Source organism: Fusibacter sp. 3D3 (genome assembly GCF_001748365.1).
Taxonomy (GTDB): domain Bacteria; phylum Bacillota; class Clostridia; order Peptostreptococcales; family Acidaminobacteraceae; genus Fusibacter_A.
This window is the reverse complement of sequence record NZ_BDHH01000003.1, coordinates 230,686-401,654: the sequence shown is the minus strand read 5'-3', so window position 1 is coordinate 401,654 and position 170,969 is coordinate 230,686. Positions and strand designations below refer to the sequence as shown.

Sequence of the window (170,969 nt, the reverse complement as noted above, 5' to 3'; positions counted from 1 at the left end):
GGCTTTGACCATCTGATGCCAAGAGATATCTCGCTAAAGATATGATCTTCTGCGCAGTTCCGATGTCAGTGTTTGCATATAGGGTAGCATCTATTCCTGAAGCCTTGCCTATATGGTCTATAATATTCATCATGCCAACTCGCTTACGTGAGGCAATGATTTGATTCGTCTGAAAAGTAGTTTTTTTCAGAGTTTCATTTGATACATTTTCATGTTCATTTGACTTTATTGTTCGCTTTGGTCTTGTTGGTACTGAAATTTCTGTTCCTTTTGGAATTTTGGATACCAACTTAGTGGAAAGAACTTTATTATATTTTTTCACTGGATCATAAACGGTTTTTCGCTCAAGAACGTAGATATCTCCATTCTTCTGAGGACTATGAATGATGCGAGTTTTGACCTCGCCGGATGCTTTTGCTGGCATTTGGGGCACCTCCTAATTGAGTATATATAAATTATAACATATACTCAATTTAAAAATCAATAGGAAATGCAGTAAAATCAATAGTTTAAGCGCTGTTCAGTCAAAAAAATATGTACTTATTTGGATTTGAGTACATTAAATCAAACTTTTAGGTTCCAAGATAAATCTCCTGGATTTAAAGTGTAACCATCAAGCACAACTATTTTCATCTCTATTTCCCCTTATTTTTTATTCGGACCTTTTACTAAAATTATACCTATGATTCGTGTGTCCCAAGTTCCCTTTGCTTTAAATGAATCAAAGGCTAAATTTATTTGCACGCTCATTTAACTGACTTGCAATTTGATAAAGTGCCTTTGCCGATGATGCAGATGCATTCATGGCATCAATGATCCCAGTTACAATTGAGGTCACTTGCTCTGAACTTGAGGCATTTTCTTCTATCAATTGTCCCAGTTTAATGACATCCCCTGTCCCGGATTCTGTATTCTCTGCCTGTTCCGATGCGCCTTTGGCAATTTCTATTACATTTCTGGAAACATTTTCACCTGCAGTCACCGTATCGGATGAAATACCTTCTAACTCATGAGATGAACTTAAAACTTCTTTGGATACCTTTTGAATATCATCCACGAGACTTTGTAGATTCAATCGCATATGCTCAAACCCACTTGCCAATTTACCAATTTCAGTTCTATTTTGGATTAAGTTGGCATCTATTTGAATACTTAAATTACCCTCTTTTAATGCACTTGAGAATTCGGTCAATCTCACCAGAGGTTTTGAAATTTTTGTGCCCATAAATAGGGTCACGATAATGCTAAAGATCAGTGCAAGCATTAGAAACCCTAAAAAAACCCACATAAAGGAATACAGCGTTTTATTAATCGTCTCTTCCACAACTTGAGTACTAACACCAATAAAAATAATCCCTATCGTTTTACCCTCAGATATAATGGGCTCATATGCCCCTCCTAGTCTGCCACTTGATGCATTAGTTGTACAAAGTATTTACATTTTGATCTATTATACCTCAATTTACAATTTAAAATAACATTATGTATATAAAATAAGACAAAAGTATCATTTTGTAAGCGGCAAAGATCGATTTCAATCCAAAAAAAAAGAAACCGCTACTATTTTCATAAGCACGATCTCTTTTTATATTTAATTTAACCTGCACAATTGCGCATTAAAAGATTGTATAGATTTGAAATAATAAAGCTCTATTCTAATCCATTTTCCTAGAACATAGTTCTGACCAAGCTGGGAAAAACCCTGCATTGATGGCTGTATTCCTCGAGATAAGATGCGACATTTGGGTTCCGTAGAAGGGCACTATATCACGGCTTAATAACGCTTGTTTAATAATAGCAACTAAATTGGTCCCAATCCCTCTACCCTCATATTCTGGCAAAACATTGATCCCAATTTGATAGAGCCCTTCACAGTCTCGACTAGCACCCGCCATGCCCATGATGTGCTCACCATCCAAAGCGGCAACACCTATGACATCTGGTGAATCGGCTTCAAAGAGAAAGGCTTCATCGAAGCGTTCATCTCCCTCAAACTGTAAAATACCTTCTTGATCAAACCATTTTATTTCAGTTAATGGCTTGACTTCATTGCACTCTGGATTGGGAAGATAAAAATTTTGTGTCCGATCAATTTCATGACCGAACTCACCCAATTTTTGATCGATCGCCCTGAGCACAAAGAAGTCAAAAAGCCAGCTTGCATCCCTGCCCACCAGTTTTTCCTCAAGCCAAGGCTTGAGTTTTTCATCTGCACTTATGATCGCACGCCCACCGATACAGACGATTTTCAAAAAACAACCATCACTTTCATAGATGCGCCTGCCTTCTAATAATCTATTTTCAGCAATCGTATTGCCTTCTTTTTCAAAATCGGATATTTGACAGTTATAATCAAGAGCCAATTGTGCTTTTGCCTTTTCTATAATTTCTTTTTTAGTATACATATTTACAACATCCTTTCAGTATCTACTTTCTGTATAACGTCCTTTATTCTGCCGTTTGGACTCATATAGAGCCTCATCCGCATAATGTAAAAGCTCATCATAACCGAGTTCTGGACAGTCCATCCACATGATACCCGCTGAAATAGCGACGGTTTTCCGCATGCCATCGGGGAACTCAATAAATTGTTGCTCAATTTTTTCATAAAACGCAGTGACGCACCTTCGAATCGCATCTTTACTTTCAAAATCATAAAGCAGCATGACAAATTCGTCTCCGGATCTTCTGCCCAGCAACTTATGATCGTCATCTGTGATGGCTTGTAACCTTTCAACGGCATGGATAATATATTGATCCCCCCACTTATGCCCATAAGAATCATTGATCATCTTCAAATTGTCCAAATCAAACATCAATAAGGCTGCTTCCCCAGAATGATCTGTTTGCACCCAAATTTCAAATTGCCATTGAAATCCCTTTCGATTGAGCAGTTTCGTCAACGGGTCCATATCACGATCAAGCTTAATCAAATTTTTCTCACGAATTTCATCAGTAACATCCATGACAACGCCATACATCAATTCTGCATCCTCAATCATCTTAATCTTCACCCAGCGTACAGGCTCTAGCATCAACCGATAGACATCGTTTTCATCTGGTTCTGGATGCTCCAGTATTGCATTAATCAATTTAATAAAGCTTTCTTTTGTCTCTAATCTTTCGGTCTCATGTGCTTCGAATTTTAAAATTGAATAGAAATAATCCGTCACAAAAACACGTCCTGTATTTAAATTGATTTCAAAAGCACCTATCGGCACATCGAACATCTCACTGATCCTAGAGAGCCTTGAAGCAGATGCCAACATCAATTTGTTGGTAAACTCCATCGTACTGGATAGCTCATCCAGTTCTAAAAGCCCTGTCGGTTCAAGATACATTATTTTGCTCTTATCGCTTTCTCTCACTTGCTTTGCAAGATTAATAATCGGCCTCGATACTTGATAACTGATCAATATCCCGCCGAAAATCCCCACGATGATCGAAGTCCAAAGTGACATCCAAAGAATTTGCTTGATTCGATTCACATAATTTAAAAGATAGTCTTCTCTCATTAATCCAATGAGGTACCATTGTTCATCCTCAAAAGGCGTATTGAACTGATAGAGCCCTATCTTTTCAACACTTGCGTATATGTTTTCAGAGCCTTTATGCGTCTTTAATTTGAATATATTTCTATCTTGATCCACTATACTCAAATCCAAAGGTTCCAAGCCCGAAATCAACCGTTTTTGTAGAGCGCCTTCCATGAAAACCGGTCTTAACAAACCGTCTGGACTGTCTCTATATGCGATCATGTAACCCAGTGAATCACGTGGTTGCAACTCCGACGCAGGAAAAAACTGAGTTAAGTAATTCAAAGTTATTTCCACACCAATTACCCCTTTAAGCGCTCCATTTACATCAAATAAGGGCATCGAATACGTTAGAACGGTTAGATCATCCTCTGACAGTTTAAAAGGCTTACTCCAATAACCTAAATAACTGGCTTTCGTCGTCAGCGGTGCATTTAAATACGGTTTAAAGTAAAAATCCCCATTGCCTTCTGTTAATTTTAAATTATATTGCCAAGTTTGATCAAGTGGAATTTTCAAACGCTTTGCAAGATCTGACGGTCCACAAATCATATAGAGATCATCATCACTTTGCAAGTTTGTAATGGGATCATAATCCCTTAAATACAGCGAAGGGTATTTATCCAATGCTCTATCTGCTGGTTCAAGAATCATATAAACGCCGGACACTTGAGTTGTTCTAAGCATCGCGATCAGCTCATCAACCACCTCATCAAAAATAACATCTGTCGATATACCTTCCTTAGAAAGTATTTTTGATATCGGGGATAAATAAGGTTCTAAATTAGTCCAACGATTTTTCATTTCACGCTGTACAAAGTCTTTTCTATTATTGACCTTCTCGTAAAAAGCTTGATAGGCATTATGCTCGGCTTGGTTTAAAACGCCTCCTACAATTAAACTGCCCACCAATAGAACCGTTTGGATCACAATAATGAGGACTACAAAAAATGTAAGTCTCGAAACAATGGACTTTTTATGCCATCTTATCTTTGTCATACCAACAGCCTTTCTACTTCTTCATTATCAGATCAGCTTCATGCAACATTTGCTCGTACCATTTTTCAAATTCTGCCTTTGATATCAAGGTCTCAATGACACTGTCTCGATCTTCGCCACCCGCTACGCGATTTTCAATCTGTTCCAAATCTCTAGCGGTTTTCTCATACAAATTTGTTTCAAGTAAAACTCTAATTTCATAGCTCCCGAGGAAAGGCTTGTTATTATAAAACGCATAATCCTTTAGCATTTTAGTCGTTGTGATGATTGAGGCCTTTATGGCAGGATTAGTCTGCTTTGTATGCTCTAGAGCTCCAAGCAATTTTGACTCATTTAAAGCTTCATTTTTAACAGGAAGATACCCTGTGGACACTGCGAATTTAAGATTTTGATCCGCTTCTGTAAACCATTTCAGAAAAAGCGAAGACGCATATTCATGTGCCTCGTCACTTTGTGAAATACACATACCAGCACCTTGTTGGATGGCGTAAGGTTCGCCTTCTTTAAAGTAGGGATATGGTAAAACTAATGGTTCAATTTTATAAACTTCTTGTTGACTAAAAGTTACCTCTGTTGGAAAGTATGCCGCCCCTGCAGTTGACCCAATATAAGCGAGCACCGTCCCCGTTTTAGCATCATCAGAACTAAATCGACCTGTTTTTGTAAAGTATCCTTTCACATAAGGCTTATAGTAATACTGCCATATATATTCGGCAATTTCAGGTGTTAGATTAAAAGTGGCATCACCACTCGAATAATCAAACATTTCCGATCCCATCTGCACGGCCACTTGAAGCATAAAATTGGCACTTGCATCAATTCCAAAAAAGCCTTTCCCAGTAGTTTCATAATAGGTCTTCGAGACATCATAAAGCCCTTCCCATGTGCTTAAATCCGCATTTGTAAAACCATTTTCAGAGGCAAATTTTTCCCAATAGTTCTTATTGACGAATAAATTTTCAGTCGACTTTGCAATTGGCACGATAAAAAATTGATTATTCGGTGAAAAACGACCTTCTTCTAAAAATTCTTGTCGATAGGCCTCTATTTCTTCTTTTGAAAAATACGTTTCTAAATGAACCAAGTTCGTAATCTGATTAACTCTGTAGGCGTTGTCAGGATAAGCTGCAAATATATCGGGCATAGGCGAGGACCCAATGGATTGATTTGCCGCATCGAATACAGCCGTTGCCAGCTGATTGACATCCCCTTGGCTCTTGGCCTCAACGACGATTCCCTGTTCCATACCCACAGTTTCATTAAATTCAGATACCAAATCATCGAAAGCTTCCTTAATATTACCATTGTAATAATGCCAAACGATTACAGTGATCGGCTTATTTGGATCTAATAAATTATTTTTCTCCAAGCGATTACTACACCCTGAAAAAATGGCTACCCCTAACATAAAAATAATGATCGTTCCATACCTAAATATTTTATTCATAGTGCCCCCTTTTAAAACCCCATTAAATTAACCCCTATCTGTTTTTATACCCCAATTTTAGTCGTATGAACATATATTAAAGTGTCAAAAGTCAAAAATTGAGTGCCCCTCTACCCTATGATGCGCTTACGAAAATCACACCACACAGCATATGGTAGAGCGTTCGTGGGAAACGGACTTTTGATACTCTAACCAACATCATCTCTTATCATAAATTTCTCAGACCTTTTTTTTATTTCTTTAACACTTTTTTAATTCTTTTTTGTTATTATAACTTAAAGAGACAAAAAATTGTGAAAAAACGGATACATTATAATTTATTTTATGAGGAGGAACAGCCATGATTATTACAACGACAAATCAAATCGAAGGCAGAGAAGTACTTGAATACAAAGGAATCGTGTTCGGCGAAGTCATAAATGGCGTGGATTTTGTGAAAGATTTTGCAGCAGGGCTCACCAATTTTTTTGGCGGACGCTCTAATTCATATGAGGGTGAACTTGTGGATGCAAGATCTGCTGCACTTAAAGAAATGGAAAGTCGTGCTCAAAAGTTAGGCGCAAATGCAATCATTGGTGTGGATATCGATTATGAAGTTTTAGGCACATCCAATAACATGCTTATGGTTACAGCGGCTGGAACTGCTGTGGTTATAAAATAGCCTACCTTATTTATTCGCAAAAAAGATGCCACCATAAAATCGTATTCATTGAAACGATTTTATGGTGGCATCTCTTATTTAGAGCTTATCTAAAGCCATTTTAAACTATGTGAATGGTCAGCCTTTTCTCCACGGATGGCTTGTCTAACTTAAAAACAACTTTAAAATTGCCGTGGCTAAAATCAGCATAAACGCACCACCAATTCTCGATGAAATTTGTGCAAAAGGCATGAGTTCCATTCTGTTACATGATGAGAGTACTGCAACATCTCCTGTTCCGCCCATGTTTGCCATACATAAGCCCCCTGTTATAGCGGCCTCTATTGGATAAAAACCCGTCATTTTACCCACAAAACCAGCACCAATAACCGATCCAAGCACTGTGAAAAACACAAGTACAACATAAGTGACCGATAAAGCACTTATAACAGCATTAAGATCGGTATAGGCTACCCCTATCCCTACTAAAAGTGCAGGTGTAAAGTTTGCCATTACAAATTTAAACCATTGCGCTGCACAATCTTCATACTGCTTGGGTATAACCCCTAAAGATTTTGCCACAGCCACAGCTATGATCATCAATGCATAGGAATGAATTGGAATAAACTTCTCTAAAATGATGCCTAGGATAAAAAACGTCGACGCAATCAACAAACCTATGCCCATTGATTTAAGATTGAGTTCACTACTTGCTTCATCCTCTTTAACATCGTTTTGATTGATCATCAACTTGCCATTGCCACTTAAATGCGTCATTTTCTTACCTATTCTATTGAGCAATCCTGCGATTACAATCGCCATAGCATTGCCAAGCGCAAGTGCCGGCACCATTTTAGAAAGAATCTCTCCAGGGTCTACAGCCAGTGCATCTCCAAAGATTTGAGATAGAGGCACTGCGCCAGCGCCCATGCCACCACCCATAATTGGCAATGCCACATAAAGTGCTGCTTCTTTGGCACCATAACCCATAAGGCCACCCACTAATGCTGCCAGTCCAAGGGCCGCAACAACACCGCCTAGGATGACAGGGAAGTATCTCAATGCCGCTTTGAGCAAGAGTTTCTTATCCATGCCTAAAATACTACCTGTTATAAGTGCCGCAATATAAAAACTCAAAAAACCCTCACCTTTAATAAAGTTCACCATAATATCTTTGGATGCCTCTGGAACGATTCCATAAGTGACTAGCGCTGCAGAACCAAAAATCACAACGATAGGACCTCCACCTAAATAATCCTTAACGATTGGCATTCTATTGCCGATTTCATTTAAAATCGCACCCATAATCATCATGATTGGAAATGCACCAATCATCCCCTGCGGGAGTACATCCATAAAAGATGCGCCTAATACAACCGCGGAAATCACTGTAAAAAGCACCACAGGAATCCCCATAATTTTATAACCTTGTCTCTCAACCAATTGTCCTGATAATGTAGCCTCACTTATACTCATCATAATCCCCCTTAACTCATATTCGTTTATATTCTGGCAACCCCTGTATCACGAGCTGCTTTAGCCACCGCACTTGCAACCCCTTTTGCAACTCTTGGGTCGAGTGGATTTGGAATTACATATTCACTTGAAAGTTCTTCAGGTGTTACAATGGATGCAATCGCCTTTGCAGCCGCAATTTTCATCTCTTCATTGATATCACTTGCTCTGACATCTAAAGCCCCTCTAAAAATGCCTGGAAATGCGAGCACATTGTTCACTTGGTTTGCAAAATCAGAACGACCTGATCCTACAACAGTTGCACCGCCTGCTTTGGCAACATCAGGCATAATTTCTGGAATTGGATTTGCCATAGCAAACACAATTGAACCCGAATTCATTTCAGAAATCATTTCTTTGGTCACTATATTCGGTGCAGATACGCCAATGAATATATCAGCACCTTTAAGTGCCTCTGTTAAATCGCCTTTTTGGTTTTGTTTATTGGTCATTTGTGCAAGGCTCTCCTTCAAATCATCGTTTTCAGGATTATCTCTGTATAGAATGCCCTCTAAACCGCAAACTAAAATATCGCCAGCACCCATATTGATGATCATCTTCGTAATTGCTGATCCAGCTGCCCCAGGACCGTTGACCACCACCTTAACCTCTTCCCATTGCTTTCCAACGACTTTGAGCGCATTGATAAGTCCTGCAACGACAACAATCGCCGTCCCGTGTTGGTCATCATGAAAAACCGGAATATCGAGTTCTGCCTTCAGTCTTTTTTCAATTTCAATGCACCTTGGCGCTGAAATATCTTCGAGATTAATGCCCCCAAAAGTAGGTGCAATTTGCTTTACCAAAGTCACAATTTCATCTACCTCTTTTGTATCAATGCACACTGGAAAAGCATCTACATCTGCAAAATTCTTAAAAAGCACCGCCTTGCCTTCCATAACAGGGAGTGCCGCTTCAGGCCCAATGTCTCCAAGACCTAAAACCGCCGTACCATCTGAAACAATTGCTACGAGATTGCCTTTAGAAGTATATTTATAAACATCTTCTTTATGCGCTGCAATTTTTCTGCAAGGTTCTGCAACGCCCGGCGTATACGCAATACTTAAATCGTGTTTGTCTTCGAGCTTGACCTTTGATACCACTGATATTTTGCCTTTTTTTGCCTCATGTAATTCAAGTGCCAATTTAGAATAATCCATTTACTACCCCTCAAATTTTTGACTTATTTCTGTTATTTAAGTGTACAGAATAATAAAGGAGCCGTCTGTTTATGTAAATATATCAACCGTTTTTTAAATAAAAAAAACTCTGATATATTATTATCAAAGTTTTTTACCTTGTCTTTATGATACGCTCTAGGTTAAGCCATCAGTGTGCTTCGTGAATTTTGGGCCTATTGGATTCTCATTCTATACTTAAAAGAAGGTCTACCTCTTGTCCCATAATGCATTTGTATCTCCATTTCTTCAAGCTGCGCCAAATACTCAAGATAGCGCCTAATCGTGACTTTAGAGACATCCAATCCTTCAGCAATGACCTCAATATCCACAAACTCATGCGCACAAACTTGAGCCGCTCTTCGAACGCGTTCTAAGGTCTTCGTGTGTAACCCCTTTGGCAATTCAATCAAGGGGATATCACGCTCTCGCATGAGCATTCGATCAATTTGACATTGCTCTACAACAGAACTTGAATCCAGCATCTCAACCCTGTTTTTATAATGTATCAAAGCTTTTTTGAGGCGTTCAAATTCAAAGGGCTTGACGAGATAATCGAACACGCCGTATTTAAGTGCCCTCTCCACTTGTTCAACATCCTTGGATGCTGTGACTAAGATCAAATCCGATGAAATGGAGGCATGCCGCATCTCTTCGATCAAGGTAAGACCATCCATTTTAGGCATATAAATGTCTAAAATCAAAAGATCTACGGTATTCTCTTTTAAAAATTCAAGCGCAGTAACACCATCACCAGCTATACCGATCACATCAAACCCCTCCGTATGATCAATAAATTTTCTGTGAATCTCAGCCAACATGGGATCATCTTCAACAACAAGCACCCTAATCATCTATATTGCCTCCTTTGGAATTATCACAGTGAAGGTACTACCCGCTCCAAGAGTGGAGTCCACTTCAATTTTACCACCCAGTCTTTTAATCGTTGCACTCACAATATCCAGTCCGATCCCGTTGCTCCCTGGTTTCGTTGTAACCCCTCGATTAAATATTTCAGATAGTCGTGCGGGTTCAATCCCCACGCCATTATCTGTGATCTGAATGGTAACCTCTGAACCAATATCATTGAGATAAACTTCTATACTGCCCTTCCCAAAATTCTTTTGTTTAATCGCCTCAATCGCATTTTCGATTAAGTTGCCCAAAATAATGATGAATGCTTGGTAGTTGAGTCCGTAGTCTAAAGCTTTTAAAGTGCTATCTTCCGACAGATGCAAATCAATATGTTCTTCTTTTGCCCTGTTCAGCTTACCGAGAAGCAATGCCCCTATCATTGGATTATCAATTTTTTCAAAGACCATTTCTTTTATGTTTTCTTGAGAATGTTTGAGCTCTAAAATATAATCCCTTGTAAGAGCATCATCACCGATCTCAATCAAGCCGATGATCACATGTAGTTTATTCATGAACTCATGCGTGTTTGCCCTTAAGGCTTCAACAATTTGCTTGACACCTGTAATTTCCTCTGCCATGGCAACCACTTCTGTATGATCTCTAAAAGTTGCAAGTGCCCCCACTATTTTTTCACCATCAAGAATAGGCACTCGATTCGTCATGATATTGGCCCCATTAATTTCCTGTCCCTTGTCATATTCTGCAATTCCCGTTTCGAGAACACGGGAGAGCTTAGTCGTTGGAAACAAAGTCATGACGTCTTTTCCAATCACATCATCATCTGAAAGTCTTAATATTTTTATAGCAGAATCGTTGATCATGGTGATCTTTTGATTTTCATCAATGGCAAGAATGCCTTCATGTAGAGATTTAATCATGGCATCCTTTTCATGGTACAGATGGACGATTTCATAAGGTTCAAGACCTAGTAAACTCTTTTTTATCACAATTGCCGTTCCAACGGCACCAAAGGTCCCCACGATGATGCCGATAAAAGTATAAATGAGAATGCTCTTCTCAATACTTTTACGCGCCACCACCACGTCATCAAACAAGTGCGCCGCCATGACAAATCCCACTTGTTTTGCCTCATAATAGACAGGTGCAAATACCCTCACAGATCGCCCCAAAGTCCCTGTCGCGATTGAAGCATACATTGCACCCTCTTCGATGACTCTCTGCTCATCACCACCTACGAAGGTTTCCCCTAATCGCGCCGCGTTGGGATGCCCATACCGAATACCGTCCATATCGGCTATGGTGATGATCTCAACATCTGTTAAACTTGCCAATTGCTTTTCAACATACGCTTGAATCGCTTTAGAAGATTTATGGTATAACCCTTCGCTTATAATAGAAGAATCCGCTAAAATACTTGCCACATTAAAAAGATTATTTTCTGTGATTTTTTCCATGCGCTTGAGCTCAAAACGACTCACAAAATAGCTGCTAATCCCTGTGGAAAAAACGATTAAGAAAATGATCACAATGGTTAACTTTTGTTGAAGCTTCATGTTTTTCAAACTCAAGTGCCCCCTAGGTCTGGATTTTTACTATGTGTTTATTTCTGGTCTATAGGATCGCATAAAGTTTTGATTTTAAATTTCGATTATATCTGTTTGTTAACTATTATATAACAAATTATGATGGTTATATAGATTTTACAGGGAGGTATTATTTTCAGCAGTATTCTGGGTGTCCGTTTTCTATCTGAATCCATGGACAATTCAAAAGTAAGTGGCATCCTTTTAACCTTTATAGGCGTGGTGGCGATGTGCGTGGTCTGCCTCTAGGGGGGGTTCTTTAGGAAACAGGGGTGAAATGTTGATTTTCAGCCCCGTTTTAAATACAAAGTTGATGGTGCGGGGTAATGGGTTTCCTGCATCGTCTGTCTCACCGATATAAGCTTCTTTAATCAGGGTTCTAAAGATTTCACCATCGAAGCTTTCCATGGTTTTCTTCTTTTCGAAGATCCGTTTGAAGCTAAGAAGCCTACTTCTGAAGTCCTCACCAAACTCGTTATTTTCATTATACGCCTGTAGTTCACCTTCTGCAATTTCAATCTTTTCAGAGACTTTAGCATACTTTTGGTCGTAAATGTCTTTGTTGATTTTTTGTTCTAACAGCAAGTCTACCAGTTGGTTTCGTTGATTGTGAAGCTTGTTTGTTTTGTCATTTAGCTTTTTTATTTCCTTTTCGTGCTCACGGTATTCAAGGCTTTTGGAAAGGTTCTCGATGAATTCGTCTGTAATTTTTTCATTATCTTTGCATAAGGCGTTAAAGGCTCTGACGAAAGATTGCTCCATGACTTCCTCCGGTATGGCTTTGGAATGTGGACAGACCTTCTTGCCTTTTTTTGCTGCATGGTGGCAGTACCAAACGAACTTTGGGTTCTTACCCGAAGTTTATTTTCTTCGGATGATGGTGCCACCACAGTATTTGCACTTCATGATATTGCTGAACGGGTAGTCCATACTGTGGCGATTGATCTTGCCATCGTTGGTGCGTCTGCTCCTTTTTTCTCTGATTTCTTGAGCCTTATTGAAAAGTTCTCTGGAGATAATGGGTTCGTGATGGTCTTTAATATAGTACCTGTCTTGCTCCCCAAAGTTGACAATTCGTTTTTTACTGATGGGGTCAACGGTATAGGTTTTACCCATGACCACATCTCCCACATATTTTTCATTTCTGATAATGCCAGCGATGGCACTGTCGTGCCAGTTGTCCATGCCCTTCTTGGTTTTGATACCCTTAGCTTCTAAATTTCTTGCTATGGTATGAGCACCAGCTCCTTCCACATATCTTTTGAATATGAATTTTACTATTTCGGCCTCTTCTTCATTGAGAATGAGCTTGCCGGTTTCAGTATTATAAAAATAACCCATACAAGAATTAAATCCGATCAACTCCCCTTGCTTGGCCTTCATTTTTAGTCCCATTTTAGTGTTTTGGGATATGGATTGCTTTCCCCTTGGGCGAGAGAAGACAATATAGTCAAGAGCAGTTCTCCGTTGAATGTTAGGGTATTAATGTTTTCCTTTTCAAAGCTAACGGCTACGCCAAGTTCTTTTAGCTCCCTCACGTGTTCCAAGGTGTCGATGGTATTTCGAGCGAATCTAGAGATACTTTTAGTGGTGGAATATCAGCCCTTTCAACAGTCGTCACTCCTAAAGTTTTCTTTTCTGCTGTTTTGTGGCTCACACATGCCCCAAATTTCGATTATAATCGGCATCAGGCATTGTGATGCCAATGGCTCTAGAAATTGCCACACAAGGGCAAGTAATCGCCTGTTTGATTTTTTCTCTGAATTTGATTAACCACGGCTCACTTCCACAGGGTCGAAAGGGTCATTATCTAGAGCACATGGAGAAGTCCTCTGATTATCGACACTATCGTCCCTCATGACAGAAAGAGAAATAATGCGTTTGCCATTACTCTTTTTGAAATCCGCATGGATAAAGCGTTTGCGAAGTTCATCAAGGTTCAGTCTGATGTATTTTGATGAAATTCTTGATGAAATTTGATCCCCACTTTGAACAGATAGCAGGGTCGATAATTCTGTTGGCGATCCAGTGTAACTATTTTTATCTTTCATAAAATCTGAAATGAGAAGCACAATGTCATGGAGCAATACATCTTTATTTTGAAAACTGTCCGATACCACTTCCCAGATGTTTTCTTCATTGTGTTTCAAAGAAATTTCACGGTACTCAATATCTCTGCCGACACAATAGAGCTTCGCTTGACCACTGCCACGAACATCTTCAGAAAGAATAAAGTTAGAATCAGCTGCACCTTGAATACCTGTTGTACCAGATATTCTGTTGAAGGGATCATTGTCATTTTCTTTTCTCAGATGATGAATGAGGAGAATGGCAATTCCAAGTTCATCTGCAATGTTTTTTAGAACAGATAAGTCACTATAGTCACTGGCATAGCTGTTGTCTGTAGACGAACCACAAATCATTTGCAGGGTGTCGATGATGATTAGAACACTTGCTGGATGCTCTTCTACAAAAGTTCTAATTCGCTCTTCTAGCTCACCGCCCAATGTTGCTTGTTCAGTGCAGAAATTAACGCCTGCAGATGCTTCGTCTGTAATTTCAAACAGTCTGTTTTGAATTCTGATTTGACTGTCTTCAAAACAGAGATATAAGGTATCACCTTGTTTCACTTTGTTGCCCCATATTGCTTCACCTTTTGAAACGGTAACGGCAAGCCATAAAGCAAGCCAGCTCTTCCCCACCTTTGGTGAACCGGCGAGAACATGAAGTCCATTGGATAACAGATTTTCAATGACAAATTCTAATGGTTGCAGTGGCATGGTCATTAATGTTTGACCATCGATGGTGTTGAATCGTTTTTTCATTTTGGTAACGCCTCCTTTAATTTTTAAGTTATTTTTTCTGAAGTTGAGAGAAACCCTTACTTTATAGGCATTGGTAACAACCTTTCGACAACCATTTGGAAAAAAGCGCCTCTACTTATTTCAACGATGAAACGCATAGTTGGACGAAAAATAATTTTGCCCCTTACTATTAAGGTGATTTTTAGGCACCCCTACAAAATTTTTCTTCTCATATACTTCAACGACGAGAAGTACAGTTGAGCGGAAAAATTTGCAACAAAAAAGATGCCCTCATAAACTTCCACGTTTAAAAGGGCATCTGCACACCTTGAAATACCATTATTATTTATACTAATCAGATTTGAGTTCACAAAAATCTAATATCTAAAATTCTGCTCTCATCTTATAATTTTTTACGTAATATTCTACAACATTACAAAAAGATGAATATTTTCCATCTGAATTTTTAGTGTTTAATTGTTGTAGTTCACTCTCCCATTCCTCTGAAGTTAGTTCCAGGCAATTGTACGCATCAATAGCAGCTTTTCTTAGACTTCTCAAAACAGGATTATCTAACCCCAATGTGTCGATAATCTCTTTTACTCCTAAGTTTTTACCTGGGAAAGCATCAATACTTCCATCTTCACTATAGATAAAACAATTGTCGCAGCAACTATTAGTAGGTGAAAAGGCTAAAATATTCTCTTTCTTTTTACTATCACAGTGTACAGGAAATTGTCTATTACCCCCTTCACGAGCTTTCTCGCCACCATCACAGGATAATAACATATTACTATATAATAACTGAGCATAATCAAATTTTCCTTGAGGTAATATATGCTCAATTTTCAAATGGTCGGTTATTTCTATCCTTTTTCCACAATAACAACACAAATAACCCTGTTCTTCAATCAATGCAATTTTCACAGCATCTTTGACTTCTTTATGCATATTACCAAAACAAACACCTGGGGTCTTCTTATATTCAATTAACTCCACAGGTTCAGTATTTTTCATGATATACTTCATTTCATTTTCAACCTCGCTAATAAGTGTTCCGCCGTTATAAAAAATGGATCATCTTTGGATAAGATTGATTTAAGAATATCATATCCGTGTATAGCATCCTCATACTTTCCATGAACAGCAGTATTTCTAAACTCTTTAATAGCTTTTTCAACTTCACTAGGTCTCTTACCCACTTCCATTATTTCTTCAAGAACTTCAGATACATCTCGATTAAATGTATCCACAGCAGGATTATAAGCATTTCCATCTTTAAGAATGATAATATTTTCTTTACTCATTTTTCCAAGCGTCAAAGGCGAATGTGTCGTAAACAGAACTTGACCTCTAATATCAATTTCACTAAGAATATCAACAAATTGTCTTTGCCAGTTCGGATGCAAATACGAATCGAATTCATCTAAAAGGAATAAGGCTTTGTAATCTTTAGTAATTTCAAGTACAGATAATAACTGAGCTAACTGTTTTTCACCCTCACTCAAACTTTTATAGCTGAACTTATCATTTCCTTTAATTACATCAAACTCAATATTATCAATAACGTCCGCCTGATCTAACACCTTAAATATTGTAAACAAGCCTATTGCACCAATAGTTTCATCTTTTAAGGCTTCAATATCCTCGATTATTATTTTTGATTTGTTATTATCGATTATTGAATATATGCCCTTTTGTGCCAAACTATTTAATTCTTTACCAACAGTACCTATCGCCCCCCAGAAATCATTAGACTTACCAGTCTTACTCCATTTGGGTTTTTTCAAATTAATCATTATCGGAGTACAGATTTCTTTTATATCAACAATATCGCATATTTTCTTGAAAATTTCAGTGTTATAAATGTAACTAGTCAGAAGGCTTGCACCAAAATCATCAACAGTCAAATAAGTCATGTACTTTAAGGCAATTTCTTCATCTTTTTTTAGTATCTTGTCAAATCTTTTATCAATACTCTCATCTGAGAATTGTTTTAAACGTTTAGTCTCTCCTGAGTAATATAAAAAAATCATTTTTGGTAATGCAAATACCACATCTTTTTTAGAAACTTTTTCCCCATTTTTAGAGACTAGTATTTGATCATCAGCATTGTTTATTTTAAATTTATTATCATCAATTACATACTTTATACAAAACCTAAAATCAATTGATGTACCATCATTCAATGCAGTTGAAAATATGACACTTAATGCTTCAAGAATATTGGATTTACCACTTCCATTGTTCCCAATAATCGAATTGACGGTTGAGCCTTCTTCAAAATAGATCTCAAGTTCATTTAAGTTTTTGTATCCGTTCAAATAAACATACTCCAATTTCATATAAGCTCACCTCCGTCCTCATCAAACATTTTTTTAAGTAACCGTTTAGCGCTCTCTTCATAAGGATCATTTGTACCAAGTTCACCACGGAAAGCAAGGGCTAGAATTGATTTTCTCATAAGGTCAATATTGTTAGCACTTTCTAACAATTCTCTAGACTGAATTTCTTTTTCCAAAACAATATCAAGAATTTTAACAATCTCATTTTGTTCTAAAATCGAAGGTAGAGGTAATAATATTGATTTAAGTTTATTAGCATTCACACCTGGTTGAGCAATACCTGAGCTTAATTCGGTTATCTGATTCCAATATAACTGTGATTGGAGAAATTTATACAAGAACTCTGATGAAATTAAATCCATTCGTTTGATATTAATTCTAATAAGATATGAAGCAAAAACTGCATCAACATCGTCGATTATCATATAACTCTTTCCTGTGGTTGCACCAGTTCGTGCTACTACAATATCTCCAATATTCAATTTGTATTTCAAATAATCGTCATCACTTATTGGACAGTACGGAACAGTTTCCCACATTACTATTCCATCTTGAATATCAGTAATTCTAAGAAATTTAGGGCCGACATTTTCATTTTGTGCGCTTTCAGTATACCCATATTTTGTGTTTGCATATTCACCCAACACCACTTCTTCCCAACTCTCCATCCCACCCCCATTCTCTTCACGCCATTTCTTAGTAAGTTCCCCACTAAAAGCCTTATGAAGAATGGCAGCCTTTCTATTTTCAAAGGAATCAAGGGCATCCTGAATAAGCACTTTTGCCTGATCCAACTTTTCAAAAAGACTTTCGATTCGGTCTACGATGCGTTGTTGTTCAGCGAGAGGAGGGAGGGGCGTTGGAAATGACAATAATTCACCCTCTGACACTCTAGGTAGATTTATCCCCTTAGAATTATTTACGGCATATTCGATCAATTCGTTTGTATCTAACAAATAATTTGCAAATTTTTCGATTGTTGTTTCTTTTGTGTCCAAAACTAGAATATCAGTTGAACATACACCGTTAAATGATACAATATCATGTTTGTTTAAGTATGGCCTCAATTTACCATATAGTATCTGCCCTTTATTAAAAACATTTTTAAGACTTTTTAAATGTGTAGCAGAGTCAAAACCTATAATACCCGCTCCACTTCCAATATGCTCTAATCCAATATATTTTAACTCGTCGTCATCAAACTCATCCAATTTTTCTTTACAGACATCTATACAACTAGACAAACGAGTCCAAACCCAATTCTCCGGCACCTTATAAGGCCTTTCACTCTCAGGTACCAAAGCCTGCTCCAACAACTCATCTGGAGTCAAATTCTGTTTTTTCTTAGTCATACCTACTTGCCCTCCAATGAACGGAGTTCTTTCACCACGCTTTGAATCAAATCTACTGCTTCTTCAAGCTTGGCAATAATCTCTTCACCGCTTTCAATTGGGTCTTGAAGATCTTCATAATCTAAAATACTGTCATCACGAATAAGTCCTAAGTCAAGGCTGTTGTTTTTCTCTGCAATTTGTTCTCTGGTAAAGCATTTGAATCGCTCATCCTCCACTTTAGTTCGGTCTTCAGCAGTATATGCTTTTATGAAATCCTCAAAATGTTCTTCTTTCAGCGCATTGGTTTTACCAAAGTTCTGCATATTGGTTCTCAGGTCATAGAACCATACATTTTTAGTATTGTTCTTTTCCTTTTTGCCTCTTGTAAAGAACAGCACGTTGGTTTTTACGCCTTGTGCATAGAAAATACCTGTAGGTAGTCTGAGAATGGTGTGTAAATTACACTTGTCCATTAAGTCTGCACGAATAGATGCACCATCACCATCTGCAAAGAGAACATTATCTGGTAGAATGACCGCCGCTCTTGCCTTACCATCAGCTTTTAAACTTCTATAAATATGTTGCAGGAAATTCAGCTGTTTGTTGGATGTCGGATAGGTCAGGTCGTCTCGTGTCACACGTTCACCACCCTTTTTCGTTCCAAACGGTGGATTAGTGAGTACCACATCAAAGTCCTTCATGACCTTACCTTGATTGGTTAAAGTATCTGCAAATAGAATTTTGCTGTCAACATCATGAAGCATGGCGTTCATTAATGCCAGTCTATGGGTTTCGTGAACAAGCTCACAACCTGTAAAGGCTTCTTTCTTCTGAAACTCTTGTTCTTCTATAGAGATGTCAAACAAGTCATCGGTTTGACTTTTTACATGCATATCGGCAGCAATCATAAAACCAAAGGTTCCACAGGCTGGGTCATTACACTTCTCACCTGCTTTTGGATCAATGAGTTTTGTCATAATGTTAATGAGTACGCGTGGTGTAAAGTATTGGCCAGCACCTGATTTTTTCTCATTGGCATTTTTTTCAAGAAGGCCTTCATAAAGATTTCCAAGGCCTTCTTCCTTTGCAGAATACCAATCTAGTGCATCAATAGAGGTGATGATTTTCTCAAGGTTTTTAGGCTCTTCAATATTAGATCTTGCGCCTGAATAGATTTCTCTGATTCTACCCGTGCATTCATCGCCTAAGTGGGTTAATAGCACATTATAGAATTTTTTTAGTTCTACCCCTTGTTTTTTAACAAGCTGTTCCCAACGGTACTGTTCTGGTATAGAACCTTCTGTACCTGTTTCTTTTGCCATTTTTAAAAATAAAATATAGGTTAACTCCGTGACATATTGATGATAAGTGATCCCATCGTCTCTAAGGACATTACACAGGTTCCATAGTTTAGCTACTATTTCTTGATTATTCATTATGCTACATTGCCTCCATCGTCATATAGATAGTCATTGAGTTCACCAATGATGTCTTCCAGTTGATTTTTAAAGATTTTGTTAATTTTGTCAAAGCCACCTGCTGTCTTGAAAGAACCTGCATTGAAAGTGTTTTTATCCAGTACAGTTTCCAGTAATAAGTTCTTTTCAATGCGGTCAATCCAACCTATTTCCATTTTGCTAAAGCTGTGGTTTTTCTTAAGCCTTTCCACTGCTTTTTTTATACGTTCTTCATGGCTTAAGAGTGAAGATCCAAGGGCTTGCTGACGAATTAGGCTAATGATGTCCGCAGCGATGTCTTCGTTTTTGAGTTCTTTCATAGCGGTGTTCAGCTGCTGCTCTGTGAATTTATGTCTATCCAGTTCCAATCTCAAACTTTTCAGACTCTCTCTAGTGAGTTCTTTTGGTCTGGTGCAGACAATATTAAGTGCAGCGATTTTATTCATATTCTCAGATATGAAAGTTTTGAATTCTTCCAAATAGTCTTCTGGTTTCTTGCCTTCTCCATAGCCTCTTTCATGACTGAGTAACCGATCTTCTTTATCTGAAATAACAATGGGTCTTCTGCCATTGTTTGTTCCTTCGTTTAAAATTTCAAACAGTCTTTGGTGTTTAAGAATATGATTTTTCGCCAGTTCTGTTGGCATTTCTTTGATCTGGTCTACAAACTGGGTTGGGCTTAATCCGCCTGACAAATCTACAAAATGCGCCATGGCCTTTTCATTTAAGTTTCGCTTCTTTCTTTGAAGCTTTGCCATAATCATGTCAATTTGATTATCAATCTGCTTTTCAGTGGGTAGTTCTTTAAGGCCATTAATCAAGTCTTCAAAACTGGTGCTTGGATTAGCGACTACCGGCTTCATGGTGTTCACTGGCTCTAAAGACTCATAAACACCAATAGGATCATAAATTTCAAAATGAGACTTGCCGATTGTTGGACAAAGTCTTGTGGCACGACCAATCATCTGTTCAAATAGAATTCTGGATTTTACCCTTCTTAAGAAAACAAGTGTGGTAATTTCCGGCACATCTATCCCTGTTGTAAGCAAATCCACAGTGACAACTATGTTAGGATACTTTTCATTTTTAAACTTCTTAATGGCTTCAAGTACCTTTTTCTTATTGCCACCACCTACGCTGCCAGTGATTTTCATAATGGCTTCGTTGTCCACGCCTTGAGGCTCATAGATTTCTTTCAGGATTTTAACAACCATGTCCGCATGACTATCATCAACAGCGTATATCAGCGTTTTTCCATCGCCTTCAGGGTCTAACTCATTGGCAATTTCCTCAAGAACCGTTTTGTTAAATGACTCGGTAATGACCTGACGATTGAATTTTTCTACATCAAATTTCAGTTCATCTTCTAGTTCATCACTATTGATAATTTCTCCGGTGACTGGGTCATAAATGGCTACTGTATCACCTTTTTCATAAGTGATGCCATTTTTGCTGAGTTCCGTCGTAATCGTGTGAGGTGCGTCGTGATCTACCAAATACCCTTCTATAACAGCTTCACGGTACGTGTAGTTAAATACAGGCTTCCCGAATATTTCGCTGGTATGTAGGGCAGGCGTGGCCGTTAAAGCAATTTTGACGGCCTCAAAATAATCTATAACTGAGCGATATTTACTGATGTAATCGTCCTGATTGCGATAAAGGATTTCATCGTCTGCCATTTCCTTATCAAGAATATAACCCCTGTGGGCTTCATCCACCACAATGAGGTCGTAATCAGACACCGCTGGCATGATGGTTTCTTCGTTATATAAAATCCTTTTAACCAAACTTTGTACCGTGGCTACTTGAATTTTAGTTTCTTTTTCAATATCCTTATCTTCAAGGTTCTTGATGTTATAAATCTCATCAAGGGTCATTAAGTCTTCAATCTTAACTTCCTTGAATACATCCTGAGCTTGTTCACCCAGTGCAGAGCGATCTACTAAAAACAGAATACGCTTAAAGCGATCTGTTTTTAAGAATCTATAAATCATACCGAGTACGGTTCTAGTCTTCCCTGTTCCTGTTGCCATAGAAAGTAAAATGGTGCTTCGACCTGCTATCACAGCTTTTTCTGCTGCTTCTATGGCACTGATTTGATAATCTCTTAAGTTGAGTCCATCTGGGTCACTTAAAAGGTCATAAGTCATGGTTTTCAAAGTAGAATTGGCTGCTTCAATATCTTTTTCTAGAAGCTCCATAATACCGTCTGGACTCATCCAACCTTGCTGTGCTTTTGGAATATTAGACGTTTGCCGCACATCAAGAAACCAGATGCCAGATTTAGTCTCCAGTTGTTTTAAATACTTTCGTCCATTGGTTGCGAATAGTAGTGGTACTTTATAATCGTTCCACTGATTCACAAGATATTCAGCATGTTCTTCTTTGATGGTCATGGAGTAGTCTTTGCATTGATAATCAAGGACAGAAGGAATATCCACCACCATGCGTTTGGCTTCAATGATGCCAACAAGTTTAAGTCCAATAAATAAAGCATAGTCTGCGTAGCCATGATCACCCACTTTTGAATTGGTTGGCCATTCGGAAATTGCAATATTTTTGCCCTTTTCTGGTCTTGTCCCTTTTGAGTATCTTAGATGGTTTGTGTCTGCTTCCCAACCCACTTTTCTAAGTTGATCGTCAATCAAATAGCGGGTTTCTTTCTCAGATAGTTTCATCATTTCAGCTGCTGTTGACGCACGTTTAGCCCTCTCCGACTTTGTAATAGTCATAGAAGGCTGCTGATTTTTCATTTGCTCTGAGAGCTTTTGAATGAGTGCTTCTTTTTCTTTCAGTAAGTTTTCATAATCATTATCTTTGCTTTGATCTTCTGGTAAAACAAATGCTTCTGGTTGGTACTGCCAATCACCATAGGTTTGCATAAACCAGATTGCGAGGCTATATGCCATTTCCATGAGCGTTACACAATCATCAAAGGAATCATAATTATTATGTACAGCTTTATTTCTTGTGGTTCTTAATGAATACAAAATATCATCTATGTTCTGTGAAATCAGCCCTTCTCTTTTGAGAAGTTTGATTCGATTGGCATGGGTATTTTCAAATTCAGGCGGTTCAATGCCATCTAACTGAAGCATTAAATTCACAATGATTTCACCAAATAGCCCAAGCTTGATTAAGCATGAGTTAGTATCTGAATATAGATAGTTTTCTGCTGTCCCCCCTAAGCCTGATAACACAGGGAAGGATTTGTTGAGGAATTCAAAGTTTGACTTCATTTCATCCGCTCCTTGGTTTACGAGTTTTGCTCGTTATTCTTCATCAGAATTATTCGGTAATTTACCAGATTGAGAAGCAATTTTCTTCTCTTGAGTTTTTACTCTTCTCTCCAGCTTTTTTATATCTTCCGATGCCGGAAGTTCCTCCGGTTTTATGCCTCGTTGCCCAAGCATCTCTCGAACAGTTCTGTTGTTTTGAACATGTTCATCTGTAATTGGAACCTCACCCTGTAAATCTTTTTCTTCAACATTATAATTTGTCATCTCAGTGGCTAGATTTTTTGCTGCAATAGTTAAAGTTGGAAGGAAGTCAGCCAAAGGGCGATTTTCTTTAATATTTAATTTATTTTTCATTTCTTGAGTGTTGTTTCCTCCAAATAATGCACTATCTCCTTTAGCACGAATACGCCCAAATCCCGAATCATCTACACCTCTTTCATAGATGTTTTGAGACAACCTTTTTTCTGATTCTTTCAGTCTGCCTCTTGCTTCCATTCGCTCAATGTAGGTGATTCTTTCTTCAATTACCTCTTGTTTCCTAGTCTGCACTGCAAAATAACTCTGCGCAAAAGCAATCTCTTCTTTTCTAGGATCGCCATTCATCGCAATCAAGTAACAAGAGTATCTCGTCAACATATAATCCTTTATACTTCTAGTTGATCCACTGCCTATCTGAACCATTTTCGTGACCTCACGAAAATGGTCTGTTGCTTCAATGCCAGATGTTGCACATGAATCTATTGAGCGAGAGATCGCTTTTTCAAAATTTTCCCATCTCTCATAACCCAAAAGAGGCATCAGATCTCTTGCAAACCAAAATTCAACATCCGAATATTCTTCTCTTTGAACAATTATGTCAAACTCTCTTTTGATTATACCAACTCTTTTTTTGTCCATTCTGTAACCTCCAAATTTATATGACTTGCTCCAATAATCAAATTAATTATTTATTAAAGAAGCACTTCCAAATAAGATTGAAGCTTTGCTTCTACCTTTAACATCTTGCCATATTCACAGAGCAAAGCAATATTCTTATCCTTTCTTCTGACATACTTTTTAAAAGCGTCGGTTATGATTTGAATATCTGTCTTGTTGTGCTTTCTCAAAATATCGCATAAGGTTCTTTCCATGTTATAACCCCTTACCACATTCCCAGCAGGGGTTTTTACCTCGACTACGCCAAGGTCATACAATTCCACAATGACACGGTTACACTTCACATTTTCGCCCTTCACAGTTGATATGTTGTAATTATGTGGAAAGGTCATTTGGAACTTAGCAGGCGTCCTGTCGGTTAAATCAAATAAATAAAGTGCAGTTGCTCCAGAATAAATACCTCGCTTATAGCGAGCTTGAAGATTATACATTTCGTCTTCCCATGATCCTGCCAGCTGATAAACGCCTCGTCCTGTCCGTTCTAGCAAGCCTGTATCCACCATATATTTGAGATTTCCACGCGAAATTCCTGATTTTGTTACTTCGGCAGCCGTTATGACACCATTATTCTTTTTAATCATTTCCATAATCAGCTCAGTACTGGCCATAACACACCTTCTCTCAAAAATAAAAAAGACCCTACGCATATAATTATGACCCTCTTATGCGTAAAAGTCAAAATGTTTTTACTGAAATTTCCTGTTCAAAACTTTCTGAGCAAAACTATGTTTTGAACTTTTTCTTTTGAAAATGTCAAATAATGATTTTTAAATTTAAATTTTTCTTATGCTCTAAAAAACATTTTAACAACCTTTGTTGCAACCTTAGGTACTTGCTTTAGCGCACCTTTCTTAATTGCTGCTCCACCACCGAGAATACCAATTCCTGTTAAGCAGGCTAAAATCTTTTCTTTTTTTTCTTTTCTTTTTTGATTGCATAGTAAGCAATATTTATTATGAAGCGCTAGGCCATTACAGCTCCTCTTTTTACACTTTTTATGTTCTTTATTACTCATAAGTATTTTCCTCCAGATATACAGACTTATCTTCGTTTATATTCTGAATAAAATCAGCACAATTATTGACTAATTTTAGAGGCATGGAATAGAACTCTTGCGGTACTGATTCACAATTCCCAGAGGAGTAAATCAAATCCCAAGCTAAATATTTGATTTTTTTATACTCAATTTCTTTTAGCAAAACTTGCTTAATAAAAGTTTCATGTTCTTTGACAATTGCGAGTTGCGCTTTTGGTTCTCCTAATGCTTGAAATGAATATAGCGATAATTGAACTGCATTATTCATTGCAATAACTGCCTTATTTATATCACAAACCATTTTTTCCATATCTTTTGCCTTGGGTGATTTTTCTCCACCAAGTGCAATAATGTCGGATTTTATTTGAAAAGCGAGTTCAGCTCGAGCTGCATTTGCGTCAAGAATTGCTTGCATAAGCATTTGGCGTCGTAAATTTCCATCAGATATTGCTAAAGCCTGTATATAACAACTTCTACTACTTAATAACTTTGCATGACGGTCATCCCGTTGCCCCTGAATCAGTCTACCAAAGTTATACTCACATGCTTCCGATATTTCTTTAAGCCCATTCGCAATTTGGTTTAATTGATTTTGCATAGATAGACACTGCATTGCTCCTGTAACATCCGTTGGAACTTGCTTAGTACCTAGTGGAATATCTTTTATTTTCTTGTGTATTCCATATTTTTTCCCATTTAGAACTGCGTCTTTAACAGTAGTCCTAATTTGCAAAAAAAACATATCTGAAGCATCTTTGCATGGAATCATTTCAGCAGTACCATTTTGAAGTGCTTGTTTAATTTCATCCGAGAGCAAATCAAGTCTTGGTATATATTCAGTTTTTGATTTCAAATCTTCAGCTACATTTTGTAATGCAGTAACCGAATCAATGAATTGTTCGATTTTGCTTAGCAAGTTTTCTGATGTTTCTCTTATCGCAAGAAATTGTAAATCATCCATTGTGTACCTCCCATGAATCATAAAAGCAATATCTTCTCAGTTAAAGTCGTTACATATATTGTAAGCATTCTATCTCAATAAGTCAAAATTATGTTTGTAACCAATTTAATTTCTGAAAAATTTCATTCTGTCTATCAATAAAAAGAGACTTTAATGCCCAAATCTCAAAAAATCTGAGCACAAAAGTCAAATCATTTTCACTAAATCCACACATTCACCGTCGTATGCCCACCATTACATTTCACCTTATTCCCTGCTGTCCCAATGCCATAAGCACTCTGTTTATTCCTCTTCTTAAAACTAAATAGCAGTTGCTTTCTATAAAAGTCCCCTCTCGGACTCCCGTCAGACATTACCTGATTTTCCGCAGTCCCACTACGCACTCTATGTGTATGGTGCCCCGCTAGGGGTGATTCTTCTACAACCTCTTCTCCATATGAATGGTCTTAGAAGCGTCATCATCTTCCTTCGTGATCTCAAACCCCATCTTTAACCAAAAATCAAACCCACCTGGAAGCGTTCGGTGTGTATGCAAATAGATCTGCTCATACGCACTCGCCTTGCAAAAGTAAACCATCTTATGAAAAAGTTCTGACCCAACGCCTTTTCTGCGCCACTTTGAGTCCAAGTAGCATCTGCCAATTTCTGCTGTTTTGCTTTCATTATAAAGGCCTTTGATGGACTCAAATCGATCCACAAAACGTTTCACTGCAATCGTGCCGATCAAATCATGATTTGTATTAAAGGCGCCCAAAATAAGATGATCGTCATCTTCAATATAAACCGATTCGAGGGCCATTATATCATGATGAAACACGGGATGCCTGTCCATATCAAAGAGTTGCTTTGCCATGCCAAATAAAAACGTCTGTGCTTTTTCCACATCTTCTTTGATTAAGGGTCTAATATAAAACGCTGCGCTCATACTGCCTCCAAAACTTCCTTAATTTTTTTCATGTTAAATACAGACTCTAAAAGCTTTCTTGTATAGGGGTTTACAGCACTTTCCACAATGTCATTTCCCTTTAAAACTTCCACAATCTCGCCTTGATACATCACATAAGTTCTGTCGCAAAGACGCTCCGCAAGCGCGAGATCATGTGTGATGAACAGTGTAGAAAATTGATTGTTTTTTTTAAAATTCATTAAGAGTTCAATGATCTGTTTTTGAAGCGATACATCAAGTGCCGATGTGGCTTCATCGCATATGATTAAATCTGGATTAATACCGATTGACCTTGCGATAACCACCCTTTGCAGTTCACCACCACTGAGTTCATGAGGATATTTGTTGATATATGTTTCGCATAATCCCACCATTTTAAGCAATTCAAGTGCGCGTTTATGCGCTTCGCTTTTCTTCATATTCTCATAGTGTATAAAGGACTCCGACAGATATGTGCCGATTTTCATCTTAGGGCTAAAGGTGCTCAATGGCTCTTGAAACACCATCTGGACTTTTCGGTAGTAAGCTTTAAGTTCTTTTTTGGATAAGCAAGTGATGTCTTTGCCCTTAAAAAAGATTTGCCCTTTTGTAGCTGGAATTAAGTGTACAATCAATTTTGCGAGAGTGCTTTTCCCAGAACCACTCTCGCCGACAATCCCCACACACTCCCCCGCTTTCACTTCGATATTAACCGCTTTCAGCACTTGTCTATTTTCGCCTGTATTGCCTTTGAACGTTTTATGGATTTCTTTCATTTCAAGGATCAAATTTGCATTCATATGCCATGTCCTTTCAAAACAGGTATTGCATCAAGCAACACTCTTGTATAGGCCTTTTGCGGCGCTAAAATAATCTTTGATTTGGTATCGAATTCGATGACTTTACCCGCTCTCATAACCATAATGCGATCTGATAGGGTTGCCGCATAACCGAGATTATGGGTTACAATGATAAAACTCGTTTCAAAATCATCTCGATAGGCCATGATCTCACTTGCAATTTGGTTCTGTGTCATGGCATCCAGCGCACTGGTTGGCTCATCGGCTATAATCAGCTTAGGTTCCATTACAAGCGCCATCGCAATTGCCACTCGCTGCTTCATGCCACCGCTGAGCTGATACGGATAAGCGTTCATAATTTGATCTATATCCTTAAAGTGCATCTTCTTGAGAACGCTTTTGACCTTCTGAATAGCTTCTGCTTTACTGATATTGCGATGACTTCTGATGCTCTCCAAAAACTGCTTGCCGATTCTAATAATGGGATTGAGATACGAACTTGGATTTTGAAAAATATAAGCGATTTCACTACCTCTCATATTGCGCCATTCTTCTTTGCTCAGTTTATTTAAGTCTCGATGATCAAAAAAACAGGTCTGCGAAGTGGCGCGAGCACCATCAGGAAGCAAATTGATGATACTTCTTGCAAGTGTCGTCTTGCCACTGCCACTCTCACCCACAATACTGACGATTTCTTTGTAGTCAATATTGAAATCGATTCCCTCTAAAACTGTTTTAAGACCATATGAAACTTTAATCTCTTTAATTTCAAGTAATTTTTCCATACGTTTATAACCATCCTATTCGCATCCCTATCTGAGTTTAACACCACTATTTCACTGTTATACGGTCATCGATATAGTAGATTTCCGAAATAAATCTGTAGACGCCGCCCACATTTTTGCGCGTAACCACATTGCCTTCTTGATAGTATAAAAAAAGCGATGCCACATCTTCGATTAACATTTCTGAACCTTTGATGCCAAGGCTTTCTCGTTCGCTTCGGGCATCTGTTTTTTCAAGCGTATCACAAAGGGTATCAAAAGCATCACTTGTATACTTCCCATAGTTGCCTGCACTGCCTGACTTGTAACTCGCCGTTAAAAAGTACTCTGGATCTGCCGACGGTGCTGATGTCCATCTTTCCCACAACATATCAAAATCCCCTGACTTGGCCATATCAGCGTAGTTTTCCACTTGAATAACTTCAAGTCCAAGCCCTATAGCCTTGTACTGCGATTGCATTGCGATACCGATGTTGTTTGCATCGATGCCGTGATTGGTCCTCGATACATATTTGAGAACGATGTTCTTGCCCTCAGATTCTCTAATGCCATCTCCATCTGTGTCTAAAAAGCCTTCGGCATCTAGCAATGCCATCGCTTGTTCTGGATTATAGGTGTAATAGTCATCCCCCTCATATCCAAAGGGTAAGCTGTCATTAAAGGGCCCCTTTGCTGGAATGCCACTTACAATTTGCGTTGCATAAGTTGCCTTGTCCATCCCATAACTCAACGCTTGTCTAAAAGCTTTATTGCGCATATAGGGTTTGTCCATGTTCAATCTCAAAATGAAAACTCTCAAGTTAGGCCCTTTGTAAACCACATAGTTTTCGTCGTTTTCAAAAATGCCTAAATCTTTGGATTGGATTTGCGTTGCAAGGTCAATTTCTCCAGATTGAAGTGCCATGGTTCTAATCGTCCCATCTTGGATATACTTTACATTGACCACATCCACAGCGATATCACCGCTCCAGTGATTCGCATTTTTTTCAAGTGTCATGCCAAGTGCTGGATCAAAATTCACGACTTTAAAAGCCCCTGTACAAATGGGTGCATATTTAAAGTTTTCGTCTTTAGCCGCTTCTGTGTCCACGATGATAAAAACAGGATCCGTCAGCTTGTTGATGAGTGAGGTCTCTGGGGCTAAAGTCTTAATCGTCAAAGTTTGACCTTCTGCTTCTATAACGTCCACACCAAACTTCACATCATCTCGATCTGATATTTCAAGCGCTCTCTCGATAGAAGCCTTACATGCTGCGGCATCCACAGGCTTTCCATTTTGAAACTTAGCATCCTCTCGAATACGAAACACCGTTGTCTTTTCATCAATTTGCTCATATGACGCTGCTAAGACCGATTTAAACTTTAAGTTTTCATCTATCTGAACCAAGTTTTCACCAATGCCACAGCGTGTTAATGCCCAGCCATTCCAACCTTCAGTCGGTTCTAGATTTGGATCTAGCCAAAAGATAGCCATGTTGAGTGTCTTAAGACCACTTTCAGCCTCGCTTGAAGACGATGTCGTTAAATCTGCTGATTCTACTGATTCTGCTGCTTTTCCCGATTCATTGACGTCTTGAGGCGCTGACCCGCAGGCTACAAAAATAAAACTCATTGTTAAAATTAATAAACTGATCATCCACTTTTTCATAAATTTCTCCTTAGTTTGATTGCATATTTTTAGGATCTAATAAATCTCTCATCCTGTCGCCCAAAATGTTAAATACACCTACCACTATGAAAATTGCAAGCCCTGGATAGAGCAAGAGCCAAGGGGCAGTCTGAATATATGCCTTGCCTTCACTGAGCATACTGCCCCATTCGGGTGTAGGCGGTTGTACCCCTAATCCCAAAAAAGAAAGACCCGCCAGTGCAAGCATCATCCCCCCGATATCCATTGCCAATTGAACGATCAATGGGGATATGATGTTGGGCAAAATATACCTGAAAATAAGATCAAGCCCCCACACGCCTGCCATCTTAGCCGATTGTATATACTCAGTATTTTTCACTGACATTACCAGCATTCTCGTAAGTCTTGCATATTTCGTCCACCAAATCACCGCTAGTGCCAAAATCGTATTGACAATACCAGGACCCAGTATGCCCACAACGGCTATTGCAAATACAATATCTGGAAAAGCTAAAACGGTATCCACTAATCGCATTAAGAGCATATCCATAAAGCCACCCGAAAGTGCAGCTATGAGGCCAATCGTCACACCCAATACAAATACTAAACTCAAAAGAAAAAAGGTCATGCCAAGGGACACTTTTGCCCCATGTAGAATACGTGAAAGGATACATCGCCCCACCTGATCCGTCCCGAATAAGTATGTACTGCTGGGTTTTTCTAAAATGTGCATGAAATTGGGCTCTAATGGATCATGTGGTGCAAATATAGGGGCTATCATTGCCAATAAAACGATGAGCAACGCTACAAAAATCACTATTTTCTGATGTCTTGTTTCGCATCCTGAACTTAACATCCTCACACCCCCGCTTCTTCTTTGAGCATGGGATAAAGCATTTGAGATACAATATCCACCATGTAATTGACCCCTACATATATAAAAGCCATAAACAGAACATAGGCCTGAAGAATTGGATAATCTCTATTCGTTATGGCATTCAGTGCCATGGTGCCAAGACCAGGCCATGAAAATATATTTTCTACAATCGCCGTACCCCCAATTAAAAAAGCAACCGATAATCCCAAAAGCGTCAATATACTCAGCATGGCATTGGGCAACACATGTCCCCAGATGATGCGATGCTCTCTAATCCCTCTTGCACGTGCACCGATCACATAATCCTTGGTATACTCGTCTAAAACTGCTGCACGTATCTGCCTAATGTATTTTCCTGTAAGTGGGATCGCAAGGGTAAGTGAAGGTAAAAATATGCTTGCAAATGCATATTGATCTGCGATCTTAAACCAATGCAGTTTAACAGCGAAACAATATATGAGTATGAGGCCTAGCCAAAAGGACGGCATCGAAATTGCTCCAAAAGACAATCCTCTAATCAAGTAATCTGCTATTTTATTTTGCTTAATCGCAGATAATATGCCCAAACTTAAAGATGTCGTCACAAGAATCAACAGTGCTCCAAATGCCAATCTAAACGTCATCCCAATGCGATGTGCAATGATCGTGATTACAGGTTTTTTAAATGCATACGACTCGCCTAAATCCCCTCTCAAAACATTTCTAAGCCACTTAAAATACTGAACTAAAAAGGTCTCATTTAGCCCCATCTCTGCTCTTGTCCTTTCAAGCAATTCTTCCGTGGGCATCGTATCATGGGACAAGAGCATAATCTCAGCTGGATCACTTGGACTTAAATGGGATAAACCGAACGTAAAAAACGAAACGGTCAACATAACCATCAACATTTGTAGGCTTCTGCTTATAAAATAACGCTTCATAAAAATCCCCTCCCTTCTGTTGCGTTAACCTCACTCCGTACATACCACTAAAAAAGTTTTTTGAAAAAGCTTGTTCTTATATGCGACTAAGACCACACTTCGCGTTAGGCTAAAGAGTATAAAAGCAAGCCATAACCCATGATTTCCCCACTTCGGAATCGCGAACATATAAGTCAATACAAATATGCCTAGCGCTATGATCAGCGAGTTTCTGACGGGTCCCGTAAAGGTGCTCCCTGTATAAATGCCATAGTAGACCATGCCAATGCCGATGACATAAGGGAAGATCACAATCCAAATAAAGTAAGTTTTGCAAAGCATGATGACACTTTCTATATTGGTAAATAACCCAATAATTCCACTTTGAAAAGCAACTGACACGCCTGATAATAAAAAGCAGAAAATAATTGTATAAAAACTGGAAATTTCCATTACCGCCTTAAAAGCACCTTGATTGCCCTCACCTACACTTTTCCCAGTATAAATACTAGAGGCATTTGAAAGACCATCAAATATATATGAAATGATATACTGAATTTGAAACAACACTGCATTTGCCGCCAATATATCAGTTCCGAGTTCTGAACCTTTATTCATGAACATATTGGTCATAATGAGCAAGCATGTGGTTCTGATCATAAGATCCCGATTAACACGCATCATATCTTTTATAGCCTGACGGTCCACCATGCCCTCCCAATATGCTTTCGCTTTCAACAGATCAATCTTCTTAGAAATCATGACACTCCCTAGTAAAAAACTATAAGCTTGTGAAATCAAAGTGGCATAAGCGACACCTGCGATGCCCATTTTAAAGTGGAGCACAAATACAGCATCAAGGACGATGTTAAGCACGTTCGCGCTGATCTGCAAAAAGAGTGTTTCTTTCACGTGCTTTCTGCCCATCAACCAACCGATGTTCACATAACCTATGAGTACACAAGGCGCTCCCCAAATAAGTATTCTAAAATAGGTCATCGCATATTCGATCACTTCCGAGTCTGGATTATAGATCAAAACAGCACCCTTTGCCAGAATCCCTTGAAAGAGTACAAAGACCAGTCCAACAATACCCGCAATCATCAGTGGTCTAAAGTAAGCATAGTAAGTGTCCGATGCTTTCTGACTCCCATAGGACTGTGCTGAAAAACTGGAAGTACTCACTCTTAAAAAACCAAAGAGCCAGTAAATGGTGTTAAAAATGACAGCGCCTATTGCCACACCCCCGATATACGCTGAATTATCCAATCTACCTATAATTGCAGTGTCTACTGCACCTAAAAGCGGCTGCGTTACGGTCGACAAAATTAAGGGAATTGCAAGTGATAAATAAGCTTTATGTGTCATTTGTGCGCTCCTATTTTTAATGATTTACACTAAAAAAGCCTCTCAGCATATGCTAAGAGACTTTTCCCATCTAAAAAGTAACTCAAATTAATTCGTCTGAAATAAATCCCCTTCCGACTAATCTCAACATAAAGGCAGGTCTCCTGACTTGTAGTTCATCCGCCTTCTAACCTTCCCAGATGTCATTGACATCCAGTGGTTTATTTAGAATTTGTCACTACTTACAGTGGTGGGTCCGTGCCGGATTTGAACCGGCTTTCCTATTCTCCTCTTTTCAGAGGCACCTTAATGCATTTTCTATTTAATTCTACATAGATTGTATGCTATGACGATTTATAGCCATAATTGTTATATACTTGTGTCTTTTATGATTATACAAATTAATTCGAAAAAAAACAATACTTTTCTTAGAAATCAAAGCGTCTACTCAGTCCGCTTCGCTACCTTCGTAACACTTGCACAATCCTATCGGATTGCATTCAGTGGGCGTTTGGACTCCCACTGAATTAGGCATATGAACCCCCACTTTGAGAAGTGGGGGACATCTCCTCAAGGGTTATATTGATGTTTTATCATTTATCCAATTTTTTCTCAAGGCATTTTTCATCGTTTCCACAAACTCAATGCCAAGGTTTGAAGCAATTTCTGCTTCTATTTTGGCTTTTATCTTTGACATTTCACAGCAAAATGCCTCCCCTTTTGGTGTCAAACCTAATAACTTATTCCGCTTATTAGCCTCGCTAGACTGAATAGAAATATAGCCATGATCCATTAATTTCAAAGTACATTTATGTGCTGCTTGCCTAGAAATATTAAGTTCTCTAGCACTTTCAGCCATTGTAATTTCTCGTTTACTCACCATTGCCAGCAAGTGGGATTCTGTATCATTTATAGTCTCGCTATTTTCTTCATGCCATAACCTTAATACTTCTTCTCTCAATTTTTTATGTTTTTCACTTAATAAATCCACAAGGGTTAACGCTTTTAAATATTCACTCATCTCTCTCTCCCCCTATTCTTTAATCACTGTAACCTGTTTAAACTTTTATTTTCAACTTAAAATGCAAAGTACTTAAAAAACACTAATATTAATTTTAGTCAACTTGGTTGACAAATATATTGTATCAATGCTATAATACATTGTCAACCAGATGAGCTGAATAAATTTCATTCGATATCATTTGGCAATATTTTATTTAAGGAGATCTATTTTGGGAAAAAATAAGAAAGAAAATTTTATATTCACGTTAATCTGCTGTTTCTTAATGGTTTTAGGGATGACTTTTTTCAACGTCATCTTAATGCAAGGGATTCATAACCTAAACTTTAAAGCTATTATGTTAGGCTTTATTCCTATTTTTTTTATTGCACTTGTCATGGACTGGTTTTTCGTCGGGAAAATGGCTAAATCAATTGCTGCAAAAGTATCTAAAGAACATTTCCCAATGATAATGAAGGTGCTTATTATTTCGTTTTTCATGGTTTGTGGTATGTGTCTCTCCATGACTCTGATCACTCTAATTTTGCATACTGGGATTTCTGCTCACCTACCAATCCTATTTGTTAACGCTCTATGGAAAAATTTCTTAGCGGCAATACTCCTTCAATTTATAATCGTTGGCCCTATCGCAAGGACAGTGTTTTTTAAAATGTTTCCTGTTAGAGCGCACTTTGAAGCACACTGATTATCATGTATAAAAAAGTCCTTAAACACTCTCATGCATTGAGATTATTTAAGGACTTCTTTGCTCTATTTTATGCTTTTGAAACTCTGAAAGCCCAAGAAGTGCTGTGGAAACTGCTGACATCCTAGTACTCGTATAAAGGCCTGAATCTATATCGTCTAGCGCCACCATTCTTGCTGCAACTCCATTTGTGTTTGGATTGCCTAAACGTGTGTACTTATAACCACTATCTCGCCCTGCAAAGCATTCTCCACCTTGATTGCAGTCATCAAAGACAAATGTCGATGTTTGATACAGTGGGCTCACATGAGCGCCAAATTGTTTATCGTGAATTGTACCATAGTGTATTGCTTTCGTATTAAATTTCATGTTTCTATCTCATCTTATGTCTTTTATCACTTTTATCGCCTTATTTTATACTTTTTACAGCATTGCTTAACTTCATTAAACCTTCTTCTAACATGGATTTTGGACAAGCTAAGTTAAGTCTCATAAAGCCTTCACCAGAATCGCCAAACCAATAACCGCTATCAAGGGCTAATTTTGCTTTGTTTATAAAAAGATCATCAAGTGCCTCATTTGAAAGCCCAAGTGTTTTACAATCAATCCACATCAAGTAAGTTGCTTCCATTGGCATAGGCTTTATTTCTTGGATATGCTTTTCGATGTAATGCTTTGCAAAAATAATATTACTTTCAATATAAGCCAAGAGTTCATCCACATAAGAAGCTCCTTGCTCATAGACAACTTGTGTCAATTCTCTACTGAAAACGTTGGATCTATTCAAATCTAATAAACCCAATTCTTCTCGATAAGTTTTCATCATATCACTGTTTTTAATAAGACAATAAGCGCTATGAAGCCCTGCGATGTTAAAAGTTTTACTAGGTGCTGTGCACACAATGACGTTCTCATCAAACTCAGGCCCTAATTTTCCCAATGAATAATGGACAGCGGGCTTATAAACAAGATCAAAATGAATTTCATCCGATATCAATAGGACCTTGTTTTCTTTGCAGATATGTGCGATTTTTAAAAGCTCTGCTTCTTTCCAAACACGGCCTACGGGATTATGCGGACTACAGAGTAGCATCATCGTGCAATCAGGGTCTTGTGCTTTTTGTCTTAAATCCTCAAAATCGATTTCATAACGGTCTCCGTTTAAAACCAAAACATTATCGGTTACCACACGTCTGTTTTTTTCGATAATCGCTTTAAAAGGATAGTATACTGGCGATTGAATGAGAATTTTTTCACCCGGTTTCGTAAACAGACGGATCATCATATTGAGTAAAAAAACGACGCCTGGTCCATACTCGAGATCACTCTTTTGAATCACGACACCATGTCTTTTATCTAGCCAATTTGCCACAGCATCATAATATTCAGGCATACGCTTCGTATAACCAAAAATCCCATGATTTACTCTCTCTTTTAAGGCATCTAACATAAACTGCGGTGCTTTAAACTCCATATCCGCAACCCAAAATGGCATTAAATCTGCTCTTCCAAACTTTAAATCCATTTCTTCATACTTAACAGAACTTGTATTGATTCGGTTTACTTTTTCGTCAAATTTAGACATAGATTCACTTACCTTTCTTTAATTGCTCTATTGATCTAACCCACTTTAACCTCTTGTAAGACTTCATAAGTGTCGTAGGCGCAATGCCATCCATATGAATCGTAGCCCCTCCTTGATCCCACGTGTGCCCCGCATAATAAGCATATGCAGTGAAGCATATTAAGAAATAAAAGATGGAAATAATAATAACAGAAGCTATAATGCCCGTTACAAAAAATATAAGTAATGCACTTTTAAGAATTTTGCCAAGTCTATTCATATTGGTCATCTTCGCAACCAACTTGAAAGACTAAAAAATACCAGTGGTACTACTGCTGTAAATATTAGATTCAAGAATATTTGACCAAAAGGCTTGAACATTTGAGTCTTTTCCTCCATAATCGCACCAATGATACAACCCGTAATGCTCCTCATTAATAGCAACGTCACAAATTGGTACTATTTGGAAAATGAACGTTTCGAAATAATCTCAGACATATTAACCTCCCCATATAATGTTTCTCTATCGACACCGACGCACTCATACTTAACGCAATTCTGATGCCAACTGTTAAGAAATCGTCATACGCATCTGGTAACCCACTTCTCACTAAAATATTGAAAACTTTTACACGTAAAAAAGGGTTAATGGGCGATTTAAAACGCCCTTTAACCCCTTTTGCAAAATAATTTGATTACATTCTTTTGCGGATGCCCTTTGACCCATTCTATCCCTTTAGGTGAAATCGTACTGCCACCTCTTCCCGAGCTTACAGATATTAACCCTTTATCCTTAAAGGTGTTCATAATGGCACGGATATCATATTCACTCATATAGAGCGCGGATTCAAAAGCCTTTTCAGAGATACGTCTTCTTCCCAATTGCTTTCGTCTTAAAAAACTGTCATATAATAACAAAAGTACAAATGATTCACGATCAGTCAATGCATCGACAATTTCAGCCCGAACGTCATCACTGAATTTACCACTGAACTCACCCTTAGTATACCTTTGCTTTGGCATATAATGTTTTCCTTGTATATCATCCATATAATGTGGTAAATCTTCCATTGAAATAAATGCTCTGCCTATATTTTTAAAAAACTCAATGCCCTTCTTGAGTTCTCTGATATCGTCTTTCCAATCATAGCCCTCGAAAAAGGCAATGACCTCATCTGATAATGAAAACGGATAACCTTCTTTACTCTTTATGGACTCCATCAAAACCGTTATATCTTCTATACGTTCTCTTAAAGCGGGTATGTGAAGTGGTAATTGAATCTATAAAAATGATCTTGTCTAAAATGACCCTTTTCCACTTCTCTTAGCAAATTCTTATTCGTAGCAGCAATCACTCTAAAATTGACTTTGATAATTTTATTGCCCCCGACGCGCATCACTTCTTTCTCTTGAATAACACGCAGTAATTTTGCTTGTAAATCTAAAAACAGCTTTCCAATTTCATCCAAAACAAAGTGCCATTGTGAATGACCTGAGCCGTGAGTTCTTTTCCAGTGCCGCTTTAACCTGCCCAGTTTTCTTCTCACAGCATCCCCTTTTTACTCTGCTTTTATGTACTGAAATGGTGTCATCCCTGTGGCCTTTTTAAACTCTTTTGAAAAATGCGCTTGATCGTAAAAACCGGCTTCTAGAGCAACCTTTACAAGATTATTTTCACTTTTCAATAAATGCTTTGCATGATTAACTTTTAGTTGTAACTGATAAGCACTAGGCGTCACATTATAAAGCCTTTTAAAGCGTCTTATAAGATTAAATTTATTAAAATCGAATTCAGTTGCAATTTCATCTAGACTTAAACTGTCTAAAAAATGTGCTTCTATATAAACTCTAATACGTTCCATCACAAGATCATGTTCTTTGGAAATGCGCACCTCAATAGAATCCACAATCGTATTGATGCAATCTATGATTTCAACTTCTTTTAAAAAGTCATCGCGTTCTGATTTTAAAATACTTGTGAGATTTTTGATCTTATTATATTCTGATTGCCCTAGTTTAGCAATTCCTATTTTTAAATCTGGACTTAAAGCATCCGCCAAAGCGTCCCTAAAACTGTCCTCTAAATAAATCATCGTAAAGGACCAATTATGAATATCTTTTGGCTGACAATTGTGAACGACATAAGGCATGATGATCACCGCATCCCCTTCGCCGAATTCATAGTCAACTTCATTAATGGTTAGAACGGTATCACCTTTTTCAATGATACCAATAGCGAGTTCCGAGTGTAAATGTGGCTTATAAGCATGAGGGTGCGAATCATTAATTTTCACTTCAATCATGTCATAAAAACGGGTGGTTTCAAATTTACTTTTGCCCATGAGTTCACCTTCTTTCTCATATTTGCATATAATCAGATTCATGCCTAATCAGATTCACACCTAATCACAGCCCATACATGCTCCTCTGTTATACGACGATGAGGAGATGGTTACACTTTTCGTATGCGTCCTACTTGAATCAAAGCACATACTCAGTCCGCTTCGCTACCTTCGTAACACTTGCACAATCCTATCGGATTGCATTCAGTGGGCGTTTGGACTCCCACTGAATTAGGCATATGAACCCCCACTTTGAAAAGTGTGGGACATCTCCTCAAGGGTTATATCAATTTTTCAAGAACCTTTAAATCATCTACCGTTAATGCCACTTGGAATCTATAACCGTCGAGCACTTTAATAGGCTTAAAATCGCTAAGTTCATGCTCAGGTGACACCACAAAATTTAGTTTGGCATCGCCTTTTGACACCATAGACACTTTTACATCTCTTGATTTCAGCTGGACAAGCTCATTGATGAGCGGCTCATGATGCTTTTCATTTTCAAGATTGGGGAAGTATCTCAATAGCGCAGAGCCTGAAAAAGTAGGTGACGGCATTTCCGCGTCTTCTTCATTTAAAAGCAATTGACTCTCAATATAGCGTTTCCCATTAACCGTTAATGTGGCGCCAAAGCGTCCTGCGGGAGCCGCTTTTGACTCTAGTGTAAACCCTTTGGAGATATGCGTTTCTCCAATTTGCTTTGGCCATCCTTGAATAAGACCTCTCAGAAAAGCCTTGTCTTGATCCACCCAAATATAGGGACAATATGCCATGGGTTCACCTTTGTAAGCTGCTGACATTAGGATAATCGTCTCTTTATATTGACTCTCGGCAGGATCTAGGTATTCTTCACCATACGCCGATGCATATTGCCAATCCACAAAATAGATGCAACATTTTGTGGATTCTAAAGTCAACGGTTCTGGTAAATAAGCTTCAATTAATGCTTGATCAGCTTCATATTCAACTGCAACCACATTGCCTACATAATGCCATGGTGGATGTGGTACTAGGCTTGCTGTACCCTTTGGCGTTCTTGGTAGTGTAAAACCTTTAATCATGATAGACCTCCTTTTATTGTAATAGCTTCTCAAAATAAAAGAGAGGCTATTTTAGTGTATCAAAGCGTATACTCAGTCCGCTTCACTACCTTCGTAACACTTGCACAATCCTATCGGATTGCATTCAGCGGGCGTTTGCACGCCCACTGAATTAGGCATATGAACCCCCACTTTGAGAAGTGGGGGACACCTCCTCAAGGGTTATTAAAAGAATTTTATCAGATTTGGACTAAATGCTATTGTATAAAATTGATTTTACTAAAAATTCAGAAATGTCCAGAGACTAATGAGATCATGCCCGTTAAAAGTTGCAATCTAAATATAAAAGAATTATGATTGAAAGAAAGAATATCTCATTTGAAAGTAGGTGAATGATTTGGTCGAAAGTAATAGAGTAGAGTTCAAAAGAGAGTTAAATGATAGTTTAGAAAAGGAAGTAGTAGGTTTCTTTAATTATCCCGAAGGTGGAGAACTCTACATTGGAATTACTGATGATGGAACTATTATCGGTCTTGAAAATACAGATGACATACAAAAAAGAATTGTAGATCGAATAAAGAACAATATTTACCCTTCAGTAATGGGTTTGTACGATGTTATAAATGTAACTATGGACGAAAAAAATGTTATAAAAATTGCAATATCTAGCGGTCCAGAAAAACCATACTATATCAAAAAATATGGCATGTCCCCTAATGGATGTTTTATGAGGGTCGGTACAACTGTTCAACAAATGCCAAAAGAAATAATTGATTCATTATATTCAAAACGTATTAGAAATTCACTAGGTCTGCTTACGTCTCCAAGACAAGATTTGACGTTTAAGCAACTTAAAATATTCTATGAAGAAAATGGATTTGATTTAAATTCTAAATTTTTAAAAAATTTAGAATTTTATACAGAAGATGCTCGATTTAATTACGCAGCCTATTTATTGGCTGACGAAAATGGTAATTCCATGAAGGTAGCAAAATATTCGGGGATAGATAAAGTTGACTTGATTGAAAATTCTGAATTTGGATATTGTTCATTAATAAAAGCAACCACAAATATTTTGAACAAGTTGGAAATTGAAAATATCACAAGAACAGAAATTACGTCAACAGTACGTAGAGAAAAGAGACTTGTTGATCCAACAGCCTTGAAAGAAGCTGTAATCAATGCAATTATCCATAATGACTATTCCAATGGGATTCCACCTTTATTTGAAATATTTTCAGATAGATTTGTTGTTACCTCCTCCGGTGGATTGCCCCAAGAATTAACTCATGAAGAGTTCTTTGAAGGCATTTCAGCTCCAAGAAATAAAGAACTTATGCGTGTATTTAGGGATCTCAAATTAGTTGAACAACTTGGTTCTGGTATTCAAAGAATACTAAATTCATATGATAAAAGTATATTCAAATTTAGTCCCAATTTTTTAATAGTAAGCTTTCAAGTTGAGAATGCGGGGAAGAATGCGGGGAAGAATGCGGGGAAGAATGCAGGGAAGAATGCAGGGAAGAATGTACTGAAATTAAATACAACCCAAATAAATATTATTGTGCTTATAAAAGAAAATAAATACATTACACAAGAAGAGATCGGTATAAAATTGGATAAAAATGTTAGCACTATCCAAAGAAATATGAAAAAATTACAAGAACAAAAATTAATAGAACGAATGGGTTCAGCAACCGACGGGTATTGGAAAATTTTATAGAATTTTTATTGGTTAGAGTGTCAAAAGTCAGTTTCGAATCAACCCTCTACCCTATGCTGTATCGCCTACTTCCCGTAAACGACATCATAGGGTAGAGGGTTGCTCAACTTTTGGATTTGACACTCTAACCATTATTGAATTTAATTAAATTTCACACCTTATAAGATCTTACTAAAAAACGCTTTCGTTCGCTCTTCCTTCGGATGATCAATCACATCTTCTGGTTTACCCTCTTCACAAATCACACCACCATCCATGAAAATCACACGGTCTCCCACTTCCTTCGCAAAGCCCACTTCATGTGTCACTACGATCATAGTCATGCCCTTTCTAGCCAGTTCTTTCATAACTTCTAGAACCTCTCCCACAAGCTCTGGATCAAGCGCAGAAGTGGGTTCATCAAAGAGCATAATCTTAGGTTTCATCGCAAGTGCTCTGGCAATGGCAACCCGCTGTTGTTGTCCCCCAGAAAGTCTAGAAGGATACTCATCTTTTTTATCAAAAAGACCGACCGATTTAAGCAGTTCTTCTGCCTCTTTAAGCGCTGTGGCTTCATCCACTTTTTTAACGAGCATAGGCGCCTTCATGACATTTTCAAGCGCTGTCAAGTGTGGGAACAGATTAAACCGCTGAAAGACCATGCCAAGTTCCATACAGAGTTCCTGTGCATGTTCTGGGCTAATCTTGATCATATCTTTGTCATTTTCTCTTTTATCTGCAAGTTCACCATCTATATAAATTTCACCAGAGGTAATGCGTTCTAAATGATTCATACACCTGAGCATGGTTGACTTACCAGAGCCACTGGCCCCTAAAATACAAACCACCTCATTCTCGCTAACCGAGAAATTAATGCCCTTTAAAACTTCTAATTTTCCAAACGATTTATGAACCTCTACCACCTTAATCATCTCTTTACTCATAAGCACCAACCTTCTTCTCAAGCTTATCAAATCCAAACTGAATGATAGAGGTCATCAGCAAATAAACGCATGCCGCATAGACGTAATAGATCCAATTTCCAGAAGAACTGCTCATGGTTTTAGTTGTTCTGAGAAGATCTGAAATCGCCACTGTGGAAGCAAGAGAAGTATCTTTGATCAACATGATAAATTCATTGCCAACAGAGGGTAACAGTCTTTTATAAGACTGAGGAATGATGATTTTAAACATGGCTTGATTATAGCTCATGCCTAAAGCTTTTGACGCCTCCAATTGTCCTTTATCGATGGATTCGATACCCGCTCTAAAGAACTCTGCCATATAGGCCGTTGAATTCAGACCAAAAGCGATAAAACATGCCATCAATGGGTTAATCGGAAAAGGACGCCCCAGTAGATCTTTGACGATCAAAGGCATCGCATAGTATATCATAAACAATTGTAGCAGTAACGGAGTCCCTCTAAAAAACCATACGTAAATCCATGAAACCTTATTGAGTATCTTGTTGTGGGATATGCGCCCTAGTGCTACCAACATACCAAATACTGTGCCTATTATAACGGCTACAACTGCAATGATGAGGGTATAGCCTGTCCCTTTTATGATCGCTTGAATTTGTACTTCATTTAACATTTTAGCTCCCCACCCTTTTATGGTCCTAATATTATTAAGATGACCTGCCACCACCAGTGACAGGTCATTAATTTACACCTATTCTTTTTACAGACACCCTCTATAGGTGCCGTAGAATGCACTTTCTATTCGATGACTTTAATTTCAGAATCAATATGAGTTGCAAAATCTGCCGAGAACCACTTTTGAGAAATCTCTGTCATTTTGCCACTATCTTGAAGTGCTTTTATGCCAGTATTGACTTTATCCAATAACGCTGTATTTTCTTTTGCAATGCAAACGCCAATAGGCTCATTCGATAAAAGATCCGACGTAATATTGAAAGAATCTGGGTCATTTGAAATGTAGAAACCACCAACTGAACTGTCTACTAAAATGTACTCTATTGAGCCACCTTTAAGTGCTGCAAAAGCTTCCATTACTGAATCAAATTGCGATAAAGTGATATCTGTACCATCAGCCATGAATTTTTTAGCTGCAATATCTGCAGTTGTCTCGAGCTGAACACCTACTTTTTTACCTGCTAATTGCTCAATAGAAGTCGCTTGTTCACCATCTGCTGCTGAAACGATTACAATCCCATTTGAAAGATATGGATTGGTCATTCCAAAACCCTCGATACGATCCGGTGTAATACTCACACAGGATATGATCATATCATACTGTCCAGTGTTTACGCCATTAAAGATCCCATCCCATGCTGTTGGGACATACTCGATTTCAACGCCCATTTCCTCAGCGAGTGCTTTTGCAAAGTCAATATCAAAACCAATTAAATCATTAGTAGCTTCGTCGTGATATTCAAAGGGTGGGTACGCATCGTCCGTTCCAACCTTAATCACTAATTTTTCTGACGGTGTCGTCGCTTCTGGTGTAGCCTCTGGTGCAGCTTCTGGTGCTGCCGCCTCATTCGTTGTCGCTTCTTGAGCTGGTACTGCTGGATCTGCAGCCTTTGCTTTAGAGGTGCATCCTGTAAATCCAACTGCAAGTAGCATAATCATAATCAACGCTAATATCTTTTTCATTATATCCCCCTCATTAATTTAAATACATGTTTAAGCATGTTTATTCAAGTCTTTTTATTAATATACTCGCATATTAATCAAATATCAAGTATTTTTTTCACATTTCACTTAAATAAACAAAGAAAAAGTATCAACCTCTGCTTATTTATACACAAACCTATTTTGCCGGAATGTATAAATATACATACATTGATACTTTTATATGCCTTTTACAATTGACGCTTTGCTAAAACGGCAATCTCATAAATATGCTTCGGTGTCGTTCTACAACATCCCCCTATGATCTGTGCACCTTTTTCATACCATTGCATCGCATCCACCGCATAATGTTCTGATGTAGAACAGCCGTGCCAAACCTTTTGCGTTGCATCATATTGTTCTCCAGAGTTTGGATAAACAACAATGGGTTTATCCGACCCCTTCCGAATGGCTTCTATTAAAGAGGTCATATACTCAAGCGCTGTACAGTTCACCCCTATAGCGGCAACTTGAGATTTGTCATTCAGCCATCTTGCACAGTCCTCGATCTTTTCACCACTGTTTATATGTGCTCCATCCTTTGCGCTAAAACTGATCCAAGCATACATATCTGGATGATTGCTAAGCACATCTACAATTGCCTGAGCTTCAAGAAGGCAAGGAATCGTTTCACAGGCTAAGATGTCTGGTGCGGCTTCTATTAGAGTCTGCATCCGCTTCTCATGAAACGCGGATAATGCCGCCCTATCAAGTCCATAATTGCCGCGATATTCCGAACCATCTGCGAGGTACGCCCCATAAGGCCCCACCGATGCTGCAACAAGCGGTTTTGGTCTCATCAGTTGATCCGCTTCATTTGACCAAAATTGATCTCTGACCTCTTTTGCAATTTCAACCGAAGATGCAATCAATCTGCCGGCCTCTGCTTCGCTGACGCCTCTTTTCATAAAGCCTTCATAAGTGGCTTGGTAACTTGCTGTGATCACACAATCTGCGCCAGCTCTGTAATAATCTTCGTGAACTGCCGCAATTAAGTCAGGATTTTCTATTAACACTTTAGCAGACCACAAGGGATCGTTGAGATCACAGCCCTTATGTTCAAGTTCAGTTGAAAATGCGCCATCCAAAATCATCATCGGGTAATCTTTTAAAATACGCTCTATTGGATTCATATCCCTCACTCCTTAAATAACGTTTCGATTTTTTCTAACTAACATACTATCATATTAGCCGTATAATTTCATCGTTATTCCTCAAGTTAATCTTTAGATTTTAGTTTGACTATGTGTCTGTTGAGGTATCCTTTAAATATAAAGGGGGAAATTGCTTATGACTTCTATATTTAAAAAATCTATTGAACTCAACATGAAGATTGAAAAATTCCTTGATATCATATCACAAAGTCTTCTACTCTTAGAAAAAGCCATCCACGCTTACCTCTCGGATGATTGCGAGACCTTTGAGAACACATTTGATCGCATATGCACTTTAGAGACTGAAGCAGACCATTTAGAATTCGAAATAAAAACAGCCCTCTATGTATTCATGCTGCTCCCCGATACCCGGGCCGATGTCCTCTCACTTGTGAAAAGCCTAGATAACATCATCGATGCCACTGAAGAAATCGCAAAAGAATTTCATATTCAAAAACCTATTTTCCCAAGTAGCCTAAATGAAAATATACTTGCCCTTATTGCTAACACCCTAAAATCAGCTGATTTTTTGCTCTTGGCTGCTAGGGCTTTTTTAAGTGAATTACACATGGCAGCTTCTCACATTAGTAAAGTCAAATTTTACGAACATGAAACAGATCTCTTAGAAGAAAAAATTAATTATGCCCTTTTCAACGATCAAATCGTATCTACTCTTGCCGAAAAAAGACAACTCAAAGAATTTACAAGTATGATTGCAGGCATCTCTGATGAAGCTGAATTAATCGGGGACAAACTTTCTATTTTCATCATAAAAAGAGAGATATAGGTGATTTTATGAATATGACTCTATTTTATATCTCAAGTGGCTTATTTCTCGGATGGTCTTTAGGGGCAAATGATGCGGCTAATCTCTTTGGCACTGCTGTTGGTGCTAAAGTCATTAAATTTAAAACTGCTGCTATAATCATGAGTATTTTTGTTATCATTGGTGCTGTTTCAAGTGGTGCTGGTGCCAGCCATACACTTGGCAAACTTGGCGATATCACTTCACTGCCTGGTGCTTTCATCGTTGCACTGGCTTCAGCTGTAACCGTTTTTATCATGACCACGTACGGGCTTCCAGTTTCAACTTCACAAGCCATCGTTGGCGCCATTATCGGTTGGAACCTCTTTTCTTCAAATCCAACAAGTGTCACGGTGCTCTCAAAGATTGTACTGACTTGGGTGTTATGCCCTTTGCTTGCCGCTGTCTTTTCAATCCTTTTTTATAAACTTTTCGTGCGAAAAACACAAAAGCTCAAACTCAACATTTTTATGAGGCATTACTATATCCGTATGGGCCTTATCATTGTCGGTGCCTTTGGCGCCTATTCTTTAGGTGCAAACAATATCGCAAATGTCATGGGTGTTTTTACAAACTCTATTGAATTTCCCCCGATTGATTTATACTTTTTTACGATAAGCAAAATTGAAGCACTCTTCTTTTTAGGTGCCATTGCCATTGCAGTAGGGATCTTTACTTATTCCCATAACGTCATGGCAACCGTTGGCAACAGTATTTATAAAATCTCACCCTCAAGTGCACTGATCGTGGTTTTATCGAGTTCCTTTGTGCTCTTCCTCTTTGGGTCCGTATCACTTCAGCATCTACTCATATCCCTTCATCTCCCCACAATTCCGCTCGTTCCCGTATCCAGCTCACAAGCTATCGTTGGTTCCATTATCGGAATCGGACTTGCAAGGGGGGACAAAAATATCAATTTGACTAAACTTCGCAATATCTCATTCGGATGGTTGCTCACACCTGTGCTTTCTTTAATCCTCTCATATGTCAGTTTGTTTTTTATGCAAAATGTGTTTATGCAAGCGGTTTATTGATGCTTCTAACAAATTTCAAAGCTTTTCAAAGTTATATGCCATCTAGATTATTGACATGAAAACAATTTTATACTATATATACTTATAATTAGTTAATTGACACGTGGAAGGATATATAGTATATTTTAGTAAAGTTTAGGAATGATTTTCTATATATAAAGATTAGAAATAGAATAAATAAAAAATTGATGATACAGTGTAGCTTATGAATGAAAAATAACTACACTGTATTTTAATGGGTCTATCAAAAGGTGAGGAGAATCAAAGATGAGACGGTTTAAACGGTCTATACTTTATATGATCATAATCAACACGATAATTTATATGCTCCTTATCGCTTTTCTGTCTTATGAGGCAAAACAAACCACCTATGACAGGTTATCAAATCAGCTTTATTTTGATAATATATTGATTCTGAATAATGCACAGGCTATTAATTGGGATAAGAAATCATACAAAGAGGCCCACAGAGTATATGTTGAAATTAATCCATATTGTCGCGCTTTAATAAAAGACACTTCAGACTGGATACCCCCTATGCGATCTGGATACTATCCGAGTGCAAACGGAGAGGGTCTCAAAGCAATAGTAGGTAAAAATATATACAATACGAAGGTCATAGAAAAAAATGGTGCTCACTGGATAGAATGCCTAGATCAAAAATTTGAAGTGACCGGCGTTGTTGGCACAGATTATATAACATCCTCGGATGATGTCGTTATTCTATTTGGATTTAACTTTGACGCGCTTAACCTTCTTGAGAAAACAATAGTAGTAGATACTGAAGACGCAAAATATGCAGACCTTATTTCAAAGGATCTTGCTGTAGAAAATCCTGAAGTATCTGTTCATCGAGGCACTATAAAAGGAACCGCTAGACTTACAAAAAGTTCTTATTTTTATAAGTTACTTTATACAGAGACTATTTTTCTGGCAATACTTACTTTGATCCTCTTTGGCAAGTACTTGCATGAGCAATACAAAAATACGCGCCAAGTGTATATGTTACTCGGCATCCCACTGTTTCGAGTAATTACATACGAAGCAGCAGAGGTATTTTTAGCTAATTTCATTTCGGTTACTGTATCTGTTTTTATAGGAGATTCAATGAGGTTATTTGAAACGAACCCGTTAGGAGCGTTGTTAAAGATCAGTGCTAATGTAACGCTTTTTTCATGTGCTTTGATTTTAATTTTCTTTTTTATAGATAGAATCCATGACGCAAACAAGGCGCACAAGGAAGGTTGGTGGCTTAAAAATGATACGCCGTGAAATTTATTATCATTATCGCGCCAACAAAATAATAATGGCTTCACTCATATGTCAGGCAACCCTTTTTTTTATATTCTTAGGGACATTCATAGCATTTTCAAGCGAGTTGAACAATGGTAGAGATAACCTTGAAAAAATATATGGCAACAAAGCTATCTATCAACTACTGGATGGCTATTTTGATCCAGATGAATTTTCTGAGTTTCTGGGACAGGAAAATGCGTTGAATACTTTAAAAAAATTTTACAACAAGCTGAACACAGCACATCATTTTCAGTATCTTTCAATGTTTAATCAAAGAATTACCGTTGAGGATCCACTGTCAAAATTCCCTGAAATTCAGGCAATGGATGGTGGAACAGCCAAAATAATTAATGCCTTTCAATTTAATAAGCAAGCATATGACTATTTTAATCTCGTTGTTGCAAAGGGCAAACCCTTTTCTCTAGAAGACTTTGAAGACAAGGGCGAAATAATGCCTGTTCTTATTGGCAGTAAATACGCAGAGTCTTTTGCTGTTGGAGATCATATCGTGGCATCGTATTATCAAAAGCATGTCATCCTTGAAGTGATAGGCATTTTAAAAGAAAACAGTTTGATCTATTTTAACACTGATCCAGAATTTTATTTAGACGAGTACATCATTTTGCCATATGTCAATTACGTCGATCCAAAAGCAGATTTTGAAGAAGAATTTCAAAAAATCGCTTATTTCGCCATGATCAATGGTTATATTTCAGTTGAAATCGGAGATGAATTTGCCCAAAATATGATGGCAGAGATTGAAGTTATTGCTCAACAAACAGGGTTTTACAACTACCAATTTATTGGGTCAAACCCCAATATTCAACCCTACAGAGGTTTGGTTAATGTCATCAATTTAAATTATACCCTTGTAAGATGGCTCTTTATTTTTTCTTTCTGTCTAAATGTAATCACAATATGCTTTCAGTTATATTTCATGCAAAAGAAGAGACTTACAGCATTGGCTGTACATTATTTAAACGGGGCATCGCTCTCTGATCTTGTGAAACAATTTAGTTGTGAAGTTATACTTATAATGCTCATTTCATTTACGATCAGCCATGTTGTATTGATGTATATTCTGAAAATTGCGAATACTCAAACATTTGCGTTTTTATTGATCATCACTATAGTGCTGACATTTAGTGTCTCTGTATTTCCAATTTATAAACTGATACATTCTGAACTGATGTCTCTACTAAACAACACGGAGGATTGCTCATGATAGAACCTATACTCAAATTAGAAAATATTAGCAAAAGCTTTAAGAGCGCTGGTCACACGCAAACGGTTTTAGAAAACGTAGCGCTACAGATACGCGAGGGCGAAATTGTTGGAATAAGAGGAAAAAGTGGCAGTGGAAAATCAACGTTGCTCAATATATTATCAGCAACGCTTATGGCGGATTCTGGAAAAATGATTTTCAAAGGGCAAGATCTGCATACGGTCACAAATAAAGAAAGAGCCAGATACAGAAGTTCTTGCGTGGGGTACATCCCCCAAAATTTGTATTTGCTCGATGATCGAAATGTCTTTAATAATATCGCTCTGCCATTGCAATATATGAAATTGGATAAAAAACATATTGAAAAACGCATTCATTCATTGTCTTCTGAATTGGGGATATTCGCGCTCCTAAAAAAAGAAATTCATATGCTTTCAGGAGGCGAAAAGCAAAGAGTGGCAATCTGTAGAGCAATTATAAAAAAATCAAAACTTTTATTTGCAGACGAACCGACCGGTTCGCTCGATGATGAAAATGAGGCATTGGTATTGGCTCTATTTCGCAGAATGCAAAATCAAGGAACGACGCTAGTCGTTGCAACTCACGACGATGTTGTTGTCAATATGTGCGATACAACGCACAAGCTTCAAATGAGGTAGATTGATACGCTGGCACACCTATTTTACAAAGTGTTCTCGAAATAATATCTCTCGGCAAAGGATAACGCTTCTTTTTAAAGGGTACGTCAGGAAGCGTATGATATTGATTTTGCCCGATCTGTCCTAGGTGTTTAATTAAAGCCTCACAAGCAATTACGCCCTGTGAGGCAATGGATTCAGATAGCGCAATCTTGGTGTAAAGTTTTTTCTCTGTGAGTAATGTGGATAACATGGCGTCCAAAACGCTTTTATCCACAAACTGTTCTAATAATTTTGCGCCTATGGTTCTATCCGTTGCCTCTTTTGAATTCAATAGCTGAAGAAGTGCTTCTTTTGAAAATGATCTATAAGCGTCTAATGCTTGATCTTCTATGTAACCTCTGGATTTTAATTGTGCCTTTGTGCTTTTCATTTGAACACGCCCTTTCTCCAATTACCATCTTATCCTACTAGGTCCAATATTTCAACAACTCGTAGACTTTTATGAATTTGCTCTTTACAAAAGCAATGTATAGTGGATATAATGATTTAAATGAGAACGATTATCATGTATTTCACACCCTCTAGGAGACCCCAATGCTTAACTCTATTAAAACGTTTCAAATGCTAACGCATATGCGCTTATTCCATTTATCTCATGACGCTTTAAAAAAATGCCCTTTCTTTAAATTTATTGCTTTATATTGAAATCTTATTATACATAAAATCAAAGAAAAAGAAGCCCCTCTGAGCTTCCTCTCTTACATCTTATCTTTTTTGGTTATTACTTATATCGATCTGAAAATGTATTCAACTCTTTAGCAGTTTGTTGAATATGCTCTAAATTCGATAAAATATCTTGAGTCAATGCCGCTTGTTCCTCGCTTACGGCACCAGTACTTTCAATTGCACGCGTAATCTCATTAACTGCACTGTTCATCTCTGAAATCATCTGTTGAATATTCTGGGCCGCTTTCTGAGACTGATCCGCTAACTTTCTCACTTCCTCCGCTACCACCGCAAAACCTCTTCCCTGTTCGCCAGCACGTGCCGCTTCAATGGCCGCATTTAATCCCAAAAGATTAGTTTGGTTGGCAATGCTCTTGATAAATTCAAGGATTTCAGAAGTATGCTTATTTTTATCTGATAACTCCTGTGCTTTTTGAATCGATAGTTGCCCGGATTCTGCAAGGCTTTCAGCGCTCTTAGAAACTTGTTCCACATCACTTGACGATCTTGCAATCAACGCGGTAAGCTCTCTAATATTTTCAACGAGCTTTTTATTGTCTTGCAAATCAATTCCAGAACTTAAAGTGCCAATGACTTCACCCTTAAGACCATAAATTGGCGTAAAAATCGTTTTAATGGGGATGCCATAAACTTCGGGTGGAATATCTGCATACGTATCCCTATTATAACGTGTACATTCTTCAATCGTCGTAATCCCTCTAATCGGTTTGCCCTCAGGTAAATCCAGTTCAAATTTTTTGGCACGATAATACCCCAAGTATTCATTTAAATCCGTTAACCCCACTGCCATATCTTCACGAACGATCCTGTTGAGATAGGGTAGGACAAGTTTAAATGCTGCCAAAATCTGTTCATTACTCTCAAAATCGCCTTTAATCTTCATTTCTTTTGCCATATGAGCCCACTCTTTCTTAACTTTTTTACACCCCTAATCTGAGTTTTGATACACACGCTTTTATTATATACCCCTTCTGGCTCTATGTAATTTTTTTTGTTTCATTTTTGGTTAAGGTGTCAAAAGTGAGTTTCGCATTAACCCTCTACCCTATGCACTATGCACTATCGCGTACTTCCCGTAAACGACATCATAGGATAGAGGGTTACTCAACTTTTGGATTTGACACCCTAGCCATAGATAAAGTCACCCCAAACACCTTCTTAAAAAGAAAACCATGTGACCTAACGCGCTTTACAAAAACCCATAAGCAACTACCTCAGTACCCTTGCCTACACCAAGTGTCTCCACTTGATATAAAACAATTCCATCTTCCTCTGCGATGATCTCTTGTAATACATTATCCTTTATATCATGGATCTTTCCTAAAATTTCGCCTTTCCTAATTAAATCCCCTGGCTTTTTTTGGGGTTTCCAAAATCCAGAATATAAAGCAACAGGATACTTCGAACACGTCACATCTGAAATCTTTTCTTCCCGATGTCCTTTGAATTCAGAAGCTATTAAATCTAGTTCAGCTAAGACGGAGAGCACATCTTTTTTATACAAATCCACAACTTCTTCAGATTTCTCAAAAGCACCACCTCTTTCTATTAAAATAGACGGTTTACCAAGAATTCCTGAGTAACTATAAAACCCCGTCTTCGAAGAGGACTTCACCATGACAGAAACATTTAGACTCTGAGCCATTTTTTGCGCTTTTCTAACGACTTCATCACTAGCTTCACCTACATAATACACAAATGGCATCACCTTTTCATGGACATCACCACCGTGTAAATCCACGTGATAATCACATTTCTTCACAAGTTTTCGTTCTAACGTATACGCTATTTTTTGAGATAAAGTCCCTTCGGGATTTCCTGGGAACACACGATTGAGATTCAGACCATCTTCTGGAACCACTTGCTTTGAAAAATTATAAAATCCATTTGGATTACAAATAGGCACCACAATGACAGTACCCTTCACCTGAATAGATTCCAGATGAGTCATCACCTCAAAAGCGGCTAAAATAGAAGTGTCTTCTGCACCATGTACGCCAGCCGTTATTAGACAAGTCTCACCATCTCCATCACCAAACTCAAAAACATCCAAGCTCAATTGTGAATTTATAACATTCAAGGGATATGTTTTTATTATTTTTTCTGTATTCATGGGTTCTCCTCCATCATATCGTTTTTATAAAACTGCATTAAGGAGCTTATGCGCATAGACATCCCTCACTTCAGAAAGTCTTGACACCTCAATGCTCTCTGTAAACTCACCTTGATACAAAAATTTCACATAATCACAAAAATAGGTCACACTGGTCAAATCATGCGTTATAAAGATGTAAGTTAAGTTTAACGCTTCTTGAATATGCTTTAACAAATCCATGATTTGAACTTGAGTATGAGCGTCAAGCGCACTGACCGCTTCATCAAAAACAATGACTTTCGCTTGTGTTGCCAATGCCCTAGCAATACAAACTCTCTGAAGTTGTCCTCCACTGAGTTCGTGTGGAAAGCGATCTTTATAATCTTTAGACAGATTAACCCGTTCAAGTGCAGAGTCAATAGCCTTATCGTATTCTGATCTGTCTTTAAAATGCTCAACGCGAATCAAAGACTCAAGTATAATATCTCCAACAGTCATTCTAGGATTTGTCGACGACTTATAATCTTGAAATACCACACTCACCATGGGGGTTTTTTTGCGTTTACTCCGAATCCCCTTTTGATAAAGGAGATTTCCATCAATTGTAACTTGCCCTGAATCCGGCTTCAATAAACCACAAATTACTTTCCCAAGTGTACTTTTGCCACTGCCACTTTCTCCTAAAATCCCTAGGTTAATCCCCCTTGGCACTGAAAATGAAATGGACTTCAGGACGGTATTGCGATCAGACCCCAGAAGACTCGATTGGTTTTCTTTTTTAAAACTCACATAAACATCTCTGACTTCAATCATTCTGGAGACCTCTCTTTCAACGCTTCTAAATACTTTTGCCTTACACAACTTCGTGTTTTAATCAGCTGCCTTGTGTATGCATCATCAGCATGTTCCACAATTTCCTGTAAGCTGCCTTGATCCACAACACAGCCTTGATTCATCACCAATACTCTATCAGCGACATTTTCTATAACCCCTAAATCATGAGAGACAAAGAGGAGCGAAGTGCCGCCACGCTGTTTGATTTTTTGAAACTCCTTTATAATCTCATACTGTGTTATAGCGTCAATCGCCGTCGTGGGTTCGTCCGCAATGATTATATCTGGCTCAAGTGCCAGTGCAAGTCCAATCATAATCCGCTGAAGCATCCCCCCACTCAATTGATGTGGATATTTTTGCAGAACTTCCTCTGGATTTTGGATGCACATATACTCTAATATCGATAGACATTTCGCATGCATAGCCTCTTTTTTTAAAGTCAAATGCGCATGGAGTGTCTCTCTGATTTGTGCACCGATCTTAATTAGGGGATCAAAACACGCCATGGGTTGCTGCATGATCATCGCAATCTTACACCCTCTTATTTTTCTAAGCTCATTTTGAGACATTTTCATGAGATCATCTCCCTTGAAAAGTATTTCTCCCTCAACTGAAAAAGAAGCATCCAAAATTCCCACAATGGATTTCATCGTCAAGCTCTTGCCGCTGCCAGACTCCCCGAGAATACCGAGACACTCACCTTTGAAGAGCTCAAATTTGACACCCTTTATTATTTGCTGATGTTTATTTTTCTGTTTTAAATTGATCTGAAGTGCCTTTACTTCCAACAAGGGCTCATTCATTCAAACACCTCTTTCGGATCTAATACATCTCTCATAACGTCCCCGAGCATATTAAAAGCAGATACCATTAAAATAATAGCGATGCCTGGTGCGAACATTTGAACTGGATTTGTCATCATGACATTTTTAGCTTCACTGAGCATGGCGCCCCACTCGGGCATCGGTGCTTGAACCCCCAAGCCTAAAAACGACAAAGTGGAAATATTGATAATTGCCCAACCAATATCCAAAGTTGCTAAGACCACCAGTTCAGCAGAAATATTGGGAATTAGGTGTTTTCTTAAAATATAGCCCCCTGATGAACCCACACACTTTGAATAAAGAATATAATCCTTTTCGCGATATTGGAGCACTTTTGTACGAATCATTCGAGCATACCAAGCCCATTTGATAAAAACATTGGCTAAAATGACATTGATCATATTGACACCAAAGAGCGCAATCACTGCAAAGATCATGATTTGACTTGGAAAAGAAAGCATCACATCTACAATTCTCATGATGACTTCATCTACCCATCCCTTAAAGTAACCTGCCATGATGCCCATAAAAGCACCTAAAAAAATAGTCCCCAGCATCGTTAAAAGCGACAAGAAAAGTGTGGGTCTTATGCCATAGATCAATCTCGAAAGGATACATCGCCCCAAGTGGTCTGTCCCCAGTGGAAACGCAGCACTAAAAGGTTTAAATTTCATAATCAAATTCGTTTCATATGGATCATTTGGTGCAATAAACGGTGCAAAAATGCCCACAAGTGCCACCATTAATATAAAAAGCAACAAGCCCTTCGCTTGTTTTGATTTCCTTATGCGCGCTAATAAATTCATGATAAACTCCTAACTCTAGGATCTGCAACATGCTGAATAATATCAAAGATGAGATTAAAGACAACAAATAAGATGCCAATAAATAAAATATAAAGTTGAATCATAGGGTAATCTCTGTTAAAAATAGATTCTATACAGAGTTTTCCAATGCCCGGCCAAGCAAATACATTTTCCACAACAATCGTTCCGGATATCAATTGAGGGATGCTCATGCCTATGGCCACAATACAAGATTGAAGCGAATTTCTCAATATATGAAGCACTGAAATTCGCCATGGTTTTAGTCCTCTCACTTTAGCATAGGCCACGTAATCTTCCTTCATATTTTCAAGCATGTTGGTTCGGATCAACCGAATATAAGTAGAAATATAAGTCATTGCCACCGTAATCGACGGCATAATCAAATTTTTAAAACTACCGCTGCCGCTTGTAGGCAACCATTTCAGTTTATAACTCAGAAACCACATTAGTATAAGTCCAACCAAATAAGCTGGCATTGAGGTCGTTGAGAAAACAAAAACACGAGCCATCTTATCGAACCAACTGTCTTTATACACAGCGCAAAAAAAGCCTGTCGGAATACTGACAAGAATCACAATCAAAAGTGAACTCAATGCCAAAGTCACTGTAGCAGGTAAAGTTCTTGCAAATTCTCCTATAACAGTGCGCGTTGGATTCACGTAGCTCACACCAAAATCTAGTTGAATACAATCCTTAAGCCATCTAAAGTACCTTACCAAGTAAGGATCATCTAACCCAAGTTCAGCCCGAATCTCAGCAATCGCCGTTTCTGTTACAACAGGCGTCTGTCTCACTCTCAACACAACTTCCGCTGGATCCGAAGGGATTAGATTGATAAAAACAAAACACACAAACGTCACGACCAAAATCAACAAAACAGAGATCATCGTTCGTCTGATAATATAAAACGACATAAGCCCTCCATTAAAATATAGGGCCTCCATTTTGAGAAGGCCCTCCTTTAAAATTGCGTTTTAAAATTACTTTGCAAAATACATGTCCGCAAAGGGAACTTCGTACTGACTTTGTGTAAAACCAACACCTTCAAGGCCCTTTTTATAAATCGCTTTGTTGCATTCATAAGTTAAAGGTAGATAAAGTGCATCCTCGTGAAGACTCGTTAACACTTCAGAATAAAGCCTTTGTCTTTCTTCTTCTGAAGTTGAAACCATAATCTCACTAATCGTGCTATCGATTTCCGCCTTGTTATGCAAGCCCTGCTGTGCAGCAAAATCACCATATACAGGTCTTTGCATTGCGGCCAATGACGATTGAGGATCATAAGGCGTTCCCCAACTGATATTAAAGACCATATCAAAATTACCTGCCTTCATATTGTCCCTGTAAGATTGTTCCTCTTCACCTTTTATGGAAACCGCCATCCCCAATTGACTGTATTGAGATTGTAGGTACTCCGAAATAGTCTTTTCTGTTACGCTGTTGCTATTATAAAGCATTTCAAAAGCTAATTTTTGACCGTCTTTTGCCCTGATGCCATCACTGCCTAAAATCCAACCTGCGCCTTCCAGCAAACTAATCGCCTTATCTGTATCATATCCATATGCTTTCAGGCCTACATTACAGTAAGGCACTGTCTCTGCGAAGAGAAAATCAGCAGGCTTTTCAAGACCATAAAAGATACCCTCAGAAAGCATTTTTTTATCAGTGGCATATTGAATTGCCTTTCTCACTTCTATGTCACCTAAGACAGGACTACTAGAATTCATTAAAAGCTGCCTAGTAGACGTCGGTTCTGATAATGCAATTTCCATAGTTTCACTGCCAGCGTACTTGTTAATCGTATCTGCATCAATCATATTTTTACCATAGATCAAATCAATTTCATCATTTTCAAGCGCTAAAATTCTCGTTTGATTATCTGGGATGACCTTAACCGTAATGGTTTCAATCGCTGGTTTCTCTCCCCAATAGTTCGGGTTAGCTTCAAAGATAGCATATTCATCTATTTTAAATTCTTTTAGAACATATGGGCCTGTACCGATGTGTCCAAGCACACCATCCTTCGTATGGCCCTCTTTCATTGCCTTTGGAGAGATCATTGCAAACGGCCTAGTAACACCCAGTTCCGTCAACATTGGATAGTATGGTGCCGATAAGGTTATCTTGAAAGTGCTTTCATCAGGTGCTTCCACGCTCACAAGTAGGTTCATCATCTCAAGCCAAGTATGTCGCTCTTTATTCTCGATGATCGCATCAAAATTTGCTTTTATCGCATAGGCATCGCATATTTCACCATCAGAAAAATAAACACCTTCTCTCATTTTAAAAGTATACACCTTGCCATCTTCGCTTATTTCCCAGCTTTCAGCAAGTGCTGGCGCATAGCCATCAGCCGTTATCGTTATCAGTGTTTCATACAGCATCTCTTGAGCGTACATCTCACCAGCGTATAGGTGCGGATTTAGATCTCTGATATCTCTAAAATTTACAAAAACTAAATCTTTACGCACTTCTTTAACCACTGCGGCTTCCTCTTGTTCTGATGTTTCAACCGGTTTTGCTTCTGCCACTTCACTAGATTTACATCCTGTCAAAGCCATTATAATCAAAACCATTAATAAAATCCATGAAATGGATTTATGCTTTTTACTCATTTTCATACAGTTCCTCCTAATTGATAATCATTTTCAACAAGGATAACTATATCATACTCTTCACCGAGTCACAAATTCAATTCTGGAACTTCCTTGTTATAACAATTTGTTATAACGCACTTTCGAAAAGCCGCCTCAAATGTCTTATAAAATCGATTTCACTCGAACTCAACTGTAAATCATTGCGCATCATATAACCCACTTTAATGCATGAATTTGAATCTTCAATTGCGATTTTCTTAATTTCATTATCATGATAGTTGTGTTTCATAAAATCAATTCCCAGTGTACATAAGTCTGAATATTTAAGCATGTTCATCATCATATGATCGCTGTTGGTGTGAATAATATGCTTTATTTGATTCAATTTTATCACGCCATTGCTCAGTGCCTCTACATGTTCCATCATTGAGAAATAGTCCTTACTCCCCTGCACGAACCTCAAGTTTTCCAGATCCGAAAACTTAAGGCTTTCTTTGCTGTAAAAATCATGCGCTGGTCCTGCATATATACAGACTTTACAGCATCTCAACCTATGAAAAATCAAATTTTTCTTATTTAAAATCTGATTAAAGGTCCGCTCTTGATGCTCAGGATAAAAAACGACACCGATATTCACCGTTAAACCGTGCACATATTCGACAATTTTCTCAACTGTACCATTTAAAAACTTAATGTGTAAAGCTTTATCCGTCCTACCCATATAATAATCTGTAAGCATTCTTGAAATCATATTGCTCGGAAAAGTAGCCACCTTCAATTGATCGTAAACCACATCTTCAGCCATTTCTTCTACAATTCTAACGGTTTTCATTATATTTTTTGAATACTCATAAAGTTGGTCTCCAAAACCGGTTAAGACCACCCCTTTAGAAGTTCTATTCACAAGCCGAGTGCCAAGTTCGGTCTCTAAACGCTTTAGAACCTTGCTCACATTAGGCTGTGAAGTATAAAGCCTCTCTGCTGCTTTATTTAAGCTTTTGCACTCAATCACCGCTATAAAGTATTCCAACTGCTTTATTTCCATTAAAAACCTCATTCTGTTTCATATTTTTCTTGAAATTGATTATCAGTATCATCTTTATATCATTCAAAATAAATATAGTCAAGACTATTAATAGTCTTGACTATAGGTTTAAAAACTATATTCACTTTACAACATAACGTCTTCATGTCCTATGGATGATACAAATAAAGCACTACTTGGTACAATATCTATTATTTCAATCATAGACTCATAACTTACTGGCATACCGATTATATTTAAATCTGCATGTGTCGTAACAATATTTTCATGAAAAGACCCCAAAAGAACACGTACTTTCGTATTAACGGGCAATCTAGCATCTTCAACAAAAGTAAGCATTTTTTTCACCGTTTCTTCTTGTTCCGCTTCATTTCGAACAACTCTACACAAGTTAAGTTCTGCACCAAAGTTCCTTGAAAGCTGCAACGCACACAGAACGGCTAAATCATTATTGGGACTTTTGCTTCTCAGCCAAAGGTTTATTTTATTTTCTATGCCAAATCCCATTTTGGGATGAATCCACAGACAACAATAGGAGGTTTTTAAAAATTGGATGGATTTTATAATCTGCTTGAGTTTGTCTTGTTTCTCTTTATTATCACTCACCGTAAACAGAACGATATTCGGCGGCAAAAATGAACTTTTCATACACTGAAGCGTTGGTGCAATGATGGATTCAAAATCTGGAGATGTAATAATCGTCTTTTGAACAAAAATGCGCTTCTCTTTTAATGGATTTAAGACCCTTTCAATTTCTTTTTCAGTACTTTGATTCATAATCTGATTTTCTGTAGACGTAAGATAATATACCCGCCCTGAAGGATATGCGAGATTGTACACTATTTTTACAAGTCGTTTAAAATCTTCTGGCTTTTCTACTGGAATTGCAATTGAAGGTTTCCACAATCTCGGATGATATGGACTGCTGGATACTTTCTGTGCAGCCCATTCTGCAACAGATATAAATATACCGCCTCTAACATCTCCCCAAGGGGATACCAAATTTTTCGTCTTTAGATATGAATAGATCATACCAATGATTACAAATGTCACAATTGTAAATAGAGGATTAATCAGCAACATTACGGATAGACAACCCAACGCACCCATAATTGGCACAAGAATTGTCATCTTTAAGCTAGGTCTATAGCTTATAACACCTGTAAATTGTTCTAAGAACACGACAATGTTGATCATCCCATATGTCGTCAAAAAGAACATCGTAAGCAGTTCTGCCAAGCTATTGAGATTCCCCGCAACGATTACAATTAGGGAGATGATGGATGAGAGCATTATGGCATTTAAAGGTTCACCACTGGCCGTCTGCTTCCCTAAAATATTGCTAAAGGGGACCACTCTGTTTTCCGCAAGTGCCGATAAAGTCCTCGGTGCACTTACTAAAGTAGAAAGTGCCGACGAAAGCACGGCCCCCATGACCCCTGCAATGATAAGTCCTTTAACCCCCGCCAATTTGAATATGATCGAAGGATCCGTGAGCAACATTTCTTGTGTGGCTTGATGTGCAAACCAAAAAGCAACAAATAAATAGACCCCAAATCCAGTAAAAATAGCGGCAAGTGTCCCCTTAATAATGCTTTCTCTAGGATTCTCTAGATCCCCAGACATGGTTGCGCCTGTTAAAACACCTGTTACAGCGGGAAAGAAAATAGCGAATGTCTTCCAAAATTCGCTCATCTGAAAAGACCCTTTTAAGACAAGTGAACCTTCGTTTAAATTAGGACCTATAAAAAAAGAAATCAAGGATAATCCTACGGCCACTAATATGCCATATTGTAAACGGAAAGCCAGTTTGGCACTTTTCATTGAAATTGCCGACAAGACAAACCAAGTGCCTATGCCAACAGCAACTTGAGAATGATTTGGAAAAAATGTAATCCAAAGTTCACTAAAACCCGTTATATAAAAGGCAATAGAGAATGTTTGAGACAAATAAAGTGGAATGCCAATTGCACCACCCATCTCAAGCCCAAGCGATCTCGTGATGATGGCATACGCCCCACCAGAACCAATTTTAATATTGGTGAGCATAGACGACATTGATAGGGCTGTGGTGAGTGTAATCATATGGGCTAAAACGATAATGACTATTGTAGCAATAAGCCCTACATTTCCCACGACCCAGCCTAACCTTAGATAGAGTATAACGCCTAAAATGGTAAGTAATGTAGGGGTATAGACGCCCTCAAATGTTTTTAATCCTGCTTTTCGGTTCACTTCTGTCATTAAATCACCTGTCTCATTTTAATATTCGTATTTTCTCCCATTAGATTTGGTAGTTAAACAAGATGCCTGTTTTATCTATAATCATTTGAAACTCCGTCGAAATTCTATGATAATCTAAGAAATCAATTCGAAATGGAAAAGAAGCATCTTCAAAGGTTTCTCGTAAATCACTCATTTTTGACCACGACAATTTATCAGCCGCTTTAATTGCAAGGTCTAAATCTGAATGTGTATGAGACTTCCCATTGATTCTAGAACCAAACAATATGACCATCTCATCTTCTAAATGCTCAGAAAGCATTCTTTTTAGTTCAACTATTTCTTCTTGTGTGAGGTGAATTGCTTTACTCATTTTTAGCCTCAATCATCTGATATAAGTGTTTGGCATCTAAAAAAAATTCATCTGCCATCTCATAAATTTCTTCTGCAATCTCGTAATTGTACGTGTGAGATGTTGTATTTCTAAGCTCATGATATTTTACCCACGTATTAAAATCTAATATCAATTTATGTTCTAAAGCGTGCCTGAAAAGTTCTTTTCTCGATACACCATCCAATAGACCAGGCATGAGATTGAATTCCAACCATCTTTTCATAAACTTCCAACACAGTTCATATGTGAATTCAAAATTTTGAATAACACCAGCTTTAACCACATTTGATTCAACGGATGAAACTGGATTATTCAATCTCTCTTTTGCAAATCCAAGCGCATTCTCATATGATTTCAATGCTTTTTCAAGACTTGTTAAATCTAATTTCATATCGTTCCTCCACGTATCTTCATCATCTTATCACTTCGAGTACTGGGATACCGATTATGCTATCCATTAATTACAACTTCATGCGTTTATAAATCTAAGCCATTGAGTAATTCTTTTAATTTAATCAACTCTTCCTTTGAAAGCGTTATGCCCTTGCCCATCTTCTCATGTTCAGGGGCCCAATCTCTAAGATCATATTTAGGGGCTCTATCGTTCCAACTGATGAGGTTTAATTCTTTTGACCATCCCTTGTTGTTTTCAGAGATAGCGCCTATTGTTTCTGTAATTTCGTATTTTATTTCTGCCATGGTCTTGATCCTTTCTGATTTGAAATTTACTAGCTGTAAGCCTTGATTTTATATTTTTTTGGTTAGCGTGTCAAAATCTAGTTTCGCATAAACCCTCTACCCTATATAGTATCGCCTACTACTGGTAAACGACATCATAAGGTAGAGGGTTGCTTAACTATTGACACGCTAACTATTTTTTATTATTATAAACTTCTTTGACTAATTTATAAAGTCCCTTGTTTATAAAGTTTTTTATTTACTATAACCCTTATACTGTTTTACGATTTGGTCCATCACCCAGCTTGTTCTCGTTGCGATCTGTCCCTTACTTAGACTTTTGGGTATGCCCTTATGGTCCACTAAGTCTTATTTATTTTAAGTCATCTATTAATCGTTTACACTTGTGCTTTTACTTACATATTTTTGATTGGGACTGCTTGGACTATCAGGAATGGTCAACATCAGTTTCCCCTCTTCAAGAAGTGGTTTTAATATTGTTCTTCTAAAGTATTCACGATTTTTTAGTCCTAAATATGCTTGCATTTCGCCTCTTGTTCTAGGTTCTTTACAAAATTCAAGTAACAAATTCAACCGTTCTTCAACTTGGGGATTAGCTTGCGTGGTAGCTTGCGTGGTAGCTTGCGTGGTAGCTTGCGTGGTAGCTTGCGTGGTAGCTTCTTTTGTTCTAAAAACAATTTTAAAAACATCGCCTTCAACGAGCTCTGGTTCAAAACCAAAATATGAACTGCTGTATTTATAAATATTTCTAACACCTGATCCGAGTTCATCCACAAGGCCCATCTCTTTAAAAACTTTTGCTATGGTGGGATTTTTAGGATAAGGCGAAAAATTATTGGGATCAATAATACCATTTCCGTGAGGCTTATTCGCATTCTCTGTCAAAATCCGAGCATCGCCAATAATAAGTTTTGTTGGAAATGGATTGCTATAATCTCGATGTATAAGAATATTTGAAATCACCTCTCTGAATATTTTATCGCGAATACTGATTCGGACATCACCTTCTAAATAAAATGGATCAGGTAGATGCTTCACGACAAAAGCCGTCAAACGATCATAAGTTTCTATCAAATTCGTTCGGATGTCATCACGATCATCATAACGGTCCAAGTCTATTTTCCTAACAATGGCATCAACTCTATGATATGGCATTACCGACATAATCGTTTGATCTTTTCCGAAGATCAATATACACGCTAAATTAAATCCTTCTACATTATTTTTATAATCTATGCTGTAAAGCCCTGCACTTTTTAGAAGTTCTAAATCATTTAAATCTTTCCATGGATGATTAACATCTCTAAGTACAGCTCTTTTTCTTGCTTGAGCAATTAGGTCAGTCCGTAAATCCGACAATTGAACATACCTAAAAATATCATTTTCAAAGTGTGTTGATTGTTTTCTCTGGTAAAGTGCTGCCACTTGATTCGTATGATCTGTAATATTCATATCACCATCTTCATTTCGATCATAGATTCTACCACCGCACCTGTGTACTTGTGAACTCTCTGGTACAAAGATATAAAGCACTGCTTTTTCATTGATGTTATATTCTTCAATGCTTAGATAATAAGTTGGATTGATTTTATTGCCATTATTCATAACTGTAATAAATTCTTTTTTTATTTTTGGAATACTGTTTTGATCAACGCCTACGATTTCACCATTATCTTTTACGCCAAGCAGTATTTCGCCACCAAATCGATTTAAAAATGCACATACCGTTTCATATACATCTTTGTTCAATGCTTTCTGACTTTCTTTGAACTCGATCTTTAAACCTTCGCCTTGCTTAATGATATTTAATATTTTTTGAATCAAGCTTATCACCACCTATTATCATATTGCACTGTTTATAAAATGCGTTTTCTTTTATCCATACTTTTGAAAAATATCCTTTGTCAGCTTGGACAGTGGATGTTTTTGTAAATCATCTTCTTCAAAATAATTTCCCAAAATCAATCTCTTAACATCACTTTCAGATAAATTGTTCTCACTCCTGTTACCATCAAGCTTTCTGAAAAAGCCTTGCAAATCATCGTTATATGACTCATTATAGATTTTTATTCGCAAAATCAAATCATCGCAATAATCATCGTGAACTTTATACAACGCCTCTAATCCAAGTACCTTTTCATTTGTTTCGAATTTTTCACTTTTATAGGAAACTTTAACTTTATATTTACCGACGCTTCCGTCAAAACCATAATCAAAAATTAGGTGATCATCCGAAGATTTCATTTCATAGGGACTAATACCCATTTCATATACATGCTTGTTTTTATTACAGGAGGGACAAACAGGAATAAGATTATAAAATGACAAAGCTAAATAGGGATACTCACTTTTTGGATAAAAATGGTCTAATTGTGCGGTTCTAATGATAGAAGGGTTACCTTGCTTACTGGTCCGCTCAGTGTTTGTGATAAAGTTTCTATTGCAATAAGGACAAACCTTTAAGTTTAAGTCCTCAATTAATTTAAGTGCATTATAATCGTACGTTGAGAAATGCGTGTCTGAACTTGATGAAAATTTTGCGTAGATACACTCGAAATATTTTCCATGCTCATAATCACTTTCTCTTTTACCTTTATCCTTTCCATCTAATTTATAATCGGGATTATCTTCTACTAAATTCTTAATGTAGCTCAATTTTTCTGGTTTTGCAGTTATGAGACTTTTCAAATCAAATTCATCTTTGGTTATCTTTTGTACCCAACGCTCTAAATCATAATAACTATATTTGGTTTTACCTTTTTTTGTAATTATTTTCAAATGTTTCTCAATCACTGAATAATGATTCATAGCAGACTCTTCCTTAACTTTTATCGGAATCATATGTGCCCCCATATTTTTTAACCAGTTCATCCAATTCATTTCTAAATTCGTCTTTATTTTCAATTGTATCCATCTTTAGATGCAGACTATCTGATGAATCACTTTTATCTTTTGGAGCTCTTTTCTCCCACTCATGCTTGATTGCTTCAAATTTCATCTTTATCAGTGGTTCCCCTATTTGATCAATCAAGAATTGAATTTCATTCGGCCCAAACGCTCTCTTACTTAAACTTTTAGCAGACGATTCTAAGGGTTTTTCAAGAAAATGATACAATTTTATTAAAATATCATCTGCAAAAGTCCCTATCAAGCCATCTTCCATAAAAAAAGATTCTTTATACAAATTGTATATATTTTGAGCAAAAGTTTTAGGTTTCTCATCTGTAATGTTTTGTATTTTTGTTTTTTCTCCAATTATAGACTTTTTAAGAAAGATGACATGGTTAGAGGTCAAGTCTCCAGTGATAATGGGGGAATGCGTCGTCATGATCACATGTATACGACATCCTTCAAACGCTTTTAAGTCAAAGTATTTATTGAATATACTAATAAACCTCTGCTGCCATATTGGATGAAACGCATTATCAGGTTCATCTATGAGCAATATCATTGAAACCTCATTTTCGTCCTTTACCTTCTTTAAATTTTCAATCGCTAAGTTGATATTGGTGAATAGATTAATCATACTCTCTTGACCTGAACTGAAATAAAATGCTTCATTTTCTAGATAATACTTAACACTACTTGGCAATAAAATAAAAGCATTCTGATAATCCGTATTTTTTCTCATAATTAAATACTGGCGCATAAATTCCCCAGCGTCTTCTATTTTCAAATTAAGACTGCTTGAAGCGCTATCATACATTGAGTTAAATCGCTCTAAAATTACAACAAACGCCTTTGTTAAGGCCTCAATTTCTACTTGAATTGCGATATCATCATCATCCTCATTCTTAGAATAGAAATCCGCTATTCCAGTCTTATTAATCAAATTTTCAAAACAATCTTCTAATTCTTTTAACGCCACCTTAGCTGAAGCCACTTTTGAGAAGTCGCTTTGTAAATATTTTTTTACGATTGTTTCCACGCCGTTTTGATATTCTTTTTCTACATCATTTCTGTCCGTTTCAAAATCACCACTTTTCCCACGCTCTAAATATTTTGATGGCTTATATTTGCCTTCATTAATGATATGCTTTAAAAAATTAGGGAAGTTGATACAATTGTATAGCGAAAATATTAAATGTACGTTTAGTATCCATATCAAATTCGGTTTTCCTTTGAATGTCTTTAAAAGCTGACCTATCCATTCTTTAAGGCGTTGCTTATTCTGATATGTTTTTTGTGCGTTATTTAAGTTAGCGTAAAAACCAGAAAAGGCCACGCTGACATTATCCGGTGTTTCAATATCAAGTTCTAAATCTCCTTTTGCTAGAAACTCAATTTGATGAATCTTATGAATGAGTTTATAATTTGCCAAAGAAGATTTAATGTTGTTTTTAATAAAATTTTTATAATCTAAATAACCATCCAAGTTTCCAATGATACTTTCAAGAGAAAAATTCTGTTTATGACCATTTATTGAGCGTCCAGATCCTTCATTTATACTATCGTCAATAAAGTTTGGCATATAGATAACATTTGAAATTTCTTGTTTACTAGCTTCGTTTGTTTCCGCATTTGAAACTATATCAAGGATAAAACCTGTTCTCTTATGAGAAAATTTATAGGCGTTTGCAATTTTACTTGCTTTTTCATAATCAAATTTTAACGTTTCTATATCACAGCAAATCTCAATGCTATCTGATTTTTTTACGATCAATAAAATATCCTTGGTGACACTGCTACTCAAGACATCGGATATTGTATTTAGAATCGTTGTTTTACCCACACCATTTTCCCCAACGATCAAGTTAAAATTTATTATGGGAACTTTAAACAGGTTAACACACTCTAACTTTTCTAAACTTAACACATCATGCTCCAATTTAAAGCTAAATTCCTGCGATAAATTAATTTCTAACCCCGTTAAAAATGGATGCTTTATAAAGTTAATATACAGTAACTCTATTGTTTTCACGCTTACATTCCCCCTTTTAAGCTCATAACACAACGAACATAATCTTATTACTTATGTTTTTAAGACTACAAAAGTTAATATTTTTATGAATTACGTTTATCATCTTCTATAGTCTTTAAACTGATTTCCAATTTGAAAAAAGCTTGGAAATGTCCCTATACCATTTTACTTCGAATTATGCCAAGATCATTATAAATATCTTTTGTGAGTTTTGCTAAAGGTCTTTTATGAATGTTCACTTCTTCAATATAATTCCCATATAAAGCAATCAGCATCTCTTCTTTTGAACTGAAAAGCCCTTCATTATTTTCGTATATTTCTCCTATTAGAGCCTTCGTATAAATTTCTTTCTTTTTCATGATCTCTAGCACATAATCTTTATGCGTTCCATAAAGCGACTTCAAAGCCAAGTGTTCTACATTGTGCTCAAATTCCTGTGAATAATCCAGTTCAATTTCAAAGTTATCAACAGACGACATAAACTCATCGTTATTCGGATATATTATAAATCTCAAGTGTTTATCCGAATCTTCAATATCATAAATCGAAACATCAAACACCTCTTCCCCTTTAAGACTATTACAACAGGGACAAACTGGCATAAGATTATAAAAAGACAAAGCTAAGAGCGGATACACTGACTTTGGGTAAAAGTGTTCAATATGAGAAGTTACCCTGTTTTTGCCACTTTTTTTCCCAGTGGATATATAATTTCTGTTACAGTAAGGACAAACCGTCAATCCTAAATCAGATGTAAACTTATACTTATTGAGTCTATTATTATACCAATTGACAACACTTCTTAAGGGTTCCCTGTAGGCATACTTTTTTTTATCCGAGTCATATAGTTGCCACAGATGCGAATCGTCAATTCGTTTATTATCAATAATATTTTGAATCACTTTTAACCTACTGGGATCCGCTTTTATGACTGTCTCAAAATCATAATGCACACTGTTTATACTCCCGATCTCTTTTTTGACCCACTCATCCACTTGAGTGAATTTACTCATGCCCTTTTTGATATTACTAAAATGCACTTCATTGAGATAGTCCAAATAGTCCCTTTGTTTCAAAATATTTAATTGCTCATATTTTTCTTTAGGAATTCGAAGTGGAATCATAATTTTTCCTTTCTTTTAAAATATTCATTTTACTTTCTAAACGCTCTTTCTCTGCCTCCAACCTTTCAAGTTCTTTGTTTACATTTTTTATATTTCTATAATAGACAGTTTCAAGCAATTGCAATAATTTATTGCGAATGAGTTCCTCACCTATTAAATTTATTTCTAATTGATACAAACTAAAATCTTCATCACTCATTTCTTTTTCAGATCCTTGAATGCTTTTGATCTCATCTATTAATCTATTGATAAAATCTTTAGCATATGCACCCATCGTGGCTTTCATGAAAAAGCCTTTACTTAACAAAGTATGGATATTTTGACCAAAGGGCATAATTTCAACATCAGATTTAACATGAGTGACCTCTCCAAATCGTTCCAAATAAACGATACCATCTGATTTGACATCTGTAAGTATAAATGGAGAGTGCGTTGAAATGATAATTTGATACACGACACCTTCAGTCCTTATATCTCCTAAAAACAGAATCAGATCGTTAATAAAATTTCTAGAGAGCTCTGGGTGCATTCGCATTTCGGGCTCGTCTAGAAGCAAAATATAACTTTCTCTACTGCCAGTAAGCGTATTAAGTTGTTCATATAACGAAGCATACATCCCCAAAAGAGCATTTTCTCCATCACTCAATCGTTCAAACGCATGAGAAAAGAAATCTCCATACACTGTAAAGTTCTTATTCATGCTAGAATATTTTTTTTCATCCACACTCTTATTTAATAATGCAATTACAGCCCCAATATTATCAGCATCTCCCACATTGATTTCAAAGTAATCCTTATAAAATTCAATCTGTTCGTACGCTTTTAACATTGAATCAACAAGGTCTTCATAAGCGCCATATATATGGCGCCTATCCTCTTTCTCTTCAACAAAAAATTCGCAAATTATACCTATAAGAGTTCTATAATACGGTTTATACCGATCAAAGGTTTTTTCGACAGAAGAGATGCTTTCTAGATCCGTTTTACATTTAATTATTTTTTCTATATATTCAGGCTCTTTATTATCGCGGTCAATGATATGATAAAAAAACTTTTTTACAAACGCATCAAGTATTGTTAATGCATTGATGTCTTTATTATTTTCAAGGCCCTCAAAACTGATTAATTCTAGCTCTTTTTGACCCATATATTTTAAATCCAGTTCCCATTCATCGCCATAATAAATTCTCAAATAATAATTCTTATCTTTGAACAATTTCCTATCTTTATTTTTTAGATAGCTGTTTAGAAATCTAAATTGACTACTGACAAGGTTTGAACGAAAGGTTGCAACGCGCCTTGGAATCATAATATAAGTTTCATCGTCAAATTCTTGACTTCGTCTATCATAATATTTTGGATTCAATTTTTCTCGGAAAGATATGATACATCTCTTACCTTGCTCTTCCCTATAATCACCTGTAATCCTAATGCCATCACCTTCAAATTTTCCTATCTTATATTCGCCTAGTTTTATATTGGTATTATACTGATACTCAAATTGACCATCAACGTACTTACAAATAAAAGAAAACCAATACTTCTCTTTCCAGTATTCCTCTTCTATTGTCTGACCACCATGAAAGATCTCTTTAAAACGCTCTATATCATTGCCTTCCACACAATAAAGTGCTTCACCATTATCTTCACCATATTCATACACGAAAAAATAGGCAGAGTTCTTATCCACTCTTTGTAAATCTTCAGGCTTTTTGAATTTACTCCCTTTCCTCGGTTTATAGATCACTTCAAATTCTTCATTTTGTTTATTTCGATCCAACTTACGAAGACTAATCAGATCGATCAGATTTGTCTTTCCAACTCCATTTGCGCCTACAACTGCATTTATGCCAGAGATGTACTCTGGATATATACAAACGCTTTTAATATTCGCTACTATATTAAAACGATGCGTAGCTTTGTCATAAAAATACTTGCCATTGTTTAAGAAAGAAATTCCTTCCCTTTCAAAATTTCTGAATTTATCAATCCATATATAAACGAGTTTCATTTTCCCTCCACATCGTATGTATGAAGTAACAGACTCATACCATCTATGTTAATGTTAAAAATATTAAACTTTAGATTTTTTGATCTCATGCTTAAATTATAGCTTATTGAACTTTATTTATCCAATCGCTATTGCTAAAATAATAAATTTCTCATATGAAGCCGAACCAATCTAAAAACACCCTCAATTCCACCATTAGCAGAATTGAGAGTGCACTATAATTTTAAAGTATTTAGATGAATCTATAGGCTTTTTTCTTTTTCATAAATCAACTTTCCCACGTGATCAATATGTTCCCTTAATGCCACATTAGATATGGTTTTATAATCAAGGATATCAAAAAAATACGGCAGGGGTGATACTTCATTGAGCTCATCTAATACATCGTGTAAAATCGTATGCGTTATATTTTCACCAAATATTACAAGATCAACATCAGAACCTTTTTTATAATTGCCCATGGCTCTACTGCCAAAAATAGATGCATTTTTAATCTCGGGATGTTTTATAAGAGCGTTTCTAATGATTTCAATATCTAAATCTTTAAGACCAAACATTTAAAGCTCCTTTAGCAAACGCTCATAAAACTTTTTAAGTTCAGGAAAGAAAATGGTCTTGATATCATCAATCATCTTATCAGCCAATTGTTCATCATAAGTATGAACGGTGAGGTTGCGGACGGTTAATCCTTCTATCCAAACATGTCCGTTATCTATAAGACCGATTTGAAACGACTGTTTAATCGCTTCTCTAGGACTCTTAATTTCATAAGCTTCACTTTCCAAATAATCTTTCATAACTTTCCACGCCAATTCAAAAGCCATCTCAAAAAACTGAATCATACCGGCTTTTTCAATTTCTGATTCTATTTGCTGATCTGCATAACGTTCAAGCAATCTATAAGATTTCTCATAATTTTCAAATCTTTGTCGCCATCGAATCTCTTTTAAGTTGTCCAACAAAAAAATCACCAATCCTTCTAAAACATGATTAAATCCTATTAACTTCGTCTTAATTTCACTCTAATTATAACTTTATTAGCCCTAATAATCAATTCTATAAAGCCATTCTAGATTTTTGTATCTATCTATAATTTACATGCTATTCTGCCACAGTCTAAAAAACACCTATAAAAAAACTTTATCCTGTTAAATTTAACTTCATTCGTGTATTCTATAGTATATATGCACATTGCTTGCCCCATATGACTATAAGGTCAAAGTGTCTTCATAACCATCTATACATATCCATTATAAGGAGGCCAAAAATGATTCTCTGTATTGCTTTTGCTCCATGCAAGGTCAAATAGGACCGCAAGCATGGAGATCAATTAGGTCCTATTGAGACTTTGCATTTTAAATATTTTAACGCACTCGTTTGAGTGTCCAATATATTAAAAGGAGCAAAGTCAAAATGAATTCATTAAAAACAAGTCTTCGTGACTTAAAATATTTTATCATCTTATGGTTATCACAATCTTTTTCGGCTCTAGGCAGTGCCATGACGAATTTCGCACTGGTCATTTGGTCATATGAGCAATATGGTTCTGCATTGACCACTGCATTAATCGCGATATGTTCATATGCACCATATGTGCTCATGAGCATATTTGCAGGTGCTTTAAGTGATCGCTGGAACAAAAAAATAACGATGCTGGTCTGTGACACCTTTGCAGCATTCTGTACGATTTGCATTTTACTCCTGTTACAAATGGGCAAATTAGAGATTTGGCATATTTATGTTTTAAATGCCTTAAACGGTTTGATGAATACGGTTCAACAACCGTCAGCCGATGTTAGCATCAGCTTGTTGACACCGAAAAAGTATTATCAAAAAGTAAGTGGCATGAAAGCTTTTTCAAATTCGCTGACGAGCGTCCTCACTCCTGTTTTGGCAACTGCTTTATTTTCATTAGTAGGGATACATGCGGTCATTTGGTTTGACCTCTTTTCATTTGTTATTGCTTTTCTATGCCTTGTACTCTTTATAAAAATTCCAGAAATTAAATATAAAGATGAAACAAAAGAAACTTTACTTGAGTCCACAAAGTCAGGCTTAAAGTACTTAATAGAAAATCGAGGCATTCTAGATTTAATCCTTTTTTTAGCAGGCATAAACCTAATTGCCTCTATGTACAATGCAGCGCTCCCAGCCATGATCCTTTCAAAAGATAACGGCGGTGAAATCGGCCTTGGTGTTGTGAATGCCAGCATTGGCATTGCGACTTTAGTCGGTAGCGTGATCGTTTCCATATTACCAGCACCTAAAAGCAGAGTAAGGGTAATTTGTAATACCCTTTTGTTTTCAATGAGCACGGAAAATTTCTTTTTAGCATTTGGCAACTCTATTCCCTTATGGTCCATCGGGGCTGTTTTGGGATGGCTTTTCATTCCGATGATGGGCGCGAATATGGATGTGCTCTTTAGAAATCATATTCCCATCGAAATGCAAGGAAGAGTTTATGCCGCAAGAAATACACTTCAATTTTTTACAATCCCAATAGGTTATTTTCTTGGTGGGTTTTTGGTAGATCAGGTATTCGAACCTTTTATGAAATACCAAAGTTCAAGTATTTTGAATACCTTGTTTGGAGAAGGCAAGGGTTCTGGAGCCGCATTCCTATTCCTATTTCTAGCGTTCGCTGGTATTGGCGTCTGTTTGTTTTTTAGAAGGGATAGACATCTCTGGCACTTGGAAGAATATCCAGATAAATGTTCTTCTGTAAATGCGAATGAGTTCATAGAAATAGCTGAATAAACTATGCTTTTATCAGAATAATAATATCCTAAAAAAATCCCCTACCCACTCATTTATATGGAGTAGATAGGGGCTTTCTTCTATTTAAGCCTATCTTTCCAGTCTAATTAAGCCGTAATTCGTTCCAAATAAGCCAACTTCCTTATTTTAAAGTTGCACTCTGATATACTCTATTTGTGTTAATGGCAAGCAAAATTGTTATTTTTAGGGAGGTGCGAAGATCTAAAATCACCTAACTGATGAAGAAATAATTGCACTGCTAAGAAGTGGCATAGAATTTGAAATTGTATCTCAAAACAAAAATGTCAAAAGTACATATTTGAACACGTCTCAAAGCTTTATGAAATTATCAGCTGGGGCAATTCCACAAAACTTACAAGGTGTATTTGAAATTATGATTTTAGGTACCTTAATAACTGTTAAAATCGGATCAGATGCGATAGAATTAGGTGGTAAAATAATAAAAGCAGGAGATGCTTTATTTGATACGGTATTACATGAAGTCGATAACTTCATATTTGCTAAAAGTAATCCTACTGGTCGAAGAGTAAAGGATGTTCAAAAAAGATTGAAAAAAGAAGGTTTTGAAAAAGTCTCAAACAATGGCGGCTCTCATGAAAGATGGATTGATTCTAATGGTCATAGAGTGACTGTACCAAACCATGGGTCAAATACCGAATTGGGTCTAGATACTCTAAATTCAATTTGGAAACAGGCTGGATGGAAATAAATTTTGAAAGGCATTTAATTATGAAAAAATTTAAAATTGAAGGCTATATAGATCCTATAAATATAACAAATGAATTTTTCGTATTTAAGATTTGTGATGAATTTTATAACGGCATTTATCACAAATTTATGGATTTTATTGAGTCAAATGAGTGGGAGTTTGGTGGTGGTATAAGAACTCTAGTTCCTAATGCAGATTTGTTAGGCTATATTACGACTAGCGAAGATATTAGTATTAGTCAAGTTAGGGAGAGCTTGTTAAACCATATGGCGGATAATGACGTCCTGTTTAAAGGTGATATATCTGAATTAAAAGATAAAGTATAAATAAACGATAACCATAACAAAATTCATTAAATCCAATAATATTCATAAAAAGCCCCTACCCACTCATTTACACTGAGTTGATAGGGGCTTTTTTATAAATATTTCTTTAAACACGGTCAACAATCTCTCTGACTAAGCTCTAGTCTTACTCTTATGCATATAATAAAATGGAAGTCCTATAAGCGTGATCACGATCCCAATTATGGCACTTTGCATATCGCCAAGGAAAGTACTCACAACCACATAGAGTCCGCCAATGATGCCCACAAGCGGGATTATAGGATATAAAGGCACTCTATAAGTCGTCACCAAGTGACTGTGTTTCTTTCTCAATATAAAGATCCCACCAACTGCCATGATAAAGAAGACCCACACCATAAACATTGCAAGGTTTGTCAACATTTCAAACGATCCAGTGAGGACATAAAGCGATGCTAAAACACCTTGAAATAATAAAACATTCGTCGGTGTATCAAATTTAGGATCAATTTTGCCAAGAACCTTTGAAAAAGGCAACATATTATCTTGTGCCATGGCAAACGGAATTCTAACGCCTGTCATCAAATAACCATTTAATGCACCCAAGATTGAGACCATAATGCCCACTGAAATAAAACGCGCACCAAAGCTACCAAAAAGACTCACAGCAGCATCTGTAGTCACTTGTTTCGACGCGATTACAATATCGTATTTAAGTACATTGATGATCGCCGTGTTGATTAAAATATAAACACTGATGATGATTAGAAGACCAAAGATAATCGCCCTCGGTAAGTCCTTACTGGGGTTTTTCATCTCTCCAGCCATGTTGCCCACACCAACCCAACCATCATAAGCCCAAAGCGTTCCCAAAATCGCAACGCCAAATCCAGTGAGGTTAAATACACCTTGCGTCGTATCCGCAATCGCTGAAATGCCAGAAGCTTTTCCCATAATTAGGCCCGCAACAATGATAATTGCAATAGGAATGAGCTTTCCAATTGTCGCCACAAGTTGCAATTTTGCGCCTAATTGTGTAGACAATACATTCAAAATAATAATAAAGAAAATAAAAAAAATAGCGCATAATTTTTGAGTTAATGCACTCATAGGCACAAAAAAAGTGGCTTGAGTTACCAAAACAATTGCAAGCGCCGCACTGACACCTGGCACATATAAAATAGATTGCATCCATCCAAATAGAAAGGCGATGCGATCATCATATAACACTTTTAGATAGGCAAAAACCCCACCGGTCTCTGGAATCGCTGTTGCAATTTCAGAAATCGTAAGTGCGGATGCCATGGTGATAAGGCCACCTACAATCCAAGCCATAATGCCCCATAAAGGAGAACCCGCGTTTGAGTAAACAGGTGTTGCTTTAAAGAAAATTCCCGATCCAATGACAACGCCTACAACCATAGTCATTGCTTCAAATAATCCAATACTTTTTTTCAAAGTATTATGTTCCATTTAGTCACCTCATAAAGTATTTTTTAGGCACAACATTGCCATTTTACCAGAGGCCTAATTCCGCGTCAATCTTTTTAAATTTTGCACATTACGCACTACCGCTCTTTTACAAAAGTAATATGCCTCTTATTGTCCGTATTTATGACTTTTAAGCCCACCTTTTTTGCGATGTATTCAAAAGTCTTTGGTGTATAAAAAGAAATATGTGTAGAGTCTCTAATGTAATGCCAACTGAGAAAACGAGACTCTTCGTTTGGATGAAATAAAGTCATTATCGCCAAAACAGCATCATCCTTCATCCATTTAGCAAAGTTTTCAAAATGAGGCATCGGATTTTTAAGATGTTCCACAACTTCTGTTGAGGTTACCAAATCGTATGTTTTGCCTATATGCGTTTTCTCTTTTGCATAGAAGAGGTCGTATATGTCCATTTCGTAGCCGTAGTCTCTTTCAAGGATTTGTGCCAATACAGGTGATGGACCGCTTCCAAAATCAAAGGCTTTTTTGCCATCACCTGCATATTTTATAACCGCACCCTCTATAAAGTTTTTAAAAAAAGCCACATACCTAGAATCTTCAATTGAATTGTTATGGCACTCATAGATGCGAAACTCTTCTTCTACTGATACATGATCGTTTTCATCTTTTGAAATAAATTCACATTTTTTACATTTGTGATAATCCCCAAATTTCGGGTGCTTTATTAAAATTGTCTCTGAATTACATATTCCACAGTTAAGATACATATTCTCGCCTTTCTATAGATTCTTGATAATACGCTATACTATCTTTAAGCCCTATGAGCGCAATGCGATGCATCGCCCTAGTCATTGCCACATACATGAGTTTAATATCTAAGGCTTCTACTTGATAGGTTTCATGAAGCGTGGTAATAATCACCGCATCGAATTCAAGTCCTTTTGCCAAGTGTGCAGGAATCACTAAAATTCTGTGGTCAAAATGAAGCGTTTTTTCATCGATCAAAGCCATATGAAATGCTTCTTCTTGTTTTTTTATAAGTTTAAAGACTGCCTCAGCCTCTTGTGTGGATTTGGTGATAATCGCCATGGTTGTCAACTTCTCAGATTGCCACTTTTTTACTTGTAAAATGATTTCACAGATGATTTCAGAAGCCGTCTCCAAGAAGTTCAAAATTGGCTTCACGCCATGTCTAACCACTGGCTTTGCCTTGATGATATCAGGCATTTTCAATTGGCTTAAAACATAATTGGCCTCATCCATGATTTCTATGGTCGTTCTATAGCTTTGCTCCAAAGTCAAATAATTGGTTTGAGTTTTAAAAATATGCTGATTGAGATAGTCCCAATTCTCTATGGAGCGATACATATGGATCGCTTGAGATAAATCTCCCAGTATTGTAAAACGCTCTGTATTAAGCACCTGACGTAAAACATAGAACTGAAAATCACTAAAGTCTTGAGCTTCATCTATAACCACCATTCGAACGGCTAAGTCATCTTCTAATCCATAAGTTTTACTTTTCAAATAGACCAGCGCCGCTAAATCCTCAAGTTCATAAATTTTCTTTTCATTTTTATATGCAAGTGTTTTAATATAGGTTAATGCTTCTGAAAAAGTATCATCCACAGCATATTGATGGATATTCTTTTGAAACTCCAAGTAGAAACCCAATAGATCATTGTTTAAAAACTGATCCATGTATTTTTTCACTGCTGTCTTTGAAATTTTAGACAGTTTATCCATTTTAAAATCTCGTGTTTCCATGAGCGATACGATTTTTAGTCGTCTTGCCTCAGAAGGGGGTTCTCGTTCAAGGATTTGATCGATTTCTGAGGTGATGTCACCCTCAATTTGCTTTATAATTTCTTTTGCTCGGGTTCTCGTTAAATTTGAGAGGTATTTTTTTATTCTTTCCACGCGCTTGAGCAAAGGCTGATACTCATAGGCTTCAAAAAAAAGCGCTTCTATCTCAGTTGAGCGCATCAGTAAAATATCATCTAAATAATAATCATGCCCTGGTAGAATTCTAGTCTCCAGCATCGCCAGATATTTATCCAACATCGATTTCATGATCATGCCATTTTTAAGTGCTGCTGCAGTTTTTAAAGTATGCTTTTCGTCTGTGCTCATTGCATCAGAATCTGTACGAATCAGCTCATTGAGCTTAATACTACTGTCTGTCATTTTAAGTTTTTTGCCGATGAGCTGATGCATTAAATCAATATAAGTGGTTTGCTTAACCTTATTGGCACCAAGTTCTGGCAACACACTTGAAATATAATCTAAAAAAAGCGTATTGGGCGCTATGATCATAAATGCCTCAGGTGAAAATTTATCCGCATACGTATAGATTAAATACGCAATACGATGTAAGGCGATGGTGGTTTTCCCACTCCCCGCTACCCCCTGAACGATCAGCGGCTTATCTATATCTGCTCTTATAATTTGATTTTGCTCGGCTTGTATGGTAGAGACAATATCTTTAAGCTTCTCCCCTGCATGACCTTCTAAAGAGGCTTGCAAAAACGTATCTGTCGTGGAAATGTCCACATCCATAAACGAAACCAATTCACCTTCTTCAATCGTGTATTGCCTTTTAGTAATTAACTCAATGGTATGTTCCTCATGAGCTGCCGTATAGCTTGCTTTTCCAAGTCGTCCATCATAGTAAACACTGGCAATCGGCGTTCTCCAATCGATGACGAGTGGTATTTCCATGCTCTCATCAAACAAAGAAACTTTACCAATGTAAAGCTTCTCTTGAAATGCCTTTCCATTTTGTTTGATATCCATCCTTGCAAAGTAAGGTTTCTTTCGTGCATATAGAAGCATCTCAAAATTTTTCTCAAGTTCATCCAATAGTTTCGAGTTTAACATAATACTGGAATAACTCAAACTGCTGTCTAGAAAATCCAGATGGATATAGGCATCCTTAATATCTTCTTTAAATTTGATCCGATTCTCCACAACAGTGCCAATCGTGTTCTCTAGATATGTTTTTGTCTCTTCGAGTCTTTCCTTTTCTTCTGAAAAATCTTTATGGTTATTTTTAGGCATTCATTTAATCCTTTCCTGTTTTGTTCACTTCCTGTTTTGTTCACTTTCTCATATTCAAAGGTTCCCTTTTTAGTCCACTGATCTATGTATATTGTTTTCCTTTTTCATCAAAGCGAATCTTTTCCATTATAACACAGAATCATTAAATGCCAAACATTAGGCTGAACATCTCTGCTCTTTACCGGACGACTAATGCTCTAAATAGAGTTCGGGGGTCAAAAAAGAGCAACCCCCTACCTATTGATGCACTTACGAGAAGTACGCGCTACAACATAGGGTAGAGGGTTTGTGTTAAACTGGATTTTGACACACTATCACAATATTATAAATCAAGCACAATTTGCTGAGTTCTAATTTGATCTGCTAACAATTTTACATTGGCTTCAATCTTGTCAATGATTAATTTAAAGGCTTCATCAGATTTCCCACTTGGATCATCTAAGCCCCAATCCGCCTCATATTGACTTGGTAAGAAAGGACATATGACATTACAGCCCATTTTGATAACAATATCTACCTCTGGAATTTCAGTGAGCAGTTTTGAAGATTGGGTTTTTTCCATATCAATTTTATAGAGATCTTTAATTAATCTTACAGCGTCTTGATTGATCTGCGGCTTCATTTCAGTGCCCGCTGAATAACTTTCAAAGACATCTCCTGCGAAATGTTTACCAAGTGCCTCTGCCATTTGGCTTCTACAAGAATTGTGGACACAAATAAATGCAACTTTTGGTTTTCTACTCATATTTTTTACGCTCCTCTTATACTTTATTTTTTAGGGGTTCAAACCAGCCTTTAGTCGAGTTTGCAATCTTTACAAGGATAAGCATAACAGGCACCTCCACCAAAACGCCTACAATTGTTGCAAGTGCAACAGGACTCGTCGCCCCAAATAGTGAAATGGCAACTGCCACTGCTAATTCAAAGAAATTGGATGCGCCAATCATACCCGCTGGTGCAGCGATATCATGGGGCAATTTAAGTGCTTTACTTGCCAAATAGGCAATGAAGAAAATTAGGAAAGTTTGAATGGTAAGTGGAATTGCAATCAACAAAATATGCAACGGATTGTTTAGAATTACATTGCCTTGGAATGAGAAAATAATGATCAAAGTCAATAGCAAACCACCAATGGTAATGTTATTGAACTTGGGAATGAATACGTTTTGAAAATATTCAAGTCCTTTATGCTTGGTAATAACATTTCTGGTGAGCACACCTGCACTCAAAGGCACTACAACAAACAACACCACCGAAAGAATTAACGTATCCCAAGGTATAGACACACCACCAACGCCAAGTAGGAATGCGACAATCGGTGTAAACGCCACAAGTATGATTAAATCGTTGGTTGCAACCTGAACCACTGTATACGCTGGATTTCCTTTTGTTAAATGGCTCCAAACAAAAACCATTGCCGTACACGGCGCAGCTCCTAGTAAAATCGCGCCTGCTAAATAATCCTTTGCCAAGTCCTTAGGAATGAAACCCTTAAATACAACAAAGAAAAAGAAATAAGCTATGCCAAACATGGTAAAAGGTTTAATCAGCCAGTTTGTAATCCATGTTACAAAAAGACCTTTTGGATTCTTACCCACATACTTTACACTATGAAAATCAACTTTGAGCATCATTGGATAAATCATTAACCAGATTAAAATCGCAATAGGGATAGAGACTTTTGCATACTCAAATTTGCCTAAAAAAGTAGGGATTGCTGGTAAAAATCTGCCGATCATAACGCCTACCACCATGCAAAGTGCCACCCAAACCGTCAAATATTTCTCAAAAAAACTAATGCCTTGTAATTTTTCTTTGCTCATAACTGACCTCCTCGTATTTCACATAATTTAACAGTAACTAGAAGCGTTACAAGAACAATCTTCTGTATATTATTCATTATGACCACTTCCTTTATAAAATTTGTGTCCTCCAGATAAATTGAAAACCGATTTAAACCCTTTATTAATGAGGATATTCTGAGCCGCATTTCCAGTAACACCTTTATTGCAATAAGTCACTGTTGGTTTTTCAGGGTCTAGTTTTTTTAAAGCTACCCTCAATTCAGCATGCGGTATATGGATTGCCCCTTTCACATGCCCTTTGGTTTCAAAATCCTCAAGACTTCTTGCATCAATGATTTGATAAGCCGTTTCACCGCTACACACTTCCTCTGATGTGATGATCTTTCTACCTCTGTTTATAGCGTTATCCAAAATCATACCCGTATAGTGGACAGGGTCTTTTGTTGTGGAAAAAGGCGGTGCATAAGCCAAATCCAAATGAAATAGTTCCTCGACTTTCGCTTTATAAGTAATCAAAGTAGCAAACACATCAATGCGTTTATCCACACCTGTAGTCCCGATAATTTGAACGCCTAATAATCGCTGTGAAGCTCTATCTGCTATGGCCTTGATCACCATCTCTTCGCCATGAAAATAACTTGGCTTATCTGGTTTTATATTGTGTGATATTTCAATGTCATATCCCTCATCTCGCGCTTCCTTTTCAGATAAGCCTGTGGAAGCAATTGTTAAATCAAATAATTTAAAAATCCCTGTGCTCAAATTCCCTTGATATTCGAGTAAGCCTCCTGTTAGTGCATCTCCAGCAATTCGGCCTGTTTTATTAGCGGTTGATCCCAGCGGTCTGTATACGGGCTTATTGGTAATCGCAGAGTATGTTTCAATACAATCCCCACAAGCGTAAATATCAGAGACATTTGTCTTCATCTGTTTATCCACTTTAATAGCGCCTGTTTTGCCAAGTTCTATGCCTATTGTAGTCGCTAATACCGTATTGGGTCTAACGCCAGTTGCCATCACGACGAGATCGGCCTTTAAAGTATTGCCGCCATTAAGGGTTATCTGTTCTGCTTCTATTTTAGCAATACTTTGCGACTTGATGATTTTTATACCCTTTTGTACGAGTGTCTTTTCAAGAAACATAGCCATATCTTGATCTAAATTAGGGGTGATCTTATTTGCAACCTCTACTATGGTTACTTCTATATTTTGATGCATCAAGTTTTCGAGCACTTCAAACCCTATAAAGCCAGTTCCAGCAATTACTGCATGTTTCGGTTTTTTTACATCGATAAAATGCTTAATCGCAATGGCGTTTTGAACATTTCTAAGGCAAAAAACATGTTCCGAATCAATGCCCTCTACACGAGGAACAAATGGGATAGCTCCTGTTGCAAACACAAGCTTATCGTATGTGTCCGCAAATACGCTTCCCGTTGAAAGATCTTTTACCAAAAGCGATTTTTGTTCTGGATAAATTTCTAAAACTTCATGTAAAGTCTTAACCTCTATATCGTATTTTTTCTTAAAAAAACGGGCATCTCTCGGTGTGAGTTCTTCAATCGCTTCAATCTCTCCGCCAATATAATAGGGTAGCCCACAACCCGAGTAGGAGATATCTTGATCTTTTTCATAAATCACGATTTCAGCTTGGTCGTCATTTCTTCTAGCCTTAGCTGCTGCCGAAGTTCCCGCTGCAACAGCACCAATCACCACAATCCTCATCTTATACCCCCACTTCACAGATACACTGTATCTGCTCACTGTATTTTTTTGTTAATAACTGCTTTAATTTTTCACCTGCCGCTACAGCACCTTGATTAGATAAAGCATAATAGGACCACTTTTTATCTCTTCTGACTTCAACCACACCACTTTCAACCAATATCTTCATATGATGGGACAGTGTTGATTGACAAATAGGGAGTTCATCTTGTAATGTACAACCACATTTTTCACCCGTTTGAAGTAGCTCCAGTATTTTCAATCGATTTTCATCGCAAAACGCTTTAAAAATTTTAACATTTAATTCATACTGTTCAGACACATTTACCTCCTCATATCGAAATTTATCAATGCGTTTAGTTTATTATACTATTCAAATCGAAATTTATCAATATGTATTGTTTGACTTTTTCAAAATGTTGCCGATTTCATATTGACAAAAGAAAACAGCAGGTGTAATATGAACGTATCCCCATATGTGCATATGTGGATTTAATTAAATAACATTGAAAATTTGCACAGGTGAAAGGAGTTGCTTATGAATCAATTGACCAATATATTCAAATTACTCTCGGATGACACGAGATTGAGAATGATTTTACTCCTGTACCAACAGGATTTATGCGTTTGCGAAATCAGCGGCATTTTAAATGCGCCCCAACCCAGAATCTCTAAAAATCTATCTAAGCTTAGAGATCTAAATCTTGTCCTGGATGAACGCAGAGAGAAATTTGTTTTCTATACACTTAAAAAGGACAATCTACTTTTAACACAAACGCTTAAGCAAATTTTGGATGAAATTGAACTCTATCCTCAAATTCTCAGAGACTCTGAAAACCTTGTGGATAAAGAACAGTTTCTCAATCAAAGCTGTCTAATTTGTGAATAAATAATAATAATAATAATAATAAAGGAGAATCACTTATATGTATATTTTCGAATGGCTTAACAACCAACTCTTAAAAATGGAATGGCTATCAAATCTCGTTAAATTGCTTGTGGAAAACGTATTCGGATTAAGCATCTCAGATCGATTGGGGGGCAGCATTCATTTCTTTATTTACGATGTCATCAAAATTTTTATTTTGCTTTCTGTTTTAATTTTTTCAATTTCATACATTCAAAGCTTTTTTCCGCCTGAAAGAACGCGTAAAATTCTTGGACGATTTAATGGCATTACTGCCAATATTCTTGGTGCTTTACTTGGAACCATAACACCATTTTGTTCATGTTCCTCTATTCCAATTTTTATTGGCTTTACAAGTGCAGGTCTTCCAATCGGTGTTACGTTTTCATTTTTAATCTCATCCCCTCTGGTAGATTTGGCTTCTGTACTTTTACTTGCCAGCATCTTTAACTGGAAAATTGCTTTTGCATATGTCGTTGTTGGTCTTGTTCTTGCCGTAATTGGGGGATCACTCATCAGCAAAATGAAGCTCGAAAAGTATGTTGAATCCTTTGTCTATAGCAACAAAGTCATGGACGTCGAGCAAGAAGAACTCACTGTTAAAGATCGTGTGCATTATTCCAGAGAACAAGTGATCGAAATCATTCAAAAAGTTTGGCTCTATATTTTGATCGGTGTCGGCATTGGCGCTGCAATTCACAACTGGATACCTGAACCTGTTATATCTGCAGTATTAGGACAAGATAAATGGTATTCAGTTCTCCTCGCAACGATTGTGGGTGTTCCCATGTATGCAGATATATTCGGAACACTTCCTATTGCCGAAGCACTTGTCCTTAAAGGCGTTGGCATTGGTACTGCATTAGCCTTTATGATGGCTGTCACAGCACTTTCGCTTCCGTCGATGATTCTTCTCAAAAAAGTAGTAAAAACAAAACTTTTGCTTACTTTTGCTGGCATTGTCACTATCGGTATCTTAATCATTGGTTACACCTTCAATGCCTTTGGTTATCTGCTCATTTAACTTTAAAGAGGAGTTTTCACATGAACAATAAAAACAAAATGATTATGCTTTTAGGCTTGATGGCCTTTTTGGCAAATGGTGACAACTATGCCGCTGCACCACTCATCCTAAATATTGCAGGTGACCTCAATCTCACGATTGATGTCGCTGCACTTTCAGTAACTGCTTATATGCTCTCTTTTGGGGTATTTACTCTTATATTCGGTCCCCTTTCTGATCGCTTTGGGAAGGTTAAAATCATCAACATCGCTGCCCTTGGAACAGCTGTATTTAGCATGTTGGGCGCTTTCGCCTTCAATCTGCCATCATTGATCTTTTTCAGAGCTATGAATGGCGCTTTCGGGGCTGGTATTTTCCCAGTGACGATGGCTCTTGTTGGGCAAAGTTTTGATAATGAAAACCGCCATAAAGCCCTTGGCAAAGTCATGGGCCTTATGTTCCTTGGCGGCGCTACTGCAACTGCCATCGGCGGTGCACTGGCTTATTTTGGCTCATGGCGAATCGTCTACCTCGTCTATGGTCTTGGTGAACTCATTTTAGCAGTTGTAATGCTCAAAACGCTTGAAAGAGATCAACCAGTGGTCAATGAGCTCAATTTCTTTAAAGCCTATAAAGAGCCCCTTATGAATTACCGTTTTATGAGACTTGTAATCACTATTTTCTTTGTAGGTTTTAGCGTATTTGGAAGCTTCACCTACTCTGGAAAACTTCTACAAGACGTAACAGGATACAATATATTTATCGTCGGTCTAATACTCTCATTATTTGGTGTTGGCACCGTCATCGGTGGTCGGATTGCCCCCCAACTTAAAAAAACCCTTAAGCATGGTTTCCTCATATCTGCTGGTGTAATAGGTGGCATTTCCCTCTTTGCACTTTCTGCCTATTCAAACGTATGGATTCTTGGACTTGGTTTATTTGGCTTTGGTGTTGCCTTTATATTCTTGCAGTCGACACTTATTTCAGCTGCTCAGGAAAAGTTGCCAAAAATGCGTGGCACTGCAATGTCTTTAGCCTCATTCAACATGTTTGTCGGTGGTGCAGTTGGCACCAGTTTCAATGGTATGATCATGAAAACATCTGGTCCACAGACGATATTTTACAATGCCGCTTATGTCATCTTTATTGTAGGCATCCTCGCGGCTCTGTTTATCGCAAGATTTGAGATGCGAAAGAGTCAAGGCTACTATAAATAATGCAGCGTTATGCTGTCGATCTACTGAGAAAGCGGGTGATCTCTTGAACATTGCCTTATATATAATCACATTCATACTCTTAATAATCTCTTATTCAAAGGATAAAAAAAAGACAAAGACAGCTGTTAAGAAAGCTTGGAAAGCTTTTGAAAATATACTCCCCGAATTTCTGGTTGTTATACTGCTCGTCGGTATATTACTCGCTGTTATTAATCCACAATTGATTTCAAAAATCATTGGTGCAAATTCTGGATGGTTCGGTGTTATACTTGCATCCATTATTGGATCCATCACTTTAATTCCAGGTTTTATAGCCTTTCCCACTGCGGCTCTACTTCTTAAAGGGGGCGCTGGCTACATGCAAATAGGGGCTTTTATCTCTACACTCATGATGGTGGGGATCGTGACGCTTCCCGTTGAGATCAAGTATTTTGGAAAAAGAACGACCTATATGCGCAATATTTTAGCCTTTATCTTTTCCCTTTTCGTCGCTGGAATCATCGGATGGGTGGTGACAATCTTATGAAAAATTCAATCAAAAGGTACAGAAGTTTTTTAAGCGTTCTTACTGGGCTAATTGTACTTACTCTAATAAATCGAGAAGTCGGGTTAAAAGCGCTTAGCGTCACTGCCTATTCTTTTAAAGAAATGGTTACAGTCATTCCACCCATTTTTCTTTTGCTCGGTCTGCTGGATGTTTGGGTTCCAAGAGAAACTATGGTAAAATATATGGGTGAGGGCTCTGGTCTTAAAGGCATACTGCTTGCGCTTTTTATCGGTTCTGCAGCAGCTGGACCGCTATATGGGGCTTTTCCAATAGCTGCCGTCTTTATGAAAAAAGGAGTCTCTTTTAAGAACGTTCTCATATTTATCGGTGCGTGGTCCACAACGAAAATTCCCATGTTTTTATTTGAAATGGCATCTTTGGGTGCAAAGTTTGCGGTTACGAGACTTTTAATTGATATTCCAGGCATCATAATCATTGCCTATGTGCTTTCAAAAATCATACCACAAAATGAAGTGAAAGTGCTTTATGAAAAAGCAGCGGCAAGTGAATAAGATCATATAAATTATTTTTAATTTCAGGAGGTTCTTAGAATGTCAAAAAAATGGTATCCTGTCATCAACTCTGAAACTTGTATCGAATGCGGTGCTTGTATTGAAAAATGCTCTCATGGCGTATATGGAAAAAATGTCACTCAGCCTGCTGTCATCAATCCAGATGGGTGCATCGATGGTTGTAGAGGCTGTCAAAAGTTATGCCCAACAGAGTCCATCGATTATGTTGGGGATGTTGGACAAGAATCAAGCTGTAATTGTAACTGTACGTGTATATAAACCACTACTATGAGGAGGATTATTTATGATTATTAAAGTATTAGGCACAGGTTGTGCAAGCTGTAAGAAACTCGAAGCGCATACACTTGAAGCTGTAAAGGAACTTGGTATTGATGCACAAATCGAAAAAATTGAAGATGTTCAGGGCATCATGGCCTACGGTGTGATGAAGACGCCTGCACTTGTGGTGGATGAACAAGTTAAAGTGATGGGGCGTGTGCCTTCAGTTGCTGATATCAAGCAATTACTAAAATAAGAAAAAAGCAGCAATTTATGAGAAATTTCATGAATTGTTGCTTTTTTTATAGAAACATGATCGTCTACAGCCACGCCATCAAAGCGTATACTCAGTCCGCTTCGCTACCTTCGTAACACTTGCACAATCCTATCGGATTGCATTCAGTGGGCGTTTGCACGCCCACTGAATTAGGAACATGTCAATCTAAATTGTATTTGCTCTTAAGGTCTTCAATTAAACCGAGCACATTCGCCTTAATTTGATCTCTTACCACTCTCGTTTTCTCAAGACGTTCTTCCTCAGTGCCTTCAAAAGAAGAAGGATCATCTAAACTCCAATGGATCATTTCTCTAACGCCTGGAAAAATAGGACACTTTTGGCCACTCGATTCATCACAAACCGTAACAACATAAGTGTATAATTTATGGTTTTTAAAAAATTCAAAAACACTATTGACTTCATTCTTTGAAATATCAATTCCAATTTCGTCCATAACCTTCACAGCCAAAGGATTTAAGGTTCCTTTTTCTATACCTGCGCTTTCCGCGATTGCAAAAGCTGCGCCATAGTCATTTAAAAATGCTTCTGCCATTTGACTTCTGGCCGAATTATGAACGCATACAAATAAAATTTTAACGGGCTTCATAAAACCTCCTATAAAAATATGATGTCACATCGACAATGTTCGATTTGTATTATTGTATCATCATACTGTCAAATTAAAAAAAGGTTTATGTTAAATCTGTGTAAAATCCTCTAATGCGCCCTAAACAGCCTTTAATAGATCATCATTTCATGCCACCTCTGCGTCTATTACAGCTTCCACCGCCACATTCCTTTTCTTGCCCTTCACAAAGTTTATAATCGCCACCCTCAATTCTAAGCGTTTTCCCATTCACTAGGGACTCTGCTATTTTTCTTCTTGCTTCGACGTATATCCCTTGAACCGTGGTACGTGCAACATTCATTTGAGCCGCACACTCTTCTTGTGTAAAACCTTCCAAATCTATCAATCGAATCGTTTCGTATTCATCAACTGTCATCGTAATAACGAGGTCTTCATTCAGCAATACGTTTAGTGGCCCGTATTCGTTACTTTCTGGAAGCTTGCATACTTTCCGCCACTTTCTGGGTCTAGCCATTCACTCTACCTCCTCCAACTTATCCATAAACATTCTATTCATCTTAAATTATAAAGTATTTAGGGCATATGTCAATAATTGCATTTGATTAATTACTGATATATGCCTTAAATGGTTGTATCAAAATAAGGCCATAATAACTTACCTTATGACCTTACAAAGATAAAACTCTACTTTATGCACTTTTGACTTTTGAAAGTGTGTCAAAAGCCAGTTTCGCACGAACTCACTATTCGCCGCATGTATCATGATGCTGATGCTCATGACAAACAGAGCCTGTGGATTTTAAATCTCCCGCTAAATACGATTGTGCAGCTTCTACTGCTGTGCCTTGAGCTCCGATGATGACTTCAATATTTTTTTCATTGAAGATATCAATGGCACCACCGCCCATGCCCCCAGAAATGATCACATTGACGCCTAACTCATTGAGATAGTTCGGTAAAAACCCTGGTTTATGTCCTGGATTCGGGACTTTTTCGCTTTTGATAATTTTTTGATTTTCCGTGTGATAAATATGAAATACTTCACAATGTCCAAAATGTCCTGTTACAACTTCACCATTACTTGCTACTGCAATCTTCATAAACTGCCTCCTCTGATTTCTGATTCTAATCGTTGACTGTACGTCATTATGCCCGAAACGCTTGAAGCCTGTGCCGTTAATGCGACAATATCCTCACGGTTAATGTGTTCTAACGAAAATTTTCGGTTAAGCGCCATAAGCTGCTGAAGCCCAGTTGTAACGCGCTCCATGTAAGAATAAAGCCCAATTGCACCTGGCGGTAGATCACATGCCGCCTCACCTACGATTTTTTTAAGCCTTTTTACGCCTTCAAATACACTTTCGATACTGTCGCCATAACGCTCATATTCTTTTGGCACATTTCCTGCCAAAATCGATTCACCTACTAATTTTCCAACTGTTGCCGCTGCCATGGCTGCTCGACCAATCCCCACAAACTGGATAAAGGGTGCGCCTAATGCCAAGCCTTTAAACACATGATCTTCCGTTGAAAAACCGCCTGTAATCGCCACTTGAGGTAGATAATAACCCTTCGTATCCATTGCTTTCAAGAGATCATAGACCATGCTTTCAAGAGATACCGTTGGTGCACCCCATTCGTTCATCATTTTAACAGGGCTATTGCCAGTGCCACCACTTGCACCATCAAAAGTCACTAAATCTACTTCTGAAAGAGATGCCACTTTTAAAATCGTAATCAAGTCTTTAGGGTCATAAGGACCTGTTTTAAAACAAATGTGTTCAGCGCCTAATTGTCTCAGTTCCAAAACACGCTTTTTAAGGGAATCCTCTGTCCACATGGGCAGTTTACCAATCTTTTCAAACGTTTGACCGATGCCTTTTTTATAATCTTCTGCAATTTTTTCATCTGACGGATCGGGATAAATCAAATAGCCCATTGATTGATAACGGAGCGCTTCTTCTATAGACTTCACGCGCCCCATGCCCTGAATGCCCTTTGCGGCTTGACCAAATTTTAATTCAACGGATTTTACCCCTAATTGAGTGATGGCGTATTCAAGCACACCAAGGTTTTCATCATCTACATTGGCCTGAAGGATAATTTCCCCATAGCCATGATAATGTCTTCTGAAAGATTGAACCATCTCTTCTAAAAGTGGTGATTCAACCACTTTTCCAGCTTCTAATTTTAAATTGGGGTCTTTTGCGACAACATCTTCACCAATAACCACCAATACACCTGCAAGTGCTGCGCCTGCAAAATAGTCTTTCCAATTAAGCTTGGCCATTGCAGGCAATATAATAGGTGCCTTTAAAAGTATTTTTTGCTTGTTTCCAAATGTGATCTCCGTATCTGCTTTTGGGAAAGTGGCTTTCTCTGAATCCGCCTCACATCCCCAAGCGCCGAAGACCCTGCCGTTGATATTGAAGTGAGAGAAATCCAATGGATATATTTTTTCAGAAGCAAATTGGTAAACATCTGTCGCAAAAGGATAGATTGCTTCGGATCCCCTTATCGCTGAGAGACCAATCTCACACGGCCCAGTACAATTTGATGTACATACCGAACACATCCCAGAGGGCGAAGTCAAATGATTGGGTGTTCGCATATGTGTGTTTGTAAGTGCACTGCCTAAAGATTTGCTATAAGACATGTCACTACCCCCTACTGATTTTAAACAAAGTGTTTTCTTCTTTTAAAAGCATCGCCATTGATGCTTCGTAAACTAATTTAACAGCTATCTTGGCAGCACAATCTACGTTGGCTATGCTTAACCCTGCATTAACTGCTTTTACAACCTCTGAATCAAATGGTATTTTACCTACAAAATCAAGCCCCATTTCTTTGCAATAGGCTTCAATTTTCTCGGATAAACCTACATTAGTGTCGAATTTATTGATACACACCGCAATTTTAGGCTGAAAGATTTTGGCTGTCTCCACAATCCGCTTCATATCACTAATTCCAGAAACGGATGGCTCTGCAACAATCAAAACCATATCTACACCACTAATCGATGAAATCACTGGACATCCAATGCCAGGAGACCCATCTATAATAGCAAAATCAACACCTTCAATGCCTTCTATAGCTGCTTTCAATTTTTTCTTCACTTCTGTTACCAACATGCCACTGGTACCACTGCCCATTTTCAACTGCGCTGTCGAAAAAGTGGCCATCCCTCTAAAAACCTTTAAATCACCTGCTTTTGCTGGCCGCATTTCGATAGCATTTACCGGACACATGCGCTCGCAAACACCACACCCCTCACAGGCCATTGCATCCACCACATAAGCCTCTTTATGACTAATGGCATCAAATCTACAATGTGTTTGACATAAGCCACAATTCATACAGAGCCTCTGATTGATCACCGCTTTATCCATCCCAAAGTAATCAAAATGATCTTCTTGATCAAAACCTCTTTTAACGAGGTGAAGATTAGGTGCATCGACATCACAATCCGCAAAGGCTTTCGCATTTGAAAACTTAATAAATGCAGATGCAACTGTCGTCTTGCCAGTGCCACCTTTACCACTTAAAATCAGTAATTGCTTCATCTGGACACCTCTTTTTCAATTTTATTGAGAATGACCTTAAATAAATCAGAGTATTCAGCACTCACTCTGGTTACAATGGTCCCATTCGAGTTAATTGCGCCTAAATTTTTATCAAACGGAATTCGCCCAATAATGGGAATATTGTTGCTCGCGCAAAAATCCTCTGACGGATTTTCACCCTCAATGCATTTATTCAGAACACAACCAAACGGTTTATTAAAAAGCTTTACGAGTTCATATACCATGCTGAGATTATGACTTCCAAATAAGGTTGGTTCTGCTATGAGCACACAATAATCTGCATCTTTTATACTTTCCATCACCATACAGGAACTACCCGGTGGACAATCAATCACGGTGCTTACAGCATCCCATTTATTGAGATTAAGTAATTCTTTAATGATGGGGATGCCAGTTTCCTCGCCCGTATTTAATCGCCCCGTCATCACTTTAACGTTATTAGACTGTCCCGATTCGATGACACCGATCACTTTATCTTTTTCTTTGATGGCGTGTTCTGGACAAATCAAACTACATCCCCCGCAAGAATGACAAATTGAGTCAAAGACCTTCACTTTTTGATTGATAAATGCAAGTGCATTAAATTTACAAAATTCAACACAGGCTCTACAACCAATGCATTTATCGTAATCCACTACAGGAATTTTAACTAAAATTTCTTTTGTAACCCTATCTTCTGGTTTAAAAAAAAGGTGCCCATTGGGTTCTTCAACATCACAATCTATGTAGACGGACCTCTCAAAGACAGATGCTAAATTGACTGAAACAAGTGTCTTCCCTGTGCCACCTTTCCCACTTAGAACTGCAATTTTCATACAGACCCTCCGATTCTAACGATGTTGATGTAAGCCTGCGTGAACTTCTGTAAGCGCGGACAATCCATTTTGCTTAAACAATTCAATGTTCTCTTTTATAGAGGTACCATTGGTCTTATAAATCGTCACACCTGCCTCAACAAGCACTTCAGAAGCATTTTCACCACATCTTGGTGTCAATAAAGCATTTACTGCTTGATCCACTACTGCTTGTGCCGCTTTTATACCTGCGCCACCTTGGCTCGCTGCTGCACTGTTATCCAGAAATGAATGTACTTCATCTTCTGTATTGTAAATTAGAAAATAAGGTGTTCTACCAAAAGACACACATACTGTTGAATCTAAATGCTTATCCTCTACGGGAATTGCAATTTTCATATATTTCCTCCTACTGTTTTAGGCATATGCCAGTTACATTTTCATTATACTCTATTATAGGCATATGTCAATAACACAGATAAAATCATTCTCTCAACTTCCTCTAAAAATTTATTATAGTTTAAAAAATAATCTCAAATAGTTATTGACATATGTCATATACAAGGTATAATAGAATCATAAGCGACATATGTCAACAACTAAAGGAGGTGATATTATGCCAAGAAGAGATGGAACAGGACCAATGAGCGCAGGCGCATTGACAGGAAGAGGTTTAGGCAATTGTAAAACTGCTGAAAATGAAACTCAAAACACTGCCAATCAATCTGTAGTCACACCTGCAAGAGGACAAGGCCGTGGAAGAAATTGCACGGGTGGTCAAAAAGGTGGTCAAGGTCAAGGTCAAGGTCAAGGTCAAGGTCAAGGTCAAGGTCAAGGTCAAAGCCGAGGCCAAGGTTGTGGTAAAAATAACGGCAGAAGATTTGGTCGAAATGCGAACAACCAATAGGATGTGCGTGTAAAAACTTAATCTGTTGATCCACATTGCTAAAAATCCCCCAGTCATATTTAAACTGGGGGATTTCTCTATAAATTGGGCCAACTCATGTCTGCTTACTTCACACTTATTGAACTTAAATCACTGAAATTGCCACCTCATAGCCTGCATGTACAGCATCGCCTACTTTACCCACTTCTTCACAATCTCCAATAAAATGTGTTTCAATATCGCCTGTCATAGCCTTGACTAATATCACAGCCTCTTTATTTGGCATCATTCCAAGCGAGTAAACACAAGTGTCAGCAGTAATTTTTTTGACTTTATCCTCGCACTTAATGACAAGACCATCCTCTTCAAAAGAAAGCACCTTGGCATTTAAAATTTGCTTAACACAGCGTTTATCCATTTCATCTAAAAGTGCATTTCTATAGTACCCAAAAGTTTCAAACGCCATCATATGCTGCATGTCCACCACAGTAACCTCATGACCATGGTTTGCTAAATGAAGCCCCACTTCACAGCCCACAAGACCACCCCCTGCAATCACGACTTTCTTTCCTATTTTATCCATGTTTTTATAGGTGTCCAGTGCATTAAAGGCTTTATCTATGCCCTTAATATTAGGTTTTACAGGATATGCACCTATTCCAACAATAATTTGATCGGGCTCAACCTCTGTAATAATTTCTTTTGAGCAAGGTTCATTCATACGAATATCTACTGCAGACGCTTTAACTTCTTGGACCAATAGGTTTTTAAAGTTTCTCAGATCTATTTTATCTTCATCAAAATCCGTAAAGTTGATAATGCCACCGAGTTGATCTGTCTTTTCAATTAAAACGACATCGTGTCCTCTTTGAGTTGCCGTAAGAGACGCTTGTAAACCTGCAATTCCAGCGCCTACAACGAGTATCTTTTTCTTTGACTCTGGCGTCGGTTGCTGATCTTCATACCATCTAAAACCCGAATTTGGATTGATCGCACAGCGTCCCATGGAAGCTGGACTGTATATTTTTTTGACTGCTTCAGGCGAGAGGCCTTTTTCCCAAAGTGGCACATCTGTTTTATGCTCGCAGAAACCTGGATAGCATGAGAAACAACGCACACATTTTCTAATAGAGTCTTCTTGTCCACTAAATGCTTTATTTGGAAATTCTGGATCAGCAAATCCTTGACGCCCTAATGCCACAAAATCCACTTTGCCAGCCTCGATGATTTTATCTGCAAACGCTGGATCGTTGATGCCCCCGATGACAGCCACTTTTGAATGCTTTACAGCCGCTTTTACTTTTGCAGCATGTTCTACATTTACGCCGTGTTCATCAAAAAAATCTGAAAAAGTTTGCGTCATATTACCAGCCCACTTCAAGCCATTTGACACGTGAATAATATCCACCAGACCATCAATCTCTTTGCAAAATGCTACCATGTGATCGATGGTCATACCGCCTTCAATCCCATCTTCAGCAGACATTCTAAATTCTATAATCATATCCTCGCCAACACCCTCGCGTACCGCCTTTATGATTTTTTTAGGAAAACGCGCTCTATTAACCATACTGCCGCCGTATTCATCTGTTCTGTGATTCGTCATTGGAGAAACAAATTGCTGAATATTAAAGCCATGTCCACCATGGAGTAATACACCATCAAAACCGCAAGCACGAGCAAATTTTGATATTTTTGTATAATCTGCGCAGATTTTAGCCATCATTTCTTCATTCAGCGCATTGACTTTTACACCATCTTTACGCACGTATTCATCTGGTCCCCAAGGTTCGTATGGCGCTTTTGTTTCAGCAACAGCGCCTTCATGAGAAAATTCTAAATAGGCCAGTGCACCATACTTTTTAATCCGATCCGCATATGCCTTTACCTTTTTAAAATCCTCACCAGAATAATCCTCCATATCAATATCACGTTCCATAAAAAGAGTTGTTCCTTCTTGATTGTTCACAGGCAATTCTCCTGTTGAAACAGCTGCAAACCCGCCTTTGGCTCTATTTTCAACCATGCGATAGACATTCTCCGCAATTTCAGGAATAAAAAAAACAGAATGTGCAAACAGCGTTGGGGCAGCAATAAGTCTGTTGCGATAAACTTTACCTCTAATGGTCATCGGTTTTTCTAGATACTTAAATTGACTCATAATAGACTCCTTTTTCCTTAAATTCGCAGTGAGCCGTCTTCACGATTGAAGCGCATTACGATTATCATTTCTTTAAATCTATTGTACTGTTATCTAATTAACAAAGTCCAATTCTGTTTTTTTATTTAATCATTCCAATTCGTAATCCTTGATGATAAACTATAAAAAAAGACATTTTAGTGTTATGTATTGGGGGCGTTACTTTTTATGTATAAGATCAATTTTGAAGAAGTCCTGATTTTTCTAACGGTTGCTGAACACAAGCACTTTAGCAAGGCGGCTCAGATCCTCTATATTTCTCAACCCACTGTGACTAAATGGATTATTCACCTTGAATCGGAACTCGGGTTGACACTCTTTAAACGGAATAGCAAATCCGTCACCCTAACCCCCGCTGGGGAACAACTCTATCGTCAATGGAAAGATTTATATGCATCTTTTCATACCAGCATAAAGGATGTCAAACTCAGCATACAAGCAGAGCAATCTACACTAACCATAGGCGCTCTATATGGCTTTAATTTTGAAAACACACTTTTTGAATGTATTAGTGAATTCGAAAATCAGTATTCAAATATTAAAATTGACTTTAATATTTACCCTTTCTCAGAATTAAACGAAAAGGTCAATAAACTTGATGTATGCTTCTCAACAAATTTTGAAACAGAAAATCTCACAGGATTTCATCAATTTTTAATCGATAAAATAGATCTATTCCTTGCTGTTTCCAAAGATAATCCGCTATCCAATCGTCCTTTTGTACGACCTGAAGAAATCAAAGATGAAATATTTTTTGTTTTTTCTACGCAAACTTCTCCTACAGGGCTAAAACACATTGAAGCAGCTTTTAAAAAACATCATATTACGCCTAATCTCGTAGTTGTAGATAATATTCCGAGCCAGCATATGAAGATTCTCCGAAACAAGGGGGTCTCGATTACAAATAAGCACTTTATAAAAGGGTATGAAGATGTCATAACGCTCATTGAATTAAAAGACTTTCCCGTTGAACTCTACCATGTGTGTGTCTATAATCCGAAAAGTGCCTCAAAAACAGCTCAACTATTTTATGATTTTATGACTGCCTACACATTAAAAAAACGTCAATCCACTGAAGATCAACGCTTTCTTTAAAGTCTATTATGATTTAGGAGGCTCATTGGCTCTTATGGGTTCATTTATGAAGCTTTGCGCAATTTTTCCTGCTTTGTCCGCTCGACAAATCTACCCATGATAAAGGCCATGATCCCCACACCGATACCCGTTTGCACGCAGAATAATAAGCTTTCAACCTCGCCAGGAATCTCACCGTGAATCCAAGTCTCCATAACGGGTGTAAACCAAGGTTCATACTCTGTACCTGTAATCTCAGAGATCGCCACACTTCCCGCGTCATCAGAGCCACCAAATTCAGCCCCTTTAAGTACAAACAATGGGACGATGGCAATCAATAATGCGACGACTAACAAAATAACAACTGTCAATTTCTTATTTTTCATTACTGCTCACCTACCTTTAAGAAGCCAATACCTCTTAATTCTGATGCCGCATACGTTTCAAGACCAATAATAACGAGAACGCTTAAAATACCTTCAATAATTGCAAGTGGCAGTTGTGTGGGTGCAAATACAGCTAGGAATTTTGCCGCTGATACTTGTACGCCACCTACTTGTGAAGGGTATGCAAGTGCCAGTTGTAAACTGGTTACACAATAAGTAAATAGATCTCCAAAAGAGGCTGCTAAAAAAACGCTTACATATTTGTTCACTTTTAGCTTGGTACACAATTTGTAGAGTCCAAAAGACACGAGCGGACCTGCAATTGCCATAGAAAATGTATTTGCTCCAAGAGTGGTTAAGCCTCCATGAGCCAGTAAAACAGCCTGAAAAATAAGAACGATAATGCCTAAAATACTCACAGAGCTGGCACCGAGTAAAATGGCCCCAAGACCAGTACCCGTCATATGCGAACAACTGCCTGTTACCGATGGAATCTTCAATGATGAAACCACAAAAATAAAGGCCCCTGCCATTGCAATAAGCGTTATGGATCTGCGATCATTTTCAATCGTTTTCTTTAAAGCAAAATAACCCATTGCTAAAAACGGGATACAAATAGCGCCCCATGCAATAGAAAATGCCGGTGGCAAATAGCCTTCCATAATGTGCATTGCATTTGTTACTGGTGTAATCCCAAAAACAAATGCCATTGCAATAGAAGCCGTTAAAATCATTTTCTGTCTGAAATTCATTCGTTTCTTTCCTCCCTCACTATTTTTTTATATGGTTCTAAGCTAAATTGCTCAGAAGAATAACATTGTTCTCAACCACCGCTTTAAACGCTTCAGTCGTTTTAGGGTATACCGCTGTGTCTTCTAGGAGTTCATTTTGTACGAGCATTTCATACAGCTCAAGCAACATCGGCTTTTTTAGATTTGCCTGTTTCAAAATAGGCTGATCTTTAAAAATTTCTAGCGGTGTACCATCTGCTATTATTTTACCGGCGTTGAAGACAAGCACACGTTCTGCCCATCTATACGCCAAATCCACATCGTGCGTGGAAAGTAGCATCGTTTTGCCTTCGCTACCAAGCTTGGCGAGAACCTCTTCTAGCATCTTGGCATTTAAAGGATCCAACGCTGCTGTTGGCTCATCAAATATGATGATTTCCGGCTTCATCGAAAGAATGCTGGCTATACTCACGCGCTTTTTCTCACCGCCACTGAGGTAATGCGGCGGGCGATCCTTAAAATCTGTAATATTCATATAAGTTAAGGCTTCCTCCACGCGTTCATGCACTTCTTCAATCGGTAATTTCAAGTTCATAGGGCCAAACCCAACTTCGGCTCTAACCGTAGATGTTACAATCTGATTATCAGCATCCTGAAAGACAATGCCAATGTTTTTTCGAAGTTCCTTTAAAGTCTTCTTCGTGACAAGGGTATCTCTGTAAGTAATTTTCCCGTGCTCAGGTGTAAAGACGCCATTCATATTTAAAAAGAACGTCGACTTTCCAGATCCATTAGAACCCATAACTGCAATCTTCTCACCTTCATGTATATCCACACTGACATCCTCTAATGCGACTTTTCCATTCCAGTAGGCATAATGTAAATTTTCTACCTTTAATATCGTTTTCTTCATAACAACTCCTTACAGATGTGTATAGTGCCAAATGATGATTAAAGTCACCATAAATACACCTGCTTTTATAATCAACTTTTTATCAACGGCCTTTACTTCTTCATAAAATATAAAATCACCGTCGTAACATCTGGATTCCATCGCATCATAATAGGCATTTGCTTTTTTCATTGAAATGACAAGCAGATTTGCGCCTATATTTCCAAAAGTTGAACAAGATGTCCTAAAATCGCAATTGCCAAGTCTAGAATCCGCCGCATTTTTCATTTTAGTTGAAACTTCTAATAAAATAAAAATATACCGATAGATCATATTCATCAGCTCAATCACGAGCTTTGGCACATGCGCTTTTCGCAGTACAGATATGATTTCGGATGATGGTGTTGATAGCGTCATCATCTGAAGCGCACTGATTGCCGCAAAGACCTTTAACATCAGATATAAACCTGTTTTGAGCATTGCATTTGAAGTAAATATATATCCAAAACCGATTGGCAAATCGTATAACCCCGTGGGCACTTTTGAAAAATCAAAGATAATCGCCACAATACTGAGCAGAATAAAAGTGATTGGAATGGCAAGCACTCTTAAGTATTCACGCAAGGGTAGTTTCCCTTTAACAATCGTTATATAGGCCATCGCCGCAATCACGAACATCGAAACGTACGGATTATCCAGCGCGATGCAAAGTACCAACGTCATCATCGAAAAAGAAACTTTAAAAGTCGGATTCCAGTGCTTAATCTTAGAAGCGTAGGCATAATAATCAATTGAAACACCTTCGCCATGGTTGTGTCTAAATTTATACCTATGAGAATGTCCCGCTTGATTTGGATTGAAAAAACGCCAGTTGACGGCACTCCATAAAATAGAAACCATTATAAATATTGTGCCGATAACGACAATTTTCTCCATTAATATATGCCTTTCTCTTGTGCTTTCGCCCCTACGCATTGCAATATGACAAAAATAAAAACCTCTTAAACAAACGTCAAGAGGTTTTGTAACCCAATAAAATAAAGCTACACTATAAAACATCCCCTCCATCTTCCGTAGAGTCATTGATGATACAGAATAGGCAGGCTTTCTGACTCAAGCGTCATCACCTTTTCCACCTTCCCGGTTTCCCAGTGGTATTTTGGAAAAGATTCTTCTTTTACAGCGGCGGGACCGTGAGAGACTTACACTCTCTTTCCTTTTAATAGTTGATTCTATGATCAACGGCACCTATTCTAAATATTAAATTCACTACCTATTATAGAGAAAAGTTAAAGAAATAACAATACATTTTTTATCTGCTTTATCTTAATCTTATGTTAATGCAGGTTCATTTATAAAAAAATTCTATGCACTTGTAGATCTATACGAATTATATGCGACAAATCACTTTTCTAAAACTAAAGACACTAGCGCTTCCACTTCTTTGAAATAGTAATCCGAATTCTGCCTCATATAGGCTTCTATACTTGGTATCATATGCGACCAACCTGCACATGCAAAGTCAACGCCACAGCTTCTTGCCATATCGAGTCCTGGTTTTAAATCGTCCACCATGAGCAAATCAGTCTTATTGAGATTAAATCTTTTCATAATCGCTTCTAATGGATAGGGATTCGGTTTTCTTTGATGTGCTTCATACTCCCATCCGAAAACCATATCCGGTTCTATGTTTAAAGTCTTTTGATAATCCCTTAAAATGCGATTTTTTTCAGAATGGGATACCACACAAATATACCCTCCCGATGCTTTAAAATTTAAAATCAAATCTGAAAAGCCCTCATAAAACTGTGGTATGACACTTCCAGTGTACTGCCTCCATATCTCTTGTTGTCCTTTGACTTCATCATCTGTGTACTTTAGAATAACTCTGCACAAGTTATCAAATCCAGGATCAAAACAATAACGCACAAATTCTTCAAGTGTATAAGGAGTTACTTCGGGACGCAGCACCTTCATCGCTTCAATAAATGAAGGATAGTGAATGGTTGGTGTGCTCTTAACCACAGTGTCATCATGATCTAAGACTAAACATCTATATTTCATTGAACGAACGCCTCCTATGTCTGTTTTAATCATATTTGAGACCTCTTCGATGTCTCAAACCGTTTTTCGCTGACACCTTTCAGCGGCTGAACATTCCGCTTCAAGTCTTTTGGCTCAAATCTTATAATCTATTTAATCATATTTGAGCCCTCTTCGATGTCTCCAATTAAAAGTTTGAATGTTCAAAAAGATCATTTCAACTTTTATCTATAATCATTAAAAAATTTTGCCACGACTCCAACAAGCTCATCTTCTGCACCCCAATTGAAGTTAAAAAATATCCCTTGTCCACCGCCAGAACCAATAGCTGAAACAAATAGTGCCTCTTCATCACTCACCACGGTAACACTCAGACTTGCTCTGCTGGAATTTCTCATAAAATATTTATCGTATGCTCTAACCATAACTTTAGTATTTCCAAATTCATGATGACTCTCATCTACCAAATTCATACTCACAGCACTATCCATAATATGTTTATGTAAATCTGTGGTAATCTTATCAAACTCACCTATTAATGTCTTTTCGAATTTAGCCATTTTTTTAGCCTCCCATTTTATACGTTTTTATCCTTTAATTATCTGATAATCATTTACTGATTATGAGTCTTAAAAACACCTCTCCTCTATTTTAGCATTTGTCCTTCCCTTAACCTAGACTCTGCATTTATTTTAATCCTTAATTAAGGTTCTCTTAATATCTTAGAATTAGACATTGCTTCCTTAAACTTGTTGCAGTATAATTTAATGAGTATATGAAAAGAGGTATTTTTGTGAGTGTGTGCGTTCTTAACTAATTAAATTTAATAAGCATTCTAAGAGACTTGAAGCATCCAATCCATTTGGATTATTTGTGATACAGTTTTTTGGAGTGCACTTAGTTTAAGAACACGCGTAGCGCATCTGATAAAAAATTGTCTTTTCATATAATATAACCCCTTGAGAATCCGATAGGATTGTGCAAGGGTTACGAAGGTAGCGAAGCGAACTGAGTATACGCTTTGATACTGAAAAAAGTTTTATTATATTTTAAGATTATATTATCTCTATTACTTGCTATTAACGCCGTGCTTTGCGCGGTTTTTTTGTGCAATAAATAGAGCATAATAAATGTCATTATGAAGCCACCGGTGTACTTTGAGCCTGTGGCTTTATTTAATTTTAAGGAGGAAAAATATGTTAAGTGTAAAAAGAGAATACGCCCTTGCGTATTCAAAAGGAAAAAAGGCTGTCTTAACGATCACCGAAAATACAATCGCTAAAATGGAGAGTGACTAGAATGATCAATTATATAGAAGAAGTTGAAAAAAAGATTACCTTAGATGAAGGGATCATAGCAATTGAACAATTTTTGATTAACGTATACTTTGAAAGTCCAATATCCAACAAAGTATTGGCAAGGCAACTTTGCCTACCGATCCCGTTAATCATAAATTACGTCATCACATTAAGCATAATGGTTGACGCTTTTTCAGGGGTATGTTATATTTAAAAAAATTGAATCAATTGATATTAAGTGATAACTAAAAGGGAATCAGGTGAGAATCCTGAGCGATCCGGTCACTGTAATCAGGGAGTGAAATCTTCAAAACCATTGTGTGGAAACATATGAGAAGGGAAGATGAAACGTTGATCTGTAAGTCAGGAAACCTGCTTAATATTGGGAGATGAAGCCTCCGTGAAAGGCATTACATCTATTGGCTCTACGAGCCTTTTTGTTAATGCCTGTTTGGATAAATTAGGTTGCCTTTGGTTAGGCCCCTATTTTTATACATTCAGGTATTTTTATTTAAAAGACACGGATTTTTTATGCTTCATTCTCTTTTTTTGATTTATCGCTGGCTAAATTGCCAAAATCCGTTTTGCATAACCCCTCTACCCTCATCTATATCGCGTCCTTTCCATAAGCGCATCATGGGGTAACGGGCTGCTCAACTTTTGTCACTTTAACGCCCACTATTTTTCACTAAAATTTGAAAGGATTAAAAGAAAGATTATGAAGAAAAAAATGGTATTATGGTTGCTTGTTATTGGCGTTCTTTTCACCTTAACAGCTTGTGCGCAAGGCAAAACTGAAAATGCAGTACCTGAAAAAACACCCGAATCCACCACTGTTCAAACAGAACAAGAGAGCCCATCAAAAAATCCTGAAATCAATCCAGATGATGAAATCGTCCTAGGGGATTACAGAAATATTGCACCTGGGCTAGAGGACGCTTATTATTGCAGCGTTATTTTATACGTCTGGGAGCCTCTAATTACAATGAATGAAAAGGGTGAACCCACAGCGAAACTCGCAACAAGTTGGGAAATGTCTGATGATGCAATGACTTGGACGTTTCACCTAAGAGAAGGTGTTACATTTCATGATGGCGAAAGCTTTAATGCCGATACTGTCCTTTACAACTTTGACAGAATGCGCTCTGAAATTAAAAAATCAGGTTTCTACAGTTTAAACATCGATAGTTTTTACCCTAATCTTGAAGATGCTAAAAAAATAGATCCTTACACGATTCAGCTTACCTTTACAAAACCCGCACCTAGTCTTTTATACACTATGACTAACTTTGGAAGTGCTATGTTTAGCCCTAAAGGCTTTGATGAGGCTTACAATTTCACTGGCATCGCACAAGGAACAGGTCCTTTCAAAATCACTGAGAATGTAAAAGATCAATATGTTCTCCTTGAAAGAAACGATCAATACTGGGGTGAAAAGGCAAAAGCTAAAACGATTCGCGTCAAAACCATTCCAGATGTCAACACAAGATTCTCAGCAATGAAATCAGGTGAAATTATGGGGGTTATTGATCTAAAAGCGATTACCGCCTCTTTGGCAACAGAACTTATCAAGGATGATCATTTCGATATCACCACTACAAATTCAACAATGATTGACTTCCTATGCCTCAATGGCAAAAGTGCCCCTTTTGATGATATTAGAATGAGAAAAGCGGTTAGTCTTTTAATCGATCGCGACAGTATTGTTCAAAACATCTATCTCGGGTATGCCTCTCCAACTACCAACATTTTAAATTACAGCACCCCCTTTTATAAAGAATTGCCTGTGTCACACGATGTCAACCAAGCAAAAACACTTGCACAAGAAGTTTTAGGGGATAACCGCGTAAGCATAAAATATCTTATTCAACAGGATAATTCAGAACAAAAGGCAGAAGCAGAATATATTGCTGCGATTTTACCTGAAATTGGTATTGATGTTTCCATTGAATCCTATGATTGGGCCACCATAAAATCCATGATGCAAGAAGGTCAATACGGCATCGCCAGAGCTCAACAAGGTTTATCTAACATGGAGGCGATCACGATCTTCAAGCGGTTTATGCTCTCAAGCGGGGACCAAAATATCAATTATAGCCTAGTCTGTGACGATCCTTTAGTGGACAGCCTCATCGAAAGTGCCGATGCTGAACTGGATATGGCGAAAAGACAAGCCATCTATGACCAATTACAAGAAATTTCTGCGGAAACACAACCTGTCTTACCTTTATTTAATGAAAAAACACTTTTAGTCTACAACAAAAAAATAACGGGTTTTAAAGCACAAATTTACGGCTTGAATTTACCCGATATCGGTTGGCATCAAGGTGAGTTAAGTCAATGATAAAATATATACTAAAACGCATTTTGTCTATTGTGCCCGTCTTAATCGGCATCAGCATTATTGCGTTTGCACTGGGTCTCCTCACACCAGGAGACCCTGCCTCTATGGCACTTGGACTTGATGGCGTCTCTGAAATAACACCTGAACTTCTCCTTTTAAAACAACAAGAGCTTGGATTAGATCAGTCTCCGATCATCCAATATATCAACTGGGCCTCCAAGGCTCTACAGGGTGATTTAGGCTATTCTTATATGGACGATGCCTCTGTAACGGGTGAACTCTTAAGGCGATTACCAGTCACGCTTAAATTAGCAGGCTATGCACTCGTTTGGATTGTCTTATTTGGCATTCTTTCTGGACTATGCTCTGCTGCCTATGTGAATCGATTTCAAGACAATATGACGAAACTGATCACCAATGTCATGCTCTCCTTTCCTGCATTTTGGCTTGGCATTTTACTGATCATTATTTTTGGTGAAACCCTTAAAATACTGCCAACCAGTGGCTATGGCGGCTTAAAATACATGATCCTACCTTCAATGACACTCGCATGTGCAGATATTGCTATGACAAGCAGATTAACGCGTTCCTCCTTGCTCACAGAGTTTGGCAAACAATATATGTTGGCCGCAGACGCCAAGGGTATATCTCGTTTTAAGGTGATTTTTAGCCACGCTTTACCCAACGCCATCACGCCGATTATCGTACTGATTGGCAATTTCATGGGCGGCATTTTAGGGGGTTCTGTTATTGTTGAAAACATATTTGCATTGCCTGGAATCGGGAGTTTGGTTTTAAATGCTATTCACAATAGAGACTATCCCATGATTCAAGGTTATGTTATTTTTTCTGGTCTTGTATATGTTTTTATCACGCTTATGATAGATCTTATATGCGCAGGCTTAAACCCAAAAATGCGATCGGGAGGGTTTAGATGAATAAAAGCAAACACCTATTGGGCTGGTTGGGCATCACAATGCTCTTGTCGATCATCTGCATAAGTCTTTTGGCACCCGTGATCGCACCTTATGAACCTAACTCTGTTAATATGAAAGCCTCTCTAAATCCGCCTTCAATGACGCATCTTCTTGGGACCGATGTTTTAGGGAGAGATATTTTCAGTCGCATACTATTCGGGGGGCGCAGTTCCATGCTCATGGCGCTTACAGCAACAGTATTCTCTATGCTTCTTGGCATGTTCATAGGTACTTTAGCAGGCTACTACGGTGGATTTTGGGATAATTTTATCATGGTGGGCATCAATATCTTTCAAGGCCTACCGGGCACCAGTCTCATGATTGCGCTTGCAGGTATTTTAGGGCCAAGTTTTAAAAGCTTGATCATTGGTCTTATTCTAACGGGCTGGACAGGATTTGCCAGAATCGTAAGGGCGGAAACACAAAGGCTCAAAGGCGAAAACTATATCGAAGGGCTCAAATGTCTCGGTGTAAAAGACAGTAGAATCATGTGGCGACACATCATTCCCAATATGAAAGGCAATGCCATCATTCTCTTTACTACAAGGGCTGGCCGCAGCTTACTGGCTATTTCAGGACTGAGCTTTTTAGGACTTGGCATCCAACCGCCAACACCCGATTGGAGTGTCATGATCAGCGATGCCCGTATGAATTTTAGACTTGCACCCAATCTCATCATTGCACCTGGGCTTTGTATTTTTTTACTCCTCCTGAGCATCAATTTGGTGGGTGATATGATGCGAGATGTATTTGATAAGAAATCAGATGAAGCAGGGGGTTACTAATGGCAAACCATATTCACATGAATCAACTCTCTGTACACTTTCCAGTAAATAACGGCGTTGTCAAAGCGGTGGACCAAGTGGATCTCACCATGCATGAAGGCGAGATCACCGGCATTATTGGTGAAAGTGGCTGTGGTAAATCTGTACTCGGCATGGCGCTCATGGGCCTTTTGCCAAGATACGCCAAGACCGATGGTGAAATTTGGTTTCAAGAAGAAAATTTGATGCGCATCAGCAAAAAAAAGATGAGAAATATCAGAGGTAGAGGCATTGGTTTGATTCCTCAAAATCCTGCTGATTCGTTAAATCCCGTTAGAAAAATAAAGACTCAACTTCTTGAATCCATCAGATTGGCTAAAATAACGCCCAAAGATGCAAAACACAAACTTGAAACCTTACTTGTGAATTTTGGATTTGATAAAGCACAAGTGCCCCGTATTCAAAACGCCTACCCATATGAACTCAGTGGTGGCATGCAGCAAAGAGTCGTTTCAGCTATGGGCATCGCTTCTAATCCCCAGTGGATTCTTGCCGATGAACCGTCCAAAGGCTTGGATTGGGCTTTAAGGACACAGCTATATGCAAGTTTGGAACTGGTTAGAAAAAGTACCTCTGGTATGATTATTATCACGCACGATTTGATATTGGCAGAAACGCTATGTGACAGTGTCGCAGTGATGTACAGTGGTGAAATCATTGAAAAGGGCAAAAACATCTTAAAAAAGCCCAGACATCCTTACACACAGGGCCTTTTAAATTCACTCCCGAGTAATGGTATGAAATCGATGGCTGGCATTGCCCCTTCACCACAAGAACAGCTGGTAGGTTGTAAATTCGCAAAACGTTGCCCTCACAGAATGGAAAGATGTCTTAACGAACACCCCGTTGCCTTTGGGAACGCAATTGAAATGGTAAGGTGCTTTTTATATGATTGAGTTAAAAAATGTTTATAAAACGTATAACAAAAATGAGTCTCAAGCCGTTCTTGACGGCATCAGTTTCAAAGTTAAAGAGGGCACAACGCTAGGCATTATGGGTCAAAGCGGTAGCGGTAAAAGTACTATTGCTAAAATATTACTCCTTTTGGAGCCCATGAATTCTGGAGAGCTCTACTACGCTGGAGAAAAAATCAATCCTAAAAATCAAAATATAATGCGCCATTATCGCCAAAACGTACAATATATTTCCCAGCATCCCGAGTCTTTTTTTGATCCCACTTGGAAGCTTGGGCAAAGTATAAAAGAAATCATACAGATACACAAAATGGGCAACCAAGCACATACGCGCTTAGAGATTCTTTTATCACAAGTGAAATTAAATGACCATGTGCTTGATCGCTATCCCTATCAAGTAAGCGGCGGCGAAATACAACGTCTCGCCTTATGTAGAGCACTGCTCTTAAATCCTAGAGTCCTCATTTTAGATGAAGTGACTTCTATGCTCGATGTCTCTGTTCAAGCTCAAATCTTATCTATCTTAAAGGAGATTCAAACCGAAACGGGTATGACTTATCTCATGATTTCTCATGATTATGAAGTGCTCAATTGGTTTACAGAGCATATTAAAGTTCTAACAAATGGCAAATTAGGTGACTTCAGACTTCCTGCAATCAAAGCGTCTACCCTATTTCAATTCTAAAAATTTAGAATTTTCATTTTTCCGATTTCTAATTTTTCAGAAACAAACACACCCTTTGTTTTAGCGCATTCTCATAGCAAATACCGCTGATTTCAGCCCATCGTCATTCTATTATTTTAGAATTTGAATCTCAAATAATTGAACTGATCTAACGGTACATTTCGGTATTTTCAATATTTAGGGTCAAATAAAGCGATCGTCATCCTTTTTGGCACCACAATTGCAATGTTTTATTGGGCTGAGTTGTTCAACATACTTCGTACTCAGAATTAATTTAAATCTCATATTAGACGAGGAGGTCTGAACATGCTTATTCACGACGAGGCATACTTCAATGCCATAAAGACAACATTTGACTCATATGCATTAGCTTTTCCAAGTGCAACCGTTATACTAGACGATCTTGAGAGACATTTAATCGTTAAGAACTCTGCCGCGTTTGAGTTAAATATAAAAGAAGGAGCCATTCCACCTGAGGGCGGTGCCGTTAAACGTGCTCTAAGAGAAAAAAGGGAACAAACCGTTGTTTATCCAAAAGAAAAGTACGGCGTTCCAGTGACGATTACCAGCACGCCATTGATCAACAGGGAAAGTGGACACGTTGTCGGCGTCCTTACCGTGGGCATTTCCAGAGAAAACGAAGAAAATGTACTTGAAATGTCTCGAAAATTGCATGATTTTTCAGAGGCACTCTCCACATCCTCCGAAGAGCTTTCTGGAAGTATGGAAGAAATCGCCGCAAATGCGCAAGTGATCAACCATAAAATTGACTACATAAATAAAGAGTTTGAAAGGCTCGACGTGGTTATAGAATATATCAAATCTGTTGCAAACACCACTAATCTGCTGGGTTTAAATGCATCCATAGAAGCTGCCAGAGCAGGAGAACACGGTAGAGGTTTCTCCATCGTGGCTGGTGAAATTCGAAAACTCGCCGAAAACAGCAAAGCGTCTTCTGGCGAAATCAATGACACGCTCAAACGCATTGCTGGAGATATGACTGAAATCAGAGAAATCGCCAAAGGTTATGCTTTAATCAGCGAAATGCAAGCCACACAAACAGAAGAAATCGTTAAAAACATTTACGAACTCAAAGCCCTTTCGGTAGATCTCACCGAGCTCTCTACTAAGATCTAAACCACAATCAGCCCGATCACTAACGCATAAAAATAGCGGTAAGCCCCTCAAGGCATTTCGATTTTACCATAACTCTATTTTTTCAAGCAAATAATAAAGAATCTTCTTCCGTTTGGTGATGATTTGTCCTTCCAAAGTCATACCGACTTTTAGGGTGGACGCTTCACCTTTATAAGACACAAGAGGCCTATTGTGGACTTGCGCCTCAACTAAATAGTAACTGTTTCCTGTTGTGAGATCATAGCTTGAATCTGCATTAATGTGATCAATTTCGCCTTGAAGCATGCCGTATTCTTTATAAGGCAAGGCTTCAAACTTAAATTTGACCGAATCACCCTCATGAATTTGTCCAATATCGCGATTGCGCACAGATAGCTGAATTTTCAAGTCATCTTCGCCCATGGGGACGATTGTGCCCAGTGTGGAACCCATGCTGATCTGATCTCCAACCACATAGTTTTGTGCCATGTTCAATATGCCCTCTATAGGACTTCTCACTGAAGCACTTTCGATACTGAGATTGATGCTTTCTATAGAATCATTCAATTTGTCAATCTGCACCTTGTGTGCTTCAATGTTGCTGTTGAATTTTATCAACTGTTCATTTTCATAGTAGGAATACCCTGCACCGGTCTGCGATTCTGGTATCAATTTACTGAGTTCCAGTTGGTATTGAATCAGATCATTATTTGCGTTTTCTATTGCAGACTTATAACTTAACTGAATTTCATTCTTATATTTGTCCAATGCATTTTGGGTCTTTAAATACTTATTTTGGGCCTCTTTTAGCTCATTTTCTGAAACACTTCCCACCTCATAGAGCGCGGACATCGAATCGTAATCCACTTTACATTTCAGATTTTGAGTTTCTAAATCGCTTATATTAAATGTATAATCTAAATATTTTAAAGCGAACTCATCCTTTTGCTTAAAACAATTTTGATTCTTGTTGATGGATTCTAACAGCTGTTCATAGCCGTTGATCGTTTTTTGATAGGTCTCTATTCTCTTCGTATAGCTGTCAATACTCTCTCGAATCTTCAAGAGCTCCATTTCAAATTGTTCATATTTTTGATAATCCTCTGATTCACTCTGAGAATCGAATAAATTCATTTTCTTCAAAATAGAATCTCTTAATGTTTCTGTTGATTTCATTTCCAACTGTGTTTTTTCAAGTTCTTTTACAAGACTTTGTTTTTGAATCTGGAGCGCTTCATGGTCAATCGTAAAAATCAGCTCATTCTGCTTAACCGTTTCGCCGTTTTTAAAATTCATTTCCAAAAGTTTGCCACTAATTTTAGAAGTGAGCGTACTCACACCAGCGGAAGGCCTTACGATACCATTTGCTTTTACCACAATATCGATCTCTCCAAAGTAAGTCCAGATAACTGCTACAGTAACCAAAGTCATACAGAAATAAATAAACCAAATTGCAAACGGTTTAGGTTTGTTTGCCATGAGTTCTTTAGAATCACTCAAGTCTGAAAAATGACTGATAATCCCTTTCATGATGCAATGCCCTCCTGACTTGATGCATTATCCCCATAAAATTCTGGGAGTTGATCCTTCCACATCTCATAGTACTTGCCGTTTCTATTGATGAGATCCTTATGATTTCCAAACTCTATGATCTCGCCTTTTTCCATGACATAAATCGTATCGCATTTCATAATGGTACTGAGCCTATGCGCGATTATGAGGGTTGTGATCCCTTTTCCAGCCGTATTGATGGTCTTTTCAATTGCTTTTTCTGTGATAGAATCCAGACTGCTGGTGGCCTCGTCTAATATCAAAATATCAGGAGCCTTTAAAATGGCACGTGCAATAGACAAGCGCTGTCTTTGTCCACCTGACAAGTTTGCGCCATTTTCTTCAAGGCGCGTGCTGTATCTCAGTGGTAGCTCGTTTATAAAATCATGCGCTTTAGCAAGTTTAGTCGCACTAATAATTTCGTCCATGGTTTTGCCACTTGTTCCAAGTCTTAGGTTTGCTTCGATTGTACCACTAAATAAAAATGTCTCTTGAGGGACATATGCGATTCGCTCTCTTAAGACTTCCACTGAAATATCCTTGATATTGTTGTCGTGGATCAATATTTCTCCTTTTTCAGGTGAATAAAGATCCAAAAGCAACTTCACCAAAGTGGTCTTTCCAGAACCACTCTCGCCAACCAGTGCTATACGCTCACCTGATTTAATTTGCATGTTGATATTTTTTAAAGTTTTATCCCGTGTTCCATATCTAAAATCGATATTTTTCAGTTCGATATTGCCACTTAAACTTATGGGCTTCATTTTTCGATTGTCATTTTCAGCTTTTTCTATTTCAAGATCGAGGATCTCTCCTAATCGATCTGATGCCACTATCGCCGTCTGCATCATCGGTTGGAGGTTGATCAAATTCTTAACGGGATCCGTAAAATAAGCGAGCAAAGCATTAAAAACCAATAATTGTCCAATGGTCAAATCGCCTCGCAACACATTTAAGGCACCGATCCACAAAATAACGATGCCTCCCACTGATCCCACCAGTCCAATCAGCGCACCCATTACATTGCTTATGAGCCCCATCTTAAAGGTCGTCTTCAGAAGCCTTATAAATAAAAATTCTGTCTTATATTTAGAATCTCTCTCCGCATTAAAGGCTTTAACCGTTTCAATGCCGTTTAAACTCTCAATCAAGTAGGACGTCAATTCAGAATTTTCCTCCATTTGCTTGCGATTGATTTCTCGAATGGGTTTATTGAACGCATAAACGAGCACGCCATAAATGATCAGCATGATCACTGCAATCCCAAACAAAGAGGCGTTATAACTGTATAGGATGATGCCGCCGCCAATCGCCATAAGTGTATCGATCATAATCGTCAGTGTGGCACCTGAAATGGCGGCTCTTATCTTCCCCGCATCCATAAATCTTGAAATAATCTCACCGACTTTACGTGTCCCGAAAAAATTCATAGGCAAATCTAAGACATGGTTGTAGTATCCAAGGATCATAGGAATATCAATGCGTTGACTTAAATAAAGCAGCAAATAACTTCTAAATGAATTCAAAATGATTTTAAAGACACTGAGCAATATAATCCCTATCGAAATCACGTGAAGTGAATTCAATAGGCCATAGGGTAAAATATCATCTAATAAGAATTTAAAGTAAAATGCCCCCAATATCCCTAAGAATGTGTAGAGTAATGATGCGAGAAATACATGCATCACTAGGTTCTTTTGAGGTACGAGCAAACCAAAAAAACGCTTAAAAATCCCCTGTGTCATATCACCTTTTTCAAACTTTACATCAGGCACTAATAGGATTAAAACACCTGTCCATAATTTCATAAAATCATCAGGCGCATAGGTTATTAGCCCTTTTGCAGGATCCGCTACGATTATTTTTTCTTTCGAAATTTTATGTATAACCATATAGTGTAGGAGCGACCCTTCCACGATCACGTGCGCAATGGCTGGAAGTGGAAATTCTGAAAAGAGTGCTGCTCTATCCCCTTTGACCCCTTTCGCCGAAAAACCCAGTTCCTCCGCTGCCTTTATAACGCCATAGGCATTGGTCCCCTGTTTATCTGTTCCCGCGATTTCTCGAATTCTCGTTATGGGTATTTTAAGGCCATACTGCTTTGAGACGGTTGCAAGACATGCCGCACCACAGTCTGTTGTATCGTACTGCTTGACGCAATGGAATTTATCTTTTATAAAAATCATGAAGTCCTCCGTATTGATTTTGAATTTTTAATCTTATGGACACCTATTGGACACATAAAAAATGTAATATAGTATATGAATAGGATATGCCCGTCATCAAGATAACATATCTATTCTGCTTTTACAATAGTTAACATGTATTTTATTCTTTTTTTTACTTTTTTTGTTTTTACTATTGACACGTCATTTCCCATCTGGTACCATAAAATTAATCTTGTGGCAATTATTCTAGAAAATATTGTTACAGATTCAAAATCAATTTAAGTTACATAACGCATGCATTAGTAATGAGAAATTAGAAAAATGATATTTTATGGAGGTACAACAGATGTTTAAAGAATTAGAAATGGATGAAATGATGGATGTGAATGGCGGTAATGTTTTAGATACGGTTGCAGATGTAGCAAACCGTGCAATGGATACTATCTTCGAAAGCGCTGGGGCTGCTGCAGGGGGAGCTATCGGATTTGCAGCAAGTTCAGGTCCAAACTACAAAACTGAGAAAACTATCGGTACAGTCGCTGGAACAGCTGTTGGCGCTGCTGTAGGAAGTTCAATTGGCGGTTCAATTTCTGATGCTATTCAAGAAAAATTTGGATGGAATTAGTATTCATTAATCCTAATTTACAACTTAATTTAAAGAAAATGCATGCATATTCTAAAATCATGGTGCATTTTCTTCTCTTTTATCGTGTCCTTGGAGGGGCAATCACATGATTAATAAAATAATTCAAAAATTAAATATGTCTCCTTTAATGATTATTTTTATTTATTTGTTAACTTCAGCATGGCTCATCCTTAATAGCTATATTTTGATCACTAGGGGAATACACATTGATACTATACTCTTTTTGATCTTTAGTTTCCTTTTTACATTTTTCATCATTAAATTAATTGATCTTCTTTTCAAGGCAATCAAATTTGAAAGTAAGTTCAATGATATGCTCGATCATATTCGAAAATGAAGGAGAAAATGCCCGCATAAAAGTAATTTCTTTTATGTGGGCATTCTTTCATGTGGAGGTACAACAGATGTTTAAAGCATTAGAAATGGATAAAATGATGGATGTGAATGGTGGTAATGTTATAGATACGGTTTCAGATATAACAACCCGTGCAATGGATACGTTCTTTGAAAGTGTAGGTGCCTTTGTTGGTGGGAGTATTGGATTTGCAGCAAGTTCAGGTCCAAACTACAAAACTGAGAAAACTATCGGTACAGTCGCTGGAACAGCTGTTGGCGCTGCTGTAGGAAGTTCAATTGGCGGTTCAATTTCTGATGCTATTCAAGAAAAATTGGGATGGAATTAGTATTCATTAATCCAAATTTGCAACTTAATTTAGAGAAAATGCATGCATAGTCTAAAATCAGAGTGCATTTTCTTCTCTTTTATCGTGTCCTTGGAGGGGCAAAATCATGATTAATAAACTAATTCAAAAATTAAATATGTCTCCCTTAATGATTATTCTTATTTATCTATGTATTCCAGCTTGGCTCATCCCTAATAGCTATATTTTGATCACTAGGGGAATACACATTGATACTATACTCATTTTGATATCTAGTTTTCTTTTTACAATTGTTTTTGTTAAATTAATTGATCTTCTTCTCAAGGCAATCAAATTTGAAAGTAAGTTCAATGATATGCTCGATCATATTCGAAAATGAAATAAGAAAATGTCCGCATAAAAGTAATTTCTTTTATGTGGGCATTCTTTCATTTCACTAAAAAGCAACAACCTCTTACGACTTTTCATTACCAGTTCACTCATAACGCCTATTTTAGGACCTCCAAAAATGCCACTGAATTTTATACTGATGGAGAAAGTACTCAAAATCCTAGTAATGATGATCCAAATAGATTTGCTAGAGATGCAGTTATCGTTATTTCTGTTGGTGGCGCAGTGGCATGTAGCGCAGGTCCACTGGGTGCAGGAGTGGTGACCAGTATTCTATGTGGGGAGACAGAATGCTCAACACTATTGACTAAAAACGTATTTGTTAAAATTTTAATCTTACGGACACCTATTGGACACACAAAATTGTAATATAGTGTATGAATAGGATATGCCCGCCATCAAGATAACATATCTATTCTGCATTTACAACAGTTGACATGTATTTTATTCTATTTTTTACTTTTTTTGTTTTTGCTATTGATATATCATTTCCCATCTGATACCATAAAATTAATCTTGTGGCAGTTATTCTAGAAAATATTGTTACAGATTCAAAATCAATTTAAGTTACATAACGCATGCATTAGTAATGAGAAATTAGAAAAATGATATTTTATGGAGGTACAACAGATGTTTAAAGAATTAGAAATGGATGAAATGATGGATGTGAATGGCGGAGCTACTTCATCCGATATGGGCGATGGAACTGGAAATACAGTAGATAGAGGATTTGTTAGCAACATGAAATCTGGACTTGAATCTTATTGGAAAGAATCTAGAGAATATTTACCTAAAATTGGGCACGTATCTACAGGGGACCATTATGGAGTTGGTACTAATGTAATTTCGAACAAAGAAAGATCTGGCGGTAGTTTACAAATTGGAAATCACGAATTTAACATAACATTTAAAAACTAATGCGTTAATTTTTCACCAAGGCGCAGTCATTCTATAAAATTAGTTATAGGATACTGTGCCTTATTCTTTAATAAGAGAGGCTTATACTATAATGATTGATTTTCTTAAGTCCCGCAGAAGCAATGATTTCTTACTGCTTTTTTTTAGTTGTGCCATTATAACTGCTGTTTTAGTGCCGTCAACAATGCCGCTGAATTTTTTGATAGCTGCGATGGTTATGATCATTTATTTAATTTCTATGTTTTTTACAAAAAAATATATCGCTACAGAAGTTGAACACCCTTTTAAGCGTATTCTTTATTTGAGTATCACTCTCCTATTTTTAAAGAATATCGTTTTTTCCGCGACTGAGCTTGCGCCTAATATAAGAAATGGCATTTTTGTGGAAGGGCAATTGGCACTCCTAGCACTACTCATTCCAATTAATTTCTTTCTATTCTATTTCTGTTTGGAAATGGGGTTTTCTATAGCTGAATTAGGCTTTAAATTTACAAATATAAAGTTTGGAAAAACGATCATCATGATCATTACGACGATAAGTCTTTGTTATTTATTAATGCGGCTCAATCATAAGCAAATACTTGTGCCTCAAATAGGTACAACTTCATTCCTAATCAGTTTTTTAATCGCTATTATTGTACCCGCTTTCACAGAAGAAGTCTTGGTTCGCGGCGTGTTTCTCACGCAATTATTAGAATCTACTTCAAATTTAAAGTCTAAGCATTTAAGGATGATGCTTATTATTTCACTCGATTCATTTTTCTTTATTATTTTGCACTCATGGCTCTATATTGGTCATTTCAATTGGCTAGTGGGCGCTATTGTCATCTCCATTTTCGGTTGTATCTCAAGATTTTATACGGGAAATATTATCTATGCTATTACTTTACATGCTTTTGTGAATACTATTTTAACTTGGTAAGTGCAACTATAGCAAATCATTTATAATAAAATGTAGACTTATAACAATAGAAGGGATAAGAAGTGTCGACTTCATATTATCTCTGTTATCTATTTAGAAAAGGGAAAAGCTAAAGAATGAACCAAAACCTTAATGCTCTAAAAATAGTTTTTATTGTATCCAACCGTATGTGTACATTATAAAACTTATACAATAGCTATTAGTAGGTGTAATATATTCACATTATCATCTGGTATTAGTAACGTGATTTCCAATAGATTGGCTTTAGGCGTTTCTTTTGTTATAATATTGACCATTACTCTTATTATGATGCTTTCCTTTATAATTAAAAGAATTAGAAATGGATGAAATGATGGATGTGAATGGTGGAAGTTTTTCTGATATTCTGGGAGCGATTGTTGAAGCATTTAAAGGTGCTGCAGAGGCAGTTACTTCAGATAGTTTTAAAAAAGCTTTTGGAGGAGTCATGAAAATTACAGTAGGATCTGTTGGAATGATTGCTAGTCCCTCTGCTCCGTTTAGGGCAGAAAGATCGTCAATTAGTATAATAGATGGTTGGGATATGATAAAAGAAGCTGGTGGATATTAATTAGAACTACTTAATTGACAATATAGAGTTAATTATTATATATTGTCAATTTTCTTTGTCTTTTTCTTTTTCAAATTCACATTATCCCTTTTAAGAAAGTATTATTGACCAATTTTGAGTTGTCTTTGATTTGGTGCTATAAAATTTATGGCGCTATCCCTAGATTATATAGCGTTTCAACCATGATAGCGTGCCGAATAAACTCTCTGTTATCTAAAATGAAGTGTTTTTCTTTAGTATTTGACTTTGATTCCACTCCTATTTATCATAGGAGTGGATATCTTTTTTAGTATAACAAATCCTTGCAAGAATAAGTTCTGTTTGTGGTTCTTAATCAGAACATATTTTTTTCAATTAATGTCTTTTAAGAAAGGTGAAGTTCTATGAAATATAAATTCAAAAAAATAATATCATTTTTTATATTGATTCCATTTTTACCTATTATTCTTTTTTTTGTGATTTTCCTTTCATCTTTATCACTAATAGATTTTATTGAGATGATCGGCTTAAATTTCGACATAATTCCATTGAAGAAAAAAAGATAGTAATTCTCACTTACATTATCTACTTACAAGACATTGTTTTATAACAAATTAAAGCCAAGTCGCTATATTTCCATTATATAATCAAAATTGTACTATTAATATAAGCAGATACCGACTTGAATATGCATGTGCATGTGCTATGTTAGTATGAATCCAAAAGTTGTTTTATTTTCAACATTACACCACTTATAGATATAAGGAGCATAGATCATGAAGCTATTACATATATTTTCGAAGCTATACGCTGTATTTATCGGCATTCTATTCCTATTTATGGTTTTTACAATGGAACAAACCTTGTTGAGTCAAGTCGGTAATATTATGATGCTCATCGCATGCTTAAGAATTATAATTTTAGGCACACCTCTAGACCTTCTAAAAAATCTGTTTTGGAAGTATTTTTTCTATTGTTTTGTGAGTTTTGAAATCGTTAATGAGTTGATCATAAGCCCCTTAATTTTACATCATTCTCTAGAATTAAACACTTTAATAGGATTCTTGATTGTTCTACCAATTTTTATTTTTTTGTATAAGAGCATCTCCAGAAAAGAAAACTAGAATATATGTTTAACCCAACATATATGTTATGCTTACAACGATTCTATTCAGGAGAAAATCTAATTCACGCGGGAATGAAGGTTTAGAGCATTAGGCATGGATGTGAATGGTGGAGCTGCAGCCAATATGGGCGACGAAACTAGAAATACAGTGAATAGAGGGTTTGTTAGCAACATGAAATCTGGACTTGAATCTTATTGGAAATAATCTAGAGAATATTTACCTAAAGTTGAGCACGTATTACAGGGGACCATTACAGAGTTGGTACTAATGTAATTTCAGTTCTTGGAGGGGCAATCACATGATTAATAAAATAATTCAAAAATTAAATATGTCTCCTTTAATGATTATTTTTATTTATTTGTTAACTTCAGCATGGCTCATCTTTAATTTCTGTATTTTGATCACTAGAGGAATACACATTGATACTATACTCTTTTTGATCTTTAGTTTCCTTTTAACATTTTTCATCATTAAATTAATTGATCTTCTTTTCAAGGCAATCAAATTTGAAAGTAAGTTCAATGATATGCTCGATCATATTCGAAAATGAAATAAGAAAATGTCCGCATAAATAACATTTGGAGCAACTGCTGCTATAACTGCGGTATCTGGTGGCGCACCAATTGCTGTTGCAGTATCTGGAATTATTGCAGAAGCGGCTTGACAAGCTTATAACGCAATTAACTAAAGTTTAGCCAATATTGTATTGCAAATACTACAGTATCTAGAGATAGATATTATTATGATCATACAGGAGGAAATTGTAATGGGAAAAAAAATGTATGCATTATTTTTTCGTGCCGCTATAGTATCTCTTGGCGTAAATATTATTTTGTTCTTTATGATTACAGGCAGACATTATATTTTTTTCTCGCTTTCCAACTTATTGCTGTATTTAGCCTTATTTTTAATATACTCAATTGTTTTTATCATCGAGTATAAACTTAAGAAGGAGAATTAAACACTTTCAAAGATATTGCTAAGATAAATACACTGTACACATATCACCATCTTCCATCCACGATATCAAAGCTGCTGATATATATGAATACCAAGAAACTATTAAAAATTCTGATAATTATGATGTTATTAATTTATTAAAAAGTAACCCCCAAGAAATTGGCATCGTTTACAACTATCTTGATCCTCAATTGGCTGTTAAGACCGATTGGAAAACCGTGGCTAAAACAAATCCATCTCTAAAGATCATCGATCAATTTGATCAAGGACACTCTGTGCCACCGGATTCATTTAAAAAAGCGGTCTACTACTTAATCGAACAGACAAAATAGTCAATCATTGTCCGTCAAAACTTTGTTTTGCCAGACACGTCCTCGTCTAACCGCTTTGAGCAGGCTGAATATTCCTGCCTCTAAGCTGGACGAAAACTAATGATCTACAATAAACAAGCGCTATGCAAATCATCTAAAAACAATTTGCATAGCGCTTACTTATAATTCTATTAAGAGGGGGAAGATTACAATGTTAAATGACAGATATACTGCCTCAAGTGCGTATAGGTAACGTGTATCTGACCATCCGCACTTTGTTTAATCGAAGGATATGAAAATTCGGGCTCACCATCATAGCCGTCTTTAGTGATTAAAATCTTTTCAATCGACCATGTCATGCCTGCATCTTTGGATATTCCAAGTACAAGCGGTGACCTTCTCACGCCCCAAACTGCACTGGGTTTATCCGATGCCTTTACACCAGTGGTATCCATATCCGTTTTTTCAAACCAAGGCGGTCGATTCTCTGCTGGTGGTGCCATCTCCTTGTTGACATTGTTAAAAACCATGGCGAGATCGCCATTTAAAAGCTTTGTACACTGAATTGAAGCGTTATTATTCGGCAGTGTCGTGGGTTTTGGAAGGTGCCAGCACTTGCCACCATCTGTTGACACCGTCATATAAATGGCATCCGCTCTTCTACTTCTAAAAAACCCGATAAGTTTCTCCTCATCCAAAGCCACAAGCGTCATATGCACCAACCCTTGACTGCCTTCAATGAGCGTCTCCGTCCAAGTTTTACCGCCATCTATCGACCGCTTAATGACACTATAATCATCCCCTAAAAAGCCCGTTTCTGACTTTAAACAATAGTAGGCCGGCAATAAAATAGTGCCGTTTTCCAAAACAACGGGTGGATTTCTGACAAAAATACCCGATTCGTCAAAGAGGTCTTCTATAGCACCCCATGTCCGCCCATAATCTGTGGATTTTCGCCATCTAACCACCGCTGTATCTTGATGAATGCCAACCTGAGCCGTGTAAATCAGCCAGATGATTCCAGGTTCAAGTTCAAACAAAATTGGGTTCTGCTCGGAGCGTTCAGAATCATCGGATAAGATATGAGGTATTTCCCAATCCACCGCATCTTTTTTAAGGCGTGAACATTGTATTGAAATATCGGATTTGCCTTCACAACTTCCGCCAAACCATACACATAATAGTTCTCCATTGCTTAAAGACAAAATATTGGAAGCATGATTATGCGGAAATAAAGTCGGAATTTTTTTGATTACCATGAAAATACGCCTCCATTTTTATCCATTGGTTATGCTGGTAACTTCAAAACAATTTTAGTGAAAGTCAGTGGGATTTCAGTATGCCTAACAGGTCTATGACCATCATGTGGATAAGCGATGTAGAACATCCCTTCAGAGATGAGCATATGATGCTTGGTCTCACCTGCTAAATACTCGGCATCCTTTTCAGGATTATAAGGTATCTCCACTGTTAAATCTGCAAGTTCTTCCCATGCGATTTCTTCACTGCCCTTGACGATGATTTGAATATCAATATACTTTCGATGTGCTTCAAACAAGCCCTCTGACATGGGTTTCGTCTCTCCCTTTTGGACCATGAAAAAACCACCCTCAAACTCATAACGACCCGTTTCTAATTTTTCCATCTGTTCACGGATCGCCTTGAGCCCCTTATCAAAATTCTGGATAAGGGGTTTATAAAAATGAATGTTGTGCCATTGATCAATAATCATATCCTACACTCCCATAGTGTCTATGCCATAACACTTACACGTTTATATTTTTTAGACAAGACATAAAATACCCCTATCAACGCCGCGCCAACAGTGCCGCCCACAATTGAAATTAGAGCATGTGGTATGATGATTGAAATCGCTGTGATAAAAAACAGCGCTCTTATAAAGAAATTGTCTACAGGTACAAAGAGATAACCCGTTACGCCTGCCGCTAAAAAGATAATGCCATAAGAAAGAACCGCAACTGCAAAAGCCGTATCAAGGAGCGTGCCTTCAATTAAGAGAATTTCTGGTTGAAAAACAAACACATAAGGCACAAGGAACGCGACAAAGGCATACCCAAAGGCTGTCCACCCAGTCTTCCAAGAACTTGCACCCGCAATCCCAGCGGCCGTAAATGACGCAAGGCATACAGGCGGTGTAATTTGTGCCACAACACCAAAGTAGAAAATAAACATATTTGCTGGTAGCGCTGGAATACCAAGGTTGATAAGCGTCGTTCCAAATAAAATATTGGCAATAAGATAGGCTGCAACGGTTGGAAGTGCCATCCCAAGTAGCAAACAGCCCGCCATAGCAAAGACAAGCGCAAGTGCTATATTGGAATTGCCTGTATTGGCGATTATTTTAGTGAGTTTATTGGCAACCCCTGATTGAACCACGATACCGATCATAATCCCACACGCAGCAGTTGGAATTGTAATATTAGCCGCTTGTTTAATGCCATCAAGTGCCGCATCGACCAGCTGTTTAAAGCTCATTCGAGTCTTTTTAGAAATAAAGCTCACACCTATTGCTAAAACCGTACCCACAAGTGCCGCTCTCGTTAAAGAGCCCCCCTTGAGGATAATCGCAACTAAGGCCACTATTGGAAATAATTGATAAAGTCTTGGCAAAACAGGATCAGAGACATATTTTACAGATTCATCTGCAGAGACCATTGCTTTTCTTTTCGCTAAGAAATGTACCAGTAGAAAAACAGAACCGTAGTACGCCAATGCTGGAATCAATGCAGCCGCTGCAATTTTCAAGTAACTCACACCGATCATTTCAGCCATGATAAAGGCCCCAACGCCCATAATCGGTGGCATAATTTGTCCGCCTGTTGATGCAACAGCTTCTATTGAAGCGGCTTGGTGAGGTTCATAACCCGATTTTTTCATAAGTGGAATCGTCATAACACCTGTTGTTGAAACATTGGCAACAGCACTACCCGAAATCATACCCATGAGACCACTAGAGAGTACAGCCGCTTTCGCAGGTCCACCCACTGTTTTGTCACTGAGTTTCATGCCAAGATCAATCAGCACTTGCCCACCGCCACATACCGAGAAAAAAGCACCGAATATTAAAAAGTAAAACAGTGTATTCATGGATGCCGTTAATGGGGACCCTAAAATACCATTGACATCCATGACCATCACTTCACCAAAACCTTGCCATGACATGCCTCTAAACTTGAAAATGCCTGATATTTTTTGTCCTAAAAATGCATAGGCGATGAAAAAACAGATAAACAAGAATAAATTGAGGCCCATGGTGCGTCTCACCGCTTCCATGACCACAAATACGATTGCATATGCCGCTATAAGATCTGCACTGGACATGGTATCCACATTGTAGATTCGGTTTTGTAAATATTCCAAATTCGTTGTGAAATAGTAAGCAATATAGATGAGCATGATCACTAAAATGCCATCATATAACCAGCCTAACGCTTTAGTTGACTTTTTTTTGCATTTGCTTGCCATTGGTTTGAACATAAATGTTGCCAATAGACCAAAGCATAAGTGATACGGCACTTGTAACCAACGATCTAATGGTCTAACCAATGCAATATAGAGTTGAAAAAGTAAAAAACAAGCTGAAATTCCAATTAATAAAGCATATCTCCACGTTGGTAGGGGTTCTTTAACTTCTACCACATCAGCGTTGATATCCTTGGGCTTGGTATTTGTCATTCATTTATCCTCCAATTGTATAAAACAAAATGTGATGATGAGAACTGTGGTTTTTTGCCACAGCTCTCATTATAAATTGCTGTCGGTTTATTTCATGTAGCCCATTTCCTTGAAGTATCTTTCAGCACCTGGATGAAGTGCAACGCCACCCACTTTTTCTGGTTCCCAGCAAGTTTCGGGACGGAATGGTTCAAGTGAAGCGAATACTGTCACAAGTTGATCTCTATTTTCACACATGATTTTAGTCAACTGATACACGACTTCTTCATCTAAATCTGCTTTGACAAATAAACAGTCTGGTGTTCCCGCATTCACAAGTTCCTCGGTTTGACCTTTCCAAGAGTTTGGTGCAATAATCACACGTTGGAATCCTTTTTCTTTTACAAAATGGTCAATAGTTGCTTCTTCCCATTGTAAAAATTTCACTTTACTGGTCATTGCAATTTCCTGCATTGTTGAAGAGTTTACAGAAGTATGGTCAAGCATAAAATCAAGTTTTCCATCTTTAACCATAGCTGAAAGGTCTGATCCCCCGCCATGAACCACGTCGCCACCCCAAGCTTTGATATCCTCTTCAGTGGCGCCCATGTAGTTTAATAGAATTTGAACCACTTCGTTGTCCATAGAGCCCACCGGACTACAACCAATTCTGATTGGTAACTTTTGTCTAATCGCTTCTTCAATTGTGGTGACCTTGTACTTGTCTATAAAATCTTGAGTCAAAAAGTTAACTGCTGATACTGCCGATAATTCTCCAAGCATTGCTCTGTAATCACTTGTTGGTGCTTTGCCAAGTGTCCCTGTTTCCATAGCCCATCTTGCTGGCGCACCGTTGATAAATGCGATATCCGCTTTACCATTTTCGAATAGATAAGGCGCACCCATACCCCCTGGAGAGATCGGTTGTACATCCACAGTCCCTAACCCTTGATCTTCCCACATCTTTCCTAATTCTGCTGATATATTGTAGTTGCTGGTACCCACTTCAAATGTAGCAAAGAGCACATTTGCTTTTAAATCCAACTTTGAATCTGCTGGTGTTGCTTCAGGTGTAGTTGCTGGTGCCGCTGCTTCAGGTGCCGCTGCTTCAGGTGTCGCCGTTGGTGCCGGTGTTTCCGCAGCTTTTTCTCCCCCACAAGCCACTAAGCTAAAAGAGATCATAGCCACTAACCCAAGTGCTAAAACGCTTTTCTTTAATCCAAACATGTCTTACTCCTCCATATTCTTTACTTTTTACTTTTACTTTTAGCCAACATTATGCCATATTCAATTGCATTTTCAAGGCTCAATTCACTTGCCATGCCCGTTCCCGCTTGATCAAACGCAGTACCATGATCCACAGACGCGCGTACAATAGGTAATCCTAAAGTAATATTCACGCCAGATACTGCATCCCATTTGCCTGCGTCTTGATTATATACAAACCCGACGACTTTGAGCGGTATGTGCCCTTGGTCGTGGTACATAGCCACAACAATATCATACCAACCCCCTTTTGCTTTTGAAAATATCGTGTCGGGTGGCACAGGGCCACAGGCGTCGATACCTTCCGAGATTGCTGACTCAATCGCCGGTATGATTTCATCCATTTCTTCTCTACCAAATAACCCATTTTCTCCACTGTGAGGATTCAGCCCCGCAACACCCACTTTTGGATTTTCAATCCCCAAATCCTTACAAGCTTGATGTGCAATTCGAATCACTTCCAGTACGCGATCCTTTTTAACGCGATCACAGGCCTCTCTTAATGAGATATGTGTGGAAACATGCACCACACGCAAATTTTCGTGTGCGAGCATCATGGTGTACTTTTTAGTGCCCGTTAATGCTGCATATATTTCTGTATGACCAGAGTAGTGATGTCCTGCTGCATTGATGGCTTCTTTGTTAAAAGCATTGGTCACCGTAGCCTCTACATCTCCCGCCAAAGCGAGTTCAATAACCTTTTTAACATATTGAAATGCGGCTTCTCCAGCCATCAAAGAGATGCGCCCTCTTTCGAGTTTAGAGACATCCACCAGTTTCATATCATACACATCAATCGTTCCATGCTCAAATTTAGCCTGTGAAACCGACTCAACTGCATGAATGATGATATCTGCTCTACCAATGATTTTCGCTGCCGCCTTCATCACGTCTACATCTCCAATGACAATCGGGTGACAGCTCTCGTAGATGCTTTTTTTCGCAAGCGCCTTCACTGTGATTTCAGGACCAATACTTGCGGGATCACCCATTGTGATGCCAACGATTAATTTATCAGCCATATGTCCTCCCTAGAGCATTCCTAATGCTTTGTTTTCATCAAGCACTTTTTTCAAAGCTTCGATGCCTTCTTCTGGTACCTGATTAAAAGGTGCGCGACATTTGCCCACTGGATAGCCCAAAAGGCCCACAGCTGTTTTGACGATTGTATTTGGATTGCCATATTTAAAGCAACCTCTGAAAGAGCGAATGCTGTCTTGAGCTTTGCGCGCTTTCTCCAGATCCCCTGCTTTAAAATAATCGTAGATAGAAGCCATCGTTTCAGGATAAACATTTGCACAGCCTGCGATACCCCCTGCGCCTCCTGCTAAAAGATTCCAAAGTATTAAAGAATCATTGCCCGAGAGTACAGCAAAATCCTTGTCATCCTGAGTTGCTTCTATATATTGAAGCATATTGTCAAAGTTTCCACTACTGTCTTTGACACCGATGATATTGGCAATTTTACTGAGTTTAGCCACAGTCGCTGGTGCGATAGAATTGCCTGTTCTCGCCGGAATGTTATAAAGCACAATGGGCATGTCCACGGCTTCAGCGATGCTTTTATAGTGCTCATAGATTTCATTTTGAGACGCTAAGGCAAATGACGGTGTGATTATAGATAAAATATCCGCACCTACCGTTTTAGCCATCAAAGATTGGCGAATGGTATCCTTTGTGCCAATACAGCCTGTGCCTGCATATACAGGAACGCGTCCATTGACTTCATCCACTACGATCTTCAAAACTTGTTCTTTTTCAGCTTCACTGAGTATATAACCCTCACCATTTGTTCCAAAGGGAAACATACCGTGTACCCCAGCTTCGATTTGACGATTGATTTGGACTCTAAGCTCTGTTTCGTTGATACTCTCATCTGCATGCATCGGTGTGATTAATGCGGGGATAATCCCTTTAATCTCAATCATGATAACCTCCAAGTCATTTTTTAAAGCCCTTCTATTTTAAAGCAATTCTAAATACAATGCTCTGGCATCTTCTGCTCTAACTTCTCTTCTATTATTGACAAGCAATCTCTGTACAGCCATTCCAGATGCCACCAATTCTTCTAAATCCGATTTGGGTACATTATAATCACTCAAACGGGTTGGAATATCCAAGTGTTTGACGATCTCATCTAACCGATTCACAAGCCATTTTGATTTCTCATCTTCGGTCTTCGCCTCACCCTTCACATGAACACGATCATAAGCTTTTGCAAATAAATCTTTACACATGGGTTCGTTAAACTTCATCACCGGCACAAGCATCATGGCATTAGACACGCCATGCGGAATATGATATTTCCCGCCTAGTGGATAGGACAGCGCATGTACGGCTGTGGTTCCAGCAGTTGCGATCGCAACACCTGCATAAAACGAAGCTAAGAGCATTGCGTTTTTTGCATCCATTGCCTCAGCATCATCACAGGCCGCTTCTATATTATTGAGTATCAAATCCAGTGCCTCCAGTGCAAACAGATCACTAAAGGGATTTGCTTTTTTAGAGGTAAAGCATTCAATGGCATGCGCTAAAGCATCCACACCCGTCGCCGCCGCAATTTTTCTCGGCAATTTCTTAATCATTTCCGCATCTAAAATCACATAATCTGAAATCATGGCTTCATTGACAATGCCTACTTTTAACGCCTTTTCTGGAACGAGCACAATGCTGTTTGGCGTCGCTTCAGAACCCGTCCCTGCTGTTGTTGGAATCATAAGCGTTTTAACACATTTCTTAGCCATCGAAGGGTTCTCTAATAGATCCCTCACACCGTATTGATCCGTCATCAGTATAGACGCTAATTTGGCGATATCCATTACGCTGCCACCGCCCACTGCGATTATGAAATCAGCGTTCATCACTTTAAAACGATCAATCGTCTCCTGTGCTTCATCACAACTGGGTTCCACAGGCAACTCATCTAAAAGCTCATATGGAATCCCCGTTTTCTCAATCCAAGCAAGTGGCAATTCAAGAAGTCCTGCCCCCACAATCCCCTTATCCGTAAATATTACAATTTTAGTAACTTCTTTATTCAATATAGACGTTATATTTTCAAGGGCGCCTACACCGCTATAGACAACATGTGGCATTTTTAAAGCATATTGTGTCATCATACTGCTGCCTCCTTAATTTCTTCAATCAGGGTCTGTGCTAAATTAACCAACAATTGCTCATCTCCAAAACCACCTGATTTAGATAAAATTTCATACTGTTTTTCTTTAATTTGAATATTGGACAAGACCGTGCCAGGTTCAATTTCATAGAGTGGTGTTATTTCAGATATTTGTACCTGATTCATAAAACCCAATAAAGTATCTCCACCCGTAAGCATAATCGTGCTCTCTAAACCTTCTGAAACGAGCATTTTTGCTACTCTACCAAGCGTTTTTGTGATGCGTAGCCTCACTTCATCTAACGCAATGTTATTTTGTATGGCATAATCAAGTGTCCTCGTTTCATCTAGCACATCATTGCTGTCAATAATGCATTTAGGATTATTAAAACAAATGGCTTTCCAACTTTCAAATGCTCTTTTGCCCTGTTCCGTCTCAAGATAACCCTCTGATAACTTTTGCTCAGCAGAAAGACGTATTCTATGGAAACCCTTCTGCTCTGCATAATCCAGTTGCGCTCTTGTAATCGGGTTGACACTGCCGCAAACCACTAAAAAACGGCTCTTATTTTTAGAAATCGGTTTTACTTTTCCAGATAAATTTAATATTTTAGGCAGTACAGAAGCAAATCCTGCGCAGCCTGCCATGAGGTGAAGCTCATCTCTTTTATAGAGTTTTTCAGCAATTTCTTGTAATGCCTTATCCGTCTCTGCATCATAGACGATGATAGACGGTTCCCCTTTCGGTACAATCTGATCTACATTTTCAACAACATTTACAGGCATCTGACTCTGCATTGAAATCATTTCCGAAACAGAGGAATTTGTAACGGGTTCAAAAGGATCTTTGCCGAACACACTTTGATGCACTAAAACATCGTCTATGTAGTGTATCCCTTTTTTAGTGATGCGATTTAATCTTGGTAATGCCGGTATAAAGTGAAGATGAGATCCCTTAGCTGCCTCTAACATTGCAGTCAGTTCACTGCCAATATTGCCACGCAATGCAGAATCTGTCTTTTTAAAAAGGTAAGCAATTTCATGCTTACAAGCTCTATCCACAATTTTATAGACGACTTCGTAAGCTTGATCTGATTGAAGATGTCGTGTCTCCGCATTGATGACCAACACCTCAATGGCTTGATCCATATTTTCAAAGGTGTAATCCGCATCCATCACAACTCTTGTAATTGCACCACATGAGGCAAACTGTACTGCCGTATCTAAAGCGCCTGTGAAATCATCCGCTATTATCAGCAACTTCACCATTTAATGTCTCCCTTCAAGTGCAGTGTTTCTTTTTGTAACACTTCTTTCTAAATTTCTTATCGTTTGTTTCATTTTATAGAATATATTTCTCAATCGCAACAAATTCGCCACATAATTTTGTTTATATTTGAAACATAAACGTATTTCTATGGTATATTTTATTTTATTATGTTAAAATCGTTTCATTAAGAAACAACTATTAAGGAGACTGCTATGATTCATAAGAAGATAAAAATTTTAGGCGTCGCACCTTATGAAGGCATGAAATCTATGATGCTAAAATTAGCTGCAAAACGCGAAGATATCGATTTAACTGTATTTGTGGGTGATCTAAACGAAGGTGTTGAGATCGCCAAAAGAAACTTTCACAGCAATTTCGATGTGATCATTTCTAGGGGCGGTACTGCCGAGATGATCAGCGAAGCCACCAGTGTGCCACTCATCGAAATCAATTTATCCGTCTACGATATTTTAAGGTCTTTAAAACTCGCCGAAAATTATTCTGATCGTTATGCAATCGTAGGGTATCCCAGCATCACAGGGAACGCTCAACTCTTATGCGACTTACTCCAATATAAGATCGATATATTTACAATCCATAGCATAGACGAGGTGCAAAGTACTTTAGAAGATCTCAAAACACAGGGTTATCGAATGATTCTTTGCGATATGATCACCACAACAATCGCTAAGAAACTCGGCCTTAACGCCATGCTCATCACTTCTGGCGAGGAGAGCATTATGAGCGCTTTTGATCAAGCTACGAAGCTCTTTAAAAGTTATGTCAGCATCAAAGAAGATAATCGTTTTCTGGAAGATATCATACGCAGTCACAGCGGAAGCACAGTCGTTTTTGATACGGACAAAAACCTCGTTTTTTCTTCTGTCGAGAGCGAACACTTCGATCAAATCGTCGAAATTTTAAAAGCGGAAATCGATGAAACCCTATCTTCCGAAACACACAAATGCTTTAAAACGATTAACGAGCACTTGTTTACGATTACAAGCAAAAAAATCCTCAACAGACAAACGGCTTACGCGGTTTTTTACTTTACCTCAGAACACGCACCCTCTGCAAGAAGCAAATACGGCATTAAATACTCCAACCGAAGCGAAGTTGAAGATTCATTTTTCAACAGTTTTTACAGCGTGACAAACACCGCCAACGAAGCACGTTCCAACTTAGAACAATTAAGCGCCAATTCAGCACCCATCATGGTCGTTGGCGAAGGCGGCACTGGCAAAACGCAAATCGCGCGCCTTTTATATACTCAAAGTCCCTCAGCGCAAAATCCTTTTATCACTATAGATTGTACTGTGATCAACGACAAAGGCTGGAGTTTTTTGACGAATCATCACAATTCACCTTTAAACGATACGCAGAACACACTGTTTTTTAAAGACCTTCACGTCCTTTCAGAAGCTAGGTGTAAGCACTTATTGGAAATGATCCGCGATGTCAACGTCCATAAGCAGAATAAGCTCATCTTCTCTTATGCCGTTAAAAATTTGGACAAAGCGCCAAATGCAGTTATAGAATACCTCAACCAGCTCTACTGTATGAGCATTCAATTACAGCCACTTAAAGAACGTACAAATGAAATACCAACCCTTTCAAGTTTATATTTAAACACACTCAACCTAAAACTCGCCAAGCAGCTCATTGGTTTTGAACCCGAAGCGCTATCACGACTTCAAGCCTATCACTGGCCTTATAATTACACTCAGTTTAAACGCGTCCTTGAAGAAATGGCCGTAATAACTGCAACGCCTTACATCACCGCTGCCACAGTGCAAAGTGTGCTCGAAAAAGAAAAATCAGATGCCTTAGACACCATGAGTTCGAAATCAGAAACCAAAGGCGTATTTTGCTACGATATTCACCTCAATCGAACACTCGATGAAATCAATCACGATATCATCTCACTCTATTTAGAACAGTCAGGTGGCAACCACAGCACCACAGCCAAACGATTAGGCATTAGTCGTACGACCTTGTGGCGGTATTTAAAATAAGTTGTGCAAAAGTAGAACAAGGGAAGCCCCCAAACAAATAACCACCCGCTAAACGGGTGGTTATTTGTTTGGGGGCTGATTTTCTTTTTTTGCCATGTGATATTACCTAACAAAAGGTACACCTCTGAATTTTTTTGAAACGCTCAAGCATAAAAAATCGGCATACATTTTAGTATACCGACTTTCCTATAAGGCTGTCTATTTCCAAACAGCATTTTTTTGGTTTCAATAGTGAAGAGCAGTTTCATCACGACAGATTATCCCACAAACTCTCCCATGGACTCAATCGTTTCAAGCTCAATCGCCTCTTCAGGCAATTTTTCAATGCTAAATCCAGTAAATCCATAAATTGCCGAAATAATCGGATTGATGTAGTTCAGGAAGCAGTAAGGTACATAAGTCCAAGGTGCCAAACCAAGCGTGATCATCATATATGCACCGCAAGAACTCCACGGAACTAAAGGCGAAGCAAGAGTCCCTGCATCTTCTAAAGCTCTTGAAAGGTTTTTAGGATGCAGTCGCCTTTGTGCATAAGCATCTTTATACATTCTACCTGGAATAACGATAGATAAGTACTGATCGCCTGCAATGAAGACAATGCCATAACATGAAATCAAAGTTGCAAGAATCACCTGACCATCCGTTTTTGCTCTCGCCAATATATGACAAGCAATGACGTTGAGCATACCTGTTTTCTCCATAACCCCGCCGAAAATCATGGCACAAAGCGTCAACGAAGTGGTCCACATCATACTCTGCATACCGCCACCTGTTAACAAATCATCAATGGCTGGATTTCCTGTGATGCTTGTAAATCCATTGTTTGCAATGTCGATCAAATCTTTAAGTCCAGCGCCTTGGAAAATCACCGCAAAGACCAACCCGACCACACTGGCAACAAAGAGTCCAGGAATCGCCGGAATACGGAAGATCACCATGCCGATGACCATACAGGGCACTAAAAGTAAGATCGGACTGATATAAAACATATCTTGCATGGTGCCAAGCAAACTATTGATCGCACCTGTATCCAGTTCGCCACCTGCATAACGCATCCCAATAATTCCAAAGAGAATGATGGAAATAATCGCACTTGGAATCGTTGTATAGAGCATATGTCTAATGTGATCAAACAAGTTCGCACCTGCCATGGCTGGAGCTAAGTTCGTCGTATCCGAAAGCGGAGACATTTTATCGCCAAGATAAGACCCTGAAATAATAGCGCCACCTATTATAGGCACCGCAACGCCTAGAGCGGTTCCAATGCTCATTAAAGCGATCCCAACAGTAGCAACCGTAGACCAAGAACTGCCCGTTGCCACAGATACAACTGCACAAATGAGAAATGCAGCTACTAAAAAATATTGCGGTGATAGGATTTGAAGTCCGTAATAAACCATAGTCGGGATGATCCCCGCCTTAATCCAAATACCCACTAAAATACCGATAATCAAAATGATAATGATCGCACCCATAGACATTTTTATGGTCTCAACAATGCCCTCTTCAATTTCCTCCCACGAGTAGTTTAAAAGGTACATCGCAACGCCCGCCGCAACCATCGCCGAAGTAATTAAAGGGATATGCGGTTCCCCTAGTTCATAAACCACCAAAGTCAGTATCAGACTTACCGCTAAAAACAAGACTGGGATCATTGCAATCCACAGCGTCGCTTCTTTCTTTTCTTTCTTCACCTTTTGTGCGCTCTTATCTCCCACTTGACACCTCCAATTCTTATTTGTTGCCCCACTTAATTATAATTAAAGTATCTCAAGGTTCTCCCTCTTACCCCGATACTTATAATTCATCAAGAATCCGTTCGAATTCCCCTATTATATCCTCTATATGCTCAAGTCCTGTGGAAATTCTCATAAGCCCTTCTGGAAGCCCCGCTTCTTTGCGTTCAGCAGCAGTCATGCCACTGTGTGTGATCGTCGTATCACAAAGACTTGTGGTATAAGTGCCAAGACTGGCCACAATTTCAGAGAGCTGCGCCTTTTCTACAAACTTAGCGATATGCTCATAGCTGCCCATATCCACAGCCAACATGCCTCCATAAAGCCCCTTGTTAAAATATTTTTTGGCTTCTGCATGATCCGGAAACGAAGGCAAACCTGGATAGTAAACCTTACCCGTCTTAGGATGGTTGTCTAAAAACGTCGCCAGCTTCATTGCGTTATGGCTATGACGTTCCACGCGAAGATCAAGCGTCCTCATACTTCTCATGAGCAACCAGACATCAAAAGGACTAATGGTCGGACCAAAAGTATGCGACAAATCAACAACTCTGTCAATCACCTCTTTACTGCCCAAAACGATACCCGCCATGATATCACTGTGACCATTCATAAATTTAGTGGCACTATAAACCACAATATCAGCGCCATGTTTAATCGGCTGGCATACGATCGGTGTGGCAAACGTATTGTCTATGATCAATTTCGCACCATGTTGATGCGCCACATCCGCGATCTTCCCAATATCGATCACTTCAATCATGGGATTGCTAATCGTCTCCATGTAAACCATTTTTGTATTTGCTTTAAAATAGGGCGCCAAATCCACCTTCTTAAAATCAACAAAAGTTACTTCTACCCCTAAATTTTCGCCCAGCTCAGTCTTTAAGAATTTAAAAACATTGCCATAAATAACGCTATTCGCTATAATATGATCTCCTGATTTTACCTGAGAAAGAATCGCCATCGTTATAGCCGCCATACCCGAAGCATAGACATCACACGCTTCCGCGCCTTCAATTGCAAGCAGTATTTCCTTCAAAGCATCTGCAGTTGGGTTGCCGTAACTGCCATATAGGTATCCATCTTCTCTATTGTAACAAATATCATTACAGATGTCTGAATCTTCAAAACTATAAGCTGAACTCATATAAATGGGCATAACCTTCGGTTTTGAAGTCGTCGGAATATTTTTGTATGCCCCTAAATGGGTTAATTGTGTCATAAATTTGTCTTCCATGATTTCCCCTCCTGTTTCCTGTTGTCAATTTCATCATAAAGCCTAGAACGATATGAAAGTCAATACTCTTTTTTTCATTTGATTGAATAGTCAGAAAACATTATAATAAACCTAAATCTATGATATTATTTATGAAAAATCAATTTTCAATTAGAAAGGATTCCATATGAAAGATCAATTTTCAATCGGCGAAGTCTCTAGCATCTTCAACATATCCGTCCACTCACTGCGTCATTACCATAAGATCGGGCTAATCGTTCCCAGTTGTATTGACGCCGAAACAGGCTACAGGCACTACACCTTCGATCAATTTCAATTCATTAGCCGCTTTAAATATTTAAGGTCTATAGGCCTTTCATTAGAACAAATCAAGCACGTTTTTGACACTGGAAAATCAGAAGATTTAAAGTTGATACTCGCCGATATTAAAGCACAAAAACAAAAAGAGCTTCTCGCCATTCAAGATCTCTTTGCTAAAATCGATTTTATAACGGATTATTACTCCTTTAACGAAGTGGACGATACGCTCAATCTCATTTATAAAAAATCATTCCCCGAACGCTACCTTTTCACCTCCGATCGAAATCAAACTTCCATAGAAAGCATGGACATCAGTTTACACCGAAAATTATTCGCAGAAAAAAATAAGGAGATCAGCTTCATGAGGCAATTCAGCTATGTCCTCGACTTTGATGCTCTGATGCAAAACGTCTTTAAACCGCTTTGTACAAGCGTCTTACTCAACAGTACAAACAAAGTCAATCCAGACGATCTCGCTGTTTTGCCCGCGGGTGATTATGTCTGCTTTTGCACGCATATTCTCAATGAAGGCTTTGACATTACGCCACTTATGACCTATGCCAATAGGAAAAGAGAACAAAGACCCACCATTGTCCTCGCTATGGAATACGAAGATCATCTCCACGAATATTACAACGCCCTTTATGAACTTCAACTTTTTTATCCGTCAAAAACTCTATAACTATTCTAGAGTTTTTGCTTTTTCTTTAAAAAATACGCAACTTGATAATATTCAATCTCATACCCCTTCTCTTTCAAAACTCTTGAAATGCGTCTCGGGCCAAGACCTTCAGCGTGTAACTGACCAATATAGATTTCCAAATCACCTTCGATGACATTTTTCACTTCATTAATTTCATCTGCTCTAAAGGGCGCCTGCTCCTCTAAGATTTCAAAAGGGATGTGCTGCACTTCCACATACGTATTAATTTGCGCTCTGCCTTTGATATCATCAATAAGAGGCGCCGCGGCATCAATGCTAAAGTTGATGATATCCCTAAACTGTCTAATATTTCTCGGATACTTTGCCTTCAATAAGAGTTGTACGGCCTCACTTGAAAAATAGACAAAGTACTTGATGTTGTGAATCTTTTCAACTGCTTTTTCATAGTTTTTTATAAAGTGTTTGAGCAGAAGGCTCTTCTCTTCATAGCTCCGCTCATCTAATGACGGCACATATATTTCATATTGCGCCAGTCTCTGATAGAGCTCTGGCAAGAGCTCCGTTTTCAGATCCCTTGTTGAAGCTGCTATGATGATGACATCTACCCTAAATTCCTTGACCCCGCCGATTCGCCTAATCTTTCCCGATTCAATCACCTTAAGCAGCAAGTTTTGATAATGATCCAGTGCATGTGCCTCATCCAAGAAGAGAATGCCACCGTTCGCTTGTTCAAAGAGCCCTCGCTTTTCTTTTGATCCCGTATAGGCGCCTACTTCACTGCCAAAGATTTCAACTGCTGCAATATCTGGATTTGTAAACTGAGCGCAGTTCACTTCAACGAGAGGGGCTTCCGGACTAATCACTCCGATTTGTTTTGCATAGTCAAAGATAAGATTTGCAAGCATAGTCTTACCTGTTCCCGATTGCCCCGTTATGATCGAATGTCTCGGTCCCCCTAAAGACCCCACCGTTCTCTTCGCCTTAATCAACACATGTTCAAGACTGCCCGTATTGCCTATGATCTCCAAAATATTTTCATTGGATTTATTGAGTTCTAGATGGAGCTCTAAAAATGAAATGCGCTTATTGAGATCCTCAATATCACGAATATCTTTAAAGATGGAATACGCACCTACGAATTCACCCGATTTAAAAAGAGGATAAGAATTGACAACGTACTTCTTATTCCCGATGTAATGAATTTTTTGATCTAGGACGGGCTTTTGACTCTGAAGCACTTGAAGTAAAACCGCTTCTTCATAGAACTCTGAGATATGCTTGCCAGCCATATAAACCTTAGTGGAATTCGCATAGTCAGCAGACACCTTGTTGACATAAAGGATAAAACCTTCTTTATCAACAATGTTGATGCCATCATTTGCACTGTCCATCACTTCAACGATCAATTCGTTTTGAAATAAATCTGCTCTCGAAAGATGCATGCGCGTTCCTCCCCTAGTATAGATTACAACGTTTGTCTAACGTTATTATAACATCGATTACAACACTTTTTCAACACACAAATAATCAAGGCGTTCCAAAGAGCCTCTTTACACTTTGGCACGTTAGTTGCATTATGGTATACCACAACACACAAAACCTTTCCAAATAAAGGAGGCTGAAACATGTCAAAACTAACTGAGATAAGATGGCACGGTCGTGGTGGACAAGGGGCCAAAACAGCGTCATTACTGCTGGCTGATGCTGCATTTAACACAGGTCAGTACGTTCAAGGATTTCCCGAGTACGGTCCAGAGAGAATGGGTGCACCTATTACAGCCTATAATCGCATTAGCGATACCAAGATCAGGGTTCACTCCAATATCTACGAGCCCGATTTTGTAGTCGTAGTGGACGAGACGCTTCTGGCATCTATCGATGTCACTGCTGGTCTCAAAAAATCTGGTGCCATCATCATCAACACACCAAAGACACCAGATGAAGTTCGTAAATATCTTAATGGATATGAAGGTTCTATTTGTACCATTGATGCCGTTTCTATTTCTGAAAAAACACTTGGCAAAAACTTTCCTAACACGCCCATGCTGGGTGCTGTTGTTAAAGTCAGTGGCATCATGGATCCAGAACAATTTCTTGAAGATATGAAAGCATCATTTGCCCATAAATTTGCAACAAAACCACAAGTGATCGAAGGCAATGTGGCCGCACTAAAAATGGCGATGCAGGAGGTAAAAGGCATATGAAAAATAAAGCAGGTCAATTAATCACGCCTGAAATTTCTTGGAAAGAGATCACCCCAGGGGGTACCGTTTACGAAAGCGGCACTGCGCACCAGTTTAAAACAGGGGACTGGCGCACAATGATCCCTCAATTTAAACCAGAAAATTGTAAACAATGTCTACTTTGTGCACCCGTTTGTCCAGACAGTTCAATCCCAGTATCAGGTGGCAAACGTCTTGATTTTGACTTTGACCACTGCAAAGGCTGTGGCATCTGCTTCAAGGTTTGTCCTTTTGGTGCCATTGATTTTGCAAAAGAAGAAAAATAGGAGGAAACCCATGACCATAAGAGATAGATTATCCGGAAATGAAGCAGTTGCAATTGCTATGAAGCAGATTAATCCAGACGTAATGCCTGCGTTTCCGATTACACCTTCAACAGAGATTCCACAGTACTTTTCACAATATGTCGCTAATGGCGAAGTAGACACCGTCTTTATTCCCGTAGAATCCGAACACAGTGCGATGTCTGCCTGTATTGGCTCTGAAGGTGCTGGTGCCCGTACTTTTACAGCGACCTCATCGTGCGGCCTTGCTTTAATGCACGAGATGCTCTATGTGGCGTCATCTTCTAGACTCCCAATCACACTTGCTTGTGTAAACAGAGCTCTTACAGGTCCAATCAACATTAACAACGACCACAGTGACTCTATGGGATCAAGAGATGCCGGTTGGATCCAAATTTACAGTGAAAACAATCAAGAAGCTTACGATAACTTCATCCAAGCGGTTAAGATCGCAGAACATAAAGATATTATGCTTCCAGCGATGGTTTGTCAAGATGGTTTCATCACAAGCCACGCCGTTGAAAATATAGAACTGATTGAAGATGCAAAAGTAAAAGCGTTTGTAGGCGAATACGAGCCTGAAGACTTCTTGTTAAATCCAAATAGCCCCATTGCAATCGGACCCTATGATACGGCTAGTTTCTACATTGAACACAAAAGACAACAAGCTGAAGCCATGATCAAAGTTAAAGAAATTGCACTTGAAGTTGCTGCAGAATTTGAAAAAATATCAGGTAGAAAGTACGGTCTATTCGAGACTTATGAATTGGAAGATGCCGATACAGCACTCGTGATTATCAATTCAACTGCAGGCACTGCAAAAGATGCCATTGACAAGCTCAGAGCTGAAGGCAAAAAAGTAGGCCTTTTAAAAATCAGACTGTTCAGACCCTTCCCAAGAGAAGAAATTGCTGAAGCATTAAAACATATCAAAGCGATCGCTGTTATGGATAAATGCGAAGGTTTCTCAGCCGCTGGCGGCCCACTTTTTGCAGAAGTGCGCTCTGCACTTTATGATTTAAACGAAAAACCAATGACAGTCAACTACATTTACGGCCTCGGTGGTCGTGATGTGAGAACAACCGATATTGAAAGCGTTTATTCAGATCTAGATACAATCGTAGAATCAGGTAAAGCAGGCGACACGTACAGATACCTTGGTGTTAGAGAATAGGAGGTCAAGCTTATGGCTTATAATTTTAAAGATGAAATGTGTAAACCTGAACGTTTGACAGGCGGACATAGAATGTGCGCTGGCTGTGGTGCACCCGTGGCAGTCAGAGGTGTTTTAAGAGCACTTAAAGAGGAAGACCAAGCGGTTATTGGCAATGCCACAGGTTGCCTTGAAGTTTCCACTTTTATGTATCCTTACACCGCTTGGAAGGATTCCTTTATTCACAGCGCTTTCGAAAATGCAGGCGCAACTATAAGTGGTGTTGAAGCCGCTTATAACGCAAAGAAAAAAAGAGGCAAACTGGATGACACTTATAAATTCATCGCTTTTGGTGGTGATGGTGGTACTTATGATATCGGATTCCAATCCCTTTCCGGTGCCATGGAAAGAGGTCATGACATGGTTTATGTTTGCTATGACAACGGCGCTTACATGAACACTGGTATTCAGCGTTCTTCTGCAACCCCTAAGTTCGCAGATACAACCACGAGTCCTGCCGGTACTGAAATTCCTGGCAAATCTCAAAACAGAAAAGACTTAGCAGACATCATGGCGGCACACAATATCCCATACGTGGCACAGACGACTTTTGTTAAGAACTTCAAAGACCTTCATGAAAAATCTGAGAAGGCCATTTATACAGAAGGCGCTGCCTTTTTAAATGTCCTTGCACCATGTCCACGTGGCTGGCGATACGATGAATCTGACCTTATGGAAATATGTCGATTAGCGGTAGAGACTTGTTATTGGCCACTCTTTGAGGTTATAAATGGCGAGTGGAAACTCTCTTATAAACCTAAAAACAAACTCCCAATTGAAGATTTCTTAAGACCTCAAGGTCGCTTCAAGCACGTCTTCAAACCGGGTAATGAATATATGATCGAAGACATCCAAGCAGAAGTAGATCGCAAATGGAATCAATTACTTCAAAAATGCGGTGAACTATAGTTTAAATCTCCTTTAAATTATGAAAAAGCAACGCCCTCAAACACAATCGGCTCACCACCGTGTGTTTTGAGGGCGTTGTTTATTTTAGTTACAATAAAGGCATATGTAATGCAATTAGTCTCTCTATGATAGAATTCATTCAAACGCAGTTAAAAAATTATTCTAATATATATGTCATAAAAACATACAAAATAAAGAGCACACACAATACAACATCTATATAAACAAGATTTATAATTTTAACACGTTCAAAATTATAACCTTTTAAATAAAAAAAAGTGTCCTTCACTATTGATGCTAAAAGATAAATGCCGATAATATAATAATTTGACGAAATCGGTGTATTGATTATCAATAAGAGCGCTGGCAGTAAAATTACAGCGGAAAGAATGGTATAAAGCATTTTAATTTTATAAGTCATGGTACCTCCTTCTATACTTTTTGTAATCATTTTGATTTTACTTAAGTTTAGCCTTCTAAAACGCATCTGTAAACCCGATTTTAATCCTTATTTGATAATTGGGGTTAGGAATATAAAAAAAGTATTGACAAAATATATAGTTATATATACACTAAGTATAGTTTAATATACATTACATAAACATGATCACTCTTCTATGATCTTATTTTCAAGAAGACAGTTAGAGACACTCGGATCCACTACAGAAGAAATGCGCCATATGAAAGTGTCCAAATTTATGAGACGCACAGCCCTATACAACAGACTGTATGAATTCCTAATAAACCCGTATTGGAGGTGATTAAAACTATGAAACTTGGAAACAACATCCGGAAATATCGGTTCGAGCATGGTGAATTAACTCAACAAGAACTCGCCAATGAAGTAAATGTCACAAGGCTGACCATACACTCAATAGAGACCGGCAAATTCATGCCATCAACACTCCTTGCTATTAAGCTCGCGATGTTTTTCGGAAAAACCGTTGAAGAAATTTTCTATATTATTAAGGATGAAGACTAGGAGGGATCGTCATATGAAATTTATAAATCGTCTTTCTACAGTACTGAGCATTATAATGCTTTGTCTAATTGCTGGTAATATTCTACTACTGTCAGACATAAAAACTGCAATACAGACAGGATCTGCCATTCAAGAATGGATGAGCTTTACAGTTGCTATTTTTCTGATCATTATTGGGTTGTCACATCTATTTGCGATACTGAATTCTGTTAAACTGTTTTTGCATTTCAGAAATGATAGTCTCTTGAGATCTGCTACTTTCGTTATATGCTTTTTCTCACTATTTCTTTTAGCTGTGGATGTCATGATGTTGAGCGATATAGGCCACGAATATATAGCGGGCTATGACACTACCGACGAATGGCGCATCGTATTTGCTGGGCATGCCGTTCATGTAGTCTTTGCTCTGCTTCTACTGTTTCAATGCATTGCAGCAAACAGACTTATTTCAAAAAATTCTGAACTGACAACTGCCGTTAAGGATGAAGCACTTTTCCTAACCGTTACCCAAATTGGTATCGTATCGGCAATCTTGGGATTAATCTGTTTATTCCTACTCAGTGGGGCAGGTCTTCCTCAGAAGCATTTAGGCGGTTTGTATTTCCTATTATGCATCGTTTTCATACTCCCTTATGGTCTGGCCACTGGTTACTGGTTCTTTACAAAGAGAAAGGAATATCCCGCGGATTGGTATGACGAGAAACAGTTTGCAGACATATCGCTAGGGGCGTTCGTTACGCTTTTGTCCACAATATTTATCGCACTTGTGATTTATTGCCTTTTAACTTTTAGAATCATAGACATCAATACTTCACTCTGGTTTCCAGAGTACTTTATGTTGAGTTTATTACTCTTTTCTGGGAGTACTTTATATCTGAGCAAAAGAGTTTAAGATGAATCTCTTTAGTGCAAATAAATCAATTCAAAATTGCTTTTAATCAAAGTTTAAAATTACATCTTGAATCGATCCAAGCTTTAGTTAATGGCAACTTAAGCTACCTTGATAAATTTGATGAAGAGGGTTATTTATCCGAAAAAGATTACCTCTCTATGATTGATAATCAGTTATCCACTATCGTGATATTTCAGCACATGGAGTCTTTGGATCAATTAATGCCAAAACCCAACGAACAATATATTGGTGTCAATAGAAGTTATCAAAGTAGTGCGATGAACGCTCGATACTATAATTTTGAGTATGAAAAGAACAGATACAAAGCGGTTAGATTATTTTTATACTCCGGAAGTACACATTTCCCCTCTGAAGAGTAAATGTTAAACCTACCACCTCATTGTCCGTCGAAACTTCGTTTCACCTGACCCGTGCTCGTCTAACCGCTTAGAGCAGGTTGAAAACTCCTGCCTCTAAGCTGGACGAAAACTAATGATTTTAATCAAAACGCGCTATCCAAAGACTCACTGGATAGCGCGTTACTTATTTAATGCTCCTATTCTCTTTTATACACGACATTTCTTTTATCAAACTTCATTTCTATGATCCTATTTCAGCCGTGTGATCACTTCTCCATCATCACATTTCGATCATCTCCGCTTTGATCTTTTTAGAAATCTTCTGAATCGCTTTGATGATTTGAGGCAGATCACCCGTTAAGAGTTTTCTATATAGAGCAGGTTGTATTGGAAAGATCAAAAGAGGATTGCGATTTTTTTTGAAAAAATCAGGTAGAAGATTTTTGGAGAACCCCTATCTGAAGTTGAGTGCGAGATTGTTAGGTTAAGGTTTTTTAAGCGGTATAAACAGATGAGCGTGACAAAAATGCATTATTCGAATAAGCAGTAAAACAAAATTTAAACTAAGAATCTTTTTCATTTTTCCTCTTCGGATAAAAAACCTAAATATGTAATTATTGAATAATAGCATCTTAACTATACATAAATGTCAATATAAAACAAAAAACATTAACATTTCAATTTCTGAATTATTAATGTTTTTCAGACATATTAACAAAATATAAAATCGGCTACTTTTTAGTAACTGAGTAAATCATAGCGCCACTAACTGCACCGTTAATTAAAACCATCATAATAATCAACAACGTTATACCACTGGGTATATAATGATTAATATCTGTATAGAATTCTGAAGATAAACCATCTAAATAAAAACTGATATTTGAGAGCAGTATAGTTAATATAACGGAGATAACAACTAAATTAAAGTTTAATAACCCTAAAAAAATGTAAAAAATAGATTTGTCTTTCATCAATACAATTTCCTCCTAATCAAGTTTTTTGTTCAAATAAAAAATAATATGATATATTTGTATTAATCATACATTTATTATATTAATTAGTATTATTATAGCTCTTATTTTGATTATATGCAAACAAATTACATTAATTGAAAATCATTTCTCCCTTTTACGTTTTTTATGCTATCTTTATATCATAGAAGTCTATAAAAAAAATCATAGTCTCAAATCAAATTTTCAAAGCAAAACAATCAAGGCATCCGGCGAGGCTGCTGAGAAAGTCACCTAAATATGAAACCATATCGTAAGAAATTATAGTATGGTTTTTTTTGCAAAAAGGAATTTCTCTTTGATGTCGAATTGGTATAATGGTAACAACACCAAATGTAAAACTGTTAAAAGTGTTTTTGATCCATATGGGATTCATTTGACTACAGTAGGTCATTATCTAAAAGCGGTTCCAAGAGTTCAAAATGACGCCGAATCAAATATATTAGGTCGAAAAAAATAGCAGTCCGTTGGGATTATAGTGTCGTGAGCACCGGCATAAATGACAGCGTTGGAGTACCTACTTACACTTACACTAGCAGCTTTACAAATACATTTTAGTACACCGTACACTAAAACAAAAGGATAAGACAATGAAAAAGAATTTAAAATTTCTAGTAATATTCATCATTCTAGGGCTTTCAATATACGGTTACACGAAGAGCGTTGAGTTATCAACCTATAAAACTTCATTAAATCAAAGTCTAATCATGCATTTTGAATACATTCTAAAATTAGCAGATGCAAATTTAAATTACCTTGATCAATATGAGCGCGAAGGATTTTTATCCCTTGATGACTATCAAAAGTTCAGACACAATCATACACAGATTTTTGTTACATTTCAAACGATTGAATCATTCGATCTATTTTTGGATGACCCAAAAGATTCTGTAAGAACGAAAAGAAGCGATCAATGCTTTTACATGAAAGATTATTTGCAGAGATTTGTATATGAGGATAGCAAGTATGAAGATAATTCAGATGAATATCTGAGAAGTTATTGCAATCAAGTTAAAGATACGCTTTTATTATTAATTGAGAAAAAGACGGCTTCAAAATGGGATGATGATGTTCATGAATTTTTACATTCAGGAAATAAATTAGTCGAAATAGATTAGCACTGCCAAGGAAGTACACATTCCCTTCCATCTGAAGATTAAATTTCAAACCTACCACCTCATTGTCCGTCGAAACTTCGTTTCACCTGACCTGTGCTCGTCTAACAGCTTAGAGCAGGTTGAAAACTCCTGCCTCTAAGCTGGACGAAAACTAATGATTTTAATCAAAACGCGCTATCCAAAGACTCACTGGATAGCGCGTTACTTATTTAATGCTCCTATTCTCTTTTATACACGACATTTCTTTTATCAAACTTCATTTCTATGATCCTATTTCAGCCGTGCGATCACTTCTCCATCATCACATTTCGACCATCTCCGCTTTGATCTTTTTAGAAATCTTCTGAACCGCTTTGATGATTTGAGGTAAATCACCCGTCAGAAGTTTTCGATCCTGCATCACCGTCTTTCCGTGAATCATGGAAAAGACCACATCTTGAGGGTAAGCCCCATACACAAGTGCCGAGTAATAATCGTAGATCGGTTGCAAATGCGGTGCAATGGTATCAATAATGATGACATCTGCCAGTTTACCCACTTCAAGCGAACCTACTTTTGCATCCATGTGAATGGCTTTTGCCCCTAAAATCGTGCCCATCTCCACCACTTCACGCGCCGTAAGAACTGTATTATCCTTCTCATTTATCTTTTGAACCTTAGCCACTTGATCCAAAAGACCGATGACATCAAGCGTATTGCCGCTCATGGGCCCATCTGTGCCAAGACCGACCTTCACGCCTCGCTTCAGCATCTCGTTTACTGGTGACACAGGACGTCCACTCTTTGCATTTGCTGCGACGCAGTGCACCACACCCACATCATGCTTTGCTAAAAGTGCAAAGTCAGCTTCATCCGCATACACCACATGTGCTGCAATTAGCTTATTGTTTAACACGCCGATATGATCCAAGTATTGAACTGGCGACAGCTGATACACCTCTCTAAATTTTGAAATTTCGTAAGCCATTTCAGAAACATGCATCAGTACAGGCACATCAAGTTCTTTTGAAATTTCACAGATTTCTTTTAAATGCGCTTCATCGTTAGAATAAGTGGCATGAGGTGCAAGCGCTGGCGTGATCAAATCATCACCACGCCATTTTTCGATAAGCGCTTTGGCGTGCATTATACCCTCGTAGGGCAACTGTGCATCTGGTGCAATTCGATCTATAATCGTCTCACCCACGATGGCACGCATGCCCATTTCCTTAGCAGCCTTTGCCACCTCATCCTCGAAATAGTACATATCTACAAAAGTGGTTACACCACCCAAAATCATTTCAGCAATGCCCAGCATAGCCCCTTTGCGCACATAATTTTCACAGATTAACCGGTCTTCAAGCGGAAATAGAAACCGCTGTAGTCGATTGGGAACATCTTCACCTAGCGTTCTGAAAACGGACATCGACACATGTCCATGACCATTTATAAAACCCGGCATGATGATGCCGCCACGTGCATCTATCATTTCTTCAAACTCATACCCGCCCATTAAAGCCTCATTGCCCAAAGCCACAATGCGAGCCCCTTCAATAACGACTGCCCCATTTTCTATAATTTCACCTGATGCGTTCATGGTTAAAACCACACCATTGTAAATGCATTTATAACTCAATTCTGATTACCGCCTTCCTAAAGTACATCTCTAACCACTAGGCAATCGCACTATCCAAGCTGTCGTTTTTTCCGCATAAGTTCTCTTTTATTATTGACGATCGAAATCACAATAAAGCCTAAAATCGTAATCACGTATGGAATCATGTGTATAAATTCAACAGGAATCTGAACGGATTGAAGGTAATTGGATAAAGTATCGGCAAATCCAAATAATAACGACGCAAAAAGGGCACCCACGGAAGAATTCCCTGCAATCGCTCTGGCTGCCAGTGCAATGTACCCACGTCCAGCCGTCATCCCCGCCGAGAACCACGACATATAACCCATAGATAGAAAAGCACCACCGATCCCCGCTAAAACACCGCTCAATACAAGTGCAATGATCTTAATCTTAAAGACATCAATTCCAACCGAATCCGCAGATTCTGGTGCTTCGCCAACCGCACGAATCCTAAGCCCCAGCGCTGTATGATTAAATAGTATATGCACCATCACAATACAGACGAGCACCAAATAGGTCAAGACATTATGCCCCGATAAAACAGACCCTACCACAGGTAAATCCGCTATAAACGGAATATCGATATTGGGAAGCACCTTACTGTTTAAAGAAGTTGAAATCCCTTTATCCCCTGTAATTGTAGTGAGTAAAAAAATCGTGCCACCTGCACTTAAAATATTAATTGCAATCCCAGTCAAAACGATGTTACTCTTCATTTTCAGTGCAAAATAAGCGAGCAATGCGCCGAGTAAAGCCCCAGACACCATGGATGCCAAGAGTCCAATCCAAGCATTTTGAGTAAATGCACTGAAAAGCACACCCATCAGAGCACCCGTTAACATGGTGCCTTCAATACCAATATTGATGGCGCCTGCTCTACTGGCAATCACAGCCCCTAAAGTTGCGTATAAAATCGGCGTTGTTACACGAATTACTGCGAACCAAAAGGCATCATTCCAAATCATATGCATAATCATATCCATCTTCTCTACCCCTCCAAGTTTGCTGTAATATATTTATCTTTCGCTACCTTATTTTCGGATTTTAAGCGCCATTTGGCTAAGAAATGTTCTGCCGCAATGAGCAAAATAATCACCGCTTGAATAATGGAGATGATCTGATTATCCACATCACTTCTTCTGGACATTAAATCCGCACCAATTCTAAGATAAGAGAGGAAGAAAGCCGCAAACGGTACATATTTAGGATTGTTCTTTGTGAGTAATGCAATAATAACACCATCCCATGCATACGAAGGCGGTGAATCCCATATAAAGCGTTTATACATCCCAGACATTTCAATCGCACCACCTACTCCTGCAAGCGTTCCCGCAATAAATTGCGATACCACTAACACTTTAGCCGTATTGATGCCTGAGTACTTGGCAAAATTAAGGTTATCTCCCACAATTCTCAGTTCATAACCCCATTTGGTTTTATAAATATAGAAGTAGACCAAAACCACAGATGCCATTGCGATCAAAAATCCCGCGTGCAATCTTGTCCCCTCAAGAATGCCTGGCAATGCAAATGTCGGACTAAATTTATAAGATGCAAATACACTTGCCTGCGGATCTCTTAAAAAATAGTTGATAATATAAAGCCCCAAGAAGTAAAAGATATAATTCATCATCAATGAAGAAACCAGCTCATTCGCTTGCCACTTAATTTTAATAATCCCTGGTAAAACCCCAATAAAACCGCCGACAATACCTGCAATTGCCATTGCCACAAAGGGATGTAGCCCAAAAGGCATCACGAATTTAATCGCAACAAACGCAGCAGCCACCGCACCCATATAGAAGCAACCGTCTGCAATCAAACTGAAATTTTTAGATTGGTAAACGATACAAAGCGAGAGCCCAGTAAAGGTTAAGGGGACCATCATTTCCAGTACATTGGAAAAATATTTTAACTTTTCAAAGGGGGCAAATAGAAAAACACTCAAACTGTAAAGCGGTGTTTCACTTGTGATTAAGATAAGCAACGCGGAAACGCCAATCGCAATAATAAGCGCCAGTAAAATCCGCAAAAGTTCAAATAAATCTACATGATGCTTCCACTTACGCATGACACGCCCTCCTTATCTCCTCAGTCGTTTGTGTTTTCACCCCTAGCATATAAAGTCCCATCTCTTCCTCTGTGATCTCACTGGCATCTGGGAAATAGCCCACAATGTGACCTGAATTCATCACAATCAAAGAATCGCTAAGAGATAAGATCTCATTTAAATCCGCAGAAGCAAGCAAAACTGCATTGCCACTACTTCTTCTCTCTATTATTTTTTTGCGAATAAATTCAATCGCACCCACATCAATCCCCCGTGTCGGCTGATTGATCACCAAGAGTTCACTGTCCGAGCTAAACTCACGACCGACAACTACTTTTTGAATATTACCACCCGAAAGGCCACTCATCAAAGTTTTTTCATCTTCTGTTTTAACATTAAACGATGAAATTAAAGCCCTCGCAAATTCTGAAATCTTCTTGTAATCTAGTAAAAATTTGTTTTTGACAAAAGGGGCATTGTCGTACTTATCCGCAATTAAGTTAGCCGCAATATCCATTTTGGGGGCAATCCCAGTTTCCATACGATCTTCAGGGATATGTGCAACGCCCAACTGACGAATTTTTTTGATCCCTAACTTGGAAATTGGTTGCTGCCTTACATAAATTTCACCTGTTGCAGGCTTCTTCATCCCCGTGACAAGTTCTATTAGTTCAGACTGACCATTGCCTTCGATGCCAGCAATTCCTAGTATTTCGCCTTTTCTAATACTAAAAGATACTTTATTCACTGCCGTCTTGCCGAGTTCATCCACATAAGTAACGTCCTTTACATCAAGGAATGTCTCTCCCACATGCTTTTCAGGCTTATCAATATCGAGTTTCACATCACGCCCTACCATGAGCCTTGAGATTTCCTGTTCCGTAACTTTGTCCACTTCGTAGACGCCCACAGATCGCCCATCTCTCATGATGGTCATACGATCACAGAGTTTCTTGATTTCATGAAGTTTATGAGAAATAAAAACGATCGTGTGCCCTGATTGCTTTAAAAGTTTAAGCTGTTCGAAGAGTTCTACAATCTCTTGTGGTGTTAAAACCGCCGTGGGTTCATCTAAGATAATGATTTTTGCGCCTCGGTATAAAGCTTTTAAGATTTCCACTTTTTGCTTTTGAGATACCGAAATATCCCGCACCTTCACATGAGCATCAATTGCCAGCTTGTACTTTTCAGCAAGTGCTTTGGTTACTTCAATCGCCTTTTTCTGATCTAAAAAAAACTTGCCTTTTATTTCACTGCCAAGAACAATGTTTTCAGCTACCGTTAAGCTTGGCACTAACATAAAATGTTGATGCACCATGCCAATACCGTAATTCAAGGCATCTTGAGAGGATTTCATCACAATAGGGCTTTCCTTTAAATAAATCATGCCCTCCGTTGGTCTTTGCATCCCAAAGAGAATCTTCATCAACGTTGATTTACCCGCACCATTTTCACCTACAAGTGCATGAATTTCGCCTTCTTTAAGTGAAAAATCGACTTGGTAATTTGCAACGACCCCACCTGGGTAAATTTTAGTGATTTTGTCCATTTTAATGATTTCAGCCACTTTGCACTCACACCCTTTCAAATCCATATTAACAACTGATGCCTTCACGTCTTTGTATTCAAGTTTATTACCCCAGTTTACAGATGCATATTCAATAAAGAAGCTTGCAGAGTTGCAAGCTTCTTTTATTATAGAGTTCTTATTAACGGTTATTGTACAGAAGCTTTAATTGCACTGAGTGTGTCTGAATCCATTCCAATAGCAGATGGTACAACAATCGTGCCTTCAATCACTTGTTTCTTTAAATCTTCAACCTTATCCACAACCGCTTGAGGGACAACGCTTGTTGCTGGATCGTAAGTTGCAAGACCAACGCCATTATTTTCAAGACCGATTTCCTCAACTTTACCAAGCGGAAGCGTGCCTTCAAAGTACATATCTGCTGCTCTTAAAAGTGAATTATCCACGCGTTTAAGTGCAGAAGTGAAAATTCTAGCCGCTTTTTCAGGGCTATCTGCAAAAAGTGCCGCTTGATCCGAATCTACGCCAATCGCGTAAGCATTCGCTTCATTCGCCGCTTCAATTTGACCTAAACCTGCTCGACCTGCAACATTAAAGCCAATATCCACACTTTGATTTTGATATTGAATCAGTGCAAGCTCTTTGCCTTTCGCTGCATCACTGTATGAATCGATGTATGAAATATCCACTTTCATCTCTTCATCAATGTATTTTGCGCCTTCAATATAGCCGACTAAGAAATCGTTGACAACCGGAATATCCATTGCGCCTAAAAAGCCGATTTTTTTATCTGGATTGATGTTCTCGATCTCTGTCATCGTTGTCATTTGAGCTGCAAAAGCACCCGCTAAGAAACCCGCTTCATTTTGTTTATACGTAATGGAATAAACATTATTAAGGCCGTCAATCCCTTCATAATCCACTGCTGTATCAAATAAAACATAAGTCTTATCCGGATAAAGTGGTGCGACTTCTTCGACAGGTTCTTTCATATGGAAAGTGCCTGTTACAATGACATTCCAATCTTCATCTGAAACGTCTTCAAGCGTTGGAATGAATTTTGTTTTATCAGAACCCATTTCAATCGTCTTAATTTCTACTTTGTCACCGTACTTTTCTTTAATCATGTCCATACCCGCTTGTGATGAATCATGGAACGATTTATCGCCAAGTGAACCTGAAACCAAAAGCACTATTTTCGTCACTTCTGCTGGAGCTGGTATTGCTTCTGGTGCTGGTGCTGCTGCCTCTGAAGCGGTTTCCGCTGGTGTTGCTTCGTTTGTGCTCGCTGCGGGTTTAGAACCACATGCAACCATTACCGTTGCCAGTGCAAGCACGAGTATCATACTTAAAATTTTCTTCATTTTCTTATTTTCCTCCTACATTTTAAACAATATCTGCTATATAAAGTACCCCCTTAGTCAGTGGCACTAATATACTCCTTCTTTTATTTTAAACTAGACTTTAATTTCATATCCAATAAGCCATTTTTAAGCCAACGTTCCACATAACCCGCCTTTGTATCCGAAGGTGGATTGTCTTCAATAATCTTTCTTGCCAGTGCCGCATCATCGCAAAGTAAGTCATATAGCGTCATCACAATGGCTTTTGCCGGTGTAATATAAGCCATCTCCTCATCTACGACGCAAAAGTTCGGCCCGTGAATATTGCCACTGAAACCACTGAAACCAAATTGAATTGTAGGTAAAATGGCGCTTAAGTCACCAATGTCACCCGATGCTGTGGATTCGAATCCATCGATGATGTTTTCTTCTCCGATTAAAGTCCCTAGGTTTTGCTTCACGACAGCAGATAAATCTGCACATTGATGAAAGGGTAAAAAGCCAACCGCGTCGATAATTTCACATGTGGCACCTACTGCATAAGCGCCTGCATCAAATGCACGATTTACCTTATAATTCGCCTCCACAAGAGCTTCAAGTGAGTTGCCCCTGACCATGGCTTCTAAAACGACTTTACCCGGAATACTGTTTACCGTTTCGCCACCTTCTTTAATAATGGCATGTACACGAATTTTATAGGACTCATGAAAAGTTTCTCGTTGTGCATTCACTGCACTGAGGCCAATCGTCGCGGCGTTTAAAGCATTTATCCCAAGATGAGGCTGCGCTCCTGCATGTGCGGTTTGCCCATGATAGATGATTTGTTTTGAAATAAAACCGTTTAAAGTCGCATTCACATCCGCTTTTTGACCTTCTACACCGCCCATACTATGGCAAGAAATCACAAGATCCACATCATCAAAGATCCCCTTTGAGATCATATCTTGTTTACCTGAATAATATGAAATTTGACCTGCTTTAACAAGCGTTTTACGATATTCTAAATCTGTAAACTCCTCTGCAGGTGTTCCTATTATAGTGATTCTGCCACCCGTTTTTTCGAGCATCCCCGTTTCAGCGATCGCCTTCATCACACCCAGCATAATCGCAACTTGATTTGAGTGTGCACAGGCATGAGCTGCATGTTGATCTTTTGATGCAAAGGGATGCCCGAATGTTGGAATGGCATCCATTTCTGCAATCAAACAGATATTAATACCTGCTTTACCCAGCATACCTCGAAGACCCGTTACAGATATCTCATTTTCAACTTCAATTCCGATCTGATTTAAGTAGGCTGTCATTTTCTCAGCCGTCCCAAATTCTTTAAAACCCAGTTCAGGATTCCTAAAAATAGTATTGCCTATATCTATAATTTCTGCTTTATGTTTTTCAATGGCGGTCACTAGTAATTCTTTCATTATAAAACTCCTTATCTTTGAGAAATCGGTTCCTTAATGTTCGTAACTTCATTTTATTTTTACATCTTAATTTTTTATTAATTATCGTCAAAGCATTGTTTTATAAACACTTACGCGTATATTTGATTTAATGGTTTCGCCAAGTCTCATATTTCTTCTTTTTGAGGGACCGGTTTCTATGCTATGATTATAGCATCTCAACATATTTCCGTAAAGTCATATTTAGTCAGAGTGTCAAAGTCAAAAATTGAGCAACCCTTTAATCGATTAATCATCAGGAGGCATTCATGAACATCAAAGATGTTGCAAAACTCGCTAAGGTTTCTAAATCAACTGTTTCGAGAGTTCTAAACACTCCAGAGCGTGTAAATGCCGAAATGCGTCAACGGGTTTTAGAAGTTGTCAGAGAAACCGGTTATCGGCCGAATGCCCTCGCAAAGGAATTGGTCATAAAAGAGACACGATTGATCGGTGTCATCGTCCCTCGCATCAATACAAATGTTTTCGCAGATATTGTAGAAGGCATCACACTGCGTTTATCTGAAAATGGGTACAATGTGATCTTACTCTGCTCCAAGGCAGATGAAGCCATAGAAATAAGTCATTTTGAATTTTTACAAAAAAAACAAGTGGATGGCATTATTTTCTTTCCAGGAAATATGACGCTCGCTTTAAGACATCTGATCAATACGCTTACGACACCACTGATCATCTTAGGGCTAGACGACCCGCTGATCAAAAGAAGTGCAGTCTCTTATGATGAGTATAAATCCTCCAAAGCAATCGTTGAACACTTCATAAGCCAAGGACACAAACAAATTGCCTTTATTGGCATCGACAAAGAACGCTCCCCAGTGGGACAAGAACGTAAACTGGGCTATATGGATGCACTTAAAACACATGGCGTTCCACTAATTCAAAATTATATTTATGAAGGCTCTTTTGAGCTTCAATCTGGTTTTAAGGGTGCCTCATCTATATTTTCAAATTCTGAAATACCGCCTACTGCTATCTTTGCGGCTACCGACTACTTAGCCATTGGTGCTATTAACTATCTTACAAGCCACGGTCTATCCGTTCCCGAAGACGTTTCTGTCGCAGGATTTGACGATCTTGAAATTTCAGTATACTTTAATCCCTCTATTACCTCTATCAAATTTGATTATTTTCATTCTGGGGAAGTTGCTGCTCAATTCGTTGTTGAGAACATTCACGAGCCTTCAATTATACGAAAGTACATGCTGGGTTTCCAAATCATAAATCGCGAAAGTACTCAGCGCAAACCCTGATGCAAAATAAAACTCATAGAAGACATTCCATTTACCTCACCACAAGAAAAATCCGTTCCATTTAAATTTGATTTTAAATGGAACGGATTTTGACTGAATAGCATGTTTTCAGTTGCTTTATGCGCATCACAGGATCAAGGTATAAAGTTTTTTCTAATATTCGACATGCATCAGCGTAAGTGCATCCGCACCCGCTTTATGTCCTACAAATTTCGTATCTTGAGCCATTAAAGCTTGTTCCACTGCATTTATTGGAAGCTGTCCAAGCCCCACCTGAACTAATGTCCCCACCATCAACCGTTCCATATTGAGCAAAAATCCACTGGCGGTTAACGTTATGATGATTTCATGTTCTGTGTCCTCTACGTCCAGTGCAAAGACTTCTTTAACTGGATTTTTCACTTTCTTATTGGTTGTAAAAGCCGAAAAATCATGTTCCCCTAAAAAATCTTTTGCTGCCTTTTGAATCTTAGCGACATCTAGTAATTGATTCATGAGATTGACATATTGTCTCTCAAATAGAGGTCTATTAGGTGCATCTTTTTTCCACAAATGGTACTCATAAGTCACTTTTTTTGAAAGGTATCGACTGTGAAATCGCTCATCTACAGCCTCTATGGATAAGACAATAATATCATCCGTCAAATATTTTTCAAAGTAATCCAAGAGCTCTTTTTCAGTTAATCGCTCATCAACCGCTTTAAAGTTAACGATTTGGCCGGTCGCATGTACACCCGCATCTGTGCTCACCGCACCGATCACTTCCACTTCTTTTTCATAAAGCTTTAATAAAATAGCTTCAAGTTTGCCTTGTATGCTCTTTTCCGTATCGTCCTTTATCGTATTAAAGCCTTTGTACTTCCTGCCATCATATGCAATGCACATTTTATAATTTTGCATTGAAATTCTCCTCTTCTTAATTGAGTTCAGCAACACTCTACGAAGCTATCAAAGCGTATACTCAGTCCGCTTCGCTATCTCCGTAACCCCCTCGCAATCCTCTCGGATTGCATTCAGTGGACGTTTGGGCTCCCACTGAACCGAGAATAAGAACCCCCCACTTTAAAAAGTGAGGGACTTCTCCTCAAGAGTTATATTAACCGTTTCTATGCAAATAGTAAAGCAGAAACCCCATTTATATTTTGAATAAGGATACCGAGCGATCTAGTTCTGTGATCAACTCATTTAGACCCTTGATCACCTCGATTATCTGTTTAACCTCTTCTCTACCTAACTGTGCCGTTGCGCTCACCTGCTCTGCAGCAGCAGCAGATTCTTCAGTAACCGCTGAAATATTTTCAATAGCATTCAACACTTGATTCATACTTTCAACAACAAGAACATTATAAACGCTTAGGCTCTCAATTGAACCACTCACTTCTTTTGCTGATTTTTCTATGTCACTGAAAATATGAGAACTCTCCTCAATCAATACTTTAGAGTCTTTTGACTTTTCCAGTGTTACATCCATCATATTTTGAGTGTTTGCAATCAGTTTTTCTATTTCTCCAATCGTACTCTGAATCTCCGATGTAGCATCTGAACTTTGTTCTGCAAGCTTTCTGACCTCATTAGCGACCACTGCAAATCCTTTTCCTGACTCTCCGGCCCTTGCTGCTTCTATGTCAACCCATAACCCGCAACGCCTTCTTCTATTCCTGCAACGGTTTCCTTTTTGTCGTTGGCATCATTTACGGTAAACCTGAAATCTTTAAGCGAATCGCCGTATTTTTCTAATTTGTGTAATCGCAAGAACGACGTGGAGTCCGGTAAATGAAATTGAAATTGAGCAACCTGTGTTTGAATAGATTCATACACAGGAAGCAGTAACTGTGTAAGTCCTGCTCTATCCTTTTTATAAAATAGAGTTTGAACCTCAGGATTATTGGCAATGCCCATCACGGCAATTTTAAGGTTCTCAACTTCTGTCATTTGATTGGCCCTGATAGATTCATAGAGCGTTTCTACAAATGTTATTTCTCCCTCTTTAATACGCTCACTGCTTTGAATATAAACAAAGACAAGAATTACTGTAAAAATCATCACAAGCATCACAGAAATAATCAAAGTCAATTTCGTTTTGAGTTTCATATGAATCAGCACACAACGCACACATTTATTGCGAATTTGACACAACTCAATATTTATGATAAAGTTTTAAGGAATAGTATGATCAGAAATACGTGAAGTAAGCTATTTGAGTAATTGAATTTCGAGCATGGATACGCTTTTAGTGGATTGGTGTAAGCTTTTCGGTAAATGAAATCATAGCGGAAAAACAAGTATTAGAACTGGGGTCTGGTTAGGACGGAAACGTCATGACCTTTGCTACAATTATGTGGTATAAAATGAGCTTATTGCGAAATTTAGGCACTCTAACTCTATTGAAAAATAGAGCTAGAGTGCCTTATTTATTATCTATTTTCCAGTTTAAAAGAAGAACTGGAAATTGTATTTTCAAGGAGGAAAAAAATGAGAAAAAAGAAAATTGCATTAAAAAGAAAAACTATTTTGAAAAGGATGACATTAGGATTACTCGTGAGTATGATGCTACTGACACTGTTTGGATGTCAATCTAAAACAGAAACCACCTACGACAAAGTCGCATCTTCAAAAGAGATGACCTTTGCCATGACAGGCGCTTATCCCCCATTCAATTTTATAGACAGCGATGGCAATCTCACTGGATTTGATATCGATATCGCCAATGCTTTAGCTGAACAATTAGGTGTTAAGGCCGTACCGATTACGACTGCTTGGGATGGTATTCTAGGCGGATTAACCAGCAAGCGTTTCGATACCATTATCGGCAGTATGGCCATTACCGAGGCACGCCTAGAAAAAGTAAACTTCACAAGCCCATACTATTATGACGGTGCCCAATTCTTTGTGCCCACCGATTCCAATATTGAGAACTTAGATGCATTACAAGAGGGCATCGTGGGTGTTGTAACCGGTACAACTTTCCACGATATGCTAAAAGAAAAAGAGAATATAGCCGACATCATGCAATTTGAAAGTGATGTGGATAATTTCATGGCACTTGGACAAGGGCGTATGGACGGTTTAGTAACTGGAAAATTTGTGGGTTTACAGGCCCCTGAGAAATACGATGTAGATATCAAACCCGCAGGTACAATGCTCTATGCAGAAGAAATTGGGATTGCCGTCAGAAAAGACGACACGGTTTTACTTGAGAAACTCAATGCAGCACTTGCAACAATTATTGAAAATGGCACTTACCAAGAAATCAGTGAAAAGTGGTTTGGCGTCAACATATTAGAACAATAGGGTGACTTAAATGACAGTATTTTTAGAACACTTAACCCTATTTTACGATCAAATGATTTCATTTTTTGAAGTCGCTTTAAAATTTGCACCTAAATTTTTACCTGCAGTTGGATTAACTTTGCAGCTCTCTGTTTTTTCAATATTTTTGGGTACAATCTTTGGCTTACTTGTGATGCTCTTAAAGCTCACACGCCTCAAAATTTTAGAGAAAATAACAGATATTTATATCTCCATCGTAAGAGGGACCCCATTGCTCTTACAACTCTATTTCATTTTTTACGGTCTGCCTATGCTTGGATTGAAATTCAGCGGTTTTACATCCGCTTGTATCGGCCTTGCATTCCACAGTGGTGCTTATATCAGTGAGATCTTCAGAGGCGCGCTCAATGCGGTTCATCCTGGTCAAGTAGAGGCTGGAAAAGCCATCGGCATGAACAGACTCCAGATTTTTTACTACATCACACTGCCTCAGGCTGTAAAACAAGCCATACCGGCACTGGGCAACCAATTTATTATTGCGGTTAAAGATTCTTCACTTGCCAGTGTTATCACCATTACTGAGACCATGCTCATTGCAAGGCAATTCGTTGCAGCAACCTATGATCCTTTTCCAATCTTATTCGTGGCAGGTTGCTATTACTACTTGATCATTACACTCCTCAGCTTTGCTCTGAAAATTGTTGAAAGGAGGTTAAGTGTCAATGAACGATAAAATTGTCTTAGAAATCAAAAATCTTCATAAGCACTTTGGCGACCTTGAAGTTCTAAAAGGGATTGATCTTGAAGTCTATGAAGGCGAAGTGATCAGTATCATCGGCGGCAGCGGTTCTGGGAAAAGTACGATGCTCCGTTGTATTAACGGCCTTGAAAAACGTAACAAGGGCGAAATAATATTTGAAGGTGAGAATGTCAAACACGGTCAAAAAGGCTTTATAAAATTACGAGAGCGCATTGGCATGGTATTTCAACATTTCTACCTCTTTCCTCACAAAAAAATCATTGAGAACATCACTTTAGGCCCTCGTGTCGTTCAAAATATTTCCAAGGCAGAAGCAACTGAACAGGCGCTTAAATTACTCAAAAAAGTAGGGCTCGAAGATAAAGCAAAGGTTTACCCTGCCATGCTCTCTGGCGGTCAGAAACAGCGCGTGGCTATTGCACGCGCACTGGCGATGAAACCGGATATCATGCTGTTCGACGAACCGACTTCTGCACTTGATCCAGAACTCGTTGGCGAAGTTTTACAAGTTATTCAGCAGCTGGCTAAAGAAGGGATGACCATGCTCATTGTTACGCATGAGATGGGCTTCGCACGTGAAGTGTCCGATCGCGTCATCTTTGTAAATGAAGGTCAAATCGCCGAAATGGGCACACCCGAAGAAATCTTTGAAAATCCAAAAGATGAAAATTTAAAACGATTTATTCAAAGTATTTATTAAATCCAAATTAAGGTTCTCGTATTAAAAGAGCCCTCAAGCGCATGAATCATCTTCTGCTCTGAGGGCTTTTTTTAGTTGTATGCCACTTGTTTTAGGATAGATAAACAACTTGATTTCTGCCCTTTTCTTTAGCGAGATAAACCGCGCTATCGACTCTTTTAAATAGGTCCACATAGCTTTCCGCTGACTTATACACTGTAACACCAAAGCTTGCCGTTATTTTCAAGTCGTTATCGAAGATATTATTTTCTATTTTACGCCTCAGTGCCTCAGCGATTTCAATAGCTTCTTCATCACTGGTATTTGGTAATAAAATAATGAATTCTTCGCCACCCCAACGGGCAAAATCATCTGACGCCCTTACATTATCCGCCATAATTTCAGCAAGTTTTTTTAAAACCATATCACCTACAGAGTGTCCATATTGATCATTTACATGCTTAAAAAAATCAATATCAAACATAATGATGGCCATTACCGTTTGATCCCGAATCGTTCTGTCTTGCGCTCTAATTGCCAATGCCTCAAAATATCGCCTATTGTGACACCCTGTCAAAGCATCCTCAGAATTCATTTTTTCAAGTTCACTATTTAAGTTTTGAATTTCTAATGCTTGTTTGTATTTTTTTACACTAAACCATGAAAATAGCCCTGCGCTTATCATCCCAACCAAATAAAAGACAGCGTGCATCATTTTAAAATCGGGATTTTCTTTCAGTGACATTTGAATGACCCATTGACCACCAGGGACTGATATAGTGCTTTCTGATTTAAATGCACCACCATAAGGCCCCTTTTCATAAATAACAGATTGTTCTTTATAATCTGGATTATTGCCTAAAACTCTATAATGGTATTCATCTTCATCAACGAAATCGTCAAATCCAATATCTTCTACTTCTATTACAACTATTGAAAATCCCCAAAATATTTTTTTAGACGCTTGACTCGTAAAAATCGGTCTCCTAGCAATAATCGCCTTTTTGCCATTTTGTATTAAAGTGATGGGCCCAATAAAAATCAATTCTTCCGTTTCAATAGCGAGCTTAGCCCCATCATCTCGATTCTTATCTTCAAGCAAATTGTGGCCAATCGCTTTTTCATTGCCCTCTAAAGGATATATGAAACTGACGATGCCATTAGGTGCAAGTTGTACAGAAGAGATCCCTGGTTCGACCTCATAAATGCGTGGTGCCCAGTCATCAAATTTTGCTACATTATAATCCGTGAGTTCCAATATGATTTTTAACGTATCCACAACATAAATTTTACGCATGATGCTTTCTTGTATTAATTGTGCACTCTTTTGGGCATGCTGATTGAGTTCGCTATTACGCGACTTATCATGCGCATCAGAATAGTACTGAAATGAAAATTCCGTGAGCAAAAAAATAATGATGATCCCTATAACGACATACAGATAATCATATCTATCGCCAATCTTTACTTTTTTCATAGATTTCATATCTTTGTACAATAAATTGTACCCTTCCATCAAATTTCACATAAAATGATTATGTAGTTAGGATTTCAAAAGGCCCTCAATAAACGTTTTCATACAACCTATATGAGAGATGTTCCTATCCGTATATGCCATTATAACATGAGTACGCTTCTCCTAAAAGTATAATGGCATCGTCTATTTCATCAAGTGCCATATGTCCATATCCAAGAAAGATGTCATTATTGGCTCTTTTCTCATGTGGATTCGGATTAGAACAATAAAAAGAAATAGGGTATACCGCAATACCTGCATGTTTTGCACGCATAATGAGATCATTTTCAGAAAAGGGCAATATGATGCGAAGTGCCAAATTCACACCTGCTCGATCCCCAATAATATAAGCGTGTTCACCAAAGACTTCTCGAATGGCATTTACTATCTTTTGATGTTTTTTCCCATAAAGTGTTCGCAGTTTTCTGATATGTTTTTCAAATAAGCCACATTTCATGAATTCTGCTATGGTAAGTTGATGTAGCTTGGATACAGTTTGATTATAATAACATCCGATTTCAGCAAACGCATTTGCTAGCTTACAAGGTAAGACCATATAGCCCACATGCATTGCCGGAAACAACGTTTTAGAAAAAGTGCCCATATAGATCACTTGATCAAATTGGTCCAAACTGAACATCGTTGGCACTGGATGAATATTGTATCGGTACTCACTGTCATAATCGTCTTCAATGATATAGGTCTCTCGATTTTTTGCCCAGTTCAATAAAGTAAGTCTCTCCGACACATTCAAAAGACCTCCCATAGGATGTTGGTTTGAAGGCGTTAGATAGATGATAGAAAGTTTCTGCTCAATGCTCTTAAGCGCTGAAATATCAAAGACATTATCTTTTAAGGGAATCGGTATGATCTCACATGCATTCCATTCAAAAGCTTTTCTAACCGCTGTAAATCCGGGGTCCTCAACCGCTACGTTTAACGGTTTCTCATCCCTCAATATGAGGCAAAGCAAACTAATCAGCGTTTGTGTCCCCGCCCCTAGAAGGATTTGGTCTGGATGACACTGTACGCCCCTTGATCTTTTTAGGTAAACTGAGATTTCACGCCGAAAGGCTAATTCCCCGCGTGGATCTGAGTACATCAAAATTTCTCGATTTTCTCTGTTCATTACATTTTGTGCAATTTCATTCCACTTTTTAAAAGGAAATGCATCGCGTTCAACAGAGCCTGGTTTGAAATCATATTTTATGTCTGATCTGATCAAATGCAAACTTTCAAATTCATTTATACGCATTGAGCGGATATCATTTAAATCCTTAGAGTAGTCAAGCTGTGCCACATTATCCAATTCAGATACAAAATAACCGCTGCCTTTTTTACTAAAAATATAGCCCTCGGACAACAGTTGCAAATACGCCATTTCAATCGTGTTACGGCTCACGCAAAGCGATCGTTTGAGTTGCATGACGGACATCAACTTTGTATGCGGCCTAAATACGCCACTTAGTATAGCCTTTCTATAACCTTCATATATTTGAATATACAATGGTATATCACTCTTTCTGCATAATTCTATGTAGATATCCACAAAATCTCCCCCTATTAAATTAGAAAAACCATCCCTTTCTATAGGGATAGTTTTATTGTATAATTCTATCAGATTAACGGTTATCTTTCAATTGACTTTGTGAAGATCACCAACAACATTTTCATAAAGGAGGTTCACCATGTTCAATTTAAGTGCTTTTTTATCCTATGTTTTTGTGGTTACTTTTACACCTGGACCCAATAATATCATGTCCATGGCAAACGCCAGTCGAGTGGGTTATAAAAAAACATTAAGATTTATATTAGGTGTCACTACGGGGTTCTTCTTCATAATGCTCCTATCGAGTTGTTTCAATATCCTTCTAGCGGCATTCATGCCAAAAATCAATCATTTTATGAGTATTATAGGTGCACTTTACATGCTCTACTTAGCTTTGAACATCATGGGCTTTCGGATAAAGAAAACGCCTCATGAGGATTTTATGGGTGAAAACAGCGATTCAGCCTTAAACTCATATAAATCCGGTATGTTGCTTCAATTCATCAATCCAAAAGTAATCCTCTATGGTATTACACTCACTTCCAATTTTATAATCCCTTATTTTAACTTAACCTACCAACTCGTGTTCTTTTCCATATTTTTAGCAATGGTCGCTTTTACCTCTAATTCGTGCTGGGCCGTATTTGGCTCACTTTTTAATAAATTTCTCTCAAAATATGAGAAACTTTTCAATTTATCGATGGGCTTATTACTCATCTACAGTGCCTTGATGATTTCTGGAATACTGCATTAAAGTGTTATGGGCATTCTTTTTTTCATGCTCATATCTCAATGTCTTTAAAAAGCTCATAATATTTTTTGATATGTTCAAGTTCCAACCAGTTTTTAATCTCAACGGGGTCACTATCAAAATCATAGATTTTTGCCCCTTCAATCGAAAGCAAAAAAGGCGAATGCGTGGACATGATAATTTGACAGCCGAAATATCTCACCGCTTCTTCTATAAAGGATTTCAGTTTCAACTGCATTTTTGGAGACAGGCTGTTTTCTGGCTCATCCAAAAGAAAAAGACCCTTTTCTGTGATCTTCTCTGTAAAGTATTTAAAAGCATTTTCGCCATTAGATCGACTTCTTATATTAGAGATTAGATTTTCTCTGATATATCGAGATTGTGTCTTACTTCTCGTTTGATTCACCATTTTAAGGCGCTCATAATCTTCTAAGGAGTTCATCTTAAAATCTGAATACTTAGCCTCTAAATAACCTTCAAACATATCCGTCCGCTTTTGATCAATGCCGAGATTCAAATTTCTGATATTCAGTGCATAATCGAAAACATCATCACTTGTGATAATTGCACTATGTTCTGGGATGTGCGCTTCTATTCTGTGATCACAATACTTTAAATAAGCCTCAAAAAAGTTGGACTGATTGAAGACGGATTCTCTTTTTAAGCCCAATTTTTCTGCAATCACATTTAAGGCTGTGGTTTTACCAGAGCCATTGCCCCCATATAGAATTGTAATGGGTTCAAAATCAAGCTGCAAATCTTCAGGATAAGCGAATACCTGAAAAGGATAAAAAGTATTGTAACATTGCCTTTTTATCTCTATAAAAAAATTAAACTCTCTATCCTTACTTGGCAAAATGAATTTTTCTAAATAGATCAACGGTTGCCTCCTATACGTGTACACCACTGAAACTTATTGATCCGCTTATTTTCATACATCAATGCATCAATCTTTCTCTGAAAATCTTCAAGACTCATATGAGCCTTGTAATCATACACTGCATAGCCCATACTCAGTTCTACTTTATAGGGATTAAGACTCAATTCATTATAGTTTTTAACACGTTCTTTTATTTCACAAACAAGCACGGCAAGTTCATTTTCATCAGATATATCCACTACAGCACAAAACTCATCACCCCCAAATCGAGCGATGAAATCATTTGGTCTCAAAGATTCTCGTATCAATTGTGCCGAAATCTCAAGGACTAAATCCCCTACATTATGTCCAAAGGTATCATTTATGCACTTAAAATCATCCAAATCAATGAGTATCGCTGAAAACGTTCGATCCGCTGTGCTCTTATTGATTTTTTCCTGTAGATAACTTTGTAATTTCTTTCGATTATACACACCTGTTAAATAATCCATGTGGATACTGTGGTTTTGAATGTTCAAAAATACGATGAGCAGAGACAAGACAACGCAATTGAGCATTAAGGATATGCCGTAAAAAAAAGTTTGAAGCACTATGGCTATAAGCGGCGGAATAGGGAAAAATAAAAGGGATAAAAAGGCTTTCTTATCAACCGCTTTGCCGTGCAAAACAGTTAACGAAAAGGCTAATAACATAATGCCCAGTGTGATGGCTTCACACAGTATAAAAAGTGGCCCTCTATGATAAATGTTACCTGAATCCATATAATAATACCAGCCATTAAACTGAGAAATCGTTAAAAAAACCACGTTAGTTACATTAAAGACTACAATTAGGCGTATTACATTTCGAGGCTTTCTCTGATTTTTAAACAACTGGAAGTAAACATATAAAAGCCACAATGATGGCAAAACTGGACTGAGCAAAAAAACAAAAAAATTAGCGGCATGATTAATCACAGGATAGAAGGTCCCAGGATTACCATCAAACCGACCAAAGATATCTGCCACAAGCATGGCAATAGTTAGGTTGAGCATAATCACATAGAGTTTGTTCTGAACAGTTTCTAACTGAGTATATCGCCATACATAACGCCCCAAAATGATTAACAATAGTATAGAATATATATTGATGATTGCGTTACTGATCAAGTTCATCTGGTTGCTCCCAATTTGCTGCATCTTTTAGTTTTATCTTATGTTTATGACTTGAACTTGTCAATACACAATTCTAAAGGCTTGATCTTAGTTTTATCTCTATTATGTGTTAAGCTTCATTCAACTGGGTATGTCTTCAAATAAACTGCTGCATCCGCAAGGCACATCGGTCTTGCGTAATAATAACCTTGTACTCGATCGCACCCCATTTCTCTTAAGATATCCACTTGTTCTTTAGTTTCTACACCTTCTGCAATAACTGTCTTGCCAAGATTGTGGACAATTTCAATAATACTCTTTGTAAGCAGCATTTGTGCTTCATAAATAGCCACATCTTTGATAAATTCTCTATCGATTTTAACCACATCTATAGGGAGATGTCTCAAATAATTCAACGAGGAATAACCCGTCCCAAAGTCATCTAAATGAATTTCAATGCCTTTGTCTCTAAGCGATTTTAACTTTTTCAGGTGCGTCTCCGAAATTTCAAGGAGGCTACTTTCCGTAAGTTCTATTACAATTTGATTTGGATTAATATTGCATGCCTCTAATACCTTCATAAAGTCATCGTCAAAATCGGCTCTTGTCAGTTCAATCGCAGATACATTTACAGCAATTTTTACGCTCGAATATGACATTTCAGCAAAATACTGAATGTCATCACACGCTTGCTTTAAAACCCATTGGCCAATTCGATGAATGATCCCCAGACGTTCTGCCACAGGAATAAAATCCAAAGGCGAAATCATATGACCGTCTTCTTTCTCCCATCTTATTAAACCTTCAAACCCACAAATGACTTCCTTGTCCAAATTAATTTGGGGTTGTAAAAAAAGTCGAAATTCATTTTTTTCAAGCGCATGACGGATGTGCTTTTGCATCTCTAAAATTTCTTCGGTACCAGAATGCATAAAATCATTATAGACAATTGCACGTGCACGACCAGCTTCTTTTGCCTTATACATCGCAATGTCCGCTTTACGTATCAACTCGTTTGCTGAACGTCCTTGTTCTGGAAACTTTACAATGCCGATACTACACGTTAAGTAAAATTCTTGTTGCTCCACATAAACAGCCTCTTCAATCACCCCAAATAGACGATTAATGAACAACTGATCCATTTCATGATTGGGATTAGATTCATGCACAATCAGAACAAACTCATCCCCGCCAAGGCGATTTGCAATCACTTGGTCACTTTCCATCCGTTTCAATCTTTCCCCGATGATGCAGAGTACCGCATCTCCCGTTAAGTGCCCTCTTGAATCATTTATATATTTAAATTGATCCAAGTCGATGAAATACAATGCCCCTGAAACGGCCCGATCTGCAATCAAATGGTTTAATGCACGATACATGGCAATACGGTTATTGAGTCCTGTCAAGATATCACTGTAAGCAAGCTCTTTATAACGTTGCTCACTCTCACTTAACTGTTGTCTGCTTTGACTGAGCAATTGATTTTGCTCCCTTAGCTCCTCCTCAGATGACATCAATTCTTCAAATAAGCCAGAGAGTTCTAAGTTTTTACCCCGAAGCTTCAGCTCTACGAGCCTGCGCCTATGATTATCAAATACTAAAGCCACCACAATCACCATAAGGAAACTGAGCCCCAGCGCAAGTGGCACTAAAAGCGTGCGGTATTGCTCGTAAAGCGTCAGAGGACTGTTGATGATTATCGTTTCCTCTGGCAATACAGCCATGTTCAGATTAAACTTTTTCATGATATTATAATCCACCACATACTGATTGGGTCGCTCCAATATCAGTGAATCCACTGGCATTGGATCACCATTAATAATATTGACAGCAGCTTCAGCCGCAATACGACCTTGTTTCTCATAGGACTTCATGTATCCGCCCAAAAGACCTTTGCCCACACCACCGATAGTGGGCCTGAAAACAGGTACATTTGCATATTGTGCCAAAATCGCAATGGCTTCATTCATTGTATAGACATTTTCATCTGCATCTACCATCATCGTCATGTAAATAAGGATTTGATTTTGTTTGATGCCTTGTAACCATAACTGAAATGCCTCTAAAGAATACTCTGAAAAATTAACGATAGAAAAAGTCATATCTGGAAACATTTCTCGATACTTTAAATAGCTCTTCGAATCCCCAATGCCTGTTGTCGTTCTATCCGTGACAATCAAGAACTCATCTGCTTCTGGTTGCAATGCTTTCGCTAAATCAAGATTTTCCTTAATGGACGTGGTTTCATAGAGCCCATAAAAACCCTTTATCGCCGCGGCTTCATTAACCCTATCAGAATCATTGATTCCGAAGAACACCACAGAAGCTTCTTTGACCAAGGCTTCACGATGATCTATCAAAAATTTCAAAGCATTATCGTCACTTACTAAGATGACGTCATAGGGCTCACCGTGATCCAAGCGATACTTTAAAAAGTTATAATAGTGCTCATAATTCTCAGCATCATCAAATCGTTTGGTGTCCATATACTCAATATCAAGGGCTATGCCTTCTGCCTCTAAAACCGCTCTCACGCCATCCAGTTGCTCAGGAACTGTGTCGTATGCCCAATTGTAAGAATTAATAAAAAGTACGCGATGCGCCTCAGTAGCAAAGTTAATCACTGTGTCCGTCAGGTTCCCCAAAATGATACTCATGATAAGTGATAATATAAACCCTTTTTTCATTATTTTTATCATGTTACACCCGTCCCTTATCTTATCGTATTTCTATTATACCCATTTAAAGCATTTACTATGTACCCTTTTTTTACGTGTAATATCAAGACAAGACCCGCACCCCTTCTACCCTAAGCCTAAAAGGCCATACTTCGGTAAGTGCAAGAACACGCTTAACACATGAATTGACTATTAAAATCTATAGCGTATAATAGGGGTGTAACAGATTGCTTAATTCATAATTGTAAGGAAGAAGATAGGAGCGCGTAAATCATGAAACGGTTATTTTATAATGGGAAAATTGCATCTCTCGATTCAAACAATACTTTTTATGAAGCGATTGGCATTAAGGATAGCAAGATTATTTTTTTAGGTTTAGATACAGAGGCTCAAGCCACCAAATCGGAATACGACGAAAGGATTGACCTTCATGGTAAGACCGTAGTCCCTGGATTTAACGATAGCCATATTCATTTGTTAAACACGGGTTATGCCATGACCATGCTCAATCTGGATCCGTTTAACTCTATCGAAAATATAATCGACGGTACACTGGCATTTATTAAGACGCATGCTTTTTCTAGCGAGATGTGGTTATTGGGCCGTGGTTGGAATCAGGACAAGCTCAAGGAAAAAAGATATCCCACTCGAGCAGATTTAGATCGCATTTCTCACACGATTCCTATTATTTTTACGAGAGCTTGTGGGCACATTGCGGTCTGTAATACTGTGGCACTCAATACAATTGGAATGAATTCACTTGATACTCATGATGAAAATATAAATACGGACAAAGGGTTATTTCAAGAAGACGCACTCAATGCGCTATATGCAGCTGTCCCCTCTCCGAGTAAAGATGAAATTAAAGACATGATTTTGAAGGCTTCTAACGCACTGCTTAAACAAGGGGTCACCTCTGTACAGTCCGATGATCTATGTTGTATGCCCGATCGTGACTATGAAAAAGTCCTTCAAGCCTATCATGAATTAAATCATGAAAAAAAACTACCTGTAAGAGTTTATCAGCAATGCCTCTTTTTTGAAGAATCTGATTTCGAAGCGTTTGCAAAGAAGCACTACAGAACAGGACAAGGGGATGCCTTTTTCAAGATTGGTCCCGTTAAACTGCTTTTGGATGGTTCTTTAGGTGCGCGAACGGCTCTACTGCGTGAGCCCTACAGTGATGATCTTCTAAATTCAGGGATTGCCTGTTTTGAGCAGAACGAGCTCAACCGCCTAATTCAGCGCACTCAACACTATGGATTCCAAGTTGCTGCACATTGTATTGGCGATAAGGCAATGGATATGTTTGTCGAAGCATTAAAAAATGTGCCCTCATTTAACAAAGAGGCTGATCATCGACATGGGATTGTTCATGCTCAAGTGATGACGCCCGATATTATACGTTCTATGTCCGATCTTCATCTGCTTGCTTACATTCAACCTATTTTCTTAGATTATGATCTTCATATTGTTGATAATCGCCTCTCGCATCGTGCCAATAATGCATATGCGTTTAAAACAATGCTTGAATCTAATATAAAACTTTGTTTTGGAACCGATGCACCTGTGGTTGACTATAATCCATTTGAAAACATATACACCGCAGTTGTCCGTAAGGATTTAAACAATCAACCTGAAACACCTTATTTAATCACTGAATGCCTTACTGTTAATGAAGCCTTGAAGGCCTATACCCTCAACGGTGCGTATAGTGCTTTTGAAGAACTGTATAAGGGCACTTTAGAACTCGGCAAATTAGCGGATTTTGTTATTATAGATCAAGATATTTTCAGCATAGATCCCATTGAAATTAAAAATATTTCCATCCTAATGACCGTACTGGATGGTCAAATTGCATACGAGCAGATATAGATCTGGAAATATCAGCATAAAAGGAGGTCCACCATGCATCACAAGATCATAATTGATGACAAAATGCAAAAGGGCTTTTATTATCTCACCGAAGAAATCGGCAAGCATTTTGATCCTGAATTTTTACCAGAATTATCCCCACAGGAAATGCTTGAACTCGGTGTTTTTGGTGGCAAGTATATGACAGATTGCCTTGATGAATTTCCAAAAGAATGGTTTGAAAATGCAAAGTTATCACCTAAATTCAAAGATATCGAATTGAATTATTTTAAAGTTGATGCCTCTCTCCCCTTAAAAACATGGGCAGATAAGGGCTGGATTCACCCTGTCGACCCACGCGGCTGGTTCCAGTGGTATTGTCGTTATTACTACGGAAGACGTCTTCCAGAAGAAGATCAGCGCCAAATTAAAAGATGGAAAGCTATAAGAAGACATGTTGGCGCCATCAGAAAGAATTGTGAGCCCCAAAATTTAGAGTGTAGAAGAAAGCAGAGACAAGCCCTGTTGCATTGGGCTTATGACAGTAGGAAAATCTGAAATGTACTCTTAGGCTGTTTTGCATTTCTATAGCACATTTCAGCTGTTTTTATAATTTTTTAATTGGGAAGAACATATACGCTTGGCCGTTCAATTCTTTATATTGCCTAAAAACTCCATTTCACTGCTCTCTAAATTCATGCGTGTATAACTGATTTCGTGTTCACTATAAGTGGACAAAATTATTTTCCCTGCATGAATTTCAAAAGTTATGGATATATAGGGATAACGCCCCTCTGCATCTACTTGGTTATCATACGTAAAGCGTATTTTTTTATCTGTACCGTCTATGCTCACTGAACACAAGTATGAAGACACGAGTTCATCAGACCTTGAGGATTCACCCTGATCATCTGTATAGTGGATCGTTTCTGAAGCATATCCATTGTAATAAATATACCCTTGATCAATGACCACATACTCAAAACTAGATAGCCAATCCTCTTCTAATCGCTCACACTGATCCACTATAGTGGAGATGCCAGAAGATCTGTTGTAAACTGCTAAATATTCAAACTTTCCATCATCACTTTTAAAGGTATATGCGATGAACTCAAGGTCTTTAAAACAGACTTGTTCAATGGCTATTGCTTTTTGCTTCAAAGCTGTTACTTGGTCTTCATCTAGTTTCAGTGCTTCCGAAACGATCACCTTATCCGCGCGCTTATCTTCTATTTGTTCTCGATCAAAGGCATTCCTTATGCTAAATGTCTTTAACTTTAAAGGGGCTTCAATTTCTATTTCAAACTCTAAATCAAAGGCAGTCCAAGATTCTCCCCTTTGCATCATAATTTCATCATTTTCACTGTTATAACTTCTCTTCCCAACCCTTGTATCATAATTATTTTGTCGATATTGTGTGATATAGGGCCCTTGTCCATACGTTTCTTCTGAGGCGATCAAATACCAGTCGCCATTTCTATAGCTATAAGTACGATCCTCTGACCACTTCCAAGAACTACCGCCATAGGCATGCGTTGAAAAATTTCCATTTTCTACACTAAGAGGCAGATAGGGATCGCCAAATACACCGCCCTCAAATTGAGTTCTTATCAAGTTTTCATCTTGAAAACTCAATTTAAAAGACGTATCACCACTGTTTTCAATTGCAAATAGTAGGCGTGGCGAGTCATAAATATCATCTGGTGTCATATCGGAACCGTCCACTTCAAGAACTCCAATCACATCCATAAACCCGTCGTTATTAAAATCCACGTTTATGGAGTCCATCAATTTCCAACCCTTTGGAACAAATGCCTCTATCGTCTTCCCTTCAGCGGGCAACAAATCAATTTCATCAGATTCTGTCGATTCTAAAGGCCTCTTTTCTTCAGACTCATTTTGTGTTCTCCTCATGATGTTCTGCTCTGATCAACTCGTGGCGCTTAACAAATGTGCCACTGGATGATTTTCATTTTTTTCACAAGCTTCTCTTTTTTACTGCCTTTTCAATACGCTCTAAGGCTTCTTTTAAAATAGACCTCGGGCAGGCCGCATTAATGCGCTCATAGCCTTCGCCACCTTCGCCAAAGATATAGCCTTCATCAAGCGCAAGTTTTACTTCTGTTTGCATCCACGTCTCAAGTTCCTCTGGGTTCATACCCAATCGGCTCATGTCCAGCCATGCAAGATAAGTGGCTTCGGGTTTAACAAACGTAATTTCTGGTAGGCGTGTCTTAACAAAATCATCTATATAATCCATATTGGCTTCAATATATTCTAAAACTTCACCTAACCAAGCTTCGCCTTCACCATATGCTGATTTTTGGGCCACAATCCCAAACGTATTCGGATGTCTAATAGCGTTATTTTCAAGAATCGTCTGATAGGCCATTCTGATATGCGCATCTGGTATAACGATATTGGAAATCTGTAGACCTGCGATGTTAAATGTCTTTGAAGGTGCCATACAAGTGATTGAATGCGCTGCAAATGCTTTTGAAAGACTCGCAAAAGGAATATGCTTATAACCATTCATTATAAGATCTGAGTGAATTTCATCAGACACAACCAAGACATCATTTGCCAAGCAGATTTCACCTATTCTCTCCAGTTCCTCTTTTCTCCAGACACGACCGATGGGATTGTGGGGGCTGCATAAAATAAAGAGCTTCACTCTCGGGTCTTTTGCTTTAGTCTCAAAATCTTCATAGTCCATCACGTATTGATCGCCTTCACGCTTAAGTGGATTCGTCACGACTTGAGCGCCATTATTTAAAATTGCTTGAGCAAAAGGGTAGTAAACAGGATTTTGAATGATGACTTTATCCCCTGTGTGACAAAATGCCTGAACGATATAATTCACAGCGGGGACGATTCCAGGGGTATAGCAGATCCATTCGCGCTGGATTTCCCACTGATTTCGGCGTTTATTCCAATCCATAAAGACCTCGTAATACGAATCATCACCATCAGAGTAACCAAATATGCCATGTTCTGCGCGTTTTAAAATAGCGTTTACAACGACGTCTGGACATTTAAAATCCATATCTGCCACCCAAAGTGGCAACACATCCTCTGATTTAAACATTTCTTTCAATACACTTGGCTCATACTTAATCGCATTGGTATTTTGTCTATCAATGACTTCGTCAAAATTGTATTTCATACTGTATCCTCCTGCAATATGCCATTTTATTTTACTATATCACTATACTACAGGTAAAACAATCCGGCTCTTGAATCTCTAGCAAACCTTCCCAGGATTCAGTAACCCTTTGGGATCAAAAGCATATTTGATACTTTTAAGTAGATTCATGTAGACATCACCTTGTTGTGCTCTTAAATAAGGCAGTTTGGCGTAGCCTATGCCATGTTCTCCTGAAACGTGCCCCCCTAATTCAGCGGCTCTTTTGTATAATAAATCAAAAGCTTCTCCAAGCTTTTCTTTATAGACTGCATCAGAATATTGATCTTTAAGCACATACACATGAAGATTGCCATCACCAGCATGCCCAAAACTCGCAATTCTGATATCTACACTCTGCTCAACCTCTTTTGTAAATTTAACAAACTGTGCAA

Annotated in this window: 168 protein-coding genes, 1 pseudogene and 3 riboswitches (1 of these 172 running past the window's edge); of the genes and pseudogenes, 54 read left to right on the top strand and 115 right to left on the bottom strand. The window is 38.1% G+C overall.

Going from position 1 to position 170,969, the window contains the following annotated elements; all coding sequences use genetic code 11:
* The 5 genes and pseudogenes from F3D3_RS05800 to F3D3_RS05780 form a co-directional block, all read right to left on the bottom strand.
* A pseudogene (locus F3D3_RS05800) lies at positions 1–424 on the bottom strand (transposase); the annotation flags it as partial.
* 297 nt (positions 425–721) lie between these two features.
* Positions 722–1,324, bottom strand: coding sequence for a methyl-accepting chemotaxis protein (locus F3D3_RS05795; RefSeq protein ID WP_139132027.1), 603 nt, complete (start codon positions 1,322–1,324; stop codon positions 722–724).
* A 331-nt stretch (positions 1,325–1,655) separates the two neighbouring features.
* Positions 1,656–2,405 carry a GNAT family N-acetyltransferase gene (locus F3D3_RS05790; RefSeq protein ID WP_069872017.1) on the bottom strand — a complete coding sequence of 250 codons (750 nt, stop codon included), beginning with the start codon at positions 2,403–2,405 and terminating at the stop codon, positions 1,656–1,658.
* A 15-nt stretch (positions 2,406–2,420) separates the two neighbouring features.
* Entirely contained in the window at positions 2,421–4,535 is a 2,115-nt protein-coding gene (locus F3D3_RS05785) for a diguanylate cyclase domain-containing protein (protein WP_069872015.1), read from the bottom strand.
* 13 nt (positions 4,536–4,548) lie between these two features.
* Positions 4,549–5,982 (bottom strand): extracellular solute-binding protein, encoded by a 1,434-nt coding sequence (locus tag F3D3_RS05780; protein WP_069872013.1) that lies wholly within the window; start codon positions 5,980–5,982, stop codon positions 4,549–4,551.
* A gap of 340 nt (positions 5,983–6,322) precedes the next feature.
* On the opposite strand from F3D3_RS05780, the gene F3D3_RS05775 reads away from it, so the two are divergent.
* Complete coding sequence (locus F3D3_RS05775) at positions 6,323–6,643, top strand: putative heavy metal-binding protein (RefSeq protein WP_069872011.1); 321 nt, start codon at positions 6,323–6,325, stop codon at positions 6,641–6,643.
* A 144-nt stretch (positions 6,644–6,787) separates the two neighbouring features.
* Here the strand turns inward: F3D3_RS05775 and F3D3_RS05770 are convergent, their stop codons facing one another.
* The 25 genes from F3D3_RS05770 to F3D3_RS05655 all read right to left on the bottom strand — a co-directional run bounded on the left by F3D3_RS05770 (position 6,788) and on the right by F3D3_RS05655 (position 34,170).
* On the bottom strand, positions 6,788–8,098 hold the full coding sequence (locus F3D3_RS05770; RefSeq protein WP_069872009.1) for a 2-hydroxycarboxylate transporter family protein: 1,311 nt from the start codon (positions 8,096–8,098) through the stop codon (positions 6,788–6,790).
* Between the two features lie 26 nt (positions 8,099–8,124).
* Complete coding sequence (locus tag F3D3_RS05765; RefSeq protein WP_069872007.1) at positions 8,125–9,297, bottom strand: NADP-dependent malic enzyme; 1,173 nt, start codon at positions 9,295–9,297, stop codon at positions 8,125–8,127.
* A gap of 194 nt (positions 9,298–9,491) precedes the next feature.
* On the bottom strand, positions 9,492–10,169 hold the full coding sequence (locus tag F3D3_RS05760) for a response regulator (RefSeq protein WP_069872005.1): 678 nt from the start codon (positions 10,167–10,169) through the stop codon (positions 9,492–9,494).
* Positions 10,170–11,744: an ATP-binding protein gene (locus F3D3_RS05755; RefSeq protein ID WP_242877089.1), complete on the bottom strand. Its 1,575-nt coding sequence runs from the start codon at positions 11,742–11,744 to the stop codon at positions 10,170–10,172.
* A gap of 234 nt (positions 11,745–11,978) precedes the next feature.
* Positions 11,979–12,536 (bottom strand): hypothetical protein, encoded by a 558-nt coding sequence (locus tag F3D3_RS05750; protein WP_069872002.1) that lies wholly within the window; start codon positions 12,534–12,536, stop codon positions 11,979–11,981.
* A 99-nt stretch (positions 12,537–12,635) separates the two neighbouring features.
* Positions 12,636–13,169, bottom strand: a complete 534-nt coding sequence (locus F3D3_RS05745; RefSeq protein WP_069872000.1) for a recombinase family protein — start codon at positions 13,167–13,169, stop codon at positions 12,636–12,638.
* Entirely contained in the window at positions 13,160–13,354 is a 195-nt protein-coding gene (locus tag F3D3_RS25130) for a recombinase family protein (RefSeq protein ID WP_084388844.1), read from the bottom strand. Before F3D3_RS25130 ends, F3D3_RS05745 begins: the two co-directional genes overlap by 10 nt.
* A 189-nt stretch (positions 13,355–13,543) precedes the next feature.
* Positions 13,544–14,599: an AAA family ATPase gene (locus F3D3_RS05740; protein WP_069871998.1), complete on the bottom strand. Its 1,056-nt coding sequence runs from the start codon at positions 14,597–14,599 to the stop codon at positions 13,544–13,546.
* A 363-nt stretch (positions 14,600–14,962) separates the two neighbouring features.
* The gene (locus F3D3_RS05735) at positions 14,963–15,595 is read right to left on the bottom strand and encodes a retron system putative HNH endonuclease (protein WP_175438305.1); all 633 of its coding nucleotides are present in this window, start codon (positions 15,593–15,595) and stop codon (positions 14,963–14,965) included.
* An 8-nt stretch (positions 15,596–15,603) separates the two neighbouring features.
* Positions 15,604–16,923: an AAA family ATPase gene (locus F3D3_RS05730; RefSeq protein WP_069871995.1), complete on the bottom strand. Its 1,320-nt coding sequence runs from the start codon at positions 16,921–16,923 to the stop codon at positions 15,604–15,606.
* Positions 16,920–18,275, bottom strand: a complete 1,356-nt coding sequence (locus F3D3_RS05725; protein WP_069871993.1) for a restriction endonuclease subunit S — start codon at positions 18,273–18,275, stop codon at positions 16,920–16,922. Before F3D3_RS05725 ends, F3D3_RS05730 begins: the two co-directional genes overlap by 4 nt.
* Positions 18,276–18,277: 2 nt before the next feature.
* The gene (locus F3D3_RS05720; protein ID WP_069871991.1) at positions 18,278–19,693 is read right to left on the bottom strand and encodes an N-6 DNA methylase; all 1,416 of its coding nucleotides are present in this window, start codon (positions 19,691–19,693) and stop codon (positions 18,278–18,280) included.
* Entirely contained in the window at positions 19,693–22,953 is a 3,261-nt protein-coding gene (gene hsdR, locus F3D3_RS05715; protein WP_069871989.1) for a type I restriction-modification system endonuclease, read from the bottom strand. Before hsdR ends, F3D3_RS05720 begins: the two co-directional genes overlap by 1 nt.
* A gap of 33 nt (positions 22,954–22,986) precedes the next feature.
* Entirely contained in the window at positions 22,987–23,850 is an 864-nt protein-coding gene (dinD, locus tag F3D3_RS05710) for a DNA damage-inducible protein D (RefSeq protein ID WP_069871987.1), read from the bottom strand.
* Positions 23,851–23,903: 53 nt separating this feature from the next.
* Entirely contained in the window at positions 23,904–24,497 is a 594-nt protein-coding gene (locus F3D3_RS05705) for an AbiEi antitoxin N-terminal domain-containing protein (RefSeq protein ID WP_069871985.1), read from the bottom strand.
* 176 nt (positions 24,498–24,673) lie between these two features.
* A complete protein-coding gene (locus tag F3D3_RS05700) occupies positions 24,674–24,904 on the bottom strand; it encodes a hypothetical protein (protein WP_069871984.1) in 231 nt (76 codons plus the stop codon).
* Positions 24,897–25,886, bottom strand: a complete 990-nt coding sequence (locus tag F3D3_RS05695) for a hypothetical protein (RefSeq protein WP_069871982.1) — start codon at positions 25,884–25,886, stop codon at positions 24,897–24,899. Before F3D3_RS05695 ends, F3D3_RS05700 begins: the two co-directional genes overlap by 8 nt.
* A gap of 418 nt (positions 25,887–26,304) precedes the next feature.
* Complete coding sequence (locus F3D3_RS05690; protein WP_069871980.1) at positions 26,305–26,811, bottom strand: GNAT family N-acetyltransferase; 507 nt, start codon at positions 26,809–26,811, stop codon at positions 26,305–26,307.
* Positions 26,808–27,611, bottom strand: a complete 804-nt coding sequence (locus F3D3_RS05685) for an ABC transporter ATP-binding protein (protein ID WP_069871979.1) — start codon at positions 27,609–27,611, stop codon at positions 26,808–26,810. The genes F3D3_RS05690 and F3D3_RS05685 overlap by 4 nt, the downstream gene beginning before the upstream one ends.
* Positions 27,608–28,396: an ABC transporter ATP-binding protein gene (locus tag F3D3_RS05680; protein WP_069871977.1), complete on the bottom strand. Its 789-nt coding sequence runs from the start codon at positions 28,394–28,396 to the stop codon at positions 27,608–27,610. Before F3D3_RS05680 ends, F3D3_RS05685 begins: the two co-directional genes overlap by 4 nt.
* A gap of 46 nt (positions 28,397–28,442) precedes the next feature.
* Positions 28,443–30,044: an ABC transporter substrate-binding protein gene (locus F3D3_RS05675; protein WP_069871975.1), complete on the bottom strand. Its 1,602-nt coding sequence runs from the start codon at positions 30,042–30,044 to the stop codon at positions 28,443–28,445.
* 10 nt (positions 30,045–30,054) lie between these two features.
* Positions 30,055–30,882: a nickel transporter permease gene (gene nikC, locus F3D3_RS05670; RefSeq protein WP_069871973.1), complete on the bottom strand. Its 828-nt coding sequence runs from the start codon at positions 30,880–30,882 to the stop codon at positions 30,055–30,057.
* Positions 30,883–30,884: 2 nt separating this feature from the next.
* Positions 30,885–31,823, bottom strand: a complete 939-nt coding sequence (gene nikB / locus F3D3_RS05665; protein WP_069871972.1) for a nickel ABC transporter permease — start codon at positions 31,821–31,823, stop codon at positions 30,885–30,887.
* Between the two features lie 30 nt (positions 31,824–31,853).
* Positions 31,854–33,170, bottom strand: coding sequence for an MATE family efflux transporter (locus F3D3_RS05660; RefSeq protein WP_069871970.1), 1,317 nt, complete (start codon positions 33,168–33,170; stop codon positions 31,854–31,856).
* A 115-nt stretch (positions 33,171–33,285) separates the two neighbouring features.
* A riboswitch (cobalamin riboswitch) is annotated at positions 33,286–33,473 on the bottom strand.
* A gap of 253 nt (positions 33,474–33,726) precedes the next feature.
* Complete coding sequence (locus F3D3_RS05655) at positions 33,727–34,170, bottom strand: MarR family winged helix-turn-helix transcriptional regulator (RefSeq protein ID WP_069871968.1); 444 nt, start codon at positions 34,168–34,170, stop codon at positions 33,727–33,729.
* A gap of 211 nt (positions 34,171–34,381) precedes the next feature.
* Here F3D3_RS05655 and F3D3_RS05650 point away from each other — a divergent pair, with 211 nt between their 5' ends.
* Positions 34,382–34,855 carry a DUF2798 domain-containing protein gene (locus F3D3_RS05650; RefSeq protein WP_069871966.1) on the top strand — a complete coding sequence of 158 codons (474 nt, stop codon included), beginning with the start codon at positions 34,382–34,384 and terminating at the stop codon, positions 34,853–34,855.
* Between the two features lie 48 nt (positions 34,856–34,903).
* Here the strand turns inward: F3D3_RS05650 and F3D3_RS05645 are convergent, their stop codons facing one another.
* The 8 genes from F3D3_RS05645 to F3D3_RS05615 all read right to left on the bottom strand — a co-directional run bounded on the left by F3D3_RS05645 (position 34,904) and on the right by F3D3_RS05615 (position 39,822).
* Entirely contained in the window at positions 34,904–35,224 is a 321-nt protein-coding gene (locus F3D3_RS05645; RefSeq protein ID WP_069871964.1) for a PLP-dependent transferase, read from the bottom strand.
* 40 nt (positions 35,225–35,264) lie between these two features.
* Positions 35,265–36,440 carry a MalY/PatB family protein gene (locus F3D3_RS05640; RefSeq protein ID WP_069871962.1) on the bottom strand — a complete coding sequence of 392 codons (1,176 nt, stop codon included), beginning with the start codon at positions 36,438–36,440 and terminating at the stop codon, positions 35,265–35,267.
* A gap of 4 nt (positions 36,441–36,444) precedes the next feature.
* Entirely contained in the window at positions 36,445–36,708 is a 264-nt protein-coding gene (locus F3D3_RS05635) for a hypothetical protein (RefSeq protein ID WP_175438304.1), read from the bottom strand.
* The gene (locus tag F3D3_RS25125) at positions 36,705–36,854 is read right to left on the bottom strand and encodes a cation:dicarboxylate symporter family transporter (protein WP_139132026.1); all 150 of its coding nucleotides are present in this window, start codon (positions 36,852–36,854) and stop codon (positions 36,705–36,707) included. Before F3D3_RS25125 ends, F3D3_RS05635 begins: the two co-directional genes overlap by 4 nt.
* A 234-nt stretch (positions 36,855–37,088) precedes the next feature.
* Positions 37,089–37,640, bottom strand: coding sequence for a hypothetical protein (locus F3D3_RS24580; protein ID WP_069871958.1), 552 nt, complete (start codon positions 37,638–37,640; stop codon positions 37,089–37,091).
* A 29-nt stretch (positions 37,641–37,669) separates the two neighbouring features.
* Positions 37,670–37,966: a sigma 54-interacting transcriptional regulator gene (locus F3D3_RS24575; protein WP_069871957.1), complete on the bottom strand. Its 297-nt coding sequence runs from the start codon at positions 37,964–37,966 to the stop codon at positions 37,670–37,672.
* A gap of 12 nt (positions 37,967–37,978) precedes the next feature.
* Positions 37,979–38,803, bottom strand: a complete 825-nt coding sequence (locus tag F3D3_RS05620) for an AraC family transcriptional regulator (protein WP_084388843.1) — start codon at positions 38,801–38,803, stop codon at positions 37,979–37,981.
* A gap of 239 nt (positions 38,804–39,042) precedes the next feature.
* On the bottom strand, positions 39,043–39,822 hold the full coding sequence (locus F3D3_RS05615; RefSeq protein ID WP_069871953.1) for an acetoacetate decarboxylase family protein: 780 nt from the start codon (positions 39,820–39,822) through the stop codon (positions 39,043–39,045).
* Between the two features lie 376 nt (positions 39,823–40,198).
* Between F3D3_RS05615 and F3D3_RS05610 the strand changes: the two genes are divergently transcribed.
* Positions 40,199–41,524: an RNA-binding domain-containing protein gene (locus F3D3_RS05610; protein WP_069871952.1), complete on the top strand. Its 1,326-nt coding sequence runs from the start codon at positions 40,199–40,201 to the stop codon at positions 41,522–41,524.
* A gap of 158 nt (positions 41,525–41,682) precedes the next feature.
* On the opposite strand, the gene F3D3_RS05605 is transcribed toward F3D3_RS05610, so the two are convergent.
* From F3D3_RS05605 to mmuM, 4 genes are all read right to left on the bottom strand, one after another.
* Positions 41,683–42,447, bottom strand: a complete 765-nt coding sequence (locus F3D3_RS05605) for an amino acid ABC transporter ATP-binding protein (RefSeq protein WP_069871950.1) — start codon at positions 42,445–42,447, stop codon at positions 41,683–41,685.
* Complete coding sequence (locus F3D3_RS05600; RefSeq protein ID WP_069871948.1) at positions 42,440–43,099, bottom strand: amino acid ABC transporter permease; 660 nt, start codon at positions 43,097–43,099, stop codon at positions 42,440–42,442. Before F3D3_RS05600 ends, F3D3_RS05605 begins: the two co-directional genes overlap by 8 nt.
* Positions 43,100–43,224: 125 nt before the next feature.
* A complete protein-coding gene (locus F3D3_RS05595; protein ID WP_069871946.1) occupies positions 43,225–44,124 on the bottom strand; it encodes an ABC transporter substrate-binding protein in 900 nt (299 codons plus the stop codon).
* Positions 44,125–44,333: 209 nt separating this feature from the next.
* Positions 44,334–45,275 carry a homocysteine S-methyltransferase gene (gene mmuM, locus F3D3_RS05590; RefSeq protein WP_069871945.1) on the bottom strand — a complete coding sequence of 314 codons (942 nt, stop codon included), beginning with the start codon at positions 45,273–45,275 and terminating at the stop codon, positions 44,334–44,336.
* Between the two features lie 157 nt (positions 45,276–45,432).
* On the opposite strand from mmuM, the gene F3D3_RS05585 reads away from it, so the two are divergent.
* The 5 genes from F3D3_RS05585 (at position 45,433) to F3D3_RS05565 (ending at position 50,315) form a co-directional block, all read left to right on the top strand.
* Complete coding sequence (locus tag F3D3_RS05585; RefSeq protein ID WP_069871943.1) at positions 45,433–46,083, top strand: DUF47 family protein; 651 nt, start codon at positions 45,433–45,435, stop codon at positions 46,081–46,083.
* Between the two features lie 8 nt (positions 46,084–46,091).
* Positions 46,092–47,135: an inorganic phosphate transporter gene (locus tag F3D3_RS05580; protein ID WP_069871941.1), complete on the top strand. Its 1,044-nt coding sequence runs from the start codon at positions 46,092–46,094 to the stop codon at positions 47,133–47,135.
* A gap of 267 nt (positions 47,136–47,402) precedes the next feature.
* Complete coding sequence (locus F3D3_RS05575; RefSeq protein WP_069871939.1) at positions 47,403–48,407, top strand: hypothetical protein; 1,005 nt, start codon at positions 47,403–47,405, stop codon at positions 48,405–48,407.
* Positions 48,394–49,656 carry a hypothetical protein gene (locus tag F3D3_RS05570; protein WP_069871937.1) on the top strand — a complete coding sequence of 421 codons (1,263 nt, stop codon included), beginning with the start codon at positions 48,394–48,396 and terminating at the stop codon, positions 49,654–49,656. Before F3D3_RS05575 ends, F3D3_RS05570 begins: the two co-directional genes overlap by 14 nt.
* Complete coding sequence (locus F3D3_RS05565; protein WP_084388842.1) at positions 49,653–50,315, top strand: ABC transporter ATP-binding protein; 663 nt, start codon at positions 49,653–49,655, stop codon at positions 50,313–50,315. Before F3D3_RS05570 ends, F3D3_RS05565 begins: the two co-directional genes overlap by 4 nt.
* Here F3D3_RS05565 and F3D3_RS05560 read toward each other — a convergent pair.
* The 20 genes from F3D3_RS05560 to F3D3_RS05465 all read right to left on the bottom strand — a co-directional run bounded on the left by F3D3_RS05560 (position 50,275) and on the right by F3D3_RS05465 (position 71,609).
* On the bottom strand, positions 50,275–50,727 hold the full coding sequence (locus F3D3_RS05560; protein ID WP_069871936.1) for a hypothetical protein: 453 nt from the start codon (positions 50,725–50,727) through the stop codon (positions 50,275–50,277). The two genes, F3D3_RS05565 and F3D3_RS05560, sit on opposite strands and share 41 nt — an antisense overlap.
* Before the next feature lie 351 nt (positions 50,728–51,078).
* The gene (locus tag F3D3_RS24895) at positions 51,079–51,939 is read right to left on the bottom strand and encodes a methyl-accepting chemotaxis protein (protein WP_139132025.1); all 861 of its coding nucleotides are present in this window, start codon (positions 51,937–51,939) and stop codon (positions 51,079–51,081) included.
* Positions 51,940–52,233: 294 nt separating this feature from the next.
* Positions 52,234–53,157: a M14 family metallopeptidase gene (locus tag F3D3_RS05550; protein WP_069871934.1), complete on the bottom strand. Its 924-nt coding sequence runs from the start codon at positions 53,155–53,157 to the stop codon at positions 52,234–52,236.
* 24 nt (positions 53,158–53,181) lie between these two features.
* Positions 53,182–53,952: an ABC transporter ATP-binding protein gene (locus F3D3_RS05545; protein ID WP_069871932.1), complete on the bottom strand. Its 771-nt coding sequence runs from the start codon at positions 53,950–53,952 to the stop codon at positions 53,182–53,184.
* Positions 53,949–54,776, bottom strand: coding sequence for an ABC transporter ATP-binding protein (locus F3D3_RS05540; protein ID WP_069871930.1), 828 nt, complete (start codon positions 54,774–54,776; stop codon positions 53,949–53,951). The genes F3D3_RS05545 and F3D3_RS05540 overlap by 4 nt, the downstream gene beginning before the upstream one ends.
* Entirely contained in the window at positions 54,773–55,603 is an 831-nt protein-coding gene (gene opp1C, locus F3D3_RS05535; RefSeq protein ID WP_069871929.1) for a nickel/cobalt ABC transporter permease, read from the bottom strand. The genes F3D3_RS05540 and opp1C overlap by 4 nt, the downstream gene beginning before the upstream one ends.
* On the bottom strand, positions 55,600–56,538 hold the full coding sequence (opp1B, locus tag F3D3_RS05530) for a nickel/cobalt ABC transporter permease (RefSeq protein WP_069872073.1): 939 nt from the start codon (positions 56,536–56,538) through the stop codon (positions 55,600–55,602). The genes opp1C and opp1B overlap by 4 nt, the downstream gene beginning before the upstream one ends.
* Positions 56,539–56,604: 66 nt before the next feature.
* A complete protein-coding gene (nikA, locus tag F3D3_RS05525) occupies positions 56,605–58,245 on the bottom strand; it encodes a nickel ABC transporter substrate-binding protein (RefSeq protein ID WP_069871927.1) in 1,641 nt (546 codons plus the stop codon).
* A 103-nt stretch (positions 58,246–58,348) separates the two neighbouring features.
* Positions 58,349–59,266 carry a LysR family transcriptional regulator gene (locus tag F3D3_RS05520; protein WP_069871925.1) on the bottom strand — a complete coding sequence of 306 codons (918 nt, stop codon included), beginning with the start codon at positions 59,264–59,266 and terminating at the stop codon, positions 58,349–58,351.
* A gap of 126 nt (positions 59,267–59,392) precedes the next feature.
* Positions 59,393–61,510 (bottom strand): amino acid permease, encoded by a 2,118-nt coding sequence (locus F3D3_RS05515; protein WP_069871923.1) that lies wholly within the window; start codon positions 61,508–61,510, stop codon positions 59,393–59,395.
* Positions 61,511–61,550: 40 nt separating this feature from the next.
* Entirely contained in the window at positions 61,551–61,862 is a 312-nt protein-coding gene (locus tag F3D3_RS05510; protein ID WP_084388840.1) for a nucleotidyltransferase family protein, read from the bottom strand.
* Positions 61,855–62,274 carry a nucleotidyltransferase substrate binding protein gene (locus tag F3D3_RS05505; RefSeq protein ID WP_069871921.1) on the bottom strand — a complete coding sequence of 140 codons (420 nt, stop codon included), beginning with the start codon at positions 62,272–62,274 and terminating at the stop codon, positions 61,855–61,857. Before F3D3_RS05505 ends, F3D3_RS05510 begins: the two co-directional genes overlap by 8 nt.
* 86 nt (positions 62,275–62,360) lie before the next feature.
* Positions 62,361–62,582 carry a YdbC family protein gene (locus F3D3_RS05500; protein WP_069871920.1) on the bottom strand — a complete coding sequence of 74 codons (222 nt, stop codon included), beginning with the start codon at positions 62,580–62,582 and terminating at the stop codon, positions 62,361–62,363.
* A gap of 369 nt (positions 62,583–62,951) precedes the next feature.
* Positions 62,952–64,406, bottom strand: coding sequence for an RNA-binding domain-containing protein (locus tag F3D3_RS05495; protein WP_242877082.1), 1,455 nt, complete (start codon positions 64,404–64,406; stop codon positions 62,952–62,954).
* 51 nt (positions 64,407–64,457) lie between these two features.
* Positions 64,458–65,423 (bottom strand): HNH endonuclease, encoded by a 966-nt coding sequence (locus F3D3_RS05490; protein ID WP_069871918.1) that lies wholly within the window; start codon positions 65,421–65,423, stop codon positions 64,458–64,460.
* Positions 65,404–67,503 carry an AAA family ATPase gene (locus F3D3_RS05485; protein ID WP_069871916.1) on the bottom strand — a complete coding sequence of 700 codons (2,100 nt, stop codon included), beginning with the start codon at positions 67,501–67,503 and terminating at the stop codon, positions 65,404–65,406. Before F3D3_RS05485 ends, F3D3_RS05490 begins: the two co-directional genes overlap by 20 nt.
* A gap of 155 nt (positions 67,504–67,658) precedes the next feature.
* On the bottom strand, positions 67,659–68,627 hold the full coding sequence (locus F3D3_RS05480; RefSeq protein WP_069871915.1) for a hypothetical protein: 969 nt from the start codon (positions 68,625–68,627) through the stop codon (positions 67,659–67,661).
* Positions 68,605–70,638 (bottom strand): AAA family ATPase, encoded by a 2,034-nt coding sequence (locus F3D3_RS05475; protein ID WP_069871913.1) that lies wholly within the window; start codon positions 70,636–70,638, stop codon positions 68,605–68,607. Before F3D3_RS05475 ends, F3D3_RS05480 begins: the two co-directional genes overlap by 23 nt.
* 242 nt (positions 70,639–70,880) lie before the next feature.
* Positions 70,881–71,195 carry a nucleotidyltransferase family protein gene (locus F3D3_RS05470; protein WP_069871911.1) on the bottom strand — a complete coding sequence of 105 codons (315 nt, stop codon included), beginning with the start codon at positions 71,193–71,195 and terminating at the stop codon, positions 70,881–70,883.
* Complete coding sequence (locus F3D3_RS05465) at positions 71,196–71,609, bottom strand: nucleotidyltransferase substrate binding protein (RefSeq protein ID WP_242877081.1); 414 nt, start codon at positions 71,607–71,609, stop codon at positions 71,196–71,198.
* Between the two features lie 442 nt (positions 71,610–72,051).
* Here F3D3_RS05465 and F3D3_RS05460 point away from each other — a divergent pair, with 442 nt between their 5' ends.
* The 3 genes from F3D3_RS05460 to F3D3_RS05450 all read left to right on the top strand — a co-directional run bounded on the left by F3D3_RS05460 (position 72,052) and on the right by F3D3_RS05450 (position 74,451).
* A complete protein-coding gene (locus tag F3D3_RS05460; RefSeq protein WP_069871910.1) occupies positions 72,052–73,395 on the top strand; it encodes an MFS transporter in 1,344 nt (447 codons plus the stop codon).
* Between the two features lie 340 nt (positions 73,396–73,735).
* Positions 73,736–74,125, top strand: coding sequence for a type II toxin-antitoxin system HicA family toxin (locus F3D3_RS23245; protein WP_207645347.1), 390 nt, complete (start codon positions 73,736–73,738; stop codon positions 74,123–74,125).
* A gap of 20 nt (positions 74,126–74,145) precedes the next feature.
* Positions 74,146–74,451, top strand: coding sequence for a hypothetical protein (locus tag F3D3_RS05450; protein WP_139132023.1), 306 nt, complete (start codon positions 74,146–74,148; stop codon positions 74,449–74,451).
* Positions 74,452–74,583: 132 nt separating this feature from the next.
* Here F3D3_RS05450 and F3D3_RS05445 read toward each other — a convergent pair whose 3' ends face one another.
* The 7 genes from F3D3_RS05445 to F3D3_RS05415 all read right to left on the bottom strand — a co-directional run bounded on the left by F3D3_RS05445 (position 74,584) and on the right by F3D3_RS05415 (position 82,794).
* Entirely contained in the window at positions 74,584–75,903 is a 1,320-nt protein-coding gene (locus F3D3_RS05445) for an APC family permease (protein WP_069871906.1), read from the bottom strand.
* Positions 75,904–75,998: 95 nt separating this feature from the next.
* Complete coding sequence (locus F3D3_RS05440) at positions 75,999–76,649, bottom strand: class I SAM-dependent methyltransferase (RefSeq protein WP_069871905.1); 651 nt, start codon at positions 76,647–76,649, stop codon at positions 75,999–76,001.
* Entirely contained in the window at positions 76,639–78,942 is a 2,304-nt protein-coding gene (gene helD / locus F3D3_RS05435; RefSeq protein WP_069871903.1) for an RNA polymerase recycling motor HelD, read from the bottom strand. Before helD ends, F3D3_RS05440 begins: the two co-directional genes overlap by 11 nt.
* A gap of 322 nt (positions 78,943–79,264) precedes the next feature.
* Positions 79,265–79,687, bottom strand: a complete 423-nt coding sequence (locus F3D3_RS05430) for an arsenate reductase ArsC (protein ID WP_069871901.1) — start codon at positions 79,685–79,687, stop codon at positions 79,265–79,267.
* A 16-nt stretch (positions 79,688–79,703) separates the two neighbouring features.
* Positions 79,704–80,765, bottom strand: a complete 1,062-nt coding sequence (gene arsB / locus F3D3_RS05425; RefSeq protein ID WP_069871899.1) for an ACR3 family arsenite efflux transporter — start codon at positions 80,763–80,765, stop codon at positions 79,704–79,706.
* A gap of 69 nt (positions 80,766–80,834) precedes the next feature.
* The gene (locus F3D3_RS05420; RefSeq protein ID WP_069871897.1) at positions 80,835–82,472 is read right to left on the bottom strand and encodes an FAD-dependent oxidoreductase; all 1,638 of its coding nucleotides are present in this window, start codon (positions 82,470–82,472) and stop codon (positions 80,835–80,837) included.
* Position 82,473: 1 nt separating this feature from the next.
* Positions 82,474–82,794 carry a helix-turn-helix transcriptional regulator gene (locus tag F3D3_RS05415; protein WP_069871895.1) on the bottom strand — a complete coding sequence of 107 codons (321 nt, stop codon included), beginning with the start codon at positions 82,792–82,794 and terminating at the stop codon, positions 82,474–82,476.
* Positions 82,795–83,010: 216 nt separating this feature from the next.
* On the opposite strand from F3D3_RS05415, the gene F3D3_RS05410 reads away from it, so the two are divergent.
* From F3D3_RS05410 to F3D3_RS05380, 7 genes are read left to right on the top strand one after another with little or no spacing between them, the layout of a single operon-like run.
* The gene (locus tag F3D3_RS05410) at positions 83,011–83,361 is read left to right on the top strand and encodes a metalloregulator ArsR/SmtB family transcription factor (RefSeq protein WP_069871893.1); all 351 of its coding nucleotides are present in this window, start codon (positions 83,011–83,013) and stop codon (positions 83,359–83,361) included.
* A 37-nt stretch (positions 83,362–83,398) separates the two neighbouring features.
* Positions 83,399–84,403, top strand: a complete 1,005-nt coding sequence (locus F3D3_RS05405; protein ID WP_069871891.1) for a permease — start codon at positions 83,399–83,401, stop codon at positions 84,401–84,403.
* A gap of 20 nt (positions 84,404–84,423) precedes the next feature.
* Positions 84,424–85,599: an MFS transporter gene (locus F3D3_RS05400; RefSeq protein ID WP_069871889.1), complete on the top strand. Its 1,176-nt coding sequence runs from the start codon at positions 84,424–84,426 to the stop codon at positions 85,597–85,599.
* 43 nt (positions 85,600–85,642) lie between these two features.
* Complete coding sequence (locus F3D3_RS05395; protein ID WP_069871888.1) at positions 85,643–86,125, top strand: permease; 483 nt, start codon at positions 85,643–85,645, stop codon at positions 86,123–86,125.
* Positions 86,122–86,658 (top strand): permease, encoded by a 537-nt coding sequence (locus F3D3_RS05390; protein ID WP_069871886.1) that lies wholly within the window; start codon positions 86,122–86,124, stop codon positions 86,656–86,658. Before F3D3_RS05395 ends, F3D3_RS05390 begins: the two co-directional genes overlap by 4 nt.
* Before the next feature lie 39 nt (positions 86,659–86,697).
* Positions 86,698–86,937 carry an ATP-binding protein gene (locus F3D3_RS05385; protein WP_069871884.1) on the top strand — a complete coding sequence of 80 codons (240 nt, stop codon included), beginning with the start codon at positions 86,698–86,700 and terminating at the stop codon, positions 86,935–86,937.
* Between the two features lie 25 nt (positions 86,938–86,962).
* Entirely contained in the window at positions 86,963–87,193 is a 231-nt protein-coding gene (locus F3D3_RS05380) for a thioredoxin family protein (RefSeq protein WP_069871883.1), read from the top strand.
* A 181-nt stretch (positions 87,194–87,374) separates the two neighbouring features.
* On the opposite strand, the gene F3D3_RS05375 is transcribed toward F3D3_RS05380, so the two are convergent.
* The 7 genes from F3D3_RS05375 to F3D3_RS05345 form a co-directional block, all read right to left on the bottom strand.
* On the bottom strand, positions 87,375–87,821 hold the full coding sequence (locus F3D3_RS05375; protein WP_069871881.1) for an arsenate reductase ArsC: 447 nt from the start codon (positions 87,819–87,821) through the stop codon (positions 87,375–87,377).
* A gap of 142 nt (positions 87,822–87,963) precedes the next feature.
* Positions 87,964–88,317, bottom strand: coding sequence for a DUF134 domain-containing protein (locus tag F3D3_RS05370; RefSeq protein ID WP_069871879.1), 354 nt, complete (start codon positions 88,315–88,317; stop codon positions 87,964–87,966).
* 229 nt (positions 88,318–88,546) lie between these two features.
* Positions 88,547–88,903 carry a NifB/NifX family molybdenum-iron cluster-binding protein gene (locus F3D3_RS05365; protein ID WP_069871877.1) on the bottom strand — a complete coding sequence of 119 codons (357 nt, stop codon included), beginning with the start codon at positions 88,901–88,903 and terminating at the stop codon, positions 88,547–88,549.
* On the bottom strand, positions 88,900–90,459 hold the full coding sequence (locus tag F3D3_RS05360) for a glutamate synthase-related protein (RefSeq protein WP_069871875.1): 1,560 nt from the start codon (positions 90,457–90,459) through the stop codon (positions 88,900–88,902). Before F3D3_RS05360 ends, F3D3_RS05365 begins: the two co-directional genes overlap by 4 nt.
* A gap of 4 nt (positions 90,460–90,463) precedes the next feature.
* Positions 90,464–91,366, bottom strand: coding sequence for a 4Fe-4S binding protein (locus F3D3_RS05355; RefSeq protein ID WP_069871873.1), 903 nt, complete (start codon positions 91,364–91,366; stop codon positions 90,464–90,466).
* On the bottom strand, positions 91,363–92,202 hold the full coding sequence (locus F3D3_RS05350; RefSeq protein WP_069871872.1) for a 4Fe-4S binding protein: 840 nt from the start codon (positions 92,200–92,202) through the stop codon (positions 91,363–91,365). The genes F3D3_RS05355 and F3D3_RS05350 overlap by 4 nt, the downstream gene beginning before the upstream one ends.
* A 15-nt stretch (positions 92,203–92,217) precedes the next feature.
* Positions 92,218–92,580 carry a NifB/NifX family molybdenum-iron cluster-binding protein gene (locus tag F3D3_RS05345; RefSeq protein WP_069871869.1) on the bottom strand — a complete coding sequence of 121 codons (363 nt, stop codon included), beginning with the start codon at positions 92,578–92,580 and terminating at the stop codon, positions 92,218–92,220.
* Positions 92,581–92,797: 217 nt separating this feature from the next.
* Between F3D3_RS05345 and F3D3_RS05340 the strand changes: the two genes are divergently transcribed.
* Positions 92,798–93,088, top strand: a complete 291-nt coding sequence (locus F3D3_RS05340; RefSeq protein WP_069871867.1) for a DUF5320 domain-containing protein — start codon at positions 92,798–92,800, stop codon at positions 93,086–93,088.
* A gap of 124 nt (positions 93,089–93,212) precedes the next feature.
* Here F3D3_RS05340 and F3D3_RS05335 read toward each other — a convergent pair whose 3' ends face one another.
* Complete coding sequence (locus F3D3_RS05335; RefSeq protein ID WP_069871865.1) at positions 93,213–95,228, bottom strand: FAD-dependent oxidoreductase; 2,016 nt, start codon at positions 95,226–95,228, stop codon at positions 93,213–93,215.
* Positions 95,229–95,435: 207 nt separating this feature from the next.
* Between F3D3_RS05335 and F3D3_RS05330 the strand changes: the two genes are divergently transcribed.
* The gene (locus F3D3_RS05330) at positions 95,436–96,362 is read left to right on the top strand and encodes a LysR family transcriptional regulator (protein WP_069871864.1); all 927 of its coding nucleotides are present in this window, start codon (positions 95,436–95,438) and stop codon (positions 96,360–96,362) included.
* Between the two features lie 44 nt (positions 96,363–96,406).
* Here the strand turns inward: F3D3_RS05330 and F3D3_RS05325 are convergent, their stop codons facing one another.
* The 6 genes from F3D3_RS05325 to F3D3_RS05300 all read right to left on the bottom strand — a co-directional run bounded on the left by F3D3_RS05325 (position 96,407) and on the right by F3D3_RS05300 (position 100,953).
* Positions 96,407–96,727 carry an energy-coupling factor ABC transporter substrate-binding protein gene (locus F3D3_RS05325; RefSeq protein ID WP_069871862.1) on the bottom strand — a complete coding sequence of 107 codons (321 nt, stop codon included), beginning with the start codon at positions 96,725–96,727 and terminating at the stop codon, positions 96,407–96,409.
* On the bottom strand, positions 96,727–97,479 hold the full coding sequence (locus tag F3D3_RS05320) for an energy-coupling factor ABC transporter permease (RefSeq protein ID WP_069871861.1): 753 nt from the start codon (positions 97,477–97,479) through the stop codon (positions 96,727–96,729). The genes F3D3_RS05325 and F3D3_RS05320 overlap by 1 nt, the downstream gene beginning before the upstream one ends.
* Before the next feature lie 37 nt (positions 97,480–97,516).
* A complete protein-coding gene (locus F3D3_RS05315; protein WP_069871859.1) occupies positions 97,517–98,371 on the bottom strand; it encodes an energy-coupling factor ABC transporter ATP-binding protein in 855 nt (284 codons plus the stop codon).
* Positions 98,372–98,380: 9 nt separating this feature from the next.
* Positions 98,381–99,286 (bottom strand): cobalt ECF transporter T component CbiQ, encoded by a 906-nt coding sequence (gene cbiQ, locus F3D3_RS05310; protein WP_084388847.1) that lies wholly within the window; start codon positions 99,284–99,286, stop codon positions 98,381–98,383.
* A gap of 144 nt (positions 99,287–99,430) precedes the next feature.
* Positions 99,431–99,617, bottom strand: a riboswitch (cobalamin riboswitch).
* Positions 99,618–99,754: 137 nt separating this feature from the next.
* Entirely contained in the window at positions 99,755–100,414 is a 660-nt protein-coding gene (locus F3D3_RS05305) for an HAD family hydrolase (RefSeq protein WP_069872063.1), read from the bottom strand.
* A 203-nt stretch (positions 100,415–100,617) separates the two neighbouring features.
* Positions 100,618–100,953: a DUF6054 family protein gene (locus F3D3_RS05300; RefSeq protein ID WP_069871857.1), complete on the bottom strand. Its 336-nt coding sequence runs from the start codon at positions 100,951–100,953 to the stop codon at positions 100,618–100,620.
* Between the two features lie 739 nt (positions 100,954–101,692).
* Between F3D3_RS05300 and F3D3_RS05295 the strand changes: the two genes are divergently transcribed.
* The 7 genes from F3D3_RS05295 to F3D3_RS24990 all read left to right on the top strand — a co-directional run bounded on the left by F3D3_RS05295 (position 101,693) and on the right by F3D3_RS24990 (position 108,572).
* Positions 101,693–101,905, top strand: coding sequence for a hypothetical protein (locus tag F3D3_RS05295; RefSeq protein WP_069871855.1), 213 nt, complete (start codon positions 101,693–101,695; stop codon positions 101,903–101,905).
* A gap of 5 nt (positions 101,906–101,910) precedes the next feature.
* Positions 101,911–102,086: riboswitch (cobalamin riboswitch) on the top strand.
* Between the two features lie 323 nt (positions 102,087–102,409).
* Complete coding sequence (locus F3D3_RS05290) at positions 102,410–104,035, top strand: ABC transporter substrate-binding protein (protein ID WP_069871853.1); 1,626 nt, start codon at positions 102,410–102,412, stop codon at positions 104,033–104,035.
* Positions 104,032–104,973: an ABC transporter permease gene (locus F3D3_RS05285; RefSeq protein ID WP_069871851.1), complete on the top strand. Its 942-nt coding sequence runs from the start codon at positions 104,032–104,034 to the stop codon at positions 104,971–104,973. The genes F3D3_RS05290 and F3D3_RS05285 overlap by 4 nt, the downstream gene beginning before the upstream one ends.
* Positions 104,970–105,797, top strand: a complete 828-nt coding sequence (locus F3D3_RS05280) for an ABC transporter permease (protein ID WP_069871850.1) — start codon at positions 104,970–104,972, stop codon at positions 105,795–105,797. Before F3D3_RS05285 ends, F3D3_RS05280 begins: the two co-directional genes overlap by 4 nt.
* On the top strand, positions 105,797–106,732 hold the full coding sequence (locus F3D3_RS05275) for an ABC transporter ATP-binding protein (protein ID WP_069871848.1): 936 nt from the start codon (positions 105,797–105,799) through the stop codon (positions 106,730–106,732). Before F3D3_RS05280 ends, F3D3_RS05275 begins: the two co-directional genes overlap by 1 nt.
* Positions 106,725–107,435, top strand: coding sequence for an ABC transporter ATP-binding protein (locus F3D3_RS05270; RefSeq protein WP_069871846.1), 711 nt, complete (start codon positions 106,725–106,727; stop codon positions 107,433–107,435). The genes F3D3_RS05275 and F3D3_RS05270 overlap by 8 nt, the downstream gene beginning before the upstream one ends.
* A gap of 306 nt (positions 107,436–107,741) precedes the next feature.
* Positions 107,742–108,572: a methyl-accepting chemotaxis protein gene (locus tag F3D3_RS24990; protein ID WP_069871844.1), complete on the top strand. Its 831-nt coding sequence runs from the start codon at positions 107,742–107,744 to the stop codon at positions 108,570–108,572.
* A gap of 63 nt (positions 108,573–108,635) precedes the next feature.
* On the opposite strand, the gene F3D3_RS05260 is transcribed toward F3D3_RS24990, so the two are convergent.
* Together F3D3_RS05260 and F3D3_RS05255 are read right to left on the bottom strand one after the other, a co-directional pair.
* A complete protein-coding gene (locus F3D3_RS05260) occupies positions 108,636–110,081 on the bottom strand; it encodes an HlyD family efflux transporter periplasmic adaptor subunit (RefSeq protein ID WP_069871843.1) in 1,446 nt (481 codons plus the stop codon).
* On the bottom strand, positions 110,078–112,288 hold the full coding sequence (locus F3D3_RS05255) for a peptidase domain-containing ABC transporter (protein ID WP_069871841.1): 2,211 nt from the start codon (positions 112,286–112,288) through the stop codon (positions 110,078–110,080). Before F3D3_RS05255 ends, F3D3_RS05260 begins: the two co-directional genes overlap by 4 nt.
* Positions 112,289–112,616: 328 nt before the next feature.
* On the opposite strand from F3D3_RS05255, the gene F3D3_RS05250 reads away from it, so the two are divergent.
* The 9 genes from F3D3_RS05250 to F3D3_RS24030 all read left to right on the top strand — a co-directional run bounded on the left by F3D3_RS05250 (position 112,617) and on the right by F3D3_RS24030 (position 118,795).
* A complete protein-coding gene (locus tag F3D3_RS05250; protein WP_069871839.1) occupies positions 112,617–112,895 on the top strand; it encodes a glycine zipper 2TM domain-containing protein in 279 nt (92 codons plus the stop codon).
* A 425-nt stretch (positions 112,896–113,320) separates the two neighbouring features.
* A complete protein-coding gene (locus F3D3_RS05240; RefSeq protein ID WP_069871836.1) occupies positions 113,321–113,599 on the top strand; it encodes a glycine zipper 2TM domain-containing protein in 279 nt (92 codons plus the stop codon).
* Positions 113,600–113,992: 393 nt separating this feature from the next.
* Positions 113,993–114,337: a hypothetical protein gene (locus F3D3_RS05230; protein ID WP_069871832.1), complete on the top strand. Its 345-nt coding sequence runs from the start codon at positions 113,993–113,995 to the stop codon at positions 114,335–114,337.
* A 261-nt stretch (positions 114,338–114,598) separates the two neighbouring features.
* Positions 114,599–114,886, top strand: coding sequence for a hypothetical protein (locus F3D3_RS05225; protein WP_069871831.1), 288 nt, complete (start codon positions 114,599–114,601; stop codon positions 114,884–114,886).
* A gap of 55 nt (positions 114,887–114,941) precedes the next feature.
* Positions 114,942–115,808 (top strand): CPBP family intramembrane glutamic endopeptidase, encoded by an 867-nt coding sequence (locus F3D3_RS05220; protein ID WP_207645346.1) that lies wholly within the window; start codon positions 114,942–114,944, stop codon positions 115,806–115,808.
* A 340-nt stretch (positions 115,809–116,148) separates the two neighbouring features.
* A complete protein-coding gene (locus F3D3_RS05215) occupies positions 116,149–116,397 on the top strand; it encodes a hypothetical protein (RefSeq protein WP_069871827.1) in 249 nt (82 codons plus the stop codon).
* Between the two features lie 755 nt (positions 116,398–117,152).
* Positions 117,153–117,500 carry a hypothetical protein gene (locus F3D3_RS05210; protein WP_069871825.1) on the top strand — a complete coding sequence of 116 codons (348 nt, stop codon included), beginning with the start codon at positions 117,153–117,155 and terminating at the stop codon, positions 117,498–117,500.
* 769 nt (positions 117,501–118,269) lie between these two features.
* Positions 118,270–118,464, top strand: a complete 195-nt coding sequence (locus tag F3D3_RS05200) for a hypothetical protein (protein WP_069871822.1) — start codon at positions 118,270–118,272, stop codon at positions 118,462–118,464.
* 190 nt (positions 118,465–118,654) lie between these two features.
* Positions 118,655–118,795, top strand: coding sequence for a hypothetical protein (locus tag F3D3_RS24030; RefSeq protein WP_175438300.1), 141 nt, complete (start codon positions 118,655–118,657; stop codon positions 118,793–118,795).
* 185 nt (positions 118,796–118,980) lie between these two features.
* Here F3D3_RS24030 and F3D3_RS05195 read toward each other — a convergent pair whose 3' ends face one another.
* The 8 genes from F3D3_RS05195 to F3D3_RS05160 all read right to left on the bottom strand — a co-directional run bounded on the left by F3D3_RS05195 (position 118,981) and on the right by F3D3_RS05160 (position 128,102).
* A complete protein-coding gene (locus tag F3D3_RS05195; protein ID WP_069871820.1) occupies positions 118,981–120,033 on the bottom strand; it encodes an exo-alpha-sialidase in 1,053 nt (350 codons plus the stop codon).
* A gap of 29 nt (positions 120,034–120,062) precedes the next feature.
* Complete coding sequence (locus tag F3D3_RS05190; protein ID WP_069871819.1) at positions 120,063–120,506, bottom strand: YhcH/YjgK/YiaL family protein; 444 nt, start codon at positions 120,504–120,506, stop codon at positions 120,063–120,065.
* A gap of 20 nt (positions 120,507–120,526) precedes the next feature.
* Positions 120,527–122,470 (bottom strand): TRAP transporter fused permease subunit, encoded by a 1,944-nt coding sequence (locus F3D3_RS05185; protein WP_084388837.1) that lies wholly within the window; start codon positions 122,468–122,470, stop codon positions 120,527–120,529.
* A gap of 87 nt (positions 122,471–122,557) precedes the next feature.
* A complete protein-coding gene (locus tag F3D3_RS05180) occupies positions 122,558–123,676 on the bottom strand; it encodes a TAXI family TRAP transporter solute-binding subunit (RefSeq protein WP_069871817.1) in 1,119 nt (372 codons plus the stop codon).
* Between the two features lie 20 nt (positions 123,677–123,696).
* On the bottom strand, positions 123,697–124,737 hold the full coding sequence (gene pdxA / locus F3D3_RS05175; protein ID WP_069871815.1) for a 4-hydroxythreonine-4-phosphate dehydrogenase PdxA: 1,041 nt from the start codon (positions 124,735–124,737) through the stop codon (positions 123,697–123,699).
* Positions 124,738–124,746: 9 nt separating this feature from the next.
* A complete protein-coding gene (dapA, locus tag F3D3_RS05170; protein ID WP_069871813.1) occupies positions 124,747–125,643 on the bottom strand; it encodes a 4-hydroxy-tetrahydrodipicolinate synthase in 897 nt (298 codons plus the stop codon).
* Between the two features lie 36 nt (positions 125,644–125,679).
* On the bottom strand, positions 125,680–126,834 hold the full coding sequence (locus F3D3_RS05165) for an iron-containing alcohol dehydrogenase (RefSeq protein ID WP_069871811.1): 1,155 nt from the start codon (positions 126,832–126,834) through the stop codon (positions 125,680–125,682).
* Positions 126,831–128,102, bottom strand: a complete 1,272-nt coding sequence (locus F3D3_RS05160; protein ID WP_069871809.1) for a four-carbon acid sugar kinase family protein — start codon at positions 128,100–128,102, stop codon at positions 126,831–126,833. The genes F3D3_RS05165 and F3D3_RS05160 overlap by 4 nt, the downstream gene beginning before the upstream one ends.
* 213 nt (positions 128,103–128,315) lie before the next feature.
* Between F3D3_RS05160 and F3D3_RS05155 the strand changes: the two genes are divergently transcribed.
* Positions 128,316–130,118, top strand: coding sequence for a sigma-54-dependent Fis family transcriptional regulator (locus F3D3_RS05155; RefSeq protein ID WP_069871807.1), 1,803 nt, complete (start codon positions 128,316–128,318; stop codon positions 130,116–130,118).
* Positions 130,119–130,375: 257 nt separating this feature from the next.
* Here the strand turns inward: F3D3_RS05155 and nhaC are convergent, their stop codons facing one another.
* Both nhaC and F3D3_RS05145 read right to left on the bottom strand, forming a co-directional pair.
* Positions 130,376–131,836: a Na+/H+ antiporter NhaC gene (nhaC, locus tag F3D3_RS05150; protein ID WP_242877080.1), complete on the bottom strand. Its 1,461-nt coding sequence runs from the start codon at positions 131,834–131,836 to the stop codon at positions 130,376–130,378.
* 79 nt (positions 131,837–131,915) lie between these two features.
* Positions 131,916–133,094 carry a PLP-dependent aspartate aminotransferase family protein gene (locus tag F3D3_RS05145; RefSeq protein ID WP_069871806.1) on the bottom strand — a complete coding sequence of 393 codons (1,179 nt, stop codon included), beginning with the start codon at positions 133,092–133,094 and terminating at the stop codon, positions 131,916–131,918.
* A 166-nt stretch (positions 133,095–133,260) separates the two neighbouring features.
* On the opposite strand from F3D3_RS05145, the gene F3D3_RS05140 reads away from it, so the two are divergent.
* Positions 133,261–134,076: a MerR family transcriptional regulator gene (locus F3D3_RS05140; protein ID WP_069871804.1), complete on the top strand. Its 816-nt coding sequence runs from the start codon at positions 133,261–133,263 to the stop codon at positions 134,074–134,076.
* 5 nt (positions 134,077–134,081) lie between these two features.
* Here F3D3_RS05140 and F3D3_RS05135 read toward each other — a convergent pair whose 3' ends face one another.
* Positions 134,082–135,500 carry a sigma 54-interacting transcriptional regulator gene (locus tag F3D3_RS05135; RefSeq protein ID WP_069871802.1) on the bottom strand — a complete coding sequence of 473 codons (1,419 nt, stop codon included), beginning with the start codon at positions 135,498–135,500 and terminating at the stop codon, positions 134,082–134,084.
* A gap of 183 nt (positions 135,501–135,683) precedes the next feature.
* Between F3D3_RS05135 and F3D3_RS05130 the strand changes: the two genes are divergently transcribed.
* From F3D3_RS05130 to F3D3_RS05115, 4 genes are read left to right on the top strand one after another with little or no spacing between them, the layout of a single operon-like run.
* Positions 135,684–136,262 (top strand): 2-oxoacid:acceptor oxidoreductase family protein, encoded by a 579-nt coding sequence (locus F3D3_RS05130; protein ID WP_069871800.1) that lies wholly within the window; start codon positions 135,684–135,686, stop codon positions 136,260–136,262.
* Positions 136,259–136,567 (top strand): 4Fe-4S binding protein, encoded by a 309-nt coding sequence (locus tag F3D3_RS05125; protein ID WP_069871799.1) that lies wholly within the window; start codon positions 136,259–136,261, stop codon positions 136,565–136,567. Before F3D3_RS05130 ends, F3D3_RS05125 begins: the two co-directional genes overlap by 4 nt.
* 10 nt (positions 136,568–136,577) lie before the next feature.
* A complete protein-coding gene (gene porA, locus F3D3_RS05120) occupies positions 136,578–137,759 on the top strand; it encodes a pyruvate ferredoxin oxidoreductase (protein WP_069871797.1) in 1,182 nt (393 codons plus the stop codon).
* Between the two features lie 12 nt (positions 137,760–137,771).
* On the top strand, positions 137,772–138,707 hold the full coding sequence (locus tag F3D3_RS05115) for a thiamine pyrophosphate-dependent enzyme (RefSeq protein WP_069871795.1): 936 nt from the start codon (positions 137,772–137,774) through the stop codon (positions 138,705–138,707).
* A gap of 157 nt (positions 138,708–138,864) precedes the next feature.
* Here the strand turns inward: F3D3_RS05115 and F3D3_RS05110 are convergent, their stop codons facing one another.
* Positions 138,865–139,128, bottom strand: a complete 264-nt coding sequence (locus F3D3_RS05110; protein WP_069871794.1) for a hypothetical protein — start codon at positions 139,126–139,128, stop codon at positions 138,865–138,867.
* Positions 139,129–139,476: 348 nt separating this feature from the next.
* Between F3D3_RS05110 and F3D3_RS05105 the strand changes: the two genes are divergently transcribed.
* Genes F3D3_RS05105 through F3D3_RS05095 form a run of 3 tightly spaced genes read left to right on the top strand, consistent with a single transcriptional unit; the run spans position 139,477 to position 140,961 of the window.
* The gene (locus F3D3_RS05105) at positions 139,477–139,689 is read left to right on the top strand and encodes a helix-turn-helix transcriptional regulator (RefSeq protein WP_069871792.1); all 213 of its coding nucleotides are present in this window, start codon (positions 139,477–139,479) and stop codon (positions 139,687–139,689) included.
* A 13-nt stretch (positions 139,690–139,702) separates the two neighbouring features.
* Complete coding sequence (locus F3D3_RS05100; RefSeq protein ID WP_069871790.1) at positions 139,703–140,581, top strand: hypothetical protein; 879 nt, start codon at positions 139,703–139,705, stop codon at positions 140,579–140,581.
* 14 nt (positions 140,582–140,595) lie between these two features.
* Positions 140,596–140,961: a hypothetical protein gene (locus F3D3_RS05095; RefSeq protein ID WP_069871788.1), complete on the top strand. Its 366-nt coding sequence runs from the start codon at positions 140,596–140,598 to the stop codon at positions 140,959–140,961.
* A gap of 710 nt (positions 140,962–141,671) precedes the next feature.
* Here the strand turns inward: F3D3_RS05095 and F3D3_RS05090 are convergent.
* The gene (locus F3D3_RS05090) at positions 141,672–141,917 is read right to left on the bottom strand and encodes a hypothetical protein (RefSeq protein ID WP_139132021.1); all 246 of its coding nucleotides are present in this window, start codon (positions 141,915–141,917) and stop codon (positions 141,672–141,674) included.
* Positions 141,918–142,254: 337 nt separating this feature from the next.
* Here F3D3_RS05090 and F3D3_RS24025 point away from each other — a divergent pair, with 337 nt between their 5' ends.
* Positions 142,255–142,413, top strand: a complete 159-nt coding sequence (locus F3D3_RS24025) for a hypothetical protein (protein WP_175438299.1) — start codon at positions 142,255–142,257, stop codon at positions 142,411–142,413.
* Positions 142,414–142,543: 130 nt separating this feature from the next.
* On the top strand, positions 142,544–143,071 hold the full coding sequence (locus F3D3_RS05085) for a hypothetical protein (RefSeq protein ID WP_069871785.1): 528 nt from the start codon (positions 142,544–142,546) through the stop codon (positions 143,069–143,071).
* 301 nt (positions 143,072–143,372) lie between these two features.
* Here the strand turns inward: F3D3_RS05085 and F3D3_RS05080 are convergent, their stop codons facing one another.
* From F3D3_RS05080 to F3D3_RS05055, 6 genes are all read right to left on the bottom strand, one after another.
* Positions 143,373–144,686: an amidohydrolase gene (locus F3D3_RS05080; protein WP_084388836.1), complete on the bottom strand. Its 1,314-nt coding sequence runs from the start codon at positions 144,684–144,686 to the stop codon at positions 143,373–143,375.
* A 50-nt stretch (positions 144,687–144,736) separates the two neighbouring features.
* The gene (locus F3D3_RS05075) at positions 144,737–145,672 is read right to left on the bottom strand and encodes an ABC transporter permease (protein WP_175438298.1); all 936 of its coding nucleotides are present in this window, start codon (positions 145,670–145,672) and stop codon (positions 144,737–144,739) included.
* 5 nt (positions 145,673–145,677) lie between these two features.
* A complete protein-coding gene (locus tag F3D3_RS05070) occupies positions 145,678–146,760 on the bottom strand; it encodes an ABC transporter permease (RefSeq protein WP_069871783.1) in 1,083 nt (360 codons plus the stop codon).
* On the bottom strand, positions 146,753–148,306 hold the full coding sequence (locus F3D3_RS05065; RefSeq protein WP_374700061.1) for an ABC transporter ATP-binding protein: 1,554 nt from the start codon (positions 148,304–148,306) through the stop codon (positions 146,753–146,755). The genes F3D3_RS05070 and F3D3_RS05065 overlap by 8 nt, the downstream gene beginning before the upstream one ends.
* Positions 148,307–148,455: 149 nt before the next feature.
* Positions 148,456–149,631, bottom strand: a complete 1,176-nt coding sequence (locus F3D3_RS05060; protein WP_084388835.1) for a BMP family ABC transporter substrate-binding protein — start codon at positions 149,629–149,631, stop codon at positions 148,456–148,458.
* Between the two features lie 83 nt (positions 149,632–149,714).
* The gene (locus tag F3D3_RS05055; RefSeq protein ID WP_069871780.1) at positions 149,715–151,031 is read right to left on the bottom strand and encodes an amidohydrolase; all 1,317 of its coding nucleotides are present in this window, start codon (positions 151,029–151,031) and stop codon (positions 149,715–149,717) included.
* 287 nt (positions 151,032–151,318) lie between these two features.
* On the opposite strand from F3D3_RS05055, the gene F3D3_RS05050 reads away from it, so the two are divergent.
* A complete protein-coding gene (locus F3D3_RS05050; RefSeq protein WP_069871778.1) occupies positions 151,319–152,320 on the top strand; it encodes a LacI family DNA-binding transcriptional regulator in 1,002 nt (333 codons plus the stop codon).
* Between the two features lie 153 nt (positions 152,321–152,473).
* On the opposite strand, the gene truA is transcribed toward F3D3_RS05050, so the two are convergent.
* The 3 genes from truA to F3D3_RS05035 form a co-directional block, all read right to left on the bottom strand.
* The gene (gene truA / locus F3D3_RS05045) at positions 152,474–153,220 is read right to left on the bottom strand and encodes a tRNA pseudouridine(38-40) synthase TruA (RefSeq protein ID WP_069871777.1); all 747 of its coding nucleotides are present in this window, start codon (positions 153,218–153,220) and stop codon (positions 152,474–152,476) included.
* A 235-nt stretch (positions 153,221–153,455) separates the two neighbouring features.
* Positions 153,456–153,902 carry a methyl-accepting chemotaxis protein gene (locus tag F3D3_RS05040; RefSeq protein WP_069871776.1) on the bottom strand — a complete coding sequence of 149 codons (447 nt, stop codon included), beginning with the start codon at positions 153,900–153,902 and terminating at the stop codon, positions 153,456–153,458.
* A gap of 38 nt (positions 153,903–153,940) precedes the next feature.
* Positions 153,941–154,411, bottom strand: a complete 471-nt coding sequence (locus F3D3_RS05035; protein WP_139132020.1) for a cache domain-containing protein — start codon at positions 154,409–154,411, stop codon at positions 153,941–153,943.
* 381 nt (positions 154,412–154,792) lie between these two features.
* On the opposite strand from F3D3_RS05035, the gene F3D3_RS05030 reads away from it, so the two are divergent.
* Genes F3D3_RS05030 through F3D3_RS05020 form a run of 3 tightly spaced genes read left to right on the top strand, consistent with a single transcriptional unit; the run spans position 154,793 to position 157,050 of the window.
* The gene (locus F3D3_RS05030; RefSeq protein ID WP_069871772.1) at positions 154,793–155,611 is read left to right on the top strand and encodes an ABC transporter substrate-binding protein; all 819 of its coding nucleotides are present in this window, start codon (positions 154,793–154,795) and stop codon (positions 155,609–155,611) included.
* Between the two features lie 10 nt (positions 155,612–155,621).
* Positions 155,622–156,323, top strand: coding sequence for an amino acid ABC transporter permease (locus tag F3D3_RS05025; protein WP_084388833.1), 702 nt, complete (start codon positions 155,622–155,624; stop codon positions 156,321–156,323).
* Positions 156,313–157,050 carry an amino acid ABC transporter ATP-binding protein gene (locus tag F3D3_RS05020; RefSeq protein ID WP_069871770.1) on the top strand — a complete coding sequence of 246 codons (738 nt, stop codon included), beginning with the start codon at positions 156,313–156,315 and terminating at the stop codon, positions 157,048–157,050. Before F3D3_RS05025 ends, F3D3_RS05020 begins: the two co-directional genes overlap by 11 nt.
* A 91-nt stretch (positions 157,051–157,141) precedes the next feature.
* Here the strand turns inward: F3D3_RS05020 and F3D3_RS05015 are convergent, their stop codons facing one another.
* Complete coding sequence (locus F3D3_RS05015) at positions 157,142–158,506, bottom strand: diguanylate cyclase (protein WP_175438297.1); 1,365 nt, start codon at positions 158,504–158,506, stop codon at positions 157,142–157,144.
* 124 nt (positions 158,507–158,630) lie between these two features.
* Positions 158,631–160,094 (bottom strand): PLP-dependent aminotransferase family protein, encoded by a 1,464-nt coding sequence (locus F3D3_RS05010; protein ID WP_069871767.1) that lies wholly within the window; start codon positions 160,092–160,094, stop codon positions 158,631–158,633.
* Positions 160,095–160,233: 139 nt separating this feature from the next.
* On the opposite strand from F3D3_RS05010, the gene F3D3_RS05005 reads away from it, so the two are divergent.
* Positions 160,234–160,848, top strand: a complete 615-nt coding sequence (locus tag F3D3_RS05005) for a LysE family transporter (protein WP_069871765.1) — start codon at positions 160,234–160,236, stop codon at positions 160,846–160,848.
* A 28-nt stretch (positions 160,849–160,876) separates the two neighbouring features.
* Here the strand turns inward: F3D3_RS05005 and F3D3_RS05000 are convergent, their stop codons facing one another.
* From F3D3_RS05000 to F3D3_RS04990, 3 genes are all read right to left on the bottom strand, one after another.
* Positions 160,877–161,725, bottom strand: coding sequence for an AAA family ATPase (locus F3D3_RS05000; RefSeq protein ID WP_069871763.1), 849 nt, complete (start codon positions 161,723–161,725; stop codon positions 160,877–160,879).
* The gene (locus F3D3_RS04995; RefSeq protein WP_069871761.1) at positions 161,722–162,879 is read right to left on the bottom strand and encodes a GGDEF domain-containing protein; all 1,158 of its coding nucleotides are present in this window, start codon (positions 162,877–162,879) and stop codon (positions 161,722–161,724) included. Before F3D3_RS04995 ends, F3D3_RS05000 begins: the two co-directional genes overlap by 4 nt.
* Before the next feature lie 116 nt (positions 162,880–162,995).
* Entirely contained in the window at positions 162,996–165,515 is a 2,520-nt protein-coding gene (locus F3D3_RS04990) for an EAL domain-containing protein (RefSeq protein ID WP_175438296.1), read from the bottom strand.
* A 294-nt stretch (positions 165,516–165,809) separates the two neighbouring features.
* Between F3D3_RS04990 and F3D3_RS04985 the strand changes: the two genes are divergently transcribed.
* The gene (locus tag F3D3_RS04985) at positions 165,810–167,411 is read left to right on the top strand and encodes an amidohydrolase (RefSeq protein WP_069871758.1); all 1,602 of its coding nucleotides are present in this window, start codon (positions 165,810–165,812) and stop codon (positions 167,409–167,411) included.
* Positions 167,412–167,444: 33 nt separating this feature from the next.
* On the top strand, positions 167,445–167,948 hold the full coding sequence (locus tag F3D3_RS04980; RefSeq protein ID WP_069871756.1) for a hypothetical protein: 504 nt from the start codon (positions 167,445–167,447) through the stop codon (positions 167,946–167,948).
* 90 nt (positions 167,949–168,038) lie between these two features.
* Here F3D3_RS04980 and F3D3_RS04975 read toward each other — a convergent pair whose 3' ends face one another.
* The 3 genes from F3D3_RS04975 to F3D3_RS04965 all read right to left on the bottom strand — a co-directional run.
* Positions 168,039–169,304, bottom strand: a complete 1,266-nt coding sequence (locus F3D3_RS04975) for a hypothetical protein (protein WP_069871754.1) — start codon at positions 169,302–169,304, stop codon at positions 168,039–168,041.
* A gap of 64 nt (positions 169,305–169,368) precedes the next feature.
* A complete protein-coding gene (locus F3D3_RS04970) occupies positions 169,369–170,556 on the bottom strand; it encodes a MalY/PatB family protein (RefSeq protein WP_069871752.1) in 1,188 nt (395 codons plus the stop codon).
* 78 nt (positions 170,557–170,634) lie between these two features.
* A protein-coding gene (locus F3D3_RS04965) for an FAD-binding oxidoreductase (protein WP_374700064.1) crosses the window boundary here: on the bottom strand, positions 170,635–170,969 show its 3' end. 1,060 nt of this gene lie beyond the right edge of the window; only the last 335 of its 1,395 coding nucleotides appear in the window; the start codon falls outside the window, past its right edge — the gene reads right to left on this strand; its stop codon occupies positions 170,635–170,637.

Excerpts from the sequence above, each read along its gene's own strand:
- F3D3_RS05790 (WP_069872017.1), bottom strand. The coding sequence starts at position 2,405 with ATGTATACTAAAAAAGAAATTATAGAAAAGGCAAAAGCACAATTGGCT.
- F3D3_RS05785 (WP_069872015.1), bottom strand. The coding sequence starts at position 4,535 with ATGACAAAGATAAGATGGCATAAAAAGTCCATTGTTTCGAGACTTACA.
- F3D3_RS05780 (WP_069872013.1), bottom strand. The coding sequence starts at position 5,982 with ATGAATAAAATATTTAGGTATGGAACGATCATTATTTTTATGTTAGGG.
- F3D3_RS05775 (WP_069872011.1), top strand. The coding sequence starts at position 6,323 with ATGATTATTACAACGACAAATCAAATCGAAGGCAGAGAAGTACTTGAA.
- F3D3_RS05770 (WP_069872009.1), bottom strand. The coding sequence starts at position 8,098 with ATGAGTATAAGTGAGGCTACATTATCAGGACAATTGGTTGAGAGACAA.
- F3D3_RS05765 (WP_069872007.1), bottom strand. The coding sequence starts at position 9,297 with ATGGATTATTCTAAATTGGCACTTGAATTACATGAGGCAAAAAAAGGC.
- F3D3_RS05760 (WP_069872005.1), bottom strand. The coding sequence starts at position 10,169 with ATGATTAGGGTGCTTGTTGTTGAAGATGATCCCATGTTGGCTGAGATT.
- F3D3_RS05755 (WP_242877089.1), bottom strand. The coding sequence starts at position 11,744 with ATGAAGCTTCAACAAAAGTTAACCATTGTGATCATTTTCTTAATCGTT.
- F3D3_RS05750 (WP_069872002.1), bottom strand. The coding sequence starts at position 12,536 with ATGGAGCAATCTTTCGTCAGAGCCTTTAACGCCTTATGCAAAGATAAT.
- F3D3_RS05745 (WP_069872000.1), bottom strand. The coding sequence starts at position 13,169 with ATGGGACTAAAAATGAAGGCCAAGCAAGGGGAGTTGATCGGATTTAAT.
- F3D3_RS05740 (WP_069871998.1), bottom strand. The coding sequence starts at position 14,599 with ATGAAAAAACGATTCAACACCATCGATGGTCAAACATTAATGACCATG.
- F3D3_RS05735 (WP_175438305.1), bottom strand. The coding sequence starts at position 15,595 with ATGAAAAATACTGAACCTGTGGAGTTAATTGAATATAAGAAGACCCCA.
- F3D3_RS05730 (WP_069871995.1), bottom strand. The coding sequence starts at position 16,923 with ATGAAATTGGAGTATGTTTATTTGAACGGATACAAAAACTTAAATGAA.
- F3D3_RS05725 (WP_069871993.1), bottom strand. The coding sequence starts at position 18,275 with ATGACTAAGAAAAAACAGAATTTGACTCCAGATGAGTTGTTGGAGCAG.
- F3D3_RS05720 (WP_069871991.1), bottom strand. The coding sequence starts at position 19,693 with ATGAATAATCAAGAAATAGTAGCTAAACTATGGAACCTGTGTAATGTC.
- hsdR (WP_069871989.1), bottom strand. The coding sequence starts at position 22,953 with ATGAAGTCAAACTTTGAATTCCTCAACAAATCCTTCCCTGTGTTATCA.
- dinD (WP_069871987.1), bottom strand. The coding sequence starts at position 23,850 with ATGGACAAAAAAAGAGTTGGTATAATCAAAAGAGAGTTTGACATAATT.
- F3D3_RS05705 (WP_069871985.1), bottom strand. The coding sequence starts at position 24,497 with ATGGCCAGTACTGAGCTGATTATGGAAATGATTAAAAAGAATAATGGT.
- F3D3_RS05700 (WP_069871984.1), bottom strand. The coding sequence starts at position 24,904 with ATGAGTAATAAAGAACATAAAAAGTGTAAAAAGAGGAGCTGTAATGGC.
- F3D3_RS05695 (WP_069871982.1), bottom strand. The coding sequence starts at position 25,886 with ATGGATGATTTACAATTTCTTGCGATAAGAGAAACATCAGAAAACTTG.
- F3D3_RS05690 (WP_069871980.1), bottom strand. The coding sequence starts at position 26,811 with ATGAGCGCAGCGTTTTATATTAGACCCTTAATCAAAGAAGATGTGGAA.
- F3D3_RS05685 (WP_069871979.1), bottom strand. The coding sequence starts at position 27,611 with ATGAATGCAAATTTGATCCTTGAAATGAAAGAAATCCATAAAACGTTC.
- F3D3_RS05680 (WP_069871977.1), bottom strand. The coding sequence starts at position 28,396 with ATGGAAAAATTACTTGAAATTAAAGAGATTAAAGTTTCATATGGTCTT.
- F3D3_RS05675 (WP_069871975.1), bottom strand. The coding sequence starts at position 30,044 with ATGAAAAAGTGGATGATCAGTTTATTAATTTTAACAATGAGTTTTATT.
- nikC (WP_069871973.1), bottom strand. The coding sequence starts at position 30,882 with ATGTTAAGTTCAGGATGCGAAACAAGACATCAGAAAATAGTGATTTTT.
- nikB (WP_069871972.1), bottom strand. The coding sequence starts at position 31,823 with ATGAAGCGTTATTTTATAAGCAGAAGCCTACAAATGTTGATGGTTATG.
- F3D3_RS05660 (WP_069871970.1), bottom strand. The coding sequence starts at position 33,170 with ATGACACATAAAGCTTATTTATCACTTGCAATTCCCTTAATTTTGTCG.
- F3D3_RS05655 (WP_069871968.1), bottom strand. The coding sequence starts at position 34,170 with ATGAGTGAATATTTAAAAGCGTTAACCCTTGTGGATTTATTAAGTGAA.
- F3D3_RS05645 (WP_069871964.1), bottom strand. The coding sequence starts at position 35,224 with ATGAAATTTAATACGAAAGCAATACACTATGGTACAATTCACGATAAA.
- F3D3_RS05640 (WP_069871962.1), bottom strand. The coding sequence starts at position 36,440 with ATGTCTAAATTTGACGAAAAAGTAAACCGAATCAATACAAGTTCTGTT.
- F3D3_RS05635 (WP_175438304.1), bottom strand. The coding sequence starts at position 36,708 with ATGACCAATATGAATAGACTTGGCAAAATTCTTAAAAGTGCATTACTT.
- F3D3_RS25125 (WP_139132026.1), bottom strand. The coding sequence starts at position 36,854 with ATGAGGAGCATTACGGGTTGTATCATTGGTGCGATTATGGAGGAAAAG.
- F3D3_RS24580 (WP_069871958.1), bottom strand. The coding sequence starts at position 37,640 with ATGGAGTCCATAAAGAGTAAAGAAGGTTATCCGTTTTCATTATCAGAT.
- F3D3_RS05620 (WP_084388843.1), bottom strand. The coding sequence starts at position 38,803 with ATGAATCTGATTATATGCAAATATGAGAAAGAAGGTGAACTCATGGGC.
- F3D3_RS05615 (WP_069871953.1), bottom strand. The coding sequence starts at position 39,822 with ATGATTAAAGGTTTTACACTACCAAGAACGCCAAAGGGTACAGCAAGC.
- F3D3_RS05605 (WP_069871950.1), bottom strand. The coding sequence starts at position 42,447 with ATGAGTAAAGAGATGATTAAGGTGGTAGAGGTTCATAAATCGTTTGGA.
- F3D3_RS05600 (WP_069871948.1), bottom strand. The coding sequence starts at position 43,099 with ATGTTAAATGAAGTACAAATTCAAGCGATCATAAAAGGGACAGGCTAT.
- F3D3_RS05595 (WP_069871946.1), bottom strand. The coding sequence starts at position 44,124 with ATGAAAAAGATATTAGCGTTGATTATGATTATGCTACTTGCAGTTGGA.
- mmuM (WP_069871945.1), bottom strand. The coding sequence starts at position 45,275 with ATGAATCCAATAGAGCGTATTTTAAAAGATTACCCGATGATGATTTTG.
- F3D3_RS05585 (WP_069871943.1), top strand. The coding sequence starts at position 45,433 with ATGACTTCTATATTTAAAAAATCTATTGAACTCAACATGAAGATTGAA.
- F3D3_RS05580 (WP_069871941.1), top strand. The coding sequence starts at position 46,092 with ATGAATATGACTCTATTTTATATCTCAAGTGGCTTATTTCTCGGATGG.
- F3D3_RS05575 (WP_069871939.1), top strand. The coding sequence starts at position 47,403 with ATGAGACGGTTTAAACGGTCTATACTTTATATGATCATAATCAACACG.
- F3D3_RS05570 (WP_069871937.1), top strand. The coding sequence starts at position 48,394 with ATGATACGCCGTGAAATTTATTATCATTATCGCGCCAACAAAATAATA.
- F3D3_RS05565 (WP_084388842.1), top strand. The coding sequence starts at position 49,653 with ATGATAGAACCTATACTCAAATTAGAAAATATTAGCAAAAGCTTTAAG.
- F3D3_RS05560 (WP_069871936.1), bottom strand. The coding sequence starts at position 50,727 with ATGAAAAGCACAAAGGCACAATTAAAATCCAGAGGTTACATAGAAGAT.
- F3D3_RS24895 (WP_139132025.1), bottom strand. The coding sequence starts at position 51,939 with ATGGCAAAAGAAATGAAGATTAAAGGCGATTTTGAGAGTAATGAACAG.
- F3D3_RS05550 (WP_069871934.1), bottom strand. The coding sequence starts at position 53,157 with ATGAATACAGAAAAAATAATAAAAACATATCCCTTGAATGTTATAAAT.
- F3D3_RS05545 (WP_069871932.1), bottom strand. The coding sequence starts at position 53,952 with ATGATTGAAGTCAGAGATGTTTATGTGAGTTTTAAAAAAGAAAACCAA.
- F3D3_RS05540 (WP_069871930.1), bottom strand. The coding sequence starts at position 54,776 with ATGAATGAGCCCTTGTTGGAAGTAAAGGCACTTCAGATCAATTTAAAA.
- opp1C (WP_069871929.1), bottom strand. The coding sequence starts at position 55,603 with ATGAATTTATTAGCGCGCATAAGGAAATCAAAACAAGCGAAGGGCTTG.
- opp1B (WP_069872073.1), bottom strand. The coding sequence starts at position 56,538 with ATGTCGTTTTATATTATCAGACGAACGATGATCTCTGTTTTGTTGATT.
- nikA (WP_069871927.1), bottom strand. The coding sequence starts at position 58,245 with ATGAAAATGAGTAAAAAGCATAAATCCATTTCATGGATTTTATTAATG.
- F3D3_RS05520 (WP_069871925.1), bottom strand. The coding sequence starts at position 59,266 with ATGGAAATAAAGCAGTTGGAATACTTTATAGCGGTGATTGAGTGCAAA.
- F3D3_RS05515 (WP_069871923.1), bottom strand. The coding sequence starts at position 61,510 with ATGACAGAAGTGAACCGAAAAGCAGGATTAAAAACATTTGAGGGCGTC.
- F3D3_RS05510 (WP_084388840.1), bottom strand. The coding sequence starts at position 61,862 with ATGAGTAAAGCAATTCACCTCACACAAGAAGAAATAGTTGAACTAAAA.
- F3D3_RS05505 (WP_069871921.1), bottom strand. The coding sequence starts at position 62,274 with ATGAAATTAGATTTAACAAGTCTTGAAAAAGCATTGAAATCATATGAG.
- F3D3_RS05500 (WP_069871920.1), bottom strand. The coding sequence starts at position 62,582 with ATGGCAGAAATAAAATACGAAATTACAGAAACAATAGGCGCTATCTCT.
- F3D3_RS05490 (WP_069871918.1), bottom strand. The coding sequence starts at position 65,423 with ATGATTCCGATAAAAGTTAAGGAAGAGTCTGCTATGAATCATTATTCA.
- F3D3_RS05480 (WP_069871915.1), bottom strand. The coding sequence starts at position 68,627 with ATGATTCCACTTCGAATTCCTAAAGAAAAATATGAGCAATTAAATATT.
- F3D3_RS05475 (WP_069871913.1), bottom strand. The coding sequence starts at position 70,638 with ATGAAACTCGTTTATATATGGATTGATAAATTCAGAAATTTTGAAAGG.
- F3D3_RS05470 (WP_069871911.1), bottom strand. The coding sequence starts at position 71,195 with ATGTTTGGTCTTAAAGATTTAGATATTGAAATCATTAGAAACGCTCTT.
- F3D3_RS05460 (WP_069871910.1), top strand. The coding sequence starts at position 72,052 with ATGAATTCATTAAAAACAAGTCTTCGTGACTTAAAATATTTTATCATC.
- F3D3_RS23245 (WP_207645347.1), top strand. The coding sequence starts at position 73,736 with ATGAAATTATCAGCTGGGGCAATTCCACAAAACTTACAAGGTGTATTT.
- F3D3_RS05450 (WP_139132023.1), top strand. The coding sequence starts at position 74,146 with ATGAAAAAATTTAAAATTGAAGGCTATATAGATCCTATAAATATAACA.
- F3D3_RS05445 (WP_069871906.1), bottom strand. The coding sequence starts at position 75,903 with ATGGAACATAATACTTTGAAAAAAAGTATTGGATTATTTGAAGCAATG.
- F3D3_RS05440 (WP_069871905.1), bottom strand. The coding sequence starts at position 76,649 with ATGTATCTTAACTGTGGAATATGTAATTCAGAGACAATTTTAATAAAG.
- helD (WP_069871903.1), bottom strand. The coding sequence starts at position 78,942 with ATGCCTAAAAATAACCATAAAGATTTTTCAGAAGAAAAGGAAAGACTC.
- F3D3_RS05430 (WP_069871901.1), bottom strand. The coding sequence starts at position 79,687 with ATGAGTAGAAAACCAAAAGTTGCATTTATTTGTGTCCACAATTCTTGT.
- arsB (WP_069871899.1), bottom strand. The coding sequence starts at position 80,765 with ATGAGCAAAGAAAAATTACAAGGCATTAGTTTTTTTGAGAAATATTTG.
- F3D3_RS05420 (WP_069871897.1), bottom strand. The coding sequence starts at position 82,472 with ATGAGGATTGTGGTGATTGGTGCTGTTGCAGCGGGAACTTCGGCAGCA.
- F3D3_RS05410 (WP_069871893.1), top strand. The coding sequence starts at position 83,011 with ATGAATCAATTGACCAATATATTCAAATTACTCTCGGATGACACGAGA.
- F3D3_RS05405 (WP_069871891.1), top strand. The coding sequence starts at position 83,399 with ATGTATATTTTCGAATGGCTTAACAACCAACTCTTAAAAATGGAATGG.
- F3D3_RS05400 (WP_069871889.1), top strand. The coding sequence starts at position 84,424 with ATGAACAATAAAAACAAAATGATTATGCTTTTAGGCTTGATGGCCTTT.
- F3D3_RS05390 (WP_069871886.1), top strand. The coding sequence starts at position 86,122 with ATGAAAAATTCAATCAAAAGGTACAGAAGTTTTTTAAGCGTTCTTACT.
- F3D3_RS05385 (WP_069871884.1), top strand. The coding sequence starts at position 86,698 with ATGTCAAAAAAATGGTATCCTGTCATCAACTCTGAAACTTGTATCGAA.
- F3D3_RS05380 (WP_069871883.1), top strand. The coding sequence starts at position 86,963 with ATGATTATTAAAGTATTAGGCACAGGTTGTGCAAGCTGTAAGAAACTC.
- F3D3_RS05375 (WP_069871881.1), bottom strand. The coding sequence starts at position 87,821 with ATGAAGCCCGTTAAAATTTTATTTGTATGCGTTCATAATTCGGCCAGA.
- F3D3_RS05370 (WP_069871879.1), bottom strand. The coding sequence starts at position 88,317 with ATGGCTAGACCCAGAAAGTGGCGGAAAGTATGCAAGCTTCCAGAAAGT.
- F3D3_RS05365 (WP_069871877.1), bottom strand. The coding sequence starts at position 88,903 with ATGAAGATTGCAGTAGCAAGTAATGGTGAAGTTGTAACAGGACATTTT.
- F3D3_RS05360 (WP_069871875.1), bottom strand. The coding sequence starts at position 90,459 with ATGTCTTATAGCAAATCTTTAGGCAGTGCACTTACAAACACACATATG.
- F3D3_RS05355 (WP_069871873.1), bottom strand. The coding sequence starts at position 91,366 with ATGAAGCAATTACTGATTTTAAGTGGTAAAGGTGGCACTGGCAAGACG.
- F3D3_RS05350 (WP_069871872.1), bottom strand. The coding sequence starts at position 92,202 with ATGAAAATTGCAGTTCTAAGTGGGAAAGGTGGCACAGGGAAGACACTT.
- F3D3_RS05345 (WP_069871869.1), bottom strand. The coding sequence starts at position 92,580 with ATGAAAATTGCAATTCCCGTAGAGGATAAGCATTTAGATTCAACAGTA.
- F3D3_RS05340 (WP_069871867.1), top strand. The coding sequence starts at position 92,798 with ATGCCAAGAAGAGATGGAACAGGACCAATGAGCGCAGGCGCATTGACA.
- F3D3_RS05335 (WP_069871865.1), bottom strand. The coding sequence starts at position 95,228 with ATGAGTCAATTTAAGTATCTAGAAAAACCGATGACCATTAGAGGTAAA.
- F3D3_RS05330 (WP_069871864.1), top strand. The coding sequence starts at position 95,436 with ATGTATAAGATCAATTTTGAAGAAGTCCTGATTTTTCTAACGGTTGCT.
- F3D3_RS05325 (WP_069871862.1), bottom strand. The coding sequence starts at position 96,727 with ATGAAAAATAAGAAATTGACAGTTGTTATTTTGTTAGTCGTCGCATTA.
- F3D3_RS05320 (WP_069871861.1), bottom strand. The coding sequence starts at position 97,479 with ATGAATTTCAGACAGAAAATGATTTTAACGGCTTCTATTGCAATGGCA.
- F3D3_RS05315 (WP_069871859.1), bottom strand. The coding sequence starts at position 98,371 with ATGAAGAAAACGATATTAAAGGTAGAAAATTTACATTATGCCTACTGG.
- cbiQ (WP_084388847.1), bottom strand. The coding sequence starts at position 99,286 with ATGGAGAAAATTGTCGTTATCGGCACAATATTTATAATGGTTTCTATT.
- F3D3_RS05305 (WP_069872063.1), bottom strand. The coding sequence starts at position 100,414 with ATGAAATATAGATGTTTAGTCTTAGATCATGATGACACTGTGGTTAAG.
- F3D3_RS05300 (WP_069871857.1), bottom strand. The coding sequence starts at position 100,953 with ATGGCTAAATTCGAAAAGACATTAATAGGTGAGTTTGATAAGATTACC.
- F3D3_RS05295 (WP_069871855.1), top strand. The coding sequence starts at position 101,693 with ATGATCAATTATATAGAAGAAGTTGAAAAAAAGATTACCTTAGATGAA.
- F3D3_RS05290 (WP_069871853.1), top strand. The coding sequence starts at position 102,410 with ATGAAGAAAAAAATGGTATTATGGTTGCTTGTTATTGGCGTTCTTTTC.
- F3D3_RS05285 (WP_069871851.1), top strand. The coding sequence starts at position 104,032 with ATGATAAAATATATACTAAAACGCATTTTGTCTATTGTGCCCGTCTTA.
- F3D3_RS05280 (WP_069871850.1), top strand. The coding sequence starts at position 104,970 with ATGAATAAAAGCAAACACCTATTGGGCTGGTTGGGCATCACAATGCTC.
- F3D3_RS05275 (WP_069871848.1), top strand. The coding sequence starts at position 105,797 with ATGGCAAACCATATTCACATGAATCAACTCTCTGTACACTTTCCAGTA.
- F3D3_RS05270 (WP_069871846.1), top strand. The coding sequence starts at position 106,725 with ATGATTGAGTTAAAAAATGTTTATAAAACGTATAACAAAAATGAGTCT.
- F3D3_RS24990 (WP_069871844.1), top strand. The coding sequence starts at position 107,742 with ATGCTTATTCACGACGAGGCATACTTCAATGCCATAAAGACAACATTT.
- F3D3_RS05260 (WP_069871843.1), bottom strand. The coding sequence starts at position 110,081 with ATGAAAGGGATTATCAGTCATTTTTCAGACTTGAGTGATTCTAAAGAA.
- F3D3_RS05255 (WP_069871841.1), bottom strand. The coding sequence starts at position 112,288 with ATGATTTTTATAAAAGATAAATTCCATTGCGTCAAGCAGTACGATACA.
- F3D3_RS05250 (WP_069871839.1), top strand. The coding sequence starts at position 112,617 with ATGTTTAAAGAATTAGAAATGGATGAAATGATGGATGTGAATGGCGGT.
- F3D3_RS05240 (WP_069871836.1), top strand. The coding sequence starts at position 113,321 with ATGTTTAAAGCATTAGAAATGGATAAAATGATGGATGTGAATGGTGGT.
- F3D3_RS05230 (WP_069871832.1), top strand. The coding sequence starts at position 113,993 with ATGTGGGCATTCTTTCATTTCACTAAAAAGCAACAACCTCTTACGACT.
- F3D3_RS05225 (WP_069871831.1), top strand. The coding sequence starts at position 114,599 with ATGTTTAAAGAATTAGAAATGGATGAAATGATGGATGTGAATGGCGGA.
- F3D3_RS05215 (WP_069871827.1), top strand. The coding sequence starts at position 116,149 with ATGGATGAAATGATGGATGTGAATGGTGGAAGTTTTTCTGATATTCTG.
- F3D3_RS05210 (WP_069871825.1), top strand. The coding sequence starts at position 117,153 with ATGAAGCTATTACATATATTTTCGAAGCTATACGCTGTATTTATCGGC.
- F3D3_RS05200 (WP_069871822.1), top strand. The coding sequence starts at position 118,270 with ATGGGAAAAAAAATGTATGCATTATTTTTTCGTGCCGCTATAGTATCT.
- F3D3_RS05195 (WP_069871820.1), bottom strand. The coding sequence starts at position 120,033 with ATGGTAATCAAAAAAATTCCGACTTTATTTCCGCATAATCATGCTTCC.
- F3D3_RS05190 (WP_069871819.1), bottom strand. The coding sequence starts at position 120,506 with ATGATTATTGATCAATGGCACAACATTCATTTTTATAAACCCCTTATC.
- F3D3_RS05185 (WP_084388837.1), bottom strand. The coding sequence starts at position 122,470 with ATGACAAATACCAAGCCCAAGGATATCAACGCTGATGTGGTAGAAGTT.
- F3D3_RS05180 (WP_069871817.1), bottom strand. The coding sequence starts at position 123,676 with ATGTTTGGATTAAAGAAAAGCGTTTTAGCACTTGGGTTAGTGGCTATG.
- pdxA (WP_069871815.1), bottom strand. The coding sequence starts at position 124,737 with ATGGCTGATAAATTAATCGTTGGCATCACAATGGGTGATCCCGCAAGT.
- dapA (WP_069871813.1), bottom strand. The coding sequence starts at position 125,643 with ATGATTGAGATTAAAGGGATTATCCCCGCATTAATCACACCGATGCAT.
- F3D3_RS05165 (WP_069871811.1), bottom strand. The coding sequence starts at position 126,834 with ATGATGACACAATATGCTTTAAAAATGCCACATGTTGTCTATAGCGGT.
- F3D3_RS05160 (WP_069871809.1), bottom strand. The coding sequence starts at position 128,102 with ATGGTGAAGTTGCTGATAATAGCGGATGATTTCACAGGCGCTTTAGAT.
- F3D3_RS05155 (WP_069871807.1), top strand. The coding sequence starts at position 128,316 with ATGATTCATAAGAAGATAAAAATTTTAGGCGTCGCACCTTATGAAGGC.
- F3D3_RS05145 (WP_069871806.1), bottom strand. The coding sequence starts at position 133,094 with ATGGAAGACAAATTTATGACACAATTAACCCATTTAGGGGCATACAAA.
- F3D3_RS05140 (WP_069871804.1), top strand. The coding sequence starts at position 133,261 with ATGAAAGATCAATTTTCAATCGGCGAAGTCTCTAGCATCTTCAACATA.
- F3D3_RS05135 (WP_069871802.1), bottom strand. The coding sequence starts at position 135,500 with ATGCATCTTTCGAGAGCAGATTTATTTCAAAACGAATTGATCGTTGAA.
- F3D3_RS05130 (WP_069871800.1), top strand. The coding sequence starts at position 135,684 with ATGTCAAAACTAACTGAGATAAGATGGCACGGTCGTGGTGGACAAGGG.
- F3D3_RS05125 (WP_069871799.1), top strand. The coding sequence starts at position 136,259 with ATGAAAAATAAAGCAGGTCAATTAATCACGCCTGAAATTTCTTGGAAA.
- porA (WP_069871797.1), top strand. The coding sequence starts at position 136,578 with ATGACCATAAGAGATAGATTATCCGGAAATGAAGCAGTTGCAATTGCT.
- F3D3_RS05115 (WP_069871795.1), top strand. The coding sequence starts at position 137,772 with ATGGCTTATAATTTTAAAGATGAAATGTGTAAACCTGAACGTTTGACA.
- F3D3_RS05110 (WP_069871794.1), bottom strand. The coding sequence starts at position 139,128 with ATGACTTATAAAATTAAAATGCTTTATACCATTCTTTCCGCTGTAATT.
- F3D3_RS05105 (WP_069871792.1), top strand. The coding sequence starts at position 139,477 with ATGAAACTTGGAAACAACATCCGGAAATATCGGTTCGAGCATGGTGAA.
- F3D3_RS05100 (WP_069871790.1), top strand. The coding sequence starts at position 139,703 with ATGAAATTTATAAATCGTCTTTCTACAGTACTGAGCATTATAATGCTT.
- F3D3_RS24025 (WP_175438299.1), top strand. The coding sequence starts at position 142,255 with ATGTCGAATTGGTATAATGGTAACAACACCAAATGTAAAACTGTTAAA.
- F3D3_RS05085 (WP_069871785.1), top strand. The coding sequence starts at position 142,544 with ATGAAAAAGAATTTAAAATTTCTAGTAATATTCATCATTCTAGGGCTT.
- F3D3_RS05075 (WP_175438298.1), bottom strand. The coding sequence starts at position 145,672 with ATGGATATGATTATGCATATGATTTGGAATGATGCCTTTTGGTTCGCA.
- F3D3_RS05070 (WP_069871783.1), bottom strand. The coding sequence starts at position 146,760 with ATGCGTAAGTGGAAGCATCATGTAGATTTATTTGAACTTTTGCGGATT.
- F3D3_RS05060 (WP_084388835.1), bottom strand. The coding sequence starts at position 149,631 with ATGAAGAAAATTTTAAGTATGATACTCGTGCTTGCACTGGCAACGGTA.
- F3D3_RS05055 (WP_069871780.1), bottom strand. The coding sequence starts at position 151,031 with ATGAAAGAATTACTAGTGACCGCCATTGAAAAACATAAAGCAGAAATT.
- F3D3_RS05050 (WP_069871778.1), top strand. The coding sequence starts at position 151,319 with ATGAACATCAAAGATGTTGCAAAACTCGCTAAGGTTTCTAAATCAACT.
- truA (WP_069871777.1), bottom strand. The coding sequence starts at position 153,220 with ATGCAAAATTATAAAATGTGCATTGCATATGATGGCAGGAAGTACAAA.
- F3D3_RS05035 (WP_139132020.1), bottom strand. The coding sequence starts at position 154,411 with ATGAAACTCAAAACGAAATTGACTTTGATTATTTCTGTGATGCTTGTG.
- F3D3_RS05030 (WP_069871772.1), top strand. The coding sequence starts at position 154,793 with ATGAGAAAAAAGAAAATTGCATTAAAAAGAAAAACTATTTTGAAAAGG.
- F3D3_RS05025 (WP_084388833.1), top strand. The coding sequence starts at position 155,622 with ATGACAGTATTTTTAGAACACTTAACCCTATTTTACGATCAAATGATT.
- F3D3_RS05020 (WP_069871770.1), top strand. The coding sequence starts at position 156,313 with ATGAACGATAAAATTGTCTTAGAAATCAAAAATCTTCATAAGCACTTT.
- F3D3_RS05015 (WP_175438297.1), bottom strand. The coding sequence starts at position 158,506 with ATGAAAAAAGTAAAGATTGGCGATAGATATGATTATCTGTATGTCGTT.
- F3D3_RS05005 (WP_069871765.1), top strand. The coding sequence starts at position 160,234 with ATGTTCAATTTAAGTGCTTTTTTATCCTATGTTTTTGTGGTTACTTTT.
- F3D3_RS04995 (WP_069871761.1), bottom strand. The coding sequence starts at position 162,879 with ATGAACTTGATCAGTAACGCAATCATCAATATATATTCTATACTATTG.
- F3D3_RS04990 (WP_175438296.1), bottom strand. The coding sequence starts at position 165,515 with ATGAGTATCATTTTGGGGAACCTGACGGACACAGTGATTAACTTTGCT.
- F3D3_RS04985 (WP_069871758.1), top strand. The coding sequence starts at position 165,810 with ATGAAACGGTTATTTTATAATGGGAAAATTGCATCTCTCGATTCAAAC.
- F3D3_RS04980 (WP_069871756.1), top strand. The coding sequence starts at position 167,445 with ATGCATCACAAGATCATAATTGATGACAAAATGCAAAAGGGCTTTTAT.
- F3D3_RS04975 (WP_069871754.1), bottom strand. The coding sequence starts at position 169,304 with ATGAGGAGAACACAAAATGAGTCTGAAGAAAAGAGGCCTTTAGAATCG.
- F3D3_RS04970 (WP_069871752.1), bottom strand. The coding sequence starts at position 170,556 with ATGAAATACAATTTTGACGAAGTCATTGATAGACAAAATACCAATGCG.